At 72.2% G+C, this 230,686-nt stretch carries 176 protein-coding genes, 3 tRNA genes, 1 other RNA gene and 3 pseudogenes (2 of these 183 only partly in view); 64 read left to right on the top strand and 119 right to left on the bottom strand.

The features are described from left to right. On the bottom strand, positions 1 to 370 hold the 5' portion of the coding sequence (locus ACIGXW_RS25245) for a pyridoxamine 5'-phosphate oxidase family protein (protein ID WP_399575100.1). The gene continues 128 nt to the left of window position 1, outside the view; 370 of the gene's 498 nt are visible here — the first part of the coding sequence; it begins with the start codon at positions 368 to 370; its stop codon lies beyond the left edge, outside the window. Positions 371 to 591: 221 nt separating this feature from the next. On the opposite strand from ACIGXW_RS25245, the gene ACIGXW_RS25240 reads away from it, so the two are divergent. The 5 genes from ACIGXW_RS25240 to cseC all read left to right on the top strand — a co-directional run bounded on the left by ACIGXW_RS25240 (position 592) and on the right by cseC (position 4,989). Then, positions 592 to 1,497: an A/G-specific adenine glycosylase gene (locus ACIGXW_RS25240; protein WP_071962343.1), complete on the top strand. Its 906-nt coding sequence runs from the start codon at positions 592 to 594 to the stop codon at positions 1,495 to 1,497. Positions 1,498 to 1,762: 265 nt separating this feature from the next. After that, positions 1,763 to 2,311: a SigE family RNA polymerase sigma factor gene (locus ACIGXW_RS25235; protein ID WP_104531556.1), complete on the top strand. Its 549-nt coding sequence runs from the start codon at positions 1,763 to 1,765 to the stop codon at positions 2,309 to 2,311. Continuing rightward, entirely contained in the window at positions 2,299 to 2,937 is a 639-nt protein-coding gene (locus tag ACIGXW_RS25230; RefSeq protein WP_399575099.1) for a hypothetical protein, read from the top strand. Before ACIGXW_RS25235 ends, ACIGXW_RS25230 begins: the two co-directional genes overlap by 13 nt. A 7-nt stretch (positions 2,938 to 2,944) precedes the next feature. Beyond that, a complete protein-coding gene (gene cseB / locus ACIGXW_RS25225; RefSeq protein ID WP_071962340.1) occupies positions 2,945 to 3,655 on the top strand; it encodes a two-component system response regulator CseB in 711 nt (236 codons plus the stop codon). A gap of 32 nt (positions 3,656 to 3,687) precedes the next feature. Continuing rightward, a complete protein-coding gene (gene cseC / locus ACIGXW_RS25220; protein WP_071962339.1) occupies positions 3,688 to 4,989 on the top strand; it encodes a two-component system sensor histidine kinase CseC in 1,302 nt (433 codons plus the stop codon). Positions 4,990 to 5,006: 17 nt separating this feature from the next. Here cseC and ACIGXW_RS25215 read toward each other — a convergent pair whose 3' ends face one another. Continuing rightward, entirely contained in the window at positions 5,007 to 5,468 is a 462-nt protein-coding gene (locus ACIGXW_RS25215; RefSeq protein ID WP_071962338.1) for a VOC family protein, read from the bottom strand. A gap of 205 nt (positions 5,469 to 5,673) precedes the next feature. Then, the gene (locus ACIGXW_RS25210) at positions 5,674 to 6,432 is read right to left on the bottom strand and encodes a M23 family metallopeptidase (RefSeq protein WP_399575098.1); all 759 of its coding nucleotides are present in this window, start codon (positions 6,430 to 6,432) and stop codon (positions 5,674 to 5,676) included. A 334-nt stretch (positions 6,433 to 6,766) separates the two neighbouring features. Here ACIGXW_RS25210 and ACIGXW_RS25205 point away from each other — a divergent pair, with 334 nt between their 5' ends. Both ACIGXW_RS25205 and ACIGXW_RS25200 read left to right on the top strand, forming a co-directional pair. Then, on the top strand, positions 6,767 to 7,111 hold the full coding sequence (locus tag ACIGXW_RS25205; protein ID WP_399575097.1) for a trypco2 family protein: 345 nt from the start codon (positions 6,767 to 6,769) through the stop codon (positions 7,109 to 7,111). Beyond that, entirely contained in the window at positions 7,108 to 10,419 is a 3,312-nt protein-coding gene (locus ACIGXW_RS25200) for an NACHT domain-containing protein (RefSeq protein ID WP_399575096.1), read from the top strand. Before ACIGXW_RS25205 ends, ACIGXW_RS25200 begins: the two co-directional genes overlap by 4 nt. A 76-nt stretch (positions 10,420 to 10,495) precedes the next feature. Here the strand turns inward: ACIGXW_RS25200 and ACIGXW_RS25195 are convergent, their stop codons facing one another. Then, positions 10,496 to 13,021: an ATP-dependent Clp protease ATP-binding subunit gene (locus tag ACIGXW_RS25195; RefSeq protein WP_360915859.1), complete on the bottom strand. Its 2,526-nt coding sequence runs from the start codon at positions 13,019 to 13,021 to the stop codon at positions 10,496 to 10,498. Between the two features lie 501 nt (positions 13,022 to 13,522). Here ACIGXW_RS25195 and ACIGXW_RS25190 point away from each other — a divergent pair. Further along, entirely contained in the window at positions 13,523 to 14,266 is a 744-nt protein-coding gene (locus ACIGXW_RS25190; RefSeq protein ID WP_399575095.1) for an SCO3374 family protein, read from the top strand. Here ACIGXW_RS25190 and ACIGXW_RS25185 read toward each other — a convergent pair. The 12 genes and pseudogenes from ACIGXW_RS25185 to ACIGXW_RS25130 all read right to left on the bottom strand — a co-directional run bounded on the left by ACIGXW_RS25185 (position 14,197) and on the right by ACIGXW_RS25130 (position 24,304). After that, positions 14,197 to 14,538, bottom strand: coding sequence for an Lsr2 family protein (locus tag ACIGXW_RS25185; protein ID WP_071962336.1), 342 nt, complete (start codon positions 14,536 to 14,538; stop codon positions 14,197 to 14,199). The two genes, ACIGXW_RS25190 and ACIGXW_RS25185, sit on opposite strands and share 70 nt — an antisense overlap. Positions 14,539 to 14,701: 163 nt before the next feature. Then, positions 14,702 to 15,220, bottom strand: a complete 519-nt coding sequence (locus ACIGXW_RS25180; RefSeq protein WP_071962335.1) for an amino-acid N-acetyltransferase — start codon at positions 15,218 to 15,220, stop codon at positions 14,702 to 14,704. A 9-nt stretch (positions 15,221 to 15,229) separates the two neighbouring features. Continuing rightward, positions 15,230 to 15,625, bottom strand: a complete 396-nt coding sequence (locus tag ACIGXW_RS25175) for a BlaI/MecI/CopY family transcriptional regulator (RefSeq protein WP_071962334.1) — start codon at positions 15,623 to 15,625, stop codon at positions 15,230 to 15,232. A gap of 155 nt (positions 15,626 to 15,780) precedes the next feature. Beyond that, positions 15,781 to 15,960: a hypothetical protein gene (locus ACIGXW_RS25170; RefSeq protein ID WP_399575094.1), complete on the bottom strand. Its 180-nt coding sequence runs from the start codon at positions 15,958 to 15,960 to the stop codon at positions 15,781 to 15,783. 88 nt (positions 15,961 to 16,048) lie between these two features. After that, positions 16,049 to 16,927, bottom strand: a complete 879-nt coding sequence (locus ACIGXW_RS25165; RefSeq protein WP_399575093.1) for a hypothetical protein — start codon at positions 16,925 to 16,927, stop codon at positions 16,049 to 16,051. Positions 16,928 to 16,996: 69 nt separating this feature from the next. Further along, entirely contained in the window at positions 16,997 to 17,686 is a 690-nt protein-coding gene (locus ACIGXW_RS25160) for a hypothetical protein (protein ID WP_399575092.1), read from the bottom strand. Between the two features lie 891 nt (positions 17,687 to 18,577). Beyond that, positions 18,578 to 19,375 (bottom strand): type III pantothenate kinase, encoded by a 798-nt coding sequence (locus tag ACIGXW_RS25155; RefSeq protein WP_360915843.1) that lies wholly within the window; start codon positions 19,373 to 19,375, stop codon positions 18,578 to 18,580. Further along, complete coding sequence (gene nadC / locus ACIGXW_RS25150) at positions 19,375 to 20,391, bottom strand: carboxylating nicotinate-nucleotide diphosphorylase (RefSeq protein WP_399575128.1); 1,017 nt, start codon at positions 20,389 to 20,391, stop codon at positions 19,375 to 19,377. The genes ACIGXW_RS25155 and nadC overlap by 1 nt, the downstream gene beginning before the upstream one ends. An 18-nt stretch (positions 20,392 to 20,409) precedes the next feature. Continuing rightward, positions 20,410 to 22,071, bottom strand: a pseudogene (locus tag ACIGXW_RS25145) (L-aspartate oxidase); the annotation flags it as partial. After that, complete coding sequence (gene panC, locus ACIGXW_RS25140; RefSeq protein WP_071962328.1) at positions 22,068 to 22,934, bottom strand: pantoate--beta-alanine ligase; 867 nt, start codon at positions 22,932 to 22,934, stop codon at positions 22,068 to 22,070. The pseudogene ACIGXW_RS25145 and the gene panC, both read right to left, overlap by 4 nt. Continuing rightward, positions 22,931 to 23,851 (bottom strand): Rossmann-like and DUF2520 domain-containing protein, encoded by a 921-nt coding sequence (locus ACIGXW_RS25135; RefSeq protein ID WP_399575091.1) that lies wholly within the window; start codon positions 23,849 to 23,851, stop codon positions 22,931 to 22,933. Before ACIGXW_RS25135 ends, panC begins: the two co-directional genes overlap by 4 nt. A gap of 144 nt (positions 23,852 to 23,995) precedes the next feature. Continuing rightward, positions 23,996 to 24,304 (bottom strand): hypothetical protein, encoded by a 309-nt coding sequence (locus tag ACIGXW_RS25130; RefSeq protein WP_071962324.1) that lies wholly within the window; start codon positions 24,302 to 24,304, stop codon positions 23,996 to 23,998. Positions 24,305 to 24,402: 98 nt separating this feature from the next. On the opposite strand from ACIGXW_RS25130, the gene ACIGXW_RS25125 reads away from it, so the two are divergent. After that, positions 24,403 to 25,521 (top strand): DUF5937 family protein, encoded by a 1,119-nt coding sequence (locus tag ACIGXW_RS25125; RefSeq protein ID WP_399575090.1) that lies wholly within the window; start codon positions 24,403 to 24,405, stop codon positions 25,519 to 25,521. Between the two features lie 16 nt (positions 25,522 to 25,537). Here the strand turns inward: ACIGXW_RS25125 and ACIGXW_RS25120 are convergent, their stop codons facing one another. Beyond that, positions 25,538 to 26,221, bottom strand: a complete 684-nt coding sequence (locus tag ACIGXW_RS25120) for a response regulator (protein ID WP_399575089.1) — start codon at positions 26,219 to 26,221, stop codon at positions 25,538 to 25,540. A 53-nt stretch (positions 26,222 to 26,274) separates the two neighbouring features. Further along, positions 26,275 to 27,474, bottom strand: coding sequence for a sensor histidine kinase (locus tag ACIGXW_RS25115; protein WP_071962318.1), 1,200 nt, complete (start codon positions 27,472 to 27,474; stop codon positions 26,275 to 26,277). A 121-nt stretch (positions 27,475 to 27,595) separates the two neighbouring features. Between ACIGXW_RS25115 and ACIGXW_RS25110 the strand changes: the two genes are divergently transcribed. Together ACIGXW_RS25110 and ACIGXW_RS25105 are read left to right on the top strand one after the other, a co-directional pair. Further along, positions 27,596 to 28,582 (top strand): SAM-dependent methyltransferase, encoded by a 987-nt coding sequence (locus tag ACIGXW_RS25110; protein WP_399575088.1) that lies wholly within the window; start codon positions 27,596 to 27,598, stop codon positions 28,580 to 28,582. Positions 28,583 to 28,650: 68 nt separating this feature from the next. After that, on the top strand, positions 28,651 to 29,793 hold the full coding sequence (locus tag ACIGXW_RS25105) for an NADH-quinone oxidoreductase subunit D (RefSeq protein ID WP_399575087.1): 1,143 nt from the start codon (positions 28,651 to 28,653) through the stop codon (positions 29,791 to 29,793). A gap of 38 nt (positions 29,794 to 29,831) precedes the next feature. On the opposite strand, the gene ACIGXW_RS25100 is transcribed toward ACIGXW_RS25105, so the two are convergent. From ACIGXW_RS25100 to ACIGXW_RS25085, 4 genes are all read right to left on the bottom strand, one after another. Next, complete coding sequence (locus ACIGXW_RS25100; protein ID WP_399575086.1) at positions 29,832 to 30,896, bottom strand: hypothetical protein; 1,065 nt, start codon at positions 30,894 to 30,896, stop codon at positions 29,832 to 29,834. Between the two features lie 83 nt (positions 30,897 to 30,979). Further along, a complete protein-coding gene (locus ACIGXW_RS25095; protein WP_399575085.1) occupies positions 30,980 to 31,960 on the bottom strand; it encodes an ABC transporter substrate-binding protein in 981 nt (326 codons plus the stop codon). 29 nt (positions 31,961 to 31,989) lie between these two features. After that, positions 31,990 to 32,673 carry an ABC transporter permease gene (locus ACIGXW_RS25090; protein ID WP_399575084.1) on the bottom strand — a complete coding sequence of 228 codons (684 nt, stop codon included), beginning with the start codon at positions 32,671 to 32,673 and terminating at the stop codon, positions 31,990 to 31,992. Beyond that, positions 32,673 to 33,392 carry an ABC transporter permease gene (locus ACIGXW_RS25085; RefSeq protein ID WP_071962309.1) on the bottom strand — a complete coding sequence of 240 codons (720 nt, stop codon included), beginning with the start codon at positions 33,390 to 33,392 and terminating at the stop codon, positions 32,673 to 32,675. Before ACIGXW_RS25085 ends, ACIGXW_RS25090 begins: the two co-directional genes overlap by 1 nt. Before the next feature lie 132 nt (positions 33,393 to 33,524). Between ACIGXW_RS25085 and ACIGXW_RS25080 the strand changes: the two genes are divergently transcribed. Beyond that, positions 33,525 to 34,697, top strand: coding sequence for a betaine/proline/choline family ABC transporter ATP-binding protein (locus ACIGXW_RS25080; RefSeq protein ID WP_071962308.1), 1,173 nt, complete (start codon positions 33,525 to 33,527; stop codon positions 34,695 to 34,697). Positions 34,698 to 34,800: 103 nt separating this feature from the next. Here the strand turns inward: ACIGXW_RS25080 and ACIGXW_RS25075 are convergent, their stop codons facing one another. From ACIGXW_RS25075 to ACIGXW_RS25050, 6 genes are all read right to left on the bottom strand, one after another. After that, positions 34,801 to 35,292 (bottom strand): DUF3180 domain-containing protein, encoded by a 492-nt coding sequence (locus ACIGXW_RS25075; RefSeq protein ID WP_399575083.1) that lies wholly within the window; start codon positions 35,290 to 35,292, stop codon positions 34,801 to 34,803. Positions 35,293 to 35,354: 62 nt separating this feature from the next. Next, complete coding sequence (gene folK, locus ACIGXW_RS25070; RefSeq protein WP_360915807.1) at positions 35,355 to 35,948, bottom strand: 2-amino-4-hydroxy-6-hydroxymethyldihydropteridine diphosphokinase; 594 nt, start codon at positions 35,946 to 35,948, stop codon at positions 35,355 to 35,357. Then, positions 35,945 to 36,304: a dihydroneopterin aldolase gene (gene folB, locus ACIGXW_RS25065; protein WP_071962305.1), complete on the bottom strand. Its 360-nt coding sequence runs from the start codon at positions 36,302 to 36,304 to the stop codon at positions 35,945 to 35,947. Before folB ends, folK begins: the two co-directional genes overlap by 4 nt. A 281-nt stretch (positions 36,305 to 36,585) precedes the next feature. Beyond that, complete coding sequence (locus ACIGXW_RS25060) at positions 36,586 to 37,080, bottom strand: nuclear transport factor 2 family protein (RefSeq protein ID WP_071962303.1); 495 nt, start codon at positions 37,078 to 37,080, stop codon at positions 36,586 to 36,588. Next, on the bottom strand, positions 37,077 to 37,952 hold the full coding sequence (gene folP, locus ACIGXW_RS25055; RefSeq protein ID WP_399575082.1) for a dihydropteroate synthase: 876 nt from the start codon (positions 37,950 to 37,952) through the stop codon (positions 37,077 to 37,079). Before folP ends, ACIGXW_RS25060 begins: the two co-directional genes overlap by 4 nt. A gap of 129 nt (positions 37,953 to 38,081) precedes the next feature. Next, positions 38,082 to 39,935 carry a phosphatidylglycerol lysyltransferase domain-containing protein gene (locus ACIGXW_RS25050; protein ID WP_079273663.1) on the bottom strand — a complete coding sequence of 618 codons (1,854 nt, stop codon included), beginning with the start codon at positions 39,933 to 39,935 and terminating at the stop codon, positions 38,082 to 38,084. 169 nt (positions 39,936 to 40,104) lie between these two features. On the opposite strand from ACIGXW_RS25050, the gene ACIGXW_RS25045 reads away from it, so the two are divergent. Next, positions 40,105 to 41,217 (top strand): alpha/beta hydrolase, encoded by a 1,113-nt coding sequence (locus ACIGXW_RS25045; RefSeq protein ID WP_399575081.1) that lies wholly within the window; start codon positions 40,105 to 40,107, stop codon positions 41,215 to 41,217. Positions 41,218 to 41,283: 66 nt separating this feature from the next. Here the strand turns inward: ACIGXW_RS25045 and folE are convergent, their stop codons facing one another. The 6 genes from folE to dacB form a co-directional block, all read right to left on the bottom strand. Further along, complete coding sequence (gene folE / locus ACIGXW_RS25040) at positions 41,284 to 41,889, bottom strand: GTP cyclohydrolase I FolE (RefSeq protein ID WP_071962298.1); 606 nt, start codon at positions 41,887 to 41,889, stop codon at positions 41,284 to 41,286. A 147-nt stretch (positions 41,890 to 42,036) separates the two neighbouring features. Then, entirely contained in the window at positions 42,037 to 44,052 is a 2,016-nt protein-coding gene (gene ftsH, locus ACIGXW_RS25035; RefSeq protein WP_399575127.1) for an ATP-dependent zinc metalloprotease FtsH, read from the bottom strand. A gap of 265 nt (positions 44,053 to 44,317) precedes the next feature. Next, positions 44,318 to 44,857, bottom strand: coding sequence for a hypoxanthine phosphoribosyltransferase (hpt, locus tag ACIGXW_RS25030; RefSeq protein WP_004940393.1), 540 nt, complete (start codon positions 44,855 to 44,857; stop codon positions 44,318 to 44,320). Positions 44,858 to 44,934: 77 nt separating this feature from the next. Next, positions 44,935 to 45,972, bottom strand: coding sequence for a tRNA lysidine(34) synthetase TilS (gene tilS, locus ACIGXW_RS25025; protein WP_360915797.1), 1,038 nt, complete (start codon positions 45,970 to 45,972; stop codon positions 44,935 to 44,937). Positions 45,973 to 46,171: 199 nt separating this feature from the next. Beyond that, positions 46,172 to 47,287, bottom strand: a complete 1,116-nt coding sequence (locus tag ACIGXW_RS25020) for a zinc-dependent metalloprotease (protein WP_399575080.1) — start codon at positions 47,285 to 47,287, stop codon at positions 46,172 to 46,174. Positions 47,288 to 47,363: 76 nt separating this feature from the next. Next, on the bottom strand, positions 47,364 to 48,815 hold the full coding sequence (gene dacB, locus ACIGXW_RS25015; RefSeq protein ID WP_399575079.1) for a D-alanyl-D-alanine carboxypeptidase/D-alanyl-D-alanine-endopeptidase: 1,452 nt from the start codon (positions 48,813 to 48,815) through the stop codon (positions 47,364 to 47,366). 83 nt (positions 48,816 to 48,898) lie between these two features. Here dacB and ACIGXW_RS25010 point away from each other — a divergent pair, with 83 nt between their 5' ends. Beyond that, positions 48,899 to 49,396: an inorganic diphosphatase gene (locus ACIGXW_RS25010; protein ID WP_071962293.1), complete on the top strand. Its 498-nt coding sequence runs from the start codon at positions 48,899 to 48,901 to the stop codon at positions 49,394 to 49,396. A 40-nt stretch (positions 49,397 to 49,436) separates the two neighbouring features. Here the strand turns inward: ACIGXW_RS25010 and ACIGXW_RS25005 are convergent, their stop codons facing one another. Together ACIGXW_RS25005 and ACIGXW_RS25000 are read right to left on the bottom strand one after the other, a co-directional pair. Further along, positions 49,437 to 51,113 (bottom strand): threonine/serine exporter family protein, encoded by a 1,677-nt coding sequence (locus tag ACIGXW_RS25005; protein WP_071962292.1) that lies wholly within the window; start codon positions 51,111 to 51,113, stop codon positions 49,437 to 49,439. Between the two features lie 102 nt (positions 51,114 to 51,215). Further along, positions 51,216 to 52,547 (bottom strand): VTT domain-containing protein, encoded by a 1,332-nt coding sequence (locus ACIGXW_RS25000; protein WP_399575078.1) that lies wholly within the window; start codon positions 52,545 to 52,547, stop codon positions 51,216 to 51,218. Between the two features lie 213 nt (positions 52,548 to 52,760). Here ACIGXW_RS25000 and ACIGXW_RS24995 point away from each other — a divergent pair, with 213 nt between their 5' ends. After that, entirely contained in the window at positions 52,761 to 53,129 is a 369-nt protein-coding gene (locus ACIGXW_RS24995) for a YbjQ family protein (RefSeq protein ID WP_071962291.1), read from the top strand. A gap of 40 nt (positions 53,130 to 53,169) precedes the next feature. Here ACIGXW_RS24995 and ACIGXW_RS24990 read toward each other — a convergent pair whose 3' ends face one another. The 4 genes from ACIGXW_RS24990 to ACIGXW_RS24975 form a co-directional block, all read right to left on the bottom strand. Next, on the bottom strand, positions 53,170 to 53,928 hold the full coding sequence (locus tag ACIGXW_RS24990) for a MerR family transcriptional regulator (RefSeq protein WP_399575077.1): 759 nt from the start codon (positions 53,926 to 53,928) through the stop codon (positions 53,170 to 53,172). 83 nt (positions 53,929 to 54,011) lie between these two features. Then, positions 54,012 to 55,478, bottom strand: coding sequence for an FtsX-like permease family protein (locus ACIGXW_RS24985; RefSeq protein WP_399575076.1), 1,467 nt, complete (start codon positions 55,476 to 55,478; stop codon positions 54,012 to 54,014). A 1-nt stretch (position 55,479) separates the two neighbouring features. Continuing rightward, positions 55,480 to 56,259, bottom strand: coding sequence for an ABC transporter ATP-binding protein (locus tag ACIGXW_RS24980; RefSeq protein ID WP_399575075.1), 780 nt, complete (start codon positions 56,257 to 56,259; stop codon positions 55,480 to 55,482). A gap of 106 nt (positions 56,260 to 56,365) precedes the next feature. Beyond that, the gene (locus tag ACIGXW_RS24975; protein WP_399575074.1) at positions 56,366 to 57,349 is read right to left on the bottom strand and encodes a GlxA family transcriptional regulator; all 984 of its coding nucleotides are present in this window, start codon (positions 57,347 to 57,349) and stop codon (positions 56,366 to 56,368) included. A 121-nt stretch (positions 57,350 to 57,470) separates the two neighbouring features. Between ACIGXW_RS24975 and ACIGXW_RS24970 the strand changes: the two genes are divergently transcribed. Continuing rightward, on the top strand, positions 57,471 to 58,412 hold the full coding sequence (locus tag ACIGXW_RS24970) for an NADP-dependent oxidoreductase (RefSeq protein ID WP_399575073.1): 942 nt from the start codon (positions 57,471 to 57,473) through the stop codon (positions 58,410 to 58,412). Between the two features lie 200 nt (positions 58,413 to 58,612). Beyond that, on the top strand, positions 58,613 to 59,176 hold the full coding sequence (locus tag ACIGXW_RS24965; protein ID WP_399575072.1) for a Uma2 family endonuclease: 564 nt from the start codon (positions 58,613 to 58,615) through the stop codon (positions 59,174 to 59,176). Between the two features lie 51 nt (positions 59,177 to 59,227). Here the strand turns inward: ACIGXW_RS24965 and ACIGXW_RS24960 are convergent, their stop codons facing one another. Further along, positions 59,228 to 59,455, bottom strand: a complete 228-nt coding sequence (locus tag ACIGXW_RS24960) for a hypothetical protein (RefSeq protein WP_399575071.1) — start codon at positions 59,453 to 59,455, stop codon at positions 59,228 to 59,230. Positions 59,456 to 59,787: 332 nt separating this feature from the next. Between ACIGXW_RS24960 and ACIGXW_RS24955 the strand changes: the two genes are divergently transcribed. Both ACIGXW_RS24955 and ACIGXW_RS24950 read left to right on the top strand, forming a co-directional pair. Beyond that, a complete protein-coding gene (locus ACIGXW_RS24955; protein WP_399575070.1) occupies positions 59,788 to 60,459 on the top strand; it encodes a DUF4097 family beta strand repeat-containing protein in 672 nt (223 codons plus the stop codon). A 114-nt stretch (positions 60,460 to 60,573) separates the two neighbouring features. Next, entirely contained in the window at positions 60,574 to 61,188 is a 615-nt protein-coding gene (locus ACIGXW_RS24950; RefSeq protein ID WP_399575069.1) for a Uma2 family endonuclease, read from the top strand. Positions 61,189 to 61,209: 21 nt separating this feature from the next. On the opposite strand, the gene ACIGXW_RS24945 is transcribed toward ACIGXW_RS24950, so the two are convergent. After that, the gene (locus tag ACIGXW_RS24945; RefSeq protein WP_399575068.1) at positions 61,210 to 61,638 is read right to left on the bottom strand and encodes an ATP-binding protein; all 429 of its coding nucleotides are present in this window, start codon (positions 61,636 to 61,638) and stop codon (positions 61,210 to 61,212) included. Between the two features lie 150 nt (positions 61,639 to 61,788). Here ACIGXW_RS24945 and ACIGXW_RS24940 point away from each other — a divergent pair, with 150 nt between their 5' ends. From ACIGXW_RS24940 to ACIGXW_RS24925, 4 genes are all read left to right on the top strand, one after another. Beyond that, entirely contained in the window at positions 61,789 to 62,604 is an 816-nt protein-coding gene (locus ACIGXW_RS24940) for a helix-turn-helix domain-containing protein (protein ID WP_399575067.1), read from the top strand. After that, on the top strand, positions 62,601 to 62,810 hold the full coding sequence (locus ACIGXW_RS24935; protein ID WP_399575066.1) for a DUF397 domain-containing protein: 210 nt from the start codon (positions 62,601 to 62,603) through the stop codon (positions 62,808 to 62,810). Before ACIGXW_RS24940 ends, ACIGXW_RS24935 begins: the two co-directional genes overlap by 4 nt. Positions 62,811 to 63,052: 242 nt before the next feature. Then, entirely contained in the window at positions 63,053 to 63,907 is an 855-nt protein-coding gene (locus tag ACIGXW_RS24930) for a hypothetical protein (RefSeq protein WP_399575065.1), read from the top strand. A gap of 79 nt (positions 63,908 to 63,986) precedes the next feature. Further along, positions 63,987 to 65,210: a glycosyltransferase gene (locus ACIGXW_RS24925; protein ID WP_399575064.1), complete on the top strand. Its 1,224-nt coding sequence runs from the start codon at positions 63,987 to 63,989 to the stop codon at positions 65,208 to 65,210. Positions 65,211 to 65,267: 57 nt separating this feature from the next. On the opposite strand, the gene ACIGXW_RS24920 is transcribed toward ACIGXW_RS24925, so the two are convergent. Both ACIGXW_RS24920 and ACIGXW_RS24915 read right to left on the bottom strand, forming a co-directional pair. After that, entirely contained in the window at positions 65,268 to 65,480 is a 213-nt protein-coding gene (locus tag ACIGXW_RS24920) for a DUF4287 domain-containing protein (protein ID WP_399575063.1), read from the bottom strand. Positions 65,481 to 65,533: 53 nt separating this feature from the next. Continuing rightward, positions 65,534 to 66,358, bottom strand: a complete 825-nt coding sequence (locus tag ACIGXW_RS24915; protein WP_399575062.1) for an alpha/beta fold hydrolase — start codon at positions 66,356 to 66,358, stop codon at positions 65,534 to 65,536. A 143-nt stretch (positions 66,359 to 66,501) separates the two neighbouring features. Here ACIGXW_RS24915 and ACIGXW_RS24910 point away from each other — a divergent pair, with 143 nt between their 5' ends. The 3 genes from ACIGXW_RS24910 (at position 66,502) to ACIGXW_RS24900 (ending at position 69,571) form a co-directional block, all read left to right on the top strand. Next, positions 66,502 to 67,362 carry a helix-turn-helix transcriptional regulator gene (locus tag ACIGXW_RS24910; protein ID WP_399575061.1) on the top strand — a complete coding sequence of 287 codons (861 nt, stop codon included), beginning with the start codon at positions 66,502 to 66,504 and terminating at the stop codon, positions 67,360 to 67,362. A gap of 114 nt (positions 67,363 to 67,476) precedes the next feature. Continuing rightward, positions 67,477 to 68,532 carry a hypothetical protein gene (locus tag ACIGXW_RS24905; RefSeq protein WP_399575126.1) on the top strand — a complete coding sequence of 352 codons (1,056 nt, stop codon included), beginning with the start codon at positions 67,477 to 67,479 and terminating at the stop codon, positions 68,530 to 68,532. Positions 68,533 to 68,629: 97 nt separating this feature from the next. After that, complete coding sequence (locus ACIGXW_RS24900) at positions 68,630 to 69,571, top strand: phosphotransferase (protein ID WP_399575060.1); 942 nt, start codon at positions 68,630 to 68,632, stop codon at positions 69,569 to 69,571. A gap of 4 nt (positions 69,572 to 69,575) precedes the next feature. Here the strand turns inward: ACIGXW_RS24900 and ACIGXW_RS24895 are convergent, their stop codons facing one another. The 5 genes from ACIGXW_RS24895 to ACIGXW_RS24875 all read right to left on the bottom strand — a co-directional run bounded on the left by ACIGXW_RS24895 (position 69,576) and on the right by ACIGXW_RS24875 (position 74,296). After that, positions 69,576 to 70,445: a class I SAM-dependent methyltransferase gene (locus ACIGXW_RS24895; RefSeq protein ID WP_399575059.1), complete on the bottom strand. Its 870-nt coding sequence runs from the start codon at positions 70,443 to 70,445 to the stop codon at positions 69,576 to 69,578. Positions 70,446 to 70,564: 119 nt separating this feature from the next. Further along, positions 70,565 to 71,146, bottom strand: coding sequence for a PadR family transcriptional regulator (locus ACIGXW_RS24890; protein ID WP_399575058.1), 582 nt, complete (start codon positions 71,144 to 71,146; stop codon positions 70,565 to 70,567). Positions 71,147 to 71,194: 48 nt separating this feature from the next. Next, complete coding sequence (locus ACIGXW_RS24885; RefSeq protein ID WP_399575057.1) at positions 71,195 to 71,740, bottom strand: DinB family protein; 546 nt, start codon at positions 71,738 to 71,740, stop codon at positions 71,195 to 71,197. 93 nt (positions 71,741 to 71,833) lie between these two features. After that, positions 71,834 to 73,333: an aldehyde dehydrogenase family protein gene (locus tag ACIGXW_RS24880; protein WP_399575056.1), complete on the bottom strand. Its 1,500-nt coding sequence runs from the start codon at positions 73,331 to 73,333 to the stop codon at positions 71,834 to 71,836. 99 nt (positions 73,334 to 73,432) lie between these two features. Next, positions 73,433 to 74,296 carry a helix-turn-helix domain-containing protein gene (locus ACIGXW_RS24875; protein WP_399575055.1) on the bottom strand — a complete coding sequence of 288 codons (864 nt, stop codon included), beginning with the start codon at positions 74,294 to 74,296 and terminating at the stop codon, positions 73,433 to 73,435. A 313-nt stretch (positions 74,297 to 74,609) separates the two neighbouring features. On the opposite strand from ACIGXW_RS24875, the gene ACIGXW_RS24870 reads away from it, so the two are divergent. Next, positions 74,610 to 75,098 carry an ATP-binding protein gene (locus tag ACIGXW_RS24870; RefSeq protein WP_071963838.1) on the top strand — a complete coding sequence of 163 codons (489 nt, stop codon included), beginning with the start codon at positions 74,610 to 74,612 and terminating at the stop codon, positions 75,096 to 75,098. 76 nt (positions 75,099 to 75,174) lie between these two features. Here the strand turns inward: ACIGXW_RS24870 and ACIGXW_RS24865 are convergent, their stop codons facing one another. The 5 genes from ACIGXW_RS24865 to rpmG form a co-directional block, all read right to left on the bottom strand. Next, the gene (locus ACIGXW_RS24865; RefSeq protein WP_104531642.1) at positions 75,175 to 75,414 is read right to left on the bottom strand and encodes a DUF397 domain-containing protein; all 240 of its coding nucleotides are present in this window, start codon (positions 75,412 to 75,414) and stop codon (positions 75,175 to 75,177) included. Between the two features lie 140 nt (positions 75,415 to 75,554). Then, a complete protein-coding gene (gene rpsR, locus ACIGXW_RS24860; protein WP_071963840.1) occupies positions 75,555 to 75,815 on the bottom strand; it encodes a 30S ribosomal protein S18 in 261 nt (86 codons plus the stop codon). Positions 75,816 to 75,838: 23 nt separating this feature from the next. Continuing rightward, positions 75,839 to 77,011, bottom strand: coding sequence for a GTP-binding protein (locus ACIGXW_RS24855; protein ID WP_399575054.1), 1,173 nt, complete (start codon positions 77,009 to 77,011; stop codon positions 75,839 to 75,841). Continuing rightward, positions 77,011 to 77,268 (bottom strand): type B 50S ribosomal protein L31, encoded by a 258-nt coding sequence (locus ACIGXW_RS24850; RefSeq protein ID WP_071963842.1) that lies wholly within the window; start codon positions 77,266 to 77,268, stop codon positions 77,011 to 77,013. The genes ACIGXW_RS24855 and ACIGXW_RS24850 overlap by 1 nt, the downstream gene beginning before the upstream one ends. A 5-nt stretch (positions 77,269 to 77,273) precedes the next feature. Further along, the gene (gene rpmG / locus ACIGXW_RS24845) at positions 77,274 to 77,438 is read right to left on the bottom strand and encodes a 50S ribosomal protein L33 (RefSeq protein ID WP_071963843.1); all 165 of its coding nucleotides are present in this window, start codon (positions 77,436 to 77,438) and stop codon (positions 77,274 to 77,276) included. Between the two features lie 50 nt (positions 77,439 to 77,488). Here rpmG and rpmB point away from each other — a divergent pair, with 50 nt between their 5' ends. Both rpmB and rpsN read left to right on the top strand, forming a co-directional pair. After that, positions 77,489 to 77,725, top strand: a complete 237-nt coding sequence (rpmB, locus tag ACIGXW_RS24840) for a 50S ribosomal protein L28 (RefSeq protein WP_399575053.1) — start codon at positions 77,489 to 77,491, stop codon at positions 77,723 to 77,725. After that, positions 77,725 to 78,030 carry a 30S ribosomal protein S14 gene (gene rpsN, locus ACIGXW_RS24835; RefSeq protein WP_399575052.1) on the top strand — a complete coding sequence of 102 codons (306 nt, stop codon included), beginning with the start codon at positions 77,725 to 77,727 and terminating at the stop codon, positions 78,028 to 78,030. The genes rpmB and rpsN overlap by 1 nt, the downstream gene beginning before the upstream one ends. A 109-nt stretch (positions 78,031 to 78,139) precedes the next feature. On the opposite strand, the gene ACIGXW_RS24830 is transcribed toward rpsN, so the two are convergent. After that, positions 78,140 to 78,463 (bottom strand): UBP-type zinc finger domain-containing protein, encoded by a 324-nt coding sequence (locus ACIGXW_RS24830; RefSeq protein WP_079273994.1) that lies wholly within the window; start codon positions 78,461 to 78,463, stop codon positions 78,140 to 78,142. A gap of 325 nt (positions 78,464 to 78,788) precedes the next feature. Here ACIGXW_RS24830 and ACIGXW_RS24825 point away from each other — a divergent pair, with 325 nt between their 5' ends. From ACIGXW_RS24825 to ACIGXW_RS24815, 3 genes are all read left to right on the top strand, one after another. Then, the gene (locus ACIGXW_RS24825) at positions 78,789 to 79,817 is read left to right on the top strand and encodes a rod shape-determining protein (protein ID WP_071963845.1); all 1,029 of its coding nucleotides are present in this window, start codon (positions 78,789 to 78,791) and stop codon (positions 79,815 to 79,817) included. 99 nt (positions 79,818 to 79,916) lie between these two features. After that, on the top strand, positions 79,917 to 80,372 hold the full coding sequence (locus ACIGXW_RS24820; RefSeq protein WP_071963846.1) for a TerB family tellurite resistance protein: 456 nt from the start codon (positions 79,917 to 79,919) through the stop codon (positions 80,370 to 80,372). Between the two features lie 235 nt (positions 80,373 to 80,607). Further along, positions 80,608 to 82,368 carry a S8 family serine peptidase gene (locus ACIGXW_RS24815; RefSeq protein WP_399575051.1) on the top strand — a complete coding sequence of 587 codons (1,761 nt, stop codon included), beginning with the start codon at positions 80,608 to 80,610 and terminating at the stop codon, positions 82,366 to 82,368. A 142-nt stretch (positions 82,369 to 82,510) separates the two neighbouring features. Here the strand turns inward: ACIGXW_RS24815 and ACIGXW_RS24810 are convergent, their stop codons facing one another. After that, entirely contained in the window at positions 82,511 to 83,608 is a 1,098-nt protein-coding gene (locus tag ACIGXW_RS24810) for a type III polyketide synthase (protein WP_071963922.1), read from the bottom strand. A 375-nt stretch (positions 83,609 to 83,983) separates the two neighbouring features. Here ACIGXW_RS24810 and ACIGXW_RS24805 point away from each other — a divergent pair, with 375 nt between their 5' ends. Further along, positions 83,984 to 84,757, top strand: coding sequence for a glucose 1-dehydrogenase (locus ACIGXW_RS24805; RefSeq protein ID WP_071963848.1), 774 nt, complete (start codon positions 83,984 to 83,986; stop codon positions 84,755 to 84,757). A gap of 34 nt (positions 84,758 to 84,791) precedes the next feature. Here the strand turns inward: ACIGXW_RS24805 and ACIGXW_RS24800 are convergent, their stop codons facing one another. Beyond that, on the bottom strand, positions 84,792 to 85,832 hold the full coding sequence (locus ACIGXW_RS24800; RefSeq protein WP_399575050.1) for a ScbA/BarX family gamma-butyrolactone biosynthesis protein: 1,041 nt from the start codon (positions 85,830 to 85,832) through the stop codon (positions 84,792 to 84,794). Between the two features lie 115 nt (positions 85,833 to 85,947). Between ACIGXW_RS24800 and ACIGXW_RS24795 the strand changes: the two genes are divergently transcribed. Further along, positions 85,948 to 86,595, top strand: a complete 648-nt coding sequence (locus ACIGXW_RS24795; protein ID WP_071963849.1) for a ScbR family autoregulator-binding transcription factor — start codon at positions 85,948 to 85,950, stop codon at positions 86,593 to 86,595. A 123-nt stretch (positions 86,596 to 86,718) separates the two neighbouring features. Here ACIGXW_RS24795 and ACIGXW_RS24790 read toward each other — a convergent pair. The 10 genes from ACIGXW_RS24790 to bldG form a co-directional block, all read right to left on the bottom strand. Further along, a tRNA-Thr gene (locus ACIGXW_RS24790) sits at positions 86,719 to 86,792 on the bottom strand. A 111-nt stretch (positions 86,793 to 86,903) separates the two neighbouring features. Then, the gene (locus ACIGXW_RS24785; protein WP_399575049.1) at positions 86,904 to 88,457 is read right to left on the bottom strand and encodes an alpha/beta hydrolase; all 1,554 of its coding nucleotides are present in this window, start codon (positions 88,455 to 88,457) and stop codon (positions 86,904 to 86,906) included. Between the two features lie 262 nt (positions 88,458 to 88,719). Beyond that, positions 88,720 to 89,934 carry a DNA polymerase III subunit delta' gene (locus ACIGXW_RS24780; protein ID WP_399575048.1) on the bottom strand — a complete coding sequence of 405 codons (1,215 nt, stop codon included), beginning with the start codon at positions 89,932 to 89,934 and terminating at the stop codon, positions 88,720 to 88,722. An 88-nt stretch (positions 89,935 to 90,022) separates the two neighbouring features. Continuing rightward, positions 90,023 to 93,823 (bottom strand): dTMP kinase, encoded by a 3,801-nt coding sequence (gene tmk / locus ACIGXW_RS24775; RefSeq protein WP_399575047.1) that lies wholly within the window; start codon positions 93,821 to 93,823, stop codon positions 90,023 to 90,025. 196 nt (positions 93,824 to 94,019) lie between these two features. Next, positions 94,020 to 96,896 (bottom strand): type I DNA topoisomerase, encoded by a 2,877-nt coding sequence (gene topA / locus ACIGXW_RS24770; RefSeq protein WP_071963855.1) that lies wholly within the window; start codon positions 96,894 to 96,896, stop codon positions 94,020 to 94,022. A 376-nt stretch (positions 96,897 to 97,272) separates the two neighbouring features. Then, on the bottom strand, positions 97,273 to 98,811 hold the full coding sequence (locus tag ACIGXW_RS24765) for a methyltransferase (protein ID WP_399575046.1): 1,539 nt from the start codon (positions 98,809 to 98,811) through the stop codon (positions 97,273 to 97,275). A 115-nt stretch (positions 98,812 to 98,926) separates the two neighbouring features. Then, positions 98,927 to 99,505, bottom strand: a complete 579-nt coding sequence (locus ACIGXW_RS24760; protein WP_399575045.1) for a small secreted protein — start codon at positions 99,503 to 99,505, stop codon at positions 98,927 to 98,929. Positions 99,506 to 99,725: 220 nt separating this feature from the next. After that, complete coding sequence (locus ACIGXW_RS24755) at positions 99,726 to 102,119, bottom strand: sodium-translocating pyrophosphatase (protein ID WP_071963858.1); 2,394 nt, start codon at positions 102,117 to 102,119, stop codon at positions 99,726 to 99,728. Positions 102,120 to 102,598: 479 nt separating this feature from the next. Further along, complete coding sequence (locus ACIGXW_RS24750; RefSeq protein ID WP_071963859.1) at positions 102,599 to 103,072, bottom strand: ATP-binding protein; 474 nt, start codon at positions 103,070 to 103,072, stop codon at positions 102,599 to 102,601. Between the two features lie 185 nt (positions 103,073 to 103,257). After that, on the bottom strand, positions 103,258 to 103,599 hold the full coding sequence (bldG, locus tag ACIGXW_RS24745) for an anti-sigma factor antagonist BldG (RefSeq protein WP_030367299.1): 342 nt from the start codon (positions 103,597 to 103,599) through the stop codon (positions 103,258 to 103,260). Positions 103,600 to 103,653: 54 nt separating this feature from the next. Between bldG and ACIGXW_RS24740 the strand changes: the two genes are divergently transcribed. After that, positions 103,654 to 106,125, top strand: a complete 2,472-nt coding sequence (locus ACIGXW_RS24740) for a DEAD/DEAH box helicase (RefSeq protein WP_399575044.1) — start codon at positions 103,654 to 103,656, stop codon at positions 106,123 to 106,125. Between the two features lie 68 nt (positions 106,126 to 106,193). Here the strand turns inward: ACIGXW_RS24740 and ACIGXW_RS24735 are convergent. The 7 genes and pseudogenes from ACIGXW_RS24735 to ssd all read right to left on the bottom strand — a co-directional run. Then, positions 106,194 to 106,406: pseudogene (locus ACIGXW_RS24735) on the bottom strand (Rv3654c family TadE-like protein); the annotation flags it as partial. A gap of 37 nt (positions 106,407 to 106,443) precedes the next feature. Then, entirely contained in the window at positions 106,444 to 106,788 is a 345-nt protein-coding gene (locus ACIGXW_RS24730; RefSeq protein ID WP_071963862.1) for a TadE family type IV pilus minor pilin, read from the bottom strand. After that, entirely contained in the window at positions 106,775 to 106,996 is a 222-nt protein-coding gene (locus ACIGXW_RS24725; RefSeq protein WP_399575125.1) for a DUF4244 domain-containing protein, read from the bottom strand. The genes ACIGXW_RS24730 and ACIGXW_RS24725 overlap by 14 nt, the downstream gene beginning before the upstream one ends. 115 nt (positions 106,997 to 107,111) lie before the next feature. Beyond that, positions 107,112 to 107,909, bottom strand: a complete 798-nt coding sequence (locus ACIGXW_RS24720) for a type II secretion system F family protein (protein ID WP_399575043.1) — start codon at positions 107,907 to 107,909, stop codon at positions 107,112 to 107,114. Next, a complete protein-coding gene (locus tag ACIGXW_RS24715) occupies positions 107,906 to 108,835 on the bottom strand; it encodes a type II secretion system F family protein (RefSeq protein WP_399575042.1) in 930 nt (309 codons plus the stop codon). The genes ACIGXW_RS24720 and ACIGXW_RS24715 overlap by 4 nt, the downstream gene beginning before the upstream one ends. Beyond that, the gene (locus tag ACIGXW_RS24710) at positions 108,832 to 109,989 is read right to left on the bottom strand and encodes a TadA family conjugal transfer-associated ATPase (protein WP_071963863.1); all 1,158 of its coding nucleotides are present in this window, start codon (positions 109,987 to 109,989) and stop codon (positions 108,832 to 108,834) included. The genes ACIGXW_RS24715 and ACIGXW_RS24710 overlap by 4 nt, the downstream gene beginning before the upstream one ends. Continuing rightward, complete coding sequence (ssd, locus tag ACIGXW_RS24705) at positions 109,986 to 111,095, bottom strand: septum site-determining protein Ssd (RefSeq protein ID WP_399575041.1); 1,110 nt, start codon at positions 111,093 to 111,095, stop codon at positions 109,986 to 109,988. The genes ACIGXW_RS24710 and ssd overlap by 4 nt, the downstream gene beginning before the upstream one ends. Before the next feature lie 451 nt (positions 111,096 to 111,546). Here ssd and ACIGXW_RS24700 point away from each other — a divergent pair, with 451 nt between their 5' ends. After that, on the top strand, positions 111,547 to 112,446 hold the full coding sequence (locus ACIGXW_RS24700; RefSeq protein WP_079273997.1) for an HAD family hydrolase: 900 nt from the start codon (positions 111,547 to 111,549) through the stop codon (positions 112,444 to 112,446). Between the two features lie 314 nt (positions 112,447 to 112,760). Here the strand turns inward: ACIGXW_RS24700 and ACIGXW_RS24695 are convergent, their stop codons facing one another. Beyond that, positions 112,761 to 113,582 carry an oxidoreductase gene (locus ACIGXW_RS24695; protein ID WP_399575040.1) on the bottom strand — a complete coding sequence of 274 codons (822 nt, stop codon included), beginning with the start codon at positions 113,580 to 113,582 and terminating at the stop codon, positions 112,761 to 112,763. Between the two features lie 101 nt (positions 113,583 to 113,683). On the opposite strand from ACIGXW_RS24695, the gene ACIGXW_RS24690 reads away from it, so the two are divergent. The 7 genes from ACIGXW_RS24690 to ACIGXW_RS24660 all read left to right on the top strand — a co-directional run bounded on the left by ACIGXW_RS24690 (position 113,684) and on the right by ACIGXW_RS24660 (position 123,049). Then, entirely contained in the window at positions 113,684 to 114,676 is a 993-nt protein-coding gene (locus tag ACIGXW_RS24690) for an ATP-binding protein (protein WP_399575039.1), read from the top strand. Between the two features lie 380 nt (positions 114,677 to 115,056). Further along, on the top strand, positions 115,057 to 117,372 hold the full coding sequence (locus ACIGXW_RS24685; RefSeq protein WP_399575038.1) for a SulP family inorganic anion transporter: 2,316 nt from the start codon (positions 115,057 to 115,059) through the stop codon (positions 117,370 to 117,372). Between the two features lie 193 nt (positions 117,373 to 117,565). Next, positions 117,566 to 119,533 carry an acetate--CoA ligase gene (acs, locus tag ACIGXW_RS24680; RefSeq protein ID WP_071963868.1) on the top strand — a complete coding sequence of 656 codons (1,968 nt, stop codon included), beginning with the start codon at positions 117,566 to 117,568 and terminating at the stop codon, positions 119,531 to 119,533. 208 nt (positions 119,534 to 119,741) lie between these two features. Next, positions 119,742 to 121,139, top strand: a complete 1,398-nt coding sequence (nhaA, locus tag ACIGXW_RS24675) for a Na+/H+ antiporter NhaA (protein WP_071963869.1) — start codon at positions 119,742 to 119,744, stop codon at positions 121,137 to 121,139. A gap of 116 nt (positions 121,140 to 121,255) precedes the next feature. Next, positions 121,256 to 121,714 (top strand): phage holin family protein, encoded by a 459-nt coding sequence (locus ACIGXW_RS24670; protein ID WP_071963870.1) that lies wholly within the window; start codon positions 121,256 to 121,258, stop codon positions 121,712 to 121,714. Beyond that, on the top strand, positions 121,711 to 122,721 hold the full coding sequence (locus ACIGXW_RS24665) for an alpha/beta fold hydrolase (RefSeq protein ID WP_399575037.1): 1,011 nt from the start codon (positions 121,711 to 121,713) through the stop codon (positions 122,719 to 122,721). The genes ACIGXW_RS24670 and ACIGXW_RS24665 overlap by 4 nt, the downstream gene beginning before the upstream one ends. A 118-nt stretch (positions 122,722 to 122,839) precedes the next feature. Continuing rightward, positions 122,840 to 123,049 (top strand): hypothetical protein, encoded by a 210-nt coding sequence (locus ACIGXW_RS24660; RefSeq protein ID WP_071963871.1) that lies wholly within the window; start codon positions 122,840 to 122,842, stop codon positions 123,047 to 123,049. An 84-nt stretch (positions 123,050 to 123,133) separates the two neighbouring features. On the opposite strand, the gene ACIGXW_RS24655 is transcribed toward ACIGXW_RS24660, so the two are convergent. The 3 genes from ACIGXW_RS24655 to nth are packed head-to-tail and all read right to left on the bottom strand — an operon-like array spanning position 123,134 to position 126,001. Continuing rightward, a complete protein-coding gene (locus ACIGXW_RS24655) occupies positions 123,134 to 124,333 on the bottom strand; it encodes a MarP family serine protease (protein WP_071963872.1) in 1,200 nt (399 codons plus the stop codon). A gap of 58 nt (positions 124,334 to 124,391) precedes the next feature. Next, positions 124,392 to 125,084 carry a CoA pyrophosphatase gene (locus ACIGXW_RS24650; protein ID WP_071963927.1) on the bottom strand — a complete coding sequence of 231 codons (693 nt, stop codon included), beginning with the start codon at positions 125,082 to 125,084 and terminating at the stop codon, positions 124,392 to 124,394. Between the two features lie 56 nt (positions 125,085 to 125,140). Continuing rightward, positions 125,141 to 126,001, bottom strand: a complete 861-nt coding sequence (gene nth, locus ACIGXW_RS24645; RefSeq protein ID WP_399575036.1) for an endonuclease III — start codon at positions 125,999 to 126,001, stop codon at positions 125,141 to 125,143. 250 nt (positions 126,002 to 126,251) lie between these two features. Between nth and ACIGXW_RS24640 the strand changes: the two genes are divergently transcribed. Further along, complete coding sequence (locus tag ACIGXW_RS24640; protein ID WP_004939715.1) at positions 126,252 to 126,926, top strand: Crp/Fnr family transcriptional regulator; 675 nt, start codon at positions 126,252 to 126,254, stop codon at positions 126,924 to 126,926. Positions 126,927 to 127,006: 80 nt separating this feature from the next. Here the strand turns inward: ACIGXW_RS24640 and ACIGXW_RS24635 are convergent, their stop codons facing one another. From ACIGXW_RS24635 to ACIGXW_RS24620, 4 genes are all read right to left on the bottom strand, one after another. Then, on the bottom strand, positions 127,007 to 127,837 hold the full coding sequence (locus tag ACIGXW_RS24635; RefSeq protein WP_399575035.1) for an MBL fold metallo-hydrolase: 831 nt from the start codon (positions 127,835 to 127,837) through the stop codon (positions 127,007 to 127,009). Then, entirely contained in the window at positions 127,834 to 128,742 is a 909-nt protein-coding gene (locus tag ACIGXW_RS24630) for an NUDIX hydrolase (protein WP_399575034.1), read from the bottom strand. Before ACIGXW_RS24630 ends, ACIGXW_RS24635 begins: the two co-directional genes overlap by 4 nt. A gap of 81 nt (positions 128,743 to 128,823) precedes the next feature. Then, positions 128,824 to 129,288, bottom strand: a complete 465-nt coding sequence (locus ACIGXW_RS24625) for a RidA family protein (protein ID WP_071963876.1) — start codon at positions 129,286 to 129,288, stop codon at positions 128,824 to 128,826. Further along, positions 129,285 to 129,443 carry a DUF4177 domain-containing protein gene (locus ACIGXW_RS24620; RefSeq protein ID WP_071963877.1) on the bottom strand — a complete coding sequence of 53 codons (159 nt, stop codon included), beginning with the start codon at positions 129,441 to 129,443 and terminating at the stop codon, positions 129,285 to 129,287. Before ACIGXW_RS24620 ends, ACIGXW_RS24625 begins: the two co-directional genes overlap by 4 nt. Before the next feature lie 72 nt (positions 129,444 to 129,515). Here ACIGXW_RS24620 and ACIGXW_RS24615 point away from each other — a divergent pair, with 72 nt between their 5' ends. Next, positions 129,516 to 130,508 carry an ArsA family ATPase gene (locus ACIGXW_RS24615; RefSeq protein ID WP_399575033.1) on the top strand — a complete coding sequence of 331 codons (993 nt, stop codon included), beginning with the start codon at positions 129,516 to 129,518 and terminating at the stop codon, positions 130,506 to 130,508. Then, positions 130,505 to 131,953: an ArsA family ATPase gene (locus ACIGXW_RS24610; protein WP_399575032.1), complete on the top strand. Its 1,449-nt coding sequence runs from the start codon at positions 130,505 to 130,507 to the stop codon at positions 131,951 to 131,953. Before ACIGXW_RS24615 ends, ACIGXW_RS24610 begins: the two co-directional genes overlap by 4 nt. Positions 131,954 to 132,159: 206 nt before the next feature. Here the strand turns inward: ACIGXW_RS24610 and ACIGXW_RS24605 are convergent, their stop codons facing one another. Further along, complete coding sequence (locus tag ACIGXW_RS24605; RefSeq protein ID WP_177338024.1) at positions 132,160 to 132,495, bottom strand: WhiB family transcriptional regulator; 336 nt, start codon at positions 132,493 to 132,495, stop codon at positions 132,160 to 132,162. Between the two features lie 384 nt (positions 132,496 to 132,879). Between ACIGXW_RS24605 and ACIGXW_RS24600 the strand changes: the two genes are divergently transcribed. After that, positions 132,880 to 135,159 carry a transglycosylase domain-containing protein gene (locus tag ACIGXW_RS24600; protein WP_399575031.1) on the top strand — a complete coding sequence of 760 codons (2,280 nt, stop codon included), beginning with the start codon at positions 132,880 to 132,882 and terminating at the stop codon, positions 135,157 to 135,159. Positions 135,160 to 135,252: 93 nt separating this feature from the next. Here the strand turns inward: ACIGXW_RS24600 and ACIGXW_RS24595 are convergent, their stop codons facing one another. Next, positions 135,253 to 135,717, bottom strand: a complete 465-nt coding sequence (locus ACIGXW_RS24595; protein WP_071963882.1) for a GatB/YqeY domain-containing protein — start codon at positions 135,715 to 135,717, stop codon at positions 135,253 to 135,255. A gap of 174 nt (positions 135,718 to 135,891) precedes the next feature. Here ACIGXW_RS24595 and ACIGXW_RS24590 point away from each other — a divergent pair, with 174 nt between their 5' ends. Then, complete coding sequence (locus ACIGXW_RS24590) at positions 135,892 to 136,818, top strand: metallophosphoesterase (protein ID WP_399575030.1); 927 nt, start codon at positions 135,892 to 135,894, stop codon at positions 136,816 to 136,818. A 118-nt stretch (positions 136,819 to 136,936) separates the two neighbouring features. After that, positions 136,937 to 137,010 (top strand) — tRNA-Pro (locus ACIGXW_RS24585). 148 nt (positions 137,011 to 137,158) lie between these two features. Here the strand turns inward: ACIGXW_RS24585 and ACIGXW_RS24580 are convergent. Next, positions 137,159 to 137,371 carry a hypothetical protein gene (locus ACIGXW_RS24580; RefSeq protein WP_399575028.1) on the bottom strand — a complete coding sequence of 71 codons (213 nt, stop codon included), beginning with the start codon at positions 137,369 to 137,371 and terminating at the stop codon, positions 137,159 to 137,161. A 281-nt stretch (positions 137,372 to 137,652) separates the two neighbouring features. Here ACIGXW_RS24580 and ACIGXW_RS24575 point away from each other — a divergent pair, with 281 nt between their 5' ends. Further along, complete coding sequence (locus ACIGXW_RS24575; protein WP_399575027.1) at positions 137,653 to 138,675, top strand: LuxR C-terminal-related transcriptional regulator; 1,023 nt, start codon at positions 137,653 to 137,655, stop codon at positions 138,673 to 138,675. A gap of 101 nt (positions 138,676 to 138,776) precedes the next feature. Here the strand turns inward: ACIGXW_RS24575 and ACIGXW_RS24570 are convergent. The 14 genes and pseudogenes from ACIGXW_RS24570 to sbnA all read right to left on the bottom strand — a co-directional run. Next, positions 138,777 to 139,727: pseudogene (locus ACIGXW_RS24570) on the bottom strand (hydroxyacid dehydrogenase); the annotation flags it as partial. 49 nt (positions 139,728 to 139,776) lie between these two features. Then, positions 139,777 to 141,723, bottom strand: a complete 1,947-nt coding sequence (locus tag ACIGXW_RS24565; protein WP_399575026.1) for an FtsX-like permease family protein — start codon at positions 141,721 to 141,723, stop codon at positions 139,777 to 139,779. Positions 141,724 to 141,746: 23 nt separating this feature from the next. Beyond that, positions 141,747 to 142,520 (bottom strand): ABC transporter ATP-binding protein, encoded by a 774-nt coding sequence (locus tag ACIGXW_RS24560; RefSeq protein ID WP_399575025.1) that lies wholly within the window; start codon positions 142,518 to 142,520, stop codon positions 141,747 to 141,749. A gap of 66 nt (positions 142,521 to 142,586) precedes the next feature. Then, positions 142,587 to 151,748, bottom strand: coding sequence for an amino acid adenylation domain-containing protein (locus tag ACIGXW_RS24555; protein WP_399575024.1), 9,162 nt, complete (start codon positions 151,746 to 151,748; stop codon positions 142,587 to 142,589). Beyond that, positions 151,741 to 151,983, bottom strand: coding sequence for an MbtH family protein (locus ACIGXW_RS24550; RefSeq protein WP_399575023.1), 243 nt, complete (start codon positions 151,981 to 151,983; stop codon positions 151,741 to 151,743). Before ACIGXW_RS24550 ends, ACIGXW_RS24555 begins: the two co-directional genes overlap by 8 nt. 29 nt (positions 151,984 to 152,012) lie before the next feature. Then, positions 152,013 to 152,777, bottom strand: a complete 765-nt coding sequence (locus ACIGXW_RS24545) for a thioesterase II family protein (RefSeq protein WP_399575022.1) — start codon at positions 152,775 to 152,777, stop codon at positions 152,013 to 152,015. A gap of 213 nt (positions 152,778 to 152,990) precedes the next feature. Then, complete coding sequence (locus ACIGXW_RS24540) at positions 152,991 to 163,691, bottom strand: amino acid adenylation domain-containing protein (RefSeq protein WP_399575021.1); 10,701 nt, start codon at positions 163,689 to 163,691, stop codon at positions 152,991 to 152,993. Then, a complete protein-coding gene (locus tag ACIGXW_RS24535; protein ID WP_399575020.1) occupies positions 163,688 to 168,715 on the bottom strand; it encodes an amino acid adenylation domain-containing protein in 5,028 nt (1,675 codons plus the stop codon). The genes ACIGXW_RS24540 and ACIGXW_RS24535 overlap by 4 nt, the downstream gene beginning before the upstream one ends. Positions 168,716 to 168,772: 57 nt before the next feature. Next, complete coding sequence (locus ACIGXW_RS24530) at positions 168,773 to 168,988, bottom strand: MbtH family protein (protein ID WP_399575019.1); 216 nt, start codon at positions 168,986 to 168,988, stop codon at positions 168,773 to 168,775. A gap of 54 nt (positions 168,989 to 169,042) precedes the next feature. After that, complete coding sequence (locus ACIGXW_RS24525) at positions 169,043 to 169,993, bottom strand: TauD/TfdA family dioxygenase (RefSeq protein ID WP_399575018.1); 951 nt, start codon at positions 169,991 to 169,993, stop codon at positions 169,043 to 169,045. Positions 169,994 to 170,066: 73 nt separating this feature from the next. Beyond that, positions 170,067 to 171,338, bottom strand: coding sequence for an MFS transporter (locus ACIGXW_RS24520; protein ID WP_399575017.1), 1,272 nt, complete (start codon positions 171,336 to 171,338; stop codon positions 170,067 to 170,069). Next, complete coding sequence (locus ACIGXW_RS24515; RefSeq protein ID WP_399575124.1) at positions 171,335 to 172,285, bottom strand: ornithine carbamoyltransferase; 951 nt, start codon at positions 172,283 to 172,285, stop codon at positions 171,335 to 171,337. Before ACIGXW_RS24515 ends, ACIGXW_RS24520 begins: the two co-directional genes overlap by 4 nt. Next, on the bottom strand, positions 172,255 to 173,103 hold the full coding sequence (locus ACIGXW_RS24510; protein ID WP_399575016.1) for a 4'-phosphopantetheinyl transferase family protein: 849 nt from the start codon (positions 173,101 to 173,103) through the stop codon (positions 172,255 to 172,257). Before ACIGXW_RS24510 ends, ACIGXW_RS24515 begins: the two co-directional genes overlap by 31 nt. A 35-nt stretch (positions 173,104 to 173,138) precedes the next feature. Then, positions 173,139 to 174,161 (bottom strand): 2,3-diaminopropionate biosynthesis protein SbnA, encoded by a 1,023-nt coding sequence (gene sbnA / locus ACIGXW_RS24505; RefSeq protein ID WP_399575015.1) that lies wholly within the window; start codon positions 174,159 to 174,161, stop codon positions 173,139 to 173,141. A 139-nt stretch (positions 174,162 to 174,300) separates the two neighbouring features. Between sbnA and sbnB the strand changes: the two genes are divergently transcribed. Continuing rightward, the gene (gene sbnB / locus ACIGXW_RS24500; RefSeq protein ID WP_399575014.1) at positions 174,301 to 175,299 is read left to right on the top strand and encodes a 2,3-diaminopropionate biosynthesis protein SbnB; all 999 of its coding nucleotides are present in this window, start codon (positions 174,301 to 174,303) and stop codon (positions 175,297 to 175,299) included. 69 nt (positions 175,300 to 175,368) lie between these two features. Here the strand turns inward: sbnB and ACIGXW_RS24495 are convergent, their stop codons facing one another. From ACIGXW_RS24495 to ACIGXW_RS24475, 5 genes are all read right to left on the bottom strand, one after another. Beyond that, complete coding sequence (locus ACIGXW_RS24495; protein ID WP_399575013.1) at positions 175,369 to 176,028, bottom strand: hypothetical protein; 660 nt, start codon at positions 176,026 to 176,028, stop codon at positions 175,369 to 175,371. A gap of 38 nt (positions 176,029 to 176,066) precedes the next feature. Continuing rightward, on the bottom strand, positions 176,067 to 177,935 hold the full coding sequence (locus ACIGXW_RS24490) for a BTAD domain-containing putative transcriptional regulator (protein ID WP_399575012.1): 1,869 nt from the start codon (positions 177,933 to 177,935) through the stop codon (positions 176,067 to 176,069). A gap of 88 nt (positions 177,936 to 178,023) precedes the next feature. Then, positions 178,024 to 178,875 carry a rhomboid-like protein gene (locus ACIGXW_RS24485; protein ID WP_399575011.1) on the bottom strand — a complete coding sequence of 284 codons (852 nt, stop codon included), beginning with the start codon at positions 178,873 to 178,875 and terminating at the stop codon, positions 178,024 to 178,026. A gap of 45 nt (positions 178,876 to 178,920) precedes the next feature. Continuing rightward, positions 178,921 to 180,675 (bottom strand): condensation domain-containing protein, encoded by a 1,755-nt coding sequence (locus tag ACIGXW_RS24480; RefSeq protein ID WP_399575010.1) that lies wholly within the window; start codon positions 180,673 to 180,675, stop codon positions 178,921 to 178,923. After that, complete coding sequence (locus ACIGXW_RS24475) at positions 180,663 to 191,123, bottom strand: amino acid adenylation domain-containing protein (RefSeq protein WP_399575009.1); 10,461 nt, start codon at positions 191,121 to 191,123, stop codon at positions 180,663 to 180,665. The genes ACIGXW_RS24480 and ACIGXW_RS24475 overlap by 13 nt, the downstream gene beginning before the upstream one ends. Positions 191,124 to 191,658: 535 nt before the next feature. Between ACIGXW_RS24475 and ACIGXW_RS24470 the strand changes: the two genes are divergently transcribed. The 8 genes from ACIGXW_RS24470 to ACIGXW_RS24435 all read left to right on the top strand — a co-directional run bounded on the left by ACIGXW_RS24470 (position 191,659) and on the right by ACIGXW_RS24435 (position 211,740). Then, positions 191,659 to 192,888 (top strand): cytochrome P450, encoded by a 1,230-nt coding sequence (locus ACIGXW_RS24470; RefSeq protein WP_399575008.1) that lies wholly within the window; start codon positions 191,659 to 191,661, stop codon positions 192,886 to 192,888. Positions 192,889 to 192,950: 62 nt separating this feature from the next. Beyond that, positions 192,951 to 205,790: an amino acid adenylation domain-containing protein gene (locus ACIGXW_RS24465; RefSeq protein WP_399575007.1), complete on the top strand. Its 12,840-nt coding sequence runs from the start codon at positions 192,951 to 192,953 to the stop codon at positions 205,788 to 205,790. 23 nt (positions 205,791 to 205,813) lie between these two features. Next, complete coding sequence (locus ACIGXW_RS24460) at positions 205,814 to 206,035, top strand: MbtH family protein (RefSeq protein WP_071963885.1); 222 nt, start codon at positions 205,814 to 205,816, stop codon at positions 206,033 to 206,035. Positions 206,036 to 206,083: 48 nt separating this feature from the next. Beyond that, on the top strand, positions 206,084 to 207,148 hold the full coding sequence (gene hppD / locus ACIGXW_RS24455; protein ID WP_399575006.1) for a 4-hydroxyphenylpyruvate dioxygenase: 1,065 nt from the start codon (positions 206,084 to 206,086) through the stop codon (positions 207,146 to 207,148). Further along, positions 207,145 to 208,275 carry an alpha-hydroxy acid oxidase gene (locus tag ACIGXW_RS24450; protein WP_399575005.1) on the top strand — a complete coding sequence of 377 codons (1,131 nt, stop codon included), beginning with the start codon at positions 207,145 to 207,147 and terminating at the stop codon, positions 208,273 to 208,275. The genes hppD and ACIGXW_RS24450 overlap by 4 nt, the downstream gene beginning before the upstream one ends. Positions 208,276 to 208,347: 72 nt before the next feature. Beyond that, a complete protein-coding gene (locus ACIGXW_RS24445) occupies positions 208,348 to 209,232 on the top strand; it encodes an ATP-binding cassette domain-containing protein (protein ID WP_399575123.1) in 885 nt (294 codons plus the stop codon). Then, a complete protein-coding gene (locus ACIGXW_RS24440) occupies positions 209,229 to 209,885 on the top strand; it encodes a hypothetical protein (protein WP_399575004.1) in 657 nt (218 codons plus the stop codon). The genes ACIGXW_RS24445 and ACIGXW_RS24440 overlap by 4 nt, the downstream gene beginning before the upstream one ends. 61 nt (positions 209,886 to 209,946) lie before the next feature. Next, positions 209,947 to 211,740: a prolyl oligopeptidase family serine peptidase gene (locus ACIGXW_RS24435; protein ID WP_399575122.1), complete on the top strand. Its 1,794-nt coding sequence runs from the start codon at positions 209,947 to 209,949 to the stop codon at positions 211,738 to 211,740. On the opposite strand, the gene ACIGXW_RS24430 is transcribed toward ACIGXW_RS24435, so the two are convergent. The 9 genes from ACIGXW_RS24430 to ACIGXW_RS24390 all read right to left on the bottom strand — a co-directional run bounded on the left by ACIGXW_RS24430 (position 211,676) and on the right by ACIGXW_RS24390 (position 219,996). Then, positions 211,676 to 212,506 (bottom strand): SURF1 family protein, encoded by an 831-nt coding sequence (locus ACIGXW_RS24430; protein WP_071963891.1) that lies wholly within the window; start codon positions 212,504 to 212,506, stop codon positions 211,676 to 211,678. The genes ACIGXW_RS24435 and ACIGXW_RS24430 overlap by 65 nt on opposite strands. Positions 212,507 to 212,559: 53 nt before the next feature. Then, entirely contained in the window at positions 212,560 to 213,654 is a 1,095-nt protein-coding gene (locus tag ACIGXW_RS24425; protein WP_399575003.1) for a hypothetical protein, read from the bottom strand. After that, positions 213,651 to 214,364, bottom strand: a complete 714-nt coding sequence (locus ACIGXW_RS24420; RefSeq protein ID WP_399575002.1) for a SigE family RNA polymerase sigma factor — start codon at positions 214,362 to 214,364, stop codon at positions 213,651 to 213,653. The genes ACIGXW_RS24425 and ACIGXW_RS24420 overlap by 4 nt, the downstream gene beginning before the upstream one ends. Before the next feature lie 291 nt (positions 214,365 to 214,655). Beyond that, positions 214,656 to 215,771, bottom strand: a complete 1,116-nt coding sequence (locus ACIGXW_RS24415; protein WP_399575001.1) for an aspartate-semialdehyde dehydrogenase — start codon at positions 215,769 to 215,771, stop codon at positions 214,656 to 214,658. Then, positions 215,768 to 217,039, bottom strand: a complete 1,272-nt coding sequence (locus ACIGXW_RS24410) for an aspartate kinase (RefSeq protein ID WP_071963893.1) — start codon at positions 217,037 to 217,039, stop codon at positions 215,768 to 215,770. Before ACIGXW_RS24410 ends, ACIGXW_RS24415 begins: the two co-directional genes overlap by 4 nt. 110 nt (positions 217,040 to 217,149) lie before the next feature. Then, positions 217,150 to 217,728, bottom strand: a complete 579-nt coding sequence (locus ACIGXW_RS24405) for a Uma2 family endonuclease (protein ID WP_399575000.1) — start codon at positions 217,726 to 217,728, stop codon at positions 217,150 to 217,152. A gap of 47 nt (positions 217,729 to 217,775) precedes the next feature. Next, complete coding sequence (locus ACIGXW_RS24400; protein ID WP_399574999.1) at positions 217,776 to 218,756, bottom strand: hypothetical protein; 981 nt, start codon at positions 218,754 to 218,756, stop codon at positions 217,776 to 217,778. Between the two features lie 179 nt (positions 218,757 to 218,935). Then, positions 218,936 to 219,178, bottom strand: coding sequence for a DUF397 domain-containing protein (locus ACIGXW_RS24395; protein WP_399574998.1), 243 nt, complete (start codon positions 219,176 to 219,178; stop codon positions 218,936 to 218,938). Then, a complete protein-coding gene (locus tag ACIGXW_RS24390) occupies positions 219,175 to 219,996 on the bottom strand; it encodes a helix-turn-helix domain-containing protein (protein ID WP_399574997.1) in 822 nt (273 codons plus the stop codon). The genes ACIGXW_RS24395 and ACIGXW_RS24390 overlap by 4 nt, the downstream gene beginning before the upstream one ends. Positions 219,997 to 220,178: 182 nt before the next feature. On the opposite strand from ACIGXW_RS24390, the gene ACIGXW_RS24385 reads away from it, so the two are divergent. Continuing rightward, complete coding sequence (locus tag ACIGXW_RS24385) at positions 220,179 to 220,346, top strand: hypothetical protein (RefSeq protein WP_399574996.1); 168 nt, start codon at positions 220,179 to 220,181, stop codon at positions 220,344 to 220,346. Between the two features lie 51 nt (positions 220,347 to 220,397). On the opposite strand, the gene ACIGXW_RS24380 is transcribed toward ACIGXW_RS24385, so the two are convergent. The 5 genes from ACIGXW_RS24380 to ffs all read right to left on the bottom strand — a co-directional run bounded on the left by ACIGXW_RS24380 (position 220,398) and on the right by ffs (position 224,599). Beyond that, positions 220,398 to 221,075, bottom strand: coding sequence for a DUF5063 domain-containing protein (locus tag ACIGXW_RS24380; RefSeq protein WP_399574995.1), 678 nt, complete (start codon positions 221,073 to 221,075; stop codon positions 220,398 to 220,400). Beyond that, complete coding sequence (recR, locus tag ACIGXW_RS24375) at positions 221,068 to 221,667, bottom strand: recombination mediator RecR (RefSeq protein ID WP_071963900.1); 600 nt, start codon at positions 221,665 to 221,667, stop codon at positions 221,068 to 221,070. Before recR ends, ACIGXW_RS24380 begins: the two co-directional genes overlap by 8 nt. A 44-nt stretch (positions 221,668 to 221,711) precedes the next feature. Further along, a complete protein-coding gene (locus ACIGXW_RS24370; protein ID WP_399574994.1) occupies positions 221,712 to 222,050 on the bottom strand; it encodes a YbaB/EbfC family nucleoid-associated protein in 339 nt (112 codons plus the stop codon). Positions 222,051 to 222,192: 142 nt separating this feature from the next. Beyond that, complete coding sequence (locus ACIGXW_RS24365; protein WP_399574993.1) at positions 222,193 to 224,418, bottom strand: DNA polymerase III subunit gamma and tau; 2,226 nt, start codon at positions 224,416 to 224,418, stop codon at positions 222,193 to 222,195. An 86-nt stretch (positions 224,419 to 224,504) separates the two neighbouring features. After that, positions 224,505 to 224,599, bottom strand: an RNA gene (gene ffs, locus ACIGXW_RS24360) — signal recognition particle sRNA small type. Positions 224,600 to 224,698: 99 nt separating this feature from the next. Between ffs and ACIGXW_RS24355 the strand changes: the two genes are divergently transcribed. Then, positions 224,699 to 224,786: transfer RNA gene (locus ACIGXW_RS24355), tRNA-Ser, on the top strand. A 79-nt stretch (positions 224,787 to 224,865) separates the two neighbouring features. On the opposite strand, the gene ACIGXW_RS24350 is transcribed toward ACIGXW_RS24355, so the two are convergent. After that, the gene (locus tag ACIGXW_RS24350) at positions 224,866 to 226,128 is read right to left on the bottom strand and encodes a hypothetical protein (RefSeq protein WP_399574992.1); all 1,263 of its coding nucleotides are present in this window, start codon (positions 226,126 to 226,128) and stop codon (positions 224,866 to 224,868) included. Between the two features lie 380 nt (positions 226,129 to 226,508). Here ACIGXW_RS24350 and ACIGXW_RS24345 point away from each other — a divergent pair, with 380 nt between their 5' ends. The 3 genes from ACIGXW_RS24345 to ACIGXW_RS24335 all read left to right on the top strand — a co-directional run. Further along, entirely contained in the window at positions 226,509 to 227,885 is a 1,377-nt protein-coding gene (locus ACIGXW_RS24345) for a metallophosphoesterase family protein (protein WP_399574991.1), read from the top strand. Between the two features lie 182 nt (positions 227,886 to 228,067). After that, positions 228,068 to 230,182 carry an ATP-binding protein gene (locus ACIGXW_RS24340; protein ID WP_399574990.1) on the top strand — a complete coding sequence of 705 codons (2,115 nt, stop codon included), beginning with the start codon at positions 228,068 to 228,070 and terminating at the stop codon, positions 230,180 to 230,182. 125 nt (positions 230,183 to 230,307) lie between these two features. Next, positions 230,308 to 230,686: the 5' portion of an SLATT domain-containing protein gene (locus ACIGXW_RS24335; protein WP_399574989.1), read on the top strand. 251 nt of this gene lie beyond the right edge of the window; 379 of the gene's 630 nt are visible here — the first part of the coding sequence; it begins with the start codon at positions 230,308 to 230,310; the stop codon falls past the right edge of the window.

Genomic DNA, 230,686 nt, shown 5'->3' with positions numbered 1-230,686 from the left:
TGCTTTCCACGTAGGGGAAGCGCGCGCTGTACGCCTGCCATGCCGTCTCACGGTCGGTGCCTTCCAGCAGGCGGCAGGCGCCGCGGCCCTGAATGCCGGTCAGCTCGGTCCAGTCCTGGCCGTCGCGCTGTGCGGTGAAGGCGACGCGTGCGTCGCCGGAGAGGAAGGCGCGGCCGTGCCGGGTGCCGGGGGAGGTGACGAAGACGAGGGTGGGCACGGGATGCCGTCCGTCGGCCGGCCGCCGGTCGGCGAGCGCGTAGAGCACGGCGCACGCCTGGGGTCCGTCCTTGTCCGCGTACGCCAGGGTCAGGGTGGTGTGCGCTGCGAGGGCCGCCCTGATTTCGGTCGGGAGCGTCTCCGTCGGGGTCATGCGATCAGCGTAGGCAGATTCCCTGTGCGGCGGTTCGGGGGGCCTCGGTCACCCCGTGCCGGCAGACGGTCCCCGTCCCGGGCAGAGTCACGGAGAGCGCCGGTCGTGCGGGCCGGTTGGCCCGTACGGTCACCCGATCGGGGCGGACCGGGGCGGCCATGGCCGACGCGGGCCCGGCGCGTTTCCCCGGTCCGGCGCGGGCATGCCAGGATCGGAGTGTCATGACTGCGATGCCTGCCACCACGCCCCAGACGTCCACCCTCCTGCACGCCCCGGTGATCGACTGGTTCGGCGTGCACGCCCGCGATCTGCCCTGGCGCCGCCCGGAGGCCGGGCCGTGGGGGGTGATGGTCAGCGAGTTCATGCTGCAGCAGACCCCGGTGAGCCGGGTGCTGCCGGTGTACGAGCAGTGGCTGGCCCGCTGGCCGCGCCCCGCCGACCTGGCCGCCGAGGCGCCCGGCGAGGCGGTCCGCGCCTGGGGGCGGCTGGGCTATCCGCGCCGGGCGCTGCGGCTGCACGCGGCCGCCTCGGCGATCACCGAGCGGCACGGCGGCGAGGTGCCGCACGACCACGCCAAGCTGCTGGCGCTGCCGGGCGTCGGCGAGTACACGGCGGCGGCGGTGGCCTCGTTCGCGTACGGGCAGCGGCACGCGGTCCTCGACACGAACGTCCGCCGGGTCTTCGCGCGCGCCGTGAGCGGCGCCCAGTACCCGCCGAACGCCACGACGGCCGCCGAGCGCAGGCTCGCCCGGGCGCTGCTGCCCGAGGACGAGGCGGTCGCCGCCCGCTGGGCCGCGGCCACGATGGAGCTGGGGGCACTGGTCTGCACGGCCCGCACGCCCGGCTGCGGGCGCTGCCCGATCGCCGCGGAGTGCGCCTGGCTGGCCGCCGGGTCGCCGGCCCACGACGGGCCGCCCCGCCGCGGCCAGACCTACGCCGGCACGGACCGGCAGGTGCGCGGCAAGCTGCTGGCCGTGCTGCGCGAGGCCGTCGCGCCGGTGCCGCAGGCGGCGCTGGACGCGGTGTGGCACGAACCGGTGCAGCGGGCCCGTGCCCTGGACGGGCTCGTCGCGGATGGTCTGGTCGAGCCGCTGGCGGACGGCATGTACCGGCTGCCGCTGACCTAGGTACGCGGCGTACGGCCGGCGCATGGAGCGCTCACACATTTGTCATACGAAGCCGTCGCGGCACACCGTCCGACGCCCTTCGAAACGGACAGAGCCGCTCTTTCCCCGATCTATCCGCCGGGCTGTTACACAACCTATGGACAGCTGTGCACCAGCCGAAGGGCTGCCGCACATCACGTCGCAACAGCTCCTCCGTAGCGTCCTACCCGTGCTGGAGGACCACCAGCGTGGCGCGGGGAACGCAAGCGGAATGGAGGCTGCGAGTATGGCCAGCAGCGGCAAGGTTCTGGACTTCGAAGAGTACGTGCGCAACCGTCAGGACGCCCTCCTGCGCAGCGCCCGGCGCCTGGTCCCGGACCCCATCGACGCCCAGGACCTCCTCCAGACCGCTCTCGTCCGCACGTACGGCCGCTGGGACGGCATAGCGGACAAGTCGCTGGCCGACGCCTATCTGCGCCGCGTCATGATCAACACCCGTACGGAGTGGTGGCGCGCCCGCAAGCTCGACGAGGTGCCCACCGAGCAGCTCCCCGACGCCAGCGTCGAGGACGGCACCGAGCAGCACGCCGACCGCGCCCTGCTGATGGACGTCCTCGGCGTCCTGGCGCCCAAGCAGCGCAGCGTCGTCGTCCTGCGACACTGGGAGCAGATGAGCACCGAGGAGACCGCGGAGGCGCTCGGCATGTCGACCGGCACGGTCAAGAGCACGCTGCACCGGGCCCTGGCCCGGCTGCGCCAGGAGCTGGAGAGCCGCGACCTGGACTTCCACGCCCTCGAGCGGGTCGACCGGAAGCAGGAACGGTGCGCGGCCTGAGCAGGGCGTCCGGCGTCAGGCCGGCTCTGATCACCGGTGGCGCGGTCTCCGCAATGGCCGCGACCGCCGGTCTTCTGCTTGCCGGGTGCAGTGCGAGCAGCGACGGCGTGCGCAAGGAGGGGCCCGCGCAGACCCAGTCCGCCGCGAAGGCCGCCACGCGGACCCCCTCGGCGACGGCCACCCCGGCGCAGGGGAAGGTCGACGCCATCAAGCTGATCAAGGCGGACCCCAAGGTCAGCGATCAGATCAAGAAGAACCTCAAGCCCTGTGTGAAGAACGACTACCCCGTCGACGTGATCTACGGGCAGCTGACCGGGGCGTCTCGTTCCGACATCGTGGTGAACCTTCTGACGTGCGGCGACTCCATAGGCATCGGGTCGTATGTGTACCGTCCCAAGGGTGACTCGTACGAGAATGTGTTCGCGGCCGAGCAATCCCCCGTCTATGCCGACATCGACCGGCGTGATCTCGTGATCACCAAGCAGGTCTACGCCCCGGGGGACGCCGTCTGCTGCGCCTCGGGAGAGGATGTCCTGACCTACCACTGGTCGGACGGCGCCTTCCGGGAGTCCGGACGCACGCACACCGACTACGGCAAGGTCGGGAACAAGGGAACGGAGGGCTGAGGGCAGCGTGGCCGATACGCATGTGCTCTTCGTCGAGGACGACGACGTCATCCGGGAGGCGACCCAGCTCGCGCTCGAGCGCGACGGCTTCGCCGTGACCGCGGTGCCGGACGGGCTGCTGGGGCTGGAGAGCTTCCGCGCCCGGCGGCCGGACATCGCGCTGCTGGACGTGATGGTTCCGGGACTGGACGGGGTCAGCCTGTGCCGCCGGATCCGCGACGAGTCGACCGTACCCGTGATCATGCTCTCGGCCCGGGCCGACTCCATCGACGTCGTCCTCGGCCTGGAGGCCGGCGCCGACGACTACGTGACCAAGCCCTTCGACGGCGCCGTGCTCGTCGCCCGGATACGGGCCGTGCTGCGCCGCTTCGGGCACGCCAGCGGCGCGGCCGGCGGCGGGTCGGCCGCGGAGGACGGCGAGGGCATCGAGGGCGGGCTGCTGCGCTTCGGCGACCTGGAGGTCGACACCGAGGGCATGGAGGTCCGCAAGGCCGGCACGCCCGTGGCCCTCACCCCCACCGAGATGCGGCTGCTGCTGGAGTTCTCCGCCGCGCCGGGCACCGTGCTCTCCCGCGACCGGCTGCTGGAGCGGGTCTGGGACTACGGCTGGGGCGGCGACACCCGCGTCGTGGACGTGCATGTGCAGCGGCTGCGCGGCAAGATCGGCCAGGACCGCATCGAGACGGTCCGCGGCTTCGGCTACAAGCTCCGGGGCTGACCTTCCGTGTCGGTGAAACCCGTGGTCGTCCCGTGGTGAAGCTCGCGCTCCGCACCGGTCTGCGCTGGAAGGTCAGCCTGGCCATCGCGGGCGTCGGCGCGCTCGTGGCCGTCGCGCTCAGCCTCGTCGTCCACAACGCGGCCCGCGTCTCCATGCTCAACAGCAGCCGCGACCAGATGGACGACCGGGTCCAGATCGCCCAGCGCTACTACGAGTCCACCGGCGGCAAGCTGATGCTCCGCGCGAAGGTGGACGACCCCGCGCTGCCCAAGCCGCTGCGCGACGCCGCCGACCTGGGGCTGCGCGCCACCTACCTGCAGGACAGCGGCAACGGCGCCCCCGAGGTGTGGGCCTCGACTCCGCTGCGCAACGGCAAGATCCTCTCGATCCACACCCGCTTCAAGGACCGCTACGACATCCTCAACGACCTCGACCGGGCCCTGATCATCGGCTCGGTCTCGGTCGTCCTCGGCGGCTGCGCCCTGGGCATCCTCGTCGGCGGCCAGCTCTCGCGGCGGCTGCGCAAGGCCGCCACGGCCGCCCGCAAGCTCGCGGACGGCGATCCGGACGTACGCGTGCGCGACGCCATCGGCGGCCGGGTGCGCGACGAGACGGACGACCTCGCGCGCGCCGTCGACGGCATGGCCGAGGCCCTGCGCGACCGCCTGGAGGCCGAGCGCCGGGTCACCGCCGACATCGCCCACGAGCTGCGGACGCCCGTCACCGGCCTGCTGACCGCGGCCGAGCTGCTGCCGCCGGGCCGCCCGACCGAGCTCGTACGGGACCGGGCACAGGCCATGCGCACGCTGGTCGAGGACGTGCTGGAGGTCGCCCGGCTGGACAGCTTCGCCGAGCGGGCCGAGATGCAGGACATCGAGCTCGGCGAGTTCGTGCTGCGGCGGGTGCGGGCGGCGGCCCCGGACGCCGAGGTCAGGATCGCCCGGAGCGCCTACGTCTCCACCGACCCGCGCCGCCTCGAGCGCATCCTGGGCAATCTGCTGGCCAACGCCGCCAAGCACGGCAAGGGCCCGGTGGAGGTCAGGCTCGAGGGCCGGGTGCTGCGGGTGCGCGACCACGGGCCCGGCTTCCCGGAGGAGCTGCTCCAGGAGGGCCCGAGCCGCTTCCGCACCGGCAGCAAGGACCGCGCCGGCAAGGGCCACGGCCTGGGCCTGACCATCGCGGCCGGCCAGGCCCGCGTCCTGGGCGCCCGGCTGACCTTCCGCAACGCCGACCCGGAGGTGGAGGGCGGCACCGGCGCGATCGCCGTGCTGTGGCTGCCGGAGTCGTCCCCGACGAGCACGGGGAGCTTCCCGATCATCCAGGTGCCGGACTAGCCGCCCCGGCGGTCACCTCACATCGGGTCCACGCACTCGCCCCAGGCCTGCTCGGTGTCCAGCCGCTCACGGCGCTGGGTGAGCGAGAACCAGTTGCCGGAGTCGTCCCGCAGGATCGCCTCGGTGCCGTACGGGCGCTCCTGCGGCTCCTGGAGGAACTCCACGCCCTTGGACCTCAGCAGCTCGTAGTCCCGCCGGACGTCGTCGGTGCTGAGCACTCCGGCGCCCAGGACGCCGCGGGCGACGAGCTCCTTCATGGCCTCGGCCGACTCCGCGTCCAGCCCCGGCGGGCCCGGGACCATCAGCGTCAGCTCGACGTCGGGCTGGGCCTCGGCGCCGACGGTGAGCCAGCGCATGCCGTCGTCGCCGCCGATGGTCATGTCGGTGCGGACCTCGAGACCGAGCTTGTCGGTGTAGAACTCCTTCGCCCGGTCCTGGTCGAGGACCCAGACCGTGGTGATCGCGATTCCCTTGATCATGACTGGCTCCGTCCGTGCCGCTGCCCGTGGAACGTCTGCCGCACGACCACCGTAGGCACGGCCGGCGGCAGTCGGCTTCCCGAGCGGCGCGGACCCCGGCGCCGGGCACGACGAAGCCGGCGCACCGCGGGAAGCGGTGCACCGGCTCGTGGGTTCGTCAGGGGCCCGTCAGGGCTCCGTCAGAGGGCTCCGTCGGATGACCCCGTCAGAGGGTCTCGCCGTGGGCCTTGAGGAAGGCGACCGGCTCGATGGCGGTGCCGTAGTTCGGGGTCGTACGGATCTCGAAGTGCAGGTGGGGGCCGGAGGAGTTGCCGGTGGAGCCGGACAGGCCGATGACCTGGCCGGTGGACACGCTCTGGCCGACCGAGACCTTCACCTGCGAAAGGTGGGCGTACTGCGAATACGTGTTGTTGTCGTGCTTGATCACGATGGCGTTGCCGTACGCCGGACCGTCGCCGCCGCCGTTGGGGCCAGCCTTGACGACCGTACCGCCGTGCACGGACATCACGGCCGTGCCGGAGTTGACGACCAGGTCCTGGCCGCTGTGCTTGGCGGCCCACATGGCGCCGGCCTTACCGAAGGGCTGACCGACCTGGTAGTCGGCGAGCGGGGCGACCCAGGCGTCGGCGCGGTTGCGCGAGGCCTCGGCCTTCTTACGGTTCTCCTCGGCCTGCTTGCGCAGGTCCTCGGCACGCTTGGCGGCCTCCTGCTTGGCCTGCTCGGCGGCCTGCTTCTCCTTCTCCGCCACCTTCAGCTGGGTCGCGGCCTGCGCGTTCAGCGCGTCGTCCAGCGTCGCGACGGACGCGAACGCGGGGAACTCGGCCACAGCAGCCGTGGTGTCGGCAGCGAGCGCGACCCCGGAACCGAGCGCGACCGATGCTCCCAGGCCGGCGGCCACCATGGCGGCGGTGCGGACACGGAAGGCGGTCTTGCTCGAGTTACGGAAAGCGGTGCGCTTCGACATACGGATAAACCTCCAGGCATAAACAGGTCCCGGCTACGAGCCGGGATCGCCATACCTTGGTAACCAGCGCTTCCAGGGGCTGTCGAGTGGCCCATTTACTAGCGCACGCCGTAAGTGGGGAAACGCTTCGGAGATCGACTCCTGGCGATTTCCGGCGGAATTCAATGGAAATCCCGAGATCGAATTCTCCCTACCCCGCCTAGTAGTGCCGGAAAGCCCTGTGCGCCATGTCACCGCGGAGGCCGCTCCGACGCCCGTTTCCCGGGCTGCGGACCCAAGATCGGCGGTACGCTCCGGGCGACGGATGCGTACACAACGTGCGGGGGGTCTCGCGGTGAGCAACGGTTTCGAGGAGATAGAGCTGGCGGAGGCGGTACGGGCGATCCGCACGGGCCTGACCGCCGCGGCGGCGGCCGGGGCCGGCGAGGACCTCGCCTTCGACGTCGGTGACATCGCGCTGGAGTTCACGGTCGAGCTGCGCCGCGACGCCAAGGCCGGCGGCAAGGTGAAGGCCTGGATCGTCGAAGGCGGCACGGACGTCTCGCGCGGCTCGGCCCGCACCCACAGGGTGGCGTTCACGCTGACGCCGAAGGACCGGCGCACGGGCGACGGCTGGAAGGTCGGCAACGACCGGCCGGCGGGGCTGTCGGGGTTCGGCTCGGCCGGCACCGAGCAGTGAGGCCACGCACCCGGTCCGTGGAGGACCGGCTGGTGGCGGTCCTCGGGGCCCAGCAGGGCAGCGGGGTGCTCCTGACGCCACGGCTGGTGCTGACGGCGTCGCACGTAGTCGGGCGGGAGGTGTTCGCGGACGTAGCCGTGCCGGGCCGGGGCTCTGCAGTGCCCTGCACCATCGTCTGGTCCGGGGATCCCCGGTACTGCGACGCCGCGCTCCTGCATGCCTCGAGCGACTTGGTGCGCGAAGGCAGCCTGCCGAAACTGCGATGGGGCGCCCTTACCGAGCACCAAGCGGTGCGCGGCTGCCAGGTGCTGGGCTTCCCGCAGGTCCAGCGGTACGGGGCCAACGAGATCGAAGCCGTGCAGGTGCTGGGGGATCTCATGCCCCTGTCGGGCCGGCTGCGCGGCCGCTACGTCCTGCGCACCGAACACCACCCGCCGCAGCCGGTGCACGACGGCTCCCCGTGGGCAGGCCTGTCAGGCGGCCCCGTCTTCGCGGGCCCCGTACTCCTGGGCATCGCGACGGAGGACCCCAAGGGCTGGGGCCACTCCGCGATCGATGTCGTGCCCCTCAGCACCCTTCACGCCGACAGTAGGTTCGCCGTGACGCTGGAACGGCGTTGGCCCGACGCGCCCGTGCTGGAGCAGCTGCAGATGGCCGATCCCGCCGACCTCGCCCACGAGACGCGGTACGCCAAGGCGGTCAAGGCCCGCTACAGCCGCATGGAGGTCTTCGGCCTCGACGACCTCGGTACGAACGAGAACAGCTGGGACCTGGACACCGCCTACCTGAGCCTGCAAGCACTGGCACCCGGCGCCCACGGCCAGGACAGTGCCTACCTCCGCCCCGAACGGCAGCGCATCGAGGAAGTCCTGGCCTCACGGCCGAGGAGCGTCCTCCGGGGCGAGGCAGGTGCCGGGAAGACGACGCTCGTGTGGTGGCTGGCCTCCCATGCCGTCTGCCGGACCATGCCGAAGGAGCTCAAGGCGCTCGACGGGCTGATCCCTTTCGTGATTCCCATGCGCAGTCTGGCCGCCCAGGGCATCACCACGCCCACCCCGGCCCAGCTCCCCACCATCGCCCAGCTCCAGGTGGACGAGGCGCCCAGCGGCTGGGCGGGGCGTGTCCTCGAAGCCGGCCGGGCCCTGCTCCTCGTCGACGGCCTGGACGAGCTGCCGCGGGCCGAGCGCGGCCCGGCGCGCAGATGGCTCGCCGACCTGCTGCGGATGTACCCGGACACACGTTGCCTGGTGACCGTACGACCGCTCGCGGTCGAGCACTCCTGGCTGGCCTCCGAGGGCTTCGAGGAACTCCAGCTCCTGCCCATGAGCAACAAAGACATCCAGTCGTTCGTCACCGCCTGGCACAAGGCTGCCCGCCTGGAGTGCGACGGCTACCCGGACGCCCTGCGTGCCGAGCACGAACGCACGCGGCTCACCGCACTCGAGAGGGACCTCTCGCAGGAGTTCCAGCGCAACGCCGGTCTGCGCGACCTGGCCCGTACGCCGCTCCTGTGTGCTGTGATCTGCGCCCTCCACCGCCGCCGCAGCGGCCTGCTGCCACGCACGCGCTGGCACCTGTACGAGGCCGCGCTGGCCATGCTGCTCGGCAACCGGGACGCGTATCGCCGTGTCGGCAGCCCCGAGGGCATAGCCCTGGACGTCGAGGACAGCCAGCAGCTCCTGCAACGGATCGCCGTCTGGCTGGTCCGCAATGGGCGTGCCGAGCTCTCGCACGAACAGGCGGTCCGCCAATTGGAGTCGGCGATGCGAGGCCTGCGCAAGGTCCGCGATCAAGGCACGACGGAACAGGTCCTGACGCATTTGCTCAATCGCAGCGGACTTCTGCAGGAGCGCGCGGCAGATTCTCTCCAGTTCATTCACCGGACTTTCCAGGACTATCTCGCCGCCAAGGAATTCCAAGAGAGCGACAGCCTGTACGAACTACTGTGCCATGCAACGGAGGAACAGTGGCAGGACGTCATCCGCCTGGTCATCGGCCATTGCGGGCGCAAGGAGGTCAAGCAGATCGTCGCCGGACTCATCGCCGATGGCGATGTCGCCCCCACCCGGGCGGCGCAGTGGCCACTGCGCACGCTGGCCGTCGAGTGCGCCGCGGGCGCGGCCTATCTCGATGACAACCAGCACGACGCGGTGTGGGACGGACTGGCGGCATTGGGGGCGCCGAAGAGCAAGCCGGAAGCAGAACGGCTCGCCGCGCTCGGCCCGGACGTCCTCCGCATTCTCCCGGGACCTGACGGGCTCCCCGACCGGGAAGCCCGGCTGGTGGTGGAGGTCCTGACCTCCTTGGGAGCCAAGGCCGCTCTTCTTCTCGGGAAGTACGGGCAACACAAATCGGAGGGTGTCCGTTCGCGAGTGGTGGATGCCTGGCCGCGCATGGATGCACAGTCCTACGCGAGCGAAGTGCTCTCGCGCATGCGGCTCGATGACCTCGCGGTCATCGTGTCGACATCCGAGCAGCTCGGCCAACTTCACCGTCTGGGGCCGATCAGCCTCCTGGCAGTCAGGGGGGACTACACCCCGCATCACCTTGGTCAGGCACTGGTGCGCCAAGGCTTCGGGGCACTGACACTCATGGACAACCATGCACTGACGGATGTGGGCTTCCTCGCTGATCAACCACAGCTCACGGGCCTGTCGATCATGAGATGCCGACAGCTGCGCGACATCTCTGCTCTTGCCGGTTCAGGGCTGGAGCACCTGAAGCTGGATGCGCGGGGGCTTTCCTCCGGATCCCTGGCCCTCGTGTCCGGCCTTTCGCGCCTGACCTCTCTGTCGCTCGACGAACTGCCGCACGGCAGTCTGCCCCCTCCCCACCCCGGCGTTCAAGAGCTCTCGATCTCCACAGCGGCGGTCCAATTGCGACTGCACGAGATCGAAGCGTGGGAAGAGCTCGCCCATCTGGAGGTCCTTGACCCCGTCGCGACGCCAGAAGAGCTGAACCGGCTGGCCGACTGCCCAAAGCTCCACACGGTCGATCTGGTCCTGTCGGACATCAGCGAGCTGAAGGCTGTGAAACCGCTGGTGGGCATAACCGCTGTGTCCCTGACGCTGACGAAGGGCAGCTTGGTGGACGCCACCGTCTTCCACGTCTTCCCCGACGTCGACACCCTCCACCTCAGCGCCAGTGAGAGAAGCCGTCCCCTGCAGCTGGACCTCACCGATGCCCCCGTCCCGTCGACGCGCCTGGAGATCTTCACCTACTCCCCCTGCAAGGACGTACGCGGCCTGGAACGCTTCGACGGCCGGATCGAGCTCCATGACGAGACCTACATCCTGAATCCCCGCTGAGAAACGCCGACGGCCCCGGAACCGTGATGCACACGGTTCCGGGGCCGCCCCGTACTGCTCTACCGCTCAGTGAGCGTTACGCGTCCTTCGACAGGTTCGGGCCCGCGCCACCGGCGGCGGACTCGACCGGCGGGGTGTCCGGCAGAGCCGACTTCTCCTCGCCGCGGAAGGTGAACTTCTTCTCCTCGCCTTCGCCCTCCGTGCCGACGACCACGATGTGGCCCGGACGGAGCTCGCCGAAGAGGATCTTCTCGGACAGGATGTCCTCGATCTCGCGCTGGATCGTGCGGCGCAGCGGGCGGGCGCCCAGGATCGGGTCGTAGCCCTTCTTCGCCAGGAGCGACTTGGCCTCGGAGCTGAGCTCGATGCCCATGTCGCGGTCCTTGAGCCGCTCGTCCACCTTGGCGATCATCAGGTCGACGATCTGGATGATGTCTTCCTCGGTGAGCTGGTGGAAGACCACCGTGTCGTCGACACGGTTGAGGAACTCGGGCCGGAAGTGCTGCTTGAGCTCTTCGTTGACCTTCGCCTTCATCCGCTCGTACCCGGTCTTGACGTCGCCCTGGGCCGCGAAGCCCAGGTTGAAGCCCTTGGAGATGTCCCGGGTGCCGAGGTTCGTCGTCATGATGATGACGGTGTTCTTGAAATCGACCACGCGGCCCTGGGAATCGGTCAGGCGACCGTCCTCCAGGATCTGCAGCAGCGAGTTGAAGATATCGGGGTGGGCCTTCTCGACCTCGTCGAAGAGAACCACGGAGAACGGCTTGCGGCGCACCTTCTCGGTGAGCTGGCCGCCCTCTTCGTAACCCACGTATCCGGGCGGGGAGCCGAAGAGACGCGAGACGGTGTGCTTCTCGCTGAACTCCGACATGTCGAGGGAGATCAGCGCGTCCTCGTCGCCGAAGAGGAATTCGGCGAGCGTCTTGGACAGCTCGGTCTTACCGACACCGGAGGGGCCGGCGAAGATGAACGATCCGCCGGGACGCTTCGGGTCCTTCAGACCCGCACGCGTGCGCCGGATGGCCTGGGAGAGCGCCTTGATGGCGTCCTTCTGGCCGATGACGCGCTTGTGCAGCTCGTCCTCCATGCGCAGGAGGCGGGAGGACTCCTCCTCCGTGAGCTTGAAGACCGGGATGCCGGTGGCCGTGGCCAGGACCTCGGCGATCAGCTCGCCGTCGACCTCGGCGACGACGTCCATGTCGCCGGCCTTCCACTCCTTCTCCCGCTTGGCCTTCGCGGCGAGGAGCTGCTTCTCCTTGTCGCGCAGGGAGGCGGCCTTCTCGAAGTCCTGCGAGTCGATCGCGGACTCCTTCTCGCGGCGCACGTCGGCGATCTTCTCGTCGAACTCGCGGAGGTCCGGCGGCGCGGTCATCCGGCGGATGCGCATCCGGGAGCCGGCCTCGTCGATCAGGTCGATCGCCTTGTCCGGCAGGAAGCGGTCGGAGATGTAGCGGTCGGCCAGCTGGGCGGCCTGGACCAGGGCCTCGTCCGTGATGGAGACGCGGTGGTGCGCCTCGTAGCGGTCGCGGAGGCCCTTGAGGATCTCGATGGTGTGCGGCAGCGACGGCTCGGCGACCTGGATGGGCTGGAAGCGGCGCTCGAGGGCGGCGTCCTTCTCCAGGTGCTTGCGGTACTCGTCCAGCGTCGTGGCGCCGATGGTCTGCAGCTCGCCGCGGGCGAGCATCGGCTTGAGGATGCTGGCGGCGTCGATCGCGCCCTCGGCGGCGCCCGCACCCACCAGGGTGTGGAGCTCGTCGATGAACAGGATGATGTCGCCGCGGGTGCGGATCTCCTTGAGGACCTTCTTCAGGCGCTCCTCGAAGTCACCGCGGTAGCGGGAGCCGGCGACCAGGGCGCCGAGGTCGAGGGTGTAGAGGTGCTTGTCCTTGAGGGTCTCGGGCACCTCGCCCTTGACGATGGCCTGGGCCAGGCCCTCGACGACGGCGGTCTTGCCGACACCGGGCTCGCCGATGAGCACCGGGTTGTTCTTGGTACGGCGGGACAGCACCTGCATGACCCGCTCGATCTCCTTCTCGCGCCCGATGACCGGGTCGAGCTTGGATTCGCGAGCGGCCTGCGTGAGGTTGCGGCCGAACTGGTCCAGGACGAGCGACGTCGAGGGGGTGCCCTCGGCGGGGCCGCCGGCGGTGGCGGCTTCCTTGCCCTGGTAGCCGGAGAGCAGCTGGATGACCTGCTGCCGGACCCGGTTCAGATCGGCACCCAGCTTGACCAGGACCTGCGCGGCGACGCCCTCGCCCTCGCGGATCAGGCCGAGCAGGATGTGCTCGGTGCCGATGTAGTTGTGGCCCAGCTGAAGGGCCTCGCGGAGCGAGAGCTCCAGGACCTTCTTGGCACGGGGGGTGAAGGGGATGTGGCCGGACGGAGCCTGCTGCCCCTGCCCGATGATCTCCTCCACCTGCTGGCGGACCGCCTCGAGCGAAATCCCGAGGCTCTCCAGGGCCTTAGCGGCGACACCCTCACCCTCGTGGATCAGGCCCAGGAGGATGTGCTCGGTGCCGATGTAGTTGTGGTTGAGCATCCGGGCTTCTTCCTGAGCCAGGACGACAACCCGCCGCGCGCGGTCGGTGAACCTCTCGAACATCGTTAATCGCTCCTCAGAGCGGTCAGGCAGTTAGGGGTCGGTCCCCTCCCTGTCCTTCCGCATGCTAGTCCCGTGGGACGGGACAGCTCATTCCAACTGCCGACATCCGTCCGGATCACCCCCGCGTCGGCGGGGAAACCTACTGCCGAACAGCCGACATCTCCTCCAACCCGATGGTGGGAGACGATGTTCCCGCAGGCCAGGCATATACGCCCACCTCCACTACGCCCACGGCGAACGCCCGCTTGCCCCGACACGCCCGCCCACAGGCCCGCCACCACCCCCGGTGACGGCCTACTGGGCTTGCTATATCGCCTCTCCCCACGGGGAAAGTCCTACCCGCAAGCACCGACACTCCATGCGGCGCGGGTCCTTTCCCTCCGCTACGGGCGAACACCCTCGCGCCATGAGGAGCCCCTGTGCGCCCCTTACGTCTTATACGGAGCGTGCCCAACTATCCACCCTGCGTAACCTCTTGGGTTTTCCACAGTTGCACCGTTCATGACGGTAGTCCTCCCGTGCCCGTGCCGCCCCTCGGGCGAATCGCCCCCGCTCACGGACCCGCACGCACGGCGCCGGCGGCGCCAGTGGTACGAGTGCGTGCTCGGCTGGCCGACGGCCTCGACGGCGGCCGGGCGGCCGGTGGAGCTGCTCACGGGGGTGCGGTTCGACGCGCTGGGCGTGCCCGCGGAGGCCGGCTTCGCCGTGCTCGGGCGGGTGCCCGTGACCGGGCCGGTCGCGCTGGACGGCCGGGCCCGGAAGATGTGGTTCCTGACGGCCGTGGGCAGCGCCGAGGAGGTGCCGGGGCTACTCGGCTGGCTGGAGTGGGGCGGCATCGCCCTGGAGCTGACCGCGCTGGGCCCGGGCGGCCGGATCGTGGCCCCGGAGCCCGTGGGCCGGTGGTCGGCCCCGCAGCGGCCGTACGGCCGCCGGGAGGAGGCGGAGGCGGCCGTCTGGGTGCGGCCCCCCGAACCGGGGCGCCCGGTCGAGCCCACCCTGCCGGCGGCCGGCCTCGGGGGCGACGGCGGCGCCCCCGATCTCGTACGGCTGGTGGGTGCGGCGGCCACGGAGTGCCACCGGGCCCGACTGCTGCGCGCCGGCGAGGCGCGCAGGGATCAGCCGCCGGGATGTCGGCCGGAAAGGCCGGGGGATCAGGCGAGGGATCCGGCAGGAGATCAGGCGTTGGCCTTCTCGTACGCCTCACGGATCTCGGCCGGGACACGGCCGCGGTCGTTGACGTTGTAGCCGTTCTCCTTGGCCCAGGCGCGGATCTTCGCGGTGTCCGGGCTGCCGCCGGCGGCGGCACCGGCGCGGGCCTTACCGCGGCCGGCCGCGGCACGGCCGCCGGTACGACGGGCCGACTTCACGTAGTCCGCGAGCGCCTCGCGCAGCTTGTCCGCGTTGGCCGTGGTGAGGTCGATCTCGTAGGACTTGCCATCCAGGGCGAACGTCACGGTCTCGTCGGCCTCGCCGCCGTCGAGGTCATCGACAAGAAGGACCTGAACCTTCTGCGCCACGGGGGATTCCTTTCATCAGCGGAAAAGGGATTACGGAGGAATAGCAAACCGCCTTTCTCGGAAAAACACAAACCCCCCGGGAAGGTTCAGTCCGCCTTCAGCATGGGAACCATGGCTTCCGGGCCCGCACGATAGGGGCGCGATTCGGACATAGGGACCGCGGTCACAGATGCAGAAGCATCCGGCTGTTGCCAAGGGTGTTCGGCTTCACTCGTTCGAGACCCAGGAACTCGGCAACGCCCTCGTCATAGGAACGCAGCAGCTCGCTGTAGACATCCCCGTCGACGGGGGTCTCTCCGATCTCCACGAAGCCGTGCTTCGCGAAGAAGTCGACTTCGAAGGTGAGGCAGAAAATGCGCCGCACGCCGAGCCAGCGCGCCGTCTGCAGCAGCTTGTCCAGTACCTGGTGGCCCACTCCACCGCCCCTGACATCGGGGTCCACGGCGAGAGTGCGTACCTCCGCGAGGTCTTCCCACATCACATGCAGCGCACCGCATCCGATGACGGTACCGTCCTCGTCCCGCTCCGCCACCCAGAACTCCTGGATGTCCTCGTAAAGCGTCACCGTGGCTTTGTCGAGCAGGATGCGGTCGCGAACGTAGGCGTTGATGAGCCGGCGGACCGCGGGCACATCGCTGGTGCGGGCCCTGCGGACAGTGACGACTTTAGTTAGAGCGGACATGGCCGGACGCTATCGTCCCGGGGGGCCCGGGGTCTCGTCGGGCCCGTCGAGTTGGGCGACCCTGATGGCGTCGCGGAGGGCTTCCCGTTGTTCGGCCGACATCATGCCGAAGAAGGCGACGAGAGCGGCCGCGGGGTTGTCGCTGAGGGACCAGGCTTCGTTCATCAGTGCGGCCGAGTAGGCGGCGCGGTTGGAGACCGCCTCATATCGATAGGCGCGGCCTTCGGCTTCCCGCCGCACCCAGCCCTTCTGATACAGGTTGTCCATTACGGTCATCACGGTGGTGTAGGCGATGGACCGTTCCTGCTGAAGGTCTTCCAGGACTTCCCGAACGGTGACCGGTCGGTTCCACTCCCACACGCGCGTCATCACGGCGTCTTCCAGTTCACCCAGGCGTCGGACCACACGTGAATAATAGTGGGAGATGTCTTGAATGCCGGTTTATCGGCGCGGCAATCCCCGCAGCAAAAAGGGCGCACGTGCCGGAGCGAATTGGCTCGGCTCGTACGCCCTGCCCGGGCCGCCGGCGCTTTCTCCCGGCTCCCGATGTGGTCGTTTTGTCAGGCCTCGGTGGGCTTTGCCGCCTGCTGGGCGGCCTCGGCGCGGGCCAGTGCGGCGTCGACGATGGCGTCTTCCTTGGCCTTGTTCGCACCACCCTGGCTCTTGATGATCGTCACGACCAGCGCGGTGAAAGCCACCGCCATCACCATGGGCGGGACCAGCGCGGCGACATAGTCCATGGCCGTCGGCTCCTTCTGGAATCGGGGGTTCTGCGCTTGAGCGACCCGTCCAGATTACGCGCCCGCCCCTTCCCTCCGGCCGCCCGGGTCAGGCGGGCCGGGCCGCCGCGAGCGCGCGGGCGCCGAGGGGCGGCACGGGCTTGCGGCGCGGCGGGAACACCTCGCCGGGGGTCGGAATGGGCCGCCCCGGGCGCGGCGCCGCCGGAGGCTTGGGCCGCGGCGCCTCCGGCGGCGGCCCGGGCGCCGGCCGATTCGGCGGCGCGGGACTCTCCCCCGGCTTGGGCCCCGGCCTCGGCTCGGGCTCGGCCGCGCGCGGGGCCCGGCCGCCGGGGAGGGCCTGGAGTCGGGTGCCGGCATGCGGAGGCGGGGACTGCGGGTGGGGGTGGGCGGCGGGCGGGGCCTGTACGTGCGTACTGGCGGCCGGCGGGGGCTGCAGGTGCGGGCGGGCGGCGGGTGGTGGGGGTGTTCGCGGGGCTGCTGGGGGGCGGGCCGTCGGGACGGCCGGGGCGGCGGCTGCGGCGGCGCGGGCGGCCAGCCTGGCCCGTACCGCCTGCTCGGCGAGGTGCTCGCAGCGCGCCAGCAGTGTGTGCCGGCGGGTGGCCTCCGCCTCCCCCGCGGGCTCCGCGCACAGCGCGCGCAGCGCGGCGAGGTCCTCGGCGCCGGGGCGGTAGCCGTCCAGGAGGGCGTCCCGCAGCCGCAGCACGTAGCCGGGCGCCGCGCCCGGCAGGGCGGCGCGGTAGCGGGCGAGGTCCTGGAGGAGGAAGGCGCGCAGCCGGTCGCCTTCGCGGACGGCCTCGTCCACGGCCTCGGCGAGCAGGAGGCAGTCCTTGGCTTCGGCCTCCCGGGCGGGCCCGGGACTCGTGGGCACGGAGTGGGGACGGAGTGCGATGTCGAGGGCACGGCGCAGCACGCGCAGCTCGTCCGCGCTGAACGCCATGCCGCCGCGGGATCCATAGGGCGTGGGCATGGGCCGACTTTAAGTGCTAAGTGGACAAAATTCGCTTAGCACACCATCTCGGGCGTGGCATGGACGGGGTCAGTGCGCCCGGCGGCGGACGGCTCCCAGGACGAGGACACCGGCCGAGAGGGCGGTGCCGGAGGTGGTGGCGATCAGCAGCGCGTGAGGGTTGCCCGCGTGGGCGGTCTTCGGGGCCGGGGCGGGTGGCGCGTCGGTCACCTCGACGGGGATCGGCGCGGAGTCGTTGCCGGGGTCCGGGTCGGGTTCGGGGTCCTCGTCGCGGCCGACGATCCGTACGCGGCCCTCGGCGCCGTCGACCTTCTCGTCGATGCGGACGCGGAAGCGGAGCGTTTCGCGGTCGCCGGCGGGGAAGTCCTCGCCGATGGCACACAGGTAGGTGCGGCTGGTGTCGGAGCCTTTCGGGCGGCAGGGGGGTGTGCCGTTCGCGGTCGTGGCGGTCGCGACGATGGTGGTGCCTTCGGGGGCGACGACTTCGTAGGCCCGGCCGCCGCCACCGCCCGGGCCGCCGTTGCGCACGCCGAGCTCGACCTCGACGGTCTGGCCGACGTGGCCGGTGACGGGGTGGGCGACGGCCTGGTAGTCGGCGCGGGGCTGCGCCTGGGCGCCCGCGTGGGCGGCCCCGAGGCCGAGGCCGGCGGCCACGACGACGACGGCGGTCGCCGCCGTCCGTCTCAGGGTTCGCCGTATTCGGCTGATGCCGGTGCCGGTGCTGCTGCTGTTGCCGTTGCTGTTGCCGCCGCCGCTCATTCGCCCCAGCCTGTCTGTCTGTCCGTCCGGTCCGCCCTCACAGCAGTCAGGACAGTCGGGGTCGGTGGTTGGTTGCTCGGGTGGGGCTTTCCCCGATCCCGCCCTTTCACCGTTTCTTGTCCTCAATCGCCGGACGGGCTGGATTGTTGCCCGGAACTGGCTGGAAAGGTGCCGCGGGTGCTGGGGAGGGTGGATTGGCGCGCCCCGGGGGCGGGCCGGATTGGTGTCCGTGGGGCAGGGCCGGATTCCTGCCCGGGGGGGGGGAGGGCTTGATTGGTGTCTATGGGACGGGGCCGGATTAGCGCCCGTGAGGTGGGCCGGGTTGCTGCCGCCTCCCGGGGCGGGCGATTCGGCGCCGGGAATCGGGCTGGCTTGGCGCGTGCTGAGCAGCAAACCAGCCCGTCCGGCACTTGAGGACCCGGGCCCGGGGCAAAGGCCCGCGAACAGTCCCCCGCCCGACGCCCTGCACCGGCCCGCTCACCCGCCCCCGCGCCCGGCGACCCGCCGACCCGCGCCGGGCGACAAACCAGCCCGTCCGGCACTTGAGGACCGGGGTCCGGGGCAAAGGCCCGGGAACAGTCCCCCGCCCGACGCCCTGCACCGACCCGCTCACCCGCCCCGCGCCCGGCGACCCGCCGCCCCGGGCCGGGCGACAAACCAGCCCGTCCGGCACTTGAGGACCCGGGCCCGGGGCGGAGCCCCGGGAGCAGGGGCCCCCAGCGGCCCAACGCCCCCGTGCCAGGCGACAATCCAGCCCGTCCGGCACTTGAGGACCCGGGCCCGGGGCGGAGCCCCGGGAGCAGGGGCCCCCAGCGGCCCAACGCCCCCGTGCCGGGCAACAAACCAGCCCGTCCGGCGCTTGAGGACCGGGGTCCGGGGCGGAGCCCCGGGTCAGGGGCGGGGGGTGTTGCGTTCGTAGACGAGGCGGAGGCCGATCAGGGTCAGCCAGGGTTCGTGTTCGTCGATGACCGAGGCCTCTCCCAGGACCAGGGGAGCCAGACCACCCGTGGCGATGACCGTGACGTCGTCCGGGTCCTCGGCCAGCTCGCGGGCCATGCGGTTGACGACGCCGTCGACCTGGCCCGCGAAGCCGTAGAGGATGCCGGACTGCATGGCCTCGACCGTGTTCTTGCCGATGACGCTGCGCGGCCGGGCGATCTCGATCTTGCGGAGCTGGGCGCCCCTGACCCCCAGCGCCTCGGTCGAGATCTCGATGCCGGGGGCGATCACGCCGCCGACGTACTCCCCGCGCGCGCTGACCGCGTCGAACGTGGTGGCCGTGCCGAAGTCGACGACGACGCACGGGCCGCCGTAGAGCTCGACGGCGGCGACCGCGTTGATGATGCGGTCCGCGCCGACCTCCTTGGGGTTGTCCATGAGGATCGGCACGCCGGTCTTCACGCCCGGCTCGACCAGGATGGCCGGCACGTCGCCGTAGTAGCGGCGGGTCACCTCGCGCATCTCGTGCAGCACCGAGGGGACCGTCGAGCAGATGCAGATGCCCTCGATGCCGTCGCCCAGTTCGTCACCGAGCAGCGGATGGCGGCCCATCAGGCCCTGCAGGAGCACCGCCAGTTCGTCGGCGGTGCGGCGCGGGTCGGTGGAGATGCGCCAGTGCTCGACGATGTCCTCGCCGTCGAACAGGCCGAGAACCGTCTGGGTGTTGCCGACATCGATGGTGAGCAGCATCAGACCTCCCGCAGGTCCAGCCCGATGTCCAGGATCGGGGAGGAGTGGGTCAGCGCGCCGACGGCCAGGTAGTCGACGCCGGTCTCGGCGTAGCTGCGGGCGTTGGCCAGCGTCAGACGGCCCGAGGACTCCAGCCGCGCCCGGCCCGCGACGAGCTCGACGGCCTCGCGGGTCTGCTCGGGGGTGAAGTTGTCGAGCATGATCAGGTCGGCACCCGCCTCGAGGACCGGCGGGATCTGGTCGATGCGGTCGACCTCGATCTCGATCGGCACGTCCGGGAACTCCTCCCGTACGGCCTTGAACGCCTCGGCGACGCCGCCGGCGGCGATGACGTGGTTGTCCTTCACCAGCGCCGCGTCCGACAGCGACATGCGGTGGTTGACGCCGCCGCCGCAGCGCACCGCGTACTTCTCCAGGGCCCGCAGTCCGACCGTGGTCTTGCGGGTGTCGCGGACGGCGGCGCCGGTGCCCTCCAGCGCGTCGGACCACGCGCGGGTCGCGGTGGCGATGCCGGAGAGGTGGCACAGGATGTTGAGCATGCTGCGCTCGCCGGTGAGCAGGTCGCGGGTGAGGGTGCGGACGGTCAGCAGCTTCTGGCCCGCCTCCACCCGGTCGCCGTCCTCGACGTGCCGCTCGACCTCGAACTCGTCCGTGCAGACCACGGAGAGGATGGCCTCGGCGACGCGCAGCCCCGCGACGGTGCCGGCCTCGCGGGCGGTGAAGTCACCGGTGGCGACGGCGTCCTCGGCGACGGTCGCGAAGGTCGTGATGTCCTTGCCGCCGTCGAGGTCCTCCTCGATGGCCAGGTGGGCGAGGTCCTCGATCTGCAGCGGGTCCAGCCCGGCCTCGGCGATCAGGCGGGCGAGCTCGGGGTCGAGCCCGCACTCGAAGGCGTCCGCGTCGTACTCGCCGGCGGCGCAGCCGCAGGCGTCGCCGCAGCCACCGGCGGCGGCCTCGGCGCTCTCCTGGCCGGGACGGCCGAGCTGGTGCAGGGGACGGTCGTCGTGGGTGCTCACGCGGTTCTCCTTGAGGGCGGCGGGAGTTGCAACAGACGGGAAGGCGGCCGATTCGGTGGTGGAGACCGCAAGGGTACGGTCCGGGCGCAGGGTCACGAGGAGGTGCCGGCGCCACGTGGCGTCCGCACGGTCGGGGTGGTCCTCGCGCCAGTGGCAGCCGCGGGTCTCCTCGCGGCGGAGGGCGGCCGCGACAAGTACTTGCGCGACGAGGAGGAGGTTGGTGGTCTCCCACGCCTCGGTGCCGGGCTCGACGGTCCTGTCGGCGGCCTCCTCGCGGATGCGGGCGAGCTCCGCCGCCGCGCGCTCCAGGCTCTGCCGGGAGCGCAGCACTCCGGCGCCCAGCGTCATGGTGCGCTGGATCGCGGCGCGGTCCGCGGGCGCGATGAGGGGCGCCGCGGGCTCGTCCGTCAGGGGCGGGTGGCCGGCGGGGACGGTGGCGCCGGCGAGGTCGGCGGCGATGCGCTCGGCGAAGACGAGGCCTTCGAGGAGCGAGTTGGACGCCAGCCGGTTCGCGCCGTGCACGCCGGTGCAGGCGACCTCGCCGCACGCGTACAGCCCCGGCACGGTCGTGCGTCCGTACAGGTCCGTGCGCACTCCGCCCGAGGCGTAGTGCGCGGCCGGTGCCACGGGGATCGGCTCGGTCACCGGGTCGATGCCGTGCGCCCGGCAGGCGGCCAGGATCGTGGGGAAGCGGTGCTCCCACATCTGCGCGCCGAAGTGCCGGGCGTCGAGGTACATGTGCTCGGCGTCCTGTTCGCGCATGCGCCGCAGGATGCCCTTGGCGACGATGTCGCGCGGGGCGAGTTCGGCCAGTTCGTGCGCGCCGACCATGAAGCGGTGGCCGTCGGCGTCGACGAGGTGGGCGCCCTCGCCGCGCACCGCCTCCGACACCAGCGGCTGCTGGCCCTCCGCGTCGGGGCCGAGCCAGAGCACGGTGGGGTGGAACTGGACGAACTCCAGGTCGGAGACCTCGGCGCCGGCCCGCAGGGCGAGGGCGACGCCGTCGCCGGTGGAGACGGCGGGGTTGGTGGTCGCGGAGAACACCTGGCCCATGCCGCCGGTGGCCAGGACGACGGCCCCGGCCCGTACCGCGCCGACGCCGTCGTGCCGGCCTTCGCCCATGACGTGCAGCGAGACGCCCGCCGCACGGCCGTCGGCGTCCTTGAGGAGGTCCAGGACGAGGGCGTGCTCGATCGTCTCGATGCCGGCCGCGCGCACGGCCTCGACCAGGGCGCGGGAGATCTCGGCGCCGGTGGCGTCACCACCCGCATGGGCGATGCGGCTGCGGTGGTGTCCGCCCTCACGGGTCAGCAGGATCTCGCCGGACTCGGCGTCGGTGTCGAAGCGGGCGCCGGTGGCGATGAGGCGGCGCACCGCGTCGGGGCCCTCGGTGACCAGGGTGTGCACGGCCTCGTCGGAGCAGAGGCCGGCGCCGGCGACGAGGGTGTCGTCCAGGTGCTGTTCGGGGGTGTCGCCCTCGCCGAGCGCGGCGGCTATGCCGCCCTGGGCCCAGCGGGTGGAGCCGGCGTCGAGGCGGGCCTTGGTGACGACGGTGACCTTCTGGCCGGAGGCGGCGCAGCGCAGCGCGACGGTGAGGCCGGCGACGCCGGAGCCGATGACGACGACGTCGGCGTCGACGACCCAGCCGGGGCGGGGTGCGTGCAGTCGTATGCCGGTCATCGTGCCGCTCCGACGGTCAGGGGGAGGTTGTCGATCAGACGGGTGGTGCCGACCTTGGCGGCCACGGCGAGGACGGCCTCGCCGGTGTGGTCGTCGGGGACCTCGGTGAAGTCGGCGGGGTCGACGAGGGCCACGTAGTCCAGGCGCAGCGGTGGTTCCATCCCCGCCGCGCCGTCGAGGACCGCGCGGGCGGAGCGCCGGACGGCGGCCGCGCCGAGCCCGGCGGCCTGCCCGGCGGTCAGCAGGGCGCGGGAGATCTCCAGCGCCGTGGCCCGGTCGGCGTCGGAGAGGTAGCGGTTGCGGCTGGAGAGCGCGAGGTTGTCGCCCTCGCGGACCGTGGGGACGCCGACGATCTCGACGGGGAAGTTGAGGTCGCGCACCATGCGGCGGATCAGGGCCAGCTGCTGGGCGTCCTTCTGGCCGAAGAGCGCCAGGTCGGGCCCGGTCAGGTGCAGGAGCTTGGCGACGACGGTGAGCATGCCGTCGAAGTGCCCGGGGCGGGACGCGCCTTCGAGGCGCTCGCCCATGGGGCCCGCGGTGATACGGACCTGGGGTTCGCCTCCGGGGTAGACCTCGTCGACGGCGGGGGCGAGGACGACGTCGGCACCGGCCTGCCCGGCGAGCAGGACGTCGGCGTCCAGGGTGCGCGGGTAGCGGTCGAGGTCCTCGCCGGGCCCGAACTGCAGGGGGTTGACGAAGACGGTGACCACGACCTGCCCGTCGGGTCCGGCCAGCCGGCGGGCCTCGCGGACGAGGGTGGCGTGCCCTTCGTGCAGGGCGCCCATCGTCATCACGACGGCGCGGCGGCCCGCGCGCGGGAGGGCGTGCAGCTCCTCGGCGGTGCGGGCGAGCTGGGTGGTCACTGGTTGCCTCCGTCCGCGAGGACGCCGAGCAGGTCCTCCGCCAGTTCGGGCTTGAGCAGGCCGTGCGCGAGGGCGCGGTCCGCGGTCGTGCGGGCCATCGCCAGGTAGCCGGCGACGGCCTGGGGGGCGTGGGCGCGCAGCTCGGCGACGTGCGCGGCGACCGTGCCGGCGTCGCCGCGGGCCACCGGGCCGGTGAGGGCGGCGTCGCCGCTGCGCAGGGCGTTGTCGAGGGCCGCGCCCAGGAGGGGGCCGAGCATCCGGGCGGGGTGCTCGACCCCGGCGGTGCGCAGCAGGTCCATGCTCTGGGCGACGAGCGTGACCAGGTGGTTCGCGCCGATGGCGAGGGCCGCGTGGTAGAGCGGGCGGGCGCTCTCCTCGATCCACTCGGGTTCGCCGCCCATCTCGATGACGAGGGCCTCGGCCGCCAGGCGCAGCTCCTCGGGGGCGGTGACGCCGAAGGAGCAGCCGGCCAGGCGCTGGACGTCGACGGGGGTGCCGGTGAACGTCATCGCCGGGTGCAGGGCCAGCGGCAGGGCGCCGGCGCGGGTGGCCGGGTCGAGCACGGCGGTGCCGTGCCGGCCGGAGGTGTGCACGAGGAGCTGCCCGGGGCGCACGGCACCGGTCTCGGCGAGGCCCGCGACGAGCCCGGGCAGGGCGTCGTCGGGCACCGTCAGCAGGACCAGTTCGGCGTGGGCGAGCACGTCGGCGGGGGCCATGACCGGCACGTCCGGGAGCATGGTGGCCGCCCGTCGCAGGGAGGCGTCGGAGACGCCGGAGACGGCGGCCGGGCGGTGCCCGGCGAGCTGCAGCGACGCGGCCAGGGCGGGGCCTACGCGGCCCGCGCCGACCACGCCGACGGTGAGCCGGGCAGGGCGGTCCTGAGGGCTCGCATGCTCGGGCGAGAGGTGTGCGTTCACGCGGCGGGATGCCTTCCGTTCCAGTCCGCGGGGGTACCGGACGATTCCCTTGTCATGCTACGCGAGGCGGGCGGAGGGCTCCCTGGCCGTCCCCAGGGCTGTGGACAACGGTGGCCGACGGGCCGGCGCCGGGCCCGGGGCGGGTCAGGCGCGGCAGCGCGGGTCCGCCGACCGCCCGGCCGGCCGGGCGGCGGCGGGGACCACGGGAGCCGCCGCGGGTACGGGCCGGGACGTACCGGCCGCGGGGGCGGCTGAGGTCCTCGGGCGGCCGAACAGGACCGCCCACCGGCCGCGCCGGGCGGCGGTGCGCTCGTCGACGACGGCCTGGAACCGGCGCCAGGTGCGGAACGCGCGGAGGGCCCGGAGATCGCCGGTACCCGGCGCCGGCGGGGCCGGCTCGTCGTGCTGTGCGAAGCGGTAGAGGTCGAGCATGTGCTGCTGGTTGGCGTTCATGTCTCCACGGTGCGCCGCTTGGCGAGAGGTTGCCCCATGGATTGACAAGGAACGTCAAATGACGCCCCGACCTGCGGAAAGAGAGGCACGATGGCCCCATGAGCGTGATGATCGACATCGCGGGCCTGCCCACCGAGCGCCTGGTGTTCCGCCCCGCGCCCCTCGCCGAGCTGTGCACCGCGCTGCACGCCCTGGCCGAGCCCGGGCACCACCCGGGCCTGCACGGCTGGACGACGGCGACGAACTCCTCCCTCAAGCCGGACCTCGCGGACCGGCTGTGCGAGGCGGACTTCCTGTGGACCTCGACGTTCTCGGACATCAACATGCCGTTCGCGGCGCTGCCGGACACCCACGGCCAGCCGGGAGCCACGCTCGCCGAGGACCTCGACCAGCTGGACCGGCTGAACGACGACCTGTTCGTCGACGCCGCCCTGGAGATCTCCTGCTCCCGGCACTACAGCCAGGAGGGCCCGTCGCCGCTGGTCAACGCCAGGGCCCGCGAGCTGGCCCTCGAACGCGCCACCGCGCGCGGCCCCCGGCAGCTGGACTTCGCCAAGCGGCTGCTGGACGACCCGCCGGCCGTACGGGCCTGGCTGCGCCGCCTCTTCGAGGACTGCGCGGAGGCCTTCTTCAACGACCTCTGGCAGCGGGTGCGCGTCCAGCTGGCCGCCGACGCCCGGCACAAGACGGAGGTGCTGCGGCGCAAGGGGCTCGCCGAGGCGCTGGCCGAGGTGTCACCCGCCGTGACACTGACGGAGGACGGCACCAGGATCGTCGTCGACAAGCTCGGCACCGGCCGGGCGAGCGCGCTCGACCCCGCGGTCGGCGCGGGCGTCACCTTCGTCCCGTCCGCCATCGGCTGGCCCCATGTGTGGGTGGGCCACGCCCCCGGCTGGCGCCCGGTGATCCACTACCCCGTGGCCGCGCCCGAGCTGCCCGGCCCCGCCTCCCTGGACCTGCTCAAGCTGCGCCTGGAGGCCCTGTCCCACCACATGCGGATGCGGATGTGCCGCTATCTGGCACGGTCCGCCTTCAGCACGGGCGAGCTGGCGACCGCGCTCGACATCAGCGCGCCGGAGGTCTCCCGGCATATCGCGGTGCTGAAGAAGGCCGGCCTGATCACCACCCGCCGCCGCGGCCGGTACGTCCTGCACCAGCTCGACCTGACGGTGGTGGCCCGGCTCGGCAGCGACTTCGTGGAGGGCGTGCTCCGCTGAGCGGGGGGGGCGGGCGCTAGTGCGCCGCCGGGCCGCCGCCACCGGCCCGTACGAGCCCGCTCTCGTACGCCATCACCACCACCTGCACCCGGTCCCGCAGGCCGAGCTTGGTCAGGATGCGGCCCACGTGGGTCTTGACCGTCGCCTCCGAGAGCACCAGCCGCGCCGCGATCTCGCCGTTGGACAGCCCCTGGGCCACCAGCAGCATCACCTCGCGCTCGCGGTCGGTGAGCCGGCCCAGCTCCGTGCTGGTCGGCTCGTTGGCCGCGCTCGGCAGCATCGGGGTGAAGCGGTCGAGCAGCCGGCGCGTGGTGCTGGGCGCGACCACCGCGTCGCCGCTGTGCACGGCCCGGATGGCGCCCAGCAGCTCGGCGGGCGGCACGTCCTTGAGCATGAAGCCGCTCGCGCCGACCTTCAGCGCGGAGAAGGCGTACTCGTCGAGGTCGAAGGTGGTCAGGATCAGCACCTTCGGCGGATTGTCCTGGGCGCAGATGCGGCCGGTGGCCTCCACCCCGTCCATCCGCGGCATGCGGACGTCCATCAGGACGACGTCCACCTCGCTGCGGGCCAGCACCTCCAGCGCCTCCGCGCCGTCCCCGGCCTCGGCGACGACCTCCATGTCGGGCTGGGCGGCCAGCACCATGCGGAAACCGGTGCGCAGCAGCACCTGGTCGTCGACGAGCATCACGCGGATGGACATACGGGGTCCCTCTCGGAAGTAGTGGTGCGGTCAGCGTACGAACGCAACGGAGTTCAGCGGCCGGACTTGATCGGCAGCAGCACGCTGATCCGGAAGCCCCCGCCGGGCCGGGGCCCCGCGTCCAGGGTGCCCCCGACCATGCCGACGCGCTCGCGCATCCCGATCAGACCATGCCCCATGCCGTCCGCGCCGCCCGCCTCGTACAGCTCGTGCTGCGCGCCCCGGCCGTCGTCCTCGACCAGCAGCCCCAGCCCGTCGTCGAAATAGGTCAGCCGGACGCTGGCGCCGACGTCCGGGCCGCCGTGCTTGCGCGTGTTCGTCAGCGCCTCCTGCACGATGCGGTACGCGGTCAGCTCCACACCGCTCGGCAGCGGCCGCGGCGCGCCCTCGATGCGGAACTCCACCGGCAGCCCCGCACCGCGGACCTGCTCGACCAGATCGCCGATCTGCTCCACGTCGGGCTGCGGGACGTACTCGCCGCCCTCGCCGCTGTCGTCCGTGCGCAGCACGCCCAGCAGCCGGCGCATCTCGGCCAGCGCCTGGCGGCCGGTGCCGGAGATCGTCTCCAGGGCCTGCTTGGCCTGCTCGGGCGAGGCGTCCAGGACGTACGCGGCCCCGTCCGCCTGCACGACCATCACCGAGACGTTGTGCGCCACGACGTCGTGCAGCTCGCGGGCGATGCGGGCCCGCTCGGCGGTGACCGCGATCTGCGCCTGCTGCTCGCGCTCCTTCTCCAGGCGCGTGGCCCGCTCCTCCAGCTGCGCCCAGTAGGCGCGGCGGGTACGGACCGAGTCGCCCAGCACCCAGGCCAGGACGAAGGGGACGGTCAGGAAGACGATCCCCATGATGCTCTTGCCCGTGGAGGAGTACTCGGGCGGATCCGGCCAGCGGAGCGTGGCGAGCACGGGCGCGGCCACACAGGCGACCAGTGCGTAGCGGGAGGCCCAGCGGGTGTTGCCGGACGCCACCGTGTAGATGATCACCAGCATCGCGAAGTCCCAGATGTTCGGGCCCACGTCGAACGCCAGCTGCGCCACCCCTGCCGCGGTCGCCAGCAGCATCATCCGTTCGGGGGCCTTGCGACGCAGCGCGATGACCACGCACAGCGCGAGGGCCGTGCCGGCCTGGACGACCGCCGGTCCCTCCCCACTTCCCTCGACCACGGCCAGGCCGCTCAGCCCCAGCAGCAGGAGAGCCCAGAAGCTGTCCACACCGGTGGGGTGCCTGCGAAGAAAGTCGTAGAGGCGGTGCACGTCACCCAGCGTAGGCACGCCGAGGCGGTGCCGGGGTCAGCCCGGCGATCGATCCGACCGCTTCCCGTCTACTCCCCAAGGTGGAGGCCCCGTGCGCACGCCGCGCGCATACCGTGTGCGTATGGCAAGCGGAACGAGAACCTGGCGGGCGGCGACCGAGGCCGCCCTGTACGGTCCCGGCGGCTTCTACCGCCGCCCCGAAGGCCCCGCGGGGCACTTCCGCACCTCCGTGCACGCCTCTCCGCTGTACGCCGGGGCCGTCGAGGAACTGCTGCGCCGCGTCGACGCCGCCCTCGGACACCCGGCGGAGCTGGCGTTCGCCGATGTCGGCGCGGGCCGCGGCGAACTCGTCACCGCGGTCCTCGACCGGTGCCCCCCGGAGCTGGCCGGGCGGCTGCGCCCGTACGCCGTGGAGCTCGCGGACCGCCCGGAGGGCCTCGATCCGCGCATCGAGTGGACGGACGCTCCCCCGGCCGGGATCGAGGGCCTGCTGTTCGCCAACGAGTGGCTGGACAACGTGCCGCTGGACGTCGCCGAGGCCGACGGCGCGGGCACGCCGCGCCAGGTGCTCGTCCAGCCGGACGGCGAGGAGCTGCTCGGCGACCCGGTCGTCGGCGAGGACGCCGACTGGCTCGCCCGCTGGTGGCCCCTGGAGGGCGCGCCCCCCGGGTCCCGCGCGGAGATCGGCCATCCGCGCGACGCCGCCTGGTCCAAGGCGGTCGCCGGACTGCGGGCCGGCCTGGCCGTGGCGGTGGACTACGCCCACGAGCGGGCCTCCCGGCCGCCCTTCGGCACCCTGACCGGCTTCCGCGACGGCCGCGAGGTACGGCCCGTGCCGGACGGCTCCTGCGACATCACCGCGCACGTGGCCCTGGACGCGTGCGCGGGCCCGGGCAGCTCGTTGATCAGCCAGCGCGAGGCGCTGCGCGCCCTGGGCGTCGACGGCAGCCGCCCGCCGCTCTCGCTGGCCTCGACCGACCCGGCCGCGTACGTACGTGCCCTCGGCACGGCGGGCGAAGCGGCCGAACTGACCGCTCCGGGCGGCCTGGGCGCCTTCGGCTGGCTGCTCCAGCCGGTGGGGCTGCATTTCAGCCTGTCCGGCGTTTGAGGACAAAAGGGGGCCCGGGGCGCGGCCCCGGTTTCGGGTAGGGGCGGGTCAGGGGAGAAACTGTCCCCATGACGGAGACGACAGTCGGCATCGGCGGCGCGGCGGAGAGCACCGACATGGTGCTCAACATCGGGCCTCAGCACCCGTCCACCCACGGCGTGCTGCGGCTGCGCCTCGTCCTCGACGGCGAGCGGGTCCAGCACGCCGAGCCGGTCATCGGCTACATGCACCGCGGCGCGGAGAAGCTGTTCGAGGCCCGCGACTACCGGCAGATCATCATGCTCGCCAACCGCCACGACTGGCTGTCGGCGTTCTCCAACGAGCTCGGCGTCGTCATCGCCGTGGAGCGGATGCTCGGCATGGAGGTCCCCGAGCGTGCCGTGTGGACGCGCACGCTGCTGGCCGAGCTGAACCGCGTCCTCAACCACCTGATGTTCCTCGGCTCCTACCCGCTGGAGCTCGGCGGCATCACGCCCGTCTTCCACGCCTTCCACGAGCGCGAGGAGTTGCAGGCGGTGATGGAGGAGATCTCCGGCGGCCGCATGCACTACATGTTCAACCGCGTCGGCGGCCTGAAGGAGGACCTGCCCGCGGGCTGGCTCGGCCGGGCCCGGCACGCGGTGGCCGAGGTGCGGTCCCGGATGGACGTCTACGACCGGCTGGTGCTCGGCAACGAGATCTTCCGGGGCCGTACGCGCGGCGTCGGCGTCCTCTCCCGCGAGACCGTGCACGCCTACGGGGTGAGCGGGCCGATCGCCCGGGCCTCCGGCGTCGACTTCGACCTGCGGCGCGACGAGCCGTACCTCGCGTACGGGGAGCTGGCGGAGACCCTGAAGGTCGTCACCCGCGAGGACGGCGACTGCCTGGCCCGCTTCGAGTGCCTGCTGGAGCAGACCCACAATGCGCTGGAGCTGGCCGACGCCTGTCTGGACCGGATGGAGGAGCTGGCGCCCGGCCCGATCAACCAGCGGCTGCCCAAGGTCCTCAAGGCCCCGGAGGGCTCGACCTACGTCTGGACCGAGAACCCGCTGGGCCTCAACGGCTACTACCTCGTCTCCAAGGGCGAGAAGACGCCCTACCGGCTCAAGCTGCGCTCGGCCTCGTTCAACAACATCCAGGCGCTGACCGAGCTGCTGCCGGGGACGCTGGTCGCCGACATGGTCGCGATCCTGGGCTCGCTGTTCTTCGTCGTCGGAGACATCGACAAGTAGGCGACGCGGTCCGGGCCACCGGCCCGGACCGCCCCGCGCTACGAGATCGCGGTGCGCAGCTCCGCGACGTCGATCTGCTCGGTCTCGTCGTGCGCGGTGAGATCGATGACGGCGCCGTCCGCCTCCGCCTCGGCGAGGGCCTCCTCGCCGACGACGTCCGCGAGGTCCTGCTCCTCGACGGGCGTGGCGGGCTGGGACTGCTTCGCGCCGTCCTTGCCCTTCTTGCCGGCCTTGCTCTTGTCACCGGCGTTGCCGAAGAAGTCGAAGCCGCCCTGCGCGCGGGACGCGGGCCGGCGGGCGGCCGGGACGTCGGACGGCGTGGCCGCCGTGGGGGCGACGGGCTTCGAGGCGACGGACTCCGGGTCAGCGGACTTGGCAGCGGCGGGCTTGGAGGCGGCGGGCTTGGAGGCCTTCGCCGCCTGCTTCTTGCCGCCCGGCTTCACCGGGGCCCCGGCCGGGGACGCCGGTGCCGGTGCCGCGGACGGCACCTCGGGGGCCGGCTTCGCCGTCGCCGCACGCTGGTCCGCGGCGTTGCTGTTCAGGTCGCGCAGGGCGTCGGCGGCCTTGCGGTAGGCGGAGGCGTCCAGGCCGGACGTGCTCTGTGTACGGTCCGGGGCCGCGGCCTCCAGCGCCTTGGCCGCACCGGGCGCGCCGCTCTTCTCGAGCAGGCGGCGGCGCTCCAGGGCGCTGGCGCGTCCGGTCTCGGCCGCGGCGTAACGCCGCAGCAGGTCGGCGTGCTCGGTGCGCAGGCGGGCCAGCTCCCCGCGCTTGGCACGGAGCTTGACCTCGAGCCGGGTGCGCAGCAGACGGGTCTCCTCGAGGTCCGTCTCCAGCTCGGCTATGCGCTCCTCGGTCTTCCACTCGTCGCGGGTGCGGGCGGCGGTGAGCTGGGCGACGCGCTTGCCCGCCGCACGGTCCCAGCGGCGCATCAGCACGGAACCGACCACGGTGGCCGCCGCGGCGGCCACGGCGAGGCCGCGTATGACGGCTGTTTCGCCCACCGCCAGGGCACCGGCGGCGCAGGCGACCGATGTCGCGGCGACCGTCAACGGTGGAAGAAGCCGGTGCAGGGGTGCGGAATGGCGGTGGCGTCCTCGTGGCATGGCCTGAAACTTACCGTGCGTCGCCACGAGAGTGTGACTCCACCACCAAACTCTTCCCTTGATCTTACTTCTCCCCTCCTCCTTCACTTCGTCAGAAGCTTCTTCTCCTTCAGGTAGCGCGCGGCCACATCGGCGGGCTTGAGGCGCTCCGCGTCCACCTTCTTGTTGAGTTCGGTGAGATCCGCCGTGGTCAGCACCCTGCTGAGCCCGCCGAGCGCCTCGGCGATCTTCTGCGAACCCGCCTTCTCCTTATTCACCACCGGCAACACGTTGTCGGAGTTCTGCAGCTTCTTGTCGTCCTCAAGAAGTACAAGACCGAACTGTTCGAGCGTGGCGTCCGTGGTGGTGGTCAGCAGCAGCTGGTCCTTGCCCTCCTTGACCGCCTGCTTGGCCTGGGTGCTGCCGACCTCCAGCGGGTCGATGCCCGCGACGCGTATGCCGTAGGTCTTCTCCAGCCCCGGCTGGCAGAAGGGCCGCTGGGAGCACTCGTCACCGGCCGCGAGCTTCACCGCCTCCTGGGACTTTCCAAGATCGGAAAGGGTCTTGAGCTGGTGTTTCTTCGCGAACTCGGCGGTGACGGCGAACGCGTTCTGATCGACCGCCCGGCCCGGGTCGAGGACGGTGAGACCGCGCGGCTCGGCGAGTTTGCGCAGGGCCTTCACGGTGGCCTCGGCATCGGCGGAGGCCACCGGGGGCGCGTCCTTGCCATTCTGCTTCTTGTTCAGGAATTCGGCGAGCGTCGCCGCATACTCGGGGACCACATCGATCTGGCCCTTCTCCAGCGCGGGCTCATACAGCTCACGCGCGTCGACGGTCTTGATCGACGTCGAATATCCGGCGTCCTTCAGCAGGCCGGCGTATATCTCCGCCAGCACCTTCGACTCGGTGAAGGAGGCCGAACCGATGACCAGGGATTCCTGGCCGGGCTTTGTGGAACTATCGCCTCCGCCGGATTTCTCCAGGCTGTCGCCGCCGCAGGCGGCGAGCCCCGCCGTCAGGGCGGTGATGCCGGCCACCGCCAGCAGGGCGCGGGCGGTCCGCGCTCGACGCGGTGTCCTGGTCATTCGAAAACTCCATCCAGTCGGGCTCTAGGTCAGGCTTGAACGGTCTTCACATGTCCGCGCATCGGGTCCAGCAACCGCTGCAGGAGCACGAAGGCGCCCTCGACCAGCAGCGCGAGCACCGCCACCAGCAGCGCCCCGGCCACCACCTGCGCGGTGTCGGTGAGCCGGAAGCCGGCGGTGATGATCCGGCCCAGGCCACCGCCGCCGGGCAGCGCGGCAAGCGTGGTGGTCGCCACGACCTGCACCGCGGCCGAGCGCACCCCGGTGAGGATCAGCGGGAAGGCCAGCGGCAGTTCGACCCGGGCGATCACCTGACCGCCCGTCATCCCCATGCCCCGCGCGGCCTCGACCATGTCCCGGTCCACCTCGCGCATCCCCACATAGGCGTTGGTCAGCAGCGGGGGTATCGCGAAGAGGACCAGCGCGATGATCGTGGGCCACGAGCCGTGCGTACCGAGCGGGCTGAGCAACAGCAGCACCAGCACCGCGAACGTCGGTACCGCACGGCCCATGTTGGAGATGTTCACCGCCAGCGCGCCGCCCTTGCCCACATGGCCCAGCAGCACGGCGACGGGAAGCGCGATCGCGCAGGAGATCAACAGGCAGACGACGGTGAGGAAGAGGTGCTCGCCGAGCCGGTGCCAGACGCCGTTCGTGCCGGACCAGTGGGCGGCGTCGGCCAGCCACTGCCAGGTGCGCTCGACGACTCCCATCAGGCCACCGCCTTTTCCGCGAACCTACGGGACATCCGGGACTTCGCGCGGCGCTTCGGGCGCGCCCACGGCGTCAGCATCCGCTGGACGAGCAGCAACAGCAGATCCGCCGCGACCGCCAGCACCACGCACAGCACGGAGGCGGTGAGCACTTGGGCCTTGAAGTAGCTGTGCATGCCTTCGTAGATGAGATTGCCCAGCCCGCCGTAGCCGATGATCGCCCCCACGGTCGTCAGCGAAACGGTGGAGACCGTGGCGATGCGCAGACCCGCCATCAAAGCCGGTACCGCCAGCGGCAGTTCGACGGCGAACAGCAGGCGCAGCGGGCCGTACCCCATGCCGCGCGCCGCCTCGCGCGCCTCCTGCGGCACCGAGGCGAGGCCGGCCAGGATGTTCCGCACGAGGATCGTCAGCGAATACAGCACCAGGCCCGTCACCACCACGGCCGCCGACAGCCCGAACACCGGTACCAGCAGCGAGAACATGGCCAGCGACGGCACGGTGTAGAGGATCGTGGTGGCCCCGAGCACCGGCCCCGCGACGGCCCGCCATCTGCGGGCGACCAGGGCGAGCGGGAAGGCGACGAGGAGCCCTATGACCACCGACGCGAGCGTGATGCCGACGTGCTGGAGCGTGGCGTCCGTCAGTTCGGGGCCGCGCGTACGTACGTACTCGCCGCAGATCCAGTCGTTGGCGATCAAGCAGTTCTGACCCGCCATCCGCGCCCTCACCTCCCCCTCGGCCTTCACGGTCGGTCACTGGCGACCCTAACTCGGCCTACTGACATTCGCCTCCGACGGCCATGCGGTTGCACCATTGTTCGAGCAGAAGTACGGCCACAATGGGGACCCATGATCCGTTTCGAGCACGTCACCAAGCGCTACGCCGACGGTACGACCGCCGTGGACGACCTGTCCTTCGAGGTGGCGGAGGGCGAGCTGGTCACGCTCGTCGGACCGTCCGGCTGCGGCAAGACGACCACGATGAAGATGGTCAACCGGCTGATCGAGCCCACGAGCGGCCGCATCAGCGTGAACGGCGAGGACATCGCGACGGTCGACCCCGTCGAACTGCGCCGCCGCATCGGCTACGTCATCCAGCAGGTCGGGCTCTTCCCGCACAAGACGGTTCTGGAGAACACGGCGACCGTGCCCCATCTGCTGGGCTGGCAGCGCAAGAAGGCGCGCGCCCGGGCGGCCGAGCTCCTGGACCTCGTCGGACTCGACCCGTCCGTCTACGGGGACCGCTACCCCGACCAGCTCTCGGGCGGTCAGCGCCAGCGGGTCGGGGTGGCGCGGGCGCTCGCCGCCGACCCGCCCGTACTCCTGATGGACGAACCCTTCGGCGCGGTCGACCCGGTCGTGCGGGAGCGGCTCCAGAGCGAGTTCCTGCGCCTGCAGTCGCAGGTCCGCAAGACGGTGCTGTTCGTGACCCACGACATCGAGGAGGCCGTGCGGCTCGGCGACCGGATCGCGGTGTACGGCAGCGGTCGCATCGAACAGTTCGACGCGCCGGCCGCCGTGCTCGGCGCCCCCGCCACGCCGTACGTCGCCGACTTCGTCGGGGCCGACCGGGGTCTGAAGCGGCTGTCTGTGACGCCGATCGAGGCCGGGGACCTCGAGCAGCCGCCCGTCGTCCACCTCGACGACCCGCTGTCGTCCGCGCGCGCCCGGCTCGCCCGGGACGACGCGCGCTGGGCCGTCGTCCTGGACGACGCCGACCGCCTGCACGGCTGGATCTCCGCGGACGCGGTGGCCTCCGGCGACGGCACGATACGGGTCCGTTCGCGGGCACGGCGCATGGACGCGTGGCTTCCGCTGGGGGCGTCGCTCAAGCAGGCGTTCAGCACGATGCTGCAGCACGACGCCGGGTGGATCGCGGTGCTCGACGGGGAGGCCGCGGACCACTTCTTGGGGGTGCTGACGCCGGCACGGCTGCATGAGGCGCTGCGGCGGTCGATCGAGGCCGATGCTCGCGGTAGCGAGCGCAGCGAGGCCGTCGTGGAGACGATCGCGGGCGTGTAGGTCAAACGCCGGACGGGCTGGAAAATCCAGCCCGTCCGGGGGGCACCTCCCAGCGGTAGCCGGGGGAGTTTGAGGACCGGGGTCCGGGGCGGAGCCCCGGGAGTCACGCCCGCGCCGCGCCCGTGCCGTCGTTTTCGTCGTCGTCCTCCGGGAGCTTGCACACGCGCTCCATGAAGAAGGCCGCCGCTATCACGCACGCGCCCGCCAGGACCGACGCCGCGGCGTAGATCGCCTGGTCGCGCCGGGCGGGCACGTCGAGGCCGTCGAGGAACAGGAAGACGCCGACGCCGCCGTACATCCCCGCGACCAGCGCCGCGACGAGCGCGCTGGCCTGGCCGAAGACCACGGCCCGCGCCGCCAGCAGGGGGTCGACCCCCTTGGCGCCGGGCCGGCGCTCACGCTGGGCCCGCAGCCGGGCCCGCAGGGAGAGCGCCGTCGCGGCGAGGACCACCGCGATGACCGCCAGCACGATCGGCGCCGCCACCGGGACGCCCGGCAGCGTGCCGAGGGAGTCCCACAGCCGGGCGGCGGCCCACGAGAGCACCCCGGCCACGGCGAACAGGCCGACCAGGACCCCGATCCGAAGTTGCTTCACCGAGCCGTCGCCCCTCATCGTCAATCGTCCTCAGCGCACACGAAACCACACTGCCCCAACGGCTACTCGGGCAGTCGCAGTTCCAGGTCGGCCCGCGGTTCGACGCCGCCACGGTCGATACCGGCCAGCAGCTCGGCGACCGGACCATGCCCCGGAACCACGGCTTCAGGCTCCACGTCGTACCACGGCACGAGCACGAAGGCGCGCTCATGCACGCGCGGGTGCGGCAGCGTCAGCACCGGATCGTCGGAGACGACGTCCTGATAGGTGACGATGTCGACGTCGAGCGTGCGCGAGCCCCAGCGCTCCTCGCGCACCCGCTCGAAGGCCTCCTCGATCGCGTGGCCGCGCTCCAGGAGGGAGTCCGGCGGGAGCGTGGTCTTCACCAGCACGACCGCGTTGAAGTACGAGGGCTGGGAGCCGGGCTCGACGCCCCAGGGCTCGGTCTCGTAGACCGGGGACACGGCCTTGACCCGCAGGCCGGGTGTGTCCTCCAGCGCGTCGATCGCACCCTGCAGGATCTCCAGGCGGTTGCCCAGGTTGCTGCCGATCGAGATCACGGCTCGCTTGGGGTTGCTCAGCGTCACATCGGCGGCGTCCACCCGCTCCACCACGGAGGCGGGCACCGGCTGCACGGTCGGGTCGCTGCTGCTCATACTCGGCTCCGGGTAATAGTGATCGTCACGTCGTCGAAAGGAACGGTGATCGGGGCGTCGGGCTTGTGCACGACGACCTCCACCTCCCGCACCGGTTCGTGCTTGAGGCACTGCTCGGCGATGCGCTCGGCGAGCGTCTCGATGAGGTCGACCGGCTCGCCCTGGACGATGTCGACGACCTCCTCCGCCACGATGCCGTAGTGCACGGTCTTCGCGAGGTCGTCATCGGCCGCGGCAGGCCGGGTGTCCAGGCTCAGCACCAGGTCCACGACGAAGGTCTGCCCTTCCTCGCGCTCCCGGGGGAACACCCCGTGGTGCCCGCGAGCCTTCAAGCCGCGCAGCGCGACACGATCCACCCGAATCACTCCTGCTGGTTGTCGGTATGGGCCGGTTTGGAAGCCCACCGGTCGTCGCCGGCGCGGCCCCCGTCCCTGCCGTCGGCCGGGTTGCCCACCATCGAATCTACCTGCGGACACCGACAGCGCCCGCCCGCGGGTGCTATGGACAAGGAGCGCATACGGTGCTATCCGGCACCCGCCGCGCCTACCCCGCGGACCCGCGATCCACCCCTACCCGCCCGGCGAGCAGCTCGAACGAGTGGTCACATACCCCTCACACTGACGTGTCCTACGCCACGTCACCCCGTCGGCTCAGCCGGGCCCGGTCCGCCGGAATTGCCCTGTTCGTCCTCATCTTCCTCGTCCCGGCCCGCGAGGACCGGCGAGCCGTGGTGCGACCACACCTTCCACTCGTCACCCGACCGCCGGAACACATTGGTGGCCACGACCAGCTGCCCCACGAGCGGACCCAGCTCGCCCTCGTTCTCGGCCGGGGCGCCGCTGAGGATGTTCTCCGTGCAGGTCACCATCGCGGTGTCCCCCGCGACCGTCACCTCGACGTCGGTCAGGAAGAACTGGATGTAGTCGGTGCTGGCCATGATCAGGGCGTACGAGCGCAGCACCTCGTTCCGCCCGCGCAGCACCGGCCACCCCGGGTGGACGCACGAGACCTCGGTGCCCGGCACATTCAGCCAGAGCCGGTCCATGGCCGCCGTGTCGCCCCGCTCCACGGCCTCGTACAGGGCCGTGTTGGCCAGCTCGACCCGCTCGCTGTCCGTGCGGGCGGCGCTCACACCGCCCCCTCGGCGCCCTGCACCGCCCGTACGACCCGCACCGCGTCCGCGCTCGCCCGCACCTCGTGCACCCGCACCGCCCACGCTCCCTCCCGCGCCGCCAGTGTCGACACGGCCGCCGTCGCGGCATCGCGCTCACGGGCCGGCGGCGGGTCGCCGTCGGGCCCGGCCAGCACCCGGCCCAGGAACCGCTTGCGGGAGGCGGCCACCAGCAGCGGCAGCCCGGTCTCCCGGCGGATCCGGGCCAGCCCGGCCACCAGGGCCAGGTCGTGCTCGGCGTTCTTGGCGAAGCCCAGGCCCGGGTCCAGCACGAGGCGCTCCGGCTCGATGCCGCCGGCGATCACCTCGTCCACGCGCTGCCGCAGCTCCCCGAGGACCTCACCGGTCACATCGGGCCCGTAGACGGCCCGGCTGTTCATGTCGGCGCTGAAGCCGCGCCAGTGCATCACCACGAACGGCACCCGGGCGGCCGCTACCACCGGCACCATCGCCCGGTCCGCGAGCCCGCCGCTCACGTCGTTGACCAGCGCCGCGCCCGCCTCGACCGCGGCCTCGGCCACCGAGGCGCGCATGGTGTCCACGGACACCACCACGCCCTCGCCCGCCAGCTCGCGGACGACCGGGACCACCCGGCGCAGCTCCTCGTCCTCGTCCACCCGGGAGGCGCCCGGACGGGTGGACTCCCCGCCCACGTCGACCAGGTCCGCGCCGGCGGCGGCCAGGTCGAGGCCGTGCTTGACCGCCAGGGCGGTGTCGAACCAGTGCCCGCCGTCCGAGAACGAATCAGGGGTGACGTTGACCACGCCCATCACCGCACAGCGGTCCCATTCGGGCAGTCCGACCGGCCCCACACGGCCGCGCAGCGTACTCATACCGTCCAGCCTAGGGCGTGCGGAGGACGCGGCACCGCACCGCACGGGGGGCGGAAAAGCGGAAGCCCTCCCCGGACGGTGTCCGGGGAGGGCTTCCGCAAGGCCGCAGGGCGGCTCGCGCCAGGCGCGTCAGGCCGCGCGCGTGACCTCGCTCTGCTCGGGTGCGCTCTCCTCGTCGTGCGGGAAGTGCTTCGGCTCGGCCGGGCGGCGGCGCAGCAGCCGCGGCAGCTCCAGGAAGCCCTCCGCCTGCATCATCGCGAAGCCGATGCGGGGCAGGTCGCGGCTGTTCGGGAAGACGATGAAGCGCGGCTCCCAGCGGGGGCGGAACTTCTCGTTGAACTTGTACAGCGACTCGATCTGGAACCAGCGCGAGAGGAAGATCAGCACCGAGCGCTGGATGCGGACCACCGGGCCCGCGCCCAGCTTGCCGCCGCGCTCGAGGGCGGAGCGGAAGAACGCGAAGTTCAGCGACAGACGCTTGATCTTGAGCTCGGGCGCGGCCTGCAGGAAGGCGACGATCAGCAGCTCGTTCATGCCCGGGTCGGCGCTGCGGTCACGGCGCATCAGCTCCAGCGAGCTGCCGTCCTTGCCCCACGGCACGTAGTGCTGCATGGCGCGGAGGTCGCCGAAGGGGAGGTCCTCGCCCTCCTCCGGGTCCTTGTGGGCGGTCGCGATGATCGCGTCCAGGTCCTTGGGGTCGCCGATGCGGCCCAGGGCCATGGAGAAGCCGCGCTCGTCCTCGGTGTCGCGCCAGGCGTTGGCGGCCTTCTGGACGACCTCGAGCTCCTCGGGGCTCAGGTCCCCGACGCGGCGCGTCTTGGTGGAGTAGCCGTTGCGCTCGATGCGCTTGACCATCTGCCGGACGTTGCGCATGGAGCGGCCGGTCAGGCTGAAGTCGGCGACGTCGACGATGGCCTCGTCGCCCATCTCCAGGGCGTCCAGACCGGTCTCACGGGTCCACACCTCGCCACCGGTCTCGCTGCAGCCGGCGACCGCGGGGGTCCAGGAGTGGCGCTTGGCCAGCTCCATGAACTGCTCGATCGCGCCCGGCCAGGCCTCGACGTCACCGATGGGGTCGCCGCTGGCGAGCATCACGCCGGAGACGACGCGGTAGGAGACGGCGGCCTTGCCGCTGGGGGAGAAGACGACGCTCTTGTCGCGGCGCAGCGCGAAGTGGCCGAGCGAGTCGCGCTCGCCGTGCTTGTCGAGCAGCTCGCGCAGCTTGTCCTCGGCCTCCTCGGTGAGGAGGGGGGCCGGGTACGCCGGCTGGAAGGCCAGGAAGGCGGTGGTGGCGACGGTCAGCAGGCCGAGGGCACCAAGGGAGTAGCCGACGGTGTAGTCGACGCCGCCGGTGTAGCGGATCGATCCTTCAAAGCCGAACAGACCCCAGATGACGTGCTCGATCTGCTCCAGCACCGGCGGGTCGCCGATCATCTGCTTGGGGTGCGAGCCGACGATCACCCAGCCGAGGGCGAAGCTGACGCCGCCCAGGAGGATGAAGTTGGCCGCCGCCTTCCAGCGGCTGCGCGGGTCCGGCAGGGCCGGGAAGGCGCTCTTGTGCCGCAGGAGGTACACGAAGAGCAGCAGGGAGAAGACCGTACCGACGATCGAGTGCCGGTAGATCAGCTGTGCGGCCGCGCCGATCGGCAGGACCACCACGGCGGCGAGCCAGGCGCGCTTCTTGGCCCGCTTGAGGCCGTGGGCGAGCATGAGCAGCAGGATGCCCACGACGATCGAGCCGGCGGCGGCCAGCTGCGAGACCGTTCCGGGCAGTACCTCGGCAAGGGAGTGGACCTTGCTGAAGCGGAACCTCGGGACGACCCCCGCCACGATGTCCGCCAGGCCGATGAGGGCACCGACCGTACCTACGACGGCAGGCACGCGCTCGGGCTTCGGTCCCTTCGCGAGACGCGCAAGCACCGACAGCCACTTCGGCCCCTGGGGAACCTCGTCGGACTTTTTGCCATCTACCCTGACAGACATCTCTTCCCGTCGTCCTGTCGAGTGGGCCTGCGCCATCTGGCGGCAGCACCCGTGCAATGTGCGCCCTGTAGGACGACGGTTTCGGGGTTGAGGTTCCGTGGGGGGCCGAGCCCGGAAAGAAGTAACCATTCCGCGACTCGGCGCCGGGTCGCTCGGCAGAAAGCACCTCATGGGTCTCACCAGCATGGCAGTACTCCTGCTTGCCATCGTGGCGGCGGTAGTGCTCTTCGCATTGACCATTTGGCTCTGGCCCCGCCTGGGCAAGAAGGGCGTCGGCTCCGTCTTCGCCCGGGTCGGCATGATGCTCGCCACCCAGCTGTCGCTGTTCGCCGCCATCGGCCTGTGGGCGAACCAGTCCTTCGGCTTCTACGGCTCGTGGGCCGACCTCTTCGGCCAGGTCAAGAACGAGGGCGTGGTCGTCGACCACAGCGCCGGCGCCAAGCGGGTGCAGGTCGTGAGCGCTCAGGCGGTCAAGGTGCCGCGGGGCGACGTCCCGCGCGTCGGCGGCAAGATAGAAAAGATCAACATCGTCGGGCCCGAGTCCAAGATCACCAGCCCGGCCTACGTCTACCTGCCGCCGGAGTACTTCCAGCCGCAGTACGCGAACAAGACCTTTCCGGCCTCCGTCGCCCTGACCGGCTACCCGGGCACCGCCGAGGCCCTGATCAAGGGCCTGGACTACCCGGTCCGCGCGCACAAGCTGGCCAAGGACAAGAAGATGCAGCCCACCATCCTCGTGATGATGCGGCCCACCGTCGCCCCGCCGCGCGACACCGAGTGCATCGACATACCCAACGGCCCCCAGACCGAGACCTTCTTCACCAAGGACCTGCGCAAGGCCATCTCGGAGCAGTACCGCGTCGGCACCAAGGCCGCGAACTGGGGCATCATCGGTGACTCCACCGGTGGCTACTGCGCCCTGAAGTTCGCCATGCGCCACCCGGACGCGTACTCCGCCGCCGCCTCCCTGTCCGGCTACTACAAGGCCCCGCAGGACGCGACCACCGGTTCCCTCTTCGGCGGCAGCAAGCAGCTGGAGAACGAGAACGACCTGCTGTGGCGCCTGAAGAACAAGGAGCTGCCGCCCGTCTCCCTGCTGGTCACCTCCAGCAAGAAGGGCGAGCACAACTACAAGGACACCCTGAAGTTCATCGACATGGCGGCGAAGTCCCCCGCCCGGGTCTCCTCGATCATCCTCGACAGCGGCGGCCACAACTTCAACACCTGGCGCCGCGAGCTGAACCCCACCCTGAAGTGGATGGGCAGCCGCCTCAGCGCCTGACCGCGCCGCACCACAAGAAAGGGCCCGCCTGAGCGGGCCCTTTTCCGTTCCTCCAGCCGCTCCCGGCTAGCGGGCCATGATCAGGCTCATCGCCTCGGCACGCGTCGCGGGGTCGCGCAGCTGGCCCCGCACCGCGGAGGTCAGCGTCTTGGCGCCGGGCTTGCGGATGCCGCGCATGGACATGCACATGTGCTCGCACTCGATCACCACGACCACGCCGCGCGGCTCCAGGATCTCCATCAGGGAGTCCGCTATCTGCGTGGTGAGTCGCTCCTGGACCTGCGGCCGGCGGGCGTAGACGTCCACCAGCCGGGCCAGCTTCGACAGACCGGTGATCTTGCCGCTCGTCGACGGGATGTAGCCGACGTGCGCCACGCCGTGGAAGGGCACCAGGTGGTGCTCGCACGTGCTGTACACCTCGATGTCCCGGACCAGCACCATCTCGTCGTGCCCGAGGTCGAACGTCGTGGTCAGCACGTCCACCGGCTCCTGCCAGAGGCCGGCGAAGATCTCCTTGTACGCCCGTGCCACGCGCGCCGGGGTCTCCCGCAGGCCCTCCCGGTCCGGGTCCTCACCGACCGCGATCAGCAGCTCCCGGACGGCGTTCTCGGCCCGCTTCTCGTCGAACTCGCCGATGGAACCCTCGGCGTCCAGCGTCACCGGGTCGGTCATGGGCTTGCCTCGTTCTCTCGTACGTGTACGCGCCAGTGCGGCCTCTCAGGGGCGCGCATATGCGCGATGCCGCGTCCCCAAGGCTAAAACCTGGGGGACGCGGCATCCATTCCGGGCCCTGTCCGGGCCGGATCGCGTGGAGCAGGATCAGCTCTCCGGCGTACCGGAGCTGTCCTTCGGGAGCTCGACCGTCTCGACGGTGTTCACTCCGTTGTTGTTGGCCGGGGCGAGCTCCTTGGGGGAGAGCACCGGCGGGCGGGTGGAGGGGGTGCGGCGCGAGGAGCCGGTCCACGCCGGGCGGGCCGGGCGCTTCACGATGTGCTTGAAGATCTCGGCGATCTCCTCCTTGTTCAGCGTCTCCTTCTCCAGGAGCGCCAGAACCAGGTTGTCGAGGACGTCGCGGTTCTCGACCAGGATCTCCCACGCCTCGTTGTGCGCGGTCTCGATGAGCTTCTTGACCTCTTCGTCGACCAGCGCGGCGACCTCTTCGGAGTAGTCCCGCTGGTGCGCCATCTCGCGGCCCAGGAAGGGCTCGGAGTTGTCGGAGCCGAACTTGATCGCGCCGAGGCGCTCGGTCATGCCGTACTGCGTGACCATCGCGCGGGCCGTGGCCGTGGCCTTCTCGATGTCGTTCGCGGCACCCGTGGTCGGGTCGTGGAAGACGAGCTCCTCCGCCGCGCGGCCGCCCAGCATGTAGGCCAGCTGGTCGAGCATCTCGTTGCGCGTGGTGGAGTACTTGTCCTCGTCGGGGAGGACCATGGTGTAGCCGAGCGCACGGCCCCGGGACAGGATCGTGATCTTGTGGACCGGGTCGGAGTTCGGGGAGGCCGCCGCGACCAGGGCGTGTCCGCCCTCGTGGTACGCGGTGATCTTCTTCTCCTTGTCGCTCATGATCCGGGTCCGCTTCTGCGGTCCGGCCACGACACGGTCGATCGCCTCGTCCAGCATGTGGTTGTCGATCAGCTTGCGGTCGCTGCGGGCCGTCAGCAGGGCGGCCTCGTTCAGGACGTTCGACAGATCGGCACCGGTGAAGCCGGGGGTACGACGGGCGACGGCCGCGAGGTCGACGTCCGGGGCGACCGGCTTGCCCTTCTGGTGAACCTTGAGGATCTCCAGACGGCCCTGCATGTCCGGACGGTCGACGGCGATCTGCCGGTCGAAGCGGCCCGGGCGCAGCAGCGCCGGGTCGAGGATGTCCGGGCGGTTCGTGGCGGCGATCAGGATGACGCCGCCCTTGACGTCGAAGCCGTCCATCTCGACGAGCAGCTGGTTCAGCGTCTGCTCGCGCTCGTCGTGGCCGCCGCCGAGGCCCGCGCCGCGGTGCCGGCCGACGGCGTCGATCTCGTCGACGAAGACGATGGCCGGGGCATTGGCCTTGGCCTGCTCGAACAGGTCACGGACCCGGGAGGCACCCACACCGACGAACATCTCGACGAAGTCGGAGCCGGAGATCGAGTAGAACGGCACGCCCGCCTCGCCGGCGACGGCGCGCGCGAGCAGGGTCTTGCCCGTACCGGGCGGGCCGTACAGCAGCACGCCCTTGGGAATCTTGGCGCCGACGGCCTGGAACTTCGCCGGCTCCTGCAGGAACTCCTTGATCTCGTGGAGCTCCTCGACGGCCTCGTCGGACCCCGCCACGTCGGCGAAGGTCGTCTTCGGGGTGTCCTTGGTGATCAGCTTGGCCTTGGACTTCCCGAAGTTCATGACTCGGGAGCCGCCGCCCTGCATCTGATTCATCAGGAACAGGAAGACCACGACGATCAGTACGAAGGGCAGCAGCGAGAGCAGCACCCCGACGAGGGGGTTCTGCTTCGACGTCGAGACGTTGTAGCCCTCGGGCAGTGTCTTCTGGTCGTCGTCATCGGCCTTGGCCTGCAGATCCTTGGAGATCTCCACGCCCTGGTCGCCGATGTAATTGGCCTGGACCTTGCTGGAGCCCTTGATCTTCTGGCCGTTGATCAGCTCGACCTTGATCTTGTTCTCGTCGCCGGTCGTCAGCTCGGCCGATTTCACCAGATTCTTGTCGATCGCATGCACGACCTGGCTGGTGTCCACCGACTTGTAGCCGCCGGACGAGCCGACGACCTGCATCAACACGACCACGGCGAGGACGGCCAGCACGATCCACATGACCGGCCCACGGAAGTAGCGCTTCACGTCCATCCATACGGGGCGCGAGCGCCCCGTCCCTCCTGCCACAGTGAGGCACGGTCACCCCGGATTGGGGTGCCTGTGCGTGCGGTGTCCTGCTCGACCTTGAAAGCTTGACTTTGAAAGCCTGAAAAGGCTGACCTTCGGACGGTACCCCAGCATTGTCACCCGACGCCGCTGCGGACGGTCAACAAACCCGCCCTCACCCTGCTCCAACGGCGGGAAACCGGGTACGGTTCCCGCGCGCCGGGGTACCCGCTCCGGAAGCGGGGCGTGCTCAGCCGCCGTAGACGTGCGGCGCGAGCGTGCCCACGAAGGGCAGATTGCGGTACTTCTCGGCGAAGTCGAGGCCGTAACCGACGACGAACTCGTTCGGAATGTCGAAACCGACCCACTTCACGTCGATGGCGACCTTCGCCGCCTCCGGCTTGCGCAGCAGCGTCACGACATTGAGCGACGCCGGCTCGCGGGAGCCGAGGTTCGACAGCAGCCACGACAGGGTGAGGCCGGAGTCGATGATGTCCTCGACGATCAGGACGTGCTTGCCCTTGATGTCGGTGTCCAGGTCCTTGAGGATCCGCACCACGCCGGAGGACTGGGTGCCCGCGCCGTAGGAGGACACGGCCATCCAGTCCATGGTGACGGGGTTGGACAGCGCACGCGCCAGGTCCGCCATCACCATCACGGCGCCCTTGAGGACGCCGACGATGAGCAGGTCCTTGCCCGCGTACTCCGCGTCGATCTTCGCGGCCAGCTCGGCCAGCTTCGCGTCGATCTCTTCCTTGGTGATGAGCACCGACTTCAGATCGGTGCCCATGTCCTTGTCGTCCACCCGCGCCACTCTCGCTCGTTCAAGACTCGTCCGGCCTACGGGGCGGTGTCGCCCCGTTCGAATCAGCCCTGCCGGAGGACCAGTCTGCCACCCTGCCTGCGAACCGCGACGCGCCCGGGCAGGTTGATGGCCCCCTGGCCGCGCCAGCCGGTGATCAGCCGGTCGACTTCCTCCAGGTGGCGGGCGAAGAGCGAACCGGCCGGGGAGCCCGCCGCGATGGCCGCGCGGCGCAGCACTCGGCGGCGGACCGCGGGGGGCAGGGCGAAGAGCTTGGCGACCTCCAGGTCGCCGGAGTCGTCCCGGACGGACGTCTCCACGGCGGCGGCCCAGGAGTCGAGGGCGTCCGCGTCGTCCCGGGAGAGCTGGGCGGTGCGGGCGAGGGCCTCCACGACGCCCTTGCCGAGGGCCTTCTCCAGGACGGGCAGCGCCTCGTGGCGGACCCGGGAGCGGGTGTAGGCGGGGTCGGCGTTGTGCGGGTCGTCCCAGACGGGCAGCGACTGGACCATGCACGCCTTGCGGGCGGTCTGCCGGTCCAGGCCCAGGAAGGGCCGGCGGTAGCGGCCGCCGACGCCGGAGGCGGTGGCCATGCCGGAGAGCGAGCGGATGCCGGAGCCGCGGGCGAGCCCCAGCAGAACCGTCTCGGCCTGGTCGTCACGGGTGTGGCCGAGCAGGATCGCGGCGGCGCCGTGCCGGTCGGCGACGGCGTCCAGCGCGGCGTAGCGGGCGTCGCGGGCCGCGGCCTCGGGGCCGCCCTCCCGGCCGACGTCCACCCGGACGGCCTCGACGGGGTCCAGGCCGAAGGCGGCGAGGCGGCCGACGACCTCGGCGGCGCGCAGGTCGGAGCCCGGCTGGAGGCCGTGGTCGACGGTGACCCCGCCGGCCCGGACCCCGAGCCTGGGGGCCTCGAAGGCGAGGGCGGAGGCGAGCGCCATGGAGTCGGCGCCGCCGGAGCAGGCGACCAGGACGAGCGGGGGCGTGCCGGGGGAGGCCGCCGAGGGCGCGGCGCTGGGTACGGAGGCGGGCGGAGCCAGGGTGAGGACGTCGTGGAGTACGCGGCGGACCGCCAGGCGTATCGCCGCGACCGCGGGGTGTGGACCCATGTCCGTGTGTCCAATCGTTCCATTCGGGGGGCCATTTGGGAGAGGGCCGTAGCCTTGCGACTTCGAGCCTCGGTCACGCTGTGTGCGTCGATGGTGACAGAGACGAGCCTTTACCCGAGCATCGCACGCCCACCCTCGGCAAACGGTCCCTCGGACGGGTGATTACGGGAGCGTTCATCCGGCACGGGGCGTGCCGGCATCACCCGTCGGTTCGTCCGTGCACCCGTGCGACCCAGTCCGCCGGTTTGGCGATCTCCGATTTGGTCGGGAGCGTGTTCGGCGACGTCCAGACCCGGTTGAACCCGTCCATGCCGACCTCGTCCACGACGGCCCGTACGAACCGCTCGCCATCACGGTACTGCCGCAGCTTGGCGTCCAGACCCAGCAGTTTGCGCAGCGCGGCGTCCAGCCGTCCGGCACCGCTGGCCCGCCGCTTCTGGAACTTCTCCCGGATCTCGGCCACGGTCGGTACGACCTGCGGACCGACTCCGTCCATCACGTAGTCCGCATGCCCCTCCAGCAGGGACATCACGGCCGTCAGCCGGGCGAGGACCTCCCGCTGGGCGGGGGTCTGCACCAGCTCCACGATGCTGCGGCCCTCCGGGGGCCGGCCGCCCGCCAGCGACTGGGCGGCCTCGCGCACGCGTTCCAGCAGGGTGGCGGGGTCGACCTCCGTCTCACCGAGGAACGTCTGGATCTCGCCCTCGATGTGGTCGCGGAGCCAGGGCACCGCCGTGAACTGCGTGCGGTGCGTCTCCTCGTGCAGGCACACCCACAGGCGGAAGTCGTGCGGGTCGACCTCGAGCTCGCGCTCGACCTGGACGATGTTGGGCGCCACCAGCAGCAGCCGGCCGCCTCCGTCGGGCGAGCCCGGCAGGTCACGACTGACCGGCGCGAACGTCTCGTACTGCCCCAGCACCCGGGACGCCAGGAACGACAGCAGCATCCCCAGCTCGACGCCGGTCACCTTGCCGCCGACGGCCCCCAGGACCGCGCCTCCGGGGGGATTGCCGCGCTTGCCCTGCATCTTCTCCAGCAGCGGCCCCAGCAGCGCCCGGAAACCGGCGACGTTCGCCTTGATCCACCCGGCCCGGTCCACGACGAGGACGGGAGTGTCCGCGCCCCCGCCCGCCGGGGGCGCCATCCGTGTGAACGCCCGTACGTGCTCCTCGGAGGAGCGTGCGTGCCGCCGCAGCTCGGCGACCACCGCACGCGCCTCTTCCCGGCTGACCTCCGGCCCCGGCCGTACGAGCCGAGTCGCCGTCGCCACCGCGAGCTTCCAGTCGACCATCTCCGTACCACCGACGCTCGTCATGACTTCACCGTACGTGCTGCGCCGGGCTCGGGGAGAGGCCTTGCCCGGTCCCGGCACGGGCCCGCCGGGGGCCGGTTCAGTCGAGCGTCGAGGCCACCGCCGAGGCGAGGCGGTCCAGCGCCTGCTGGGCGCCGTCGGCCGAGGGCGTGTTCGAGGCCAGGAAGGCGAAGGCCAGCAGCCGGCCGCTGGGCGTGAGCGCGGTGCCGGCGAGGGTGTTGACCCCGGTGAGGGTGCCGGTCTTGGCCCGGACGGTCGCGCGGCCCGCCGTGTCGCGGCCGTAGCGCTCGCGCAGGGTGCCGGTGAAGCCGGCCACCGGCAGTCCGGTCAGGACCGGGCGGAGCCGGGGCGCCGCCGGGTCGGCGGCCCGGGCCAGCAGCCGGGCCAGGAACTCCGCGGAGGCCTGGTCGGCACGGTCCAGGCCGCTGCCGTCGGCGATGCGGACGGCCCCCATCGGCAGGCCCATGGCCGAGAGCCGGTCGGTGACGGCCTTCGCCGCGCCCTCGACGCTCGCCGGCTGCCCGGACGCCAGCGCCGTCTGCCGCGCCAGCGCCTCGGCGATGTCGTTGTCGCTGTTGGTCAGCGTCCGCTCGACCAGATCGGCCAGCGGCGCGGAGGCGACCGCGGCGAGGCGGGCCGCGTCCGGTGCCGCCCCGCCCTCGGTGGGCTCGCCCTCGACCTCCACGCCCCGCTCCCGCAGCATCGCGGCGAACTTGCGGGCCGCGTCCGCCGCCGGCTCGGCCGTACGGTCGGCGGGCCCGCGGGAGGAGTCGTCCAGCCGGCCCTCGTCGACCATGAGGGCGCTGACGGGCGCGAGGTTCTCGTTGGGCCCGTGCTGGACGGGCCCGGTGTAGCGCGAGGCGTCGTAGGCGAGGGCGGTACGGGCCGTTCCGCGCGCCTTGAGCGCGCGCGCCGTGGCGTCGGCCAGCTCGGACAGGCTCGCGAAGCGCGGGCCGGGGCCCTGCGCGGGGCGGGCCGTGAGCGTGGGGTCTCCCCCGCCGACCAGCACGATGCGGCCGGCGCCCCCGTCGACGACGGTCGTCTCGATGCGGTGCTCGGGTCCCAGCGCGGCGAGCGCCGCGGCCGACGTGGCCAGCTTGATGGTGGAGGCAGGCGTGTAGGCGACGTCCTGCCCGGCGCCGAAGAGCGGCTCCCCGCTCGCCACGTCGACGACCGACGCCGCGCGGTCCGGGCCGAGCGCGGGGTCCTGCAGGAGCGGCTCCAGGGCGGCCGCGAGGCCCTCGCGCGCGGACGGCCGCCCGGCGCGCAGCGCGCCCAGCACCGGCGGCGCGGCGGCCGGAACCCGGCCGGCGGCCGAGTGACCCTCGCCACCCACTCGCCCGGCGGTCACGGCACGCACCCGTTCGGCCTTACGCTGACCTCCGTCCCAGGGGCCGGCGGCCGCCACCGCACCGGTCGCGATCACGAAACCGGCCACGGCGGACGTGGCGGCGAACTGCACGGTTCGGCGCCGCGCCACGGGGGCGTCCCGCCACCACCTGACCTGCCAGCGTCCGGCTTCAGGCACCACGGACCAGCCCCTTTCGCCACCACACACCTGCGTGGGGGACACTTAATCACCAGACGTATGTGTTGATCATGAAGGAGCCACCCGTGGAGTTCGACGTCACCATCGAGATCCCGAAGGGTTCGCGGAACAAGTACGAGGTGGACCACGAGACCGGTCGCATCCGTCTGGACCGCCGACTCTTCACCTCGACCTCGTACCCGGCCGACTACGGCTTCGTCGAGAACACCCTCGGCGAGGACGGCGACCCGCTGGACGCGATGGTCATTCTCGACGAGCCGACGTTCCCCGGCTGCCTCATCAAGTGCCGCGCCATCGGCATGTTCCGCATGACGGACGAGGCCGGCGGCGACGACAAGCTGCTGTGCGTCCCGGCGAACGACCCGCGCGTGGAGCACCTGCGCGACATCCACCACGTGTCGGAGTTCGACCGCCTGGAGATCCAGCACTTCTTCGAGGTCTACAAGGACCTCGAGCCGGGCAAGTCCGTCGAGGGCGCCGACTGGGTCGGCCGCGCCGAGGCCGAGGCCGAGATCGAGGCCTCCTACAAGCGCCTCGAGGCCGCGGGCGGCTCGCACCACTGAGCAGCACCCTGAGGCAACCGGCACGCGCGGCTTCGTACGACTAGAAGCCGCGCGTCCGCTTTGCCGCCCGGCGCGCCGCGGCGCCGGGCACCTTCAGGAACATCCGGGCCATCTCGGACCCGAGATTCACCCCGATGGCGATCGCCAGCGCCAGGGCCGCCGCCTTGGTGAGGCTGGAGATGCCGGTGTTGAGCTCGTTCTTCGCGAAGTTCAGCAGGGCGAAGTACACCGCGCTACCGGGCAGCAGCGGCCCGATCGCCGCCGTGACGTACGGCAGCGCGGAGGCGTGCCGGTAGCGCGCGAAGAGCTGCCCGAAGAGGCCCACGAGCCCCGCGGCGACGGCCGTGGCGGGCACCGGGTCGACCCCGATGGTGTCGGCGAGCGCCCCGTAGACCACCCAGGCGACACCGCCGTTGAGCATGGCCAGCCATACGGTGTGACGTTCCTGCTGGAGCAGCACCGCGAAGGCGAAGGCCAGGATCATGGCCGCGACGGTCTGGGTGACGGGCCGTTCCACCCGCTCCAGCGCGGCCTCGGGGTTGAGCGTCCCGCCGCCGAAGTGCACGCCCCCGTAGAGGACCACGAGCACGCCGCAGACGATGCCGACGATGAGGTAGCCGACCTCCAGCAGGCGGGCCGCGGCGGTGATGTAGTAGCCCGTCAGGCCGTCCTGCACGCCCGCGACCAGGGCCCGCCCGGGGATCAGCGCGAACAGCCCGCCGGTGATCACGGCGGAGGCCTGTACGTGCACGTACTCATGGGCGGTGCTCAGCGCCACGCCCATCACGGCGGGCGGCATCGCGGCCGCCACGAACTGGTAGAACTCCGGCAGCCCGCGCCCCGCCGCCAGCCACGCCAGCCGGTCGCCCAGCATCGCCCCGGCCGCCGCCGCGAGGAACACCACGACGCCGCCGCCCACGAGCAGGCTCGCCGCCCCGGCGAGCAGCCCCGAGGCGAGGGTGAGCTCCCAGCCCGGGTAGGGGTGGCGGTTGCGGCGTATCTCGGCCAGCCGTCCGTAGGCCTCCTCCAGGGTGAGCCCCTGCGAGGTGATGTCGTGCAGCAGCCGGTAGACGGCGTTCAGACGGGTGTAGTCGGTGCCGCGCCGCCGCACGGTGCGGTTGGCGGTGACCGGGTCGTCGACGAGGGACGGCTGGTAGCTGACGGTCAGCAGGGTGAAGGTGACGGTCGGCTCGCAGCGCGCCAGCCCGTAGGCGTGCGCGACGCCGAACATCGCCGCCTCGACGTCCTCGGCGCCCTCACCGCCCGCCAGTAGCAGCTCGCCGATGCGCAGCGTCAGGTCCAGCACGCGCGGTACGGGCGGGCCGGGCTCCTCGGGCTTCTCCGGGCGGTCCGGCACCGGCCGCTCCCCCAGCGGCATGCGCAGCATGGTGCGCATGCGGTCCTGCCAGGGGGCCTCCTTGACGAGGGAGACCTTGGGGATGCCGTAGGGCGGGGTGAAGGCCGGGTGGAAGCCGGCCGGGGCCGCGCCCTCGGGCAGGGCGAACGCCGAGCCCTCCGGGCCTGTGTCCGGCTCGGGCGAGACCCCTTCCGGAAGCGCGAACTCCGATGTGGGGTGCTCATCCTCCGGCGGGGGTGGCAGCGGCACCCCCAGCGGCGGGGTGAAGGCGCTGTGCGCCTCGTCGGAGTGCGGCTTGCGGTCCTCGCCGGGCTCCGGGTCCGGAGCGCCACGACCGCCCCGCTGCCGATCAGCCACCACGTGCTCCTCGTTACGCCCTCCAGTTACGGCCACCATGCCTGATGGGACGTACGGGCGCGCACTGGGGGGCCGGGAAACGGACGGGTGGACTCGGAGTGTGGGTCAGCGACGGGCGTGACGCCCGTGGTGCGGGGGCGGGTCGTGGGGGCCACCGTGGCCGCCGCCGTGCTCGTCGTGGCCGTGGTCGTAGTCGCCGCCGCCGTGGGGGTCGTAGCCGCCGTGGGCGTCGTAGCCGCCATGGGCGTCGTAGCCGCCGGGCTGGGGGGCACCGTAGCCACCGCCCTGCTGGGGGGCGCCGTAGCCGCCGCCCTGCTGCGGCGCCGCGTACCCCTGCTGGGGGGTGCTGTAGCCACCGGCCTGCTGGGGCGCGCCGTACGTGCCGGGCTGCTGCTGCGCGCCGTACAGGCCGGGCTGCTGCTGCGCGCCGTAGCCGCCACCCTGCTGCGGCGCCGCGTACCCCTGCTGGGGGGCGCCGTAACCGCCGCCCTGCTGCGGGGCGCCGAACACATCGGCGCGCTGACCCTGCGCACCACCACCCTGCTGGGGCGCACCGTAACCGCCACCCTGCTGGGGCGCACCGTAACCGCCGCCTCGCGGCCCCCCGAACACATCGGCGCGCTGGCTTCCCTGCGCACCGCCGCCCTGCTGCGGCGCCTGGTACCCCTGCTGCGGGGCACCGTAGCCGCCGCCCTGCCGCGGGGTCACGAGGGGAAAGCCGTACTCGTCCTCCTCCGGGAAACCGGCCGCGGCCGGCGGGGCGGCCGGGGAGGGGGCGGGGGCGGCGGCCGGGGCCTCCGCCTCGGCCTTCTTCGCCTTGGAACGGGCGCGCAGGAACTCGATGGCGATTGGCAGGACCGAGATCAGCACGATCGCGATCAGCATCGCCTCGATGTTCTTGTGGACGAACTCCACCTTGCCGAGCGCCGCGCCCAGCGCGGTCACGCCGCCGCCCCACAGGGCGCCACCGATGATGTTGAAGGTGAGGAAGGAGCGGTAGTTCATCCGGCTCACGCCGGCGATGATCGGCGTGAACGTGCGGATCACCGGGACGAAGCGGGCCAGGACCAGCGACTTCGGGCCGTACTTCTCGAAGAATTCGTGGGCCTTCTCGACGTTCTCCTGCTTGAAGAGCTTCGAGTCCGGGCGCCGGAACAGCGCCGGGCCCACCTTCCGGCCGAAGAGGTAGCCCGCCTGGTCACCGAGGACCGCGGCGAGCACGACGAGTCCGCACACCGCCCACAGCGGGTAGTCCAGCTGTCCCGTCGTGACCAGGAGGCCGGTGGTGAAGAGGAGGGAGTCGCCCGGCAGGAAGAAGCCGATGAGGAGGCCCGACTCGGCGAAGACGATGGCCAGGACGCCGATCAACCCGAATTGGTTGATCAGATAGTCCGAGTCCAGCCACTGGGGGCCGAGCGCGAGGGTGGTCGGGGTCACGAGTGTGAGGCTCCTGGGTCGAGGGCGCAGGCTCGTGCGAGGCCCGGCCGCAAGGCGGGGGAGGCGATGTGCGGCCCAAAGCTATCAACGCGTTCGACGCCCTCCCGGTTCCAGAAGAGGACCGGGCCCGTACGCCCGGCCGGAGCAACCGCACCCCTCCAGAGTGCGTCAACGACGGCGACCGGCAAAACTGCACAGACGGAGGTGGATGCGATGGGCATCGAGGAGTTCGGCGGCGGCCAGCACGAGAAGGCCGATGTGCTCGTGGTCACGACCAACGATGTTCCCGGATACCGGGTGGAGCGGGTCATCGGCGAGGTCTTCGGCCTCACGGTGCGCTCCCGCCACATCGGCAGCCAGATCGGTGCGGGTCTGAAGTCCCTCGTCGGCGGCGAGCTCAAGGGCCTGACCAAGACCCTCGTGGAGACCCGCAACCAGGCCATGGAGCGCCTGGTCCAGCAGGCCAAGGCCCGTGGCGCCAACGCGGTGCTCATGTTCCGCTTCGACGTGACGGAGGCGGCGGACGTCGGCACGGAGGTCTGCGCGTACGGCACGGCCGTGGTGATCGCGCCGCAGCAGTGACGTCGGCTGGGGGCTCCGGAGCCCCCAGCCCCGCGCGCCGCTAAGCGTTCCGCGCCGCGTTCGCCATGATCGCGTCCCGCAGGTACGCGGCCGTGCCCGGCCGCACCGCCTCGTACGTGGCCGTGAAGCGCTCGTCCGCCACGTACATCTCGCCGAGCCCGGTGTGGATCTCGTACGAGCACGCGTAGTAGAACGAGCAGATCTGCTGCCGGTGCTCCTCAGCGAGGTCCATCGCCTCCTGGGACTCCGGCGCCGCGCCGGAGGCCATGAGCGCCGCGATGCGCGCGTTCAGGTCGTCCGCCGCGGCGCGGATCCGCAGCCAGTCCTCCTTCGTGTACGAGGCCGTGCGGCGCCGCGACTCGCGGTAGGCGTCGGTGTCGCCCCACCGCCGCTCGGCCTCCTCAGCGTGCTCGTCGGGGTCGAAGTCCCCGAACACCTCGAACTTCTCCTCCGGCGTGAGCCTGATGCCCATCTTCCGTGCCTCCATGGCGTGCTCGACGGCGGCGGCCATGCGCTGGAGCCGGTCGATCCGGTCGGCCAGCAGCGTGTGCTGACGGCGCAGGTGCGCCATCGGATCGGCACCCGGGTCGTCCAGGAGGGCCGCCACCTCCTCGAGCGGGAACCCGAGCTCCCGGTAGAACAGGATCTGCTGCAGCCGGTCGAGATCCGCGTCCTCGTACCGCCGGTGCCCCGCGTGGCTGCGCCCGGACGGCACGAGCAGGCCGATCTCGTCGTAGTGGTGCAGGGTCCGTACGGTCACGCCGGCGATCGCCGCGACCTGTCCTACGGAGTGGCTCACGTCTCCGCTCCCTTCTGTGTGCACGCTCCACAGTGGGGGCTCACGCGACGTGAGGTGCAAGCCCGGCCGTCCCGGCCGCGCGCTCAGCCGACGTCGCGAGCGGTCTGTGAGGGCTGGACGCGCATGACGAGCAGGCCGGGGACGACGACGCCCAGCAGCCCCAGCCCGGCGCAGCCGGCGGCGACCTGGGCGAGCGCTCCCCAGGGCAGGAGCTCCAGCAGGTCGGCTGCGGGCAGGTCGGCGCGCGCGCAGAGCCCGCCCAGGGAGACGGCCACCACCGCGGCGGCCGCGATCAGGCCGCTCAGCACGACCACGGCGGACTCCCAGCCGAGCATGCGCAGCATCTGGCCCCGGGTGCTCCCGGTCAGCCGCAGGACGGCGAATTCCTGGCGGCGCCGGCGGGTGGCCAGCAGCAGCGTGTTCAGGATGCCGATGGCGGAGAAGGTGATGAGGGGGGTCATCAGGATGCGCATGCCCACCGCGTTGCGGTCCCGCTGCCGCTCGGCGCGGCCCCCGTCGGCCGCCGCCGGCCGCACCGGCGCCGCCTGAACGGACTCCGGCGCCTCCGCCCGGTCCGCCACCGCAACCGCCGCCATCGCCGTCGTCCGGGCCGCCGGCCGGGACTCCACCTCGCCCGAGACGGCGTTGCCGCACAGCAGCATCGCGCTGAGGCCCGCCGCGATCAGCACGGGTCCCGCCATGGCCGCCACGCGCCGCGTGGCGGCCGTGCTGTTGGCCGCCGCGAGCGTGCCCGAGTAGCGGGACAGCAGCCGGCCGGGTACGGCGCACAGCGCGGCGATGGGGCGCACCAGGAGGGGGATGAGCAGCCAGACGGAGAGGATCAGCAGGAGGCACAGTGCCATGGCCCCGTTGACGGCCTCGTGCGGGCCGTCGCGGTGCCCGTACCAATCCCAGGCCGCCCAGGTCAGACCGAGCATGGCGAGCGCGCCGACGGCCCGCCCGGGCGGCATCGCGCGCCGCTCGGCCTCCGCCTCCCGCAGGGCGGCGATCGGGGAGGTGCGCATCGGGCCGTTGGCGGCGGTCCAGGCGGCGAGCAGGGCGATGGCCGTGGTGCACAGCACGCCCGCGGCGAAGCCCGGCAGGGACAGGCCGGCCGTCGGGCCGGCGTCCAGGACGTCGTTGCGGACGAGCCACTCAAGGGCCGGGCCCGCCGCGGCCAGCCCGACGCCGGCGCCGGCCGTCGCGCCCACGAGGGAGATCACCAGGGCCTCGCCGGTGATCTGGAGGCGCAGTTGCCGCGCCGTCGCGCCGATGGTGCGCAGCGCTCCGATCTCGCGGCGGCGCTGCTGCACGACCAGGGACATGGTGTTCACCACGAGCAGCCAGGCGGTGAGTCCCGAGGTGCCGCCGACCAGGCCCAGCAGCGATTCGGCCGACTTCATGGCCGCCTGTCCGGTGTCCGCCCGGTGCACCCGGTCCAGCACGGTGGCCAGGACGGTGACCAGGGCCGAGCTCATGACGACCACGACGAGCACTCCGGCGTACTGCCACAGACGGGTGCGCGCGGAGGCCAGGACGAGGGAGAACACCTCAGACCCCCAGGGCGGCCATGCGGGCCGCGATCGTGTCGGCGGCGGCGTCGTGCCCGGTGAGGCGGTCGACCACCCGCCCGTCGGCCAGGATCAGCACTTCGTCCGCCCAGGCGGCCGCCTGCGGGTCGTGCGTCACCATGACGACGGTGGTGCCCATGCCGTCCACGGCGCCCCTCAGCAGGGCGAGCACGTCCCGGCCCGAGGCACGGTCCAGCGCTCCGGTCGGCTCGTCCGCGAAGACCACGTCGGGGTCGGTGACGAGCGCCCGGGCCACGGCGGCCCGCTGCTGCTGGCCGCCCGACAGCTCGGCTGGGCGGCGGTCGCGTTTGTCGAACAGGCCGACGGTCGCGAGCAGTTCGTCCAGCCGGGCCGCGTTCGGCCTGCGCCCCGCCAGCCGCAGCGGCAGGGCCACGTTGGCGGCGACGCTCAGGGCGGGCACGAGGTGGAAGTCCTGGAAGACGAAGCCGATGCGGTCCCGCCGCAGCAGCGTCAACTGCCGCTCGGATAAGCCCCCGAGCTCACGCCCGGCGAGCGAGACCGTTCCCGAGGTCGGGCGCTCCAGGCCGGCTGCGCAGTGCAGCAGCGTGGACTTTCCGGAGCCGGAGGGGCCCATCACCGCCGTGAACGTCCCGCTGACGAAGCCGTGGTCGACGTCGTGCAGTGCGGTGACCGCGCGCTCGCCCCGCCCGTGCACCTTGCGCAGGGACCTCAGGTCGACCGCGATGCTCCTGCCGGTCACGGGCTTGTAGACGATGTGGGGCGGCTGCGTTGTGTTCATGGAACCAGTCAATCTTTTCTGGAGAGCGATCCGCCCCCGGAGCCACGTCGAAACCCGGCCATCTCGCACAAGTTCCTATCGGGCGGAGGGAGATGCCGGGATCGCCTCAGGCCCCCTCGCCACCCCGCGCCGTGGGCCGGAAGGTCCGCCGGTAGGCCTGCGGGGAGACGCCGATCGCGGCGTGCAGGTGCTGTCGCAGCGACGTGCCGGTGCCGAAGCCCGCGCGGTGGGCCACCAGGTCGACGGGCCAGTCGGTGCTCTCCAGTAGCTGGCGGGCCCGGTCGACGCGCTGGCGGAGCAGCCAGCGGCCGGGGCTGGTGCCGGTCTCGTCGCGGAAGCGCCGCGTGAACGTGCGCACGCTGACCTGTGCGTGCGCGGCCAACTCGGCGAGGGTCACGGGCTCGTCGAGGCGTTCCAGGGCCCAGGCCCGGGTGGCGGCCGTGCCGCCGGTGGTGGCGGGGGCGGGGACCGGCCGGGGGATGTACTGCGCCTGGCCGCCGTCGCGCCAGGGCGGTACGACGCAGGCGCGGGCGACGTCGTTGGCGACCTCGCTGCCGTGGTCCCGGCGGACGATGTGCAGGCACAGGTCCACTCCGGCTGCCACCCCGGCCGAGGTCAGGACGTCGCCGTCGTCGACGAAGAGCACGTTCGGGTCGATCCGCACCGACGTGAACAGCCGCTGCATCCGCTCCGCGTCCCGCCAGTGCGTCGTGGCGCGGCGGCGGTCGAGCAGGCCGGCCGCGGCCAGGACGTACGAGCCCGAGCAGATCGCCACCATGCGCGTACCGGGCCGGACGGCCGCCAGGGCGTCCCGCAGCGCGTCGGGCAGCCGCCCCTCCTCCCGGATCCGCCCCAGCGCGTGCGACGGCGGGACGACGACGGTGTCGACCTCGGCCAGCAGGGACGCGTCATGGCGGACGGCGAGGTCGTAGTCCGCCTCGGCCCGCACCGGGCGCCCGTCCAGGCTGCACGTCGCCACGGAGTACAGCCGTTCGCCGGCCGGGCCGCGGGCGGCGCCGAGGATCCGCCCCGGGATGCCCAGTTCGAAGGGGACGACGCCGTCCAGGGCCAGGACTCCCACGCTGTGCATGGCCCGATCCTTTCAGACCTTGGCCATCGGGCCACTACTGGGCGTTCCGCCGGACCCGCAGTCTCGAACCACCTGATTCCAGCCATATGAAGTCACATGAAGTCACATGAAGGAGACGCCAGTGCGCGCCATCAGCCAGACCCGACCCGGCGGCCCGGAAGTCCTCGAAGTCATCGAGACCGAGCGGCCGGAGCCCGGTCCGACGGAGATCCTCGTCCGCGTCCACGCGGCCGGGGTCAACCCCGCCGACTGGAAGACCCGGGAGCGCGGCGCCCTCGCCGACGGCACGCGGCCGCCGTTCACACTGGGCTGGGACGTGTCCGGCGTGGTCGAGGCCGTCGGCCGCGGCGTCACCCTCTTCGCCCCGGGCGACGAGGTCTTCGGCATGCCGCACTTCCCCCACCAGGCCGGCGCCTACGCCGAGTACGTCACCGCCCCCGCCCGCCACTTCGCCCCGCTCCCGGCGGGCCTGGACCACGTCCACGGCGCCGCGATCCCGCTGGCCGCCCTCACCGCCTGGCAGGCCCTCGTCGACACCGCCGCCGTCCGGCCGGGCGACCGCGTACTGATCCACGCCGCCGCCGGCGGAGTCGGCCACCTCGCCGTCCAGATCGCCAAGGCGCGCGGCGCGTACGTCATCGGCACCGCGAGCGCCGCCAAGCACGACTTCCTGCGCGACCTGGGCGCCGACGAGGTCGTCGACTACACAGCGGTCGACTTCGCGGAGGCCGTACGGGACGTCGACGTCGTCCTCGACACCATCGGCGGCGACTACGGCCCCCGCTCCCTGCGCGCCTTGCGCAGGGGCGGCACGCTGGTGTCCGTCCTCCCGCTGGAGGAGTCCTTCCCGGAGGCGGATGCCCGCGCGGCGGACGTACGGGCCGTCTTCGTGCTCGTCGAGCCGGACCACGCGGGTCTGCGGGAGATCGCCGCGCTCGTGGAGAGCGGACGCCTGCGGGTGCGGGTGGACGCGGTGTTCGCCCTCGAGGACGCGGCGAAGGCCCACGCGCTGGGCGAGACCGGACGGACGACCGGAAAGATCGTGCTCTCCGTGGCGTCCTGAGTCGCGGGCCCGGAAGACGCGTCGGAGAAGTCGGAGAAACGGTCCCCCCTCACCCGACCGGGTGGCGCTACGGTCGTTTCCAGGGCATCACGCCCATGCCCCGCACCACGATCCCGCCCATGGGAGTAGCGATGGCCCGAGAAGCCAAGCATCAACCCGCTCGCCCCGCACGGGACGAGTGCGCCACGCGAGACAACTGGATGTACCCCCCAGCTGGTGGCGGCTGGACGTGGGACCAGGTGAAGGACCTGGTCCTGCCCTTCGAGTGGGAACTACTGGGCGGGAAGATCGTGGTACGTGGCGCGGCCAAGTGGTGGCACAACCTGGTCCGGGACGAGCTGTACTTCCGCCTGCGGAGTGTCAGGCCGGAGGGATACGTGATCAACAGCGAGCAGTCAGTCGTGTTCAACGACAACAACGTTCCGAAGCCCGACATCGTCGTCTTCGACAAGGGGGAACTCGACGTGGCCACCGCGGACTGCATTCCCGTCGAGAACGTGGTGCTCGCCATCGAAGTCGTCTCCCCCGGCTCCTGCACGGAAGATCGCTTCTTCAAGCCCGGCATGTACGCACAGGCGGGGATCGGCCACTACTGGCGTGTCGAGCGGGGGGAAGCCGACGTTCCCGAAGTGCACGAGTGCTGGCGGCACAAGGAAGCGGGCTTCTACGTCCCGAGCCCTGACCGTCCCGTGCACATCGGCACCCTCAAGACCGACGTCCCCTTCCCCGTGGAGATCGACCTCCGGAGTCTGATCGAGGTCTGACCACGTCGGGCCGGCCGGGCCCGGAAAGGGACCCGGCCGGTGCGGCTGGAGCTACTGGCCTCCGCCGACGATGCCATTGAGGGCGTTGTTGAGCTGGTCGGTGACGCCGCCGACCGTGCCGGTGACGGTGCCGGGCAGGCTACCGACGGTGCCGGTGACGGTATCGACAGCGCCGTTCACGGTGTCGGCGATGGGGTCGGCTTGGGCGGGGGCCGCGAGGGCGACGGTGAACAGGGTCAGCAGGGCGGCGGTCGTGAGGGTGCGGCGAATGTGCGACAAGGCAGGCCCTTTCTGTCCATGAGCGGGCAGGGCGCCCTGAGGTGCGGTGGACCGATCCGCTAAGAGGCTTTCCTGCTTGCCGTACGGGCTAACGCCGTGTCACTCGTACGTGACGACCGTCGGCGCCCGGCATAGCGTTCACCTTCATTTCATTGCAACGAGCGAGTAGCTTTCGTTGCATTACCTGCCAAGATCGTTGCAATGATTATGCGGCTCCGACCTGCGGAAATGATGATTCTGTGCAACGGGGGTGTTGCTGGGTCCGTGAAGGCAACGTAGCTTTTCGCCTGTCGGAAAACGCCGACACCGCGCCGAAGCAGAGGAAAAGAACAATGCAGAAGTTCGCCACCACCGCCCCGATCTCCGCCGTCCTCGACATCCCCGCGGGCCTCATCCGGTTCATCGCCGCCGACCGTGCCGACGCCACGGTCGAGGTCCTGCCCGCGGACGCCTCGAAGAGCCGTGACGTGAAGGCGGCGGAGCAGATCACGGTCGCGTACGCCGACGGTGTCCTGCGGATCGAGGCCGCGCCGGCGAAGAACCGGGCCTTCGGCAACTCCGGTTCCGTCGAGGTGACCGTCCAGCTGCCCGCCGGCTCCCGCGTCGAGGCGAAGGCGGCCCTCGCCGAACTCCGCGGCGTCGGACGCCTCGGCGACGTCGCCTTCGAGGGCGCGCAGGCCACCGTCAAGCTCGACGAGAGCGCCGGCGCCCACCTCACCCTCCAGGCCGGCGACATCACCGTCGGCCGCCTGGGCGGCCCCGCCCAGATCAGCACCCAGAAGGGCGACCTGAACATCACCGAAGCCGTCCACGGCACGGTCGAACTGCGCACCGAGCACGGCGACATCGCCGTCGGCGCCGCCCGCGGCGTCTCCGCCACCCTCGACGCCGGCACCGCCTACGGCCGCATCCACAACACCCTCAATAACACCGACGGCGCCGCCGCCGGCCTGAACATCCACGCCACCACCTCCTACGGCAACATCACCGCCCGCAGCCTGTAAGTGGCAGCAGCGCGTCGGAGAAACGGTCCCTCCTCACCCGGTCGGGTGGCGCTACCGTCGGACACGGGACGCCCGTCCACGCTTTCGCTCACGATCCGGTCCATGGGAGCAGCAATGGCCGCAGAAGCCAGGCACGAACACGGTCGGCGTGAGCGGGCCACCCCGGAGAACTGGATGTACCCGCCGGCAGACGGCTGGACGTACGACCAGGTCAAGGAGCTGGTCCTGCCGTTCGACTGGGAACTGCTGGATGGGGCGATCGTGGTACGCGGGATGGCGAATCAGTGGCACGACGATGTACGCGACGGAATCCTGGTCGCATTGCGTCTTGCCAACCGGCCGCCCTACCGGGTCAACTCGGAGCGCTGCGTCCTCGTCGACGAAGCCAACCCGGCAAAGCCCGACGTCATCGTCTTCGATGCGAGGGATCTCGACCGGCGGAGCATGGAATGCGTACCCGTCGAGCGGGTCGTCCTCGCTGTCGAGGTCGTCTCCAAGGGGTCACGTACCGACGACCGGTTCCGCAAGCCCGGCATGTACGCCGACGCCGGAATCCGTTACTTCTGGCGCGTTGAACGGGGCGAGGAAGACGTCCCTGTGGTGCACGAATTCTGGCTGCACCCGGAGGCAGGCGTCTATGCGCCAAGCCCCGACCGCCCCACACACATCGGCACCCTCAAGACCGACGTGCCCTTCCCGGTCGAGATCGATCTCCGCAGCCTGATCTAGGTCTGACCTCCACGCCCCCTCTCAGCGGCTCGCCATAAGCGGCAGCTCGCACCACACCGTCTTGCCGATGCCGTGCGGGCGCGGACAGAAGCCCCACCTTTCGGCAAGGGCGGCTACGAGCCTCAGGCCCCGGCCCGCCTCCTCGTCGACCGACGCCCGGCAGCGCCGGGGGATCCCGTCGCCCGCGTCCGACACCTCGATGCGCAGGTTTCCGTCGGCCACGATGCACAGCACGTGGATCTCCCGTCCCGGCGACACCCGCCCGTGCCTGCACGCGTTCGTCATCAACTCGCTGAGCAGCAGCACCGCCGTCTCCGCCGCCTCCTCCGGCGCCCGCCACGAGCGGGCCTGCTCGCGCAGCAGCCGCCGGGCTGCGCCGACACTGCGGGGGTGGCGGGTGAACCGCCACCAGACGTATGTGGGCAGGGCGTCGAGTCGCACGGCTGTCATCGGTGTCCTTGGTGCGCGAGCGTCGCTCGTGAGCGGGGAGTTTTCGGCGTTCAAGGCTCAAAGGGTGCTGTTGCGGGAGCAGAATCGGCAGTATCGACGTGGGTACGGGGCCCTGCCGTCCCCGGCATGGGCTCGGGAAGGGGCAGCGCGGTGTCGACCGAGAGCTCACAACCGCCGATGGCCTGGCGCTATTGCGGCAACCAGATCAAGCTCTGGCGCACGCAGGCGGGCGTGAGTCGGGAGGAGTTGGCGAAAGAGGCCAATTACGGGTACGAGAGCCTCAAGTCCATGGAGCAGGGTCGGCGCCGACCGAGCCTACGGCTGTTGCAGATCGCGGACGAGATGTGCGGGGCGAAGGGCTTGCTGCTGGCGGCGCGGGACTATCTGCAGCCGGAGCGGGTGCCCTCGCATGTCCGGGAGTTCTTGTCCATCGAGACCGAGGCCATCGCCTTGTCCTCGTACGAATCCCTCCTGATTCCAGGCCTGCTGCAGACCAAGGAGTACGCCACAGCCCTGATGAGCAGCCACTGGCCGCCCATCGATGAGGACACGCTCGAAGAGCGTGTCTCCAATCGCCTGAAGCGACAGGAGAAGCTGACACGGAAGCCGGCCGCGCTGTTCACGTACGTGCTCTACGAGGCGGCCCTGCGCGGCGGCGTCGGCGGGCCCAACGTCATGAAGGGCCAATTGGCCCACCTGCTCGACGCGGCAAAGCTGCGGAACGTATCCCTACAGGTCCTGCCCGTGGACCGGTACGCCCCAGCCCACCTCAACGGCCCTCTCCTGCTGTTGGAGACGCCCCAGCACGAGCACTACGCCTACGTAGAAGGCCATAGCACTCGCGTCCTGCACACAGACGCGGAGACGGTAAGCGATCTCATCAAGTGCTTCGGCATGATCAGCAGGCAAGCACTGAGCGATGAGGAATCGGCCGCGTTCATCGGAAAGGCAATGGCAGAGCTATGAGCAACCAGCTGGCATGGTTCAAGTCCAGCTACAGCGACAACTCCATCGGCAACTGCGTCGAAGTCGCCACCCCACAAGGCACCGTCCACGTCCGGGACTCGAAGCTCGGGTCGACGCCGGGCCATCCCCGAATAACAATCTCGCCCTCCACCTGGGCCGCCTTCACAGCCGAGCTTCGGGGTTCGGGCGTCGAGCCCCCTATGTAATGAATGGTGGGTTGGTTCAACCCCACCCACCCTCCCAACTCCCGCGTAAGCACACGCGGATGACTTTCCGCAACCGAGTCGCCACACCGCGCACTCGCCCTGTAGCGTGCGCAGCAACAAGCAACCCCCGCCGGTGCGCCAACACCGAAACGGGGGTCTGACCACCAAGATCGCTGATGAACGAGGACGATCCAGTGGCTGACGCCAACACTATCGCTGCCCCGCGCCCCTACGACCCCCCAATGGCCTCACCCGGCTACGGAAAGAAACCCGCACCGGACCAGGCGCCGCGCAAAGCCGACACCTTCGCCCATCTGCCCGCGCGCGAGGCGTACATCGCTTCCCACATCGACCGTCTGCCCGAGGGCGCGGCCATGGACGTGAAGACGCTGGCCAAGGAGCTGCCGTACGGCCAGCAAGCCATCGGCACGGCGCTCAACACGCTCTCCGCAGCCGGGCACCTGCGCCGTGAGCGCGAAACGGTCGGCGACGGCCGTACGCAGTGGGTGTTCCGCTCGTACTTCTCCCGCACGCCTCGCAGCGACGCCTGGTGGGCGCAGCACCTGAAGGGCGACGTCCCGCAGAAAGCAGACACCCCGAAGCCCCCCGCGCAGCCCCGCACCCGAGCCCCCCGTTCCGAGGCGTACGAGACGCTCGCCGCCCTCGGCCGCACGGACGCCCGTATGACGCTCTCGGCATCCGAGTGCGAGGAGCTGGAACCGCTCGCGGCGGAGTGGCTGGCGCGGGGCGTACCGCGAGAGCACATCGTCCGGGCCCTCACGACGGACTTGCCGGAGAACGTCCACGTCCCGGGGGCCTTCGCCCGTAGGCGCCTGAGGGACAAGATGCCACCGGAACCGCTGCCCGAGCAGGCCCCCACCCCGATCCGGCGCCGCATGATGGAGTGCACCAACTGCGGCACACCGGGTCTCCCGGAAGCGCTCTCCGGCGGCCTGTGCCGCCCCTGCCACGGCGAACACACCGCGCACCGCCAGGCCGCCGAGCCACCACCAGTCGACGTCCGTTCCCGCGCGGCGGCCGTACGGGCGGCCAGCCGGGCTGGCCGGGATGCGTTCCTCACGATGAAAAGACGGTGAAACCGGACTTGCGGCAAGTGCCGGGTCGTCCCGCAGAATCGGCGGCACCAAGCCGGATCTACAGACTGAGAGTCGTGAGATGCGCGTTTTATTGGTGGCGTACGGGTCGCGCGGGGACGTAGAACCGTTGGTGGGACTCGCGGTGCGGTTGCGGGCACTTGGCGCGGAGGTGCAGGTGTGCGCGCCGCCGGACTTCGCGGAGTTGCTGGACGGGGCCGGTCTGCCGCTGGTGCCGCTCGGCCCGTCGATACGCGAGCTGGCGACCGCGGAGGCGACGGGAGAGATTCCGCCGCTGGCGGAGAGCCTGCCCCCGCTCGCGGCCGCGTTGACCGCCATGGCGTACGACGCGGTCGCCTCGGTGGCCGAGGGATGTGACGCGGTGGTGGGGACCGGCATCTTCCCGGCTCCGGCCGCCGCGCGGACGGTGGCGGAGGGACTGGGCATCCCCTATGTGTTCGTGGCCTACTTCCCGACCTACCTGCCGTCGCCGCACCACCCGCCGTTCGAGCTGCCGGGCCGGCCGTTCCCGCCGGGCGTGACCGACAACCGGGCGCTGTGGGACCTGGACGTCGAGACCATGAACGTGGTGTTCGGTACGGGTCTCAACGCCCACCGGGCGTCGATCGGCCTGCCGCCGGTGGACGACTTCCGCGACTACGTCCTGACCGGCCGCCCGTGGCTGGCGGCGGACCCGGTTCTCGGCCCGTGGCAGGAGCCGGCGGACCTCGAGGTCGTACAGACCGGCGCGTGGATCCGGGAGGACGAACGCCCGCTCCCGGCCGAGGTGGAGGCGTTCCTGGGCTCCGGCACACCGCCGGTGTACGTGGGCTTCGGCAGCACGCCCATGCGCGACTCGGAGGACGTCACCCGGGCGGCCGTCGAGGCGGTCCGCGCACAGGGCTGCCGCGTACTCCTCTCCCGCGGCTGGGCCGACCTGGCCCTGATCGACGACCAGGACGACTGCTTGGCCATCGGCGAGGTCAACCAGCAGGCGCTGTTCCCGAGGGTGGCCGCCGTCGTGCACCACGGCGGCGCGGGCACCACGACGACGGCCGCGCGTGCGGGTGCGCCGCAGGTGGTGGTCCCCCAGATGGGTGACCAGCCGTACTGGGCCGGCCGCGTGGCTGAGCTGGGCATCGGCGCGGCGCACGACGGTCCGGTTCCGACCACGGAGTCCCTGTCGGTCGCGCTCAAGACGGCCCTGACCTCCGAGACCCGCGCACGGGCGGCCGCCGTGGCCGGCACGATCCGCACCGACGGGGCGGAGGTGGCCGCGAAGCTGCTGCTCGATACGGTCGGCTGAGAGAGGCCGCCGGTGTCCGCGCGCACCACGCGGGATCACCCGGGCCAGGGGGAGTTCCTACTCACCGCCGCCCTCCGCCAGGGTGTGGGCGACAAGGGCGTTGGCGTGACCGTGCCCCAGGCCGTGCTCGGTCTTGAGCCAGGCGACCAGCTCCATGTGCTTGGCCAGAGGCGACGCACGGATGAGGTCCTTCCACTCCGCTATCGGCCGGCCGTACTTCTTCTCGATCGACGGGAAATAGCTGGCGGGGCCCTTCACGGTTTCAGTCATGGCCGCAGTCTGGCACCCGCCACTGACAACGGAGCCCGCCCGCGCTCGCCGCCTCATGCGGTGAGCGTGAACTCCTCGACCAGCTTGACGAATTCGTCCTCCTTCTCGAAGAACGCGACGTGCCCGGCGTCGATCTCGGCGTACGTGCTGTTCTCGATCGCGGCGTGCAGGAGGCGGCTGTTCTCGACCGGAACGGTGACGTCCTGGGTGCAGCCGATGACGAGGGTCGGGGCCTTCACCCGCGGCAGGAGGTCGCGGATGTCGACGCGGAGGTCGAGGTCGACGTGGCGCAGGGTGCCGGGGGTGGGCGGCATGTTGGGGATGAGGAGTTCGACCTGGTCGCGGCCGATCGCGTTGAGGAAGCCGCGGCTGAAGCCGGTCATGGCGACGTGGCGGCCGAAGGCGGCCGGGTCGGAGGTGCCGATCCGCTGCCACAGGGTGAAGAAGTTGCGCAGGTACTCGTCGCCGTCGGTGTGGGCCCATCCGGCGAGCAGGATCAGCCGGCGCACGAGGTCGGGACGGAGGGCGGCGACGGCCGCGGAGACCGTGGCGCCCATGGAGAAGCCCAGCAGGTCCACCGGGCCCTCGCCCGCGTCCTCGATGACGGCGATGACCTGCGCGGCCAGGCCCTCCACGGTCAGCGGGGCGCCGTCGTCCGTGGTGCGCTCGGTGCCGGACAGGTCGGGGGTGATCACCGTGTGGCCGGCGGTGAAACGGGGGACGGTGCTGCCCCAGTTCACCGCGGCGCCGCCGGAGCCGGTGCCGTGGACGAGGACGAGGGCGGGGCCCGAGCCGGTGCGCTCGTAGTGGACGCGGGCGTCGGCGACGGTCACGGTGGCGGACACGGCGGCGGACGGGGTGGACGTGGTGGCGGACATGGCTTCTTCTCCTCCTGAGGTGGTGGGCGCCGGGGCGTCCGCTCCGGCAACGCCCACACTTCCGCCTGGTCAGCGGGGGCGGGAGAGCCCCGTCGACCCTGGGACCGGGAGTCCCTGGATACGTCGCGTACCCCTCCGGCAGGATGATCTCCATGACGATCGACCGCCGTGAGCTCGCCGACTTCCTCCGCCGTTCGCGCGAGCGGGTGCGCCCGCAGGACGCGGGGCTCGTCGCGGGGCCCAGGCGGCGCACACCGGGGCTGCGGCGCGAGGAGGTCGCCCACCTCGCGGGCATGTCGGCCGACTACCTGATCAGGCTGGAGCAGGCCCGGGGCCCGCAGCCGTCGCCGCAGATGCTCGCCGCGCTCGCCCGGGCCCTGCGGCTCAGCGACGACGAGCGCGACCACCTCCACCTGCTCGCCGGGCACCGCCCGCCCGCCGGGCGCGTCGCGGGCGACCAGGTCAGCGCCGGCCTGCTGCACCTGCTGGACCAGTTGCCCGGCACCCCGGCCCAGGTGATCAGTGACCTGGGCGACGTCCTGGCCCAGAACGACATGGCCCGGTCGCTGCTGGGCGGGGTGTGCACGGTGTCCGAGCACGGCCGCAACGTCGTCTGGCGCTGGTTCGCCGACCCGGCCGCCCGCGACGCGTACCCGGCCGAGGAACACGACCACTACAGCCGCGTCCACGTCGCGGACCTGCGGGCCGCCGTGGGCCGCCGGGCCGGGGACCCGGCCGCCACCCGGCTGGTGGAGCGGCTGCGGGGCGCCAGCGAGGAGTTCGCGGCCCTGTGGGAGCTGCACGAGGTCGCCGTGCGCCGCCGCAGTCGCATGCGCGTGCTCCACTCGGTGATCGGCCCGGTGGACCTCGACTGCCAGGTGCTCCTCGCCCCGGAGGGCGACCAGCGCGTCGTCCTGCTCACCCCGCCGCCCGGCACGGACACGGCCGACCGCCTCGCGCTGCTCCGGGTCGTCGGCACCGAGCAGTTCACGCCCGCCGGCTGAGGCCCGGGCGGCCGCCGTCACCCGTTCGAAGGCGCAGGGGCTGCGCCGCACCGGCCCGGCGTGTGGGATGGGCGGGAGAGCTCGCCCTGGCCACAGAACGGGACAGTGATCGCCATGGGGTGCGAGGCCAACCTTCCCCCTCCTCTCCTCCCCCGCCGGGTGACGCGCCCCTTCGACCTGCCCTTCGCAGCGAGGACCGACGTCGAACGGCACCGCGCCGCCGCGCACTCCCGCTCCTGGATGCACCGGATGGGCCTGCTGCCCGACGGGCGCGCCCGGCACCGCGACGACCGCCACGACCGGCCCGACATGCCGCTGTGGGCCGCCTCCGTCTTCGGCGACGCCACCGGCCCCGACCTCGACCTCTGCTCCGACCACGCCTGCTGGTGGGCGCACCTGGACGAGCTGCTCGACGGTCCCGTCGGGCACGACGCGGTACGGGTGCGGCGCCTGGTCGCGGACCTGGTCGCCGTGGTGACCGGCGGGGTACCGGGAGGCGCCGTACCCGCCGCCGAGCCCGTGGTGGCCGCGCTCGCCGACCTGTGGGCGAGGGAGCGCCAGGGCATGTCACCGGCCTGGCGGGCCCGCGCGGTCGGCCACTGGGCGGGCTTCCTCCATACGTGCGCCATCGCCTCCGACCACCGCCACCACCGCCACCGGCCCGGCCGGCGCACCGCCCTGGGCATCGAGGACTATCTGCAACTGCGCGCCATCTCGGGCGTGGTGTGGGTGATCCTGGACTTCGCCGAGCGCGTCGGCCACTACGAGGTCCCGCCGGACATCCTGGAGAGCGCCCCCATGCAGGCCATGCGCCGCATCACGGCCCGCGTCACCGGCCTCACCCAGGACGTCCGCTCCCTCCCCGAGGAGGAGGCGGCCGGCGACCCGGACAACATGGTCCTCGTCCTCCAGGCCCAGGGCCTCACCCGCGAGCAGGCGATCAACCACGTCCACGCCGTCCTCCGCGAACAGACCGCGACCTTCCTGACGGAAGAGGCCCACATCCCCCGCCTGTGCGACCGCCTGTCCGTACCCCAGCGCGAACGCGCCCGCGTCTACCAGCACATCGCCGACATGCGCGCCATCATGCGCGGCAGCCACGACTTCTGTCTGACGGGCCGCCGCAGCGTCCGTGGCGGGAACAACGAACTCCGCTGCGTCCGCTTCTGATCCGCTTCTGATCCGCTTCTGATCCGCTTCCGATCCGCCCGCCTGCCCGCCCGAAATGGCTTCGACAACTCCCCGCGCGCCGGGTCACGATCACTCCATGACGAGCCTGAGCAACCGCGCCGAGCAAGCCGTCCGCATCGCCGTCGAGGCGGGCCGGCGGCTGGGGCTGCGCGCCGACGAGCCCCGGGTGCTGCACGACGTCTTCAACGTCCTGGTCCATCTCGCGCCCGACCCGGTCGTCGTGCGCGTACCGTCCCTGACCCTCATGGGCGCCGACGCTCTGGTGGCGAAGCAGCGGCGCGAGCTCGCCGTGGCGGGCTGGCTGGCGGACGCGGGGGCGCCGGTGGTGGGGCCGAGCCCGCTGGTGCCGCGGGAGCCGGTGGAGTGCGAGGGCCGCTCGCTGACGTTCTGGGAGTTCGTCGACGAGGTCGACCCCATCGCGGAGGCGATCGCGTCCGACCCGCAGGCCCTCGAGGACCGCTTCACCGAACAGACCGGCTGGGCCGCCGGCCTGCACGCCGCGCTCGCCGGCTACCCCGGCGAGCTGCCGACGCTCTCCCCGCTGGTGCCCGCCATAGGCGAAGCGCTGACCGAACTGGCCCGGCAGCGGCCCGAGTTCCTCACCGCCGAGGACCTCGACCGGGCCGGGCGCGAGTACGCGGCCCTCGAAGCCCTCGTGCGCGACTTCCCCGCGTACTTCCCCGGGGCCCGGCTGCAGGCCCTGCACGGCGACTCCCCCGCGTACAACCTCCTGCGCACCGCCACCGGGCACCTCTTCAGCGACTTCGAGGACGTCACGCGCGGCCCGGTCGAGTGGGACCTGACCCTCGTCGGCCCGCGCGCCGTCGAGGAGTACGAGCGCGCCTGCGGCACCCGGGTCGACCGCGCCCTCCTGGAGGTCATGGAGGGAGCGCGGCTGCTGCAGGTGGTGAGCGCGCTGGCCGCCGTGCCGCTGATGCCCGAGCTGGGGCCGATGCTCGAACCCGCCGTGGCCCAGTGGCGCGCCCGCACCCCGCTCACGCTGCCGGCCTCGGGCTGACCCGTCAGCTGTCCGTCCGGCTGTCTGTCCGGCTATCTGTCCGGCTGTCTCCCCGGCGGCCGAAGTGCACGGTCTTCGCCGTCAGCAGGAACAGGTCCGCCCGCCGGTCGACCCCCGCCGGGTCGGCCGGGTCGAGCAGCCGGTCCAGCGTCGCCAGGTCCTCGGCGTCCAGGTCCTCGGTGAGCGTCTTGCGGTGCCGCTCCAGCGCCTGCCGCACCGACTGCCGGGGGCCGTCCGCCAGCGGAGCGGGGTGGTCCACGAGGAAGGTCCGGCTGCGTACGTCGGTGAGGCCCGCGGCGCGCAGCATGCCGGGCCAGTCCTCGACCACCGCCACGGTCCCGGGCAGTTCGGCCCGCATCCGGCTGAAGCGCTCCGCCATCGCCGCGGCCAGCCGGTCCTGCAGTCCGGGCCGCCCGAAGCCCAGGTCACGGGGCAGCCAGTGGGGCGGCAGGCCGCCCTCGACGATCGCCAGGTGACCGCCGGGCTCCAGCAGCCCGGCCAGCCGGTCCAGCGCGTCCTGCTGGTCGCCCACGTGGTGCACGACCTGCCCCGACCAGATCAGGTCCGCCGGGCCCAGGTCCGCGAGCCCCTCCGGGAATTCGGCCACGTGGGTCCGCAGCCGGACGCCGAGCCGGTGGGCCCGCCGCCCGGCCCGCTCCAGCAGCTCGGGCGAGCCGTCCACCGCGGTGACCTCGGCCTGCGGGAACGTCTGCGCCAGGCGGCAGGCCGCGACGCCCGGGCCGCTGCCGATGTCCAGGATCCGCCGGGGGGTGAGGTGGGCCAGCTCCTCGAAGGCCTGCCGCACGTAGGGGCTGTGGGTCTCGCCCTCGCGCTCGAGCATGTCGGCCATCGCGGCCCAGTCGAAATCGTTCATCGCACCTGTTCCCGTTCCAGTCGCTCGTCGCCTGCTGTGAGCCGACGATGCGCCCGGACGGGGGCGGCTGCCAAAGGTTCTTGCGGTTTCCGCAAAAAGCGGCCGGCAGGGGTGGGCGTTCAGGAAGGGCGCCCGGGCTGGTCGCCCTCGCCCGCCATGACGTAGGCACCGCCTTCGAGCCGCTCGACCAGCCCGCGCGTCCACTGCGCGCCGCTGTCCGCGGTGTGCAGCCACATCCCCATGATCTCGCCGATGTGGCCCCAGTCCTCGCCCTCCGCCGGGGTCCAGCGCCGGCGGATGTCGTCGCGCCACTCCTCCAGCCCGGCCAGCCGCTCCTTGAGCAGGGCGATCGCCTCCGCGCGCGGCAGGTCGACGATGAAGCCGACGCCGGCCGTGAGGACGTCGACCTTCTGGTCGACGGAGGAGAGCGCCTCCCGCAGCAGCCGCAGATACTCCCGCTCCCCCGCCCCGGTCAGCTCGTACTCCGTACGCGGCGGGCCGCCCGCCTCGCTCGGCGCGACGTCGTGCGCGATGAGCAGGCCTTGCCCGGCCATGGCCTTGAGCGCGTGGTAGATCGACCCCGGCTTGGCGTTGGACCACTCGTCCGCGCCCCAGAACTCCAGGTCGCCGCGGACCTGGTACCCGTGGGCCCGCCCGTGCCGGCGGACCGCGCCCAGCACCAGCAGCCGGATGGCCGACATCTTCTGCCTCAGCCTCCTCTAGCCATGACCTTGCTGAGGCTGTCAAGCCTAGGCGCCGGTGCCGCGCTCCTCGTCCACCAGCCCGAAGGCGGTCCTGCCGTCGAGCGACTCGCGGATGACGTCGGCGTGGCCCGCGTGCCGGGCGATCTCCTCGATGAGGTGCAGCAGCACCCAGCGCATCGACACCCGCGAGGACGGCGGGAACCAGGGCGCCTCGGGCAGCGCGAAGGTGTCCTCCAGGCTGGGGACCGAACGGATGAACTCCTCCGTCTCGGCGGCGGTCTTCTCCCAGAGGGCGAGCTGCCCGGCGACGCTCTCGCCCTCCAGCAGCAGAAAGCTTTCACCCCAGCTTTCGGGCGTGCGGTCGGTGTCCTCCGGCCGCCCCTGGGCCAGGCGCAGCCAGGTGAGCTCGGCGTCCGCCACGTGCTTGAGCAGCCCGCCCAGCGACAGCTCGCTCGCGCTCGGCTTCCGCCGCACCTGCTCCTCCGTCAGGCCGAGGACGGACCGGCGGATCGCACCGCGCTGCGCCTCCAGGAAGTCCAGCAGGGTGCCGCGCTCGTCGGAGGTGCTCTTCTCGATCACGTGGATGGGCATGGGATCCGCCTTTCGCCGTCGTCGTCCGAACACGTCCAACGGTAGGACGGGGGTAGGTCAATTGCTGTCCTATATCCCTCCGGAATCGCGTCCTCAGAAGGGAAATCTGCTCCGCCCGTGCTGGATAGATATCCACTTGGTCGTGGTGAACGCCTCCACCATCGAATCGCCGTTCAGCCGGCCCACCCCCGAGTGCTTCTCGCCCCCGAACGGCACGATGGCCTCGTCGTGCACCGTCCCGTCGTTGACGTGCACCATCCCCGTCTCGATGCGCTTGGCGACGCGTACGCCCCGCTCCACGTCGCCGGTGTGCACGGCGCCGCTCAGGCCGTACGGCGTGCCGTTGGCGAGCCGGATCGCCTCCTCCTCGCCGTCGAAGGGGATGATCAGCGCGACCGGGCCGAAGATCTCCTGGCCCAGGATCGGCGAGTCGTCCGCCAGGCCGGTGAGCACGGACGGGCCGACCAGGGTGCCCTCCGTCCGGCCGCGTACGAGCGCGGTGGCGCCGTCCGCGACGGTCTGCTCCACGAGCGTGGTGATCGCCTCCGCCTGGCCGGCGTTGATGAGGGGGCCGATGTGCGTAGCCGGGTCACCGGGGTCGCCGACCTTCAGGGTGCGCACCTTGGCGACGAACTTCTCCGTGAATTCACGCTCCACCGACCGGTCGACCAGCACGCGGTTGGCGGCCATGCAGACCTGGCCTTGGTGGATGAAACGGCTGAAAACCGCGGCGTCCACGGCGTAGTCGAGGTCGGCGTCGTCGAGGACGATCAGCGCGCTGTTGCCGCCGAGCTCGAGGATGGTGCGCTTGAAGTGGGAGGCGGCGACGGTGGCGACGTGGCGGCCGACCTTGTCGGAGCCGGTGAAGGAGATCACCTTCGGCACGGGGTGCTCGATGAGCGCGTCGCCGATCTCGGCTATGTCGGTGACGACGACGTTCAGCAGCCCGCCGGGCAGCCCCGCCTCCTCCAGCACCTTCGCCACCAGCCCGCCGCCGCATATCGGGGTGTTCTGGTGCGGCTTGAGGACGACGGCGTTGCCGAGGGCGAGCGCCGGCGCGACGGACTTGATCGACAGTAAGAAGGGGAAGTTGAACGGGCTGATCACTCCGACGACCCCGACCGGCACCCGGTAGAGACGGTTCTCCTTGGTGTCGTCCGGGGAGGGCAGGATCCGCCCCTCGGCGCGCAGCGCGAGGTGGATCGCCTCCCGCAGGAACTCACGGGCCAGGTGCAGCTCGAAGGCGGCCTTGAGCGCCGTGCCGCCGCACTCCGCCGTGATGGCGGCCGTCAGCTCGGCCTCGCGGTCGTCGATGATGCGCACCGCCCGCTCGAAGACGAGCCGGCGGGTGTACGGGTTGGTGGCGGCCCACGCGGGCTGGGCGCGCTCGGCGGCGCGGTAGGCGTCGTCGATCTCCTTCGCGCTGGCCACGGTGATGGAGGCGAGCTTCTCCCCGTCGTAGGGGTTGAAGTCCACGATGTCCCAGGAGCCGCTGCCGGCCCGCCACTCACCGTCGATGTACTGGTGGGCGAGCTCGCTGAAGAGGGAGTCGTATGTGCCGGGGCCGCTGCCCGGTCCGGTGCCGTAGGACATGCTGCGCCATCCTGTCTGCGAAAGGCGGGGCGCCCGTGGCGCCCGTAATGATGTGGGTGCGCGTGCTTACTCCTGATGCGACGTCATCGTACTGATGTGTCAGCGGAGTTGAAGGAGGCGCACGATGAGATCGCGGCTCCTGGCCGGGGACAGGCTGTCGGCGTGCAGCCGCTCCATGACCCGCTCGTACTGCGCGACGTCCTCGGATTTGTCCAGGTAGAGGGCGCTGGTGAGCTGCTCCAGGTACACCACGTCGGACAGGTCCGACTCGGGGAAGCGCAGCATGGTGAAGGCGCCGCTCTCGCCCGCGTGTCCGCCGTGCGCGAAGGGCATCACCTGCAGCGTGACGTTGGCCTGCTCGGAGATGTCGATGAGGTGCTGGAGCTGATCGCGCATGACCGTTTCGCCACCGTACGGGCGGTGCAGTGCCGCCTCGTCCAGGACGGCGTGGAACCGTGGCGCACGCTCGGAGAACAGCAGCTTCTGGCGCTCCATGCGCAGCGAGACGCGCCGCTCGACCTCGGCCTCGTCCGCCTGGGGCTGGCCGCGCACGACGACGGCGTGGGCGTAGCCCTCGGTCTGGAGCAGGCCGTGCACGAACTGCACCTCGTAGATCGAGATGTGCGAGGCGGCGCCCTCCAGGCCCACATAGGTCTGGAACCAGCTGGGCAGCACGTCGCCGTAGCTGTGCCACCAGCCCGCGACATTGGCCTCGCGGGCCAGACCGAGCAGCGCCTCGCGCTCGGCGCCGTCGGTGACTCCGTAGAGCGTGAGGAGGTCCTCCACATCACGCGCCTTGAAGCTCACGCGGCCCAACTCCATACGGCTGATCTTCGACTCGGACGCACGGATCGAGTACCCGGCTGCCTCGCGCGTGATGCCACGCGACTCGCGCAGCCGCCTGAGCTGCGAGCCCAGGAGTATGCGTCGCACCACCGAACCGCTCGACTCGTTCGTGGCCATCTCTGCGACCCTTCCTCTTCCGGTCCTGTTCCGGTCTTGTCTGTTCCGCACCCTTCTGAGGGCGACCCCCGCTACCCCCGGCGCCGAAGTCTGCCATCTTCGGGCTCCGTTGAGTGCATGTCCGGTTACGCAGACAAGCCAACTGCCGGAGCGCTACGGCAGAGGGCGTAGGGAGAATTGCTCCCCAACCACCTTGTGCGCCCCCAAATCCCCCCCGTGCACGTGCATCTGCCCTTGCATCCGCCCCGCGCATTGGCAACCATGGAGCTCGCACACGTGCACGTCACGTCCTCGATTGCCAGGAGTGCCTCGGATGGGTACCGAAGGATCGACTGTGCTCTCTCCCTTATGGAGAGGGTTGTCCCCGATCGACTCATCCACCGTCCCCCACTCCGCGTCCTGTGCGCTGCCGCCGCGCTTCGAAGCGGTCAGGAGCGCCCGGAAGTTCACCAGCACCACGCTCCATCAGTGGGATCTGGGAGGACTCTTCGACGACGTCGCGCTGGTCGTCTCCGAACTGGTGACGAACTCGATGCGCTACGCCGTACCGACGGAGCTCGTCGGCACGGAGTACGAACCATCCGTACGTCTGCACCTGATGCGCTGGACGTCGCGGTTGGTGTGTGCGGTACGCGACCCAAGTGAGGCGGGGCCGGTCTCGGGGGAGGCCGCCGCGGGGGATGAGTGCGGGCGCGGGCTGTTCCTGGTGGAGTCGTTCAGCGACGCGTGGGGCTGGCACCCCCTGGCGGGTGCGCTGCACGGCAAGGTCGTCTGGGCGCTGTTCCGCCTGCCGCGCGACTGACGACACCGCCGGGGACGACAGCCCGCGCCCGCACGACAGCCCGTACCTACGCGCGAGTCGCGCCCCGACCATCGGACTATTCGCAGATCAGGTAGTCGAATTCGCCGTCCTTGATTCCCAGGAGCATCGCCTCGATCTCGGCGGGGGTGTACACCAGCGCCGGACCGTCGGGATGACGGGAGTTGCGCACGGCGACCCCACCTCCCGGCAGCTTCGCGAACTCCACGCAGGAGCCCTGGGAGTTGGAGTGCCGGCTCTTTCGCCAGACGACATCATCGATGTCCGAGGCGGCCATGCCGTTGTACGCCTGGGGCACTGGACTCTCCCGGATCATTGCAGGGGGCATCCTCTCCCAGAACACGGTTTCGAGGATGGCAACTGCTCCGGATCATAGCCGCGTTCATGTGCCTCTGCATGAGCCGATGCACGTGCACTCAGGGTGTTCCCGCCACTACATCACGACTTCTTCCCGGAAGGGGAACCTCCAGAGGAATAGGGCAGCAGGGCCATCTCCCGGGCATTCTTGATCGCCCGCGTCAGCTGCCGCTGCTGCTGCACGGAGACCCGTGTCACCCGGCGGCTGCGGATCTTCCCCCGGTCGGAAATGAACTTCCGCAGCAGGTCGGTGTCCTTGTAGTCGATGACGGTGATTCCCGCCGCGTCCAGGGGATTCGGTCGCGGCTTGAGGTTCTTGCGGTGATCGGGGCGGCGGCTCATGGGCCAAAAATCCTTTCGGGGCGTCAGGAAACCGGATCGAGAAGTACGTCGAATGCGGTGGACAGCCGTCGCCAGGAGTCCGGCCCGCCCTCGTATTCGGCGTCGGTGAGCAGGCACGATTCCAGGAGCGTGCGCAGCCCCCGGGCGTCCAGCCCGGGCGAGGTGAAGGTCAGGTACTGACCGCGGTCACCGTGCTCCGGGTGCCAGTCCAGCGCCGCGGCCACGCGGCGCTCCGCGGGCACCATCTCCCAGGCCGCGTCCGGCAGCGCGGCCAGCCACGGGCCGGCGTTCTCCACGCACAGGGCGCCGCCCGCCGCGTCCCAGGACAGCAGCGTGTCCGGCCGGTCCGCGAGCCAGAAGCGGCCCCTGCTGCGCGCCGCCGCGCACGTCAGGTCCTCCAGGGCCGCGTACAGCCGCCCGGGGTGGAACGGGCGCCTGCCGCGCCATACGAGCGTGGCGACGCCGTCCGCGTCCGCCTCCTGCGGCAGCAGCGCGCAGGCGGGGTGCTGCCGCGCCGCGGCCGCCTCGACGTCGAAGCCGGCGACGGCTGCGGCCGCCAGGTCGACGGAGTCGACCGAGACCTGCCGGGCGCCCGGGGTGAGCTGGGCGAGCAGCGCGTGGTCGGCGGCGTCGGCCCGCCCGGCCCCCTCGGCCTCCGCGGCTTCGGCCACGGCCAGGACGGAGGCGTACTCCAACTGCCGGGCGAAGGTGTCCCCGACCGTGCGCTGGTCGGTCACGGCGGCCGCCAGGCCGGCCTCGGCGAGGTCGTCGCCGTTGGCGAGCACCGGCAGGACCAGCACCGGGTCGACGGCCGTGAACACGCCCGTCAGCGTGGCCTCGTCGCCGCAGTGGGCGGTCACGACCTCGGCCATGGCCTTGGGCTCGACGGAGTCCCAGAGCTCGACGACGGCGAGCCGGCACAGCCCGGACGCGGCGAGCCGCTCCAGCTCGGGCACCAGGTCCTCGCGCAGCGCGCAGCAGGCGCAGTCGTTGACCAGGGGCGCCTCGCCCTGGTCGAGGAGGCCGGAGGCGTCCCATACGGTCCGGCGGACCGTACCGGCGGTGGCGGTGGACAGGTCGTGGTGCAGCGCGACGCTGCCCGGCACGGTGTGCAGCAGCCGCTCGACGGCGGCCCTGCGGGCGTCGGCGTGCAGTCCGCCGACGAGGACGACGGGCAGGGCGCGCGTCGCGGACATCAGCGGCCGCCCTCGCGCTTGCCGTAGCGCCGTTCGAAGCGCTCCACGCGGCCCGCGGTGTCCATGACGCGGGCGGTGCCCGTGTAGAAGGGGTGGCTCGCCGAGGAGATCTCGACGTCGATGACGGGATAGGTGTTGCCGTCCTCCCACTCGACCGTCTTGTCACTGGTGGCGGTCGAGCGGGTGAGGAAGGCGAACCCGGCGGCGCGGTCGCGGAAGACGACGGGGCCGTACGGCGGGTGGATTCCGGGCTTCATGACGGTCAGCGCTCCTCTCGGAAGACCACGTGGCGCGCGACGACCGGGTCGTACTTGCGCAGTTCCATTCGGTCGGGGTCGTTACGGCGGTTCTTGCGGGTCACGTAGGTGTATCCGGTCCCGGCGGTGGACCGGAGCTTGACGACGGGACGTAGTTCGTTGCGAGCCATGGGGGCTACTATACAGAAATGGTTTCCATTTTCATTAGGAGGTGCACGGCATGAGCGCCCACTGCCAACTGACCGGCCGCGAGCCGGGCTTCGGCAACACCGTCTCCCACTCGCACCGGCGTACCAGCCGCCGCTTCGACCCCAACGTCCAGCGCAAGCGCTACTGGCTCCCGAGCGAGGGGCGCCACGTCCGCCTCAGGCTGAGCGCGAAGGGGATCAAGACCGTGGACCGGATCGGCATCGAGGCCGCGGTGGCCCGCATCCGCGCCCGAGGGGGGAACGTCTGATGGCGAAGAAGAGCAAGATCGCGAAGAACGAGCAGCGCCGTCTGACGGTCGCCCGCTACGCGGCCCGCCGGGCCCTGCTCAAGGCGATCGTCCGCGACCCGCACACCCCCCACGCCGAGCGCGAGGCCGCCCAGCGCGAGCTGTGCCGCCAGCCGCGCGACGCCAGCGCCACGCGCGTCCGCAACCGCGACACCGTGGACGGCCGCCCGCGCGGCTACTTCCGCGCGTTCGGCCTCTCCCGCGTCAACCTCCGCGAACAGGCACACGCGGGCTGTCTGCCGGGGGTCCGGAAGTCGAGCTGGTAGCCCTTACGCCTGCCGCCGGCACCGCCGGACCCCGCCGCGAGGGCGCACAAGCCCCACGGCCCGTCCCGGCGGTGCCGGGCCGGGCTCAGCGCCTGGCGGCCCCGGGCCGCTAGGCCGGGACCAGGAGGAGGTCGTCCGCGTAGCACCACGCCCAGTCCTCGCCCGGTTCGAAGGACCGGGCGAGATCGTGGCCGGGCTCGGCCTTCGCGTGCGCGCTCGCGTGCCGGTTCGGGGAGCTGTCGCAGCAGCCCACGTGGCCGCACACCAGGCACTCGCGCAGGTGCACCCAGGTGGACCCGATCCGCAGGCAGTCCTCGCAGCCTTCCGTCGTGCTCGGCGTCACCTCGCGCGCTTCGCCCAGATGGGCGCAGCCGCGATCGGCCGGACGGCCCTCGACGTCGGCGGCGACCTGCCAGGTCAGTGGCTCGCTCATACCTTCGAGCGTAGGCCCGCGAACGCCCGCACGCGCGCCGAAAGCCGAGGTCAGCGCGATTGTCAGACCCTGATGGCAGACTCACTTCCGTGATCCGGGGAGCGGAGACGGGCGACGGGGGTGTTCGTCTCCGCCCCGGAGCACGAATCGGCCGGGCGCGCCGGGCGGCGGCGGGCAGCGGCGGCCCGAGCCCTGACGCAGCGTCATGTCGGCACTCCCTCGTGCGGCGCATTCCAGCGGGCAGCACGGCGCGCCTCCTTGCACGATGGCGGAAGGACCGCCAGTGGACGGTCCTTCCGCCGCACCCCCCAGGGCAGGGACCACCATGACCCTCAATCTCGATCAGCTGAGCCGCTGCACCGTCGCCGTCGACCTCGGAGCGGCCAGGACGCGCGTCTATCTGAAGGACACGGGCCTGGTCGTGGACGAACCGAGTCTGGCCGCGGTCAATACCCGCACGGGCTCGCTGATCGCGGTCGGTGAGCTCGCGGGAGGCATGGCCGGCCGTACGCCGGGCCACATCCGCGTCGTACGCCCCATCTCCGGCGGCACGGTCGTCGACATCGAGATGGCCCAGCGCATGCTGCGCTTCCTCGTCGACGACAAGATCCGCCGGGCCTGGCGGCGCAAGCCGCTGCTGCGCGCCGCCGTCTGCCTGCCGCACGACGCGGAGCCGATCGCCCAGCGCGCCGCCGTCGAGGTGCTCAGCGCGCTCGGCGCGCGCCGCGTCGAGCTGGTCGACACCCTCATCGCGGCCGCCGTCGGCTGCGGACTGCCGGTCGAGCAGCCGGAGGCGACGATGATCGTGGTGTGCGGGGCGGCGTCCACACAGGTCGCGGTCCTGTCGATCGGCTCGATCGTCGCGGCGGAGAAGGTGCAGGTCGGCGGCGACGCCATCGACTACGCCGTCATCCAGCACCTGCGCAGCGAGTACGAACTGATGCTGCCCTCCCAGGGCCTGCACCCCCTGCACCTGGCCCTCTTCGACCGCTCCGGTAGCGGCACGGAGGCGGAGGTGCGCGGCCGGGACGTGGCGACGGGCCTGTCCCGTACGGTCCTGGTGAACACCGCCCACGTCCGCGAGGCCATCCACACCCCGCTCACCGCCGTGCTCGACGCCATCGGGCGCGTGCTGCGCGAGTGCCCGCCCGACCTGGTGGCCGATCTCGCGGAGCGCGGGGTCATGCTGGCGGGCGGCTCCGCGATGCTGCCCGGCCTGGACACGATGATCGAAGAAGGCACCGGCATGTTCGTGCGCATCGCCGAACAGCCCGATGTCTGTTCCGTGATCGGGCTGGGCGCAATGATCGAGGGAAAGATCAAGCCACTTCATCTGGATCCGATGGCGAGCTGAATCAGGTCTGCATCAGGTCGGCCGACACCTTGGGAACTTCTTTACCCCCCGGAACAGTTCTCCCGGTGCACCCCTATTTCACCAAGGAGATACACGCACATGGCGCTCTGGGACCGGCTCAAGGATTCGGCGACGACGATGCAGGGCCAGCTGGTAGCCAAGAAGAACGACCTGAAGAGCGGCGGATTCCGTGACGCGAGCATGGCAATGTGCGCTCTGGTCGCGGCGGCTGACGGTTCGATCGACGCCTCCGAGCGGCAGCGCGTCGCCGCGCTGATCGCCACCAACGACGTTCTGCAGAACTTCCCCGCCGACGACCTGCAGGCGCGTTTCAACGACTATTGCCAGAAGTTGACGACCGATTTCGCCTTCGGCAAGGTCAGCATCCTGCAGACCATCGGCAAGGTGCAGAAGAAGCCGACCGAGGCGCGTGCCGTCATCCAGATCGGCATTGTCATCGGCGGCGCCGACGGCGACTTCGACAAGACCGAACAGGCCGTCGTCCGCGAGGCCTGCTTCGCCCTCGGCATCAACCCGGCCGAATTCGATCTGTGAGTTCCCCCGGCGACGTCATCGGCCGACTGACTGATCAAGCCATTGATCAGGCCACCGATCCTTTCGGAACCGGCCGGTAATCGTCTGCCCGGGCGGCGCGGCGGGCGCAGGTCACCCCGGTCCGTACGAGGTGACCTGCGCCCGCCCCCGCGGGCCCCCCGGCGCGTCCGCGGACCGCCGTGTCCGAGGCGACCGCCTTGCCACGCGCCGCGGTCCCACAGCAGATTGTGGGCCCATGATTGACGGGCAAGGGCAAGGGCATCGCCCCGTTGCGGGCGGCTTCACCTATCTCCCGGCGGACCGTGAACTGATCGTGGTCGCGCATCCCGACGCCGCACTGCGCGCGGACCCCGCGGGCGTACGCTCCGCGACCGGCACCGACACCTCGCCGCTGAACCGCTTCCTGACCGACGAACGGCTCACGCTGGAGCCCCTCTTCGGGTACGGGCCCGGGGGCGCCGCGGGCGACGAACTCCGGCGGCACCTGGCGTTGTTCCACCGCGTACGGGGCGTGGAACGCCACCACGACGAGCTCGCCGCCCGGCTGACCGCACTGCCCGGCGTCGACGGCGCGTACGTCAAACCCGGGGCCCTGCCCGCCCACGGCCCCGACGTCCCCGGCCACCCGCATCCCCACACCCACCCTCCCGGCCGTCCCCGCCGTGCCACGGCGACCGCCGCGGCCGACGCCCCCGCGGCCCGCCGCACCCCGGACTTCACACCCCGCCAGGGCTATCTGGCCCCCGCGCCGGAGGGCGTCGACGCACGCTGGGCCTGGGCGCAGCCGGGCGGCACGGGCGAGGGCGTGGGCGTCGTCGCCGTGGAGGGCGCCTGGCGGCTCGGCCACGCGGACCTGGGGCGCAAACTCGCGGGCATCGTCGCCGGCACCCCGCTGGAGGACCCGGCGTGGCGCAATCACGGCACGAACGCCCTCGGGGTCGTCGGCGGCGACCGCACCGGCCGCGGCATCACCGGCATCGCCCCCGGCGCGCTGACCGCCGCCGCGGCCTTCCCCGGCATCGGCTCCGCCCGCGCCCTGCGGGCCGCGGCCGACCGGCTCCCGCCGGGCGGGCTCGTCCTGCTCGCACTGCACCGGCCCGGCCCCCGGTTCGGCTACTGCGACCGCGACGACCAGCGCGGCTGCGTCCCCCTCGAATGGTGGCCGGACGACTTCGCGGCCGTCCGCTACGCCACGGCCAGGGGCGTCGTGGTCGTGGCGGCCGCCGGCAACGGCGGGGAGTGCCTGGACGACCCCCTGTACGAGGCGCGGCCGGACGGCTTCCCGTCCTGGTGGCGCAACCCGTTCGGCCCCGGCGGCCCGTCCTCCGGCGCGGTCCTCGTGGGCGCGGGCGCCCCGCCGCCGGGCACGCACGGGCGGGACCACGGCCCCGACCGCTCGCGGCTCGCCTTCTCCAACTTCGGGGCGCGGCTGGACGCCCAGGGCTGGGGCGTGGAGGTCACGACGGCGGGCGGGTACGGGGAGGGGGCCGGCGACCTCCAGGGCGGCGCCGAGGAGGACGCCTGGTACACGGACGTCTTCTGCGGCACATCGGCGGCCTCGGCAATCGTGGTGGGGGCGCTGGCATCGGTCCAGGGGGCGCTCAGGGCGGCCGGCCGGGAGCCGCTGACCGCCGAACGGGCCCGCGAGGTGCTGCGGACGACCGGCACGCCGCAGCAGGGCGCACCGGGCCGCCCCGCGTCCCAGCGGATCGGCAACCGCCCGGACGTCCGCGCGGCCGTCGGCCGGCTGCTGCCCTCACCGGTCGCCTCCGGCACCGCCGAACGCCTGTGGGACGAGCTCATCCCGTACCCGCCCGAGCGCCCGCCCCAGCTCCGGCTGTTCGTGGCCGGCGCCTGGCGCGGCCTCGACAGCCCGGACCCGGCCGTACGGCAGGCGGTGCACACCGCCTTCGCGGGCGGCCGGGCCGCCGGGAGCGTACGGGTCTGGTACGCGGACGACCGGGTCGTGGGCCTGGTCGTCACCGACAGCCCGTAGCGGGCGGCCGGCGAGGGTGGGCGCGCGGCCCGGCGGCGGCCGCTACGGGGCGGACCGCCGCCGTACGGGCCGCCACAGGGCGGGCCCGTACCCCGGGAGCCCGCCCGTGCCCGCAGCGGCTCCCGGGAGCGGGTGGCGGCCCTCAGGCGGGCAGCGGAACCGACTCGCGGGCCGCGCGGTCGCGGCCGGGGCCCGGGCCCGTCCACCGGCCGAGGGCGATCTCGGCGGTGATGCCCGGACCGAACCCGGCGATGATGCCGCGGGCGTCGTGGTCGGCGCCGCCGTCCACGAAGAGCCGCTCGAGGGCGTCGAAGATGACCGCGCTGGCGATGTTGCCGCGCTCGGTCAGCGTCTCCCTGCTGTAGCGGAACGTCTCCGGCGCCAGCCCCAGATAGCGGCTGAGGTCGTCCAGGATGCGCGGGCCACCGGCGTGCACGATGTAGAAGTCGAGCTCGGAGACGTCCCACTGGTACGGCTCCGCCATGTCGCGCATGGCGGGCGCGAGCATCGCCATCGTCCCCGGGACGCGCTTGTCCAGGATGAAGTGGAAGCCGGTCTCCCGGACCCCGTAGGAGATCCACTCCTCGGTGTCGGGCACCAGGTGCGAGCCGTTGCGCTCGATCCGCACGCCCGTCCCGCCCTCGCCACGCACCACGGCGGCGGCCAGGGCGTCGCCGAAGAGCCCGTTGGAGAGCAGGTTGCCCACGCCCAGGTCGGTGGGCTGGTAGAGCAGCGAGCAGAATTCGCACGCCACGATCAGCACATTGGACTCCGGGTAGGCCTGACAGAAGTCGTGCGCCCGGTTGATGGCCGCACCGCCGGCCGCACAGCCGAGCTGTGCGATCGGCAACTGCCGGGTCTCGTTGCGGAAGTCCATGGTGTTGATCAGCCACGCGGTCATCGACGGCATCATGAAGCCCGTGCACGACACATAGACGATGAGGTCGATGTCGCGCGGCGTCAGCTCGGCGTGGTCCAGCGCCCGCCGGACGACGTCGGGCACCCGTGCCTTGGCCTCGCGTTCGTAACGGGCGTTCCGTACGGTGAAGCCGGGATGCTTGAGCGTGTCTTCGATCGGTTGAACGAGGTGTCGTTTCTGCACCCCGGTGTTGCCGATCAGCCGGAGCGCGAGCTCCAGCTGAGGATGATCGCCGTGGAGCGTGCGTGCGAGGTGGAGAGTCTCTTCCCTCGTGATCACATGCTCCGGGACGGCGATGGCCGGTCTGCACAGTGTCGCCATGACGGCCTCCCAGTCGCGTCGGTTCTCGATGCCCAGGGCCGCCGAAAAGGCGCGCCAGCTTATGTCCAGTGCATGCCGCATTGGGAAGCGCGCCACACCTATGCTCGGAAAGTTCACCCGAAGAGCGGACTTTTCCCCTCAAACTGAACTGACGTCCGTCGAACGCCATGGAAAGTCCACAGGAAATCCCCAGGAATGCCATGGAAAGCACATGGTTGCGGCACATACGGGACGGAATGCACGCTTTCGTCCCCCGCGGACGGAACCGGCCCGGAGGGCCCCTCGCAAGCGCTCCTCGCGACCCCGCGGCCACCCCCGCGCCGGGCGCCGCCCCGCGCTCCCCGGGCGCGCGCCGTGCTGGCACACTGCACAGTCATGACCAGCACGAGAAATCATCTCCTTTCCGGCAAAGTGACCTTTATCAGCGGCGCCAGCAGCGGCATAGGCGCCGCCGCGGCCCGCGTGTTCGCACGGGAGGGCGCGACGGTCGTCCTGGCCGCCCGCCGGGAGGACCGGCTGACCGCCCTCACCGAGGAGCTGACCGCCGCGGGCGCCGAGGCCGCGTACGTCGTCGCCGACGTCACCAAGGCCGAAGACGCCCGGCGGGCGGTGGAGTTCGCGGTCGAGCGGTACGGACGGCTGGACGCGGCCTTCAACAACGCCGGCATCGGCGGCGACCGCACCCCCATGCACCTCATGGGCGACGACGTCTACGACACGATCATGGAGACCAACGTCCGCGGCATGTGGAACTGCATGCGCCCCGAGCTGGCCGCGATGCTCGCGAGCGGGGGCGGCGCCATCGTCAACAACAGCAGCGTCGCCGGCCTCGTCGCCATCCCCTCCGCCGCGCCCTACATCGCCTCCAAGCACGCCGTCGTCGGGCTGACCCGGGCCGCGGCCGACGAGTACGCCAAGCAGGGCATCAGGGTCAACGCGGTGGCGCCCGGCACCACGCGCAGCGAGATCACCGCCGACTGGTTCGCGCGCAACCCGGGCCTGGAGGACATGGTCAACGCGATGACGCCGCAGGCCCGCACGGCCGACCCGGAGGAGATCGCCGAGGCGGCGGCCTGGCTGCTCAGCGACCGCTCGCCCTTCCTCACCGGCGTGGTGATGCCCGTGGACGGCGGCTTCGTCAACCAGTGACGCGCGGCGCGGCCCGTCCGCGCCGGCCCACCGCTCAGCGCAACAGCCCCCGCACGCCTATCCGGAAGGCCACCTCCGCGTTCTGCACCCCGGTGACCTCGACGGCGGCGTGGCCGGGGGCGCCGGCGGGCAGCACGACCGCGTCCAGCCTGCAGGGCGCGTCGAACTCCACGTACCGGCTGTAGGACGTGGTCACGGCGGTCGGCACCAGGATCCCGGGCGAGACGACCGCCTGGGCGGCCTGGCCGGCGGCGGTGAGCAGGGCCAGCCCCGGCACATGGTCGACGGGATGGTCGAACATGACCTTGTTCCCCACGTCGTTGCGCAGCAGCCAGCTCCCGGGCCGCCCGGCGGCCGCCAGCACGACCTCCGAGGCCGTCAGGCAGCCGACGCTCGCCGCCGGCACCGGCGGCGGCACCTCCCACTCGCCCCAGGCGGGCGACAGATACGCCCCGCGCAGCCTCCGATAGACGCCGGGGGAAATCCAGGACGAACGCGAGTGCGCGCGGATCACCGTATGGTCGCCCTGCCGGACGGTGAAATCCATCGTTTCGGCCCCGAGCGGGCGATCACCGCACCCATTCCGCGCCGTTGAACACCTCAGATCCACGGTGAGACGCAACGGCCCATTCCCGGCCGTGGACAGGGTCGGGTCAATGCTGTAGTTAAGGTTCCGCAACAGCGACTGATGATCAAGAGGAACCCCGAACTCGGCATGGGAAATGGCAAGTCCGCACTGCCGGACCGTCTGTGCGGCCAGCACGGGATCGGGCCGGCTGCCCGATGTGCTGCCCGGCCACTCGACGGCGAGCGTGAATTCGGCGGGGCCCCGGCGGACCCAGTCGGTGACGAGCACGGATTCCTCGTCGCGGAAGTGGACGAGCTCCTTGGCAACCCGCGTCCCGCCCAGGCCAGGGGCCGGTACGGAGGGCGGCACAGGCGCTTTGGCAGGCGAATCCACGAGCACCCGCCCGGAGTCCGGCACGGGCGCCGGCACTGCCAGCGGGTCGGGGAAGCCCACCGATTTCGGAATTCCGGGCGTCAGCGTGCAGGATTGCTGCACAGTTGCGGACATGATCCCCCCTGGGGCGCCAAGGCGTAGGACTGAGCGAGACAGACACTGGCCGCCAAAGATACCTACCTATTGGTACATTTCAACCGGGGGCCGCTGAAACGAAGGAGGGGTATCCGTGGCGCAGCAGGAGCGCGCAATCCGGACCCGGCAGGTGATTCTGGAAGCCGCCGGAATGGTCTTCGACGAGTGCGGCTACGAAGCGGCCACCATTTCCCAGATCCTTGCGCGGGCCGATGTCACGCGCGGTGCCCTGTACTTCCATTTCAGTTCCAAGGAGGACCTGGCGCGCGGAGTCCTCGGCCAGGCCGTGACGATGGAAGGCGTAGTGCCGCAGCAGTTCAAGTTGCAGGAACTGCTCGACGCCTCACTGCTCCTGGCCTACCGGCTGCCCCGCGAGCCGATGCTGCGCGCCTCGATACGGCTCTCCGTCGACCAGCGGGCGCGTGCCCTCTTCGGCACCAGCTGGCCCGACTGGATCACGGTCGCGGCGGAGCTCCTCTCCGACGCCAAGGGCCGGGGCGAGACGCTGCCGCACGTCGACCCGGTGGAGACCGCCCGCCTGCTCGTGGGCGCCTGGACGGGCGTCCAGCTGATCTCCGAGGCCATGCCGGAGCCCCCCGAGCTGGTCCGCGAGATCTCGCTGCTCTACCAGCTCCTGCTGCCGAACATCGCCGTCCCCACCGTGCTGGCCCGCCTCGACATCTCCCCGGACCGCCCCCTGCGCCTGCGCGCGGAGGCCCCGGAAGCGGCCCACCAGGCCTGATCGACCGCGCCCGACCCGCCGCCCGGGGTCGCACCCCGGGCGGTGCCGCGTCCGGCGATCCGTCCACTGTTCCGGAACACCGAAAAGCCCAGGTCAGTAAGGAACTGACCTGGGCTTCACCGGAGCCGCCTTCGGGATTCGAACCCGAGACCTACGCATTACGAGTGCGTTGCTCTGGCCAACTGAGCTAAGGCGGCGCGCTGCCGGAAACCAAGGTTGGCATCAGCAGCGGGCCCAAGTCTACACAGTTTCCGGGGGTGCTCCGTACACGGTGCTCCGGGAGGGGATCGCGCAGGTCAGGGGCCGGGTCAGGAGCACCTGCGGGAGGCGGGGGGCGGGGTGGCGGTGAGGAGGTAGTCGTTGATCGCGGAGTCCACGCAGGCGCTGCCCCGGTTGTAGGCGGTGTGCCCGTCGCCGTCGTAGGTGAGCAGACGGCCCGAGGAGAGCTGTGCGGCCAGTGAGCGGGCCCAGGGGTAGGGGGTGGCCGGGTCGCGGGTGGTGCCGACGACGAGGATGGGGGCCGCGCCCGGCGCCGTGATGCGGTGGGGGGCGCCGACGGCGGGGACGGGCCAGTATCCGCAGCTCAGAGCGGCCCAGGCGAAGCTCGTGCCGAGCGCCGGGGAGGCCTTCTCGAAGTCGGAGAGGGCGCGGCGGACGCCGGCCGGGCCGCGGAAGGCGGGCGGGAGGTCGAGGCAGTTCACGGCCGAGTTGGCCGGCATGAGGTTGGTGTAGACGCCGCGGTCGCTGCGCTCGTAGTAGGCGTCGGACAGGCTCAGCAGCAGGGCGCCGTCGCCGTTCTGCGCGTTGCGCAGGGCCTTGCGCAGGAGGGGCCAGGACGCCTCGTCGTACATGGCGGAAATCACACCGGTGGTGGCGAGGCTTTCGGTGAGCTCGCGGGATTTGCCGGTGGGAATCGGGCGGCGGTCGAGGGTGGCGAAGAACGACTTGAGCCGGGCGCCGGCGACGTCGGCCCGGCCGCCGCCCTCGATCGGGCAGTCGTCGTGCCGGGCGCAGTCCGCCACGAAGGAGGCGAAGGCGGTCTGGAAGCCCGCCGCCTGTTCGCGGTTGACCCGCTCCGCGCTGAGCGAGGGGTCGAGCGCGCCGTCGAGGACGAGCCGGCCGACCCGCGAGGGGAACAGCCCGGCGTACGTGGCGCCGAGGAAGGTGCCGTACGAGGCGCCGACGTAGTGCAGCCTGTCGTCGCCCAGGGCGGCCCGGAAGACGTCCATGTCGCGGGCGGCCTCGACGGTGGAGACATGCTGGAGCAGCTTCCCGGAGCGGGACGCGCAGGCGCCCGCGAACTTCTTGAAGGCGGCGGTGAGTTCGCCGACCTCCCGCTCGTTGTCCGGGGTCGCGTCGACCTTGGTGAAGGCGTCCATCTCCGCGTCGCTCAGGCAGGTGACGGGCTCGCTCGCGGCCACGCCGCGCGGGTCCATCGCCACCATGTCGTAGCGGGCGCGGACGGGGGCGGGGTAGGCGACGCCCGCGTAGCCCTGGAGGAAGCTGATGGCCGAGCCGCCCGGGCCGCCGGGGTTGACCATGAGCGAGCCCAGGTGCCTGCCGGGGCCGGTCGCCTTCTTGCGGGATACGGCGAGCTTGAGGTCGTCGCCGGCGGAGGGCCGGTCGTAGTCCAGCGGCGCCCGCAGCGTGGCGCACTCGAAGCCGGGGTGCTTGCCCGCGCAGGCGTGCCAGCGGAGCTTCTGTTCGTAGTACGGCTTCAGGGCGGTGGGCACCGCCTCCTCCCCCGCTCTGCCCGACGCGGCCGCGCTCGGCGCCGCGCCTCCCGAGACCGCGGCCGAGATCAGCAGGGCCGCGGTCGCGGCCAGCGTGCCGGAGGTGCGGAGCAGGCGGCGGGTGTCCATAGGCTGGTCCCTCTGGGTGGGAGACAGGTGGGCAGACAGGCATGAGGCACTGATGCGTACGCGGACGCATGTCGCACGCTCGCACACTCGTACGGCGGTCGTACATACGTAAATGCGCAGGACTTACACGGCATACGGAGCGTATCCGGACGGATACCTGCCTTGGCCAGCCTTACCGGCCACTAGTCCTCGTACGAGTGAGGAATCACCCAACCTGCGGTGTGCCCACCCTCACCCGTACTACTCGCGGCCGGGCTCCCGATCAGCCGGCCCGCAGGGCGACGGCCATCGCTTCGACCGCGAGCAGCGGCGCCACGTTCCGGTCGAGGGCCTGCCGGCAGGCGGAGATCGCCTCGATGCGGCGCAGCGTCCCCTCCGGCCGGGAGCCGGAGGCGATGCGCTCCAGCGCGGCCCGGACGTCCGGGTTGGCGAGGGCCACGCGCGAGCCGAGCTGTATCGCCAGGACGTCGCGGTAGAAGCCCGTGAGGTCGGTGAGGGCCAGGTCGAGGCTGTCGCGCTGCGTACGGGTCGCTCGGCGCTTCTGCCGGTCCTGGAGCTCCTTCATCGCGCCGGCGGTGCCGCGCGGGAGACGGCCGCCGGTGCCGGCCGCGGCACCGAGGGCGGCGCGCAGCTCCTCGGTCTCCTTGGTGTCGACCTCCTCGGCGACCTGCTTGGCGTCCTCGGCGGCGGCGTCGATGAGCTCCTGGGCCGCCTTGAGGGCGCCGCCCATGTCCGCGACGCGCAGCGGCATCTTCAGGACGGTCTCCCGGCGGGCCCGGGCGCGCTCGTCGGTGGCGAGGCGGCGGGCGCGCCCGATGTGCCCCTGGGTGGCCTGGGCGGCCTGTGCGGCGAGCTCCGGCTCGATGCCGTCCCGGCGGACGAGGAGGTCCGCGACCGCGGCGACGGGCGGCGTCCGCAGGGTCAGCGACCGACAGCGGGACCGGATCGTGGGCAGCACGTCCTCCAGGGACGGCGCGCACAGCAGCCACACCGTGCGCGGAGCGGGCTCCTCCACGGCCTTCAGCAGGACGTTGCCGGCGCCTTCGGTGAGCCGGTCCGCGTCCTCCAGGACGATCACCTGCCAGCGGCCGCCCGCCGGGGACAGCTGGGCACGCCGGACGAGGTCACGCGTCTCCTTGACGCCGATGGACAGCACGTCCGTACGGACGATCTCGACGTCGGCGTGCGTCCCCACCAGCGTCGTGTGGCAGCCCTCGCAGAAACCGCAGCCCGGGGCGGCGCCGAACGTCCGGTCCGGGCTGACGCACTGCAGCGCGGCCGCGAAGGCCCGGGCGGCGGTGGCCCGGCCGGAGCCGGGCGGGCCGGTGAACAGCCACGCGTGCGTCATCTTGGACGCGCCGACGGCTGCCGCCGCGGTCGCCGCGTCGGCCGTGACCAGTACGTCCGCGTCGCGCGCGGCAGCGGAGAGCTGCTCGATCACCCGGTCCTGGCCGACCAGGTCGTCCCACACCGCCATGGCTGTCCTCCGCGCTGTCCGGTCCTGCGGTTACCCATTGTGGGACACGCCACTGACAGCGCGGCCCGCGTCCGGTCGTCCGGCGCCCCTACCGGCGCCCGCGCCCCCGACCGTCGCGAGGACCGTCCTCACCGTCGTTCTCACGACCGGTCTCGCGGTCGCGCCGGCCGAGGAGGTCGTCCGCGAGGGTCGGCGCGTCGTCGGCCCACTCGGGCCTGCGGCGCGGCCGCCGTACGGGCTGGTCCTGCTCGTCCGTCCCGTCCGCCGCGACGGGCGGCAGCTCGCGCGTGCGCTCGGCCTCCGGCTCGGCGGGCGCCTCGTCCTCGGGCCGGAACAGCCAGTCCGGCACCCGGTCCGCCGGGTTCTCCGCCCGCGCGGGCGGCTCCCGCCGCACGGGCGGCTTGGGCAGCACCGCGGTCTCCTCGGCCTCCGGCGGGGTGACGCCCCAGGTGACGCGCTGCCGGTCCAGCGGCCCGAGGACCGGCACGGGCGGCAGCACGGCCGTCTCGTCCTCGGCCCGGGGCTCGGACGGCACGGGCGGAAGGAGCGCCGTCTGGTCCTCGGCACCCGGCGCCGCGGGCGACACGGGCGGGAGCAGCGCCGTCTCGTCCTCGGCGCTCGCGGGCACGGGCGGCAGCAATGCCGTCCGGTCCTCGGCACCCGCAGCCGCGTCACGCGGGTCGGGCCGGTGCACCACCGGCGTCTGAACGGTCTGGGTCTCCTCGGCCTCGCCCCGCTCCGGGCGGCGCGGCGAGGGGGTCTCCACGGTCGGCGCGTCCCCGGCGCCGAGGTCGTCCCCGGCACGCGGCGCGGGCGCACCGGCAGCCGTCCGGGTGGCCGAGTCGGCCGCGAGGGAGGCTCGCGGATCCGGCGCCCCGGCACCACGCGGCGCCTGCTTACGGAACGAAGCCGTCCCGACCACGGGAGCCCGCCCCGCACCGTCCTCGTCACCCGCACGCGGCGCCGGCGTCTCCACCGTCCACGCATCCGCGGCGTCACGAGCGGCCGCGGCCCGGTCCCGCCCCGCACCCGCCTCGGCGTCCCGCGCTTCCGCATCCCGCGCGGCGTCCTTGCGCAGCGACGGCCTCTCGACCGTCGGCGCCTCCGCCGCGTCGGCCGCGTCAGCGGCACCCCCACGCGGCGCCGGCGTCTCGACAGTCGCCGCATCGCCGCCGGCGGCACCGGCGGAAGCCCCGCCCGCCCCACGCGGCGCCGGCGTCTCCACGGTCGGCGCGTCACCGCCGGCAGCCCCACGCACCGCATCCGCAACCGAATCTGCGGCAGCGGCCGCAGCGGCCTCCGCCGCCAGTCGGGCGCGCTCGGCGCGCAGCAGGGCCTCCTCGGCCTTGCGCTGCTTCTCCAGGCGCCGTTCCTCGGCCTCGGCGCGCAGGCGCGCCTCCTCGGCCGCCTGCTTGCGCAGACGTTCCTGCTCGGCGGCCCGGGCGCGCTCCTCCGCCTCGCGGCGGCGGCGCTCCTCCTCGGCCTGGCGGCGGGCTTCCTCGGCCCGCTGACGGGCCTCCTCCGCCTGGCGCTCGGCCTCGAGCCGGCGGGCCTCCTCGGCCTCGCGCCGCTTGCGCTCCTCTTCCTCCGCCCGCAGGCGGGCGAGCTGCTCCTGGCGCTCGCGCTCCAGCCGGGCCTCCTCCGCCTTGCGGGCGGCCTCCTCCTCGGCCTTGCGCCGGGCCTCCTCCTCGGCGGCCTTGCGGGCCGCCTCACGGGCCTCCTCGCGGGCCTTGATCTCGGCCGCGGAGAGCGGAAGGAGCTGGTCGAGGCGGTGGCGTACGGGCGTGGTGACGGCCTCCGGCGCCTGGCCGGCGTCCACGACGAGGTAGCGGGCGGGGTCGGCGGCGGCCAGGGTCAGGAACCCGGCCCGTACGCGCTGGTGGAACTCCGCCGGCTCGGACTCCAGCCGGTCCGGCGCCTCGGTGAAACGTTCGCGCGCGGTCTCGGGCGAGACGTCGAGCAGCACCGTCAGGTTCGGCACGAGCCCGTCCGTCGCCCAGCGCGAGATGCGGGCGATCTCGGTCGGCGAGAGGTCGCGCCCGGCGCCCTGATAGGCGACGGAGGAGTCGATGTAGCGGTCCGTGATGACGACCGCGCCGCGCTCCAGGGCGGGCCGTACGACGGAGGCGACGTGCTCGGCGCGGTCGGCCGCATACAGCAGCGCCTCCGCGCGGTCCGACAGGCCGGCGGACGCCACGTCCAGCAGGATCGCGCGCAGCCGCTTGCCGATGGCCGTGGCGCCCGGCTCCCGGGTGACGACGACCTCGTGGCCCTTGGCGCGGATCCACTCCGCGATCGCCTGGACCTGCGTGGACTTGCCGGCGCCGTCGCCGCCCTCGAAGGCGATGAAGAAACCGGTGCCGCTGACGCCCTCCACCGGGTCGCCACCGCGCAGAGAGTCCAGCAGGTCCTTGTGGAACGGCACGCCGTGCCGGTCGTCCGTCCGGCCCAGGACCAGCGCGCCGACGGGCAGCAGGAGCGCGCCGACGAGCATCAGCGTGAACGCCGCCCCGCCGTGCGCGAAGACGAAGCTGCCGTCCCCGATCCGGTGCGGGCCGATGGCCGCGGCCAGCAGCGGCGCCGCGACGGCGCCCACGGCGACCGTGACGCGGACGACCGCGTGCAGGTGGTCGGTCGTACGGGCCCGGCGGTCCTCCTCGGTCTCCTGGTCGAGCAGACAGTGACCGGTGTTGGCGACGACGCCGGCGGACACACCCGCCAGGACGACGAGCAGCAGCACGGTCGTGGCGTCGTTCACCAGGCCGGCGGCGAGCAGCGCGAGGCCCGTCAGGGCGAGGGCCAGCGCGAGCAGGCGGCGCCGCGAGAAGCCGGGCAGCACCTTCCGGGCGCCGCGGATGCCCACGACGGGGCCGCCGGAGAGCGCGAGGACCAGCAGGCCGAAGCTCACCGGGCCGCCGCCCAGGTCCATGGCCTGCAGCGTGGCGACGCCGACGCCCGCGGCGATCGCGCCCGCGATGGCCGCGCACGCCAGGACGAGCAGCGGGATCGCGCCCGTACGGCCCTTGTCGGGCGCACCCTGGGCGTTCTTGGGGCGGCGCATCCCCTCCAGCGGGGAGCGCACGCGCGGGACCTGCACGCCCTTGGGCAGGCCGGGCAGGTGGAGGAAGTACAGGATCGCGAGCGACGTCGCGAAGAGCCCGGCGGCGAGGTACGAGCCGAGGGCGGCCTGGTGCTGGTGGAACCAGTCGATCCCGGAGCCCAGGAGGTTGCTCACGAGCGTGATGGCGACGAGCGCCGCGGCGCCGACGGGCAGCGCGACGAAAGTCGTGCGCAGCGACAGGCGCCGCAGGGCCTCGTAGTGGTCCGGCAGCGGTCGCACGGCCGCGCCCTCCGGCGGTGCCGTGGGCAGCAGCGCGGGCACCGCCTGGTCCTTCGCCACCGTCCAGACGCGCTCGGCGACGCCGAGGACGAAGGCCGTGACCAGCAGCCAGGTGAGGGCCGTGCCCGGGGTCCACACGATCCAGGTGGGCGCGACGGCGAGCAGCGCGAGCCGGACGCCGTCCGCGCCGATCATCGTCCAGCGGCGGTCGAGCGGACCGGCCGGCGCGAAGAGCGAGGACAGCGGGCCCAGCAGGACCGCGCCGGAGAGCAGCGTGGCGACCAGTCGCGCGCCGATGACTGCGGCGACGGCGAGGGCCGCGCCCCGGTAACCACCGCCGAACGACCCCGATGCGACCGCCGCCTGCAGCGCCAGCAGCAGGAGCACGAGGAGGGCGAGGGCGTCACCGACCCCGCCGGCGAACTGGGCGCTCCACAACCGCCGGAGCGGACGGAAGCGCAGCAGGGCTCGTACGGCACGCTCGCGGGAGTCCGCGGCTAGGGCGCCGGATGTGGGGGTGTCCACTGTTGGCTGCTCGGCTCGCGTCATCCTGCCAGCCTATCCGGAGTGCCCCGATACGAGACGCCTCCCCGAACACATGCACGAACATGCGCGCGAACGGAAGACGAACGACCGAGCGGGACAAAAGGCCGGGGCGGTGGGCCGGAATCCGGCCCACCGCCCCATTTGTCCTACCCGACGTACCGACTAACCCGGCGTACCGACTAACCCGGCGTCCGCCGACTCACTCGGCGTCGGCAGCCGCGGCGGAGTTGGCCGCCGCGGTCTTCTTCGCCGTCGTCTTCTTGGCGGCCGTCTTCGTGGCCGTCGTCTTCTTCGCCGCGGCGGTCTTCTTCGTCGCGGTCGTCTTCTTGGCGGCCGTCTTCTTCGCCGCGGTCTTCTTGGCGGGGGCCTTCTTGGCCGCCGTCTTCTTGGCCGTGGCCTTCTTCGCCGTCTTCTTGGCCGGGCCCTTGGCGCGCTTCTCCGCCAGCAGCTCGTAGCCGCGCTCGGGCGTGATCGTCTCGACGTCGTCGTCGCGGCGCAGGGTCGCGTTCGTCTCGCCGTCGGTGACGTACGGGCCGAAGCGGCCGTCCTTGACCACGACCGGACGCTCGCTGACCGGGTCGGTGCCCAGCTCCTTCAGCGGCGGCTTGGCCGCGGCACGGCCGCGCTGCTTGGGCTGCGCGTAGATCGCGAGGGCCTCGTCGAGGGTGACGTTGAAGATCTGGTCCTCGGTCTCCAGCGACCGCGAGTCCGTGCCCTTCTTCAGGTACGGGCCGTAGCGGCCGTTCTGGGCGGTGATCTCCACGCCTTCGGCGTCCTTGCCGACGACGCGCGGCAGCGACATCAGCTTGAGGGCGTCGTCGAGGGTGACCGTGTCGAGGGACATGGACTTGAAGAGCGAGGCCGTCCGCGGCTTGACCGCGTTCTTGCCGGTCTTCGGGGTGCCCTCGGGCAGCACCTCGGTGACGTACGGGCCGTAGCGGCCGTCCCGGGCGACGACCGGGTGACCGGAGACCGGGTCGGTGCCCAGCTCGAAGTCGCCGCTCGGCTTGGCCAGCAGCTCCTCGGCGTACTCCACCGTCAGCTCGTCCGGAGCGAGATCCTCCGGCACATCGGCACGCTGGTGCCCCTCGGCGTCCTTCTCGCCGCGCTCCACGTACGGGCCGTAGCGGCCGACGCGCAGCACGATGCCCTCGCCCACCGGGAACGACGACACCTCACGGGCGTCGATCGCGCCCAGGTCGGTGACGAGCTCCTTCAGACCGCCGAGGTGGTCGCCGTCGCCGTTGCCGGCGTCGGCGGCGCCGCCCTCCGGCCCCTCGCCGAAGTAGAACCGGCGCAGCCACGGCACGGCCTGGGCCTCGCCGCGGGCGATGCGGTCGAGGTCCTCCTCCATGGAGGCGGTGAAGTCGTAGTCGACGAGCCGGCCGAAGTGCTTCTCCAGCAGGTTGACCACGGCGAAGCTCAGGAAGGACGGCACGAGCGCCGTGCCCTTCTTGAAGACGTAGCCGCGGTCGAGGATCGTGCCGATGATCGACGCGTATGTCGACGGGCGACCGATCTCCCGCTCCTCGAGCTCCTTGACCAGCGAAGCCTCGGTGTAGCGGGCCGGGGGCTTGGTCGCGTGGCCGTCGGCGGTGATCTCCTGGGCCGTCAGCGGGTCGCCCTCGCCGACCTGCGGCAGACGGCGCTCGCGGTCGTCGAGCTCGGCGTTCGGGTCGTCGGCGCCCTCGACGTAGGCCTTCATGAAGCCGTGGAAGGTGATCGTCTTGCCGGACGCGCTGAACTCGGCGTCGCGGCCGTCGCTCGCCCGGCCGGCGATGCGCACGGTGACGGAGTTGCCGGTCGCGTCCTTCATCTGGGAGGCGACGGTCCGCTTCCAGATCAGCTCGTAGAGGCGGAACTGGTCGCCGGTCAGACCGGTCTCCGCGGGAGTGCGGAAACGATCACCCGAAGGACGGATCGCCTCGTGCGCCTCCTGGGCGTTCTTGACCTTCCCGGCGTACGTGCGCGGCTTCTCCGGCAGGTAGTCGGCGCCGTACAGCTGGGTGACCTGGGTGCGGGCCGCGTTCACCGCCGTGTCGGACAGCGTCGTGGAGTCCGTACGCATATAGGTGATGAAGCCGTTCTCGTACAGCTTCTGGGCCACCTGCATCGTCGCCTTGGCGCCGAAGCCCAGCTTGCGCGAGGCCTCCTGCTGCAGCGTCGTGGTGCGGAACGGGGCGTACGGCGAGCGGCGGTACGGCTTGGACTCGACGGACCGCACGGAGAACGACGACTGCTCCAGGGCGGCGGCCAGCGCACGGGCGTTGGCCTCGTCCAGGTGCAGCACCGGAGCGCCGTCCTTGAGCCGCCCGGTCGAGCCGAAGTCGCGGCCCTGTGCGACCCGGCGGCCGTCGACCGAGGTCAGACGGGCGGTGAAGGTGGCGGGGTCGCCGGCGTCGCCGCCGCGGCCCGTGTCGAAGGTGCCGGTCAGGTCCCAGTACTCGGCGGAGCGGAAGGCGATGCGCTCGCGCTCGCGCTCGACGACGAGACGGGTGGCCACGGACTGCACCCGGCCGGCGGACAGCCGGGGCATGACCTTCTTCCAGAGCACCGGCGAGACCTCGTAGCCGTAGAGGCGGTCGAGGATGCGGCGGGTCTCCTGGGCGTCGACCAGCTTCTTGTTCAGCTCGCGGGGGCTGGCGACGGCGGCCTGGATCGCGTCCTTGGTGATCTCGTGGAAGACCATCCGGCGGACCGGGACCTTGGGCTTGAGGACTTCCTGCAGGTGCCAGGCGATGGCCTCGCCCTCGCGGTCCTCATCGGTGGCCAGGAAGAGTTCGTCGGACTCGGCCAGCAGCTCCTTGAGCTTCTTGACCTGGTCCTTCTTGTCGGTGTTGACGACGTAGATGGGCTGGAAGTCGGCGTCGACGTTCACGCCGAGACGGGCCCACGGCTCGCCCTTGTACTTGGCCGGGACCTCGGCGGCCCCGTTCGGCAGGTCACGGATGTGCCCGACGCTCGCCTCGACGACGTATCCGGGGCCGAGGTAGCCCTTGATCGTCTTCGCCTTGGCAGGCGACTCGACGATGACGAGTCGGCGGCCGCCCTGTGCGGTCTCGCTGGTCGGGGACAACTTCGCTCTTCTTCCGGTCGACACTCGGTGTGGGCGTTGCGGTGACGCTGCGGAGTGTGACGGTACATCCCGCCCCCGTGTCAAACGGAAAAAGCCCGCAACGCCACTCGAACGGTAACCCGACAAGCGTCCTGTCTGCCGCCCGGACCGTCACACCATGCGTGTGACGGCCCTGACACGTGCGGTCACAGGACGGGCGGGGCGGGGTGGCGGCATAGCGGTGGGCCGTATGGGGCGCCTGGTGGGACGCCGGGTCGGGAGGGGGCCGGTGACCGGGGAAAGAGGAATGTGACGCGATCACGACCCCTCCTTTTCCCCTTCTCATGGGTCTGCCCACCCCTTGTTCCCCCGTCCCCCGCGCTCCCCGCCGGTCGCGTCAGCCGGCCACCGGAGTGAGAAAGCCCTGCTCGACGAGCATGCGGATGGCCTCCGGCGTACGGTCGCGCAGCAGCACCGGGTCCTCCCCGAGGAGCTGGGCGATCGCGTCGAGGATGCGGCCGGCGGGCAGGGACCCGTCGCAGACGCCCGCGAAGCCCGCACCGACCGTGTCCACCTTGGTGGCCCGGCGCATGCCGCGGTTCTGGCGCAGCACCACGTGCTCGGGGTCCTCGGCGCCCGGCAGCCCGACCTGTTCCTGCACGACCTCGTCGGCCAGCTTGAAGCGCGCGGCCAGCAGCGCCGCGTCGTCGTGGGTGCGCAGGAAGTCCTGCCGCTCGAAATGCGCCCGTACGGTCGCACCCAGCGGCTGCTCGATCGGGTGCGGCCACTCCTCGGCGACCACCGACGGCCGGTCCGAGCCAGACTTACGCAGCGTGATCCAGCCAAATCCGACGCCCTTGGTCTTGCGGGCCTCGAACTCCTCCAGCCAGGCGTCATAGCGCGCCGCGTACTCCTGCGGAGCGGTGCGGTGATCGCCGGCGTCGCGCAGCCACAGCTCGGCGTACTGCGCGACGTCCTGCACCTCGCGCTGGACGATCCACGCGTCACAGCCGCTCGGCACCCAGGAGGAGATCCGCTCCCGCCAGTCCTCGCCCTCGACGTGCTGCCAGTTGGCCAGCAGCTGGCAGTAGCCGCCGTCGTTGAGCCGGTCGGCCGCCTGCCGCACCAGCGTGCGGCACAGGTCGTCGCCGCCCATGCCGCCGTCGCGGTAGGTCAGACGTGCGCCGGGCGAGATGACGAACGGCGGATTCGAGACGATCAGGTCGAAGGTCTCCCCGGCGACCGGCTCGAAGAGCGAGCCCTGGCGCAGGTCGGCCTCCGGTGCGCCGGAGAGTGCGAGTGTGAGCCGCGTGATGTGCAGCGCGCGCGGGTTCAGATCGGTGGCCGTGACCCGGCCCGCGTGCTGGGCGGCGTGCAGCGCCTGGATGCCCGATCCCGTGCCCAGGTCGAGGGCGCTCCCGACGGGAGTGCGGACCGTGATCCCGGCGAGCGTGGTGGACGCGCCGCCCACGCCGAGCACGAGCTCCGAGCGCTCCACCCCGGCCGGACCGCCGGTGCCCCCGGCGATGCCGCCGGCACCGCCGACGGCGCAGCCCAGGTCGGAGACGATCCACCAGTCCTGCCCCTCGGGGCCGCCGTAGGGGCGTACGTCCACGCCGGCCCGTACGAGGCCCTCGTCCGCCCCCTCCCGCACCAGCCAGCCGTCGGCCAGGCAGTCGTCGACGGGGAGCGCGGCGGCGGCGCGGGCATACGGCACGGGCCGCTGCAGCAGGAAGAGCCGGACCAGCGTCTCCAGCGGGCCGTCGCCGCGGGTGGCCCGCAGGGCGGGGACGGTCTCGCTGCGGGCGAGGGCGGCGTAGGCGGAGGCGCCGAGCAGGTCGAGGAGGCCGTCGGCCGTGAAGGCCGCGGCCAGCAGGGCCTCGCGCAGTCGGGCGGTGCGCGCCGGGTCGGCGGTGGGGAGGTGCGTCGTACTCACCAGGCCATTGTCGGGGGCGCCGGCGGCAAATGGCGAAAGCCCGGCGCCGCGCCCCCGGGCGCGGCGCCGGGCCGGAACCAATCCCGGCTCCGTCGGCCTTACTTCTCCGCCGGTGTCACTTCTTCGTCGGCGTGGGGCCGACCGACGACGTCTTCTGGCAGCCCGGCTGCTTCGCCATCGCCTTGCCGACGTCTCCGGACTGCAGCTTCTTGAGCGCCTCGTCGCTGCGGCTGCTGAGCTTGCCGATGTCCCCGGCGATGCTCTTGAGGCCCTCGGCGAACTTGGCCTTGTCGCCGGTGTCCAGCTCGTCGATCCGCTTCTTCAGCCCGGCGTACGCGCCCGAGAGGTCGTTGAGCGCCTTGACGGCGTTCTTCTGGCTCGCCTCGCCGTCCTTGACGGGCGGCGCTCCCGCGCGGTCCACGGAGGTGGCGAGCGCCTTGTAGGCGTCGGCGTTGGCCTGGAAGGCCGTCGAGTCGGTCTGCTGGATCTTCTTCGAGTCCTCCTCGTTCTGGACGTTGGCGATCGAGGAGTTGGCGTCCTGGATCTTCTTCACTTGAGGCTGCATCTGGTCGCAGACACTCTTGGCCCAGTCGTCGAGCTTCTTCTTGCCGTCGTCGTCACCGCCGCCGCAGCCCGTCAGCGCCAGGACAAGTGCCGCCCCGCCGGACAGTGCCGCCACAAGCTTCTTGTTCACCGGATTGGTCCCTTCAATGGCTCTCGGCCCCGGAACTTACACGTCCAGGCGAGAGGGGCCAGGAGCCGAGCACACCGCATGCACCCATTACGCACCCTTTTAAAGCCATTTGCACCAAGCTAGGCGTGGCGTTCGCCGCACCTGACGCCGGTGCCCGGCCGTACCGGAGCGGGTGCCTGCGGTGCGCTCCCGTGCTGTCGTCCCTCACGCTGAGACGCCGTCAGGACACCACCGCCGGGTCCACGGGCTTCGCCGCCCGCTCGGCATTGCCGTCGTCACCGTCCACGGCGACGCCGCGCCGCTTGGAGACGTACACCGCGCCCACGATGACGACAACGGCCAGCACCGCGACGCCGATTCTCAGGCCCCGGTTGGCGTCGGCCCCGTAACTGAACTTCACCACCGCCGGCGCGATGAGCAGCGCCACCAGGTTCATCACCTTCAGCAGCGGGTTGATCGCGGGGCCCGCGGTGTCCTTGAACGGGTCGCCGACCGTGTCGCCGATGACCGTCGCCGCGTGCGCCTCGCTGCCCTTGCCGCCGTGGTGGCCGTCCTCGACCAGCTTCTTCGCGTTGTCCCAGGCGCCACCGGAGTTGGCGAGGAAGACCGCCATCAGCGTGCCGGTACCGATCGCGCCGGCCAGGTACGAACCGAGCGCGCCGACGCCGAGCGAGAAGCCGACGGCTATGGGGGCCATGACAGCGAGCAGACCGGGCGTGGCCAGTTCGCGCAGCGCGTCCTTGGTGCAGATGTCCACCACCCGGCCGTACTCCGGCTTCTCGCTGTAATCCATGATTCCGGGATGCTCGCGGAACTGCCGCCGCACCTCGTAGACCACCGCGCCCGCCGAGCGCGAGACCGCGTTGATGGCCAGCCCCGAGAAGAGGAAGACCACGGCCGCGCCCAGGACCAGCCCCACCAGGTTGTTGGGCTGCGAGATGTCCAGGCTCAGCCCCAGCTCCCCGGGGTCGGCACGCACCTCCCCGACGGCCGTGGCGATCGCGTCCCGGTACGAACCGAACAGCGCGGACGCCGCCAGTACGGCCGTGGCGATGGCGATGCCCTTGGTGATCGCCTTGGTGGTGTTGCCCACGGCGTCGAGGTCGGTGAGCACCTGCGCGCCCGCGCCCTGGACGTCACCGGACATCTCGGCGATGCCCTGCGCGTTGTCGGAGACCGGCCCGAAGGTGTCCATCGCGACGATGACGCCGACGGTGGTCAGCAGCCCGGTGCCGGCGAGCGCGACGGCGAACAGCGCCAGCATGATCGACGTGCCGCCCAGCAGGAACGCCCCGTACACGCCCAGGGCGATCAGCACCGCCGAGTAGACCGCGGACTCCAGGCCGATGGAGATGCCGGCGAGGACGACGGTCGCGGGGCCGGTCAGGGACGTCTTGCCGATGTCCCGCACGGGCCGCCGGCTGGTCTCGGTGAAGTAGCCGGTGAGCTGCTGGATGAGCGCGGCGAGGACGATGCCGATGGCGACGGCCACGAGCGCCAGAACGCGCGGGTCACCGTCGTGCGCCCGGATCGCGGCGTCCGCAATGCCCTCCAAGTCCGCGTAGCTGGAGGGCAGATACGCGAAGACCGCCACCGCCACCAGGACCAGCGAGATCACCGCGGAGATGAAGAAGCCCCGGTTGATCGCGGTCATCCCACTGCGGTCGCTGCGCCGCGGCGCCACCGCGAAGATGCCGATCATCGCGGTGAGCACGCCGATGGCGGGCACGAGCAGCGGAAACGCCAGACCGGCGTCGCCGAACGCTGCCTTGCCCAGGATCAGCGCCGCGACGAGCGTCACCGCGTACGACTCGAACAGGTCGGCCGCCATCCCCGCGCAGTCCCCGACGTTGTCGCCCACGTTGTCCGCGATCGTGGCGGCATTGCGCGGGTCGTCCTCGGGGATGCCCTTCTCGACCTTGCCGACGAGGTCGGCGCCGACGTCCGCGGCCTTGGTGAAGATGCCACCGCCGACCCTCATGAACATCGCCAGCAGCGCCGCCCCGAAGCCGAATCCCTCCAGCACCTTGGGCGCGTCGGCCGCGTACACCAGGACGACGCAGGAGGCGCCCAGCAGGCCGAGGCCCACCGTGAACATGCCGACGACCCCACCCGTCCGGAACGCGATCTTCATGGCCTTGTGCGAGACCGCCGTCAGATCCTTCTCGGGCTCGCCCTCGGCAGGCGTCGCCTCCCGTGCCGCGGCCGCCACACGCACATTGCTGCGCACCGCCAGCCACATGCCGATATAGCCGGTGGCCGCCGAGAACAGGGCGCCGACCAGGAAGAAGAGCGAACGTCCGATGCGCTGCGAGCCGTTGTCCGCCGGCAACAGCATGAGCAGAAAGAACACGATCACGGCGAAGACGCCAAGCGTGCGCAACTGCCGGGCGAGATAGGCGTTCGCGCCTTCCTGCACCGCCGCGGCGATTCTCTTCATGTTCTCGGTGCCCTCGCCTGCCGCGAGCACCTGACGCACCAGCACCACGGCCACCGCGAGTGCCGCGATCGCCACTGCGGCGATCACCATCACCAGGGTGCGATTGCCGTCGGTCAGCTCGACCGCGAGTTTCTGAGTGAAGTCCACCTGTTCAGGGGTAAGGGGCCCCGCCATTCGTCCTCCTTGACGTTTGGCACATGGGCGCGTAGCCGACCAGCGGCGGAAGGACAACCGCGGGAACAGCCGCCACGCTCAGGCGTCCTGAGCTCAAGATGGACGGATTGTAGGGAGCATGGCGAGATCAAAACAGAGCACGGGAAACGGAATAAGACTTCCCAGGTGAAGATCGCAGAGATGATCCGCGAATACCCTGCGGGCGAGTCGCGAAGGCTTCGCGGACACGCTCCCGCAGGCCTCGCACCTGATCGGCACCTGACGACGGGAAAATCCGGCCGACGCAATGATCCATTCGAGGGGAGTCACCGGGGTCGCCGCCGAAGATCGACAGCCCGTTCGATCGAAGCGGAAGCCGCCGACGGCATTCCGTGCCGCCTCCGCAGGGGCTTTCCCCGGCCCCTGCCGGTCCCGGGCCTTCACTCATCGCCATTACGGCACGTGAGGCGCGGTGGACTACAGCAGTGGGGGCAGGCGAGCTACGGCTGCGGGGACGCGGGCGTCGTCGGCCAGCTCATACGGATCAGGCCCCCGCTCTCGTCGGCCGTCACCTCGACGTCGTCGACGAGCCCGCTGATGACGGCGAGGCCCATATCGTCCTCGCTCTCCTCCATCGGGGGCGCGGGCACGGCGCCACCGGACGCCGCGGCACCCGACGCGGCTCTGGCCGCGGCGGTCACCGCCGCCGCCACGGCGGCGGGGCGCGGCGCGTCGTCGGCGACCTCGATGGAGAACTTCTTCTCGTCCTCGGTCAGCACGACCCGAACCGGGGTGGAGATCCCCTGGCTGTTGTGCAGGCCGACCGCGCGCGAGCACGCCTCGCCGACCGCGAGCCGGACCTCGTCCAGCACGGCCTCGTCGACCCCGGCCCGGCGCGCCACCGCGGCCGCCACGAGCCTGGCCGTACGGACATGCTCGGGAAGGGCACTGAAGAGCAGTTCGACGGTGGCCATGCCATCCCCCTCGGTGTTACCTGCCGGCGCCTCTCCCTCATCGGGAAAAGGGCGAACTCGCAGAGGGGACGGGCCCTCGAGCCCGTTACCCCCCGGCGTGGCTGTGCGGCTGTTCGCCTGTGCGGTTGTCCGTCGGACGGCGACCGCGGCCGGCCGGACACCGGCCGCCGTGCCGCCCGGCGGCGTCAGTCGGTCGCCTGCACCGCGTCCTCGACCGAGGTGTGGATCGGGAACACCTTGGTCAGGCCGGTGATACGGAAAATCTTGAGAATGCGCTCCTGGTTGCAGACCAGCCGCAGCGAGCCCTCATGGGCACGCACACGCTTGAGTCCGCCGACCAGGACGCCGAGCCCGGTGGAGTCGAGGAAGTCGACGCCCTCCATGTCGACGACGAGGTGATAGCTGCCGTCGTTGACAAGCTCGACCAGCTGCTCACGCAGCTTGGGCGCGGTGTACACATCAATCTCGCCACCGACCCGGACAACCGTACGGTCGCCTACGGTCTCGGTCGACAGGGACAGGTCCACGGATCCTCCAGCACCTTGCATCGAGCGGTCGCCCCCCATGGATCGGCAGCCGCGATGGCATTCAATCACTTACCGGCAGGCGCGCACGACGCCTTGGCGCCATTGTCCGTCACGCCAGTGACACACTCGGTGTCGATGGCCAACGATCAACTCCCGCCGGAGGCGGGCGTGCACCCCTCTCCCCGGACGGTCCTCGACCGACTCGCCACCGGGCCGGGCCGGGCTGCACGCATCACTCATACGGAGCACTTGCCCCCTCGTCCCGGACGTCATGCCCCCTGGCCGGAGAAGATCCGGCCGGAAGTGATCGACGCCATCCGGGCGGCCGGCATCGAGCGGCCCTGGGCGCACCAGGCCCGCACCGCCGAACACGCGCTGCGCGGCGAGTCGGCCGTGGTCGCCACCGGCACCGCCTCCGGCAAGTCGCTCGCCTACCTCGCCCCCGTGCTGAGCACCCTGCTGGACGGCTCCGAGGCCCCCAACGGCCGCGGCGCGACCGCCCTCTACATCGCCCCCACCAAGGCCCTGGCCGCCGACCAGCGCCGCGCCGTACGGGAACTGGCCGCACCCCTCGGCAAGAGCATCCGGCCCGCCGTCTATGACGGGGACACGCCGATAGAGGAACGGGAGTGGGTGCGCCAGTACGCCAATTACGCGCTGACCAACCCCGACATGCTCCACCTCTCCATCCTGCCCGGCCACCCCAAATGGGCCTCCTTCCTGCGCGCCCTGCGCTTTGTCGTCATCGACGAGTGCCACACCTACCGGGGCGTCTTCGGCTCCCACGTCGCCCAGGTCCTGCGCCGCCTGCGGCGCATCTGCGCCCGCTACGGCTCCGACCCCGTCTTCCTCCTCGCCTCCGCCACCGCCTCCGACCCCGCCACCGCCGCGAGCCGGCTCACCGGCGTACCGGTCGTGGAGATCACCGAGGACGCCTCCCCGCGCGGCGAACTCGTCTTCGCCCTCTGGGAGCCCCCGCTCACCGAGCTCCACGGTGAGCGGGGCGCCCCCGTCCGCCGCACCGCCACCGCCGAGACCGCGGACCTCCTCACCGATCTCGCCGTCCAGGGCGTGCGCACCGTCGCCTTCGTCCGCTCCCGGCGCGGCGCCGAACTGGTGGCCCTGATCGCCCAGGAACGCCTCGCCGCCGTGGACCGCTCCCTCCCCTCCCGCGTCGCCGCCTACCGCGGCGGCTACCTCCCCGAGGAGCGCCGCGCCATCGAGCGCTCCCTGCACACCGGCGAACTGCTCGGCCTGTCCGCCACCTCCGCCCTCGAACTGGGTGTCGACGTCGCCGGCCTCGACGCCGTCCTCCTCTCCGGCTACCCCGGCACCCGCGCCTCGCTGTGGCAGCAGGCCGGCCGCGCCGGACGCACCGGCCGGGGCGCCCTGGCCATCCTCATCGCCCGCGACGACCCGCTGGACACCTACCTCGTCCACCACCCCGAAGCGCTCTTCCAGCGGCCCGTGGAATCCACCGTCCTCGACCCCGACAACCCCTACGTCCTCGCCCCCCACCTGTGCGCCGCCGCCGAAGAGCTACCGCTCACCGAGGCCGACCTGTCCCTCTTCGGCCCCGAGGCCATGGTCGTGATCACCCGGCTCGAGGCCCGCAAGCTGCTCCGCCGCCGGGCCTCCGCCTGGCACTGGACCCGCCGCGAGCGGGCCGCCGACTTCGCCGACATCCGGGGCGGGGGCGGCCGCCCCGTCCAGGTCGTGGAGGAGGGCACCGGCAGGCTGCTGGGCACGGTGGACGCCTCCGCCGCCCACACCACCGTCCACGAGGGCGCCGTCCACCTCCACCAGGGCCGCAGCTACCTCGTGCGCCACCTCGACCTGGAGGAGTCCGTAGCCCTGGTCGAGCAGGCCGATCCGCCCTACTCGACGACGGCCCGCGACACCACCGCCATCTCCATCCTGGAGACCACCACCGAAATCCCCTGGGGGGACGCGCGCCTGTGCTTCGGCTCCGTCGAAGTCACCAACCAGGTCGTCTCCTTCCTCCGCCGCAAACTCATCACCGGCGAGGTGCTCGGCGAGTCCAAGCTGGACCTGCCGCCCCGCACCCTGCGCACCCGCGCCGTGTGGTGGACCGTCACCGAGGACCAGCTCGACGCCGCCCGCATCGACCCGGAGATCCTCGGCGGTGCCCTGCACGCCGCCGAACACGCCTCCATCGGCATGCTCCCGCTCTTCGCCACCTGTGACCGCTGGGACATCGGCGGCGTCTCCGTCCCCCTCCATCCCGACACGCTCCTGCCGACCGTCTTCGTCTACGACGGCCACCCCGGCGGCGCCGGCTTCGCCGAGCGGGCCTTCCACACCGCCGCCCGCTGGCTCAACGCCACCCGTGAGGCGATCGCCGCCTGCGAGTGCGACACCGGCTGCCCCTCCTGCATCCAGTCCCCCAAGTGCGGCAACGGCAACGACCCGCTGGACAAGAGAGGCGCCATCCGGCTGCTGACCCGCCTCCTCTCCGGCGCCCCCGCCGACGGGGCCCCGGACGGCACCCCCGGCGGTCCCTGAACGGCGCCGGGCCCCGCGCGTGACCGCACCCGCACGGAGTACGGCCCGGCCCGCGCCTCGGCCGCCACCTCCGCGAACTCTCCCTTCACCACACACCGCATCACGCGTGCCCCCTGGGCCGCGGCGACCTCGCGGGCGAGGCGGCAGGCGGCGTCCTCGCCGTGAAGGGCGTGGTCGGCCGCGGCCAGCACGGCCAGATCCGCCGCCCCACCGGCACGGTGACGGGCCACCACCGCCTGACCCATCGCCAGCAGCGCCGCCAGCACGACGCAGAACGCCATCGCCACGACCGCCGTCCACACCGTCGCGGAACCCGACTCACCGCACGGTCTCCTCCGCAAGGGCCACCGCCTCCCCGCTCAGCCGCACGGCCAGCGGCCCCGGCCCCGCCGAGCGGGCCTCGACCCGCACCCGCACCAGGTCCCCCTCCCGCGCCAGCCCGACCTCGGCCCCTCGCGGGGCCGCCGACCGGGCCGCCGCGACGGCCGCCGCCGGCGGGTCCGACCGAGCCGCCGCCCGCGCCCCCGCCCGCGCCGCGTCCACACACTGGATCTGCGCGGCGGCCGCCATCAGGGACCAGAGCAGGGTCATGGTGAGGAGCACCAGCGTCGGCAGCACCACCGCGGCCTCGGCGGTCACATAGCCGCCGTCAAAACGTCGCATGGAGCGCCTTCACGATCAGCTGCTGCAGCGCCGCGCTGACGGGCCCACTGGTGACGACCTTGTAGAGCACCGCCGCCAGAGCACCCGCCGCGAGCGTCCCCACGGCGTACTCAGCCGTGGTCATACCGGCGTCATCGGCCCTCCAGCGGCCTCGAAGCCGCAGACCTGCCCTCGTTGCCCGTGCCGTTGCTGTCGCTGTTGCCGTCATTGCCGCCCTCGCCATCGTTGTCGTCTTCGCTGTCGTCTTCGCTGTCGTCGTCATGGCCGTAGTCGCCATCACTGCCCTCCTCTTTCGTAGGTCGCCGTCACGGCTGTCACGGCCGTCATTCGCCCTGCACGAGCCCGCCGGCCAGGCCGATCACCACCGGAACCACTCCGACCGTCAGGAACGCGGGCAGGAAGCACAGCCCGAGCGGGGCCGTCGCCAGGACGCCCGCTCGTCGTGCCCGGGCGCCCGCGGCCCTGGCCTGCGTGGCGCGCAACTGCGCCGCGAGCCGCCCCATGGGCTCCACCGCCGGAACCCCGGTCGCCTGGGCCCTCTCCAGGCAGCGAGCCGTACTGGCGGCACCCGGGAGGCTCCCCAGCCGCCCCCATGCCGTGCCGGGCTCGCCCCCGAGCCGCACCTCCGCCGCGGCTTGGGCCAGACGGTCGCCCACCGGGCCGCCCAGCGACCCACCGACCGCCTCGGCGGCCTCCCGGGGCCCCGCACCGGCGGCCAGGCAAGCGGCCAGCAGATCCGCCGCCAACGGCAGTTGGCACCCGACCTCCTCCGCCGAGACCTCGGCGCCCGCCTGCTCCGCCTTCCGCCGCCGGTGCCACACGCCGTATGCGGCGGCCACCGCCAGCAGACATCCCACGGCCCCTCCGACGAGCCCGACGAGGACCAGCCCGGCGATCCCCGCCACGACAACGGGCCCTCCGCCCCGGGCGGCCACAGCGGCCCGTAACCACCCCCTGGGGCCGCCCCTGGGTCCGTCCGCCACCGGTCGTGCGAACAGTGAGGCCACCCGGCGCCGCATCGATCTCTTCCGCCGGGACGCGCCGCCGACGGCCACCACACACAGCCCCGCGACCACCGCCAGGGCCGACGCCCACAGGCTGTGGACAAGCTCCCCGCTCACGCCTTCCGTCCTCTCCCGGGCGCCTCGGCGGCCCGCACGATCCGTCGCGTCCACGCGATTCCCGCGCACTCGAGCAGCCCGCCGAGGACCAGGCAGCCGATCCCGGCCGGGGTGTGCAGCAGAACCCGCAGTGGTGCCGCGCCGAGCGCGCTGCCCATCAGGAGGGCGAGCACGGGGAGGAGCGCGAGCATGGCGGCGGTGGATCTCGTGCCCGCCAACTGGGCACGCAGCTCGTCCCGCTGGTCCCGCTCGGCGCTCAGGGCCGCCGCCACCCGCTCCAGCCCCGAGGCAAGCCCCGCGCCTCCGTCGACAGCCACCTGCCAGCAGGCGGCCACACCGTTGAGCCCTTCGGCTCCCGGCTGCAGTCCGGCCTTCCGCAGCGCCCCCGGCACGTCCCCGCCGAACCGCGCCGCAGCGGGCACGGCGGGCCAGCCCGGCCCCAACTCCATCCGCGTCAGGCCGGCCATCGCCTCGCCGGGCTGTCTCCCGGCCCTGAGATCGCCCGCGACGGTGCCACACATCTCGATCACTGCGGCTTCCCGTCGCTCCCGCTCGCGCTCCCGCCGCCGGACCCCGAGCCAGCGCCGTACGAGCGGCACAGCCAACGCCCCCGCGATCAGCGGCAGTACCGACTCACCCACCAGGACCACCCCACAGGCGAGCGGCAGGCAGAGCAGCTCACGCCTCTCCCGTCCCCACCGCCGCAGGCACCCGGCCCACTCCCCGGCCCGGGCCACCCACGCGGGGCCACCGCCAGGACCGGCTCCAAGCCCGGCAGGGCCACCGCCGCCACCGGCCAACAGCAGCCGGGCCCGCCGCACCTGCGGCCCCGGCCTCGCCCGCAGCCCCGCCGCCACCAAGGCGCACAGCAGCGCCGCACCCCAGGTCACCGTCTGCGGCAACGGAGCCGGTACCCAGCCGGTCATGAGGCACCCCCGCCGCGCTCGCACAGCGCCGCCAGCCGTGCCCACCCAGGGGCCCGCTCGAAGCCCTCCGCGCCCCAGACGGCCGCCGGCACGGTCGTCACGAATCCGGCCGGATCCCGGTCCAGCACGTGCACTTCCGCGATGCGCCGTCGTCCGCCGTGGTCGCGCACCAGGTGAATCACGATCGACAGCGCGGCCGCCAACTGGCTGTGCAGCGCCGTCCGGTCGAGGCCCGCCGAGGAGCCCAGCGCCTCCAGCCGGGCCGGCACGTCCGCCGCGGCGTTCGCGTGCACCGTGCCGGAGCCGCCCTCGTGCCCCGTATTGAGAGCCGCCAGGAGATCGGTGACCTCGGGCCCGCGCACTTCGCCCACGACCAGCCGGTCCGGGCGCATGCGCAGCGCCTGCCGCACCAGATCCCGCAGGGTGACCAGGCCGGTCCCTTCCTGATTGGCCGGACGCGTCTCCAGCCGGACCACATGGGGGTGGTCCGGGCGCAACTCCGCGGAGTCCTCGGCGAGCACGATCCGCTCATCGGGCGCGACCAGCCCCAGCAGACTCGACAACAAGGTGGTCTTGCCCGAGCCCGTACCGCCACTGATGAGGAACGACAGCCGCGCGTCCAGTACCGCCCGCAGCAGCCGCTGGCCGCCGGGCGGCACGGTCCCCGCAGCCACCAGCTCCTCCAGGGCGAAGGCACGGGGCCGCACCACCCGGAGCGACAGGCACGTCGAGCCGACGGCTACCGGAGGCAGCACCGCGTGCAGCCGCGTACCGTCCGGCAGCCGGGCGTCCACCCAGGGCCGCGCGTCGTCCAGTCGGCGACCGGCGATGGCGGCGAGCCGCTGAGCGAGCCGGCGCACCGCCGCCGCGTCGGGGAAGGACACCTCCGTGCGCTGCAGGCCCGCTCCGCGGTCCACCCACACCTGGTCGGGCGCGGTGACCAGGACGTCGGTGACGTCCGGTTCCGCGAGCAGGGGTTCCAGCGGGCCGGTGCCGATCAGCTCGGAGCGCAGCCTGGCCGCCACACCGAGCACTTCGGCGTCCCCGAGCAGCCGCCCTTCCCGGCGCAGCGCCTCCGCCACGCGCGCGGGCGTGGGGTCCGCTCCGCTTTCCGCCAGCCGCAGCCGCACGGCGTCCAGCAACACCGCGCTCATACCGGCACACCTCCGCCGTCGGCCAGTGCGTGTGCCCAGAACTCCGTGCTGAACCGGGCCAGCGGTCCACGCTCGCCACCGCCCGGCGGCCGCCCGGAGTTCAACGCGTCCGGCAGGCCGGGCTCGAGCGGCAGTTCGCCGGCCAGGGGCAGCCCGAGGAGCCGGGAGATCTCCTCCCCGCCGAGCCCGGAGCCGAAGGGGCCCCGCACCACCGCCCGGAGGTCGCCCAGCAGCATTCCCAGCATCGAGGCGACCCGGTGGGCCGCCGCGACCGCGCGCAGCTCGGCGGGCACCACCAGCAGGCCCACGTCGAGCTGTTCGAGGGCTTCCATGGCGGTTTCGTCGAGTCGCCGCGGAAGGTCCAGCACCACCACGCCGCCGCGTCTGCGGGCGGCGGCCAGCACGGCGCGCATCGCTTCGGGCGGAACGGCCGTGCATTCGCCCCGGTCCCAGCTCAGGACGCGCAGGGAGTGCAGTTCGGGCAGCGCCTCCTCCAGCGCGCGGCCCGCCACGCGGCCCCGAGAGTCGGCGAAGGCGGGCCAGCGCAGCCCCTCGGCCCGTTCCCCGCCCAGCATCACGTCGAGGCCCCCGCCCAGCGGGTCGCCGTCGATCAGCATCGTGCGCCGCCCGGTGCGCGCCGCCGCGACGGCCAGGGCGCAGGCCAGGGTGCTGGCTCCGGCACCGCCGCGGCCGCCGATCACCCCGACGGTCAGGGCCGGCCGTCCCACGCCCTCCACGGCGTCGGCGATCCGGTCGACGAGCCAACTCTCGCTGTCGGGGAGCAGCGCCACGTTGCGCGCGCCGATCCCTACGGCCCGCCGCCAGACGCCGGGATCGTCGAGGTCCTTGCCGACGAGCACCACCCCCTCCCTGCGGGCGGCGCCGCCCATGCGCATCGCGCAGTCGTCGCCGACGAGGACGAGGGGTGCGCTGTCCCAGCCGCCCCTGCGCGCGGGTGTGCCGTGGACGACCTCGGGCACGGCTCCGGCAGCGGCACACAGCCGCAACAGATCGTCGAGCAGTCCCTCGTCCTCCGTGACGATCAGCGGACCGCGCTGCCTCGGCTCCCCGGAAGTGGGCCAATCGGATGTATTGGATCCGGTCACGGTCTCCTCCCCTCTCACTACGCGCTCTCGCATCCGCGAACATCGCGGAACTCGCGGGGAATCACCGTGCAGCGAACTGGGAAATCGTGTGGATCTTGGTCAAAAACTGTGGACAACTCAACGGTTGTGAATATCCCGCTCACCTATACCGGTGACTTCCGGAGAGCAGCGCACCGATTACCCTGCGTAACAGGTATCAAGGGGTGAGGAGCCACGCCCGAGGGGGCTCACAAGCGAGGGGAAGGCCCGATGGCGATGCCCGAAACGCATCCGGACATGCGACGACCCCCGCCGGGGGGGAGAGCGGGGGTCGTCCCCACGGCCGACTCGGGGGGGGAGGAGTCGGGCCGGGTTAGACACGGTCGCGAACGATCCGTGACTTCCATGGTGTACCCGAGAGCCTTCTCAGGCAAACCCACACGCCTCAGCTTACGCCGAATGGAGGGCCCCTATGCTCGGCGGAGTGGAAAACCACTCCTTGCCTCGGACAGCCGCCTTCTTTGATCTGGACAAGACGGTCATTGCGAAGTCGAGCACGCTCACCTTCAGCAAGTCCTTCTACCAAGGCGGCTTGATCAACAGGCGTGCCGCGTTGCGCACCGCCTATACGCAGTTCGTCTTCCTGGCCGGCGGAGCCGACCACGATCAGATGGAGCGGATGCGCCAGTATCTCTCCGCACTCTGCCGGGGCTGGAATGTCCAGCAGGTGCGCGAGATCGTCGCCGAAACCCTGCACGAGCTCATCGACCCGATCATTTACGACGAGGCCGCCTCGCTCATCGAGGAGCACCACGCCGCCGGGCGCGACGTGGTCATCGTCAGCACCTCGGGCGCCGAAGTGGTCGAACCGATCGGCGAACTGCTGGGCGCCGACCGCGTCGTCGCCACCCGCATGGTGGTCGAGAACGGAGTCTTCACCGGAGAAATCGAGTACTACGCCTACGGCCCGACCAAGGCGGAGGCAGTCAGGGAACTCGCCGCCTCGGAGGGGTACGACCTGGCCCGCTGCTACGCCTACAGCGACTCGGCGACCGATATCCCGATGCTGGAGGCGGTCGGCCACCCCCATGCCGTCAACCCCGACCGGGCGCTGCGACGCGAGGCGATCGCCCGCGAGTGGCCCGTTCTCTCCTTCAGTCGACCCGTTCGGCTTAAACAACGCATTTCTTCGCTGTCCATGCCCTCGCGCCCGGCGCTGGTCACGGCCGCCGCGGTCGGCGCTGCCGCCGCTACCGCGGGTCTGCTGTGGCTCGCCAGCCGCCGCCGTGGCACCGCGTCCGCCTTGTCCACATTTGCAGCTAAAAGCAAAGAACTGCGGGCTGGACTTCCGCTTCCGCCGCGACAGGAGTAGAAAGGACTTAACGGCCCGCGAGACCAGGGACATCCGAGAGGAAGCCCTTCACGCACCAAGGCCCCACGGACCGCAGCATGAAAGTCGGGCACCCACGCGACGCCGACCCGTCGATTACGGGCCAGCCGCACCAGGTGGCGGGCGAAGTCCCGGCCTGATGGGCAAATTTCGTGCACGCATGGTAACCCGGCGGACGTGCCAGCGGCGGTACCTGAGCAGTATGGGTACCGCCGCAACCCTTGTCCGCGCGAAGTCGCTCCCCACCGCATTTCAGGCGGCGTGACGCGGGGCGACTTCAGGCGCGACGGCCCACGTCAGGCGGCGCCTCGCTGGAGGGCCTCACACACCGCGGTGCTCTCGCGCACGCCGAGTTCGACGGCGCGGCCGCAGTGCGCGATCCAGGCGGCCACCCCTTCCGGCGTCCCGGACACATAGCCTTCGAGCGCCGCCAGATAGGCCACCCGTCCCAGTTCCGCGTGACCCACCTCGGCCGGGCAGATCGACTTCGGGTCCAGCCCGCTGCCCACCAGCACGATCCGCTCGGCGGTGCGGGCGACAAGGCCGTTGTACGACCCGAACGGCCGCAGGGCCAGCAGCTCGCCGTGCACCACGGCCGCCGTCACCAGCGCGGGCGCCTCGCTGCCCGCGATCAGGAGCCCGGCCAGCCCTTCGAGCCGCCCCGACACCTCGTCCGCCGCCGGAACCGGCAGTTCGATCAACGGTTCCACCACCGGCTCGCCCGGCAGCCGCGGGCGCCCCACCGACTCGTCCGGACGGTCCCGGCCGGCGGCCACCAGATGCAGCCGGGCCAGGACCCGCAGCGGCGACTGCCGCCACACGCTCAGCAACTGGCCGGCCTCCGCGGTCAGCCGCAGGGCCGCGCCCACCGTGCGCGGCTCGCCCTCGCTGCCGAAGTCGGAGCGGCGGCGCACCTCCTCGAGCGCCCAGTCGGCGCCGGAGAGCGCGGCCGAGCCCCGCGCGCCGCGCAGGGCGGCCTCGGAGGTGACCTCATTGCTGCGGCGGCGCATCACCCGGTGGCCGTACACCCGGTCCACCGCCTTGCGTACGGAGTCCACGGAGTCGGCCACCCCCGGGAGGGAGCCCAGAACGGCAAGCGGATCGGCTGTCGTACTCATGGGTACGACACTACGCACTTCGGCTCTACACCCCCCGAAAGAGTGGTCCTCTTCACTCACCGCTCTCACTCAGCGCACCCTCGCACCTACTCTTGGTGAACATGAAGATCGCTTTCGTAGGGAAGGGCGGCAGCGGAAAGACCACGCTGTCCTCTCTGTTCATCCGCCATCTCGCCGCCGCCCAGGCCCCCGTCATCGCCGTGGACGCGGACATCAACCAGCATCTGGGCGCGGCGCTCGGGCTCGACGAGGCGGAGAGCGCCGGGCTGCCCGCGATGGGTGCGCAGCTACCCTTGATCAAGGACTATCTGCGCGGCACCAACCCGCGCATCGCCTCCGCGGAGACCATGATCAAGACGACCCCGCCGGGCGAGGGCTCCCGGCTGCTGCGCGTCGACGAGGACAATCCGGTCTACGACGCCTGCGCCCGCACCGTCCCTCTGGACGACGACGCGGCCGTTCGGCTGATGGCGACCGGCCCGTTCACCGACTCCGACCTCGGCGTGGCCTGCTACCACTCCAAGGTCGGAGCGGTCGAGCTGTGCCTGAACCACCTCGTCGACGGCCCCGGCGAGTACGTCGTGGTCGACATGACGGCGGGCAGCGACTCCTTCGCGTCCGGGATGTTCACCCGCTTCGACATGACCTTCCTGATCGCCGAACCCACCCGCAAGGGCGTCTCGGTCTACCGCCAGTACAAGGAGTACGCGCGGGACTTCGGCATCGGCCTGAAGGTCGTGGGCAACAAGGTGCACGGCGCCGACGACCTCGACTTCCTGCGTGCCGAGGTCGGCGACGACCTGCTCACCACGGTCGGGCACTCGGACTGGGTGCGCGCCATGGAGAAGGGCCGCCCGCCCCGCTTCGAGTTGCTGGAGGAGTCCAACCGCCAGGCCCTGCGCACCCTGCGCGAGACGGCGGACGGCGCCTACGAGGAGCGCGACTGGCAGCGCTACACCCGCCAGATGGTGCACTTCCACCTCAAGAACGCGGAGAGCTGGGGCAACGCCAAGACCGGCGCCGACCTGGCGGCTCAGGTCGACCCGGCCTTCGTTCTGGACGAGCGGCTCCTGGCCGCCCCCCAGCCCGCCTGACCCCGGCGAACCCCGCACCACCTCTCCCAGGGCCCCGCCCAACCGCCGTGTTCACAACTCGGCGCGTTGGGCGGGGCCTTGAACGTTCGGGCGGCGCCCTACCCGGTCGGCCGCGTCGCGCCTGCGGCTTTGCGGCCCGGAGCCGGGGCGCTCAGGGCCGCAAAGCCGCAGGGCAATACGGGACAAGCGCAGTGAAATACCTATTCACTCGATCGAGCGAAGCCCGCCCGCACCCCTTCGCCATCCCTTTACTCTCCATTACGATTCGTTTACCGAGAGTTGAGAAATGCCCCGCCATCGCAGCCGCTCCCGCCGCTGCCCGCCGTGACCCACGTGCGCGTTCCACGCGCCCGCGCTGCCCGACGAAGACGGGAACGACCATGCACGCTCAGCCGACTCAGACGTATCCACCGTCTTCCGCGCCAGGACAGGACGCACCGCCCGAGCCGGGCGGGCGCCCGCGATCGGGCTGGCGGCGGGACCTGTCCGCCTCCTTCGTCGTCTTCCTGATCGCCATTCCCCTCTCCCTGGGGATCGCGCTCGCCACGGGGGCTCCGCTCCAGGCGGGCCTGATCGCGGCAGCGGTCGGCGGCATCGTCGCCGGCCTGCTGGGCGGCGCCCCACTGCAGGTCAGCGGGGCCGCCACGGGCCTGGTGGTCGTGACGGCCGAGCTGGTGCAGCGTTACGGCTGGCGGGCCACCTGCGCGATCACCGCGCTCGCCGGCCTGGCCCAACTCGCGCTCGGCGCCGCGCGTGTGGCCCGTGCGGCGCTGGCCATCAGCCCGGCGATCATGCACGGGATGCTCGCCGGCATCGGCGTCACCATCGCGCTGGGCCAGCTGCATGTCGTCCTGGGCGACAGCCCGAGCCTCTCGGCGCTGGAGAATCTCGGGGCGCTGCCCTCCCAGGTCATGCATCCGCACCCGCCCGCGCTGCTGATCGGCGCGGTCACGGTGGGAGTGCTGCTCGCCTGGCCGCGTCTGCCCGGGCAGGCGGGACGCTGGGCGCGCCTGCTTCCGGCGCCGTTGGCGGCCGTGGCACTCGCCACCGCGGCGAGCCTGGGCATGGAGCTGCCCAGGGTCTCGCTGCCCGACTGGGAGGTGCAGGCGCTGCCCACGCTGCCCGACGGGCCGGTGCTCGGGATCTTCGCGGCCGTTCTGACGGTCACGCTCGTGGCGAGCATGGAGTCCCTGCTGTCCGCCGTCGCGATGGAGCGGCTGCGCGCCGAGCGGTCCGACGAGCAGGCGGCCGCCGCCACCGAGCTGGACCGAGAGCTCGCCGGGCAGGGCGCGGCGAACGTGGTGTCCGGGCTGCTGGGCGGCCTGCCGATCGCCGGCGGGGCGATCCGCGGCTCCGCCAACATCGCGGCCGGTGCCACGTCCCGCAAGTCCGCCGTGCTGCACGGCGTCTGGGTGCTGGTCTGCGCGGGCCTGCTCACGGCCACGCTCGAGGTGATCCCGCTGGCCGCCCTGGCCGCGCTCGTCATGGCGGTCGGTGTGCGGATGGTGAGCTTCGCCCACATCAAGCATGTCCAGCGGCACCGGGAGTTCCCGATGTACGCCGCCACGCTCGCCTCCGTGGTCCTGCTCGGCGTGCTCCAGGGGGTCGCGGTGGGCGTCGCGGTCGCCGCCCTCCTCTCGCTGCGCCGGCTCACCCACACCCGGATCACCGTCACCGAGGAGCAGGCCTGCCACCGGGTGCGGGTCAATGGACAGCTGACGTTCCTGGCGGTGCCCCGGCTGAGCCGGGCACTCGGGCAAGTGCCGGACGAGGCGAACGCCGTGGTCGAGCTGGGCGGCTCGTTCATGGACCACGCCGCCTACGACGCGCTGCACTCCTGGTCCAACGCACACCGGGCACGCGGCGGATGGGTCACCCTGCGGGGCCGCCACGGGCGCCCGATCGCCGAGCCCGTCAGCACCCATGCCTGCCGCCCCTGGACGCCCTGGCGCAACCACCACTGCACCCGGCCGGCCGAGACCGGCGCCGATCCGGTCGGCGGGCGTCAGCTGCTCGGCGGGGTCAGCGCCTTCCAGCGCAACACCGCACCGCTCGTCCGCGACGAGCTGGCACGGCTCGCCCGGGAGGGCCAGCGGCCCAGCCAGCTCTTCCTGACCTGCGCCGACTCCCGGCTGGTCACCAGCATGATCACCTCCAGTGGGCCGGGCGACCTGTTCACCGTGCGCAATGTCGGCAATCTGATGCCGCCACCCGACAACGAGGGCGGCTGCGACTCCGTGGCCGCGGCCGTGGAATACGCGGTGGAGGTCCTGAAGGTCGCCAGCATCACCGTGTGCGGACATTCGGGGTGCGGTGCCATGCAGGCACTTCTGGACATCGCCGCCTCCCCCGCCGGCCAGGGTCTCGCGCCGGACGGCCAGACGCCGCTCACCCGCTGGCTGCGGCACGGGCGGCCCAGCCTGGCCCGTATGCAGCGGATCGGCCGGCTGGGGCGCGGCGAGGTCGCGCTGGCCGAGCGGCCCGTGGCGGACGACGTCGAGCGGCTGGCGCTCGTCAACGTACTGCAGCAGCTCGACCACCTCATGGCCCACGCCTGCGTCGCCCGGCGGGTGGCCGAAGGCTCGCTCCATCTGCAGGGGATGTACTTCCACGTCGCCGAGGCCCAGGCCTACGTCCTGGACGCTCGCTCGCGGACCTTCACCGCCGTCCGCCCGGAGGTCCTCGACGCGGTGTGACGCCCCGCCCGCCCTCCGACGACCCGGCTGCCCCGGCACGCCCGGCGGGGCAGCACTACCCCTCTGACCTCGGCCGACCCATGAAAAGGACAGGTCTAAACCAATAATTGTCCACACCCCTTGTCAGGGTGTGCCCCGGGCTGATGAGCTATGGCACCGGGACGCAACGAGGCCCCTGGGAAAGGGAGATGTCGTGAGCAACGAAAGCCTGGCCAACCTCCTGAAGGAGGAACGCCGCTTCGCACCGCCTGCGGGCCTGGCCGCCGAGGCCAACGTCACCGCGGAGGCGTACGAGCAGGCGAAGGCTGATCGGCTGGGCTTCTGGGCCGCACAGGCCCGCCGCCTGAGCTGGGAGACCGAGCCGACCGAGACCCTGGACTGGTCGAACCCGCCGTTCGCCAAGTGGTTCGCCGACGGCAAGCTCAACGTGGCGTACAACTGCGTCGACCGCCATGTGGAGAACGGCCTGGGCGACCGGGTGGCCCTGCACTTCGAGGGCGAGCCGGGCGACACCCGCTCGATCACCTACGCCGAGCTGCAGCGCGAGGTCTCCCGGGCCGCCAACGCCCTGACCGAGCTGGGCGTTCAGGCCGGCGACCGGGTCGCCATCTACCTGCCGATGATCCCCGAAGCGGTCGTCTCGATGCTGGCCTGCGCCCGCATCGGCGCCCCGCACTCCCTCGTCTTCGGCGGCTTCTCCGCCGACGCCCTCGCCACCCGCATCAACGACGCCGACGCCCGCGTCGTCATCACCGCCGACGGCGGCTACCGGCGCGGCAAGCCCTCCGCGCTCAAGCCGGCCGTCGACGAGGCCCTCACCCGCCCCGGCACCGAGAACGTCCGCAGCGTCCTCGTCGTCCGCCGCACCGGCCAGGAGGACATCGCCTGGACCGAGGGCCGCGACGTGTGGTGGCACGACCTGGTCGAGCGCCAGTCCGACCAGCACACCCCCCAGGCGTTCGACGCCGAGCACCCGCTGTTCATCCTCTACACCTCGGGCACCACGGGTAAGCCGAAGGGCATCCTGCACACCACCGGCGGCTACCTCACCCAGGCCTCGTACACCCACCACGCCGTCTTCGACCTCAAGCCCGAGACGGACGTCTTCTGGTGCACCGCCGACGTCGGCTGGGTCACCGGGCACTCGTACATCGTCTACGGACCGCTGAGCAACGGCGCGACCGAAGTGCTCTACGAGGGCACCCCCGACTCCCCGCACCAGGGCCGCTGGTGGGAGATCGTGCAGAAGTACGGCGTCACGATCCTCTACACCGCGCCCACCGCGATCCGGGCCGCCATGAAGTGGGGCGACGACATCCCGGCGAAGTTCGACCTCTCCAGCCTGCGCATCCTGGGCTCGGTCGGCGAGCCCATCAACCCCGAGGCATGGATCTGGTACCGCAAGCACATCGGCGCCGACGCCACCCCCGTCGTCGACACCTGGTGGCAGACCGAGACCGGCGCCATGATGATCAGCCCGCTGCCGGGCGTGACCGAGACGAAACCGGGCTCGGCCCAGACTCCGCTGCCCGGCATCGCCGCGACCGTGGTCGACGACGAGGGACACGAGGTGCCCGACGGCCACGGCGGCTATCTCGTGCTGACCGAGCCGTGGCCGTCCATGCTCCGCACCATCTGGGGCGACGACCAGCGCTACCTCGACACCTACTGGTCCCGCTTCGAGGGCCGCTACTTCGCGGGCGACGGCGCCAAGAAGGACGAGGACGGCGACATCTGGCTGCTCGGCCGCGTCGACGACGTCATGCTCGTCTCCGGCCACAACATCTCCACCACCGAGGTCGAGTCCGCGCTCGTCTCGCACCCCAAGGTCGCCGAGGCGGCGGTGGTCGGCGCCAACGACCCGCAGACCACCCAGGCCATCTGCGCCTTCGTCATCCTGCGCGGCAATGTGAACAGCGAGGAGGAGGGCCTGGTCGAGGAGCTGCGGGCCCACGTGGCCAAGCAGCTCGGCCCGATCGCCAAGCCCAAGCGGATCCTGCCGGTCGCCGAACTGCCCAAGACCCGCTCCGGCAAGATCATGCGCCGGCTCCTGCGCGACGTGGCCGAAAACCGCGCCCTCGGGGACGTCACGACCCTGACCGACTCCTCGGTCATGGACCTCATCCAGACCCAGCTCCCGGCCTCCTCGAGCGAGGACTGACCGCTCCGCGGCAGGCCCGCTGGGGTGGCTGCCGATGAAGGGCACCCGGCTCCCGCCGGGTGCCCTTCACTCTTTCCGGCTACAGTAAGTACCCGTCGCGTAAAGATCGCGACAAGAATCAAGGGCGCGCCGGGAAGTCTGGTCGGCACACAGGACACGTGTACGCACGTGCACGCAGTCGACAGTCGAGCCCAGGAGGTCCACCACCGTGGCCGCGCCCAAGAACCGCCGTTCCGTCTTCCTCGGCAGACTTCCGCTGCCCGAGCGGAACTACCTCGCGGACGCGCTGCGTACCGAGACCGTCGGCGGCGTGCTCCTGCTCGTCGCGGCCGTGGCCGCGCTGCTGTGGGCCAACACCCCGATCCGCGAGAGCTACGAGACCGTCCGCTCCTTCCACATCGGCCCCTCCGGCCTCGGTCTGAACCTCTCGCTCCAGCACTGGGCGGCCGACGGACTGCTCGCCGTCTTCTTCTTCGTCGCCGGCATCGAGCTCAAGCGCGAGCTCGTGGCGGGCGAGCTGCGTGACCCCAAGGCCGCGATCCTCCCCGTCGTCGCCGCGGTCTGCGGCATGGCCGTCCCCGCGCTCGTCTACTTCACCGTCGCCTCCGCCGGCCACGGTTCGCTCGCCGGCTGGGCCGTGCCCACTGCCACCGACATCGCCTTCGCGCTCGCCGTGCTCGCCGTCATCGGCACGTCCCTGCCGTCCGCGCTGCGCGCGTTCCTGCTGACGCTGGCCGTCGTCGACGACCTCTTCGCGATCCTGATCATCGCGATCTTCTTCACCTCCACCCTGAACTTCGCCGCCCTCGGCTTCGCCGTGCTGGGCCTGGCGGTCTTCTGGCTGCTGCTGCGCAAGGGCGTGCGCGGGTGGTACTTCTACGTACCGCTCGCCTTCGTCAACTGGGCGCTGATGTACAACAGCGGCGTCCACGCGACCATCGCCGGCGTCGCCATGGGCCTGATGCTGCGCTGCACCCGCCGCGACGACGAGAAGTCCTCCCCCGGCGAGCACATCGAGCACCTCGTCCGCCCCCTGTCGGCGGGGCTGGCGGTCCCCCTGTTCGCGCTCTTCTCGGCGGGCGTAGCGCTCTCCGGAGGGGCTCTGTCGGACGTCTTCAGCAGGCCCGAGACGCTCGGCGTCGTCCTCGGCCTCGTACTGGGCAAGGCGATCGGCGTGTTCGGCGGTACGTGGCTGGCGGCCCGCTTCACCCGGGCGGAGCTCAATCCGGACCTCGAATGGCCCGACGTCCTGGCTGTCGCCTCGCTGGCCGGCATCGGCTTCACCGTGTCCCTGCTGATCGGTGAGCTCGCGTTCGCCGACGACGCGGTGCTCGTCGGCGAGGTCAAGGCCGCCGTCCTGGTCGGCTCGCTGATCGCGGCGATCCTGGCGAGCACCCTCCTCAAGCTCCGCGACAACAAGTACAAGAAGCTCTGCGAGGAGGAGGACCGGGACGACGACGAGGACGGCATCCCGGACGTCTACGAACAGGACAACCCCGACTACCACCTGCGTATGGCCGCCAGGTACGAAGCAAAGGCAGCCGCACACCGCAAATTGGCGGAAGTCGCCTCGGAGCGCACCACCCAGGGCGACGGTCCGGCATGATCTGAGAGTCTTTACCCCTGCGGTACCGCCCCCAAAGAGCGGGAAAACCGGGCGACCGGACCCCGGAGGGGAGCGTTCCGCGGACGACGAAGCTGATGACGATGAGGGAGCAGGCGATGAGCGCAGCCGACGACGGCGCGAACCGCAGCCTCGGCCAGCTGGTGGCGACGGCCACCACGGAGCTGTCCGCGCTGGTGCACGACGAGATCGCGCTGGCCAAGGCCGAGCTGCGGCAGGACGCCCGGCGGCTGGGCATCGGCGGCGGCGCCATCGCCGCCGCGGGTGTCCTGGCGCTCTTCTCCCTGCCCGTCCTGAGCTTCGCGGCGGCGTATGGCATCCATAACCTCGGCCTCGGCCTCGCCTGGTCGTTCCTGATCACCGGCGCCGCGTTCCTGCTGCTCGCGGCGGTGCTCGGCCTGCTGGCGGTCGCCAAGTTCAAGAAGATCTCGAAGCCCGAGAAGAGCATCGCGTCGGCGAAGGAGACGGCGGCCGTGCTGGGCACCGTCAAGCCGCACCCCCGGCCGGTGGCCGGCACGAGCCCCGTCGACGCATCTGTGACACGCTCGTCCGTATGACGGTGCCCGATACCCCCGAAGCGCCCGCGTCCCCCGAGCCCGGCAAGCCCGTGAGCGGGAAGGCACCGGCCGCGCCGGCGGGCCTGTCGGGCGCCTCGCCCGCCGGGGTCGTACGGCCGGACGGCCCCTGGACCCACCGGGAGGTCGCGGCGAACGGGGCTCGGTTCCACATCGCCGAGATGGGCGAGGGACCGCTGGTGCTGCTGTTGCACGGCTTCCCGCAGTTCTGGTGGACGTGGCGGCATCAGCTGCCGGCGCTCGCCGACGCGGGGTTCCGTGCGGTGGCGATGGACCTGCGCGGGGTCGGCGGCAGCGACCGTACGCCGCGGGGCTACGACCCGGCGAACCTCGCCCTCGACATCACCGGTGTCATCCGCTCCCTGGGCGAGCCGGACGCCGCGCTGGTCGGCCACGACCTGGGCGGCTACCTCGCCTGGACGGCGGCCGTCATGCGGCCCAAGCTGGTGCGCCGGCTCGCCGTGTCCTCGATGCCCCACCCGCGCCGCTGGCGCTCGGCGATGCTCGCCGACCTCAAGCAGAGCGCCGCGGGCTCGCACATCTGGGGCTTCCAGCGTCCGTGGCTGCCCGAGCGGCGGCTGGTCGCGGACGACGCGGCGCTGGTGGGCCGGCTGATCCGGGACTGGTCCGGGCCCCGGCTGCCCGACGACGAGGACGTGGACGTCTACCGGCAGGCCATGTCGATCCCCTCCACGGCGCACTGCTCCATCGAGCCGTACCGCTGGATGGTGCGCTCGCTGGCCCGCCCCGACGGCATCCAGTTCAACCGCCGCATGAAGCGGCCGGTCCGCGTGCCGACGCTGCACCTGCACGGTTCGCTCGATCCGGTGATGCGCACGCGCAGCGCCGCGGGCTCCGGGGAGTACGTGGAAGCGCCCTACCGCTGGCGGCTCTTCGACGGCCTGGGGCACTTCCCGCACGAGGAGGACCCGGCGGCGTTCTCGGCGGAGCTCATCGGCTGGCTGAAGGATCCCGAGCCGGACCGCTAGGGCCCACGGGCGCGGAAGGGAACGTCCGTTCACCCGAACGGCCAATTGCCGCGCGCATAGGCCAATTGCCGGACCCATAGGCGATTACCGACCTTTGGGCCCGGGCAGAGCTTTTGGTATGGGCTGGACGCACGACTACCGTGACGTGACCGACGTGACTCAGGAGCACGGCACCGAGGGTGATGCCGCGCTTGCCGTGACGGAGGCACCCGAGTGGGGCGAACACCGGCCGGGGGCCGGACCCGACCCCCGTATCGGCATTCCCCGGATCATCCGGCGCCGTGCCCGCTGGGTGTCGGCGCGGCTGCGGCATCCCCGCAGCCGCTGACCGTCCCCGCCCCACACCCCGCATCGAACGCCCGCACGCACCCGGGATGCCGTCCGTACGGCCGCCTGAGCCCCGCAGGGTGGATCAGAGCGCGCACTCCTGGGTGTCCGCCCTGCCCGAGGCCGTACGGCCGTTCGTGGCGTCCTCACGCACCTCGTCGGCCGTCAGGGCGTACCCCGTCTCGGCGTCGTCGAGGGACTTGGCGAAGACCACTCCGTAGACCTTGCCGTCGGGGGTGAGCAGGGGCCCGCCGGAGTTGCCCTGCCGCACGGTGGCGTAGAGGGAGTAGACGTCGCGCCGGACGTTGCCGCGGTGGTAGATGTCCGGCCCGTTGGCCTGGACGCGGCTGCGGACGCGGGCGGCGCGCACGTCGTACGAACCGTTCTCGGGGAAGCCGGCGACGATGGCGCTCTTGCCGGTCTCCGCGTCGTCCCCCGCGAACCGCAGCACGGGGGCGTCGAGCGACGGCACGTCGAGGACGGCGATGTCGCGCTTCCAGTCGTAGAGCACGACCTTGGCGTCGTGGAGCCGGCCCTGGCCGCCGATCTGCACGGTGGGCTCGTCCACGCCGCCGACGACGTGGGCGTTGGTCATCACCCGGTGGGGGGCGAAGACGAAGCCGGTGCCTTCCAGCACCTTGCCGCAGCTGGGGGCGTTGCCGACGACCTTGACGATGCTGCGCTGGGCGGCCACGGCGACCGGGCTGCCCGCGAGCTCGGGGTCGGGGGCGGGCACGGAGGTGATGGGCTCGGTGGAGAAGGGCGCGAAGACCTGCGGGAAGCCGTTCTGCGCGAGGATCGTGCTGAAGTCCGCGAACCAGGTGTTGGCCTGTGCCGGGACCACCCGGGCGACGCCGAGCAGCACCTTGGAGCTGCGGACCTCCTTGCCCAGCGTCGGCAGCGTCGTCCCGGCGAGGGCGGAGCCGATCAGCCAGGCGACCAGCAGCATCGCCACGACGTTGACGAGCGCGCCGCCCGTGGCGTCCAGCGCCCGCGCCGGGGACCACGTGATGTGACGGCGCAGCTTGTTGCCGAGGTGGGTGGTGGCGGCCTGGCCCACGGAGGCGCACAGGATGATGATGGCGACGGCCGCGATGGCCGCGACCGTGCCCGGCTCGGCGTCGTCGGTGGCGCTGTCCCAGATCACGGGCAGCGCGTAGAGCGCAGCGAGGCCGCCGCCGAGAAAACCGATCACCGAGAGCACGCCGACGACGAAGCCCTGGCGATAGCCGACGACCGCGAACCACACGGCGGCGATCAGCAGCACGATGTCCAGCACGTTCACCGAAAGATGCCTCGCATTGCAGTTGTCGTGGCCAGCGGGGGCCACCGTCTCATGCCCGTCAGGAGCGCCAGTCCAGTGGGACCTCCCGCTCGCGGTCCCAGGGCCGCTCCCATCCGGCGTAGTGCAGGATCCGGTCGATTACCCCGGCGGTGAATCCCCACACCAGCGCCGGGCCGACCCGGAACGCCGGACCCCGGTGACCGCTGGGGTGGACGGCCATGGCGCGGTTCTCCGCGGCGGTCAGCTCCGTGACGGGGACGGTGAACACCCGGGCCGTCTCCTGCGGGGAGACCGGCGAGACGGGGCTGGGCTTGCGCCACCAGCCGAGCACGGGCGTCACGACGAAGCTGCTCACGGGGATGTAGAGCCGGGGCAGCACGCCGAAGACCTGGACGCCGGACGGGTCGAGCCCGGTCTCCTCCTCGGCCTCGCGCAGCGCGGCCCGCACCGGGCCGCCGTCCTCCGGATCGCCGTCCTCCGGATCGAGGGCGCCGCCGGGGAAGGACGGCTGGCCGGCGTGCGAGCGCAACGTTCCGGCGCGCTCCAGAAGCAGCAGCTCAGGGCCCTGCTCGCCCTCGCCGAAGAGGACGAGCACGGCGGACTGGCGGCCGCCGGTCTCCGGCGGGAGGAAGCGGCTGAGCTGGTGCGGCTCGATGGTCAGGGCGGCGCGCGCCACCGGCTCGAGCCACTCGGGCAGCCCCTCCGCGCTGACCGTGATCTCTTTCATCTCTTCGCCGTACGTGCCGGCCATGCGCTTCCCCCGGTCTTCCTCGGCGTCGGTGCGGCTCTCGTCGGGCGTGCGCTCGCTCACTCGGCTCCCAGTGGGCTCGCGGGCAGGCCCGGATAGTCCGGCGGAGGCTTCAGCCGCTGGCCGGGCCGGCCGCCCATCTCGTACTTGAGCAGCTTCTTGGCCTTCTCCGGATCCGTCTCGCCCTCGCCGAAGGACGGGCAGAGCGGGGCGATGGGGCACGCGCCGCAGGCGGGCCTGCGGGAGTGGCAGACCCGGCGGCCGTGGAAGATCACGCGGTGCGAGAGCATCGTCCACTCGCTCTTGGGGAACAGGGCACAGACGTCGGCCTCGATCTTCTCCGCGTCCTCCGCCTGGGTCCACTTCCAACGCCGCACGAGACGGCTGAAGTGGGTGTCGACGGTGATCCCCGGGACGCCGAAGGCGTTGCCCAGCACGACGTTGGCGGTCTTCCGGCCGACGCCCGGAAGAGTGACCAGGTCTTCTATGCGCCCCGGCACCTCACCGTCGAAGCGGTCGCGCAGGGCGGCGGACAAGCCGATCAGGGACCTGGTCTTGGCCCGGAAGAAGCCGGTCGGCCGGATCAGCTGCTCCAGCGTCTCGGGGTCGGCCGCCGCCATGTCCTCCGGGGTGGGGTAGGCGTCGAAGAGGGCGGGGGTGGTCTGGTTGACCCGCAGGTCGGTGGTCTGGGCGGAGAGGACCGTGGCGACCAGGAGCTGGAAGGGGTTCTCGAAGTCCAGCTCGGGGTGGGCGTAGTGGTAGACCTCGGCGAGCTCGCGGTTGATCCGGCGCGCACGGCGGACGAGCGCGGTCCGTGACTCGGGCTTCGCGGCTGCGACCCCGGCGGCGGCCCCCGCCCCGACCGAGGATTCTTTCCTATTTGCCGCTTTTGCCTTCTTCGCTGCGGGGCGTTCGCCCACAGCGGAATTACGGGCCGACGTCACCCTCCCAGCCCCCTTGCCCTGTGCTCTCACCGGCGTATTGGACACCCGGCCAGACTAAAGCCCGGCACTGACATCCGCCCCGGCCGCAGGAAAACCACAGCCCAATCGGACCCCTGCCGTAGGGCTTCGGGCGACGATGCGCCACACTTGTGTTTGATCACACAGTTTTACCGACGGGCATCATGGGGACCACGGTCCTCTGTGCATGTCGACAAGGAGAGAACTCGTGGACGACGTTCTGCGGCGCGCCCCGCTTTTCGCGGCGCTCGATGACGAGCAGGCCGCTGAGCTGCGCGCCTCCATGGGCGAGGTCACCCTCGCAAGGGGCGACGCCCTGTTCCACGAAGGCGACCCGGGCGACCGCCTCTACGTGGTGACCGAGGGCAAGGTGAAGCTCCACCGCACCTCCCCCGACGGCCGCGAGAACATGCTGGCGGTCCTGGGCCCCGGCGAGCTCATCGGCGAGCTGTCCCTCTTCGACCCGGGACCGCGCACCGCCACCGCGACCGCGCTCACCGAGGTCAAGCTGCTCGGCCTCGGCCACGGCGACCTCCAGCCCTGGCTCAACGCCCGCCCGGAGGTGGCCACCGCCCTGCTGCGCGCCGTCGCACGCCGGCTGCGCCGCACCAACGACTCGATGTCGGACCTCGTCTTCTCGGACGTTCCCGGCCGTGTCGCCAAGGCCCTGCTGGACCTGTCGCGCCGCTTCGGCGTGCAGTCCGAAGAGGGCATCCACGTCGTGCACGACCTCACCCAGGAGGAGCTGGCCCAGCTGGTCGGCGCCTCCCGCGAGACCGTCAACAAGGCGCTGGCGGACTTCGCCGGCCGCGGCTGGCTCCGCCTGGAGGCCCGCGCCGTCATCCTGCTGGACGTCGAGCGGCTGGCCAAGCGCTCCCGCTGACGCGCACGCACCGCACCCGCACCGAGGGCCCCGGCACACGCCGGGGCCCTCGGTCGTGCCGCCCGCGAGGACGGGCCGGCTCAGATCAGCCCGTGCTCGTCCAGGTAGTCCAGCTGCGCGCGCACCGAGAGCTCGGCCGCGGGCCACAGGCGGGGGTCGACGTCCGCGTAGACGGCCGCCACGACCTCGGACGGCGTGCGGTGACCGTTCTCGACCGCCGTCTCGACCTGGGCCAGCCGCTTGGCCCGGTGGGCCAGGTAGTACTCGATCGCGCCCTTCGCGTCGTCCAGTACGGGGCCGTGGCCCGGCAGCAGCGTGTCCACGCCCTCCTCGACCGTGAGCGCGCGCAGCCGGCGCAGCGAGTCGAGGTAGTCGCCGAGCCGCCCGTCGGGGTGGGCGACGATCGTGGTGCCGTGCCCCAGCACCGTGTCACCGGTCAGGAGCGCGCGGTCCGCCGGGAGGTGGAAGCACAGGGAGTCGGCGGTGTGCCCGGGGGCCGGGACGACGTGCAGCTCCAGGCCTCCGGTGGTGACGACGTCGCCCACCCCGAGCCCCTCCCCGCCCAGCCGCAGCGCGGGGTCCAGCGCCCGTACGTGCGTACCCGTCAGCTCGGCGAAGCGGGCCGCGCCGTCGGAGTGGTCGGGGTGGCCGTGGGTGAGGAGGGTCAGGGCGACGCGCTTGCCCGCCGCCTCGGCCGTGGCGACGACGTTGCCCAGATGGGCCTCGTCCAGCGGGCCGGGGTCGACGACGACGGCGAGGTCGGAGTCCGGCTCGGCCAGGATCCAGGTGTTGGTGCCCTGCAGCGTCATCGCGGACGGGTTGGGCGCGAGGACACAGGTCGCACGGGTGGTCGCGGGGCCGCCGAGGGCGCCTGGGCGCGGCCGTCCGGGCAGGTCGGTTGCGTGCGTCATGCGTCGGCTCCCGCGGGTCCTGTGGTGCTCGGGTTTCCTGGAGTGAGGTGCTGGGCGATGTGCTTGGTGAACTCGTCGTGCCCCGGCCAGCTCAGCACGATCTCTTCCCCGTCGAGCCGCGCCTGCGCCAGTACGGGCGTGAGATCCCGCTCACGCGCGGCCGCGAGAGCCTCGGCGGGCCCGGCGTACGGCAGCAGCGAGCGCAGCGTGGAGATGGTCGGAGGCATCATCAGCAGATCGCCCCGGTCGTAGCCGGCGGCCGCGGCGGCGGGTGCGGTCCACACCGTGCGGTCGGCCTCCGTGGAGGCGTTGCGGGTGCGCTGGCCCTCGGGCAGGGCTGCGACGAAGAACCAGGTGTCGTAGCGACGGGGCTCGAACTCGGGTGTGATCCAGCGCGCCCAGGGGCCCAGGAGGTCGCTGCGCAGCAGCAGGCCGCGCCGCTCGAGGAAGTCGGCGAAGGACAGCTCGCGGCTGACGAGCGCGGCCCGGTCGGCCTCCCACCGCTCGCCCGTGGTGTCCGCGACGACCGTGTCCGGCGCCGGGCCCGCCAGCAGGACGCCCGACTCCTCGAAGGTCTCGCGGACGGCGGCGCAGACGATGGCCTGGGCGGTGGCGGCGTCCGTCCCCAGCCGCGTCGCCCAGTCCGTGCGTGAGGGGCCGGCCCAGGGCACGTCCCGCTCGTCGCGCGGGTCCACCGAGCCGCCCGGATACGCGTACGCGCCTCCGGCGAAGGCCATGGAGGCGCGTCTGCGCAGCATGTGAACGGCGAGCCCGCCCGCCGTCGTGCGCAGCAGCAGGACGGTCGCGGCGCGCCGGGGCGCCACGGGCCGGAGCTCGCCGCGGGCGAGCGCTCTGATCCGGTCCGGCCACTCCGGCGGGTACCACTGGCCGTTCGAAGTCGACATGGCCGGATGCTATGCGCTCACGCGCGGATGTTCGAGAGGACCCGGGGACGGGCCCTCACGACGGGATCGACCGGGAGGCGGTCAGTCCCGGACCTCCACGAGGAACTCGACCTCGACCGGTGCGTCCAGCGGCAGCACGGCCACGCCGACGGCCGAGCGGGCGTGCACGCCCTTCTCGCCCAGGACCTCGCCCAGCAGCTCGCTCGCGCCGTTGAGGACGCCCGGCTGACCGGTGAAGTCCTGCGCGGAGGCCACGAAGCCCACGACCTTCACGACCCGCACGATCTTGTCGAGGTCGCCGATGACGGACTTCACCGCGGCCAGGCCGTTGAGCGCGCAGATGCCCGCCAGCTCCTTGGCCTGCTCCGGGCTGACCTCGGCACCGACCTTGCCGGTGGCCGGAACGGCACCCTTGACCATGGGCAGCTGGCCGGCGGTGTACACGTAGGCACCGCTGCGCACGGCCGGCTGGTACGCGGCCAGCGGAGGCACGACCTCCGGCAGGGTCAGGCCCAGCGAGGCGAGCTTGTCCTCGACGGCGCTCACGGCTTCTCCCGCTTGAGGTACGCCACGAGCTGCGACGGGTCGTTGGGGCCCGGCACGACCTGGACGAGCTCCCAGCCGTCCTCGCCCCAGGTGTCCAGAATCTGCTTGGTCGCGTGCACCAGAAGCGGCACGGTCGCGTATTCCCACTTGGTCATGGGCCCGACTGTAATGCCTCACACCGACAGCCTCGTGCGTAGCCCGCGGGGCGACTGGTTAGGCTCCGAGCCATGAGCAGGCTCCATGTCGTCAGCGGCAAGGGCGGTACCGGCAAGACCACCGTCGCCGCGGCCCTCGCGCTCGCCCTCGCCGCCGAGGGAAAGCGCGCTCTGCTGGTCGAGGTCGAAGGCCGGCAGGGCATCGCGCAGCTCTTCGAGACGGAGGCGTTGCCCTATGAGGAACGGAAGATCGCTGTGGCTCCGGGCGGGGGCGAGGTGTTCGCGCTCGCCATCGACGCCGAGCAGGCGCTTCTCGACTACCTCCACATGTTCTACAAGCTCGGCAGCGCGGGGCGGGCCCTGAAGAAGCTCGGCGCGATCGACTTCGCGACGACCATCGCACCGGGTCTGCGGGACGTCCTGCTGACGGGCAAGGCGTGCGAGGCGGTGCGCAGGAAGGACCGTACGGGTCGCTTCGTCTACGACTACGTCGTCATGGACGCGCCTCCCACCGGGCGGGTCACGCGCTTCCTCAATGTGAACGACGAGGTGGCGGGGCTGGCCCGGATCGGCCCGATCCACAATCAGGCGCAGGCGGTGATGCGGGTGCTCAAGTCGCCGGAGACCGCGGTGCACTTCGTCACGCTGCTGGAGGAGATGCCCGTCCAGGAGACCGCCGACGGCATCGCGGACCTGCGGGCCGCGGGGCTGCCGGTGGGCAGCGTCGTCATCAACATGGTGCGGCCCGCGATACTCGACGAGGCGGCCGTGGAGGCCGCCGCCAACGGCCGGCGCGAGGAGGTGGCGCGCTCGCTCGCGCACGCCCTGGAGCGCACCGGCTCCGGCGGCGCACGGCGCACGGGGCTCGCGGAGCCGCTCGTCGAACCCCTGCTGCAGGAGGCGCGCGAGCACACCGAGCGGCTCGCGCTCGAGCACCGCGGCCGCGCCGACGTGGCCCGGCTCGGTCTGCCCACGTACGAACTCCGGCTGCTCGGGGACGGCGTCGACCTGGCGGGTCTCTACCGCATGGCGCGCGAACTGCGGAAGCAAGGAGTGGCAGGGTGAGCCTGGATTCGGCGGAACCGCTCGAGATAGACCCCGTCCTGGACGATCCGCGCACCCGCATCGTGGTGTGCTGCGGATCGGGGGGCGTCGGCAAGACCACGACCGCGGCCGCCCTGGGCGTACGGGCCGCCGAGCGCGGGCGCCGGGTCGTCGTCCTGACCATCGACCCCGCCCGCCGCCTCGCCCAGTCGATGGGCATCGACGAGCTCGACAACGTCCCGCGGCGCGTCCACGGCATCGACGACTCGGCCGGCGGCGAACTGCACGCCATGATGCTCGACATGAAGCGCACCTTCGACGAGATCGTCGAGGCGCACGCCGACGGGGACCGCGCCCGCGCGATCCTGGAGAACCCCTTCTACCAGTCCCTGTCGGCCGGCTTCGCGGGCACGCAGGAGTACATGGCCATGGAGAAGCTCGGCCAGCTCCGCGCCGGCGACGACTGGGACCTCATCGTCGTGGACACCCCACCGAGCCGGTCCGCGCTGGACTTCCTCGACGCGCCGAGCCGGCTGGGTTCCTTCCTCGACGGGAAGTTCATCAAGCTGCTGATGGCGCCGGCGAAGATCGGCGGCCGGGCGGGGATGAAGTTCCTGGGCGTTGGCATGTCCGTGATGAGCGGCCCCCTGAACAAACTGATGGGGGCACAGCTCCTGCGGGACGTACAGACGTTCGTCGCCGCGATGGACACCATGTTCGGCGGCTTCCGTACCCGCGCCGATGCGACCTACCGGCTGCTCCAGGCGCCGGGAACGGCCTTCCTCGTCGTCGCGGCGCCCGAGCGGGACGCCCTGCGGGAGGCCGCCTACTTCGTGGAACGGCTGGCAGCGGAGCGGATGCCGCTGGCCGGTCTCGTACTGAACCGGGTGCACGGCAGCGGGGCGGCGCGGCTCTCCGCGGAGCGGGCTCTGGCCGCCGCCGAGGCCCTCACGAGCGGAACATCCGAATACGCAGAAAATCTTGACGGTGCCGGCATTGTGGATCGTGACAGCGGGCAGGCTGGCTCACGTACCGCTGACGACCCTGGCACCCTCACTCCCACGGACACATCCTCTCCCGAGAGCGGCTTCCCCCAGCCCGCGTCCTCAGGAGCGACGACCCCGGGCGCCTCGGCGGAACGATCCGTGTCGATGGAAGGACCTTCAGCACGGGTCGGGGAATCCTCTGCACAGCTCGCCGCCGGGCTGCTGCGGCTGCACGCCGAGCGCATGCAGGTGCTCGCGCGCGAGCAGCGCACGCGTGATCGCTTCACCGCTCTGCACCCCGAGGTGCGGGTGGCGGAGGTGGCCGCACTGCCCGGCGATGTGCACGACCTGGCGGGACTGCGGGCGATCGCCGAGCGCCTCGCCGATCAGTCGGCTCACCGGGACCGGACCCGCCCGGCGGACCGAGCGGCCGTGCCCGCACCCGCGAAGGGCGCCGAGGACGCCTCCATGGAGACGTGACCGGCCTCGCCGCGGAGAGCCGTGCCGAGCCCCTGCGCGGCCCGTAGGCAGGCCCGTACGCAGCCGCGCAGAGCAGCACTACGAGCGGTCGCCACAGTGGGCCGTGGAGAACCGTACGGACGGTGCCCGTCGTCAAGGCCTCGTCGTCAAAACCCTGTCGTCAAAACCCTGTCGTCAAAGCCCCGTCGCGGAGGCGGAGCCGGTGGCTAACCCACGGCCGCGTACTCGTCGTACTCCGGGTCGCCCAGCGGCAGGATGCCGGCGCCGCGCTCGTATTCCGTACGAGCCGTCTCCAGGAGCCTGCGCCACGAGGTGACCGTCGGCCTGCGCCGGAGCAGGGCCCGCCGCTCGCGCTCGGTCATTCCGCCCCACACGCCGAACTCGACGCGGTTGTCCAGCGCGTCAGCCAGACACTCGGTCCGTACCGGGCAGCCTGTGCAGACCGCCTTCGCCCTGTTCTGCGCTGCGCCCTGAACGAATAGTTCATCCGGATCGGTAGTGCGGCAGGCGGCCTGCGCACTCCAGTCGGTTACCCAGCCCATGCTGGCGCCGTCCTCTCCCGAATCGAGGCTCCCCCACGGCGGCAGCGGCATATTCACCGTTGCCAGTTGAGGACGTTACGGAAGGCGGGCAGGGGGCAACACCCCCTTCGGGCCCAATCTTGGATGGCCCGAACGGACTATGCGTACGCGGCAGATCACCCAACGGAGTGAGCTGGCGACATTACGGACTTTTCGCCCACATGGTGGCGATTCGCCCGTGTCGCGACGGGCAGCCGGTGACACAGACGGCAATACGGACACGTCTCATCACTCACAAGAGTGAGGTCAGAGGTGATGCTGAATGGCATCGCTGTGACTGGCGTGAAACAGCGTAGGCGAACACACCTGCGTCTGTCCGCCGAATGAGAACGTAGGCTTCCTCCCATGGCTATGAAGTCCTCGGGCGAGGGTCCCAACGTGACCCGGCAGGCCGCGAAATTCCTCGGCGTCAGCGTGCTCTCCGGAGTCGTCCTGGCGGGTCTGGCCCTACCGGGCATCGGCGCATTCGGCCTAGTGGCCAAGGGCTCGGTCGAGGGCTTCGACGAGATCCCCGCAAACCTCAAGACACCGCCCCTCAGCCAGCGCACCACCATCCTCGACTCCGAGGGCGGCGAGATCGCGAAGGTCTACTCCCGCGACCGCACCGTGGTGCCGCTGAACGAGATCTCTCCCTACCTGCGCAAGGCGATCGTCGACATCGAGGACTCGCGCTTCTACGAGCACGGCGCGATCGACCTCAAGGGCGTGCTCCGCGCGGTCAACAAGAACGCCCAGTCCGGCGGCGTCTCGGAAGGCGCCTCCACCCTCACGCAGCAGTACGTCAAGAACGTCTTCGTCGAGGAGGCCGGCGACGACCCGGACAAGGTCGCCGTGGCCACGCAGCAGACCCTCGGCCGCAAGGTCAAGGAGCTGAAGTACGCCATCCAGGTCGAGAAGGAACTCGGCAAGGAGCGGATCCTCAACAACTATCTGAACATCACCTTCTTCGGGCAGCAGGCCTACGGCGTCGAAGCCGCCTCCCAGCGCTACTTCAGCAAGCACGCCAAGGACCTCACCCTCGGCGAGTCCGCCCTGATGGCCGGCCTCGTCCAGTCCCCCAGCCGCTACGACCCGGTCAACGCTCCCAAGGAGGCCACCAAGCGGCGCAACACCGTGCTGCAGCGCATGGCCGAGCTGAAGCACATCACCCCGGCCGAGGCCGCCGCCGAGCAGGCCAAGCCGCTCAAGCTGAACGTCAGCAGGCCCAAGAGCGGCTGCATCACCGCCGTCAACGGCGCCGGCTTCTTCTGCGACTACGTCCGCGAGACCTTCCTCAACGACCCGGTCTTCGGCAAGACGAAGGAAGCCCGGGCCAAGCGGTGGAACGAGGGCGGCATGACCATCCGCACCACCCTCGACCCGCAGACCCAGAAGTCCGTCCAGAAGTCGATCACCGATCACGTCTACCAGAAGGACTCGGTGGCCACCGCCGTGTCCATCGTCCAGCCCGGCAGCGGCAAGGTCCTCGGCATGGGCCAGTCCCGCCCGTACGGCTTCGGCGAGTACCAGACGCAGATCAACCTCTCCGCGGACCACGACATGGGCGGCTCGAACTTCGGCTTCCAGGTCGGCTCGACCTTCAAGCCGATCGTCGCCGCCGCGGCCCTCGAAGAGGGCGTCTCGCCGTACAAGACCTACTCCTCGCCGTACCGGATGCCCTATCCGGACGAGGTGGAGACCTGCGGCAAGCCCTGGAAGAACAGCGGGGACACGGTCCAGAACGAGAACCGCAGCGAGAACGGCCCGTACGGCATGAAGGAGGCGACCGCGAAGTCGGTCAACACCTACTTCGTCCAGATGATCGAGGACATCGGCGTCTGCCCCGTGACGAAGATGGCGGCCAAGATGGGCATCGAGCCCGCCGGTGGCGGCAAGATCAAGCAGATGCCGTCGATCGCGCTCGGCACCGAGGGCATGTCGCCGCTCACCATGGCCTCCGCCTACGCCACGTTCGCCAACAAGGGCACGTACTGCACCCCCGTCATCGTCGAGTCGGCCGTCGGGCCCAACGGCGAGAAGCTGCGGGTGCCCAAGACGAAGTGCTCGCGGGCGATGTCCGAGCAGACCGCCGACACCGTCAACGCCCTGCTCCAGGGCGTCGTCGAGGACGGTACGGGCAAGGAGGCCGGGCTCTCCGGCCGCGACAGCGCGGGCAAGACGGGTACGACGGACGAGCGCAAGGCCGCCTGGTTCGTCGGCTACACCCCCAACCTCGCCGGCGCCGTCTGGGTCGGCGGCCCGGGCGCCAAGGGCGTCGAGATGGAGAACATCACCATCGGCGGCGTCTACCACGACAAGGTCTACGGCGCCGACACCCCCGGCCCCATCTGGCGCGACGCCATGACCGGTGCCCTCGAGGGCCACGACGCGCCGACCTTCGGCGGCTCCCCCATCGCGGACGCCGACAAGGGCTCGGGCAACAAGGGCGACAAGCCCGGCCGCAACCCCCGCAAGCCCGGCACCAGCAAGCCCGGCACGAACAAGCCGGGGAACACCAAGCCGGGCAACACCAAGCCCGGCAACAAGCCGGGCGACGCCAAGCCCGACGCCGCGGTGCCCGGCGGCATCATCCCGCCCGGATTCATCGGCGGCGCGGAAGGCGCCCCCACCGAAGACCAGCAGTAGCCCTCACGGGAGCCCGAGGGCTCCTGGCCCGTACAGAAAGGGGCGCCCGGACCGTAGCGGTCCGGGCGCCCCTTTTTACGTACGTACCCGTGCTCAGCCCGCGAGCGCGGCCTTCACCGCGGCGGCCACCCGGCCGCCCTCGGCGCGGCCCGCCACCTTCGGCTTCACGATCTTCATGACGGCGCCCAGGGCCTTCGGGCCCTCCGCACCACCTGCCGTGGCCTCGGCCACCGCCTCGGCGACGATCGCGGCGAGCTCCTCGTCCGACAGCTGCTTCGGCAGGTACTCGGCGAGCACCTCGCCCTCGGCGAGCTCGCGCTGCGCCGACTCGGCCCGGCCGCCCTTGTCGAAGGCGTCCGCGGCCTCGCGGCGCTTCTTCGCCTCGCGAGTGATCACCGTCAGCACCTCGTCGTCGGAGAGCTCACGGGCGACCTTGCCGGCGGTCTCCTCGTAGGCGACGGCGGAGAGGGTGAGGCGAAGGGTGGAGGAGCGCAGCTCGTCGCGCGCCTTGATGGCGGCCGTGAGGTCGTCGTGGAGCTTGGACTTCAGCGTGGTCATGCCGCAATCTTCGCATCCCACCCCGGCGCGCGCCCCGGATTAACCGCCGGGCGCCGCCCGGCGACGGCCGCGCACGGGGCCCACGAGGCCCCGACGACGCCCACTCACCGGTAACTCCCTTGCGTTCCCCGGCCCGTGACAGCGCACCCGTCGCGGTCTGCGACGATGGGCACCATGCGTGCGCGATACGGAGTACCCCTGGGAATCACCGCGGTCGGCGCGGCAGGCCTCGCCTATGCCGCCGGCTTCGAAGTCCGCTCCTTCCGGCTGCGGCGGGTCACCGTGCCCGTGCTGCCGCAGGGCATGCGGCCACTGCGGGTGCTCCAGGTCTCCGACATCCACATGGTCGGCGGACAGCGCAAGAAGCAGCGCTGGCTCCAGTCGCTCGCCGGGCTGCGCCCCGACTTCGTGATCAACACCGGTGACAACCTCTCCGACCCGGAGGGCGTGCCCGAGACGCTCGACGCGCTCGGCCCGCTGATGCGCTTCCCCGGCGCCTACGTCTTCGGCTCCAACGACTACTACGGCCCCAAGCTGCGCAACCCCGCCCGCTACCTCCTGGAGAAGGCCAGCGGGCGGCACGGCCTGAACGGCAACGCCCCGGTCGTCGGCGCGATCCACAACCCGTGGGAGGAGCTGCGCGACGGCTTCGACGCGGCGGGCTGGGTCAACCTCACCAACACGCGCGGCTCGCTCAAGATCGACGGCATGGAGATCGCCCTCACCGGCCTCGACGACCCGCACATCAAGCGCGACCGGTACGAGCAGGTCACCGGCGGCCCGCAGGAGAGCGCCGACTTCTCCCTCGGCGTCGTCCACGCCCCGTACCTGCGGGTGCTCGACGCCTTCACCGCCGACCGCTACCCGCTGATCCTCGCCGGGCACACCCACGGCGGCCAGCTCTGCATCCCCTTCTACGGGGCGCTGGTCACCAACTGCGACATCGACACCCGGCGCGTGAAGGGCCTCTCCACCCACGAGGCCGGCGGCCACCGGTCCTACCTCCACGTCTCCGCGGGCTGCGGCACCAACCGCTACACCCCGGTCCGCTTCGCCTGCCCGCCCGAGGCCACCCTGCTCACCCTCGTCGCCCGCGACTGATCCTCGGGCGGCGGCCTGGAGAGGCGCGGACGGGGGGCTGCCCGCCCCTCACCTGCGCCTCCCCGGGAAGCGGATTTCACCTCCCGGCTCCAGTCCGCTAAAGTAGAGCTCGTTGCACCGGGGTGTAGCGCAGCTTGGCAGCGCGCTTCGTTCGGGACGAAGAGGTCGTGGGTTCAAATCCCGCCACCCCGACTGGTTGCACCAGGTCAGGGCCTTGATCCACTCAGTGGATCAAGGCCCTGACGCGTTTCCGGGGTTTTCGGGAGCCGGCGTCGATACCGCCCTCACGGTAGGGGTGAGCTACGACACATCCTCGCCCCGGGGTGGCCGGGACGAGGACTCAGTTGCCCCAGGTGTTCATGGAGAGGACAGAGGCGGCGGGCATCGCGGCGACGGGAGTCGGGGCGTTGCCCCAGGTGTTGTCCGCGCGGACGTGGGCCGGCGGGGCGTGCTGCGCGGATGCCTCCGCGCAGCCGATCAGTCCGGCCGCGGCGACACCGGCCAGGACGGCGACCCGGCGGACGAGGACGGACGCGATGGTGGACTGAGGCATGACGAGGTCTCCCGAAGGATCGTGACGGAGTGGACCGCCGGCGGCGCTGCGCGCTCCCTGCCGACACCATGAGTCTCGTCGCTACCTCCGACCCCGTCAGCACCATGGGCTGTCAGGGTCCTGCGGTGGCACAAGGCTGCCAACACGTGGCCAACGCAACTATTTGGCCAACCGGGCAGCTAAGGACTTTGCGCGCCTCCTTTCCGGTCGTGAACAATTGCCAGGGCCGCAGGGGGTCCGACCAGAGATTTCACGTTCTGCGGTGCCAGGGGGGAGTGTTCGTGCTCAAGGAATTGGGTCTCGACTCCGATGGGGAGTCGGTCTACCGGGTCATGCTCAGAAGACCCCGGATTCCGGCCGAAGAGGTCGCCGCCGCACTGGGTTGGCCCGTCGACCGGGTGGCGGTGGCCGTCGCGGAGTTGGAGCGGCTGGAGCTCGTCCGGCCGTCCACCGAGGATCCCCGCGAGATGCGCCTGGTCAACCCGGAACTGGGCCTGGAGGCCCTGCTGCTGCGCAAGGAGCGCGCGTTACTGGAGCGCCAGGAGGCCATGGCGGCCACGCGGCTGTCGATCACCCGGATGCTGGCCGAATACGGCGAGGAGGACGCCGGTTCCGAGCCGCCCGGCGCCCGGCAGTTCATGGGCATGGACGCCATCGGCTCGCAGATCGAGCGGTACGCCCACAGCTGCACCGACGAAGTGTCGGTCTTCGCCCCCCGCGGTGCCCAGACCGAGGAGGCGCTGGAGGCGGCCCGGCCATTGGACCGGGCGGCCCTCTCGCGCGGGGTCCAGCTGCGCTACGTCTACCTGGAGAGCCTGCACAACGACCCGCCCACCCTCTCGTACGCCCATTGGCTGGACGAGAACGGCGGCCATGTCCGCACCGTGCCCCAGTTACCGCTCCGGATGATCATCTACGACAGGCGCACCGCCATCGTGCCGATCGATCCGGAGGCGGCGGCCAAGGGTGTGCTGATCCTCAACGGCACCGGCGTGGTGACCGCCCTGTGCACCCTGTTCGACCAGGTGTGGCAGCAGGCGGAGCCGCTGCGGACCCGCGTCAGGCGCCCCCGCTCCGGCGGGGAGGACCTGACCACTCAGGAACGAGCCGTCCTGGAACTGCTCGGGGCCGGGCACACCGATGAGGCGGTGGCCCGCAAGCTCGGCGTCTCGGTGCGCACCGGACGCCGGATCACGGCGGAGCTGATGAACCGGCTCCAGGCGCGCAGCCGTTTCCAGGCGGGGGCGCTGGCTACGGCCCGGGGGTGGCTGATGCCGCTTGTGGAGCAACTGTCCGATCTGTAGGCGGACACGGTGACCTTTCAACCAAAGTGCCCCATACACGATATTCGGCCAGTTCGGGGCAGGCCCGCCTAGGCAGCCAGCACCGTGGCCACGGCCGGGGCGTTGACCGCGTCCGGCACCGGTTCGCCGGCGAGAGCGAGGCGCACGGAGGCCGCCACGGCCGTGCCCGCCTTCTCCTGGGCCTCATGGGTACTGGCTCCGAGGTGCGGGGTGGCGACGACGTTCCCGAGCTCCAACAGCGGTGAGCCGGTGCAGGGTTCGACGGCGAACACGTCCAGCCCGGCACCGGCGACCCGGCCCTCCTTCAGCGCCTCGTACAGCGCGCTCTCGTCGACGATGCCGCCCCTGGCCGCGTTGACGATCCGCACGGACGGCTTCATCCGGGCGAACGCCCCGGGGCCGAGCAGCCCGAGGGTCTCGGGGGTCTTCGGCAGATGCACGGTGATGAAGTCGGAGCGCTCCAGCAGCTCGTCCAGGCCGACCGGTTCCGCCCCCACCCGGGCCGCGGCCGCCCTGTCGATGTACGGGTCGTAGCAGACGACGCGCATGCCGAAGGCGGCCATCCGGCGTGCGACGAGTGCCCCGATCCGGCCCAGGCCGACCACGCCCAGCACTTTGCCGGACAGTTCCACTCCGGTGAAGCGGGACCGCTGCCACTGTCCGGCGCGCAACGAGGCGTCCGCCGCGGGCACGTTGCGGGCGACCGCCAGCAGCAGCGCCACCGCGTGCTCGGCAGCGCTGACGATGTTGGAGGCCGGCGCGTTGACGACGAGGACGGACGCCGCGGTGGCCGCGGCCACGTCGACGTTGTCCAGGCCGATGCCGGCCCGGGCGATCACCTTCAGCCGTCGGCCGGCCGCTACGGCCTCGGCGTCCATGGCGGTGGCGCTCCTGATCAGCACCGCGTCGGCCTCGGCGAGCGAGGCCAGCAGGGCGGGGCGGTCGGTGCCGTCGCAGCGGCGGATGTCGACGTCGGTGCCCAGGGATTCGACGGCTGCCGGGGACAGCTCTTCGGTGAGCAGCACGACGGGGCGGACCGGTTCGGCGGTCATGGTTCCTTCTCTCGGTGGGTGCGGCGGAGGGGCCGGGGCCTCGGCGGCGCTACTGCCTGGTGCCCGCCAGGTCCAGGGCCCGGGCGCGCAGGGCGAGCCGGGCCGGCAGGAGGCTGGAGGCCAGCGCGAGGGCGAGCCCGACGGCGGCGCTGCCGGCGATGACGCTCCAAGGGAGCCGGAAGGGCAGGACGGTCCCGTCGGTCAGGATCCGGTGGTTGATGAGCGACATGGTGCTGAGCTGGGTCCCGACGGTGACCAGGAGGGCGAGCGCGGTCGCGGTGGCCACGGTCAGCAGGGCCTCCACACCGACCATGGACAGCACTTGGCGGTCGTTGCCGCCGGTGAGCCGCAGCGTGGCGAAGTCCCGCAGCCGGTCGCCGGTGGACATCATCATGGTGTTGACGATCGCGATCAGGGCGTAGAGCACGGCCGGGCCGAGGATGGCGAGCATGGCGATCCAGTCGTAGCGGGCCCGCGGGTCGTCGCCCGCGGCCCCCCAGGTCGCCGCCGCCGTGACCGTGGCCCGGTCGGCGTCCGGGAGAACGGGGGCGGGGGCACCCGGCTCCGTGGTGACGTAGGCCGTGGCGGGGGCGCGGTCGGTGAGATGGGCGGCCACCACGTCGTACGGCAGCAGGACTTCGGACAGGCTGAGCAGGGGGGTGACCACGGCGACCACGCGCAGGGTGACCGAGGTGCCGTCGGGCAGTCCGGCGGACAGCCGGTCGCCGCGCTGCCAGCCGTTGGCGTTGGCGAGGTCCGTCGAGACGGCGACGGAGGGGCCCTTGAGGTCCGCGAGCGAACCCGCCTCCGTCTTCACCTTCCAGGCCGCCGTGAGATCCCCGTCGACGACCGTGGCGGACGTAGTGGCCGCCTCGGCACCGCCGGAGGCCACGCCGCCACCCAGGTCGGTGAGCAGAGCGGAGCCCAGGGCGGTGACGCGGGCGCCGGGCAGCTCCTTCACATGCCGCAGTGCCGGTTCCGACAGGCTGCCGGAGCCCTTGGGCTCCACCACGTACTGGGCGCGCAGCGCGGCCCGGGTCTGGGCCGCCCGGGCGTCGCCGAAGGCGGCGGTCGAGCCGACGACGCTCGCGGTCAGCCCGACCACCAGGAACACCGGGGTGGCGGTGGAGACCGTACGGCGCACCGCGGCGAGGGCGTTCTGCCGGGCCAGCAGGCCCACCGCGCCGGAGGCCAGCGGGACGGGCAGGGTCAGCAGCCGTACCAGCGGGGGGACGAGGAGGGGGGCGAAGAGAGCGACGGCCGGGATCGCGAGGATGTCGATGAGCAGCGCCCAGACGGGCATGTTCCGCGGGTCGCGCAGTTGCGGGTCCTTCTGCATCGAGGCCGGCATGGTGATGAGGATCAGCAGGACCGTGACGAAGACGGCGAGGAAGGCGAGGGCGAACAGCCAGCGACCCAGTGTCATGACCTTGCGGTCCACCACGGCGTCGTTCAGCGCCTCGACGGGGCGCACCCGTCCGGCGCGGCGGGCGGCGGCGTACGCGCCCAGCAGGGCCACCACCACGCCGATGCCCGCGGCGATCAGCAGGGGGCCCGGCGCCGGGTGGATGCCGAAGCCCTCGGGGGCCACCTCGTGCGAGACCAGCCAGCGGGCCATGAGGGGGGCTATGGCCAGGCCGAGCAGGCTGCCGCAGGCGGAGGCGGCGACGGCGACGACCAGCGCCTCGCCGAGGATCAGCACCCTGACCTGCCGGGGCGTGGCACCTACGGCCCGCAGCAGGGCGGATTCCCGGCGTCGGCCGGCCACGGCGAAGGCGAAGGTTGAGGCGACGACGAAGACCGAGACGAAACCGGCCATGCCCGCCATGAAGCTGAGCAGCTTCTTCGCCGAGGGCGCCGCCGGATCCGGATTGTCCAGTCCCGTCGTCGTCCCGATCAGCAGCCCGCAGGCGGATATCAGGGCGACGCCCAGCGCGAGGGCGACGAAGGAGCCGGCTAAGCCGGGCCACCGCTTGCGCAGGGTGGCCGCGGCCACGGGCAGCAGGGTGAGAGTTCCCCTCACAGGGCACCGCCGGCCGTGCGTGCCGCCTGTGCGGTGCCGGCTTCCAGCCGGGTCATGCGCTCGGCGATCCGCTGGGCGCCGGGCCGGTGCAGTTCGTCCATCAGCCGCCCGTCGGCGAGGAAGACCACCCGGTCCGCGTAGGAGGCGGCCACCGGGTCGTGGGTGACCATGATCGTCGTCTGGCCCTGTTCGTCGACCAGCGTGCGCAGCAGTTCCAGGACGGTCCGGCTGCTGCTGCTGTCGAGGGCGCCGGTGGGCTCGTCGGCGAAGAGCACCTGGGGGCGGCTGATCAGGGCCCGGGCGATGGCCACCCGCTGCTGCTGGCCGCCGGACATCTGCGAGGGCAGGTGTCCGCCGCGCTCGCCCAGGCCGACCTGGGCGAGCGCGGCGCGCACGGCGCCGCGGTCCGGCCGGGAACCGGCCAGCCGCAGCGGCAGTCCGACATTCTGCTCGGCGGTCAGCGCACCGAGGAGGTTGAAGGACTGGAAGACGAAGCCGATGCGCTCCCGGCGCAGTTCGGTCAGCGCCTTCTCGCTCAGCGGGCCGAGGTCGACGCCGTCCACGACGACCCGCCCGGCGTCGGGGCGGTCGAGTCCGGCCGCGCACTGCAGCAGGGTGCTCTTGCCCGAACCCGAGGGGCCCATGATGGCGGTGAAGGTGGAGCGCTCGAAGTCGATGGAGACCTCGTCGAGGGCGCGTACCGCCGCCGAGGTGTCCGACGCGTAGGTCCTGGAGACCTGTTCGAGTCGCACTGCTTGATGGTTCTTCATGAGTCAACGCCTATCAAACGTCGCGGTGCCGGGCGGGGGGAGCTTGTTCGGTGCATGCCATGAACCTCAGTACCCGCCCCACTGCGCGAGCATGGCCTGCTGATCCTCGTCCGCCGACAGCAGGTCGAGCGTGCCGACCGGGACCGCCGGATCGTCGGCCAGGGCCTCCAGCAACCGGACCACCTGATCCAACAGCCGCTGCGCCTCGGCGGGTTCGTACACGTCCGGGCGGTAGCCCACGCGCAGGCCCAGGGTGGAGGCGTCCAGGCCGGGTACCGCCTGGAGGCGCAGCGGATAGTGGGTGGCGTCCACGCTGTCGCCGCCGGCCAGCCGGAGCCCGCCGGCGCCGCCGAGCAGGGTTCCCGCGTCCAGGGGCGTGTTCTGCACCACGGTCGTGGTGTCGAAGAGCGCACCGGAGCCCGCCAGTTGCTGAACGTCGCTCAGACCCAGGTGATGGTGGGGCATCAGGCGGGTCTGCTCCTCCTGCAGCCGTTCCAGCAGCTCCAGGAACGTCTCGTCGGCGTGGATACGGACCCGCACCGGCAGGGTGTTGAGGAAGTTGCCGACCATCCGCTCGATGCCGGGCAGCTCCGCGGGCCGCCCGGAGACGGTCGAGCCGAAGACCACGTCGTCCTTGCCGGTCAGCCGGGACAGCAGCACGCCCCAGGCTGCCTGGACCGCCGTGTTGAGCGTGATGCCGTGCCCGCGCAGCCGGGCCCCGAGCCGTGCGGTGAGGTCCGCCGACAGCTCCGTGCGTACCGACTCCTGGGCGGCCGGCTCGCCCTGCGATGCCTGCGGGGCCACCAGGGTGGGCGTCACCTGCCCGGCCAGGGCCTCCGCCCACGCCCGCAGCGCCTCGTCGCGGTCCTGCCCGGCGAGCCAGGTCAGGTACGAGCGCAGCGGGGGCGCCGGCGGCAACGCGCCCTCGCCGCGGGCGTACAGGGCGAACAGCTCCTCCAGGAGAACCGGTAGCGACCAGCCGTCCCACAGGATGTGATGACCCGTCAGTACGAGTCGGGAGCGGTCGCCCGGCAGCGAGATCAGCATCAGCCGAAGCAGGGGCGGGCTCGCCAGGTCGAACGGAAGCAGCCGCTGCTCGTCGGCGAGGCGGGCCGTCTCGGCAACCAGGCCGGGCTCCTCGGCCGTGGAGAGGTCCACATGCAGCCAGGGCAGGCCCACTTCGCGGTGCACCACCTGGACCGGGCGTTCCGCCACATCGTGCCGGAACGCCACCCGCAGGGCGGGGTGCCGGGCCAGCAGTCGCCCGGCGGCGGCGCGCAGGGCGGCGGCGTCCAGCTCCCCTTCCAGGTCGAGGGTGAGCTGGGTGGTGTAGACGTCGGCCTCGCCCGCCGACAGCAAGGCGTGGAAGAGGAAGCCCTCCTGGAGCGGGGTCAGCGGCAACACCGCCGTCAGCCCCGGTTCCGCGTCCAGCAGCAGCCGCGTCTCCTCCTCGAGCCCCGGGAAGGGCCCGTCCAGGACGGCCGCGGGGCCGTCGGCCACGGCCTCGGCCACCGTCGCCAGCGCGGCCGCCGTACGGTGCCGGAAGACCTCCCGTACTGTGAAGGCCAACCCGGCCTCACGCGCCCGGGCGACCAGCTGGATCGCCAGAATGCTGTCGCCGCCGAGGTCGAAGAAGGAGTCGTCGGCTCCCGCCCGCCCGACTCCGAGCACCGCGGCGAACAGCTCGCACAGCAGCGCCTCGTGGGCCGTCACGGGCTCCCGGCCCGCGTCGGCGCCGCCGACATCGGGTACGGGCAGGGCCTTGCGGTCCACCTTTCCGTTGGCGGTCAGCGGCAGCGCGTCGAGCGTGACGAACGCGGACGGGACCATGTAGTCCGGCAGCGACTCGGCGAGGAACGGCCGCAGCACCGCCGCACCCGCCGTGCCCACGACGTAGGCCACCAGCCGCTTGGCGCCGGGCCGGTCCTCACGGACCATGACCGCCGCCCGGTCGACCTCCGGGTGGGCGGCCACCGCCGACTCGACCTCGCCGGGCTCGATGCGGAAGCCTCGGACCTTCACCTGGTGGTCGGTGCGGCCGAGGTACTCGAGGTCGCCGTCGGGCCGCCACCGCGCCAGGTCGCCCGTGCGGTACATCCGCGAGCCGGGCTCGCCGAAGGGACTGGCGACGAAGCGGTCCGCCGACAGGTCCGGACGGTTCAGATAGCCGCGGGCCAGGCCCGCGCCTGCCAGGTACAGCTCGCCCGCCACCCCGGCCGGCACCGGCTGGAGGTGTGCGTCGAGCACGTACAGCCGGGTGTTGGCGATCGGCCGGCCGATGGGGGCCACCACCGCGCCGGACAGCGGCGCGCTCATGCTGGCGCAGACCGTGGACTCCGTCGGGCCGTAGGCGTTGACCATGCGGCGCCCCCGCGACCAGGTGTCGACCAGGTCCGGGGCGGTGGCCTCGCCCGCCACCACCAGCGTGCTGCCGGGCGGCAGGCCGTCCTCGGGCATCACGGGCAGCGCCGAGGGCGGCAGGGTGAGGTGCGTGACGCGGTGCTCGGCGATCAGCGCGGCCAGCGACGGGCCGGGCAACAGCCGGTCGGCGTCCGCCAGGACCGCGCAGGAGCCGGTCAGCAGCGCCATGCACAGCTCCCATACCGACGCGTCGAAGCTCGGCGACGCGAAGAGCAGCACCCGGCTGCCGGGGACCACGGCCAGGCCCTCGGCCTGCCCCGCGACCATGCTGGAGATGCCCGTGTGGGTGACCACGACGCCCTTGGGGCGCCCGGTCGACCCGGAGGTGTAGATGACGTAGGCGGGGTGCCCGGCCCGCCGTGGCGCGGCGCACTCGGCGTCCGTGAGGTCCGTGGCCGCGAGGCTCGATGTCACGGTCCGGTCCAGCAGCAGCCGGGGCACGGCCGTCCGCGGCAGCCCGCCGGCGACCGCGCTGCTGGTGATGACCAGCGCGGGGGCGGCGTCGGCCAGCATGTAGGCGAGCCGGTCGGCCGGGTAGCCAGGGTCCAGCGGTACGAAGGCGGCACCCGCCTTGACCACGGCCAGCTGGGCCACCACGAGGTCCACCGACCGCTCCAGGGCGATGGCGACGAACCGCTCGGGTCCGGCGCCGCGCCCGATCAGCAGCCGGGCCAGCCGGTTGGCGCGGGCGTTGAGCTCCGCGTACGTCAGCGTCGTGGTCCCGAACACCAGGGCGGGTGCGTGCGGGGTGCTCGCGACCTGCGCCTCGAAGAGGCCTGCGAGCGTCGATTCGCGGGAGGCCTCGGGCACGTCACTGGCGTTCCAGCCGGTCAGCAGCTGTGCGCGCTCGGCGGGCGCGAGCAGGTCGAGGCGGCCGACGGGCGTGCCGGGCCGGTCCACGACCGCCTTCAGGACGGTCAGCAGCCGGCCGGCGATCGCCCGTGCCTGCTCACGGTCGAGCAGGTCCGGCTGGTAGTCGAGGCGGAAGTCCAGCCCGTCGCCGGGCTGGGCGACCAGGCCCAGGGTGTAGTGCACCGCGTCGTGACCCCGCAGCCCGGCGAGCCGCAGGCCCGTGCCGGAGGCGTGGCCGCCCAGGGCTTCCAGGTCGAGCGGGTAGTTCTCGAAGACCATCGCGGTATCGAACAGTTGGCCGAGTCCGGTCAGTTGCTGGAGCTCGGCGAGACCGAGGTGCTGGTGGCCCAGCAGTGCCGACTGCTCCTTCTGCATCCGGGCGAACAGGCCGGCCACCGGCTCGGCGGCGTCCAGCCGCACCCGCACCGGCACGGTGTTGATGAACAGCCCCACCATCTCCTCGATGCCCGCCAGCTCCGGCGGGCGGCCGGAGACGGTGGCCCCGAAGACCACGTCGTCCTTGCCCGTCAGCCGGGCCAGCACCAGGGCCCACGCGCCCTGGAGCACCGTGTTCACGGTCAGCCCGGCGGCCTTGGCCCAGCCCGCCAGCGCGGCCGACTCCGGCTCGGGCAGGGTGAACTCCAGCCGCTCGGGCACCATCGGTGTACGGCCGGGCGCGCCCTCCGCGACGCATGTGGGCTCCTCCAGGCCCGCCAGTGCCTCCGCCCACACGGCACGCGCGGCCTGCCGGTCCGTACCGGCCAGGTGCTCCAGGAAGTCCCGGTACGGGCGGACGCGGGGCAGCGCGCCGGGGTCGGCGGCAGCCGAGTACAGCGTCAGCAGCTCCCGGATCAGCACGGGCATCGACCAGCCGTCGAGCAGCAGGTGGTGATTGGTGAGCACCAGCCGGTGGCTGCCGGCCCCCAGGCGCAGGAGCACGCAGCACAGCAGCGGCGCACGGTCGAGCACGAAGCCACGGGCGCGCTCGGCGGCGGCGAGCGCCTCGGCCCGCTCCTCCCGGGCAGCGCCTTCCAGGCCGCTCAGATCCGTCTCCGTCCACGGCAGTCCGACGTGCCCGGGGATCACCTGCACCGGGTGGGACAGGCCCGCGTGGTGGAACTCGGCGCGCAGGCCCGGATGCCGGTCCAGCAGCGTCTGGGCGGCGGCGCGCAGCACGGCCGCGTCCAGCGGGCCTTCCAGGTCGAGCTGGATCTGCGCGGTGTAGACGTCCGCCGCGTGGCCGTCGTAGAGGCCGTGGAAGAGCAGGCCCTCCTGCAGCGGGGAGAGCGGCAGGATGCCGGTGAGGCCGGGCCTGCGCTCCTCCAGCAGCTCGAGCTCCTGCTGGGTGAGCCCGGCCAGGGGGACGTCCGAGGGGGTGCGGCCGCCCGCACCTGGCCGGGAGCCGTGCGCGGCGAGCGCGGCGAGCGCCGCGAACCACGCGGTGGCCAGCGCCTCGACGTCCGCGCCGTCGAGCAGGCCGGTGGCCCACGTCCAGCTCGCCACGAGTTCGGGCCCCTGCGGGCCGTCCTGGGTGAGGGCGTTGAGCTCCAGCGCGTGACCGAGCGGCATGCGGGGTCCGCCGCCGGGGATGCCGTCCTCGATCCGGGGCACGACCGTCCAGTCGGCATCCCGGCCGACGGGCGCCGCGAAGCGGCCGAGGTAGTTGAAGCCGATCTGCGGGGCCGCGAGTCCGGCCAGCCGTGCCGCGCCCTGCGCGTCGAGGTGACGCAGCAGTCCGTAGCCGATGCCCTTGCCGGGCACGGCCCGCAGCTGCTCCTTGATCCGCTTGAGGGCGGCGCCCACCGCGGCCCCGTCGAAGACGTCGTGCCGGCCCGCGTCCAGCCGCACCGGGTGGATGCTGGTGAACCAGCCGACCGTACGGGACAGGTCGCTGCCCGGCACGGCCTCCTCCTCCCGGCCGTGACCCTCCAGGTCGACGAGGGCCGGGCCGCCGCGCCACTGCTCGTAGGCGAGCGCGAAGGCGGCCAGCAGCACATCGTTGACCTCGGCGTGGAAGGCCGTGGGCACGGTGGTCAGCAGCGCCTCGGTCACCTCGGCGGGCAGCCGCAGCGTCAGCTGTCCGGCCGTCTCCACCACGTCGCGGGCCGGGTCGAGCGGGCGTGAACCCAGGAGCGGCCCGGGGTCGGCCAGCACGTCCTGCCAGTACGGGAGTTCGGTGGCGGTCCGCGGCTCGGCGGCCGCCTCGGCGAGGCGGCGCGCCCAGGTGCGCAGCGACGTGCCCACGGGTTCGAGCCGGGGTGTGCGGCCCTGGGCCACCGCTTCCCATGCCTGGGCGAGGTCGGGGGCGAGCACGCGCCAGGACACCCCGTCGATCACCAGGTGGTGGGCGACCAGCAGCAGTCGGCCGGAGCGTTGCGGTCCGCGGTCGCACCACACGGCCTGGAGGACGGTCCCGTCGCGCGGTGCCAGGCGGGCGAGCGCCGCCCGGCCCTCCCGGCCGGCGAGCGCGTCCAGCTCGCCGTCGTCGAGGCCGCTCGCGTCCACGCGCCGGACGAGGGCGGCGGCGTCCACCGAGCCGGCCGGGCCGGTCTCCAGGGCGTCGTCGAGCAGCCGGGCGCGCAGCGCGTCGTGGTGGTCGAGCAGCGCCTGCACGGCGGCGACGAGGTGGGGTTCGGTCAGCGTGCCGGGCACGCGCAGCACCATCGACTGGTTGTAGCCGTCGACCGGCCCGCCGAGCTCCAGGGCCCAGCGCATCACCGGGGTGAGCGGCAGGGTGCCGGTGCCCGCGCCCTCGGGTTCGGCCGGGCACCGCCCGTCCGCGTCGAGGGCGGTGGCGGCCTCGGCCAGCGCGGCGGGCGTCTTGAGCCGGAAGATGTCGCGCGGGGTGATGCCCAGGCCGGCCCGGCGTGCGGCCGAGACGAGCTGGATGGACATGATGCTGTCGCCGCCGAGGTCGAAGAAGGAGTCCTCGACCCCGACCCGTGCGGCGCCCAGCACGTCCGTGAAGAGCCCGCACAGCACGTCCTCGCGCCGGGTGCGCGGGGCGCCCCCGGTGGTGGCGGAACCGGTGATCTCCGGTGCCGGAAGGGCCCTGGTGTCCAGCTTTCCGTTGGCGGTCAGCGGCAGGGCGTCCAGGGTGACGAAGGCCGACGGGACCATGTGCCCGGGCAGGACCCCGCCGAGGCCGGCGCGCAGCGTGGCCGCGTCGAGGACGGCTCCGGCCGCCGGGACGGCGTAGGCCACCAGCCGCTTGTCGCCCGGGCAGTCCTCGCGGACGACGACCGCACCGCTCGCGACGCCGGGCAGGCCGAGCAGCACGCTCTCGATCTCGCCGAGTTCGATGCGGAAGCCGCGGATCTTCACCTGGTGATCGCCGCGGCCCAGGTACTCCAGGCCGCCGTCGGGCTGCCACCGGGCCAGGTCGCCGGTGCGGTACATCCGGGTGCCGCTCTCGCCGTACGGGTCGGCGACGAAGCGGTCCGCGGACAGGTCGGGGCGGCCGAGGTAGCCGCGGGCGAGCCCGGCCCCGGCGACGTACATCTCGCCGCGCTCCCCCACCGGCACGGGCCGCAGGCTCGCGTCGAGGACGTAGATCTTCAGGTCCGGGATGGCGCGGCCGATCAGGCTGCGGGTCTGGCCCGCGGTCGCGGCCGGGTCGAGGGCGAGGTGGCTGACGTGCACGGTGGTCTCGGTGATCCCGTACATGTTGACCAGCACGCCCCCGGGGTGGCGGGCGTACCAGGGCGCCAGGCGGCCGAGGTCGAGGGCCTCGCCGCCGAAGACGACGTAACGCAGCGCGAGTTCGCCGGACGGGCGTTCCTCGTCCGCCTGCATCAGCTGGTAGAAGGCCGACGGCGTCTGGTTCAGGACCGTGACCCGCTCCCGGGCGAGCAGGGCGAGGAACTCCTCCGGCGAACGGCTGACCGTGTGCGGCACCACGATCAGGCGGCCGCCGTACAGCAGCGGCCCCCACAGCTCCCACACGGAGAAGTCGAAGGCGTAGGAGTGGAAGAGCGTCCACACGTCGTCCGGCCCGAAGCCGAACCATGCCTCCGTGGCGGTGAACAGGCGCACCACGTTGCGGTGCGGGACGACGACGCCCTTGGGGCGGCCGGTGGAGCCGGAGGTGTAGATGACGTACGCGGGGTGGTCCGGCGACAGCGGCGCGGTGCGCTCGGCATCGGTGAGAGGGGCGGTGCCCGCGTCCGCGAGCGCGGCGGCGGTCCGCGGGTCGTCGAGGACGAGCACGGGGATGTCCGTGGCCGGGACCTTGTCCGCGGTCGCGGTGGCGGCCACGACGATCTCGGGCCGGGCGTCCGCCAGCATGTACGCGAGCCGGTCGGCGGGGTAGTGCGGGTCCAGGGGGACGTAGGCGGCGCCCGCCTTGACCACGGCGAGCAGGGCGGTGACCAGGTCGTTCGATCGTTCGAGGGCGATGGCCACATAGCGCTCGGGGCCGGCGCCGCGGGCGGCCAGCAGCCGGGCGAGGCGGTTGGCGCGCGCCTCCAGCTCGGCGTAGGTCAGCTCCTCGGTGCCGTCGGTCAGGGCGATCGCCCCTGGGCGCAGGGCCGCCTGCTCCTCGAAGCAGGCGGCGAGGGTACGGCCGTCGGCGGGCACCCCGGCGGCGGGGGCGGTCCAGTCGACGAGGAGCTGTCGCCTCTCCTCGGCCGACAGCAGCTCCACACGGCCGACGGGTTGTTCCAGGTCGTCCAGAGCACCGGAGACGAAGCGCAGGAACCGGTCCTGGTGGGTGGCGACGGCATCCGGGTCGCAACTGCCGGGCGCGGCGTCGAAGGTGACGCGCAGGCCCTGGTCGTCGCCGAGGTCGTAGACGCCGATGGACAGGTCGTCCACGGGCCCGTTGCTCATGTTGTGCTGGATCGTGTAGTGGCCGCAGAAGCGCAGCCCGGGGTCGAACGCCATGATGTTGACCATCGGTGAGGCGATCCGCCGCGCCGTACCGTCGCCGCCGGCTTCGCGGCACAGGTCCTCGTACCGCGGAAGCTGGTGCCCCAGCGCTCCGCGCACCTCGGCGGTGACGGAGGCGACGAGCTCGCCGAGGGTGGTCCACGGGCGCACCCCGACACGCAGCGGCAGGATGTTGGAGGCCATGCCCGGCGTCCGGCGGGACGAGGCCGTGGGGCGGCCGGTCACCGGCAGGCCGAGCACCAGCTCGTCGCGGCCGGTGACCCGGTGCAGATAGGCCGCGATCAGCGCGATGAGCAGCATCGACCAGCGGGTGCGGGCCTCGCGGGCGGCCGTCCGCAGCCGGGCCGCGTCGGCGGCGGACAGCATCACGCTGCGCCGAACGAACAGCTCACTGTCCGCGGTGACCGGCTCCGGCCGGTCGCGCTCGGCCAGGCGCGGGGTCTCCGGCAGCCCGGCCAGGTGCTCCTTCCAGTGCGCCCGGTCGTCGGCGGCGGCCTGCGAATCGCGGTAGGCCGCGTCCTCGGCGAGCACCTCGGCCAGGGTGCCGAAGGTGCCCGGCTCCCACGGGACGCCGGCGACCGACTGCTCGTAGAGCTGGGTGATCCGGGCGTCCAGCAGGGCGAGGCCGAAGCCGTCGATGACGATGTGGTGGTAGCGCTGGTAGTAGAAGAAGTGGTCGTCGGCCAGCTTGAGCAGGGCGAAGTGGCTCAGCCCGCCCGCGGTGAGATCCATCGGGGTCCGCATGTCGGCGGTCATCCAGGCGCGCGCCGCGGCGGCGGGGTCGGGCTCGGCGCAGACGTCGACGATCTCCAGTCGGCGCTCGCCCGGTTCGGCGTCGAGGACCTGCCACAGGCCGTCCTCGTCACGCTCGATGCGGCTGATGCGCAGCACGTCGGTCTCCCGCGCGAGCCGGTACCAGGCGGCGGCCATCCGTTCGGGATCGACGGGGCCGAGGATCTCCTTGTACTCACCGATGTTGTAGCGGCGACCGGTGGGGTCCAGGTCGTGGGCGAACCAGATGCCGGCCTGGGCCGCCGAGAGGGGGAGCCGGGTGCTCTCAGACATCGGCGCGCACCGCCGCGGCCTCGTGCCGGACGGCGGCCTCGCGCAGGCTGCGCGGCCGCATGTCCGTCCACCGGGTGGTGACGAAGTCCACGCAGGCGGCGCGCGTGGTCTCCGTCAGCGCCACCGCCCATCCCCGGGGCACCTCGGCGAACGCGGGCCAAAGAGAGTACTGCTCCTCGTCGTTGACCAGGACGAGGAACGTGCCCTCCTGGTCGTCGAAGGGATTGTTCGCCATGGGAAGCTCCTAGGGAAGTGCGGCAGGACTTACGGTCGGACGGCGGGGGCGAGCCGTTCGGTCACGACCTCGAGCAACTCCTCGGTCGCGGTCTCGGTGTAGAAGTGACCGCCGGGCAGAACGTGCAGGCCGAAGGCGGCGGTGGTGTAGTGCGACCACGCCTGGGCCTCGGCGGGGGTGTTGTACGTGTCGTCCGAACCGACGATCGCGGTGACGGGGCACATCAGCGGGGCGCCGGGTTGGTGCCGGTAGGTGTCGATCAGGCCGAAGTCGGTGCGCAGGACGGGCAGGGCGACGTCCAGCAGCGCGGGGTCGGCGAGCAGCGCGGCCCCGGTGCCACCGAGTCCGCGGACGTAGCGGAGTACGCCCTCGTCGCCCTGGAACTCGGGGGCGAGCGGCCGGCATTCGGCGGGCGCCCTGCGCGCCGAGGCGAACAGGTGGACAAGGGCCGGGCGCAGTTCGCGGGGCAGGGCGCGGGCGACCTCGTAGGCGACCGTGGCGCCCATGCTGTGGCCGAAGAAGGCCACGGGACGGTCGAGGAGCGGGCCGATCTCCTCGGTGATCGCGGCCACGAGGGCGGCCATGTCGGAGGGCGGGGTCTCGTCGTAGCGGTCCTGCCGCCCGGGGAACTGGACGGCGGTGACCTCCACGGAGGCGGGCAGCCCGGCCGCCCACCCCCGGAAGGCGCTGGCCGCGCCGCCGGCGTGCGGGAAGCAGATCAGGCGGATCCTGGCCGCGGGGCGCGGGGTGAAGGTCCGGAACCAGGCGGAACGGGTGGGAGCAGCGGTGCTCATGCGGCCCACGCACCGCGGGGGCGCGGGTCGCCGCCCTCGCGCCACTCGGACTCCGGGTTCTGTGCGGCCATCGGATCTGCCTTCCTCGGGCGGACGTCATGGGAATGCGCCGGGGCCCGCGCGGCTGAGCCGCGCGGCGGAAAGGGAAAACCCCCGGCCGGATCACTCTCCGGCCGGGGGCTATATTTCGTCTCCATACGGTGCGGCAGGGGCTCAGCGGTCGATACCGACCGCCTTCAGCACCTGGGCGCTGAACTCCCCGTTGGTGAGCACGACCAGGCCGCTGCCGCGGTGCAGGGACGACATGGACACCGCCTGATAGCCGCCCGGCGAGCCGCCGTGCCCGTACTCGACGTCCTGCCCGCCGTCGTCCACGATCGTGCCCAGGCCGTAGAAGCTGTCGCTGTGCGGCGTCAGCAGCTGCCCGGCGCTCTCCTTGGACAGCAGTGCCAGCGGGCGGCCCAGGGCGCTGCGGCGGATCTCCAGCTCCAGCCGGGCCATGTCGGCGGCCGTGCTCCACAGCCCCGCGGCGGCCTGCTCGGGGTGGATCAGCCAGCCCCCTTCGAGCGTGCCGCCGTCCTCGTCGTGGCCCAGGGCGACCGGGCGGCCGCAGGTCTGCGGGAACGACTGGTCGAAGCTGCTGCCGTCCATGCCCAGCGGGCCGAACACCAGGCGCCGCGTCAGGGCCTCGAAGGACTCGCCGGTCAGGTCGGTCAGGAGCTGCTCCAGTACCGAGTAGTGCGCGTTGGACTTGTGGAACCGCGCGCCGGGCGCGCTCTCGCGTACCGCGCTCTCCCGCAGCAGGTCCACCAGGCGCGGTACGGGCGCGCCCCGCCGTACGCCCCGGCGCGGCGTCTCCGCGAACCCGGCCAGATGACTCAGCAGTTGACGCACCGTCACCGGACCGGCCGCGGCCTCCGGAACCCGCCAGGAGCGCAGATACGTGTTGGCGTCCGCGTCCAGGTCGATCAGGCCCTCGTCCACCAGCCGCAGCACCGCGACGGCCGTGACGTGCTTGCCCCAGGAACCGGCCTGGAAGACGGTCCGCTCGGTGACCTTCTCCGTGGAGTCTGCACGCAGCGTTCCGATGCCCTCCAGGGCGACCAGCTCGCCGCCCTCGATCACCGCGAGGCTCGCGCCGGGTACACCGCACCCGGCCAGGGCGTCGAGGACCGCGCGCACGTCCACCGCGCCCTCGGCCACGGCCTTTGCCGCACCGCCCGGTGCGGGGCGCGCCGTCGCGGCGAGCTCCGCGTCGACGGCGGCCGCCACCTCGGCGAGCGTCTCGTGCTGGTAGATCAGGAAGAGCGACAGCGGCAGACGGGCGCGCCGGGCGGCCGCGATCACCTGGATCACCAGGATCGAGTCGCCTCCGAGCCGGAAGAAGCCGTCCTCGCGGCCGATCCGGCCGACCCCCAGCACCTGGGCCCAGAGGCCGGCGACGGCCTCCTCGGTGGGCGTGGCGGGGGCGGTGTACGGACGGTCCTCGGCGTACCGGCTGCCAGGGTCGGGCAGTGCCTTCCGGTCGACCTTGCCGTTGGCGGTCAGCGGCAGGGCCTCCAGCGGTACGTACACGGCCGGGATCATCGTCTCGGGCAGCGAGCGGGCCAGCAGGGCGCGCAGCGCGGCCGCGTCGGGCTCCCGGCCGTCGGCCGGGACGACGTACCCGATCAGGCTTTCCCGGCCCTGCGGTCCGCTCCTGACGGCCACGGCCGCGTCCGCGATCTGCTCCAGCCCGGTCAGGGCCGCCTCGATCTCGCCCAGCTCGATGCGGACGCCGCGCACCTTGACCTGGTGATCCACGCGGCCGAGGAATTCGACGCTGCCGTCCTCGTTCCACGCGGTGACGTCGCCGGTGCGGTAGAGCCGGGAGCCGGCCGGGCCGAAGGGGTCGGGCAGGAACCGCTCGGCGGTCAGCGCCGGCCGCCCGCCGTAACCGCGCGAGACGCCGGAGCCGCCCACGTACAGCTCGCCCGGGACGCCGACCGGGACGGGTTCCATGTTCTCGTCGAGGATGTACAGACGGGTGTTGCGGACCGTGCGCCCGATGGTCACCCGCGTCCCGCCGACCGGGTCGCCGTCCCGGATCACGGCGTGCGTGACGTCGTCGGAGCACTCGGTGGGCCCGTAGGCGTTGACCATCGGGATGTGCGGGAAGCGGGCGAACCAGCGGCGGCACAGGTCCGGCGGCAGCGCCTCGCCGGTCACCACCATCCAACGCAGGGCGGGAAGTTCGCAGGTCAGGGTTCCCGCGTCCCAGGCGTCCAGGGCCGCCCGGAGCAGCGAGGGGACGACCTCCAGGACGGTCAGCCGCTCCCGGGAGACCCGGCCGAAGAGCTCCGCCGGATCGACCGCCGCCTCGGCGGAGACCACCCGGACCCGGCCGGCGACGGCCAGGGCGGAGAGCATCTGCCACACGGAGATGTCGAAGGACAGGGAGGCGTTCTGCACCACCGAGTCGGCCTCGGTGATCCCCAGGTCCTCGATCTTGGCCAGCAGGTGGTTGCCCATGCCCCGCCGGTCGACCAACACGCCCTTGGGACGGCCGGTGGAACCCGAGGTGTAGATGACGTAGGCGAGGTTCTCCGGCGCCGCGACCGGCTCCGGGTCGGTGGCCGGCCGGTCGGCCCACACCTCGGGCCAGTCGAGCAGCACGGTCTCCGCGCGCAGGCCCGGTGCTGCGTCCAGCAACGGTTCCCACAGCTGCTGTTCGGTCAGCAGCACCGCGGCACCGGCGTCCTGGATCATGTAGGCGAGGCGGTCGGCCGGGTACCCCGGGTCGAGCGGCAGGTAGGCGCCGCCCGCCTTGAGGACGGCCAGCACGGCCGTGACGGTGGCCTGCGAGCGCTCGGCACAGATGCCGACCACCGTGTCGGGGCCCACGCCCAGCGCCCGCAAGTGGTGCGCGAGCCGGTTGACGTCCTCGTTGACCCGCGCGTAGCTCAGGTCCACGACGTCGTCGGTGATCGCCGAGCGGTCGGGGTACTGCGCGGCGTACCGCTCGAACACCGTCTCGACGGATATGGTCTCCGGTTGCCGCTGGGTCCGGGTCCAGCCCCGCATGAGCTCCCGGTCGCGCTCCGGCAGGCAGGCCGGCCTCGGGTCGCCCCGGTGGTCGCGGACCATCGCGACGAGCACCTGCCGGTACATGCCGGCCAGCCGCTCGGTGTGCTCACGGCTGAGCACCCGGGAGTCCGCGGTGAGGTTGAGCCCCTCGCCGCCGGTGGCGACGCTCAGCGCGAACTCCGTGGTGGCCCGGCCGATGCTCGATGCCACATCGATGTGCTCGCTGTCGAAGACCCGCAGGTCGTGGTAGTTGAACAGCACGTCGATCTGGCGGCGGGCGCTGCCGGAGTCGCGCTGGATGGCCGCCATCGGATAGCGGCGGTGCGGCCACAGCCCGGTCTCCCGGGCGAAGACCTGCTGCACCAGCCCGTCCCAGGTACGGGCGGTACGGTCGTGCGGGAAGGGCACGGTGTTGAGGTACATGCCCAGCACCCGGTCGGCGCCCAGCACTTCGGGGCGGGCGTCGCAGACCAGTCCGGTGTGGAAGGTCTCCTCCTCGGTGATCTGGCTCATCACCTTCAGGTGGGCGGCCAGCAGCACGCTCTTCAGCGAGACCCGGTTGCGGGAGGCGAAGGCGCGCAGCGGCTCCTCCAGGTCGGTGAGCCGGACCGTCACCACGTGGGCGCCCGGCCCGTCCTCCTCCCCCCAGCCCGCGGGGAGCGACAGCGGCGCGTACCGCTGGGTGACGGACCGCCAGTAGGCGCGGTCCTCGCCCGCCTCGAGCGACCGCAGCTCCCCGGCCACGAAGTCGGCGTAGCGCACCGGCGGCGCCTGGTACGGCTCCGGCTCCAGGCCCTCGCGCAGCCGTCGGTAGCAGTCGACCAGCTCGGTCACCAGCGCGAACTGCCCCCAGCCCTGCGTGATCGCGTGCGGCTGGCTGAAGGTGACCCGCCAGGCCGTGTCGCTCTCCAGGTGTGCCGACACTCTCAGCAGCGGGGCCGCGGCGGGGTCGAAGCGGTCCGCACGCTCGGCGGCCAGGTGCGCGTCCAGCGCTGCGGCCTGCTCCGCCTCGCCGAGGCCGCGCAGGTCGGTGACCCGCACCGGCACGTCGACGCTCCGGTGCACCAGCTGCATCGGCACCGAACATCCGGTCAGGTCGAAGGAGGTCCGCAACACGTCGTGGCGGGCGGTGACCACACCGACGGCCGCGCGCAACGCCGCCTCGGAGAACGGGCCGTCGTCCCGGACCCGGATGGCGACGGCCTGGTGGTAATTGCCGCCGCCGGCGTCGGCGAGCATCTCGACCAGCATTCCGAGCTGCAGCTGCGAGGCGGGGTAGGCGTCGGCCAGACCGGCGGGCAGCGCGGCCCGGTCCTCCGCCGGCAGGAGGGCGAAGGGCTCGACGGCCGGCACGCTGCCGCTCAGCGCGGGGCGCGCGGTGGCCACCTCGGTAAGCCCGGCCACGGTGCGCTGTTCGAAGACGTCGCGGACCGCGACGTCGTACCCGGCCGCACGCAGCGTGCCGACCAGGTTGATGGCCCGCAGCGAGTCCCCGGCGAGGTCGAAGAAGGAGTCCTCGATCCCGACGCGGTCCACGCCGAGCACCTCGGCCCAGATCGCGGCCACACGCTCCTCCGCCGGGGTGCGGGGGGCGAGGTAGCCCGTCGTGGCCAGCGCGTCCTGGGCGGGGGCGGGCAGGGCCCGGCGGTCGACCTTGCCCGCGGTGTTCAGCGGCAGTGCGTCGAGGACGACGAACGCGGACGGCAGCATGACGTCGGGCAGGATCCCGGCCAGCGCGGTGCGCAGCGTCCGGGGTTCGAGGGCGCTGCCCCCGGCCGGCACGACGTACGCCACGAGCCGCTTGTCGCCGGGGACGTCCTCGCGGACGGTCACGGCGCCCTGGGCGACCTGCTCCAGTCCGGTCAGGGCGGCCTCGATCTCGCCGGGCTCGATCCTGACCCCGCGGATCTTGACCTGGTCGTCGGCGCGGCCGGTGTAGAGATGGCTGCCGTCGGGGCGGACGGAGACGATGTCGCCGGTCCGGTAGAGGCGGGCGCCCGGGGCGGTGCCGAAGGGGTCGGGTACGAAGTGTGCGGCGGTCCGCTCCGGCATGCCGCGGTAGCCCCGGGCCAGGCCCGCACCGCCGATGTAGAGCTCGCCGGGGACGCCCAGGGGCACCGGGCGCATCCGCTCGTCCAGCACATAGGTGGCCGTGTTCGCGATCGGCCAGCCGATGGAGACGGCCGCGACGTCCCCCGGCACCTCCCACAGCATCGACCAGATCGTGGTCTCGGTCGGCCCGTAGACGTTGACCAGCCGTCCGACGGCCGACCTCAGGCGGTGGGCCAGCTCGGCGGGCAGCGCCTCGCCGCCGGTCAGGGCGGTCAGGTGGGGGACCGCCTCGCCGAAGCCCGAGCGCAGCAGCAGGTTCCAGCCGGAGGGCGTGGCCTGGACGTGGGTGACGCCGTGCTCGGCGACGACCCCGGCCAGCACCGCGCCGTCCTTGGTCTCCAGGCCGTCCGCCAGCACCAGCCGGCCGCCGGTGACCAGCGGCAGGAACAGCTCCAGGCCGGAGATGTCGAAGGAGACCGACGTCAGGGAGAGCCAGGCGTCGGTCTCGGCGGAGCCGAGCTCCTCGCTCATCGACAGCAGCAGGTTGGCCAGAGCCCGGTGCTCCACGCCGACGCCCTTCGGGCGGCCGGTGGAGCCGGAGGTGTAGAGGGTGTAGGCCAGGTCGCCGGCGCCGGCCGCGACCGGGTGGGCGGCCGCGTTCCGCGGCCAGGGCAGGTCCACCACGAGCCGCTGTCCGTCGTACACGCCGTCCAGGGCGGCGGCGTGCGGGGAATCGGTGACGACCAGGGACGCCTGGGCGTCCGAGAGCATGTGACCAAGGCGCTCGGCCGGAACGGCCGGGTCCAGCGGGACGTACGAGCCACCCGCCTTCCACACTCCGAGCATCGCCGCGACCAGCTCCGGCGTACGGTCCAGCAACAGGCCGACCGCCGACTCGCCGCCCGCGCCCATGGCGTGCAGCTGTGCCGCGTAGGCGTCGGAACGCTCCTTCAGCCATGTGTAACTCAGCGTTCTCCCGCCGTGGACGAGGGCGGTGGCGTGCGGGGTGGCCGCGGCGCGCGCCTCGAACAGCTCGTGGGCGGTGGCGGGGCCGCGCTCCACGGCCGTGTCGTTCCACGTGCGGAGCAGCAGGGCGCGTTCGCCGTCGGCCAGCAGGTCCGCCGTGGCGTCGCCGTCGGGGTCGGCGGCCATCGACTCCAGGACCGCGCGGTACATCGCCACGAGACGCTCGGCGTTGGCCCGGTTCACGTGGTGGGAGTCGGCGGTCACGATGATGTGGCCGACGCGGGAGGAGACGGTGAGGGGGAACTCCGACGGGCTGTCGTCGATGCCTCCCTCGTGGTCCACGAGGTCGGTGTCGACCTGCCGGAAGTCCTGATAGTTGAAGTAGACGTCGAGCAGCCGTCGCGAGCCGCCCCACTCGCGCTGGATCGCGGCCATCGGGTACCGGCGGTGCGGCCACAGGCCCACCTCGCGGGTGAAGACCTGCTGCACCAGCTCACGCCAGGTGCGGGCGGAGCGGTCGTGCGCGAAGGGCAGCGTGTTGAGGTACATGCCCAGCACCCGGTCGGCGCCCAGCATCTCGGGGCGGGCGTCGCACACCAGGCCGGTGTGGAAGGCCCGTTCGCCGGTGATCCGGCCCATGACGGTCAGGTGGGCGGCGACCATGACGCTCTTCAGCGAGGTCTTCGTCCGGGTGGCCAGCGACCGCAGCCCGTCCTCCAGGTCGGTCCAGGCGACGGCCGCCTGGACGGTCTCCCGGGGCACCCCGGGGTCGTCGCCCCAGCCGTCCGGCAGCCGCAGCGGGGCGTGTTCCTCGACGACGCCCTGCCAATAGGCGCGGTCCTCGGCCGAGTCCAAGGCCTGAAGCTCACCGGCGATGAAGTCGGCGAAGCGCACGTCGGGGGCGTCGAAGGGCTCGGGCTCGCGGCCGTCGCGCAGCGCCCGGTAGCACTCCACCAGCTCCATAAGCAGTGAGTGGTGGCCCCAGCCTTCCAGGATGGGGTGACATTCGGTGACCGAGATCCACCAGCCGTCGGTGTCGTCCGTCAGGTGCGCGAAGAATCGCATCAGACCGGGGACGGACAGGTCGAAGACGTTCGCGCGCTCGCGGGCGGTGTACTCGCGCAGCGCAGCGTGCACGGCCGTCGCGTCGAGACCGCTCAGGTCCTGCGTGCCCAGCGGCAGGTGAGCGGTGTCGTGCACCAGCTGCAGGGGACGGGAGTGGCCGGTCAGCCGCAGTGAGGTTCGCAGGATTTCGTGGCGGGCCGTGACGAGCCGGCCGGCCGCGAGGAACGCCTCTGTGTCGAAGGGCTTGTCGTCGCGGATCCGGAAGGTGGAGACGTTGTGGTAGAGGTTACGGCTGGTGTCGGAGAGCATCTCGACGACCATGCCCAGCTGCATCTGGGACAGCGGGTACGCGTCGACGACCCCGGTGGGCAGGGCGGCCCGGTCCTCCTCGCCGATCAGGGCGAAGGGTTCGACCGTGCCCCGGTCGGCGGCGAGCGCCGGGCGACCGGTGACCGACTCGGTGAGCTGGGCGACCGTACGGAAGTCGAAGACGTCGCGGACCGCCACGTCGTAACCCGCGGCACGCATCTCGCCCACCAGGGCGATGGCGCGGATGGAGTCGCCGCCGAGGTCGAAGAAGGAGTCCTCGACACCGACCCGGTCGACGCCGAGCACTTCGCTCCACACGGCCGCGATCCGCTCCTCCTCGGGAGTGCGGGGGGCGGTGTACGCACCGTCGCCGCGCAGCGCCGTCAGGTCGGGGGCGGGCAGGGCCCGGTGGTCGAGCTTGCCGTTGACGGTCAGCGGGATGCGGTCGAGGGCGACGAAGGCGGCCGGCAGCATGTACTCCGGCAGGGTCAGGCGCAGCATCGCGCGCAACTCGCCCGCCTGCGGCGCCGGGTGGCCGGGGGCGGCGACGAGATAGCCGACGAGCTGCTTGTCGCCAGGGCCGTCCTCGCGCACCCGGACGACAGCCTCGGCGACGGCGGGGTGCCGGAGCAGGGCGCCCGCGATCTCGCCGAGTTCGATGCGGTAGCCGCGGATCTTGACCTGGTTGTCGATGCGCCCGATGAACTCCAGGCTGCCGTCGGGCCGGCGCCGGGCGGCGTCGCCGCTGCGGTAGAGGCGGGAACCGTCCTGGGCGAAGGGGTTCGGCACGAACCGCTCGGCGGTCAGGGCGGGGCGGTTCAGATAGCCGCGGGCGACTCCCGGGCCGCCCACGTGGATCTCGCCGGGCACTCCGACGGGAACGGGGTTGCCCGCCTCGTCCAGGAGGTACACCGAGAGGTCGCCGAGCGGACGGCCCACCCGGTTGCCCGAGAGCGGGGCGAAGTCCTCCGCCTCGATGCGGTGGTAGGTGGTGTGCACGGTGGTCTCGGTGATCCCGTACATGTTGACCAGGTCCGGGCCGGCCTGCCCGACCCGCTCCAGCCAGGGGCGCAGCTCGGGAACCTCCAGCTTCTCGCCCGCGAAGACCACGGCGCGCAGTGCGAGCCGGTCGATCCGGGGGTCGCCGGAGCCCGCCGCCACCACCAGGGAGCGGAAGGCGGTGGGCGTCTGGGAGAGGACGGTCACGCGCTCCTCGACGAGCAGGTCGAGGAAGTCGGACGGGGAGCGGGTGACGTCCTGCCCGACGACCACGAGCCGGCCGCCGTGCAGCAGGGCGCCCCACATCTCGAAGACGGAGACGTCGAAGGCGTAGGAGTGGAACATCGTCCACACGTCGCCCGGGCCGAAGCCGTAGTGCTCGTGGGCGGTCGTCATCAGGCGCAGCACGTTGGCGTGCGAGAGGACGACGCCCTTGGGGCGGCCGGTCGAGCCCGAGGTGTAGATGACGTAGACGGTGGCGTCGGGCCCGGCGAGCGGGGTCGGGTCGGCGGCCGGTCGTGCGGCGATCAGGGCGGCGTCCGCCTCGTCGTCGAGGAGGACGACTTCGCCGGCGTGGGCGCCGTCCAGCGCGGGGGCGGTGGCGCGGGAGGCCACGACGATGCGGGCCCCGGCGTCGGCGATGACGTACCCGAGCCGGTCGACGGGGTTGGCCGGGTCCAGCGGGAGGTAGCCGGCGCCGGACTTGAGGATGCCGAGCAGTGCGGGCAGCAGCTCGATGCCGCGTTCGAGGCAGAGGCCGACGAGGGTCTCCGGCCCGGCGCCCAGGTCGCGCAGGTGGTGCGCGAGCCGGTTGGCGCGCTCGTTGACCTCCCGGTAGGTGAGGGAGGAGCCGCCCGCCGTCACGGCGACGGCGTCGGGGGTGGCGGCGGCCCGCTCCTCGAACACCTGGTGGACGCAGCGGTCCACGGGGTCGCCCGGCCGGTGGCCGTCCAGGGCGCCGGTGACGACCGCGTACTCGGCGTCGTCCATCAGCGGCAGCCGGGAGACCGGCATGTCGGGCGTGGCCGTGGCGCCGTCGAGGAGCCGCAGCAGATGGCCCACCATGCGGCGGACGGTGTCGTGGTCGAAGAGGGCGGTGGCGTAGTTGAGGGCGCCGCCGAAGGAGCCGTCGGCGCCCTCCTCGATCTGGAGGGTGAGGTCGTACTTGGCGATGGCGTCCTTGCGCGGGTACTGCTCCACGATCAGGCCCGGCAGGGCGAAGGCGTCCAGGCGCTGCTCGTGCATGGTGAAGGCGACCTGGTGCAGCGGTGTCCGGGACATGTCCCGCTCGGGCTGCAGCTCGTCCACCAGGCGGGCGAAGGGCACCTCCTGGTGGTCGAAGGAGTCGAGCACGGTGTCCTTCGTGCGCTCCAGCAGCCCGGCGAAGCCCGGGTCGCCGTCCCATGCGCCGCGCAGCACGAGCGTGTTGATGCCGTAGCCGACGAGCTGCTGGAGCTCGGGGCGGATGCGGCCGGAGACGACCGTGCCGACCGAGACGTCGGGCTGGCCCGTGTAGCGGGAGATCAGCACCTGGAAGGCGGTCAGCAGAACGGCGAAGGGGGTGGTGCCGTGCGCGGTGGCCAGCTCGCGGACCCGGCCCGAGAGCTCCTCGGGGAACTGGAAGGGCACGTCGGAGCCGGTGACGTCGCGGGTGGCGGGCCGGGGCCGGTCGGTGGGCAGCTCGGTGGGCAGGGCACCGGCCAGCGCCTCGCGCCAATGCGCCAGATGGCCCTCCAGGGCGGGTCCGGTCAGCCGCTGCCGCTGCCAGGCGGCGAAGTCGGCGTACTGGACCGGCAGCGGGGCCAGACCGTCGGGGGCACCCTGGACGAAGGCGGTGTAGACCTGGCTGAGCTCGGTGGCGAAGATCCGGGTGGACCACGCGTCGCAGGCGATGTGGTGGAAGACCACGGACAGCACGTGGTCGTCGGCCGCCAGCCTGATCAGCCGGGCCCGGACCGGCCATTGGACGGCCAGGTCGAAGGGGGTGGTGGCCTCCCGCTCGACCAGCTCGGCGGCCAGCCGCTCCCGGTCGGGCCGGGGGTCACCGATCAGGTCGTCCAGGGCGATGGGCAGTTCGCCCTCACCGGCCGGGTCCACGATCTGAACGGGCTCATGGCCGTTCAGCGCGTACCGGGTGCGCAGTATCTCGTGCCGGTCGAGCACCCGGCGCCAGGCCGACTCCAGGGCGGCGGCGTCGAGGTCGCCGCGTAGCCGCAGCACCATCGGGACCAGGTATTCGCAGCTGTCGGGCTCCAGACGGTTGAGGAACCACATCTGCTGCTGGCCGGCGGACAGGGGCAGGGGCGCGGTCCGGTCGACGAGCGGGATGCCGTCGGGGCGGGCGTCCTGCCGCGGGCCGCGGCGGCCCGCGAGGCGGCGGCGCAGGAGCTCGGCGCGGAGCGCGTCGGCGCTCGGCGCTCCGGACCGTGCGGCCGGGGTGGTCTCCTGGATGCTCATGCGCTCTGCTCCTCCAGCAGTTCGGATTCCGACATCTGCTCGATCTCGGCTCGGATTCGGGATTCGACGGCGTCGGCGAGACCCGCGACGGTCGGGTGGGCGAAGACCTCGCGGACCGGTAGGGCGATCGCGTACTCCGCCTGGATCGCCGCGATCAGACGGATCGCGAGGATCGAGTTGCCGCCGGTGTCGAAGAAGTTGTCGTGGGCGCCGACCCGGGTGCCGAGCAGCTCGGCCCAGAGAGCGGCGATGCTCTCCTGCAGCGCGCCCTCGGGCTCGCCGCCCTCGTCCGCGGCGGCCTGCGGCGCCGGCAGCGCGGCCCGGTCGACCTTGCCGTTCGCGTTGAGCGGGATGGCGTCCAGGGTCGTGAACGTGGCGGGGACGAGGTAGTCGGGCAGCCGCTCCGCGCAGTGGGCGGCCAGGCCGGACGCGGGGACCGCGGCACCGGCGGGCACCACATAGGCGGCCAGACGCACGGCGCCGGAGCCCTCCGTGCGGGCGACGACCACGGCCTCCCGGACGCCGGGGTGCGCCAGGAGCGCGGCCTGGGCCTCGCCGGGCTCGACCCGGTAGCCCCGGATCTTCACCTGATGGTCCGTGCGGCCCAGGAACTCCACGTCCCCTCCGGCGGCCCGGCGCACCAGGTCGCCGGAACGGTAGAGGCGGGCACCCGGCACCACGGCGAACGGGTCGGGCACGAAGCGCTCCGCGGTGAGGTCCGGACGGTCCGCGTAGCCGCGGGCCACCCCGGTCCCGCCGACGTACAGCTCGCCGACGGCACCTGGCGGCACCGGTCGCAGGCCCTCGTCGAGCACGTACATCGCCATGCCGGGCAGCGGGCGCCCGATGGGCACCACCGCGGCGGTCCCGTCGGCCGTCACCGGGTAGGTGCAGGTGCCGACGGACGCCTCGGTGGGGCCGTACTCGTTGACGAGCCTGCCGTCGCCCAGCCAGGCCGCCCACTGCCGGGCGAGCGGGCCGGGCAGCGCCTCGCCCGCCACCACGATCACTCCGGCGAGGGCCGCCGCCCGCTCGGGCGTGACCTGCTGGGTGAGGATGTCGAGGTGGCCGGGGGTGAGCTTGAGGAAGCTGTACGGGCCGGCCGCGGTCAGCCGCGCCCCCAGCTCGGACAGGTCCGTCTCCTGCGGCAGGACCACCACCCGCTGCCCGGCCAGCAGCGGCGCCCACACGTTGGGCACCGCCAGGTCGAAGGCGACGGAGGAGAAGACGGCGCTGCCCCCGCCGCCACGGGAGACCAGCTCGGAGACGGCCCACCGGAGGTGGTTCTTCAGGCCCCGGTGCGGCACGGCGACGCCCTTGGGGCGGCCGGTGGAACCCGAGGTGTAGATGACGTACGCGAGCCGGTCCAGGTCGGCGGGGACTCCTGGCGCACCGGCGGGGCGGCCGGCGATCGCCGCGGCGTCGACGGTGTCGGTCACGACGAGCGTGCCGTCGTAGCCCGCCGCGAACCGGCCGGCGTACGCCGACGACGTCACCACGACGGGAGCCGAGGCATCGGCGGCCATGCCGGCCACCCGCTCGGCGGGCCAGGCCGGGTCCATCGGGATGTAGGCGCCGCCCGCCTTCCAGACCGCGAGCAGTACGGCGATCAGCTCGGCGCCGCGGTCCAGCAGCACCCCGACCCGGGTCTCGGGGCCCACGCCCAGCGACCGCAGGTGGTGTGCCAGCCGGTTGGAGCGCTCCTCCAGCTCGGCGTAGGTCGTCCGGCCGGCGTCCTCGGCGACGGCCACGGCGTCGGGAGTGGCCCGCGCCTGGCGTGCGAACACCTCGTGCACCGCGGCCGTGACCGGCTCGGCCGGGGCGGTCGCCTCGTCCAGCACCAGCCGCAGCTCGTGCGCGGAGAGCAGCTCCACTTCCTCCAGCCGGGTCCGCGGCTCGGCGGCGACGGCCGCCAGCAGACGCTGGAAGCGATCGGTGAGCCCCTCGACGGTGGCGGCGTCGAACAGCGCGGTCGCGTACTCGAAGCTGCCGAACATCGTGCCGTCGTCGTGGCGGCGCATGTAGAGCGTCAGGTCGTTGTGGGCCAGCCCCCACATCTCCTGGAGCGTCCTGACGTCCTCCGGCTGCTCGACCGCGCCGTTGAACGACTCGTCGTGCAGGTCGAACGCCACCTGGTACAGCGGTGTGCGCGACAGATCGCGTTCGGGGGCCAGGTCCTCCACCAGCCGCTCGAAGGGCAGCGCCTGGTGTGCGAACGCCTGGCGGGTGGTCTCCTTCACCCGCTCCAGCGCCTGCTCGAAGGACAGCCCGCCCGCCAGCTCGCAGCGCATGACCAGGCTGTTGAGGAAGAATCCGACGATGTCCTTGGTCTCGGCGCGGTCCCGCCCGGCCACCGGAGTGCCCACCGGCACGTCCCACCGGCCGCCGTGCGCGGCGAGCAGCGTCGCGAAGGCCGTCAGCAGGGTGACGAAGGGGGTGGCCCCGTGCCTCCTGCCGAGGTCGGTGAGGGCGCTCACGACCGGCTCGGGCACGGAGAAGTGGACCACAGAGCCGCGTCCGTCGCGCACGGCCGCACGCGGCCGGTCCGTGGGCAACTCCAGGGGCTCGCTGCCGGCCAGGACGCCGCGCCAGTGGTCGAGTTCGGCAGCCATCACTTCCTCGGTCAGCTGCTCGCGCTGCCAGGCCGCGTAGTCGGCGTAGTCCAGCTTCACCTCGGGCAGGACGTCACCCGGCAGGCCGGCCCGGTAGGCGTCGAGCAGCGCGTAGAACTCACGCTCGAGGATGGTCGAGGACCAGCCGTCGGTGGCGATGTGGTGCAGGGCGACGGTGACGATCTGGTCGCCGCCGTGGAGGCGGACGAACAGGGCGCGCAGCAGCGGCCCGTTCTCCAGGTCGAAGCCGCGCTCGAACTCCTCCTTGAGCAGGGCCGTGAACTCCTCGCGATCAGCGTGCAGATGCCGCAGCTCCACGCGGTGGGGCTCGGCCACGAACTGCACGGACTCGCCGTCCACGACGGCGTAGCGGGTGCGCAGCGCCTCGTGCCGTGCGACGAGGGTGTCGAGGGCACGCTGGACGTGGTTGGTCCGCGTGCCGTCCGGCACCTTGAGGAACATGCCCGCCACCCACTCGGCGCTCTGCGGGTTCATCCGGTCCAGGAACCACAGCCGGCGCTGGCCGAAGGACAGCGGCAGGGGCCTGCCGTCGCGCGGCACGCGGACCACGGGGGCCTCGGCCACGCCCCCGGCCGCCTCCTCGGGGGCGAGCAGCCGGGCCTGGGCCTGAACCGTGGACGCGGTGAAGAGGCCGCGCAGCCCGACCTGTCGCCCGGAGGCGCTCTGCAGCTGGTGAGCCAGCCGCGTCAGCTGCAGGGAAGTACCGCCGAGCTGGAAGAAGTCGTCGTCCAGGCCGGCGTCCTCGACGTCCAGCAGGTCCTGCCATGCCTTGGCGACCAGCTTCTCGGCGTCGGTGCGCGGCGCGCGGTGGGCGGGGCGGCCGGAGCCGCCGGCCTCGGGCGACGGCAGCGCGGCACGGTCGACCTTGCCGTTGACGGTCAGCGGGAAGGCGTCCAGGCGCAGGAAGACCGCGGGAACGTGGGTGTCGGGCAGCCGCTCCAGCAGGAAGGCACGCAGCCCTGCGAGGATCTCGTCGGAGTCCGCGATGACGTAGCCCGCCAGCCGCTTCCCGCCGTCCGGTCCGGTGAAGGCGGTGACGACGGCGCCGCTGACGCGCGGGTGCGCGGACAGGGCGCTCTCCACCTCGCCCGGTTCGATGCGGACACCGTTGATCTTCACCTGGTGGTCGATGCGGCCCAGGTACTCCAGGACGCCGTCGCGGCGCCAGCGCACCTTGTCCCCGGTGCGGTAGAGCCGGGAGCCGTCCTTGGCGAACGGGTCGGGCACGAACCGCTCCGCGGTCAGCTCCGGGCTGCCGAGGTAGCCGCGGGCCACGCCCACGCCGCCCGCGTACAGCTCGCCGGGCGTGCCGACGGCGACCGGCTTGCCGAAGGCGTCGGCGACCAGCGCGCGCATGCCCGGGATCGGCCGGCCGATCGGCACCGGCCCGGAGGTCTGCGCGGGGTCGAAGCGGTGGGCGGTGACGTCGATGGAGCACTCGGTGGGACCGTAGGTGTTCCAGATCTCCGGCTCGGGGCGGCCGGGGGCGGCGCCCTCGGAGAGCCGGCGCAGCACGCGCTGGGCCAGTTCCGCCTGGAGCGGCTCACCGGCGGAGAACACCAGCCGCAGCCGGTCGCAGTGGCGCCAGCCCTCCTCCTCGGCCAGCACCCGCAGCACGGACGGCACCACCTGCAGGACGGTGACCTGCTGCTCGGCGACCGTGCGCAGCATGAGCGCGGCATCGCGCTCGGCACCCGCCGGGGCGAGGACGACGGACGCGCCGCAGACGAGTGGGGCGAAGACCTCCCAGACGTGGGCGTCGAAGGTGACCGCGGTCTTGTGCAGGACGCGGTCGCCGGCGCCGAGGTGGTGGGTGCCGGTGGCCCAGGCGATGCGGTTGGCGATGCCCTCGTGGCTGATCACCACGCCCTTGGGGGTGCCGGTGGAGCCCGAGGTGAAGATGACGTACGCGGTGTCCTGCGGACCGGGGCCGCCGCGGGGCGCGTGCGCGGGGTAGGCGGCCGACTCGTCCGCCAGGGCGGACAGTACGAGCGCCCGGGCGCCGGAGCCGTCGGCCACGGCGGCCGAACCGGCGTCCGTGACGACGATGCCGGCGCCCGCCGCGCCCAGCATCCACGCCGAGCGCTGCCGGGGCTGTGCGGGGTCGAGCGGCAGATAGCCGGCCCCGGCCCGCCAGACCGCGAGCAGCGTGGTGACCAGCTCGGCAGTGCGGGGCAGGCAGACGCCGACCACCGAACCCGGCCCGGCGCCCAGGTCCCGGAGGTGGTGGGCGAGGCGGTTGGCCCGGCGGTCGAGCTCGGCGTAGGTGATCTCGTGCCGGCCTTCGACGACGGCGACAGCCCCCGGAGTCGTCGCCGCGCGGCGCGCGACGAGTTCGTGGGCCAGGTGGGGCTCGTGGGTGGAGGCGCCCTTTCGCGACTCGGGACTCATGTGGCTGGTGCTCCTCGTTGACGGTCGGCGGCGATCGTTGCGTGCGCGGCTGCGGGATCAGTCCGCGACGGGGTCCATGCGGCGGCGCAGGCTCAGCGGACGCATGTCCGTCCAGACCTCTCCGATGTGGGCCAGGCACTCCTCGCGGGTGCCCTCGGTGCCCTCGGCGCGCCAGCCGGCGGGCAGGTCACGGTCGGTCCACCAGATCGAGTACTGCTCCTCGTGGTTGAGCACGACACGGTGGGTGGGCGCGGCGTTCGCGACAGCGGACATGAAGCTCTCCTGACGTGGGTGAAGGGTGTGATGTGGAGCGGGTGGCGGGACGGCTCAGTCCGACATCGCCACGAGGACACGCCGCGGACCGGTGAAGGGCCGCCGGCCGTGTCCGACCAGCACGTTGTCGATCAGCAGCAGGTCGCCGGCGTGCCAGTCGACGTCCACGGCGTTGGCCAGGCCCCGGTCGCGCACCTGGACGGCGTACGCGTCCGGGATGGGCGAACCGTCGGCGAAGGCCACGGACTGCGGCAGCTCCTCGGCGGGCATGATCGCGGCGAGCGCCGCGGCGGTGTCGTCGCCGAGGGCCGCGGGGTGCCACTGGTCGGCCTGGTTGAACCAGACCTCGTCGCCGGTGACCGGGTGCCGGACCACGGCGGGCCGCACCTGGGAGATGCGCAGCCCGCCGTCCGCCAGCCACTGCCAGGCGGCGCCCGACTCGCTCAGGAACGTCTCGACGCGTCCCCGGTCCTCGGTCTCGAAGGTCGCCTGCCAGCTCTTGCCGAGGCCCAGGCCGCCGTGCAGGTTCTGCGTGTACCGCACACCGTCGCGGAACGCCTCGCGCACCTCGGCGTCGAGGCAGGCCAGCCAGCGCGTGCCGTCGATGACAGGGGTGGCGCCGCCGGTCTGTGGCGCGGTCTCGCAGAAGAACAGCAGCCGGGCCGGCCACTGGTGGGCGTAGCTCATCTCGTTGTGCATGGAGATGGCGTACTCGGCCGGGTACTCGGTCGAGGTGTAGACGTTGGCGCCCACCTTGGTGCGCGGGGAGTTGCCGTGCACGTAGGCCAGCCGGTGGGGCAACAACAGGTCCATCACCTCGTCCAGCCCGGCCGCCTCGACCCCGAAGCCGCGGAAGACCAGGGCCTTCTCGCGGGTCAGCAGGGCAGCGAGGTCCGGCAGCGAACCGAGGTACTCCACCAGCCCGCGGGGGCTCGCCTCGGCGCCGACGGCCGCCGGGGTGATCTCGGCGGGGGCCCACAGGGCACCGTCGACGTCTGTATCCATGAGTGATCTCTCCTTCCGCACAGGCCCGTTGACCCTGTGTCGCCACTCTGGTCAGCGGTCCTATATTTCTTCGCTAAATCGGGCTATCGACGGTCGACGGGGGCGGGACGGCGTCGTCGCGCAGGGCCGGGGCGGTGACGGCGGCCAGGGCCAGCAGCCCCATCCCCGCCGCGATGCCCAGCGCCGTGGTGCGGGAGCCGAAGGCGGCGAGCAGCAGTCCGCCGGCGAGCGCTCCCGCCGAGCCCATCCCGGAACCGAACAGGGCGAAGACGCTCGTGACCCGCCCCTGCAGGGCATCCGGGGTGATGCGCACCTGGTGCACGCCCGCCACCACGTTCATCAGCGCGCCGGCGAAGCTCATCCCGGCCAGCAGGGCGCCGAGGGCGAAGGGATCGCTCGTGAAGGCGACCGGCACCATCAGTGCCGTCCACACGGCCAGCGCCCCGGTGAGCACGGTGAACGGCCGCAGCCGCCCCGCCGCCCGCGAGCCCGCCAGCGCCCCCGCCACCCCGCCCAGCCCGGCCACCAGCCCGATGAGCCCGACGGCCAGCACCGATCCGCCGTGCTCCTTGACGATGAGGGCGAGGGTCAGCATCAAGACCTGGAAGAGCAGGTTGCTCCCGGCGAGCAGCCCGGCCGCGGCCCGCATGAACCGCTGCCGCCACACCCACCGCACCCCCTCGGCCACTTCCGTGCGGATGCTCCGTGCGGCATCGGTACGAGGGCCCTGGAGGTCCTTGCGGATGAACAGCAGGGTGCCGAGCGCGACGAGGTGGGTCAGCGCCGTGAAGCCGAACGGCAGCCAGGGCCCCAGCGCGAACAGAGCGCTGCCCGCGGGCTGACCGAGCAGACCGGCCGCCTGCCCGCGCGCCTCGTTCTGCCCCAGGGCCTGGGACAGTTGAGGCCGGGGGACGACATGGCCGATGGCCGCCCGCTCGGCGAGCCGGTAGCACAGCCCCGCCGTGCCGTCGACGAACGCCGCCACCATCAGCCCCGGCAGCCACAGCCGCCCCATGACCAGCATCGCCACGACAGCGCCCATCGCCAGCAGCCCGGCGGCGTCGCAGCCGATCAGCAGCCGGCGCCGGTCCCACCGGTCGACCAGGGCACCGGCGGGCAGCTGCACCACCAGCTGGGGCAGCAGGACCGCGAAACCGACCATCCCGGCTCCGGCGGGGCTGTCCCCGTACCAGAGCATGAGCAGGGGATAGGCGGCCACGCTCGCGCGCAGGCCGAGGAGCGAGACGCCGGCGCCGGTCCACAGCAGGAGGAAGTCGCGGTTGCGACGCAGGGGGACGGGGTCCGCCTGCCCGGCGTCCGTGACGCGCCCGTCGAGCACGCTCACCAGCAGCCGCCGGCGGCGGCGTCCGCGACGATGCCGACCCGGCACCACTCCAGCACCGCCATGGCGCTGTGCATCTTGTTCCCGGCCTGCTCGAAGGCGACGCTGCGGGGACCGTCCAGCACCCGGGCCGTGACCTCCTCACCGCGGTGGGCGGGCAGGTCGTGCAGGAAGACGGCCTCGGGACTGGTCTCCCACAGCGCCTCGGTGACCTGGAACGGCGTGAACGCCCGGCGCCAGCCGGGGTCGGGCTTGCTGGTGCCGGTGGTCTGCCAGCGCGAGGTGTAGACGGCGTCGACGCCGGCCGGCAGGTCCGTCATGTCGTGCCGCTCGCTGATCACCGATCCATGGGCGGCGGCCAGCGCCGCAGCCCGCACGCGCACGTCCTCGTCGAGCCCGTAGCCCTGCGGGGTCCGCAGTTCCAGTTCGGTGCCCGGGAACCGGGTCAGCCCCAGGGCGAGCGCGGCCGCCGTGTTGTTGCCCTCGCCGACGTAGAGGACGCGCAGCCCCTCGATCCGGCCGAAGTGCCGCAGCAGCGTGGTGAGATCGGTGAGTCCCTGGGTGGGGTGCTCGTCCGCGCTCATCGCGTTCACCACCGACATGCGGTCCTGGGCGGCCCAGGCCCGCAGCTCCGCCGGGTCGCCGGCGGTCCGGGCCACCAGGGTGTCGAGCATCCGCGAGAAGACCCGGCCCGTGTCCTGGCTGCTCTCCCCGGTGTTGATCTGCAGATCACCGGCGTTGTACGCGATGATCTGCGCGCCGAGCCGCAGGGCGCCGGAGGAGAAGGCGGTACGGGTCCGGGTGGAGGTCTTGCGGAAGTAGATCCCGGCGACCGTCCCCTCCAGCGGCCGTGCGGCGCCCGGTCCGCCCGAGGCGAATGCGGCGCCCCTGGCCACGATGGACCGCAGGTCGGCGTCGGTCAGGTCGTCGAGAGAGATGAGGTGGCGGATGGCCACGGCGTGCTCCTTGTCTGCAGCGTTTGCGTCCGTCCCGTCGGCCTCCGCCCGTGCGCCGGCAGACCGACCGCCGGATGTGTGTTCCCGATCAGCCGCAGCGGACCCGCGGCGGCCGTCTCGCGGGCGACGGCCGCGTACCGGCCGGGCCCGATGGTGATGTCCTCGACGACCCACGAGCCCGCTACAGCGCCCGTGGGGCGCCGTACGACGAGGCGTTCGCCGGGCGGCGCGTCGCACACGTCGACGGCGCGCGGATCGGCCGTCGGACCGGCACCACAGGCCTCGCGCACCGCTTCCTTGCGGGCCCAGTAGCGCAGGAAGCCCGCCAGCCGTGCTTCGGGGGCCGGCTGCTCCCACAGCCCGCCGAGCTCGCGCGCGGACAGCACCGCCGGCGCCACCGCGTCGACGTCCAGGGGCAAGGACTCCTCGAGGCCGGTCCCTATCCGGCGGCGGCCGCCCGTGACTCCGAGCAGCCAGTGCGGCCCTGCCCGGGACAGGCTGTGGCTCAGGCCGGTGGGCGGCCACACCACGCTCGGCGCGCCGTGGTCGTCGCCCGCGCACCGCGGACAGCGCAGTCGGCCGAGCCGGATCAGCGCGGGGTCCACACCCAGGTAGCAGGCGAGGATGCGGCGCACCGCCACCCGCGCGCCCATGTAGTGCAGTCCCGCCTCGGCGGTCATGGCATGCGCCCGCTCCCGTTCGGCCGGGGGCAGCACGGCCGTCTCGCTCAGGGCGAGCGGGCCGCTGACGGTGCCCCACCACACATGCGTCGCTCCGTCGGTGAACACATCCGCGAGGTCCTCGGCGTCCATGGGTGCCGCCTCTCCTGTGCTGCCGGTCCGCGCGGTCAGATCGCGGCGGCGAGAGCGGACGGAACACCTGCCGGGGTGCTCTTCCAGAGGTGCGAGACCTCCCCGAAGTGCTCGCCGACCCAGTCGTCGGAGTAGATCGTGTCGACGTACCGGTCCCCTCCGTCGGGAAAGACGAGGACGCAGTTCGAGCCGTCCGGGATCCGTTCGGCGATCTTCCACAGCGCCGCGGCGGCCGCGCCGGAGGAGCCGCCGGCAAGGATGCCCTCGGTCCGCACCAGTTGTCGGCAGGCGACGACGCACTCCAGGTCGTCGACGTGGACGACCTCGTCGGCACAGGCGGGGTCCAGCAGGGCCGGTGCCAACGAGGCGCCGTGGCCGGGAATGAGACGGCGGGCGGGCGGCTGGCCGAAGATGGCGCTGCCGACGGCGTCCACCGCGACGACGGTGGTGTCCAGGGAGTGCTGCGCGATGTATTCGGCGCAACCGCGCAGGGTGCCGAAGGTGCTCACCGGAGAGAAGAGATAGTCGACCCGGCCGTCCAGGGCCTCGGCGATCTCGCGCATCGTCTCCCGGTGGGCGCGGGGGTTGAGCGGATTGCCGTACTGGTTGGGCCAGTACGCGCCGGGGACCGTCGCGACCAGCTCACGGACCCGGTCGAGCCGGGCGTCGAGGTACTCGCCGGACTCCGGGTGAGGCGTCCGTACGACCTCGACCCGGGCGCCGTACGCGCCGAGCAGGGCCAGGTTCTGCCGGGTGGTCTTCGCGTCGACGACGCAGATGAACTCGATCCCGAAGTACCGGCAGATCTGGGCTGTTCCGATGGCGAGGTTGCCCGAGCTGGACTCGACGACCACCGAGCGGCCCGGGACGAGCCGGCCGTCACGGATCCGCTCCAGCAGCATGCCGAGCGCCGACCTGTCCTTGATACTGCCGCCCGGGTTGAACTTCTCCATCTTGGCGAACACCCGAAAACCGAACTCCGGCGCGATGTTGCCCAGTTCGACCAGCGGGGTGTTCCCGATGGCGTCCAGAATGCCCTTGAGTACAGGACGGCTCATGCGGTTGCCCTTCACTGGAGATCGACATTGCGGCCTTCAGCGTCGGGGGCGCCTCTACGGTTCTTCTATTAGAGATCCGATATAGGCGGCGGTCCCAGGTTCACCACAGGAATGCTTCCATCGAAAGGAACGAATCGGGATGCTCATCCTTCGGCGGCCGGACGTGGCGGAGACCTTGGCGGGCCGGGAACAGGAAATCATCGACCTCGTCGCCGAGGCGTACCGGCTGCACGACGAGGGCCGGACGGCACTGCCGCACTCGATCTTCCTGCGCTTCCCGGAGGAGGAGCACCGGCGCGACCGCATTATCGGCCTGCCCGCCTACCGGGGTGGCGAGTCACCCGTCGCCGGGATGAAATGGATCGCCTCCTTCCCCGGAAATGTCGCGGCCGGCATGGAGCGCGCCAGCGCCACCGTGGTCCTCAACTCCCTGGAGACCGGCCGCCCCACGGCCTTCCTGGAGGGCTCGGTCATCTCCGCCAAGCGCACGGCGGCCAGCGCCGCCCTGGCCGCGCGCGTCCTCACCGAGCAGGCACCGCCCACCGGCATGACGCTCGTCGGCTGCGGCGTGATCAACCTCGAGGTCCTGCGCTTCGTGAAGGCGGCCCTGCCCGGCCTGCGTGAGGCCACGCTCCACGACATGGACCCGGCGCGCGCCGAGGCCTTCGCCCGCACCTGCGCCGAAGCCGTCCCCGGGGTGCGGGTGAGCGTGGCCGGCGGTCTCGACGAGGCCCTCGCCGCGCACCCGCTCCTCGCGCTCGCCACCACGGCGGCCGAACCCCACCTGGACCTGTCGGCCTGCGCCCCGGGCACGACCGTGCTGCACGTCTCGCTGCGGGACCTGACCGTGGAGACGATCCTGGGCGCGGTCAACGTCGTGGACGACGCCGACCACGTATGCCGCGAGCGCACCTCTTTGCACCTGGCCGAACAGCGCACCGGAAGCCGGGACTTCATCGCCGCCCCGATCGGCGCCCTGCTGCGCGGCACCGAGCGCGTCGAGCGCGCTCCGGGGCAGCACGTGATCTACTCCCCGTTCGGCCTGGGCGTGCTCGACATCGCGCTCGCGGAGTACGTACGGGAGCAGGCCGAGCGCGCCGGGCTGGGCGTGCGCGTGGAAGGCTTCCTGGAGTCCTGACCCCCGCATGGACGAAGGGCCGGCCACCGCACGCTGCGGTGGCCGGCCCTTCGTCGTGTTCCGGACCCGTCAGCCCACGGAGATCACGGACACCCGGCCGCCGTCGGACCGCGCCTTGATCCTGTGGCCGGAGGCGGGGTCGGTCTTGACGTCCACCTTCTGGCTGCCGCCGTCCGTCGCCGCGTCGACCGCGTACGCCTCGGCGGGCATCCGCAGCGTCACGTCACCACCCGAGGAGCTGACGTCCACCGACTCCGGTGCGGCCGGGAAGCCGCCGACGGTGATGCTGCCGCCGTCCGAGCGCGCGGTGAGCCGCCCGGCCACTCCGCCCGACACGGTGATGCCACCGCCGTCGCTCCTGAGGTTGGCCGCCAGAGCCTTCGGGATCTCCACGCGGTAGCTGACCTCGCACGTACTGCCCCCGAAGCCGCCCCCGCCGCCGCAGTCGTCAGGGGCGGTCAGCGTGAGCACGCCGTTGTCCACGTGGTGCTTGGTCTTCGGCTTGTCGTCGCTGTAACGGAGCTTCTCGGTCACCTTGACCTCGTTGCCACTGCCGCCGACGAGTTCTATGGAGCCGCCCGCGCTCTTGACCCTGAGGGAGGCGACCTGCCCCTCGACGGTGTAGGAGGCGGTGTCCTCGCTGGTCTTGCCGCAGCCGGTGAGGAGCGTCCCGCCGACGGCGGCGGTGACGAGCCCGAGGGCGGCCCTGGTGCGGAAGCTGGTGGTCATTTCTTCTCCTGGTACATCGGAACTCGGATTTCTTGGGCTCAGGCGGGGATGCTGCGCCGCAGCACCCGCGCGGAACGGGCGGGGATCCGGGCGACCGCCCGCACCTCCGTCGTCGGCAGCCGGTCCTCGACGGCTCGCAGCGAGGCCGCGAACAGCCGGACCAGCGCGTGGCAGCGGTAGAGCGGGCACCCCTGGCCGTCCGCGCCCGGCAACTCCAGCAGCCGGGCGTCCGCCAGCTCTTCGAGCGCCTCCTCGGCATCCGCTTCGTGCCAGCCGAGCAGTGCCGCTGCCTCGTCGGCCCGGAAGGGGCCCTCGCCGAGCAGCGGCAGCACGTCCAGGGCGGCCCGGCCGCCGGCCGTGAGCCGCTCCAGCGACGGTCGCAGGCTGCCGGACACGGAGAGCTCGCCGACGGCCAGTTCCCGCAGCCGGGCCGCCGGTTCGGCGAACTTCCGCTCCAGCCGGCGCACCGACCAGTGCGGCCGTGCGGCCAGCTTCGTCCCGGCGATCCGCAGGGCGAGCGGGAGCCCGGCGCAGTGGGCTGTGACGTCCCGTGCCGCCTCCGGTTCGGCCGCGATCCGTTCGGGGCCGGCCACCGCCGCGAGCAGCGCCAGCGACTCGTCCTCGGACATCGGCCCCAGGAAGACGGTCCGAACCCCGCAGGCGATGGCGAGGTGGGCGCGGCCAGTGATGATCACGGCCGACTCCTCCCCCGTGGGCAGCAGCTTGTCGATCTGGAGGTCCGGTCCCGCGTTGTCCAGCACCACCAGCAGCCGCTTGCCCGCGGTGAGCGTGCGGTAGCGCTGTACGAGGTCGTCCGGCCCCTGACCCCGCAACTCCGTGTCGCCCAGGGCCCGCAGGAACAGTGACAGGACGTCGTCCGGGCTCTTCGGTGAGCCGTCCCGGCGCATGAGGTCGACGTGGAGCTGCCCGTCGGGAAAGTGCGGCCGGGCGCAGTGCGCGGCCCGCACGGCCAGCGCGGACTTCCCGGCCCCGGCCATCCCGGTGACCTGCAGCAGCCGGGGCCGACCCGACCCGCCCGGGGCGAGGGCGTCGAGCAGGGCGCCCAGCTCCCGCTGCCGGCCGGTGAAGTCGTGACTGTCGGGCGGCAGCATGCCGGGCACCGGCGGCCGGGCGGACGACGAGCCGGCCGACACTGCCTCCGGGGCGGCGGCAAGCTCCAACTCGCCCTTCAGGACGGCGAGGTACGTCTTGTGCAGCATGGCCCCCGGGTCCACCCCCAGCTCGTCCGACAGGACCTTGCGACCGCAGTGGTAGACGGCCAACGCGTCGCCCTGCCGGTCGCAGCGGTAGAGCGCGGTCATCAGCTGCGCCCGCAGCCGCTCGCGCACCGGATGGTTGTTGACCAGCCCCGTCAGCTCGGGAACCAGCTGCCGGTGGCGCCCGAGGGCCAGGTCGGTCTCGATCCGGTCCTCCAGCGCCCCGGCCCTGGCCTCCTCCAGCCGGGGCCGCTGCTCGCCGGCCAGGAATTCGGTGACGTTCCCCAGCGCGGGCCCCCGCCACAGCGCCAGTGCCGCCCGCAGATCGCGGTCGGCGTCGGCGTACCGGCGTTTCCTCAGCGCCTCGCCCCCGGTCTTCGCCAATCGCTCGAAGTCCAGCACGTCGATCACCGGGCTGTCGGTCTGCAGCGCGTATCCCGCCTGCCCGCGCGTCAGGTCCGCCTCGTCCCCGAGCACGCCTCGCAGCCGGGAGATGTACGTATAGATCTGGGCATTCATCGTCACCGGCGGATTCGCCCCCCACAACGATCTGCTCAGCCGGCTGTCCGAGACCATTCGGCCATGTGCCAGGACCAACGCAGCGAGGACTGTGTGGATCTTCGCTCCGGCGAGCGCTACTTGGCCTCTTCTGTTACTGGCGACCACATTTCCGAGCAGCTGGAATTCCATGACTCCCCCAGGACATCGAATTGCCGGAATCACCCCCGGCCCAGTCATTGTCAGCACGGCGAAGCCCCTGACCCGGCGGCCGACGGGGTCAGGAAGTTGCCTCTGCAGGAGGCTGCCAGTGGCTGTGCGGGTTCGGGGGTTTCCGCGAGGGACTGCGCGTGGCGAGTGGGCGGAGGAGGAAGCCGAGGGCGACGGCGGTGTTGTGGCCGAACGCGGTGTAGTCCTCGAAGAAGGTGCCCGACGCGATCACCCCGGCCATCAGGGCGGCCATGACGAGGAGGCGCAGCGGGAGGTTGCGTACGCGGTAGGTGAGCAGCCCGGCCACGCAGAGGCTGCCGTAGCTGACGCCGACGTCGATCACGCTGCCGAAGCCACGGTCCACGTAGCGCTCTGTCTCCACCCTGAGCAGGGTGGTCAGCACTCCCGCGGTGATCAGCGTCGCCAGCACATGGCCGAGGAAGAACGCCACGACGGCACGGAAGGTGCCCAGCCAGCGCTCGGCGGGTGCGAGGACGGCGACGGCCAGCAGGGCGACCATCGGCAGGTCCGGTATCTCGATCCACAGCGCGGAGCCGACCAGCGCCGAGACGGGGTGCTCGGCGAGCTGGGTGAGGTTGGTGCTGTGCGTGCGCAGGACCTCGGTGCGCACGTCCGACGTCAACTCGCCCAGGGTGAGCGAGTGGAGGGTGAGGAAGACCCAGAGCGCCGCGGTGGCCGGGGCCGCCAGGGCCCACGCCTTGATCCATGACCCGGCGCGCCGGATGCGGTCCTCACCGCGCCAGCCGCGTTTGACGGCCAGCACGGCGAAGAACAAGGACAGCACGAGCGCGATCTCGGCGAAGGGCCATAAGACGGCCGCCTGCGGCGCCGCGGACGCCGCGGCTTCTTGAACGGCCCACCCGGGCCTTGATTGGTGCATCACCCATCGATCATCCGTCATGCACACTCCGCATCGCCCGGGGTCGCCGCAATGCGGCCGGGTCGATCACAACACCAGGCACTCCGTGTCCTTCGCCTCCGTCAGGTGCCGGGTGGCTTCGGTGGCGATCAGTAGCTGCGGGCGGGCGTCGGCGAGCATGTAGGCGACGCGGTCGGAGGGGTAGTCGGGGTCGATCGGCAGGTAGGCCGCGCCGGTCTTGAGTACCGCGAGCATGGACGTCACCATCTCCACGGAGCGGGGGACGGCCAGCGCCACGATCCCTTCGGGGCCGATGCCCCGGGTGCGCAGCGTGTGGGCCAGCGTGTCCGCCTTCTCGTTCAGTTCGGCGTACGAGATCTCCTCGTCCTCGAAGACCACCGCGGTGGACCCGGGCGAACGTTTCACCTGTGCCTCGAACAGCTCGGCGACTCCGGCGGCGGGCACCGGGCGGGCGGTGTCGTTCCATCCCTCCAGCGCCCGGTGCCGCTCCTCGGGGGTGAGGACGGCGACGTCGTGGGTGAGCAGCTGCGGAGTGGCCTCGGCGAAGGCGGTGAAGAGCCGGACGCAGCGCTGGACGAGGAGGTCGACGTCGGGCTCGGTGAAGAGGTCGGGGCGGTAGCCGAAGTCCAGCGTCAGCTCGTCGCCGGGGAGGATCATCAGGGCGAGCGGGTAGTGGACGTCGTTGTGGGAGTGCAGACCGGCGACGCGCAGTCCGTGCGCCTCCGAGAGGCCGTCCGCGTCCAGGGGGTAGTTCTCGAAGACGGTGAGGGTGTCGAAGAGTTCGCCGCCGACATCGGTCAGCCGCTGGATGTCGGCCATGCCCAGGTGCTGGTGCGGGGCGAGTTCGGCCTGCTCCCGCTGCAGCCGGGCCGCAAGGCCCAGCAGGGGCTCGGAGGGCTCCAGCCGCACCCGTACGGGCACGGTGTTGATGAAGAGGCCCACCATGGACTCGATGCCGGGGACCTCCGGAGGCCGGCCCGCCACCGTGGTGCCGAAGACCACGTCCTCCCGGCCCGTGAGCCGTGCCAGCAGCAGGCCCCACGTCGTCTGCACCGCGGTGCTCAGCGTCAGCCCATGGCCGCGCGCCTGGCGGGTGAGGGCCTCGGTCAGTTCCCGCGACAGGCGTACGACGCGGTGCCGGGGGGTGACCGACCGGTGGCTGTCGGCCTGGGGGGCCATGCGCGTCGGTTCCTCCAGACCCGACAGGGCCGCCCGCCACGCCTCCTTCGCCGCGTCGTCGTCCTGCGCGGCGAGCCAGCGGAAGTAGTTCTCGTAGGGAACGGGCGGTGGCAGGACGCGCGCGTCGCCTCGGCTGCCGTAGAGCGTGAACAGCTCCTGCATCACCAGCGGCATGGACCAGCCGTCCAGCAGCAGATGGTGGGTGGTGAACAGGAAACGGTGCCGCTCCGCACCCAGCCGCAGCAGGGTGAAGCGCAGGAGCGGCGCCGCCGCCAGGTCGAAGCGGCGGGAGCGGTCCTGGAGAGCGATCTCGTCCGCTTCCGCCTCGCCGGCGACCTCGGCGAAGGTCCAGGGCAGGGGGACGTGGGACTGGACGACCTGGACGCTGTCGCCCTGGGCGCGGCGGCGCACGCTGATGCGCAGGTTGCCGTGGCGCTGCAGGAGCGTTTCGGCGGCCAGCCGCAGCGCCTCGGCGTCCAGCGCGCCGTCGAGGTCGATGCCCAGCTGCACGTTGTACACGTCCGGCGACTGCTCGTCGTAGGCCGCGTGGAACACCAGCCCTTCCTGCAGCGCCGTCAACGGCAGGACGTTCTCGATCCTGGGCTTGTTCCGTACCGTCTTCCGCACCGTCAGATCTCCCACTCTTCGTCGAGCTCCTCTTGGAACTGGTCTATGTCGTCTTGGGTGAGGGCCACGAAGGGCAGGTCGGAGGGGGTGTGGCCGCCGGTGTCGGGGTTCTGCGCGTGGGTGGCCAGCGCCTCCAGGGCCCTGAACCACGTATCGGCCAGGTCCTGGACCTCCTCCTCGGTGAAGATCCCGTCCGCCCAGGACCAGTGCGCGACCAGCCGCGGCCCCTGCGGGCCGTCCTCCGTCAACGCGTTGAGCTCCAGCGCATGAGCCAACGGCAGACCCGGATCCGCACCGCCCGAGAAACCACCGAACTCATGGTCCGGCTCCCAGTCCCCCGCACCACCCGACGCCGTGAACCGGCCCAGGTAGTTGAACCCGATCTGCGGGCGGTCGGCCCGGGCGAGTGCCGGGGCCGTGGCCGGGTTGAGGTAGCGCAGCAGGCCGTAGCCGATGCCGTGATCGGGAATGGCCCGCACCTGCTCCTTCACCCGCTTCAGCGCCGCCCCGACGACGGGGCCCGCGGCCCAGACCTCGTCCCAGTCCCAGACCCCGGGCTCGATCCGGACGGGGAAGAGGCTGGTGAACCAGCCGACGGTGCGGGACAGGTCCGTGCCCGGCACGATCTCCTCGCGGCCGTGGCCCTCCACGTCGAGGACGACCGCACCACCCTGCAGACCACGGCGCCGCCGCCAGTCCTCCACGGCCAGCCCCATCGCGGTCAGCAACACGTCGTTGACCTCGGCGTGGAAGACCTTGGTCACCCCCGTCAGCACCTCAGTCGTCCACGCACCCGACAACGCCGACGACAACGTGCGGCGCCGCGCGAACACGTCCCGCTCCGGGTCGAGCGCCCGTCGTCCCAGCAGCGGATCCGGGCCCTCGAGCATCGAGGACCACAGGCTCAGCTCGCCCGTCCGCTGGGGGCTCCGGGCGAGTTCCCCGAGCCGCAGGGCCCACTGGCGCAGTGAGGTGCCGACCGGTTCCAGGTCCGGCTGCCGGTCCGCGGCGTGGGCCGCGTACGCCTGGGCGAGGTCCGGCAGCAGGACGCGCCAGGAGACGCCGTCGACGGCCAGGTGGTGGATCACCAGCAGCAGATGACCGGACTCCAGCGGACCGGCGTCGCACCACACGGCCTGCAGCACGACCCCCGCCCCGGGATCGAGCCGGTCCACCGCACGGGCGGTCTCCTCCTCCAGCACGGCCTTGCGCGCGGCGGGGCCCAGCCCCGCCACGTCCACCCGGCCCAGCAGGTGCCCGGCCGGCACCGTTCCCGGCGCGGTGACCTCGAGCGTCCACTCTCCGTCCTCGCGCAGTCGCATCCGCAGCGCGCCGTGGTGATCGACGACCGACTGCAGCGCGTCGGCGAGCAGGGGTTCGCGCAGGCCGGCCGGGACCCGGGCCACCATCGACTGGTGGAACCCGCGCACCGGCCCGCCCAGGTCCCTCAGGTGGTGCACGATCGGCGTCGGCTCCACGTCGCCCACCCCGTCCTCGGGGCGCTCGGCGGTCGCGAGGGCGGTGGCGTCGGCGACCTCGGCCAGCCCTGCCACGGTCCTGCGGTGGAAGACGTCCTTCGGAGTGATGACCAGTCCCGCCTTGCGGGCCCGGCTGACGAGCTGGATCGAGCTGATGCTGTCGCCGCCGAGGTCGAAGAAGCTGTCGTCGACGCCGACCGCGCTCAGGCCCAGCACCTCGGCGAACAGGCCGCACAGCACCTCTTCGCGAACGGTGCGGGCCGCCCGCCCGGACGTTCCGGCCTGGAAGTCGGGTGCGGGCAGGGCCTTCCTGTCGAGCTTGCCGTTGGCGTTGACGGGGAGGGTGTCCAGGACCACGGTCGCGGCCGGTGCCATGTAGTCGGGCAGCGTGGCGGTGACGTGGCGGGTCAGCTCTTCGTGGGAGGGGTGGGGGTCCGCTGTCGTGGTGACGTAGGCGACGAGTTTGTGGTCGCCGGCAGGGGTGGTGTGGGTGGTGACGGTGGCGTGGGTGATGGCGGGGTGCCGGGAGAGAACGCTCTCGATCTCCCCGAGCTCGATACGGAACCCACGGACCTTGACCTGGTGGTCGGCGCGGCCCAGGTAGTGCAGCACGCCGTTCTCGTCCCAGCGGGCCAGGTCACCCGTGCGGTACATCCGCGAGCCCGCCGGCCCATAAGGATCGGCCACGAAGTGACGGGCGGTCAGGCCGGGTCGGCGCAGGTAGCCGTCGGCGACCTTGGGACCGGCCAGGTACAGCTCGCCCGTCACCCCGGCCGGCACCGGCCGCAGCCGCCCGTCGAGCACGTACGCCCGCGTACCGGGCAGGGGCTGCCCGATCGGCGGAGCCAGCACCTCGCCCGGATCGCTCTCGTACCAGCCGGTGGCGTAGACAGTGGACTCGGTCGGCCCGTACAGGTTCGCCACGCGCACACCCGGCGCGTCCGCCCGCAGCCGGCGCACCAGCTGCTCGGGCAGTGCCTCGCCCGCGAGCACGATCCGCTCGCAGTCCAGCGGTGCGCCGGCCTCCAGCAGGGCCGAGAAGACCGAGGGCACGCCGCTGATCAACGACCCGGACCACGGCCGTTCGGCCAGTGCCAGCAGGTCGGGCACCACCTCGATGCGGCCACCGGCCAGCAGGGGCGCGAAGATCTCGAACACCGACACGTCGAAGGACAACGACGTCGACGCCAGCACCTTCGACAGGCCGCCCCCGGAACCGAAACGTTCCACCGCCCAGGACAGGAACACCGACATGGACCGGCGGGAGACCACCACACCCTTCGGCTTCCCCGTCGACCCCGACGTGTAGATCACATACGCCGGCGCGCTGTCGGGCACCGGCTCGCCGGCCGTCAACGAGGCATCGCCCGCACGCACCAGCTCGTCCGCGCACCGCGGGTCGTCCAGGACGAGGACCGCGACGCCGGTGCCGGGCAGGGCGCCGGCCACCGCCTCCGTGGTCACCACCAGGCGCGGTGAGGCGTCGGCCAGCATGAACGTGATCCGGTCCGCCGGGTACCCCGGGTCGACCGGCACGTAGCCCGCGCCGGCCTTCAGCACCGCCCATACGGCCACGACCATGTCCGCCGACCGCGGCACCGCCACGGCCACCAGATCGCCACGTCCGACGCCCCGCGAACGCAGGACCCTCGCCAGGCGGTTGGCCCGGGCGTTCAGCTCCGCGAACGAGAGCTCCGTATCGCCGCACACCACGGCGGTGGCGTCCGGCGAAGCGGCCACCACGTCCTCGAAGCCCTCGACGACACCCGTCACGGGCACCGCCCGCGCGGACGCGTTCCACCCCTCGAGCACGTGCTCCCGCTCACCGTCCGACAGGACGTCGACCTCGTGGGCGAGGAGGTGCGGGCTCGCCCCGGCGAAGGTCCGCAGGAGGTGGAGGAAGCGCTCGGTGAGGCGCTCGACGTCGTCCGGGGAGAACAGGTCCGGGCGGTAGCCGAAGTCCAGGGTCAGCTCGTCGCCGGGCAGGGCGATCAGGGCCAGCGGGTAGTGGACGTCGTTGTGGGTTCGCAGACCGGCGACGCGCAGTCCGTGCGCCCCGGAGAGGGCACCGGGGTCGAGGGGGTAGTTCTCGAAGACGGTGAGGGTGTCGAAGAGTTCGCCGTCGACGTCCGTCAGCCGCTGGATGTCGGCGATGCCCAGGTGCTGGTGGGCGGAGAGTTCCGCCTGCTCCTGCTGCAGCCGGGCCGCAAGGCCCAGCAGGGGCTCGGAGGGCTCCAGCCGCACCCGTACCGGCAGGGTGTTGATGAACAGACCGACCATCGTCTCGACGCCCGGGACCTCCGGGGAGCGGCCCGCCACCGTGGTGCCGAAGACCACGTCCTCCCGGCCCGTGAGCCGTGCCAGCAGCAGGCCCCACGTCGCCTGCACGACGGTGTTCAGGGTGAGGCCGTGACGGCGTGCCTGACGCGTGACGGCATCGGTCAGCTCGCGCGGCACGCGCTCGACGCGGTGGTGGGGGGTCACCGACGCGTGGCCGTCGGCCTGGGGGGCCAGCCGGGTGGGTTCCTCCAGTCCCGACAGGGCGGCCCGCCACGCCTCCTTCGCCGCGTCGTCGTCCTGCGCGGTGAGCCACCGGAAGTAGTCCTCGTACGGCACCGCCGGCGGCAGGGCCCGGGTGTCGCCGCGGCTGCCGTAGAGCGTGAAGAGCTCCTGCATCACGAGCGGCATGGACCAGCCGTCCAGCAGCAGGTGGTGGGTGGTGAACAGGAAACGGTGCCGCTCGGCACCGAGCCGCAGGAGAGTGAAGCGCAGGAGCGGTGCCGCCGCCAGGTCGAAGCGGCGGGAGCGGTCTTCGTCGGCGATCCGGTCGGCCTCCGCCTCGTCGGCGACGTCGATCACGGTCCAGGGCAGCGGGACGTGGGACTGGACGACCTGGACCGCGCCCGCCCGGTCGGCCTGCCGGACGCCGGTCCGCAGGTTGCCGTGGCGCTGCAGGAGCGTTTCGGCGGCCAGCCGCAGCGCCTCGGCGTCCAGCGCGCCGTCGAGGTCGATGCCCAGCTGCACGTTGTACACGTCCGGCGACTGCTCGTCGTAGGCCGCGTGGAACACCAGCCCCTGCTGCAACGCCGTCAGCGGCAGCACGTCGACGAGGCCGGGGGTGGCGCCCTCCAGCTGGTCGACCTCTTCCTGGGTCAGGGTCACGAAGGGCAGGTCGGAGGGGGTACGGCCGCCGGTGCCGGGGTTCTGCGCATGGGTGGCCAGCGCCTCCAGGGCCCTGAACCACGTATCGGCCAGGTCCTGGACCTCCTCCTCGGTGAAGATCCCGTCCGCCCACGACCAGTGCGCGACCAGCCGCGGACCCTGCGGACCGTCCTCCGTCAACGCGTTGAGCTCCAACGCATGAGCCAACGGCAGACCGGGATCGGCCCCGCCCGAGAAACCACCGAAGTCGCCGAACTCGTGGTCCGGCTCCCAGTCCGCCGCACCACCCGACGCCGCGAACCGGCCCAGGTAGTTGAACCCGATCTGCGGCGTGGGGTGCGTGGCGAGCTCCGCCGCCGTGGCCTGGTTGAGGTAGCGCAGCAGGCCGTAGCCGATGCCGTGATCGGGGATGGCCCGTATCTGTTCCTTCACCCGCTTCAGCGCCGACCCGGCGGCCGGTCCGGCGGCCCAGACCTCGTCCCAGTCGCTCACGCCCGGCTCGACGCGCACCGGGAACAGGCTGGTGAACCAGCCGACGGTACGGGACAGGTCGGCCCCTTCCACCACGTCCTCGCGGCCGTGGCCCTCCACGTCGAGGACGACCGAACCGCCCCGCAGACCACGGCGGCGCCGCCAGTCCTCCACGGCCAGCCCCATCGCGGTCAGCAACACGTCGTTGACCTCGGCGTGGAAGGCCTTGGTCACCCCCGTCAGCACCTCAGTCGTCCGCGCACCCGACAACGCCGACGACAGCGTGCGGCGACCGGATACGAGATCCCGCTCCGGGTCGAGCGCCCGCCGTCCCAGCAGCGGATCAGGCCCCACGAACGGGCGTGACCACAGTGGCAGTTCGGCTACGCGCTCCGGGGCGTGGGCCAGCTCGTGCAGTGACTCGGCCCACTGGAGCACCGAGGTGCCCACGGGCTGGAGTGCGGGGCGCTGTCCGGCGGCGTGGGCCTCGTACGCCTGGGCGAGGTCGGGGACGATCAGGCGCCAGGAGACGCCGTCGACGGCGAAGTGGTGGATCACCAGCAGCAGATGGCCGGACTCCTTCGGCCCGGCGTCGCACCACACGGCCTGCAGCACGACCCCCGCTTCGGGATCGAGCCCGTCCACCGCCCGTGCGGTCTCCTCGTCGATCACAGCCTTGCGTTCGTCGCCGCTCAGTGCGGACACGTCGACGCGGCGCACGAGGTCCCGGGCGACGACCGTTCCCGGCGCGGTGACCTCGAACGTCCAGTCCCCACCGTCCCGCAGCCGCAGCCGCATCCGCAGCGCGCCATGGTGATCGACGACCGACTGCAGCGCGTCGACGAGCAGGGTTTCGCGCAGGCCGGCCGGTGCGCGGAGGGCCATGGACTGGTGGAAGCGCCGCACCGGGCCGTTCAGCCCGTGCAGGTGGTGCACGATCGGTGTCGGCTGCACCTCGCCGACGCCGGCCGCGTGGTGCTCGGCCGCGGCCGTGGTGACGGGCTGGGCGACCTCGGCCAGCGCGGTGACGGTCTTGTGGCGGAAGACGTCGCGGGGCGAGATGGCCAGGCCCGCCTTGCGGGCGCGGCTGACGAGCTGGATGGAGCTGATGCTGTCGCCGCCGAGGTCGAAGAAGCTGTCGTCGATGCCGACCGCCGGCAGGCCCAGCACCTCGGCGAACAGGCCGCACAGCACTTCTTCGGGGGCGGTGCGCGGGGCGCGGCCCGTCACCTCGGCCTGGAAGTCGGGTGCGGGCAGGGCCTTCCTGTCCAGCTTGCCGTTCGCGTTCACCGGCAGGGAGTCCAGCACCACGACCGCCGACGGCACCATGTAGTCCGGCAGGACGTCGCGCAGGTGGCCGCGCAGAGCGGCGCCGAGCTCGCCGGCCATGCGGCCGAGGGCGGGGTTGTTGGTGAGCGGCCGGTCGGCGGACTGTGCGTCCCGGGGCAGGAACACGTCGGTCAGGGCGCCGGTGCCGCCCGGGAGGAAGAGGGCGTCCAGCTCTCCGTCCGCCCCTTCGGACGACCAGGTGACGGCCACCCGGTAGCCGAGCGCTTCGCCCAGGTCGTGGAGCGCGTCGGGGGTCGGGGCCGGGCCGGCGGTGCGGCGCAGTTCGGCCCGGACCTCGGCGAGGGAGCCGCCGGCGAACAGGGCGCGCGCGGCCGCGGCCTCGTGTGCCATACGGGCGTTGGGCACGCCCGTCACGCGCAGCCGGGCCGGGCGCTCGGCGGCGAGCCGGTCGGCGAGGTCGCGGGCGGTGGTGACGTCCTCGCCCCACTGCCAGTGCGGCGTCCCGGCCGCGGAGACGGGTGTCCGCGCGGGCTGCTTGCGGATGACCACGTCGTAGCGGTAGCGGCTCAACTCGTTGTCGTACGGGCCGGACTTGACCCGGATGTCGACGGCGTCGTCCGCCTCGGCGAGGGCGTGGAAGAACGCGGGGTCGACCAGCAGTTCGTTCTCCTGGGTCGCCCGCTGGTCCACCGCACGGCGGACGGCCGCGGAGTCGGCTTCCGTGCCGCTGCGGGCCAGCTGCACGGCGGTGTCCAGCGCCCGCTTCAGCCGCAGGTTCCGTACGTCGCCGACGAACAGGGCGCCGCCCGGCGCCAGCAGGTCGAGGGCGCCCCGGAGCACGGAGGTGAGGTAGTCGGCGTTGGGGAAGTACTGCACCACGGAGTTGATGACGACGGTGTCGAAGAATCCCGTGGGCAGGTCGTCGAAGTCGTGGGCGGGCCGGGCGCGCAGCTCGACCCGGTCCGCGAGCTCCGGCCGGGCCGCCGTCTGCCGGCGGAGCCTGTCGATGACCGCGGCGGAGAAGTCGGTCGCCCAGTAGGCCTCGGTGGTGCCGGCGAGCCGGGACAGCAGCAGGCCGCTGCCGACGCCGATCTCCAGGATCCGGCGGGGCTCCAGGGCCTGGATGCGCTCCACGGCGTCCGCGCGCCAGTGGCGCATGGCGTCCAGGGGGATCGGCTCGCCGTCGTAGCTGCTGTCCCAGCCGGTGAAGTCCTCGCCGAATTCGGTCACCGGCGTGGAGTCGTACATGGTCTGGTAGAGCTGTTCCCACTGCTCGACCTGTTCGCGCCGGCCCCGTTCGAGGCGGTCGGAGAGCGACCGCCAGTCCGGCACCACATAGCCCACCAGGTGTTTTCCGCCCGGGCCGTCGTCGCGTGTGATCACTTCCGCTTCGCCCACGTCCGGGTGCCGGCCGAGTGCGGAGGCGACCTCGGCGGGCTCGATGCGCACGCCGCGGATCTTCACCTGGTCGTCGCCGCGGCCCATGTAGACCAGCCGGCCGTCGGCGTTCCAGCGGGCGAGGTCGCCGGTGCGGTACATGCGGGAGCCGGCCGGGCCGTAGGGGCAGGCCACGAAGCGCTCGGCGGTGAGCGGGGCGCGGTCGAGGTAGCCGCGCGCCAGGCCGGTGCCGGCGAGGTAGAGCTCGCCCATCACGCCCACGGGCACCGGCTGCAGGGCGCGGTTGAGGACGTAGACCCGGGTGTTGGCGATGGGGGCGCCGATCGGCGGGGCAAAGTCCGCCGGGGCGTCGGGCGGGCAGGCGAACGCGGTGACGTCGATGGCCGCTTCGGTCGGCCCGTAGAGGTTGTGCAGTTCGCAGGTCAGGACGGTGTGGAAGCGGGCCGCCAGCTCGGCCGGGAGCGCCTCGCCGCTGCAGATCACCCGGCGCAGGGAGCGGCACCGGCCGGCGGAGGGTTCCGCGAGGAAGCCCTTGAGCATGGACGGCACGAAGTGCACGGTGGTGACGTCCTGCTCGGCGATGAGCTCGGCGATGTAGGCGGGGTCCTTGTGGCGCTCCGGCTCGGCGACCACCAGGGTGGCCCCGGTGATGAGCGGCCAGAAGAACTCCCAGCCGGAGACGTCGAAGCCGCACGAGGTCTTCTGCAGGACGCGGTCGGTGGCGTCGAGCCCGTACTGGTCCTGCATCCACAGCAGGCGGTTGACCAGGCCCTCGTGCGTGTTGACGACGCCCTTGGGGGTGCCCGTCGAACCCGAGGTGTAGATGACGTTGGCGGGGTTGCGGGGCAGAACGGGCCGGGCGCCGTCGGCGTACGGGCGGGGGCCGGGCGCCTCGCGCAGGGCGGCCGCCGTCGTGGGGTCGTCGAGCAGCAGCAGCGGCATGCCGTCGGTGCCCGGCAGGTGGCCGACGGTGTCGGCGGTGCTGATCAGCGCCGCCGGCCGGGCGTCGGCGAGCATGGCGGCGATGCGGTCGGCTGGGTAGTCGGGGTCGATCGGCAGATAGGCCGCGCCGGTCTTGAGCACCGCGAGCAGCGAGACGATCAACTCGGCGGAGCGGGGGACGGCGAGGGCCACCAGGCGCTCGGGTCCGGCGCCCAGCCCGCGCAGCACGTGCGCCAGGGCGTCGGCGCGGGCGTCGAGTTCGCCGTACGAGAGCGCTTCGCCCTGGTGGACGACGGCGGGGCCGGCGGGTGTGCGCGCCGCCTGGGCCTCGAAGAGCTCGGGCAGGGTCGCCCCGGGGTACGGGCGTGCGGTGTCGTTCCACTCCGTGAGCAGGCGTCGCCCCTCCTCGGGGGCGAGGACGTCGAAGGCTCCGACGGCCCGGCCGGCGTCCGCGCCGGCGAGGCCGTCGATGATCCGCAGCACGGCCTCCTGGTGAACGGCCAGGTCCGCCGTGGTGTACAGCTCCGCGTTGGCGTCGAGGTCCACGCGCCAGGGCGTGTCCTCGGTTCCGCTGTAGACGATGAACGCCAGGTCCTCGACGGGGCCGTTGGTGAGGTTGTGGACGCTCGCCCGGGAGCCGGCGAAGTCCAGTGCGTAGTCGAAGATCTGCAGGTTCACGTGCGGTCCCACCAGCGGCTCGCCGGCCTCGCTCAGCTTCAGGTCGCGGCGTATGTCCTCGTAGCGGTAGCGCTGGTGGCCGAGGGCGTGCTGCATCGCGGCGGAGGTCCGGGCCAGAAGGCCGGACAGGCTCTCGTCCGGGTCGACCGTCAGACGCAGCGGCACGACGTTGGAGACCATGCCGGGGGTGCGGCGCACGGCCTTGGAGCGGGCCGTGACGGGCAGGCCCAGGATGATGTCCCGTTCCCCGGTCAGGCGGGCGACGTGGAGCAGCTCGACGACGACGAACAGGGCCGGCAGGGGCACGCCGCAGCTCTGGGCCACGCGCCGCAGGGCGTCGATCCGCTCCGGTTCCAGGTGGGCCGACACCCGGATGCGGCCGGGGGTCCGGCCGGAGCCGGCCTGCCCGAAGGAGACGGGGGCCGGACGGTCCGTCAGCGTGGTGGCCCAGTGGGCGCGGTCGGCGGCGAAGGCGGCGGAGTCGCGGTAGTCGCGGTCGTACTCCAGCAGGTCCTCGAGGCTTCCGTAGGGGGATTCCCCGACGGGGCGGCCCTCGACGAGGGCGGTGTAGATGTCGGCGGCCCGTCGCACGACGACCGAGCCGCTGAAGCCGTCGTACACCGCGTGGTGGGCGCGCAGGTACCAGTAGTGGATCTCGTCGGAGACCTTGAGCAGGGCGAGGGAGAGGATGCGGCCGTCCTCCAGCGAGAGCGGCCGGTCGAGCTCCTCGTCCATCCACTGCCGTGCCGCCTGCTCCGGCCGGGGCCGGTCGGTGAGGTCCAGGTACGGCACCGCGCACGCCCGGTCGGCGCCGAGGATCTGCACGGGGTCGCCGCTGGTCTCGGCGAATCGCACGTGGGAGGCGTCGGCCTCGTCGAAGGCGCGCCGTGCCGCCTGCAGGAACAGGCCGGTGTCCAGCGCGCCCCGGATCTCGACGTACTGGGCGATGCTGTAGTCGAGGCGGCCGGCGGCAAAGCGCTGCGCGAGCCACATCCCGCTCTGAGCCGAGGTCAGGGCGAGCTGCCGGTCCGGAGAAGCGGACATGATCGTTCCTTCGCGGTCGCTGCCGGCGCGCCGGTTCCGTCACGTAGCGGAGCCGAATCGGCGCCGACCATTCAGAATGAATACGTAAGGGATGCGGCGCCCACATCAGTGGCCGCGGAAGGGCAGGAGGAAGCCCGCAGGCAGATTCCCCCCGAATACTGCAAAACGATTACAACCCCCCGGTTCCCCCCGTTGGACGCCCAAGCATGGTCGAGCGTCTGGGCGACAATACACGAACCAACTGCGCGCGCCAGAAGGAATTTTGCCGCCCCCTTTACCTGTGACGACGATCACCCGCGCCCCGGACCGCGGCGCACCCGCCGGTCACCGCCCCCCTCTCGCGGCGGCCGCCGACAAGCAGTCGATCACCTCCTTGACAGCCACAAAATGATCAAGGTAGCGTCCCGGACGTTCCGTCATTGCTGAAGGCTACAAGTTCGGGCGGGGCGTACCGGGGGGTGCTTCAGCTTGGGATATCCCTTTTCGCGCCGCCATTAATGGCGCCGGTTTTGCGCGCGCATTCTGGGGGATTCCGTTGACCGATTTCGCGGCACTGACCCGCCTGCCGTTCGACAGGCGCATCGAAGAATTCTTCGCGTATCTGGGCGGCCGGCGCGAGGTCGAGGCGGTCGGCGAGAGCCGGGAGCCGGGCGTCTGGGAGGTCTTCCGCCACGACGAGGCGGTGCAGGTCCTGGGCGACTTCCGGACCTTCTCCAGCGACATGAACCACTTCATCCCCGAGGAGCAGCGCCAGCTGGCGCGCGCGGCCCGGGGCAACTTCGTCGGGATCGACCCGCCGGACCACACCCAGCTGCGCGCCATCGTCAGCCAGGCCTTCTCGCCGCGGGTCACCGCGGCGCTGGAGCCCCGTATCGCGCTGATCGCCGAGCGGCTCCTGGACGCCGTCGTCGAGGAGCGCGGCCCCGCGGCCCCCCTCGACCTGGTCGGCGAGTTCGCCGGACCGCTGAGCGCGATCGTCATCGCGGAGCTGTTCGGCATCCCCGAGGACGACCACCCGATGATCTCGGAGTGGGCCAGGGCCCTGCTGGGTTCGCGCCCCGCGGGAGAGCTGAGCGTCGCCGACGAGGCCGCCATGCGGAACGTGGCCGACCTCGTGCGGCGGGCGAGCGAGTACCTGGTGCACCACATCCGCGAGCGGCGCGCCCGGCCCCAGGACGACCTCACCAGCAGGCTCGCGACGGCCGAGGTCGACGGCCAGACCCTGGACGACGAGGAGATCGTCGGCGTCATCGGCATGTTCCTGATCGCCGGATATCTGCCCGCATCCGTATTGACCGCGAATACCGTGATGGCGCTCGACGAGCACCCCGCCGCGCTGGCCGAAGTACGCCGGGATCCGGAACTCCTGCCCGGGGCGATTGAGGAAGTACTGCGCTGGCGGCCGCCGCTGGTCCGCGACCAGCGCCTCACCACATGCGATGCGGAACTGGGCGGACGCACCATCCCCGCCGGTTCCATGGTCTGCGTGTGGCTGGCCTCGGCGCATCGCGACCCCCTGCGTTTCGAAAATCCCGACACATTCGACATCCGCCGTAATTCCGGACGTCACCTTGCGTTCGGAAAGGGAATCCACTACTGCCTGGGCGCACCACTGGCCAGGCTGGAAACCCGTATCGCCATGGAAACGCTGCTGCGCCGCTCCGCGCGCGTGGAAATCGCCCGGGACAGTTCCGTGGAGTTCCATGAGTCGATTGGCGTGCTGGGCCCCGTGCGGCTGCCCGCCACCCTTTTCACCCGCCGCTGAACCAGCGAACCGCCCGGCTGAGCAAGCAGCGCATCGCACGCATCGCGACGAGGATTTGAAGAATGCCGCTCGAGCAGAGCAATAGCGCCCGTCCCGCCTACGTCATCTACACCTCCGGGTCCACCGGGGCGCCCAAGGGAACCGTCGTCACCGGCGAGAACCTCGTCAACCTGCTCTCGGACTTCCGGGACCGGCTCTCCTTCGGGCCCGGGGACGGACTGCTGGCGGTGACGACGTTCGGCTTCGACATCGCCAACCTCGAGCTGCTCCTGCCGCTCGTCAGCGGTGGGCGGCTCGTGCTCGCGCCGAAGGAGGCGAGCGGGGACCCGTACGCCCTGGGCAAGCTCATCTCCGCCTCGGGCGCCACCGTGATGCAGGCGACCCCCGCGCTGTGGCAGAGCCTGCTGGCCGCCGGGCACCCCGAGGACGCCGGACAGCTCAGGGTCCTGGTCGGCGGCGAGGCGCTGCCCGAGCCGCTCTCGCGCGCGCTGCGGGCGTCCGCGCGGGAGGTCACCAACGTCTACGGGCCGACCGAGACGACGATCTGGTCCACCGCGGCGCCCCTGGGCGAGGAGGACACCGGACGGCCGCCCATCGGCCTGCCGCTCGCCAACACCCGTGCGTACGTACTCGACAGCGGCCTGCGGCCGGTGCCCGACGGCGTGGCGGGCGAGCTCTACCTCTCCGGTTCCGGCGTCGCCCGCGGCTACCTGAACCGGCCCGGGCTCACCGCCCAGCGCTTCGTGGCCGACCCCTACGGCCCGGCGGGCGCCCGGATGTACCGCACCGGCGACCTCGTGCGCCGCCGCCCCGACGGACAGCTGGAATTCCTCGACCGGGTCGACCACCAGGTCAAGATCCGCGGCTTCCGCATCGAACTCGGCGAGATCGAGGGCGCCTTGAACGGGCACCCGTCCGTCCACCGAGCCGCCGTCGTGGTGCACGAGGACCCGGCCGGCGAGAAGCGGCTGGTCACCTACGTGGTGCCCGGCCCGGACGCCGCCGATCCGGCCGTGCTCCGCGCCCACCTCGCCGAACGGCTCCCCTCGTACATGATGCCGGCCGCGATCGTCGGGCTGGACGCGCTGCCCCTGACCCCCAACGGCAAGCTCGACCGCAGGGCCCTGCCCGCCCCCGACTTCGCCGCCACGACCACCGGCCGCGGGCCGCGCACGCCGCAGGAGGAGATCCTCTGCGGCCTGTTCGCCGAGGTGCTCGGGGTGCCCACCGTCGGCGTCGACGACAACTTCTTCGACACCGGCGGCCATTCACTGCTGGCCACCCGTCTGACCAACGGCATCCGCTCCCGGCTCGGGGTCGAGCTTCCGGTGCGCACCGTCTTCGAGGCGCCCACCGTGCAGGAGCTCGCGGCCCGCCTCGCCGGCGGCGACCGGGCCCGCCCGGCCCTCGCCCCCGCCGACCGGCCCGCCGAACTCCCCCTCTCCCACGGCCAGCGGCGCCTGTGGTTCCTCAACCGGATGGAGGACGGCGGGGCCGCCTACAACATCCAGGCGACGCTGCGGCTCACCGGCCGGCTCGACCGCGCCGCGCTCGACGCGGCCCTGGCCGACCTGACGGCCCGGCACGAATCGCTGCGCACCGTCTATCCCGAGGCCGGCGGCGAACCCCGCCAGCGGATCCTCGACACCGCCACCGCCCGCCCCACGCTGACCGTCACGCCCACGACCGAGGACAAGCTCCCCGAAGCCCTCGCGGCCGCCTCGGCGCTCGGCTTCGACCTCACCACCGAACTCCCCCTGCGGGCCCACCTCTTCCCGCTCGGCCCGGACGAGCACGTCCTGCTGCTGGTCCTGCACCACATCGCCGGCGACGGCTGGTCCATGGCACCGCTCGCCCGTGACCTGGGGACCGCCTACGCGGCCCGGCTCGGCGGAGCGGACCCCGACTGGGCGCCGCTGCCCGTCCAGTACGCGGACTACACGCTGTGGCAGCGTGAGGTGCTGGGCGACGAGGACGACCCGGACAGCGCCCTGAGCGCCCAGACCGACTTCTGGCGCCGCACGCTGCGCGCTCTGCCCGAGCAGCTGGCCCTGCCCACCGACCGGCCGCGGCCGCGCAAGCTCAGCTTCCGCGGCGACACCGTGGACATCGAGCTCGACGCCGCGCTGCACGCACGCCTCCTCGACCTCGCCCAGCGCCACAACGTCAGCCTGTTCATGGTGCTCCAGGCCGCCGTGGCCACCTTGTGCACCCGGCTGGGCGCGGGCACCGACATCCCCGTCGGAAGCCCCATCTCGGGCCGCACGGACGCCGCGCTCGACGAGCAGGTCGGCTTCTTCGTCAACACCCTCGTGCTGCGCACCGACACCTCCGGCGACCCGCGCTTCAGCGACCTGCTGCGGCGGGTCCGCGAGACCGCCCTCGCGGCCTACAGCCACCAGGACGTGCCCTTCGAGCGGCTGGTGGAGCTGCTCAACCCGGTGCGCTCGCTCTCCCAGCACCCCCTGTTCCAGGTCTTCCTCGCGCTGCAGAACAACGCCGAGGCCCAGCTGACGCTCCCCGGCCTGAGCGTGGCGGTGGAGCCGGACGCGCTGCGGCCCGCCAAGTTCGACCTGGCGTTCAACATCACGGAGACCTTCGGCGCCGGGCACACCCCGGGCGGGGTCACCGGCGTCCTGGAGTTCAGCACCGACCTCTTCGACCGGGACACCGCCGAGGCAATGGCGGAACGATTCACCCGGCTGCTGGCCTCCGTCGCCCGCGACCCCCGCCAGCACCTCGGCGCCATCGACGTCCTGGCCGCCGAGGAGCGCGAGCGGCTGCTGGGCACCTGGAGCGAGCAGGGCCGCCCCACCACCACCGTGCACCGGCGGCTCGCCGAGGTCACCGCCGCCGGACCCGACGCCCCCGCCGTCCGCGCGGGCGACCGCGAACTGACCCGCCGCGAGCTGGACGAGCGCGCCAACCGGCTGGCCCACCGCCTCATCGGGCTCGGCGTCGGCCCGGAGACCCGGGTCGCCGTGTTCCTGGAGCGCTCGCCGGAGCTGGCGGTGGCCGTCCTCGCCGTGCTCAAGGCCGGCGGCGCCTACGTACCGCTGCACGAGGCGTTCCCCGCCGAGCGGCTCGAGTGGGTCATGGCCGACACCCGGTCGAGCGTGCTGCTCACCGACCGGGCCATGCTCGCGCGCGGCTTCGAGCACGACGCGACGGTGGTCGTCCTCGACGACGACCCCGCCCTGGCCCACGAGCCCTCCCACGACCCGGCGGTACCGGTCCACCCGGACCAGCTCGCCTACATCATGTACACCTCCGGCTCCACGGGCACCCCCAAGGGCGTGGCCGTCGCGCACCGCGAGCTCCTCGCGCTGGCCTGCGACCCGTGCTGGGACACCGGACACCACGAGCGCGTCCTGCTGCACGCGCCGTACGCCTTCGACATCTCCGACTACGAGCTGTGGGTGACCCTCCTGGCCGGCGGGCTGGTCGTGCTCGCCCCGCCCGGCCGCCTGGACACCGCCGCGCTCACCCGCCTGATCCGACAGGAGGAGATCACCGCGGTGCACTTCACCGCGGGCCTCTTCCGGGTGCTCGCCGAGGACGCGCCCGGCGCCCTCGCGGGCGTGCGGGAAGTCCTCACCGGCGGCGACGTCGTCTCGCCGGTCGCGGTGCAGCGCGTCCTCGAACACGCCCCCGGCGCGGTCGTCCGGCAGCTGTACGGGCCCACCGAGGCCACCCTCTGCGCGACCCAGCACGAGGTGCGCGCCCCCTACACCGCCGGCGCGGCCGTGCCCATCGGGCGCCCGCTCGCCGACACCCGGATCTACATCCTGGACGCGCACCTGCGGCCCGTTCCCCAGGGCGTGACGGGAGAGGTCTACCTCGCCGGCGCCGGCCTCGCCCGCGGCTACCTCAACCTCCCCGGCCGCACCGCCGAACAGTTCGTCGCCGACCCCTTCGGCCCGCCCGGGGCCCGGATGTACCGCACCGGCGACCTGGCACGGTGGAACGCCGACTGGCAGCTGGAGTTCGCCGGACGCGCCGACCACCAGGTCAAGATCCGCGGCTTCCGCATCGAGCCGGGCGAGATCGCCGCGGCCGTCGCCAAGCACCCGGACGTCCGCGAGGCCGAGGTGCTCGCCCGCCCCGACCACCGGGGCGAGACGCAGCTCGTCGGCTATGTGGTCGCCGACTGGCAGCGGCTGACCGACCGCCTCGAGACGGGCACCCGCGAGCAGGTCACCGAGTGGCGGCAGATCTACGACGGCATGTACGGCCGCACCTCCGACGCCGGGTTCGGCGAGGACTTCTCCGGCTGGGACAGCAGCTACGACGGCGAACCGCTCCCCCTGGAGCAGATGCACGAGTGGCGCGAGTCCATCGTGGAGCGCGTCCGTGCGCTGCGCCCCCGCCGCGTCCTGGAGATCGGCGTCGGCAGCGGGCTCATCCTGAGCCGGCTCGCCGGGGACTGCGAGTCCTACTGGGCGACCGACTTCTCCGCCGAGGCCATCGCCTCGCTCCGCGACGAGCTCGGCCGCCACCCCGCGCTCGACGACCGCGTCGAACTGCGCGTCCAGGCCGCCGACGATTTCGACGGGCTCCCCCAGGGCCACTTCGACACCGTCGTGATCAACTCGGTCACCCAGTACTTCCCGCACGCCGGATATCTGGAGTCCGTGCTGGCCAAGGCCGTCGACCTGGTCGTCCCCGGCGGCGCGGTGTTCGTCGGCGACGTACGCAACCTCACGCTCCTGCGCGGCTTCCACACGGCGGTCGCCCTCGCGCGCACGCCGGACCCCGAGAGCGCGGACGCGCTGCGCCGGGACGTCGACCGGCGTGTGCTGAAGGAGAAGGAACTCCTCGTCGCCCCCGCCTTCTTCCACCGCCTGCGCGCCGGCAACCCCCACGTGGGCGGCGTGGACGTCCGGGTCAAGAGCGGCCGGCACCACAACGAGCTCAGCCGGTACCGCTACGACGTCGTCCTGCACCGCAAGCGGCCCGAGGACCTGGTCACCTTCGCCGCGGGACCCGTGTGGAGCTGGGCCGACGACGTCGCGGGCCTGCCCGCGCTGCGGGCCCGACTCGACCGCGACCGGCCGGAGAGCGTCCGGGTGACGGGCGTGCCGAACGCCCGCACCGCCGCCGAGGCGGCGGCCGCCCGGTCCCTGGTGGCGGGCGAGGACCTCGCCCGCGTGCGGGAGGCGTACGACAGTGCCCGCGGAGTGGACCCCGAGGACCTCGTCGCGCTGGGCACGGAACTCGGCTACCGGACCGTACTGACCTGGACCGAGGGCGACGCCGACGGCCGGCTGGACGCACTGTTCGTGGCCGCCTCGGCCGCCTCCGCGTCCGACCCCCTGTCCACGCACGCCGCCGGTGACGACGAGAAGACGTACGCGGGCGGCCTCACCAACGACCCGGTCGCCTTCCGCGAGTCCGGGCAGTTGAACGCCTCCCTGCGCGACCACCTGCGCGAGTGGCTGCCCGACTACATGATCCCCGCCGCGTTCGTGGTGCTCGACTCCCTGCCCGTCACCGAGAACGGCAAGCTCGACCGCGCCCTGCTGCCGATGCCGGACCTGATCGGTGAGGTACGCGGCGGCGCCCCCCGCACCCTGCGGGAGGAGACCCTCTGCGGCCTGTTCGCCGAAGTGCTGGGGGTGCCCGGCGTCGGGATCGACGACGGCTTCTTCGAGCTGGGCGGCCATTCGCTGCTGGCGATCCGCCTGGTCAACGCCGTTCGCGCCGCCCTGGGCGTCGAGCTGACCGTGCGAGCGGTCTTCGAGGCGCCGACCGTCGCGGAGCTGGCCCAGCGCCTGGGCGACGCCGGCCACGGCCGGCCCCCGCTGGTCCCGGTGGACCGGCCGGACGTGGTGCCACTGTCGTACGCCCAGCGACGCCTGTGGTTCCTCAACCGCCTCGGGGAACCGAGCGGCGCCTACAACATCCCCGTGGCGCTGCGCCTCTCCGGCGCACTGGACCGACGGGCCCTGACCGCCGCGCTGCGGGACGTGGTGGCCCGGCACGAGAGCCTGCGCACCACGTTCCCCGAGGCCGGGGACGAGCCGAGCCAGCTCGTGCACGACCCGTCCGCCGCCACGGTCGGCCTCGACGTGGTTGAGGTCGACGAGAAGGACGCCCACCACGCCCTGGCCGAGGCATGCCGGCGCGGCTTCGACCTCACCGCCGAACCACCCCTGCGCGCCACCCTGTTCGCGACCGCACCGGACGAGCACATCCTCCTGGTCGTGCTGCACCACATCGCGGGCGACGGCTGGTCCATGGCACCGCTCGCGGGCGACGTCGCCACGGCCTACGCCGCCCGCGCCGCGCACCGCGCACCGGACTTCGCACCGCTGGCCGTCCAGTACCCCGACTACGCCCTGTGGCAGCGCGAGGTGCTCGGCGACGAACAGGACCCGGACAGCCGGATCTCCGGACAGTTGGCCCACTGGCGCGAGGCCCTCGCCGGGCTGCCCGAGGAGCTGGCCCTGCTCACGGACCGGCCCCGGCCGGCGGAATTCAGCTACCGCGGCGGAGCGGTGCCCTTCGAGATCGCTCCCGCCCTCCACGACCGCCTCTCCCGCCTGGCGCGGGAGCACGGCGCGAGCCTGTTCATGGTGCTGCAGGCCGGCCTCGCCGCCCTGCTGACCAAGCTCGGCGCCGGTACGGACATCCCCATCGGCACCCCGATCGCCGGCCGGGACGACAAGGCCCTCGACGACCTCGTCGGCTTCTTCGTCAACACCCTGGTGCTGCGCACCGACACCTCCGGGAACCCGGACTTCGCCGGGCTCGTCGGCCGCGTGACCGAAGCGGACCTGGCGGCCTACGCCAACCCCGACGTGCCCTTCGAGCGGCTGGTCGAGGTGCTCAACCCGGCCCGTTCCCTGGGCCGGCACCCCCTCTTCCAGGTCATGCTCGCGCTGCGGAACACCGCGGAGCCCGAACTGCGCCTGCCCGGGCTGCGGGTGAGCGTGCCCGACCTCGAGTCCACCTCGGTGAAGTTCGACCTCGACTTCCAGCTGGGCGAGCGCTTCGACGAGCGCGGCGCCCCGGCCGGCATCGCCGGGCAGGTCGCCTACAGCGCCGACCTCTTCGACCGGGACACGGTCGCCCTGATGACGCGCAGGCTCGTCCGCCTGCTGGAAGCCGTCGCCGCCGACCCGCACCTGCCCCTCGGCGCCGTCGACGTCCTCTCGCCGGACGAGCGGCAGCGGATCGTCGAGGTGTGGGGCGGCACGGCCGACCCGGAGCCCGTCGTGGACGTGGTGACGGCGTTCGAGGCGCAGGCCGCGCGCTCACCGATGGCCACGGCGGTGGTCTGTGGCGACGTCACACTGTCCTTCGCGGAGCTGAACGGCCGGGCCGACAGGCTCGCGCGGCTCCTGCGGGCGCGCGGAGTGCGCCCCGGCGATCTGGTGGCCGTGGCGGTGCCGCGGTCCGCCGAGATGGTCGTGGCCGTATGGGCGGTGCTGAAGGCCGGCGCGGGCTACGTGCCGGTCGACCCGGGATACCCGGCGGACCGCATCGCGTTCATGCTGGCCGACGCCGCCCCGGGCCTGGTGCTGACGGAGCGGTCGGTCGCCGACCGCCTGCCCGCCGACGGGACGCCGGCCCTCGTCCTGGACGACCCGCGCACCGCCGCCGAGCTCGCGGAACTGCCCGACGCGCCGCTCGCCCCCCACGGGCCGGCCACGGCCGCCTCCCCCGCCTACGTGATCTACACGTCGGGGTCGACGGGGAAGCCGAAGGGCGTGGTGGTCTCCCGCCGGTCCATGTCGGTGTTCCTGTCCTGGGCGGTGGAGCGCTTCGGCGAACGGGACCTGGCGAGGGTCCCGGCGTCGACGTCGTTGTCCTTCGACGTGTCGGTGTTCGAGATCTTCGCGCCCCTGCTGGCCGGTGGCCGCATCGAGGTGGTGACCGACCTGCTGGCACTGGCCGAACGGCCGTGGTCGGGAACGCTGATCAGCGGTGTGCCCTCGGTCTTCTCGGCCCTGCTGGACGCCGGCACGCCCCTGGACTGCGACCAGATCGTGCTCGCGGGCGAGGCACTGCCCGAGCAGCTGGTGCGCCGGCTGCGGCACCACGCACCCGGGGTGCGGATAGCCAACCTGTACGGGCCGACCGAGTCCACCGTCTACGCCACCGGCTGGTACGAGAGCGATGCGGGCGAGGTGCTGGCTCCGCCGATCGGGCAGCCCCTGCCCGGCACCCGCGCCTACGTCCTCGACGGGCGGCTGCTCCCGGTCCCGGCCGGGGTCGCCGGCGAGCTGTACCTGGCCGGGCCCAAGGTCGCCGACGGCTACCTGCGCCGACCGGGCCTGACCGCCCGTCACTTCGTGGCCGATCCTTATGGTCCGGCGGGCTCGCGGATGTACCGCACGGGTGACCTGGCCCGCTGGGACGAGAACGGCGTGCTGCACTACCTGGGCCGCGCCGACCACCAGGTCAAGGTCCGTGGGTTCCGTATCGAGCTCGGGGAGATCGAGAGCGTTCTCTCCCGGCACCCCGCCATCACCCACGCCACCGTCACCACCCACACCACCCCTGCCGGCGACCACAAACTCGTCGCCTACGTCACCACGACAGCGGACCCCCACCCCTCCCACGAGGAACTGACCCGCCACATCACCGCCACGCTGCCCGACTACATGGCACCGGCCGCGACCGTGGTCCTGGACACCCTCCCCGTCAACGCCAACGGCAAGCTCGACAGGAAGGCCCTGCCCGCACCCGACTTCCAGGCCTCCGAGACGGCACGCGCCCCGCGCACCCCCGCGGAAGAGCTCATGTGCGCGCTCTTCGCGGACGTCCTCGGCGTGCCCTCCGTCGGCCCCGACGACAGCTTCTTCGACCACGGCGGACACAGCCTGCTGGCCACCCGGCTGGTCAACGCCGTCCGTACGGCCTTCGGCGCCGAACTGGCCCTGCGGGCCGTCTTCGAGACGCCCACGCCCGCCGGGCTCGCCGAGCGGCTCGCCGGGGCTGGTGCGGCCCGCGCACCCCTGGGCCGGGCCGAACGGCCGGAGCGGATCCCGCTCTCGTACGCCCAGCAGCGACTGTGGCTGCTGAACCGGCTGGACGGCACGGGCGCCACCTACAACGTGCCGATGGCGCTGCGGCTGACCGGAGACCTCGACCTGGACGCCCTGCGGGCCGCCCTGGCCGACGTGGTCGGCCGGCACGAGACGCTGCGCACGGTCTACCCGGAGGTCCGCGGGGTCCCCCACCAGCTGGTGCGGGAGACCGCCGGGGCCGCCCCCCGGCCGGCCCTGGTCGACACCGCCGAGGACCGGCTGCCCGGCGCGCTCGCCGAGGCGGCGGGGCGCGGCTTCGACCTGACCCGTGACCTCCCGCTGCGGGCCACCGTGTTCCGGCTCGGTCCCACCGAGCACGTGCTCCTGCTGGTGCTGCACCACATCGCGTGCGACGGCACCTCGCTCGCCCCGCTGGCCCGGGAGCTCGCGACGGCCTACCGGGCGCGGCGCTCCGGCGCGGCCCCCGACTGGCGTCCGCTGCCCGTCCAATACGCCGACTACGCCCTGTGGCAGCGCGAGGTGCTGGGCGAGGAGGACGACCCGCAGGGCCTCGGCGCCCGCCAGCTGGCCTTCTGGCGCTCGGCCCTGGCCGGGATGCCGCAGGAGCTGGCGCTGCCGGCCGACCGGCCGCGCCCTGCGGTGGCCGGCCACCGCGGCGGCACGGTGACGGCGGACCTGGACGCGCGCCTGCACCGCCGGCTGCGCGAGCTGGCCCGGGAAAGCGACGCCACCCCCTTCATGGTGCTGCAGGCGGGGCTCTCCGCCCTGCTCACCCGGCTCGGCGCGGGCACCGACATCCCCGTCGGCACCCCCGTCGCCGGACGCGACGACGAGGCGCTCGACGACCTCGTCGGCTTCTTCGTCAACACCCTGGTGCTGCGCACCGACACCTCCGGCGACCCCGCCTTCGGCGACCTCGTCCGGCGGGTGCGGCAGACCGCGCTGGCGGCCTACGCCCACCAGGACGTGCCGTTCGAGCGGCTGGTGGAGGCGCTCAACCCCGAGCGCAGCATGTCCCGGCACCCGCTGTTCCAGGTGCTGGCGACGATGCGCGACTACCGGCCGCCGCGCGCCGACCTGACCGGCCTGACCATGGCCGAGGCCGGCGTGGACCCGGGCGTCGCCAAGTTCGACCTGGAGTTCACCTTCGGCGAGGCCTTCGACGACGCCACGGAGCCCGCCGGTATCGGCATCGAGCTGCGCTACAGCGCGGACCTCTTCGACGAGGCCACCGCGACGGGGATCGTGGCCCGCCTGGCACGCCTCCTGGAGGACCTCTCCGCCGCCCCGCACAAGCCGATCAGCGCCGCGGACGTCCTGCTGCCGGACGAGCAGCGGGCCGTCGCCGACTGGAGCGGAACGGGGGCGCGCGTGCCGGAGGGCACCGTCACCGAGCTGTTCCGGAACCGGGCGGCGAGCTCCCCGGACGCCGTGGCGCTGCGCTCCGGCGCGACGACCGTGTCGTACGCGGAGCTGAACCGGCGGGCGAACCGGCTGGCGCACACGCTGATCGGCCTCGGCCTCGGGCCGGAGAGCGTGGTGGCGCTCGCGCTGCCCCGCTCGGCCGAGCAGATCACCGCCCTGCTCGGGGTGCTCAAGTCGGGCGCCGCCTACCTTCCGGTCGACCCCGGCTACCCCGCCGAGCGGATCCGGACCATGCTCGGCGACGCCCGCCCGGCCCTGGTGCTCACACTCCAGGAGATCCACGACGAGCTCGTGGGAGAACTGCCCGAGCACACGGCCGTCCTGACGGTGGACAGCCCGCAGGCCGCCGCCCGGATCGCCGCCGCGCCGTCCACCGACCCGGTGGACGCCGACCGGACCGCGCCCCTGCTGCGGGACCACCCGGCCTACCTCATCTACACCTCGGGCTCCACCGGACGCCCCAACGGCGTGCTCGTCACCCACTCCGGCACCGCCAACCTCGCGGCCCGGCAGATCGAGCGGTTCCGGGTCCGGCCGGGGGACCGCGTGCTGCAGTTCGCGTCCCCGAGCTTCGACGCGGCCTTCTCCGAGGTGTGCATGGCGCTGCTCTCCGGCGCGGAACTGGTGCTGGCCGACAAGGACGAGCTGACCCCGGGCCGGCCGCTGGCCGAGGTGCTCACCCGGCACGCGATCACCCATGTGACGCTGCCGCCCGTCGCCCTGCCGCTGCTGCCCCCGCACGCCCTGGCGTCCGTGACCACGCTGATCACGGCGGGCGACGCGCTGCCCCGGGACGCGGTGGGCCGGTGGGGAACGGGCCGCCGGCTCGTCAACGCCTACGGGCCGACCGAGGCCACCGTCTGCGCCACGATGAGCGAGCCGCTCTCCGGTGCCGACGCACCGTCGATCGGCCGGCCCCTGGACGGGGCCCGCGCCTACGTCCTGGACGACCGGCTGCGCCCCGTGCCGCCCGGCGTGACCGGCGAACTGTACGTCGGCGGGCCCGGTCTGGCCCGCGGGTACGCGGGGCGGCCGGGGCTGACCGCCGGGCGGTTCGTCGCCGACCCGCACGGCCCGGCGGGGGCCCGCATGTACCGCACGGGCGACCTCGTGCACTGGGACCGGGACGGCCGGCTGCACTTCGCCGGCCGCGCGGACCACCAACTCTCGGTGCGCGGCTTCCGCGTGGAGCCGGGCGAGATCGAGGCGGTGCTCCTCGCGCACCCGGACGTGGCACAGGCCGCCGTGACCCTCCACGACGACGGGCGCGGCGGACGGACGCTGACCGGCTACGTCGTGCCCGACGCCGGGCGCATCGTGGACGCCGGGGCGCTGCGCCGCCACGTCGCCGCGGCGCTGCCCGGTCACATGGTGCCGGCGGCCGTCGTACCGCTGGAGCGCTTCCCCCTCACGCCCAACGGCAAGCTCGACCGCAAGGCGCTGCCCGCCCCGGAGTTCGCCGCGCCGTCCGGCCGCGGGCCGCGCACTGCGCGCGAGGAACTGCTGTGCGAGCTGTTCGCGGAGGCGCTCGGCGTGCCCGAAGTCGGGATCGACGACGGCTTCTTCGCCCTGGGCGGCCACTCGCTGCTGGCGGCCGGACTCATCGGCCGGCTGCACGAGGCGCTCGGCGTCGAGATCGGGCTGCGCAGCCTGTTCGAGGCCCCGACGGTCGCCGAGCTCGCCGAACGGCTGGAGGCCGGCCCCGGCCGGGACGCGGGCACGGCCGACGAGGCGGGCGCCTTCGACGGGTTGCTGCCGCTGCGGCGCGGGAGCGGGGGGCCGGCGCTGTTCTGCGTCCCCGCGGCCGGCGGCGTGGGCTGGTCGTTCGCCGGACTCGCCCGGCACATCCCCGACCGGCACCCGCTGTACGCGCTGCAGTCACCGGGCCTGTCGGACCCGCGGGACCTTCCCGCCACGGTCGAGGAGACGGCCGCGCTGTACGTGGACCGGATCCGCGAGGTGCAGCCGGACGGCCCGTACCACCTCGTCGGCTGGTCGGTCGGCGGCCTGATCGCCCACGAGATGGCCGTGCGCCTGCGGGCCGCGGGCGCCGAGGTCGCGCTGCTGGCCGTCCTGGACGCCTACCCGCTGGCGGGCACTGTCGTGGCGCCGCCGCACCGGGCGGAGGTCGCCGAGGCGGTCCGCGGCCAGGCCGGCGGACACGACCTCGACGACGCGACGGCGGACAGGCTCGTCTCGGTCTACCTCGGCAACACCCGGGCGGCGCGCGCGTTCACCCCGGGCGTCTTCGAGGGCGACCTCGTGCACTTCGCCGCCGAACAGGACGCCACCTCGACGCTGACGCCCCGGCTGTGGCTGCCGCACGTCGGCGGACAGGTGGAACGACACCGCGTGGCCTGCGGCCACGAGGAGATGACCCGGCCCGGGCCGCTGGCCGACATCGGCCCGGTACTGGCCCGGAAGATGGCCGGCGCCCGCCTGGCGGACGACCGGGAACCGCGGGCCGACGGCTCGTGATCACGAAAGGACACGGAGAACACATGGCGACCAACCCCTTCGACGACGAGAACGGCAGCTACTTCGTGCTGCGCAACGACGAGGGACAGCACTCCCTCTGGCCGGCCTTCGCCGAGGTACCGGCCGGCTGGACGACGGTGTTCGGCAAGGACAGCCGCCAGGCGTGCCTGGACTACGTGGGCGAGCACTGGACGGACATGCGCCCCACCAGCCTGGTCACGGCGATGGACGCCGGCGCGGCGTAGCGCACGCGCACCGGCGGGGAACGAAAAGGCACTCAGGAGAACGCGGCTGTGAACGCACGACCGAAGACCGACTTCCAAGAACTGTCCATCGACCATGTGACGCTGTACGTCGAGGACCTCGACGCGAAGGTGGGCGAGCTCGCGCGCACCTACGGCTTCGAGGTGTACGCCACGGCCGCGGCGCGGGACGGGGCGCGTTCGGCCGCGGTCGGCCGTGAGCGGATACGCCTGGTGCTCACCGAGGCCTCGGCCGAGGACCACCCCGCCGCCGTGTACACGCGCCGGCACGGCGAGGGCGTCGCCGACATCGCCCTGACGGTGGCCGACGCCGCTGCCGCCTTCGCCGGGGCCGTCCACCGGGGCGCGGTGCCCGTCGCGGAGCCGGTCGAGCACGAGGGCGTGATCACGGCCTCGGTGCGGGCCTTCGGCGACGTGCTGCACACCTTCGTGCAGCGCCGGGAGGGGATCCCGCAGGACCGGCTCCCGGGGTTCGTGCCCGCGCACGGCCAGGAGCCCGCCGCACCGACCGGGCTGCTGGAGATCGACCACTTCGCGGTGTGCCTCGAGCCCGGCGGGCTCCGGCCCGCCGTCGCGTTCTACGAAGAGGTCCTGGGCTTCCGCAACACCTTCACGGAGAAGATCGTCGTCGGTGCGCAGGCGATGGACTCGGAGGTGGTGCAGAATCCCTCCGGCACCGTGACGCTCACCCTCATCGAGCCCGACACCTCCCGGGAGCCCGGGCAGATCGACCACTTCGTCAAGAACCACGGCGGCGCGGGCGTCCAGCACATCGCCTTCCGGACCGAGGACGTCGTGCGCTCGGTGGGCACGATGCACGCCCGGGGCGTGGAGTTCCTGAACACCCCGGCCGCCTACTACCGGATGCTGGGCGACCGCCTGCGGCTGGTCCGGCACTCCACCGACGAACTCGCCGCCCTGAACATCCTGGCCGACGAGGACTACGCGGGACAGCTCTTCCAGATCTTCACCAGGTCGGTGCACCCCCGCAGGACGCTCTTCTTCGAGGTCATCGAGCGCGCCGGGGCCACGACCTTCGGCAGCGGCAACATCAAGGCCCTGTACGAAGCGGTCGAAGCGGAGCAGCTGGGATGACCGCCGCCGAGTCGGGACGGGCCCTGACGGCGGTGTGCCTGGACGACGTCCGGGCGGCCGCCGAGGCCGTGCTCGAGCCCGCCGTCCGGGACTTCGCCGAGGGCGGCAGCGGTACGGAGGCGGTGCTCGCCGCGAACCGCGCCGCCTTCGCCGACGTCGCGCTCGTGCCCCGGGTGCTCACCGGTGTCACCGCCGCCGACACCGGCGCCAAGCTGCTCGGCAGCGACGCCGCCATGCCCGTCGCCGTCGCCCCCATGGCGTACCAGCGCCTGTTCCACGAGGACGGCGAGCTCGCCGCCGCGCGGGCGGCGCGCACGGCGGGCGTCCCCTACGTCGTGAGCACGCTGAGCAGCCACCGGGTGGAGGACATCGCCGCCACCGGAGCGACCACCTGGTTCCAGCTGTACTGCCTGCGCGACCGGGGCAAGAACCACGAACTCGTCGCCCGGGCCGAGGCCGCCGGCTGCGAGGCGCTGATGGTCACCGTCGACGTGCCGGTGATGGGCCGCAGGCTGCGGGACGTGCGCAACGGCTTCGCGCTCCCGGAGCACGTGCGGGCCGCCAACCTCGACACCGGCCCGGGGACCGAGGCGCACCGCGGCTTCGGCGGCGCCTCGGCGCTCGCCGTGCACACCAGCGCGGCGTTCGCACCGGGCCTGTCCTGGCGGGACCTGGCGGAACTGCGCGCCAGGACGTCGCTGCCACTGGTGGTCAAGGGCGTCCTGGACCCGCGGGACGCCCGTGCGGCGGTGGACGCCGGCGCCGACGGCATCGTGGTCTCCAACCACGGTGGCCGCCAGCTGGACGGTGCCGTGCCCAGCCTCCGCGCGCTGCCCGCCGTGGCCGAGGCCGTCTCCGGCGACTGCGAGGTCCTGCTGGACAGCGGCGTGCGCGACGGCACGGACGTCCTCAAGGCACTGGCCCTGGGCGCACGCGGCGTCCTCCTCGGCCGACCGGTCCTGTGGGGCCTGGCGGCGGGCGGGGAGCACGGCGTGGAGCGCGTACTGGACCTGCTGCGCACCGAGTTGGGCGCGAACATGACGCTGGCCGGCTGCGCCGACACCACCGCGGCGGCCGGTCTGCGCACGGAGAGGACGCGGACCCATGCGTTCCCGCCCCGGAGTTGACACGGCCCGAACAACAGGCGTTGTAGCCTGCACGCATCTGGAGATCAGCGCGTCCGGCGAGGAGTCCACTTGTTGCGTCTTGAAGCGGTGAGCAAGCGCTACGGCAGAGGCGATTGGATTCTCAGGGACGTCGATGTCGAGGCCCCCGCCGGCGAAGTCGTGGCGTTCGCGGGCGGAAACGGTTCGGGAAAGTCGACGCTGCTGCGCATAGCGGTCGGGCTGTCCCGGCCGACGCGCGGCGCGGTGGCCGGGCGGCCCCCGGTCATCGGCTACGTCCCCGACCGCTTCTCCCCCAACGAGCGCATGTCGGCCGCGGCGTATCTGACGCACATGGGCCGCGTCCGGGGGCTGACCACGTCGGCGGCCTCCTCGCGGGCCCACCGGCTGCTGGACCGGCTGGCGCTGGTGGGCGGCAAGGACGCGCCGCTGCGGAGCCTGTCGAAGGGCAACGCGCAGAAGGTCGCGCTCGCCCAGGCCCTGCTGGTCGAGCCCGGGTTGCTCGTCCTGGACGAGCCGTGGTCGGGCCTGGACGCCGACGCCCACGGCGTCCTGGCCGAGATCATGACCGAGGTGTCCGACGGCGGGGGCACGGTGCTGTTCACCGACCACCGCGAGTCGGTCACCCGGGCCCGCGCCTCCCGGACCTACACCGTCACCAAGGGGCGGGTCTCCCTGCGCGGTCCGGAACCTGCGGCGGCCGCGTACCGGCCCGCCGCCGAGGTCGTCCTGTCCGGCCCGCAGACGGGACCCGCGCCCCAGGACCTCCCCTGGGAGGCGCTGGACGGCGTGCTGGCGGTGAGCCGCCGGGCCACGCGGATCACGATGACCGTGGCCCGCGAGGCCACCGACTCCCTGCTGTACACCGCCCTGCAGCACGGCTGGTCCGTCCTGCAGGTGACGGGCACGGCCCACGACGACCGCACGACCGACGCCACCATGAACGGAGGCCTGCGGTGATCGCGCTCATCCGCTACACCTTCTCCACCGTGCTGCACACGCAGCGCTATCTCGCCCCGGTGCTCCTGTTCACGGGGCTGATGGGCGTGCTGACCGTCAACGGCAGCGGCCCGCTTCCCCCGGCCTACGCCTCCTCCGCCGGCGCGCTGTTCGTCTGCTCGACGTGGCTGACCATCGCGCTGATGAGCCTGGACGACGCGACGCAGCGGGCGATCGTCGTCATCAGTTCCGGCCGGTCCCTCAAGGTCCTGCTGGCGGTGATCGGTACGGCTCTGCTGAGCTGTCTGGCCCTGATGGTCTTCGGACTGTTCTTCCCGCTGTGGGTGGGCAGTTACGACGTCACGCCGGTCGACCTGCTGCTGGGCATGGAAGCGCAGCTCACCTGCGCGCTGGTGGGCATCGCCATCGGCGTGCTGTGCTCACGGCTGGTCTTCCGGCGGCAGGGGTACGCGCTGGTGGCCGCCCTCGCCCTGGTGATGGGCGCGCTCTTCGCCAAGGGGATGCCGCCGGTCAACCGGCTGTTCAACCTGATGGCGACGACGTCGGACTCGGCAGAGCTGCTGGCGCCCGCGGGCGGCATGCTCGCGATCGCCGCCGCGATCCTGGCCGCGTTCACGGCCGTCACGCAGTACGTCGCCGCCCGCAAGGAGTGAGCTCCGCCCCGCCGGGTCGCGGTCCCGGCGGCGCAGAATGGGGGGCATGACTGAGAGCAAGATGCCTGACTGGGAGAAGCGCTTCCGGGCGCCGCGGGTGGGGCTGCCGAAGTGGGCCAAGGGCGCTCCGGACCGGTCGCTGTTCACCTCCAACGCCACCGGGACCTACGAGCTGTACGCCTGGGACCGGGCCACGGGCGAGCAGCGGCAGGTCACGGACCGGCCGAACGGGACGTCGGGCGGGAAGCTGTCGCCGGACGGCGAGTGGATCTGGTGGTTCTCCGACACCGACGGCGACGAGTTCGGCGTATGGGTGCGCCAGCCCTTCCACGGCGGGCCGGACGAGCCCGCCGCGCCGGGCCTCGAGCCCTCGTACCCGGACGGGCTGGCGCTGGGCCGCGACGGCACGGCGGTCATCGGCCGGTCCACGGACAAGGGCGGCTCGACGGTCCACGTCGTGCGTCCGGGCGGCGAGCCGGTGGAGATCTACCGGCACCAGCAGTCGGCGGGCGTGGGGGACCTGTCCCACGACGGTTCTCTGATCGCCGTCGAGCACACCGAGCACGGCGACGCCATGCACTACGCGATCCGGGTCGTCACGACGGACGGCTCGGTCGTCGGCGAGCTGGACGACACCCGGGGCGGCACCGAGGAGCTGGGCCTGGCCGTGATGGGGTTCGCGCCCGTCGACGGGGACTCCCGGCTGCTCGTCGGCCACCAGCGGCGCGGCCGCTGGGAGCCGATGCTGTGGGACGCCGTCACGGGCGAGGAGACGGTGCTCACCGTCGACCTGCCGGGCGACCTGGACGCGACCTGGTTCCCCGACGGCAGCGCCCTGCTGATCGACCACAGCTACCAGGCGCGCAGCGAGCTGTGGCGCTACGAACTGTCGGACGGCCGGCTGACCCGCCTGGAGACCCCGGCCGGGACGGTGTCGGGGGCGCTGCCGCGGCCCGACGGGACGGTGGAGTTCCTCTGGTCCTCGGCCGCCAAGCCTCCGGTGGTGCGGTCCACGGCCGGGCACACGGTGCTGAGCGCGCCCGCGGTCTCCCACGGCATAGCGCAGGCCCCGGACTCGGTGCCGGTCTCCGACGTATGGGTCGAGGGCCCGGGCGGCACGGTCCACGCGCTGGTGCAGAAGCCCGCGGGCGAAGGGCCGTTCCCGACGGTCTTCGACATCCACGGCGGTCCGACGTGGCACGACAGCGACGCGTTCGCCGCCGGGCCGGCGGCCTGGGTGGACCACGGGTTCGCGGTCGTGCGCGTCAACTACCGCGGCTCCACGGGCTACGGGCGGGCCTGGACGGACGCGCTCAAGCACCGGGTCGGGCTCATCGAGCTGGAGGACATCGGGGCGGTGCGGGAGTGGGCCGTGGCGTCGGGGCTCGCGGACCCGCGGCGGCTGGTGCTGGCCGGCGGGTCGTGGGGCGGCTATCTGACGCTGCTCGGTCTGGGCACGCAGCCCGGGGCGTGGACGCTGGGGCTTGCGGCCGTGCCGGTCGCCGACTACGTGACGGCGTACCACGACGAGATGGAGGTGCTGAAGGCCCTGGACCGCACGCTGCTCGGCGGGACCCCGGAGGAGGTGCCGGAGCGGTTCGCGGCCTCGTCACCGCTGACGTACGTCGACCAGGTGCGGGCGCCGGTCTACATCTCCGCCGGGATGAACGACCCGCGCTGCCCGATCCGTCAGGTGGAGAACTACGTGGAGCGGCTGGAGCGGCGCGGGCATCCGCACGAGGTGTACCGCTACGACGCGGGGCACGGCTCGCTGGTGGTGGAGGAGCGGATCAAGCAGCTTCGGCTGGAGATCGCTTTTGCGGAGCGTCATCTGGGCCGTCCGGACCGGGCGTGATGCCCATCGCCAGGTCCCTGGCGGCCTCGGCCTCGCGGCGGTAGAGCCGGACCCACATGAAGGCGACGAAGCCCGCGAAGACGAACCACTCGCCGGTGTAGCCGAGGTTCTGGAAGGCCTTGAGGTCCAGGCCGCTGTTGGGGGCGGCGGCCGCGGGCACCGCGGTCAGGGGGGCGGCCGCCTCGGTCACGGTGATCCACGCGTCGTACACCCCGTACGGCACGAGGTTCACCAGCGAAGCGGCGCTGATCACGCCGAGCTGCCCCTGCGGCAGCCCGCCGGAGGTCCGCACGCCCTTGGAGGAGGGGCTCTCCGAGGCCTGGAGGGCGCCGGCCACGGTGACCCGGCCGGACGGCGGGGCCGGGATCTTCGCGGTGTCGTCCTTCGAGCCGGCGTCGCCGGGCAGCCAGCCGCGGACGACGGGCAGGGCCTTGCCCGCGTCGGTGCGCAGCAGGGTCAGGACGTAGAAGCCCTTGCGGGCGTCCAGGTCCCGGTCGGGTACGAGCAGTTGGTGCCCGGTGTCGTAGCGTCCGGTCGCCGTGGCCCGGCGGCCGGAGGTCTCGGTGCTCACGGGCAGCAGATCGGCCAGCGGCGCGGAGTCGGCCGTGCGGGCCTCGTCGGCCTGGGTCTGCTGGTCGCGATGGGAGTCGACGCGCGTTTCGAAGCGGCTGAGCTGCCAGCTGCCCATGAACAGGCACACGGGGATGGCCAGCACCGCGAAGACGTTGATTCCCCACCAGCGGGGAGTCAGCAGGAACCGATACACACCACCACGGTACGGGCAACGCCACGGCCGCCGTCCGGCGGGGCGGCGCGGGGCTACGGTGCCGGGTTCGCGGCCAGGGCTCCGGTGCGGTAGATCGTGCCGGCGCAGGCGTCGGGGATCGTCGTGTCGGCGGCCTTGGGCTCGCCCGCGTCCGGGGTGTGGCTGAGCACGACGCTCGCCGGGGGCTTGGCCGGGGCGGTGTCCTGGGTGGTCTGCGTGCCCTCCTCGGCCTTGGCGGCCGTCCCGGACTCCGGGGAGGAGGGGCTGGCCGGCGGGGCGGCCGAGGGGGCCGTGGGCTTGGAGCAGCCGCTGGGGCCGCCGTCGGCGGACGGGACCCAGGCGAACTTGATCTCGTACGCCTGGCCCGGCTGGAGGATCACCTGGGTCGGTTCGGTGGCCGGGTCGGGCAGGCCCGTCGCCGCGTCGCCGACCGTGTGGTCCACGACCGTGACGCGGGAGCTCTCGGCGCTGCCCTGGGCCTGGGCGGCCACCACGCCCGCGCTGCCGGCCACGGCGCAGACGGTGCTGGAGACGTTGACGACGCGGAAGGCTCCGTAGACGCGGCCGTCCTTGTCCGCGGGGGCGACGCTGCCGGCGCCCTTGCCGAGCTGTTTGCGGTCGCAGGTGGGCGAGGACGCGGCGAGCGTGGGGCCGGGGGCCGGGGCGGCGGCGCCCGGGGAGCCCGTGGGGCCGGCGGTACCGCCGTCCTTCTTGCCCTCCTCGCCGTGCCGGTCCTCCTCGTGCCTGCCGGCATCCGGCCCGGCGGTGTTCTCTCCGGGCCTGCCGTCCTCGTCGCGGCCGCCGTGCCGTCCGTCGGACATCTCGTGCGTGCGCTGGCGGCTGCTGGCCGCGTTGGCCGGGCGGTCGTCGGCGGTGCCGACGGTCGTGGCGACGTGGATGAGCGCGGGCATGGCCGCGATCCCGAAGATCACCGCGGCGGCGACGCCGACGGCGGCCTGCCGTCGGCGGGTGCGCCGGGCCGGCACGGCGCGCCGCAGCTGCTCCAGCGCGTCGGTGGAGGGTTCGAGATCGCCGACGGCTCCCTGCAGCAGGCGGCGCAGCGCCTGCTCGTCGAGGTCGGCGCCGGGCAGGGGGGACGAGTGACAGTCGCCGTCGCGGTGACCGTCGTGGCTGGGGGGGTGGCTCATACCGGCGCCTCCATGGCGACCCGGAGCGCCGCGATGCCGCGGGAGCCGTATGCCTTGACCGAGCCGAGCGAGAGGCCCAGGGTCTCGGCGACCTGGGCCTCGGTCATGTCGGCGAAGTAGCGCAGGACGAGGACTTCACGCTGGCGGCGCTGAAGTCCACGCATGGCTTTGATCAATTGGTCGCGCTCCAGCTGTTCGTACGCCCCTTCCTCGGCGCTCGCCATGTCGGGCATCGGCTTGGACAGCAGCTTCAGCCCGAGGATGCGGCGACGGAGCGCGGAGCGGGACAGATTGACGACGGTCTGCCGCAGATAGGCGAGGGTCTTTTCCGGGTCGCGCACGCGGTTGCGCGCGGAGTGCACCCGGATGAAGGCTTCCTGCACCACGTCCTCGCAGGAGGCCGTGTCGTCGAGGAGCAGGGCTGCGAGACCGAGCAGCGACCGGTAGTGCGCCCGGTAGGTCTCGGTGAGGTGGTCGACTGTGGTGCCCGCTGCCATCGCCTGGTCAGCGTCCCCCCACGGCGACGCCGTCGGCGGGGCCATCGGAGCGGACGCCGGCGAGGTGGCCGGGGTGGCGGACGCCGGGGACGCCTGCGGGGGGATCCGGGACCAGGGAGCGATCACCGGCATACCGCCCGGTGTGCCGGAACGCGGGCGCACTGCGGCGCTGCCGCGCCGCGGGACGGTTGCGATGCTGATGACCTCTGCCACGCCTGTTGGACACGCTTCCCCCCGTCAGGGTTGTACGCGCTAGGCATCGCGGTTGCGATTGACGACGCTTCGCCGGACGACGCGCCCCTTGCCCTCATGCGTACCAGCTCTTCCTAATGCCCCGGTTTTGGTACCGCCGCGAGAGACGGCAACAAAGACGCTCCCCACCTCGGCCGCGGTTGCGGCGGGACGGGGAGCGAATAGTCGAACAGATCATCTGCCCAGTTCAAGAGGTCTGGACCAACGAGTTGATCACAGAACCTTCACACATCCCCCATGTATTCCCCAGTATCACCGAGCGGTCAGCTCCGCCGCCACGACTTCCGCGATCTGTGCCGTGTTGAGCGCCGCGCCCTTGCGGAGATTGTCGCCGCACACGAACAGCTCCAGCGCACGGGGGTCGTCCAACGCGCGCCGCACCCGCCCCACCCACGTCGGGTCGGTGCCCACGGCGTCGGCCGGTGTGGGGAACTCGCCCTCGGCCGGGCTGTCGCACAGCACCACCCCCGGCGCGTTGGCCAGGATCTCGTGCGCCCGCTCGACGGTCACCTCGTTCTCGAAGCGCGCGTGCACGCTCAGCGAGTGCGTCGTGATCACCGGTACGCGCACACAGGTCGCGCTCACCCTCAGCTCCGGCAGCCCGAGGATCTTGCGCGACTCCGCGCGCACCTTGAGCTCCTCGGAGGACCAGCCGTCCGCCATCAGCGAGCCGGCCCACGGCACCACGTTCAGCGCCACCGGCGCCGGGAACGGCCCCGTCGCGTCGCCGACCGCGCGCCGCACATCGCCGGGCCGCGTGCCCAGGTCCGTACCGGCCACGGCCGTCAGCTGCGCCCGCAGCGCGTCCACGCCGGCCTGGCCGGCGCCCGAGACCGCCTGGTACGAGGAGACGACCAGCTCGCTCAGCCCGAACTCCGCGTGCAGCGCGCCCACCGCGACGATCATCGAGAGCGTGGTGCAGTTGGGGTTCGCGATGATGCCGCGCGGGCGGACCCGGGCGGCGTGCGCGTTCACCTCGGGGACCACCAGCGGAACGTCCGGGTCCATCCGGAACGCCGCCGAGTTGTCCACGACGACCGCGCCCTTGGCCACCGCGATCGGCGCCCAGCGCGCGGCCACGTCGTCGGGCACGTCGAACATCGCGACGGCGACGCCCTCGAACGCCTCCTCGCTCAGCGCGACGACCTCGACCTCCTCGCCACGGACGGTCAGCTTCCGCCCCACCGAGCGCGCGGACGCGACGAGACGGATCTCGCCCCAGATGTCCGCGTGCCGGGAGAGGATCTCCAGCATGACCGTCCCGACGGCGCCGGTGGCGCCGACGACGGCGAGGGTGGGCCGGGTGGAGCGGGCGCCGTCCGCAGTCGTACGCACGACGCCCGCCCCGCCCGGGCCCACGGACGTCATCGGCCGGTGCCGCCGTACACGACCGCTTCGTCGCTCTCGGTGTCCAGACCGAAGGCGGTGTGGACGGCCCGTACGGCCTCGTTGACGTCGTCGGCGCGCGTGACGACCGAGATGCGGATCTCGGAGGTCGAGATCAGCTCGATGTTCACGCCGGCGTTCGACAGCGCCTCGAAGAACGTCGCGGTGACGCCCGGGTTGGTCTTCATGCCCGCGCCGACCAGCGAGATCTTGGCGATCTGGTCGTCGTAGCGCAGCGAGTCGAAGCCCACGCGGGACTTCGTCTTCTCCAGCGCCTCGATCGCCTTGCGGCCCTCGGTCTTCGGCAGGGTGAAGGAGATGTCCGTCAGGCCCGTGGAGGCCGCCGAGACGTTCTGCACGATCATGTCGATGTTGATCTCGGCGTCGGAGATCGCCCGGAAGATCGTCGCGGCCTCGCCCGGCTTGTCCGGCACCCCGACGACCGTGACCTTCGCCTCGGACGTGTCGTGCGCGACACCCGAGATGATCGCCTGCTCCATCGGCTGGTCCCCTTGCGGTTCGTTGCTGACCCAGGTGCCGCGCAGCCCGGAGAAGGACGAGCGGACGTGGATCGGGATGTTGTAACGGCGTGCGTACTCGACGCAGCGGTGCAGCAGCACCTTGGAACCGGACGCGGCCAGCTCCAGCATGTCCTCGAACGAGATCCACTCGATCTTGCGGGCCTTCTTCACGACCCGCGGGTCGGCGGTGAAGACACCGTCGACGTCGGTGTAGATCTCGCACACCTCGGCGTCCAGCGCGGCCGCCAGAGCGACGGCGGTGGTGTCGCTGCCGCCCCGGCCCAGGGTGGTGATGTCCTTCTTGTCCTGGGACACACCCTGGAAGCCGGCCACGATCGCGATGTTGCCCGCGTCCACGGACTGCTGGATGCGGCCCGGCGTGACGTCGATGATGCGCGCTTTGTTGTGGACCGAGTCGGTGATGACTCCGGCCTGGCTGCCGGTGAACGACTGCGCCTCGTGACCGAGGTTTTTGATCGCCATGGCCAGCAGCGCCATGGAGATCCGCTCTCCGGCGGTCAGCAGCATGTCGAACTCACGCCCGGCAGGGATCGGCGAAACCTGCGCGGCGAGATCGATCAACTCGTCCGTCGTGTCGCCCATCGCGGAAACCACGACGACCACCTGGTGGCCGTTCTTCTTGGCTTCCACGACTCGCTTGGCGACCCGCTTGATGCCTTCGGCATCGGCAACGGAGGAGCCTCCGTACTTCTGCACGACAAGGCCCACGTGCGCTCCTCGCAGCTATACATATGCGTAATGCGGTCGGGACCGAGTCTAACGAGCGGCCGGAACCGGCCACGCCGGTGTCACATGGTGAGATTTCCGGCCGTAGGCCGTCAGTCCACGTAATCCTTCAGCTTCTCGGTCTCCAGCACGAGGCCGACGGGGGCGGGGATCTCGACCTTCTCGCCGAAGGAACGCGTGATGACGCTCCGGTACCCGCCCTGCTTCGGCTCCGTGTGCACGATGACCACGCACTGCTCGCGGTCGACGAGGAGATAGACGGGAATGTCCGCAGCCGCGTACCCGTCGCGCTTCTCCAACCGGTCCCGACGATTCGTGTCGGAATCGTGCGAGGTGATCTCGACGGCCATCAGCACGCCGTCGGGCTCTGCCCACTCCCCCTGCCCGGCGAAGTGATCATCAGGCACGAGGGCGCCGTCCGGGCGCGCCCGGCCCTTGCGGTACGCCTCCACCTTCAGCCCCTGCTCTTGGTAGAGCGAGAGATCCGGCCGCTGCTGCATGCATTGCTTCGCCAGCCACACGGCAACAGTGCCGTGGTTACCATCCGGCACCGGCTTGACCTCTACCTTTCCGTTGATGAACTCAAGCCGGACGGTCTCCGGCGCCCTGTGGGCAAGCTCCTCGAACTCTTCGATGGACAGCAGTGGCTGGGCGGTCATCCTCGGGGTCATGGCGTCGCCTCCTCCCCCCCATGGTGCCCTTACCAGGGGCGGCGCGGTCATGTACGGCTCCTACGGGCCTGGCGGGCGGCGACCCGGAGGCCGTCCGTGCGGCGCCGGACCTCTTCGGGCGACAGGCCGTCCCATTCCCCGCTCCGGTCGCCCCAGGGGTCCTCGGGGAGGAACGTGTCCGTCACGTCCGGGACCCTCGCGCAGATCGCGCACGAGTAATCGCCCAGCTCCGTGTTGAGGTCCACCCCGCCGCAGTCCCCGCACGGCGAGAAGCTCAGGGTGGGAGGCCGACGGGAAACGGAGCGGTCGTCGTACGCCGCGATCAAGCGCGTGGGAATCGGGGGCATCTTTTCCTCCAGTCGTCTGCGAATGAACCCGGCCGGGCTGAAGATCACCGGCGGCAGCCCGGCCGTCACCGCCGCCGTCATCTGTTCGACCGTCGTGTCACGTGCCAGCCACTCCTCGGCGAGCGGCTCAAGGGCCGCGCACTCAGCGGCGGAGAGCGTCAGCCGGGGGTCGGAGTGGCGGAGGGCGACCAGGGCTCCGTACGCACGGGAACGCTGCGGCGCGGGGGCCGCACGGGTGGGGGCGGGTACGGGCTCGGGCTCGGGTTCCGGCTCGGGGGTGCCCTCCGCAGGCACCTCGCCGCGCTCGAACCGCTTCCACCACTCCCCCGAGCGGGCGGTCCGGGAGAAGAACGTCCGCGTCACCCAGCGCACGCCGCGCTCTGTGGCGGCAGCCACCGGACGGGAGAGCAGGTGCCCGGCATCCCTCAGGCGCTGCAGCGCCGTCAGGCACGCCCGCTGGCCGTAGTCCGGTAGCACCTTGGCCAGCGTCTTCGCGTCCATCGCCGCCCCTTCGGGCAGCCGGTCGAGGAACGCGGCGATCGACGCCTCGCGCTTGGGCAGATGTGCGAAGTCGTCGCCGGTGGGCCGGGCCTGGTCGGGGGCGTTGCGCTTCCCGAAGCCGGGATTGGCCATGGGGTGTGCGGGGGCGGGCAGGACGGCACTAGGGTTGGCAGTAGCCACGGATCGAGTCCTTGTCGATCTTGAGGGTCAGACCCCGGTTCGGTGTTCGCAGCACCGGCCGGGGTTGTTTGTTGCTCGCACGCTAGGGCGTCCGCACGCCGCGTCGCAACCCGATCACGAAAAGTCACCGCGCTTGTGGTAAAGGCGACTTGGGAGGGTGGGTGGGTGGGAGAAAGCTTCTACCGCCCATTCCTTGAAAGCAGCGCTCGGGTCTCGGAGCTCGGGGCGTACCTCAGAAATGCCGCCCAGGCGGCGGGGGTTACGTCGAGTCTCGGAGCTCGGGGGTCGAGCTTCGAGTCACGTATGTGGACGGTGTGGGGGCAGGTGGCAACTTCGACGCAGGCACCGCCATCATCCCCGCTGTAGCTGGACTTGAACCAGTCCAGATCTTCATGACCCGATATTCGGGGTTCGTTGTTCACAGCTCTCCCAGCATCTTCTCCATCAAACCCACCGAGTCTTCAGGGGTGAGTGCCTGCGATCGCAGGATCGCAAAGCGCATGTTCAGAGCAGAGACCTCCTTGGGGCCCGTGTGCAGCACGCTGCCCATCGGCCCCTCGAAGTAGACGAGCCTCTGCTGATCCTGCGTCTCGACCAGCCACATGGCCCCATTGAGCCCGGCGTGAGTCTCGCGCTTCGTCGGCATGACCTGGAGGTCCACATTGCGTCGTTCGGTAATCTGCAACAGGTGTCGCAGCTGCCCGCGCATGATTTCCCTGCCGCCGATGGGCCGTTCCAGCGCGACCTGCTCGATCACCGCGCTGATCACCGGCATCGGGCTCCGGTCCAGCAACCGCTGGCGTTCCATACGAGCTGCCACCCGTTCCTCGATCTGCTCCTCGTCGAGGATCGGTCGGCTGCTCCGGAACACCACTCTCGCGTAGTCCTCCGTCTGGAACAGACCGGGGATCACATGGTTCTCGTAGACCCCGAGCTGGGCGCACTCCGCCTCGTACCGCGCATACTCCTCGAACCAATCCGGGAACCGGCTCTGCACAATGTGAGTAGCCGCATCCCGTAGCAGCCCACCGGCATCGCACAACAACTCGGCGGCGTCGATCAGTTGGAAGGACGGGCTCCGCCGCCCCTGCTCCACCGACTTCACCAGCTCCACCGAGTACCCGGCCTCCTGGGCCAGTTGCTCCCGGCTCACCCCCGCCCGCTTGCGCCAGCCCATCAGCTGACTACCGAACATCCGCATGGTCGCGGACCTGGTCTGCGCTTGCCTGTCGCCCGACATGTTTCTCCCCTCCGGGCCTTTCCCCGCCGGCCGCGTCTCACACGCAGGTTAGACACGATCACGCATCGTGTTCGGCCTAAACCGCGAATGACCACGCGATCCGGGCGCGTGCGTCCGTACGCCGTCGCGCGTTCCGTGCCGGACACGGACAGTAGAAGGAGGGGCGGCTCAGGGAGGCAGCGATGATGTACGACCGCAAGGCTGAGGCGGACATGCGGCTGTATTCGGAGAAGAAGGCGGCCGAGCTGGCGCAGAAGCGTCGCGAGGCCGAGGAGGCCCGGGCCCGGGCCGATGACGAGGCCGCCGAAGAGGCCGAAGCGGACGTCGAGGCCGACGGCGGCGAGGGCTAGGTCACCGCCGCGCCGAGAACCGCCCCGGCGGCACCGTCACCGGCCGGGGGCTCAGGCGCCGGTTCCGGACCCGGTCCCCAGGGACCTGAGGCCCAGCGGACCGGCGATCTCCGCCGCCATGACCCGCCCGGCCTCCTCGGCCAGCTGCTCGTCGGCCACCGCGTCCGTGTCGAGCCCGTCGAGCTCGTCCAGCGGCTGGTCGAGCCGTACGTGCGCGACGAGGGACTGCAGGGCGCGCAGACAGGCGGAGGCGGTGGGGCCCCAGTTGGAGAGGTAGGAGAACTGCCACCACCACAGGGCCTCGCTGACGCGGCCGTCGCGGTAGTGGGCCATGCCGTGCCGCAGGTCGGTGATGATGTCGGCGAGGTCGTCGGAGATGCGGGACGCCACGGGGGCGCTGCGCGGGACGTAGGGGTCGAAGACCTCGGAGTAGACGTCCACCGGATCGAGCATGGCCGCGAACCGCTCGCGCAGCTCGTCGACGTCCGGCTCGGGGCCGACGTCCGGCTCGTACCGCTCGTCCGGCAGGAAGTCCTCGTGCGCGCCGAGCCGGCCGCCGGTGAGGAGGAGCTGGGAGACCTCCAGCAGCAGGAAGGGCACGGCGCTGTCGGCCGCGTCGCCGCGGGAAACCTCGGCGACGGCCACGATGAAACTCTCGATCGAGTCGGCGACCGACACGGCGAAGTCGCCCGGGTCGCGCTTGGAGTCATGCAGCGTTGCGTCAGACATCGAGAAGTCTTCTCCCTTCGAAGGCACGCCCGAGCGTGACCTCGTCGGCATATTCAAGATCTCCACCAACAGGCAGACCACTGGCCAGCCGTGTGACCTTCATCCCCATCGGCTTCACCATGCGCGCAAGGTACGTGGCCGTGGCCTCGCCCTCGAGGTTGGGGTCGGTGGCCAGGATCAACTCGGTGACCGTGCCGTCCGCGAGCCGCGCCAGCAGCTCACGGATGCGCAGGTCGTCCGGGCCGACGCCCTCGATGGGGCTGATCGCCCCGCCGAGCACGTGGTACCGGCCGCGGAACTCTCGCGTCCGTTCAATGGCGACGACGTCCTTGGGCTCCTCCACGACGCAGATGACGGCGGGGTCGCGGCGCGGGTCCTGGCAGACCCGGCACCGCTCCTCCTGCGCCACGTTGCCGCAGACCGCGCAGAACCGGACCTTGGCCTTCACCTCGGTCAGCGCGTGGGCGAGCCGGCGGACGTCGGCCGGCTCCGCCTGGAGGATGTGGAACGCGATCCGCTGGGCGCTCTTGGGCCCGACGCCGGGCAGCCTGCCCAGTTCGTCGATGAGGTCCTGGACTACGCCTTCATACACGGATCGGGTTCTCCTTCTGCGATTGTCGGGGGCTCAGCCGCGGGTCAGAACGGCAGGCCGGGGATGCCGCCGCCCAGGCCCTGGGCGAGCGGGCCGAGCTTCTGCTGCTGCAGCTGCTGGGCGGTGGCGTTGGCGTCGCGCACGGCGGCGAGGACGAGGTCCGCGAGCGTCTCGGTGTCCTCGGGGTCGACGGCCTTGGGGTCGATGACCAGGCCCTGCAGCTCGCCGGCGCCGCTGACGGTGGCCTTCACCAGGCCGCCGCCGGCCGTGCCGTCGACGAGCGTGCGGGCCAGCTCTTCCTGGGCCGCGGCGAGGTCCTGCTGCATCTTCTGGGCCTGCTGGAGCAGCTGCTGCATGTTGGGCTGGCCACCACCGGGGATCACGGATTCGCTCCTGGCTGTCGACAACTATTTGCTTCGGTAGCCCGAGCCTACGTGCTCCCCGCGCGGCGCGCCCTACGCCGCAGGAACGAGAAAGGGAGCGCCCTGGAGCGTAGGAGGCGCTCCCCCGTCCGGCACCGGTCCGCTACTCGTTGGCGATCTCTTCGATGACCGTCGCGCCCAGTTCGCGGACGATCAGGTCATGGCCGGTGAGGGCGCTGTCGACGAGGTCGGGGTCGTCCTCGGCGGGTACGTCGTCCTCCGGGGCGACCGGCGGCGGCTCCGGCTCGCGGTGCTGCTGCGGGGGCCCGGCCGGGGGTGCGGACGGCGCCGGGCGCTGCTCCGGGCCGGGGGCGGGGGGCGCGGCGGGCCGGGGGGCGGCCGCGGGGGCCGGGGCCGGAGGGGAGTAGGCCGGGGGGGCGTAGGAGGAGGCAGCGGGGGCGCCGCCGCCGAAGCCACCGCCGCCGGGATTGCCGCCCGCGGAGGGGTCGACGACCGTTTCGGTCTTCCACTGCACGCCGAGGTCGCCCAGAGCCTGCCGCAGGACGTCCTCGCTGCCGCTGTTGACGAAGCTGTCGCGGGCTCCGGGGGTGGAGAAGGCGACCTGCAGGGTGGTGCCGTCGAAGCCGGCGACCTGGGCGTTCTGGCTGAGCAGGATCCACGTGAAACGTCGGCGGCCCTTGACCGCCTCCAGGATGTTCGGCCACATCTGCCGGGCCTGCGTCGCGTCGCCCTGCGGCTGCGGGGCGGCGGACGGGCCGCCCGCGTGCGGGGCAGCGGCGGGCGCGGGAGCCGGGGCCTGCGGTGCCGTGGCGGCGGTGGGCCAGGCACCGGCCTGGGGAGCCGCGGCGGGGGCTGAGGCGGCGGGCTTGGCGGCCGTGGGCCAGGCGCCCGCCTGGGGCGCGGGGGCGGCGGCCGGAGCCGCGGGGGCGGAGGGTGCCTGCGCGGGGGCGGGAGCCCCGGGGGCGGCCGCCGAGGGCCAGGCACCGGGCGCGGCGGGCGACGCCTCCTGCGGCGCGGCAGGGGCGTGCGGCGCGGCAGGAGCAGGCGTGGGCGCCGAGGCGCCGTTGACCGCCGCGCGGGCCGCGGCGGGCCCGGAAAGGCCCGCTGGCAGGCCCGCGGGCAGGCCTGCACCGGCTCCGCCGGGCGCGTGGGCCTCGGGCCCCGGGACGTACCCCATGGCCGGAGCACCCGCAGGGCCGGCGGCGGCGAATCCGCCGCGCTCGAGCCGGTCGAGGCGGGCCCGGACGGAGCGCTCGTCGTCGAAGGCGGCGGGCAGCAGCACGCGGGCGCAGATCAGCTCCAGCTGGAGCCGGGGCGAGGTGGCGCCGCGCATCTCCGTCAGGCCCTCGTTGACGAGGTCGGCGGCCCGGCTGAGCTCCCCGGGGCCGAAGACGGAGGCCTGGGCCTGCATGCGCTCCACGACGTCGACGGGGGCGTCGATGAGCCCCTTCTCGGCGGCGTCCGGCACGGCGGCGAGGATCACCAGGTCGCGCAGCCGCTCCAGCAGGTCGGCCACGAAGCGCCGGGGGTCGTTGCCGCCCTCGATGACGCGGTCGACGACCTCGAAGGCGGCGGCGCCGTCGCCCGCCGCGAAGGCGTCGACGACGGCGTCGAGCAGCGAGCCGTCCGTGTAGCCGAGGAGGGACGTCGCCATGGCATACGTCACACCGTCCTCGGTGGCGCCCGCGAGCAGCTGGTCCATCACGGACATCGAGTCACGCACGGACCCCGCGCCGGCCCGCACGACCAGCGGCAGCACCCCGTCCTCGACGGGGATGGCCTCCTGCTCGCACACCTGGCCCAGGTACTCGCGCAGGGTGCCCGGCGGGACGAGCCGGAACGGATAGTGATGGGTCCGCGACCGGATGGTCCCGATGACCTTCTCGGGCTCGGTGGTCGCGAAGATGAACTTGAGGTGCTCCGGCGGCTCCTCGACCACCTTCAGCAGGGCGTTGAAGCCCGCCGAGGTGACCATGTGCGCCTCGTCGATGATGTAGATCTTGTAGCGGCTGGAGGCGGGCCCGAAGAAGGCCTTCTCGCGCAGCTCACGGGCGTCGTCCACACCACCGTGGGAGGCGGCGTCGATCTCGATGACGTCGATCGAGCCGCGGCCGTTGCGCGCGAGGTCCTGGCAGGACTGGCACTCCCCGCAGGGGGTGGGCGTCGGCCCCTTCTCGCAGTTCAGGCAGCGCGCGAGGATGCGCGCGCTGGTCGTCTTGCCGCAGCCGCGCGGCCCGCTGAACAGGTAGGCGTGATTGACCCGGTTGTTGCGCAGCGCCTGCTGCAACGGGGTGGTGACATGCTCCTGCCCGATGACCTCGGCGAAGGACTCGGGGCGGTAGCGGCGGTAGAGCGCGAGGGACGACACGCCTACGACGATATCGGGCCCCACTGACAAGTGGCCTCGGTCACAGATTCCGGCCTCCCGCCGGCCCCGGAAACCCGCCCGGAAACACAAGGGCCCCCCACGTACCCGCCAGAGCCCACTTACCCTTGCTGCCTTCCGGCCCTGGGGGAGTTGGGTGAGATAGCGCCACGTGAGGGGCTTACCCCCACCCTAGCCGATCCGGGGCGGTGCTCGCGCCGCCTCCCCCACCTCCGGAGAAGGCGTTCGCGAGCACCCCTCGACGTCTTGTATTGTTTGCGGCGGAGGATTCGCCTAGAGGCCTAGGGCGCACGCTTGGAAAGCGTGTTGGGGGCAACCCCTCACGAGTTCGAATCTCGTATCCTCCGCCAGTGCCTCACCGGGCACGAACCGAAGGCCCCGACCGGGAAACCGGCCGGGGCCTTCGGCGTTCCCGGGTTGCAGTTGCTGCTAGCGGCCGTTCAAAACGGCGCGGCAGACGCTGCAGAACATGGCCGCGTCACGCCCGTACCGCCGCATCAGTTGTCCGCACTCCGCACACGGCCCCAGCTCCCACGGCGGGCACGCCAGCGCGGCGGAGGCCGCAGCGCGCTCGACCGGCGTGATCAACAGCGGACTCATAATCCGCTGCGCCGGCATCCGGGCCAGGGTGAAGCCTCCGGTCGGCTGGCCCAGGTCGCGGACGGGCCGTGCGTCGCTAACGAACCAGCCCTCCTCGCCCGCCCGACACGTCCGATCGATCTCCTGTTCGGCGAAAGTGATCTCATCGTCCTGCTCCTGGGGCTCCGCCGTGGGCAGGGGATCCGTCTGTCCGGTCATCTCCTGCCAGAGCCGACAGTCGGCCGCAGGCACCCACATGTGACGCCCGGCACGGCCGCCGCCCCGGTTCGGCACGTAAACCGGCACGCTGTCCCCCGTTGCGCTCGACAGCACCAGGTCTTCCAGCTGCACCGTCTTCTTCTCGGGGTGACAGAGCGCGGGCAGGAACCACTCGGAGTGAAGCTGCTCACAGTGACCGGCGCCGTCGGTGACGGGACAGACGCGAGGGCTGCTGGGGACGCACTTCCACGTCTGGAGGTATCGGTACCCGCCGCGGATCACCATTTCCCTACCGCCCGCGATCTCCTTCCACGGCATATCGTCCACTCGCGCCCAGGGCGCGCGATCGATCAGGGACGCCGTGCGGTCCTTCGCCACCCACAGAGGCGTGATCTGGTTCTGCACCGCATTGACCGACCGGCGGTGCACACTGCTGGGGCTGAGGTGGTGGTACTGGATCTCCCAGCCGATCCGAATTCCGCCCGGACCGGTGACCAGCGCGTCCGAGATGCTCCGACGGTTCGCTGTGGGCACCTCGGCGTCGGCCTCCAGGCCGTAGCGCGAGGCGGTCTCCACAATTCGCTCCTTGGTCGCCTTGTGCTGCTCGCTCTCGGCCGCTGTCGCCCTGTGCGTGACCGGCAGGTGGGAAGCGACCAGGGGACGACGGCCTCCGACGCGCCCTCGGCGGATAAACATCCACGGCGACTTCCCGCCCGCCTCGGACACACACTCGCGACCGTCGTGATGCGCGAGGCATTCGAGCAGCTGCGGATCACGCTCGGCGACGCTCGTAGTGATCTCCCGTAACAGATCGGGACGCCCCGGATGACCGAGGTCAGGCAGTGACAGATTGATCGCTATGCCATATCCGGTGTGCCACACCCCATTTGCCATCTCTCCACGATAGAAGCGGGCACTGACACTCAACAGGTCGTGGAAGGCACGGAGATGCCTCCGCATACGCCCACAGGCGGCGTCCTAAAAGCGGACCGACCCGCTGCCGGTTTCGGCAGAGGACCAGGACGTGTACGGGCCAGAGGAGCCCGCTGATCTTGTCGGCAACGTCCTGGAACACCCGCCCGGTGAGGGGCTGGCAACCCCGTTGCATACGAGCGGCCTTCCGGTCGGCCTTAGGTCCGCCCTCCCTCCCCGACCCCCGCACCCGACGGCCATCCATGCCTCAACACCCGCTCTTGTTCGGGCTGTCGAGTACCCTCCCGGAGAAGGCACGGGGGGCAGCGCATTCGCAAGCCGTCGGGAGCAAGGAGCCAGCAGTGGTTCGGGGTGGGTTGACGTGGTGGCAGTTATCGGACCTGCACTGGCCGGCCGATCCGTCCACGGAGCTGAAGCGGTACATCGACAACCTGCTGCGGCACCTCCGCGAGTCCGTGGCCGTCTCGGGGCGTCCCGACTTCGTCGTCTTCACCGGCGACATCGCATACTCGGGCCAGTCGAAGCAGTACGACTCGGCCGGCGAGCACCTCATCGCACCGCTGCGGGACCTGCTCGGCGAAGACGTCCCGCTGCTCTTCGTCCCGGGCAACCACGACATGGACCGTGACGAGGCGCTGATCAAGCAGAGCCGACTGATCACCGACCTGGCGGACCCGGCCGCTGTCGATGCCTTTCTCAGCAACTCGCGCAACCGCGCGAACTTCGCCGATCCTTTCCGTAGTTACTCCGACTTCGTGGCGCAGTGGGGCCCCACAGGGACCGACGACGCCTACCGCTGGACCCACACCATCACCGCGGCGGGACACAAGCTCACGGTCCTGGGCCTGAATTCGGCCTGGGCCGGCTTCTACCACGAGGCAGACGCCCCGACGGAGAGCGACCGCGGCCGGCTGCTGCTATCCATCGACCAGGCCCCGGAGCCGGCCGAGGACACCGACTTCACCCTCTTCGCCCAGCACCATCCGTTCGAGTGGCTGAACGAGGACGTCTGCGACCCGGCCATGCAGAGCCTGCGCCGGAACTACCAGATCGGGCTCTTCGGGCACGTCCACAGTCCGCGCGAGCTCGGACAGCTCAGCTCGCCCCACTCCACCGTCCTGCGCATTCCCTCGATGCTGCTGTTCGGACGGCCACACGGGGACGACTCTGCCCGCTACCCCCGTGGTTACAGCGTCGGTGCCATCGACGTCGCGACCGGCGAGTGCCGCGTGCAGTACTTCAAGTACGACAGCGTCTACTCACAGTCGTTCAAGGAGTTCACGGACGTCTACGCCGACAATGGGAGGCCGCCAACGGCCGTCCTCAAGTCACGCCGACCGGGTGCGGAGTCCGCGGCGCGAACGGGGACGGGGGCGCGCTCCCGGTTCGGCGACACGCTGCCGGAGATCACCCGCCTGCGCGAGCGGGTGCCGGAGCTCACCGACTGCGACCGCGAAGTGCGCCACAGCCTCGACATGCTCCAGGCGGCCGTCGAACTCGTGGACCGCCACGACGGCCTGGCGCCCTACCTCTTGGACGGCCCCTCGTTCGCGTTCGCGTACGTCCTCGCCGAGCTGTCGGTGGTCCGAGCTCACGCCGCTGGGGCGTTCAGGCGCAGGCCGACTTCAGCGTTGCCTCCCGGCTCAAGGAGGACGCGGCCCGGCTCGTGGGCGCCACGCCCGGCGGGGCGCCCGACCTGGCAGAGCTGCTCCGGGTGATCGACCACGTCAGCGTGGCGGAACCAAGCCGAATTCGGACCGTCGGCGACCTACGTCGCGACCCGGCTGCGAAGGCATACGCCTATCTTTGGGGCCTCGCCCGACTGACCCAACTCCTGGACAGTCCCAGTCTGATCGACGGCACCGGGGCAGCCGACCAACGCGGCCGCAACATACTCTCCGTGCACGTGGCCCCGAACGGCGGCGACGTCCTCGTGTTCGATCTCGCGGCCACCGAGCGCCGCACGTTCCACTTGGCCTCGGAGGCCCTGCACTCCATCCGTCGCTACTTCACCGAGTTGGACGACCTCTGGCGCAAGTGGCAGCTGATCCACCCGCTGCTGCGGTTTGAGCTGGACACGCCCAACTGGGTGGACCGGAGCATGAACCACCACGAGATCCGGGTAGACCCACGCCCGGTGACGGAGATCTTGATGGGTCAGGCGCTCTACGGCGACCGCCAGCACGTATGGCTTCGAGAGCTCATACAGAACGCCGTGGACGCCACGTCCATGCGTGCGAAGAGCGGCGAGGCCGACTACACCCCAGCTGTCCACGTCGAGCGGCGGAGCGAGCACGTCGTCGTCATCCGCGACAACGGCATCGGGATGACCTACCAGCAGGTGGTGAACCAGCTCTCGGTGCTTGGGCGCTCCGGCTGGCGGAGCTCCGCGGAGGCCCAGCAGCCCGCCGACATGCCAGCGTTCTTCGGGCGCTTCGGGATCGGGTTCGCCTCCGTCTTCAGCGCCGCCGCGGCGGTGGACGTCCGCACCCGCACATCGGGCAGCCGCCCCGTCGACGGCGTTCTGGTCCAGTTCACCGCCCCCGACCGGCCGTTCTACACGGACTTCACCACCTGCGACATCGGCACCGAGATCACCGTCACGCTGACCGAGCCGCTCAAGGCGTCTCAGTTCAGAGCCGCACTGCAGGACCTCTTCGCCTACCTGCCGGAATTCTTGCACGCTTCGCCCTTGCCGGGCATTCCGAGCTCCTTGGCCACGTTCTCGGCCGTCAGACGGCACGGAAGCGCGCTGGCCGACTGGGACGTCCTCACCCGCGAGGGCCGCGCCCAGCTCGGGACCCACGAGGTCGGCTTCAAGGTCGAGCTCCTGCACGATCCCAAGCCGCACTGCCGTAAGAGCGGACGCGACGCGAAAACGCCCGAGTTCAGTGCCATCGGCTTTACCTCGCTGACGTTCTCCGCCGACGGGGTCCGCATCAGCGAGCGCAAGGGACTGCGCCCATCGAAGGACAGAGATTCATCCAGGTACTACGCGACCAGCCTGGACCTGAATCTTAGCGGTCTCTACCTGACCATCGACTTCGCCCGCGATCACGCGCCGGTCCTGGCGTCTCGGAACGAACTCGGGGCGGCTGAGGATCTCCAGGACGAGATCGAGCAGCTCCTCGTCAAGGAACTCGTCCACCTCGTCCCCGATTTGGTCCGAGCGGCGGGCGCCAGTGCCCGCGGGCCGGAGGACCGCCGCCGCGCGATCATCCAAGCTCTCACCGACGTCTTCCGGCCCAGGGCCGGCTACCCGTGGGACACCACGTTCCATCAGATCCCCAAGCTGAACCGGGCCTGCGCCCAGGCGTACTTCGCGAACTGCCCCGTGCTGGTCAACTCAGCCGACGGCACCGTGCGCCACGTGCCGCTGTCAGAGGTCGATCCGCAGGTCTGCTCGATCGCCGTGGCGAAGGGGCTCACAGAAACCCCGGTCTTCCCCGCCTTCGTCCGGGCCGAGCAGATCGACGAGTGGCTGGTCGCGATGAACGACAGTGAGTTGGCCCTGCTCAAGCAGGCATGGCCGCACGACGCTTCGCTCAAGACCGTCTACTCGGCCTCGCACCTCACCGAGAACTTCCAGGCCGTCTTGCCCGAGTCCCGCACCGGCAGCCTGTGGAGGCTCCTGCGTTCGGACTATGCGCTCTCCGAGAGCACAGCGTTCGGCCCGTCCCTCTCCCTTCCCCTGCCCCGGCTACGCGGTGCGAGGTCGGTCACCCGGGTCCAGGGCATCGAGCGTCGCCGCGCCCAGACCTCGACGACCGAACGGCCCCGGGTGTTCCTCAACTCCGCCCATCCGGTCATCCGAGCGCTGGAGGCGTCCTTGGGCCGCAGTGACGGCGAGCCCTCGGCCGACCGGGCGGTCACCGCGATCCTGGACAGCCTCTGCGAACAGGTCATCGACGAGACCCGCATCACTGTGAGGCGGAGCCGGTGGCGCATGATCCAGGAGGAGCTAGCGCGCCTCACTGGCGACGACTTCACCCACCTGGCCGTCGAAGACCTCTGAGCGCCGGTGGGACCGCCCCGCCTGCCGGGCCGTCCCACCGAGCCAGCGCGGCAGCGCACCACCCACGCACCTCACCGTCCCTGGAACCGGCCGCCTGCGCGGCCACACAGCGGAAGGCATCACCCATGCCCCTCGGACGCCGGATCGAGGACCTCAAGCTCTCCTCTCTCACGGTCGGCAGGGTGCGGCCGGAGGACCGGCTCGCCACCGTCACCGCCCTGTTCACCCACGCCGAGCGCTACACCATCGAGGCGATCGACTGGTACCTCACCAAGCGCAGGCGCCCCGCACAGTGGTCGCGGCTGCTGCGGAGCGTCGCCGTCGGCGCCGCGGTGTTCGGCGGCATCATCCCGCTCGTCCACGGAGCGTCACCCGACCTGATCACTCCCGACTGGGGATTCGTCCTCCTCGCGATCGGTGCCGGGTGCGTGCTCTTCGACCGGGTCTTCGGCCACTCGACCTCCTGGAGCCGGTTCGCGCGGACCGGGATCGCCCTCCAGCACG

This window comes from Streptomyces sp. NPDC053079, assembly GCF_044546695.1.
Taxonomy (GTDB): domain Bacteria; phylum Actinomycetota; class Actinomycetes; order Streptomycetales; family Streptomycetaceae; genus Streptomyces.
Note: the sequence above shows the minus strand (reverse complement) of the source record. Positions and strands in the feature narration are given on the sequence as shown.

Excerpts from the sequence above, each read along its gene's own strand:
- ACIGXW_RS24630 (WP_399575034.1), bottom strand. The coding sequence starts at position 128,742 with ATGTCGACTTCGAACGGCCAGTGGTACCCGCCGGAGTGGCCGGACCGG.
- ACIGXW_RS24715 (WP_399575042.1), bottom strand. The coding sequence starts at position 108,835 with ATGACCGGCTGGGTACCGGCTCCGTTGCCGCAGACGGTGACCTGGGGT.
- ACIGXW_RS25100 (WP_399575086.1), bottom strand. The coding sequence starts at position 30,896 with ATGCCACGAGGACGCCACCGCCATTCCGCACCCCTGCACCGGCTTCTT.
- ACIGXW_RS24880 (WP_399575056.1), bottom strand. The coding sequence starts at position 73,333 with ATGTCCTACGGCACCGGACCGGGCAGCGGCCCCGGCACATACGACTCC.
- ACIGXW_RS24725 (WP_399575125.1), bottom strand. The coding sequence starts at position 106,996 with ATGACGGCAACAGCGACAGCAACGGCACGGGCAACGAGGGCAGGTCTG.
- ACIGXW_RS25085 (WP_071962309.1), bottom strand. The coding sequence starts at position 33,392 with ATGGCGGGTCAGAACTGCTTGATCGCCAACGACTGGATCTGCGGCGAG.
- ACIGXW_RS24545 (WP_399575022.1), bottom strand. The coding sequence starts at position 152,777 with ATGAGCACCGCTGCTCCCACCCGTTCCGCCTGGTTCCGGACCTTCACC.
- ACIGXW_RS25110 (WP_399575088.1), top strand. The coding sequence starts at position 27,596 with ATGGCAAGCGGAACGAGAACCTGGCGGGCGGCGACCGAGGCCGCCCTG.
- ACIGXW_RS24690 (WP_399575039.1), top strand. The coding sequence starts at position 113,684 with ATGAAGATCGCTTTCGTAGGGAAGGGCGGCAGCGGAAAGACCACGCTG.
- ACIGXW_RS25105 (WP_399575087.1), top strand. The coding sequence starts at position 28,651 with ATGACGGAGACGACAGTCGGCATCGGCGGCGCGGCGGAGAGCACCGAC.
- ACIGXW_RS24490 (WP_399575012.1), bottom strand. The coding sequence starts at position 177,935 with ATGGAATTCCAGCTGCTCGGAAATGTGGTCGCCAGTAACAGAAGAGGC.
- ACIGXW_RS24560 (WP_399575025.1), bottom strand. The coding sequence starts at position 142,520 with ATGAAGAACCATCAAGCAGTGCGACTCGAACAGGTCTCCAGGACCTAC.
- ACIGXW_RS24885 (WP_399575057.1), bottom strand. The coding sequence starts at position 71,740 with ATGCCCATCCACGTGATCGAGAAGAGCACCTCCGACGAGCGCGGCACC.
- ACIGXW_RS24935 (WP_399575066.1), top strand. The coding sequence starts at position 62,601 with ATGAGCAACCAGCTGGCATGGTTCAAGTCCAGCTACAGCGACAACTCC.
- ACIGXW_RS24665 (WP_399575037.1), top strand. The coding sequence starts at position 121,711 with ATGACGGTGCCCGATACCCCCGAAGCGCCCGCGTCCCCCGAGCCCGGC.
- ACIGXW_RS24380 (WP_399574995.1), bottom strand. The coding sequence starts at position 221,075 with ATGTCTGACGCAACGCTGCATGACTCCAAGCGCGACCCGGGCGACTTC.
- ACIGXW_RS24850 (WP_071963842.1), bottom strand. The coding sequence starts at position 77,268 with ATGAAGCCCGGAATCCACCCGCCGTACGGCCCCGTCGTCTTCCGCGAC.
- ACIGXW_RS24915 (WP_399575062.1), bottom strand. The coding sequence starts at position 66,358 with ATGTCCGCCACCACGTCCACCCCGTCCGCCGCCGTGTCCGCCACCGTG.
- ACIGXW_RS25090 (WP_399575084.1), bottom strand. The coding sequence starts at position 32,673 with ATGGGAGTCGTCGAGCGCACCTGGCAGTGGCTGGCCGACGCCGCCCAC.
- ACIGXW_RS24510 (WP_399575016.1), bottom strand. The coding sequence starts at position 173,103 with ATGGACGCCGAGGACCTCGCGGATGTGTTCACCGACGGAGCGACGCAT.
- ACIGXW_RS24650 (WP_071963927.1), bottom strand. The coding sequence starts at position 125,084 with ATGGCCGGCACGTACGGCGAAGAGATGAAAGAGATCACGGTCAGCGCG.
- tilS (WP_360915797.1), bottom strand. The coding sequence starts at position 45,972 with ATGGGTCCACACCCCGCGGTCGCGGCGATACGCCTGGCGGTCCGCCGC.
- ACIGXW_RS24435 (WP_399575122.1), top strand. The coding sequence starts at position 209,947 with ATGCCTGACTGGGAGAAGCGCTTCCGGGCGCCGCGGGTGGGGCTGCCG.
- ACIGXW_RS24825 (WP_071963845.1), top strand. The coding sequence starts at position 78,789 with ATGACCCTCAATCTCGATCAGCTGAGCCGCTGCACCGTCGCCGTCGAC.
- ACIGXW_RS25235 (WP_104531556.1), top strand. The coding sequence starts at position 1,763 with ATGGCCAGCAGCGGCAAGGTTCTGGACTTCGAAGAGTACGTGCGCAAC.
- ACIGXW_RS24905 (WP_399575126.1), top strand. The coding sequence starts at position 67,477 with ATGGGGTGCGAGGCCAACCTTCCCCCTCCTCTCCTCCCCCGCCGGGTG.
- ACIGXW_RS25240 (WP_071962343.1), top strand. The coding sequence starts at position 592 with ATGACTGCGATGCCTGCCACCACGCCCCAGACGTCCACCCTCCTGCAC.
- ACIGXW_RS24615 (WP_399575033.1), top strand. The coding sequence starts at position 129,516 with ATGAGCAGGCTCCATGTCGTCAGCGGCAAGGGCGGTACCGGCAAGACC.
- ACIGXW_RS24930 (WP_399575065.1), top strand. The coding sequence starts at position 63,053 with ATGGCCTCACCCGGCTACGGAAAGAAACCCGCACCGGACCAGGCGCCG.
- ACIGXW_RS24800 (WP_399575050.1), bottom strand. The coding sequence starts at position 85,832 with ATGTCCGCAACTGTGCAGCAATCCTGCACGCTGACGCCCGGAATTCCG.
- sbnA (WP_399575015.1), bottom strand. The coding sequence starts at position 174,161 with ATGAGCCGTCCTGTACTCAAGGGCATTCTGGACGCCATCGGGAACACC.
- sbnB (WP_399575014.1), top strand. The coding sequence starts at position 174,301 with ATGCTCATCCTTCGGCGGCCGGACGTGGCGGAGACCTTGGCGGGCCGG.
- ACIGXW_RS24525 (WP_399575018.1), bottom strand. The coding sequence starts at position 169,993 with ATGGATACAGACGTCGACGGTGCCCTGTGGGCCCCCGCCGAGATCACC.
- ACIGXW_RS25190 (WP_399575095.1), top strand. The coding sequence starts at position 13,523 with ATGACGGTAGTCCTCCCGTGCCCGTGCCGCCCCTCGGGCGAATCGCCC.
- ACIGXW_RS24550 (WP_399575023.1), bottom strand. The coding sequence starts at position 151,983 with ATGGCGAACAATCCCTTCGACGACCAGGAGGGCACGTTCCTCGTCCTG.
- ACIGXW_RS24590 (WP_399575030.1), top strand. The coding sequence starts at position 135,892 with ATGCGTGCGCGATACGGAGTACCCCTGGGAATCACCGCGGTCGGCGCG.
- ACIGXW_RS25210 (WP_399575098.1), bottom strand. The coding sequence starts at position 6,432 with ATGTCGAAGCGCACCGCTTTCCGTAACTCGAGCAAGACCGCCTTCCGT.
- ACIGXW_RS24700 (WP_079273997.1), top strand. The coding sequence starts at position 111,547 with ATGCTCGGCGGAGTGGAAAACCACTCCTTGCCTCGGACAGCCGCCTTC.
- ACIGXW_RS24475 (WP_399575009.1), bottom strand. The coding sequence starts at position 191,123 with ATGTCCGCTTCTCCGGACCGGCAGCTCGCCCTGACCTCGGCTCAGAGC.
- ACIGXW_RS24390 (WP_399574997.1), bottom strand. The coding sequence starts at position 219,996 with ATGTCGGGCGACAGGCAAGCGCAGACCAGGTCCGCGACCATGCGGATG.
- ACIGXW_RS24975 (WP_399575074.1), bottom strand. The coding sequence starts at position 57,349 with ATGCACAGCGTGGGAGTCCTGGCCCTGGACGGCGTCGTCCCCTTCGAA.
- folP (WP_399575082.1), bottom strand. The coding sequence starts at position 37,952 with ATGAGTACGCTGCGCGGCCGTGTGGGGCCGGTCGGACTGCCCGAATGG.
- ACIGXW_RS24605 (WP_177338024.1), bottom strand. The coding sequence starts at position 132,495 with ATGGGCTGGGTAACCGACTGGAGTGCGCAGGCCGCCTGCCGCACTACC.
- ACIGXW_RS24965 (WP_399575072.1), top strand. The coding sequence starts at position 58,613 with ATGTACCCCCCAGCTGGTGGCGGCTGGACGTGGGACCAGGTGAAGGAC.
- ACIGXW_RS24920 (WP_399575063.1), bottom strand. The coding sequence starts at position 65,480 with ATGACTGAAACCGTGAAGGGCCCCGCCAGCTATTTCCCGTCGATCGAG.
- ACIGXW_RS24670 (WP_071963870.1), top strand. The coding sequence starts at position 121,256 with ATGAGCGCAGCCGACGACGGCGCGAACCGCAGCCTCGGCCAGCTGGTG.
- ACIGXW_RS24580 (WP_399575028.1), bottom strand. The coding sequence starts at position 137,371 with ATGCCTCAGTCCACCATCGCGTCCGTCCTCGTCCGCCGGGTCGCCGTC.
- ACIGXW_RS24495 (WP_399575013.1), bottom strand. The coding sequence starts at position 176,028 with ATGACCACCAGCTTCCGCACCAGGGCCGCCCTCGGGCTCGTCACCGCC.
- ACIGXW_RS24695 (WP_399575040.1), bottom strand. The coding sequence starts at position 113,582 with ATGAGTACGACAGCCGATCCGCTTGCCGTTCTGGGCTCCCTCCCGGGG.
- ACIGXW_RS24910 (WP_399575061.1), top strand. The coding sequence starts at position 66,502 with ATGATCTCCATGACGATCGACCGCCGTGAGCTCGCCGACTTCCTCCGC.
- ACIGXW_RS24450 (WP_399575005.1), top strand. The coding sequence starts at position 207,145 with ATGACCGCCGCCGAGTCGGGACGGGCCCTGACGGCGGTGTGCCTGGAC.
- ACIGXW_RS25120 (WP_399575089.1), bottom strand. The coding sequence starts at position 26,221 with ATGTCCATCCGCGTGATGCTCGTCGACGACCAGGTGCTGCTGCGCACC.
- ACIGXW_RS24870 (WP_071963838.1), top strand. The coding sequence starts at position 74,610 with ATGGGTACCGAAGGATCGACTGTGCTCTCTCCCTTATGGAGAGGGTTG.
- folE (WP_071962298.1), bottom strand. The coding sequence starts at position 41,889 with ATGACCGACCCGGTGACGCTGGACGCCGAGGGTTCCATCGGCGAGTTC.
- ACIGXW_RS24620 (WP_071963877.1), bottom strand. The coding sequence starts at position 129,443 with ATGACCAAGTGGGAATACGCGACCGTGCCGCTTCTGGTGCACGCGACC.
- ACIGXW_RS24660 (WP_071963871.1), top strand. The coding sequence starts at position 122,840 with ATGGGCTGGACGCACGACTACCGTGACGTGACCGACGTGACTCAGGAG.
- ACIGXW_RS25045 (WP_399575081.1), top strand. The coding sequence starts at position 40,105 with ATGGGTCTCACCAGCATGGCAGTACTCCTGCTTGCCATCGTGGCGGCG.
- ACIGXW_RS24540 (WP_399575021.1), bottom strand. The coding sequence starts at position 163,691 with ATGAGCATCCAGGAGACCACCCCGGCCGCACGGTCCGGAGCGCCGAGC.
- rpmB (WP_399575053.1), top strand. The coding sequence starts at position 77,489 with ATGAGCGCCCACTGCCAACTGACCGGCCGCGAGCCGGGCTTCGGCAAC.
- ACIGXW_RS25130 (WP_071962324.1), bottom strand. The coding sequence starts at position 24,304 with ATGAACGCCAACCAGCAGCACATGCTCGACCTCTACCGCTTCGCACAG.
- ACIGXW_RS25195 (WP_360915859.1), bottom strand. The coding sequence starts at position 13,021 with ATGTTCGAGAGGTTCACCGACCGCGCGCGGCGGGTTGTCGTCCTGGCT.
- ACIGXW_RS24955 (WP_399575070.1), top strand. The coding sequence starts at position 59,788 with ATGCAGAAGTTCGCCACCACCGCCCCGATCTCCGCCGTCCTCGACATC.
- ACIGXW_RS24710 (WP_071963863.1), bottom strand. The coding sequence starts at position 109,989 with ATGAGCGCGGTGTTGCTGGACGCCGTGCGGCTGCGGCTGGCGGAAAGC.
- ACIGXW_RS25160 (WP_399575092.1), bottom strand. The coding sequence starts at position 17,686 with ATGAGCGGCGGCGGCAACAGCAACGGCAACAGCAGCAGCACCGGCACC.
- ACIGXW_RS24740 (WP_399575044.1), top strand. The coding sequence starts at position 103,654 with ATGGCATTCAATCACTTACCGGCAGGCGCGCACGACGCCTTGGCGCCA.
- ACIGXW_RS24830 (WP_079273994.1), bottom strand. The coding sequence starts at position 78,463 with ATGAGCGAGCCACTGACCTGGCAGGTCGCCGCCGACGTCGAGGGCCGT.
- ACIGXW_RS24945 (WP_399575068.1), bottom strand. The coding sequence starts at position 61,638 with ATGACAGCCGTGCGACTCGACGCCCTGCCCACATACGTCTGGTGGCGG.
- ACIGXW_RS24900 (WP_399575060.1), top strand. The coding sequence starts at position 68,630 with ATGACGAGCCTGAGCAACCGCGCCGAGCAAGCCGTCCGCATCGCCGTC.
- ACIGXW_RS24810 (WP_071963922.1), bottom strand. The coding sequence starts at position 83,608 with ATGGCGACACTGTGCAGACCGGCCATCGCCGTCCCGGAGCATGTGATC.
- ACIGXW_RS24780 (WP_399575048.1), bottom strand. The coding sequence starts at position 89,934 with ATGGCGGTGTGGGACGACCTGGTCGGCCAGGACCGGGTGATCGAGCAG.
- tmk (WP_399575047.1), bottom strand. The coding sequence starts at position 93,823 with ATGACGCGAGCCGAGCAGCCAACAGTGGACACCCCCACATCCGGCGCC.
- rpmG (WP_071963843.1), bottom strand. The coding sequence starts at position 77,438 with ATGGCTCGCAACGAACTACGTCCCGTCGTCAAGCTCCGGTCCACCGCC.
- ACIGXW_RS25095 (WP_399575085.1), bottom strand. The coding sequence starts at position 31,960 with ATGACCAGGACACCGCGTCGAGCGCGGACCGCCCGCGCCCTGCTGGCG.
- hpt (WP_004940393.1), bottom strand. The coding sequence starts at position 44,857 with ATGGGCACCGATCTGAAGTCGGTGCTCATCACCAAGGAAGAGATCGAC.
- ACIGXW_RS25125 (WP_399575090.1), top strand. The coding sequence starts at position 24,403 with ATGAGCGTGATGATCGACATCGCGGGCCTGCCCACCGAGCGCCTGGTG.
- ACIGXW_RS24460 (WP_071963885.1), top strand. The coding sequence starts at position 205,814 with ATGGCGACCAACCCCTTCGACGACGAGAACGGCAGCTACTTCGTGCTG.
- ACIGXW_RS25180 (WP_071962335.1), bottom strand. The coding sequence starts at position 15,220 with ATGTCCGCTCTAACTAAAGTCGTCACTGTCCGCAGGGCCCGCACCAGC.
- ACIGXW_RS24485 (WP_399575011.1), bottom strand. The coding sequence starts at position 178,875 with ATGACGGATGATCGATGGGTGATGCACCAATCAAGGCCCGGGTGGGCC.
- rpsN (WP_399575052.1), top strand. The coding sequence starts at position 77,725 with ATGGCGAAGAAGAGCAAGATCGCGAAGAACGAGCAGCGCCGTCTGACG.
- ACIGXW_RS24635 (WP_399575035.1), bottom strand. The coding sequence starts at position 127,837 with ATGACGCACGCAACCGACCTGCCCGGACGGCCGCGCCCAGGCGCCCTC.
- ACIGXW_RS24890 (WP_399575058.1), bottom strand. The coding sequence starts at position 71,146 with ATGTCGGCCATCCGGCTGCTGGTGCTGGGCGCGGTCCGCCGGCACGGG.
- ACIGXW_RS24600 (WP_399575031.1), top strand. The coding sequence starts at position 132,880 with ATGGCTATGAAGTCCTCGGGCGAGGGTCCCAACGTGACCCGGCAGGCC.
- ftsH (WP_399575127.1), bottom strand. The coding sequence starts at position 44,052 with ATGGACGTGAAGCGCTACTTCCGTGGGCCGGTCATGTGGATCGTGCTG.
- ACIGXW_RS24805 (WP_071963848.1), top strand. The coding sequence starts at position 83,984 with ATGACCAGCACGAGAAATCATCTCCTTTCCGGCAAAGTGACCTTTATC.
- ACIGXW_RS24995 (WP_071962291.1), top strand. The coding sequence starts at position 52,761 with ATGGGCATCGAGGAGTTCGGCGGCGGCCAGCACGAGAAGGCCGATGTG.
- ACIGXW_RS25050 (WP_079273663.1), bottom strand. The coding sequence starts at position 39,935 with ATGTCTGTCAGGGTAGATGGCAAAAAGTCCGACGAGGTTCCCCAGGGG.
- ACIGXW_RS24925 (WP_399575064.1), top strand. The coding sequence starts at position 63,987 with ATGCGCGTTTTATTGGTGGCGTACGGGTCGCGCGGGGACGTAGAACCG.
- ACIGXW_RS24415 (WP_399575001.1), bottom strand. The coding sequence starts at position 215,771 with ATGACGTCCGTGGGCCCGGGCGGGGCGGGCGTCGTGCGTACGACTGCG.
- ACIGXW_RS24535 (WP_399575020.1), bottom strand. The coding sequence starts at position 168,715 with ATGAGTCCCGAGTCGCGAAAGGGCGCCTCCACCCACGAGCCCCACCTG.
- ACIGXW_RS24385 (WP_399574996.1), top strand. The coding sequence starts at position 220,179 with ATGATGTACGACCGCAAGGCTGAGGCGGACATGCGGCTGTATTCGGAG.
- ACIGXW_RS24405 (WP_399575000.1), bottom strand. The coding sequence starts at position 217,728 with ATGACCCCGAGGATGACCGCCCAGCCACTGCTGTCCATCGAAGAGTTC.
- ACIGXW_RS25170 (WP_399575094.1), bottom strand. The coding sequence starts at position 15,960 with ATGGACTATGTCGCCGCGCTGGTCCCGCCCATGGTGATGGCGGTGGCT.
- ACIGXW_RS24350 (WP_399574992.1), bottom strand. The coding sequence starts at position 226,128 with ATGGCAAATGGGGTGTGGCACACCGGATATGGCATAGCGATCAATCTG.
- ACIGXW_RS24755 (WP_071963858.1), bottom strand. The coding sequence starts at position 102,119 with ATGGCGGGGCCCCTTACCCCTGAACAGGTGGACTTCACTCAGAAACTC.
- folK (WP_360915807.1), bottom strand. The coding sequence starts at position 35,948 with ATGAGCAGCAGCGACCCGACCGTGCAGCCGGTGCCCGCCTCCGTGGTG.
- ACIGXW_RS25080 (WP_071962308.1), top strand. The coding sequence starts at position 33,525 with ATGATCCGTTTCGAGCACGTCACCAAGCGCTACGCCGACGGTACGACC.
- ACIGXW_RS24815 (WP_399575051.1), top strand. The coding sequence starts at position 80,608 with ATGATTGACGGGCAAGGGCAAGGGCATCGCCCCGTTGCGGGCGGCTTC.
- ACIGXW_RS24785 (WP_399575049.1), bottom strand. The coding sequence starts at position 88,457 with ATGGACACCCGCCGCCTGCTCCGCACCTCCGGCACGCTGGCCGCGACC.
- ACIGXW_RS24855 (WP_399575054.1), bottom strand. The coding sequence starts at position 77,011 with ATGTCCGCGACGCGCGCCCTGCCCGTCGTCCTCGTCGGCGGACTGCAC.
- ACIGXW_RS24730 (WP_071963862.1), bottom strand. The coding sequence starts at position 106,788 with ATGCGACGTTTTGACGGCGGCTATGTGACCGCCGAGGCCGCGGTGGTG.
- ACIGXW_RS24685 (WP_399575038.1), top strand. The coding sequence starts at position 115,057 with ATGCACGCTCAGCCGACTCAGACGTATCCACCGTCTTCCGCGCCAGGA.
- ACIGXW_RS24595 (WP_071963882.1), bottom strand. The coding sequence starts at position 135,717 with ATGACCACGCTGAAGTCCAAGCTCCACGACGACCTCACGGCCGCCATC.
- ACIGXW_RS24980 (WP_399575075.1), bottom strand. The coding sequence starts at position 56,259 with ATGAACACAACGCAGCCGCCCCACATCGTCTACAAGCCCGTGACCGGC.
- ACIGXW_RS24820 (WP_071963846.1), top strand. The coding sequence starts at position 79,917 with ATGGCGCTCTGGGACCGGCTCAAGGATTCGGCGACGACGATGCAGGGC.
- ACIGXW_RS25155 (WP_360915843.1), bottom strand. The coding sequence starts at position 19,375 with ATGCTGCTCACCATCGATGTCGGCAACACCCAGACGGTTCTCGGCCTG.
- ACIGXW_RS24425 (WP_399575003.1), bottom strand. The coding sequence starts at position 213,654 with ATGAGCCACCCCCCCAGCCACGACGGTCACCGCGACGGCGACTGTCAC.
- rpsR (WP_071963840.1), bottom strand. The coding sequence starts at position 75,815 with ATGAGCCGCCGCCCCGATCACCGCAAGAACCTCAAGCCGCGACCGAAT.
- ACIGXW_RS25020 (WP_399575080.1), bottom strand. The coding sequence starts at position 47,287 with ATGACGAGCGTCGGTGGTACGGAGATGGTCGACTGGAAGCTCGCGGTG.
- ACIGXW_RS24950 (WP_399575069.1), top strand. The coding sequence starts at position 60,574 with ATGGCCGCAGAAGCCAGGCACGAACACGGTCGGCGTGAGCGGGCCACC.
- ACIGXW_RS24750 (WP_071963859.1), bottom strand. The coding sequence starts at position 103,072 with ATGGCCACCGTCGAACTGCTCTTCAGTGCCCTTCCCGAGCATGTCCGT.
- ACIGXW_RS25165 (WP_399575093.1), bottom strand. The coding sequence starts at position 16,927 with ATGCCCACGCCCTATGGATCCCGCGGCGGCATGGCGTTCAGCGCGGAC.
- ACIGXW_RS24465 (WP_399575007.1), top strand. The coding sequence starts at position 192,951 with ATGCCGCTCGAGCAGAGCAATAGCGCCCGTCCCGCCTACGTCATCTAC.
- ACIGXW_RS24555 (WP_399575024.1), bottom strand. The coding sequence starts at position 151,748 with ATGTCTGAGAGCACCCGGCTCCCCCTCTCGGCGGCCCAGGCCGGCATC.
- ACIGXW_RS25215 (WP_071962338.1), bottom strand. The coding sequence starts at position 5,468 with ATGATCAAGGGAATCGCGATCACCACGGTCTGGGTCCTCGACCAGGAC.
- ACIGXW_RS24875 (WP_399575055.1), bottom strand. The coding sequence starts at position 74,296 with ATGGCCACGAACGAGTCGAGCGGTTCGGTGGTGCGACGCATACTCCTG.
- ACIGXW_RS24895 (WP_399575059.1), bottom strand. The coding sequence starts at position 70,445 with ATGAACGATTTCGACTGGGCCGCGATGGCCGACATGCTCGAGCGCGAG.
- ACIGXW_RS24530 (WP_399575019.1), bottom strand. The coding sequence starts at position 168,988 with ATGTCCGCTGTCGCGAACGCCGCGCCCACCCACCGTGTCGTGCTCAAC.